General features: G+C 69.6%; 195 protein-coding genes, 3 tRNA genes, 1 other RNA gene and 1 pseudogene (1 of these 200 only partly in view). 105 read left to right on the forward strand and 95 right to left on the reverse strand.

Annotated features, from left to right (window positions below):
* The first annotated feature begins 38 nt into the window (after window positions 1-38).
* Window positions 39-566 (forward strand): hypothetical protein, encoded by a 528-nt coding sequence (locus IPL40_00420; GenBank protein MBK8479634.1) that lies wholly within the window; start codon window positions 39-41, stop codon window positions 564-566.
* Here the strand turns inward: IPL40_00420 and IPL40_00425 are convergent.
* Window positions 560-1036, reverse strand: coding sequence for a DUF192 domain-containing protein (locus IPL40_00425; protein MBK8479635.1), 477 nt, complete (start codon window positions 1034-1036; stop codon window positions 560-562). The two genes, IPL40_00420 and IPL40_00425, sit on opposite strands and share 7 nt — an antisense overlap.
* A gap of 37 nt (window positions 1037-1073) precedes the next feature.
* On the opposite strand from IPL40_00425, the gene IPL40_00430 reads away from it, so the two are divergent.
* Together IPL40_00430 and IPL40_00435 are read left to right on the forward strand one after the other, a co-directional pair.
* Window positions 1074-2270, forward strand: a complete 1197-nt coding sequence (locus IPL40_00430) for a uroporphyrinogen-III synthase (protein ID MBK8479636.1) — start codon at window positions 1074-1076, stop codon at window positions 2268-2270.
* Between the two features lie 11 nt (window positions 2271-2281).
* The gene (locus IPL40_00435) at window positions 2282-3259 is read left to right on the forward strand and encodes a porphobilinogen synthase (protein ID MBK8479637.1); all 978 of its coding nucleotides are present in this window, start codon (window positions 2282-2284) and stop codon (window positions 3257-3259) included.
* A 32-nt stretch (window positions 3260-3291) separates the two neighbouring features.
* On the opposite strand, the gene IPL40_00440 is transcribed toward IPL40_00435, so the two are convergent.
* Together IPL40_00440 and IPL40_00445 are read right to left on the reverse strand one after the other, a co-directional pair.
* Window positions 3292-5268, reverse strand: coding sequence for a serine/threonine protein kinase (locus tag IPL40_00440; protein MBK8479638.1), 1977 nt, complete (start codon window positions 5266-5268; stop codon window positions 3292-3294).
* A 109-nt stretch (window positions 5269-5377) separates the two neighbouring features.
* Window positions 5378-6481 (reverse strand): hypothetical protein, encoded by a 1104-nt coding sequence (locus tag IPL40_00445; GenBank protein ID MBK8479639.1) that lies wholly within the window; start codon window positions 6479-6481, stop codon window positions 5378-5380.
* Between the two features lie 250 nt (window positions 6482-6731).
* On the opposite strand from IPL40_00445, the gene IPL40_00450 reads away from it, so the two are divergent.
* Window positions 6732-7982 (forward strand): hypothetical protein, encoded by a 1251-nt coding sequence (locus IPL40_00450; GenBank protein ID MBK8479640.1) that lies wholly within the window; start codon window positions 6732-6734, stop codon window positions 7980-7982.
* Between the two features lie 144 nt (window positions 7983-8126).
* Here the strand turns inward: IPL40_00450 and IPL40_00455 are convergent, their stop codons facing one another.
* The gene (locus IPL40_00455; protein MBK8479641.1) at window positions 8127-9044 is read right to left on the reverse strand and encodes a hypothetical protein; all 918 of its coding nucleotides are present in this window, start codon (window positions 9042-9044) and stop codon (window positions 8127-8129) included.
* 239 nt (window positions 9045-9283) lie between these two features.
* On the opposite strand from IPL40_00455, the gene lexA reads away from it, so the two are divergent.
* Window positions 9284-9961 (forward strand): transcriptional repressor LexA, encoded by a 678-nt coding sequence (gene lexA, locus IPL40_00460; protein ID MBK8479642.1) that lies wholly within the window; start codon window positions 9284-9286, stop codon window positions 9959-9961.
* A gap of 32 nt (window positions 9962-9993) precedes the next feature.
* Here the strand turns inward: lexA and IPL40_00465 are convergent, their stop codons facing one another.
* From IPL40_00465 to IPL40_00490, 6 genes are all read right to left on the reverse strand, one after another.
* The gene (locus IPL40_00465) at window positions 9994-11637 is read right to left on the reverse strand and encodes a hypothetical protein (protein MBK8479643.1); all 1644 of its coding nucleotides are present in this window, start codon (window positions 11635-11637) and stop codon (window positions 9994-9996) included.
* A 92-nt stretch (window positions 11638-11729) separates the two neighbouring features.
* The gene (locus IPL40_00470) at window positions 11730-12614 is read right to left on the reverse strand and encodes a hypothetical protein (GenBank protein ID MBK8479644.1); all 885 of its coding nucleotides are present in this window, start codon (window positions 12612-12614) and stop codon (window positions 11730-11732) included.
* Window positions 12615-12715: 101 nt separating this feature from the next.
* Window positions 12716-14572: a serine/threonine protein kinase gene (locus IPL40_00475; protein ID MBK8479645.1), complete on the reverse strand. Its 1857-nt coding sequence runs from the start codon at window positions 14570-14572 to the stop codon at window positions 12716-12718.
* A gap of 126 nt (window positions 14573-14698) precedes the next feature.
* A complete protein-coding gene (locus tag IPL40_00480) occupies window positions 14699-16339 on the reverse strand; it encodes a SpoIID/LytB domain-containing protein (GenBank protein ID MBK8479646.1) in 1641 nt (546 codons plus the stop codon).
* Between the two features lie 67 nt (window positions 16340-16406).
* A tRNA-Leu gene (locus IPL40_00485) sits at window positions 16407-16488 on the reverse strand.
* Window positions 16489-16616: 128 nt separating this feature from the next.
* Entirely contained in the window at window positions 16617-16937 is a 321-nt protein-coding gene (locus IPL40_00490) for a peptidyl-prolyl cis-trans isomerase (protein ID MBK8479647.1), read from the reverse strand.
* Between the two features lie 232 nt (window positions 16938-17169).
* On the opposite strand from IPL40_00490, the gene IPL40_00495 reads away from it, so the two are divergent.
* Complete coding sequence (locus IPL40_00495; GenBank protein MBK8479648.1) at window positions 17170-19173, forward strand: cation:proton antiporter; 2004 nt, start codon at window positions 17170-17172, stop codon at window positions 19171-19173.
* 24 nt (window positions 19174-19197) lie between these two features.
* On the opposite strand, the gene pyk is transcribed toward IPL40_00495, so the two are convergent.
* Window positions 19198-20616, reverse strand: a complete 1419-nt coding sequence (pyk, locus tag IPL40_00500; protein MBK8479649.1) for a pyruvate kinase — start codon at window positions 20614-20616, stop codon at window positions 19198-19200.
* A gap of 279 nt (window positions 20617-20895) precedes the next feature.
* Here pyk and IPL40_00505 point away from each other — a divergent pair, with 279 nt between their 5' ends.
* Complete coding sequence (locus tag IPL40_00505; GenBank protein MBK8479650.1) at window positions 20896-23613, forward strand: insulinase family protein; 2718 nt, start codon at window positions 20896-20898, stop codon at window positions 23611-23613.
* Window positions 23614-23680: 67 nt separating this feature from the next.
* On the opposite strand, the gene IPL40_00510 is transcribed toward IPL40_00505, so the two are convergent.
* Window positions 23681-24415: a CPBP family intramembrane metalloprotease gene (locus IPL40_00510; GenBank protein MBK8479651.1), complete on the reverse strand. Its 735-nt coding sequence runs from the start codon at window positions 24413-24415 to the stop codon at window positions 23681-23683.
* A gap of 68 nt (window positions 24416-24483) precedes the next feature.
* Window positions 24484-25428, reverse strand: coding sequence for a hypothetical protein (locus IPL40_00515; protein MBK8479652.1), 945 nt, complete (start codon window positions 25426-25428; stop codon window positions 24484-24486).
* Between the two features lie 155 nt (window positions 25429-25583).
* Here IPL40_00515 and IPL40_00520 point away from each other — a divergent pair, with 155 nt between their 5' ends.
* From IPL40_00520 to IPL40_00535, 4 genes are all read left to right on the forward strand, one after another.
* Window positions 25584-27143 (forward strand): HAMP domain-containing histidine kinase, encoded by a 1560-nt coding sequence (locus IPL40_00520; protein ID MBK8479653.1) that lies wholly within the window; start codon window positions 25584-25586, stop codon window positions 27141-27143.
* A 41-nt stretch (window positions 27144-27184) separates the two neighbouring features.
* Window positions 27185-27883 carry a response regulator transcription factor gene (locus tag IPL40_00525; protein ID MBK8479654.1) on the forward strand — a complete coding sequence of 233 codons (699 nt, stop codon included), beginning with the start codon at window positions 27185-27187 and terminating at the stop codon, window positions 27881-27883.
* Between the two features lie 130 nt (window positions 27884-28013).
* Window positions 28014-29210, forward strand: coding sequence for a UPF0182 family protein (locus IPL40_00530; GenBank protein MBK8479655.1), 1197 nt, complete (start codon window positions 28014-28016; stop codon window positions 29208-29210).
* Window positions 29211-29213: 3 nt separating this feature from the next.
* Window positions 29214-30923 carry a UPF0182 family protein gene (locus tag IPL40_00535; GenBank protein MBK8479656.1) on the forward strand — a complete coding sequence of 570 codons (1710 nt, stop codon included), beginning with the start codon at window positions 29214-29216 and terminating at the stop codon, window positions 30921-30923.
* On the opposite strand, the gene IPL40_00540 is transcribed toward IPL40_00535, so the two are convergent.
* Both IPL40_00540 and IPL40_00545 read right to left on the reverse strand, forming a co-directional pair.
* Window positions 30885-31964, reverse strand: coding sequence for a hypothetical protein (locus IPL40_00540; protein ID MBK8479657.1), 1080 nt, complete (start codon window positions 31962-31964; stop codon window positions 30885-30887). The two genes, IPL40_00535 and IPL40_00540, sit on opposite strands and share 39 nt — an antisense overlap.
* Before the next feature lie 68 nt (window positions 31965-32032).
* Window positions 32033-32689, reverse strand: coding sequence for a hypothetical protein (locus IPL40_00545; protein ID MBK8479658.1), 657 nt, complete (start codon window positions 32687-32689; stop codon window positions 32033-32035).
* 61 nt (window positions 32690-32750) lie between these two features.
* Here IPL40_00545 and IPL40_00550 point away from each other — a divergent pair, with 61 nt between their 5' ends.
* From IPL40_00550 to IPL40_00590, 9 genes are all read left to right on the forward strand, one after another.
* Window positions 32751-33443 (forward strand): PilZ domain-containing protein, encoded by a 693-nt coding sequence (locus IPL40_00550; GenBank protein ID MBK8479659.1) that lies wholly within the window; start codon window positions 32751-32753, stop codon window positions 33441-33443.
* A gap of 143 nt (window positions 33444-33586) precedes the next feature.
* Window positions 33587-35146 carry a choice-of-anchor D domain-containing protein gene (locus IPL40_00555; GenBank protein ID MBK8479660.1) on the forward strand — a complete coding sequence of 520 codons (1560 nt, stop codon included), beginning with the start codon at window positions 33587-33589 and terminating at the stop codon, window positions 35144-35146.
* Window positions 35147-35278: 132 nt separating this feature from the next.
* On the forward strand, window positions 35279-36778 hold the full coding sequence (locus IPL40_00560) for a glutamate--tRNA ligase (GenBank protein MBK8479661.1): 1500 nt from the start codon (window positions 35279-35281) through the stop codon (window positions 36776-36778).
* A gap of 8 nt (window positions 36779-36786) precedes the next feature.
* On the forward strand, window positions 36787-37755 hold the full coding sequence (locus IPL40_00565) for a CPBP family intramembrane metalloprotease (protein MBK8479662.1): 969 nt from the start codon (window positions 36787-36789) through the stop codon (window positions 37753-37755).
* Between the two features lie 280 nt (window positions 37756-38035).
* A complete protein-coding gene (locus tag IPL40_00570; GenBank protein ID MBK8479663.1) occupies window positions 38036-39505 on the forward strand; it encodes a glycosyltransferase in 1470 nt (489 codons plus the stop codon).
* A 158-nt stretch (window positions 39506-39663) separates the two neighbouring features.
* Window positions 39664-40018: a transfer-messenger RNA gene (gene ssrA / locus IPL40_00575) on the forward strand.
* A gap of 177 nt (window positions 40019-40195) precedes the next feature.
* Entirely contained in the window at window positions 40196-41734 is a 1539-nt protein-coding gene (locus tag IPL40_00580; GenBank protein ID MBK8479664.1) for a hypothetical protein, read from the forward strand.
* A gap of 192 nt (window positions 41735-41926) precedes the next feature.
* On the forward strand, window positions 41927-42541 hold the full coding sequence (locus tag IPL40_00585) for a transposase (protein ID MBK8479665.1): 615 nt from the start codon (window positions 41927-41929) through the stop codon (window positions 42539-42541).
* On the forward strand, window positions 42454-42804 hold the full coding sequence (locus IPL40_00590; GenBank protein MBK8479666.1) for a transposase: 351 nt from the start codon (window positions 42454-42456) through the stop codon (window positions 42802-42804). Before IPL40_00585 ends, IPL40_00590 begins: the two co-directional genes overlap by 88 nt.
* Before the next feature lie 689 nt (window positions 42805-43493).
* Here IPL40_00590 and IPL40_00595 read toward each other — a convergent pair.
* The 5 genes and pseudogenes from IPL40_00595 to IPL40_00615 all read right to left on the reverse strand — a co-directional run bounded on the left by IPL40_00595 (window position 43494) and on the right by IPL40_00615 (window position 47728).
* On the reverse strand, window positions 43494-44423 hold the full coding sequence (locus tag IPL40_00595) for a hypothetical protein (protein ID MBK8479667.1): 930 nt from the start codon (window positions 44421-44423) through the stop codon (window positions 43494-43496).
* Window positions 44424-44489: 66 nt separating this feature from the next.
* Window positions 44490-44807: a hypothetical protein gene (locus tag IPL40_00600; protein MBK8479668.1), complete on the reverse strand. Its 318-nt coding sequence runs from the start codon at window positions 44805-44807 to the stop codon at window positions 44490-44492.
* A gap of 517 nt (window positions 44808-45324) precedes the next feature.
* A pseudogene (locus IPL40_00605) lies at window positions 45325-46223 on the reverse strand (hypothetical protein).
* Window positions 46224-46360: 137 nt separating this feature from the next.
* Window positions 46361-46732: a hypothetical protein gene (locus tag IPL40_00610; protein ID MBK8479669.1), complete on the reverse strand. Its 372-nt coding sequence runs from the start codon at window positions 46730-46732 to the stop codon at window positions 46361-46363.
* A gap of 90 nt (window positions 46733-46822) precedes the next feature.
* A complete protein-coding gene (locus tag IPL40_00615; GenBank protein MBK8479670.1) occupies window positions 46823-47728 on the reverse strand; it encodes a hypothetical protein in 906 nt (301 codons plus the stop codon).
* A gap of 385 nt (window positions 47729-48113) precedes the next feature.
* On the opposite strand from IPL40_00615, the gene IPL40_00620 reads away from it, so the two are divergent.
* From IPL40_00620 to IPL40_00645, 6 genes are all read left to right on the forward strand, one after another.
* Window positions 48114-48878 (forward strand): hypothetical protein, encoded by a 765-nt coding sequence (locus IPL40_00620; GenBank protein ID MBK8479671.1) that lies wholly within the window; start codon window positions 48114-48116, stop codon window positions 48876-48878.
* A 90-nt stretch (window positions 48879-48968) separates the two neighbouring features.
* Window positions 48969-49187, forward strand: a complete 219-nt coding sequence (locus tag IPL40_00625) for a hypothetical protein (protein MBK8479672.1) — start codon at window positions 48969-48971, stop codon at window positions 49185-49187.
* 280 nt (window positions 49188-49467) lie between these two features.
* On the forward strand, window positions 49468-49995 hold the full coding sequence (locus IPL40_00630) for a hypothetical protein (protein ID MBK8479673.1): 528 nt from the start codon (window positions 49468-49470) through the stop codon (window positions 49993-49995).
* Window positions 49982-50185, forward strand: a complete 204-nt coding sequence (locus tag IPL40_00635; GenBank protein ID MBK8479674.1) for a hypothetical protein — start codon at window positions 49982-49984, stop codon at window positions 50183-50185. Before IPL40_00630 ends, IPL40_00635 begins: the two co-directional genes overlap by 14 nt.
* 434 nt (window positions 50186-50619) lie before the next feature.
* Window positions 50620-50922 carry a hypothetical protein gene (locus IPL40_00640; GenBank protein ID MBK8479675.1) on the forward strand — a complete coding sequence of 101 codons (303 nt, stop codon included), beginning with the start codon at window positions 50620-50622 and terminating at the stop codon, window positions 50920-50922.
* 142 nt (window positions 50923-51064) lie between these two features.
* Window positions 51065-51259 (forward strand): hypothetical protein, encoded by a 195-nt coding sequence (locus IPL40_00645; GenBank protein MBK8479676.1) that lies wholly within the window; start codon window positions 51065-51067, stop codon window positions 51257-51259.
* Window positions 51260-51623: 364 nt separating this feature from the next.
* Here IPL40_00645 and IPL40_00650 read toward each other — a convergent pair whose 3' ends face one another.
* The 4 genes from IPL40_00650 to IPL40_00665 form a co-directional block, all read right to left on the reverse strand.
* Window positions 51624-52304, reverse strand: coding sequence for a hypothetical protein (locus tag IPL40_00650; protein MBK8479677.1), 681 nt, complete (start codon window positions 52302-52304; stop codon window positions 51624-51626).
* 171 nt (window positions 52305-52475) lie between these two features.
* Complete coding sequence (locus tag IPL40_00655) at window positions 52476-52880, reverse strand: hypothetical protein (GenBank protein ID MBK8479678.1); 405 nt, start codon at window positions 52878-52880, stop codon at window positions 52476-52478.
* A 50-nt stretch (window positions 52881-52930) separates the two neighbouring features.
* Complete coding sequence (locus IPL40_00660) at window positions 52931-53623, reverse strand: hypothetical protein (protein ID MBK8479679.1); 693 nt, start codon at window positions 53621-53623, stop codon at window positions 52931-52933.
* A gap of 258 nt (window positions 53624-53881) precedes the next feature.
* Window positions 53882-54706, reverse strand: a complete 825-nt coding sequence (locus IPL40_00665; protein MBK8479680.1) for a hypothetical protein — start codon at window positions 54704-54706, stop codon at window positions 53882-53884.
* A 434-nt stretch (window positions 54707-55140) separates the two neighbouring features.
* Here IPL40_00665 and IPL40_00670 point away from each other — a divergent pair, with 434 nt between their 5' ends.
* On the forward strand, window positions 55141-55803 hold the full coding sequence (locus IPL40_00670) for a hypothetical protein (GenBank protein ID MBK8479681.1): 663 nt from the start codon (window positions 55141-55143) through the stop codon (window positions 55801-55803).
* Between the two features lie 123 nt (window positions 55804-55926).
* Here IPL40_00670 and IPL40_00675 read toward each other — a convergent pair whose 3' ends face one another.
* Window positions 55927-58623: a DEAD/DEAH box helicase gene (locus IPL40_00675; GenBank protein ID MBK8479682.1), complete on the reverse strand. Its 2697-nt coding sequence runs from the start codon at window positions 58621-58623 to the stop codon at window positions 55927-55929.
* Here IPL40_00675 and IPL40_00680 point away from each other — a divergent pair.
* Window positions 58622-59332, forward strand: coding sequence for an FAD-dependent oxidoreductase (locus tag IPL40_00680; protein ID MBK8479683.1), 711 nt, complete (start codon window positions 58622-58624; stop codon window positions 59330-59332). The genes IPL40_00675 and IPL40_00680 overlap by 2 nt on opposite strands.
* 322 nt (window positions 59333-59654) lie before the next feature.
* The gene (locus IPL40_00685) at window positions 59655-61394 is read left to right on the forward strand and encodes an Hsp70 family protein (GenBank protein MBK8479684.1); all 1740 of its coding nucleotides are present in this window, start codon (window positions 59655-59657) and stop codon (window positions 61392-61394) included.
* A 24-nt stretch (window positions 61395-61418) separates the two neighbouring features.
* Here the strand turns inward: IPL40_00685 and IPL40_00690 are convergent, their stop codons facing one another.
* The gene (locus IPL40_00690; protein MBK8479685.1) at window positions 61419-62465 is read right to left on the reverse strand and encodes a deoxyhypusine synthase family protein; all 1047 of its coding nucleotides are present in this window, start codon (window positions 62463-62465) and stop codon (window positions 61419-61421) included.
* Window positions 62466-62621: 156 nt separating this feature from the next.
* Here IPL40_00690 and IPL40_00695 point away from each other — a divergent pair, with 156 nt between their 5' ends.
* The 6 genes from IPL40_00695 (at window position 62622) to IPL40_00720 (ending at window position 69118) form a co-directional block, all read left to right on the forward strand.
* Window positions 62622-64556, forward strand: coding sequence for a hypothetical protein (locus IPL40_00695; protein MBK8479686.1), 1935 nt, complete (start codon window positions 62622-62624; stop codon window positions 64554-64556).
* Between the two features lie 134 nt (window positions 64557-64690).
* The gene (grxD, locus tag IPL40_00700; protein MBK8479687.1) at window positions 64691-65014 is read left to right on the forward strand and encodes a Grx4 family monothiol glutaredoxin; all 324 of its coding nucleotides are present in this window, start codon (window positions 64691-64693) and stop codon (window positions 65012-65014) included.
* Window positions 65011-66171, forward strand: a complete 1161-nt coding sequence (locus IPL40_00705; protein ID MBK8479688.1) for a beta-lactamase family protein — start codon at window positions 65011-65013, stop codon at window positions 66169-66171. The genes grxD and IPL40_00705 overlap by 4 nt, the downstream gene beginning before the upstream one ends.
* 174 nt (window positions 66172-66345) lie before the next feature.
* Window positions 66346-67227, forward strand: a complete 882-nt coding sequence (locus IPL40_00710; protein ID MBK8479689.1) for an ATPase — start codon at window positions 66346-66348, stop codon at window positions 67225-67227.
* Complete coding sequence (locus IPL40_00715) at window positions 67227-67553, forward strand: hypothetical protein (GenBank protein ID MBK8479690.1); 327 nt, start codon at window positions 67227-67229, stop codon at window positions 67551-67553. Before IPL40_00710 ends, IPL40_00715 begins: the two co-directional genes overlap by 1 nt.
* Complete coding sequence (locus IPL40_00720) at window positions 67550-69118, forward strand: acyl-CoA carboxylase subunit beta (GenBank protein ID MBK8479691.1); 1569 nt, start codon at window positions 67550-67552, stop codon at window positions 69116-69118. The genes IPL40_00715 and IPL40_00720 overlap by 4 nt, the downstream gene beginning before the upstream one ends.
* A 3-nt stretch (window positions 69119-69121) precedes the next feature.
* Here IPL40_00720 and IPL40_00725 read toward each other — a convergent pair whose 3' ends face one another.
* Together IPL40_00725 and IPL40_00730 are read right to left on the reverse strand one after the other, a co-directional pair.
* Window positions 69122-69892: an alpha/beta fold hydrolase gene (locus IPL40_00725; protein ID MBK8479692.1), complete on the reverse strand. Its 771-nt coding sequence runs from the start codon at window positions 69890-69892 to the stop codon at window positions 69122-69124.
* Between the two features lie 171 nt (window positions 69893-70063).
* The gene (locus IPL40_00730; protein ID MBK8479693.1) at window positions 70064-70576 is read right to left on the reverse strand and encodes a helix-hairpin-helix domain-containing protein; all 513 of its coding nucleotides are present in this window, start codon (window positions 70574-70576) and stop codon (window positions 70064-70066) included.
* A gap of 215 nt (window positions 70577-70791) precedes the next feature.
* Between IPL40_00730 and IPL40_00735 the strand changes: the two genes are divergently transcribed.
* From IPL40_00735 to IPL40_00755, 5 genes are all read left to right on the forward strand, one after another.
* On the forward strand, window positions 70792-72030 hold the full coding sequence (locus tag IPL40_00735; GenBank protein ID MBK8479694.1) for an argininosuccinate synthase: 1239 nt from the start codon (window positions 70792-70794) through the stop codon (window positions 72028-72030).
* A complete protein-coding gene (gene argH / locus IPL40_00740; protein ID MBK8479695.1) occupies window positions 72027-73418 on the forward strand; it encodes an argininosuccinate lyase in 1392 nt (463 codons plus the stop codon). Before IPL40_00735 ends, argH begins: the two co-directional genes overlap by 4 nt.
* Window positions 73415-73966 carry a hypothetical protein gene (locus IPL40_00745; GenBank protein MBK8479696.1) on the forward strand — a complete coding sequence of 184 codons (552 nt, stop codon included), beginning with the start codon at window positions 73415-73417 and terminating at the stop codon, window positions 73964-73966. Before argH ends, IPL40_00745 begins: the two co-directional genes overlap by 4 nt.
* Window positions 73967-73986: 20 nt before the next feature.
* The gene (locus tag IPL40_00750; GenBank protein MBK8479697.1) at window positions 73987-74436 is read left to right on the forward strand and encodes a D-tyrosyl-tRNA(Tyr) deacylase; all 450 of its coding nucleotides are present in this window, start codon (window positions 73987-73989) and stop codon (window positions 74434-74436) included.
* Window positions 74437-74609: 173 nt separating this feature from the next.
* A complete protein-coding gene (locus tag IPL40_00755) occupies window positions 74610-75878 on the forward strand; it encodes a tetratricopeptide repeat protein (protein ID MBK8479698.1) in 1269 nt (422 codons plus the stop codon).
* Between the two features lie 59 nt (window positions 75879-75937).
* On the opposite strand, the gene IPL40_00760 is transcribed toward IPL40_00755, so the two are convergent.
* Entirely contained in the window at window positions 75938-76915 is a 978-nt protein-coding gene (locus IPL40_00760) for a DUF4388 domain-containing protein (protein MBK8479699.1), read from the reverse strand.
* A gap of 204 nt (window positions 76916-77119) precedes the next feature.
* Window positions 77120-78475, reverse strand: coding sequence for a sigma 54-dependent Fis family transcriptional regulator (locus IPL40_00765; GenBank protein ID MBK8479700.1), 1356 nt, complete (start codon window positions 78473-78475; stop codon window positions 77120-77122).
* Window positions 78476-78565: 90 nt separating this feature from the next.
* Between IPL40_00765 and IPL40_00770 the strand changes: the two genes are divergently transcribed.
* Complete coding sequence (locus tag IPL40_00770; protein MBK8479701.1) at window positions 78566-80125, forward strand: hypothetical protein; 1560 nt, start codon at window positions 78566-78568, stop codon at window positions 80123-80125.
* Window positions 80122-80427 (forward strand): hypothetical protein, encoded by a 306-nt coding sequence (locus IPL40_00775; GenBank protein ID MBK8479702.1) that lies wholly within the window; start codon window positions 80122-80124, stop codon window positions 80425-80427. The genes IPL40_00770 and IPL40_00775 overlap by 4 nt, the downstream gene beginning before the upstream one ends.
* Here IPL40_00775 and IPL40_00780 read toward each other — a convergent pair.
* The gene (locus IPL40_00780) at window positions 80392-81231 is read right to left on the reverse strand and encodes a DUF4292 domain-containing protein (protein MBK8479703.1); all 840 of its coding nucleotides are present in this window, start codon (window positions 81229-81231) and stop codon (window positions 80392-80394) included. The genes IPL40_00775 and IPL40_00780 overlap by 36 nt on opposite strands.
* 447 nt (window positions 81232-81678) lie before the next feature.
* Between IPL40_00780 and IPL40_00785 the strand changes: the two genes are divergently transcribed.
* The gene (locus IPL40_00785; GenBank protein MBK8479704.1) at window positions 81679-83838 is read left to right on the forward strand and encodes a response regulator; all 2160 of its coding nucleotides are present in this window, start codon (window positions 81679-81681) and stop codon (window positions 83836-83838) included.
* Window positions 83839-83853: 15 nt separating this feature from the next.
* Here the strand turns inward: IPL40_00785 and IPL40_00790 are convergent, their stop codons facing one another.
* The 3 genes from IPL40_00790 to IPL40_00800 all read right to left on the reverse strand — a co-directional run bounded on the left by IPL40_00790 (window position 83854) and on the right by IPL40_00800 (window position 86090).
* Window positions 83854-84075, reverse strand: coding sequence for a hypothetical protein (locus IPL40_00790; GenBank protein ID MBK8479705.1), 222 nt, complete (start codon window positions 84073-84075; stop codon window positions 83854-83856).
* A gap of 246 nt (window positions 84076-84321) precedes the next feature.
* Entirely contained in the window at window positions 84322-85293 is a 972-nt protein-coding gene (locus IPL40_00795; protein ID MBK8479706.1) for a hypothetical protein, read from the reverse strand.
* A gap of 23 nt (window positions 85294-85316) precedes the next feature.
* A complete protein-coding gene (locus IPL40_00800; protein MBK8479707.1) occupies window positions 85317-86090 on the reverse strand; it encodes a 1-acyl-sn-glycerol-3-phosphate acyltransferase in 774 nt (257 codons plus the stop codon).
* A 108-nt stretch (window positions 86091-86198) separates the two neighbouring features.
* On the opposite strand from IPL40_00800, the gene IPL40_00805 reads away from it, so the two are divergent.
* Window positions 86199-86723 carry a GtrA family protein gene (locus tag IPL40_00805; GenBank protein MBK8479708.1) on the forward strand — a complete coding sequence of 175 codons (525 nt, stop codon included), beginning with the start codon at window positions 86199-86201 and terminating at the stop codon, window positions 86721-86723.
* On the opposite strand, the gene IPL40_00810 is transcribed toward IPL40_00805, so the two are convergent.
* The 6 genes from IPL40_00810 to IPL40_00835 form a co-directional block, all read right to left on the reverse strand.
* A complete protein-coding gene (locus IPL40_00810) occupies window positions 86701-88161 on the reverse strand; it encodes a hypothetical protein (protein ID MBK8479709.1) in 1461 nt (486 codons plus the stop codon). The two genes, IPL40_00805 and IPL40_00810, sit on opposite strands and share 23 nt — an antisense overlap.
* A 135-nt stretch (window positions 88162-88296) precedes the next feature.
* On the reverse strand, window positions 88297-90240 hold the full coding sequence (locus IPL40_00815) for an RNB domain-containing ribonuclease (GenBank protein MBK8479710.1): 1944 nt from the start codon (window positions 90238-90240) through the stop codon (window positions 88297-88299).
* Window positions 90241-90279: 39 nt separating this feature from the next.
* On the reverse strand, window positions 90280-91203 hold the full coding sequence (locus IPL40_00820) for an RluA family pseudouridine synthase (protein ID MBK8479711.1): 924 nt from the start codon (window positions 91201-91203) through the stop codon (window positions 90280-90282).
* A 46-nt stretch (window positions 91204-91249) separates the two neighbouring features.
* Window positions 91250-93322 (reverse strand): transglycosylase SLT domain-containing protein, encoded by a 2073-nt coding sequence (locus IPL40_00825; GenBank protein ID MBK8479712.1) that lies wholly within the window; start codon window positions 93320-93322, stop codon window positions 91250-91252.
* Window positions 93312-93488 (reverse strand): hypothetical protein, encoded by a 177-nt coding sequence (locus IPL40_00830; GenBank protein ID MBK8479713.1) that lies wholly within the window; start codon window positions 93486-93488, stop codon window positions 93312-93314. The genes IPL40_00825 and IPL40_00830 overlap by 11 nt, the downstream gene beginning before the upstream one ends.
* Window positions 93489-93557: 69 nt before the next feature.
* On the reverse strand, window positions 93558-94682 hold the full coding sequence (locus IPL40_00835) for a hypothetical protein (GenBank protein MBK8479714.1): 1125 nt from the start codon (window positions 94680-94682) through the stop codon (window positions 93558-93560).
* A gap of 172 nt (window positions 94683-94854) precedes the next feature.
* On the opposite strand from IPL40_00835, the gene IPL40_00840 reads away from it, so the two are divergent.
* A complete protein-coding gene (locus IPL40_00840) occupies window positions 94855-95835 on the forward strand; it encodes a hypothetical protein (GenBank protein MBK8479715.1) in 981 nt (326 codons plus the stop codon).
* A gap of 32 nt (window positions 95836-95867) precedes the next feature.
* A complete protein-coding gene (locus IPL40_00845; protein ID MBK8479716.1) occupies window positions 95868-97262 on the forward strand; it encodes an ABC transporter permease in 1395 nt (464 codons plus the stop codon).
* Between the two features lie 80 nt (window positions 97263-97342).
* Here IPL40_00845 and IPL40_00850 read toward each other — a convergent pair whose 3' ends face one another.
* Window positions 97343-98707 (reverse strand): FHA domain-containing protein, encoded by a 1365-nt coding sequence (locus tag IPL40_00850; protein ID MBK8479717.1) that lies wholly within the window; start codon window positions 98705-98707, stop codon window positions 97343-97345.
* A gap of 127 nt (window positions 98708-98834) precedes the next feature.
* On the opposite strand from IPL40_00850, the gene IPL40_00855 reads away from it, so the two are divergent.
* The 4 genes from IPL40_00855 to IPL40_00870 all read left to right on the forward strand — a co-directional run bounded on the left by IPL40_00855 (window position 98835) and on the right by IPL40_00870 (window position 101517).
* Window positions 98835-98906 (forward strand) — tRNA-Gly (locus IPL40_00855).
* Between the two features lie 214 nt (window positions 98907-99120).
* The gene (locus tag IPL40_00860; protein MBK8479718.1) at window positions 99121-99732 is read left to right on the forward strand and encodes a winged helix DNA-binding protein; all 612 of its coding nucleotides are present in this window, start codon (window positions 99121-99123) and stop codon (window positions 99730-99732) included.
* Window positions 99733-99832: 100 nt separating this feature from the next.
* Window positions 99833-100201: a cupin domain-containing protein gene (locus IPL40_00865; GenBank protein ID MBK8479719.1), complete on the forward strand. Its 369-nt coding sequence runs from the start codon at window positions 99833-99835 to the stop codon at window positions 100199-100201.
* Window positions 100202-100272: 71 nt separating this feature from the next.
* Window positions 100273-101517: an MFS transporter gene (locus IPL40_00870; protein ID MBK8479720.1), complete on the forward strand. Its 1245-nt coding sequence runs from the start codon at window positions 100273-100275 to the stop codon at window positions 101515-101517.
* On the opposite strand, the gene IPL40_00875 is transcribed toward IPL40_00870, so the two are convergent.
* The 5 genes from IPL40_00875 to pgsB form a co-directional block, all read right to left on the reverse strand.
* A complete protein-coding gene (locus tag IPL40_00875) occupies window positions 101514-102503 on the reverse strand; it encodes an inositol phosphorylceramide synthase (protein ID MBK8479721.1) in 990 nt (329 codons plus the stop codon). The genes IPL40_00870 and IPL40_00875 overlap by 4 nt on opposite strands.
* A 15-nt stretch (window positions 102504-102518) precedes the next feature.
* A complete protein-coding gene (locus IPL40_00880; GenBank protein ID MBK8479722.1) occupies window positions 102519-103253 on the reverse strand; it encodes a hypothetical protein in 735 nt (244 codons plus the stop codon).
* A 184-nt stretch (window positions 103254-103437) separates the two neighbouring features.
* Window positions 103438-104580, reverse strand: a complete 1143-nt coding sequence (pgsW, locus tag IPL40_00885; GenBank protein MBK8479723.1) for a poly-gamma-glutamate system protein — start codon at window positions 104578-104580, stop codon at window positions 103438-103440.
* Window positions 104577-105020, reverse strand: a complete 444-nt coding sequence (pgsC, locus tag IPL40_00890) for a poly-gamma-glutamate biosynthesis protein PgsC (protein MBK8479724.1) — start codon at window positions 105018-105020, stop codon at window positions 104577-104579. The genes pgsW and pgsC overlap by 4 nt, the downstream gene beginning before the upstream one ends.
* Window positions 105021-105022: 2 nt before the next feature.
* Window positions 105023-106222 carry a poly-gamma-glutamate synthase PgsB gene (pgsB, locus tag IPL40_00895; protein MBK8479725.1) on the reverse strand — a complete coding sequence of 400 codons (1200 nt, stop codon included), beginning with the start codon at window positions 106220-106222 and terminating at the stop codon, window positions 105023-105025.
* A gap of 303 nt (window positions 106223-106525) precedes the next feature.
* On the opposite strand from pgsB, the gene IPL40_00900 reads away from it, so the two are divergent.
* Window positions 106526-107674, forward strand: a complete 1149-nt coding sequence (locus IPL40_00900; GenBank protein ID MBK8479726.1) for a triacylglycerol lipase — start codon at window positions 106526-106528, stop codon at window positions 107672-107674.
* Window positions 107675-107869: 195 nt separating this feature from the next.
* Window positions 107870-109231, forward strand: coding sequence for a TerC/Alx family metal homeostasis membrane protein (locus IPL40_00905; GenBank protein MBK8479727.1), 1362 nt, complete (start codon window positions 107870-107872; stop codon window positions 109229-109231).
* 16 nt (window positions 109232-109247) lie between these two features.
* Here the strand turns inward: IPL40_00905 and IPL40_00910 are convergent, their stop codons facing one another.
* Both IPL40_00910 and IPL40_00915 read right to left on the reverse strand, forming a co-directional pair.
* Complete coding sequence (locus IPL40_00910) at window positions 109248-109736, reverse strand: peroxiredoxin (protein ID MBK8479728.1); 489 nt, start codon at window positions 109734-109736, stop codon at window positions 109248-109250.
* A gap of 39 nt (window positions 109737-109775) precedes the next feature.
* A complete protein-coding gene (locus IPL40_00915; GenBank protein MBK8479729.1) occupies window positions 109776-110540 on the reverse strand; it encodes a fumarylacetoacetate hydrolase family protein in 765 nt (254 codons plus the stop codon).
* 138 nt (window positions 110541-110678) lie between these two features.
* Between IPL40_00915 and IPL40_00920 the strand changes: the two genes are divergently transcribed.
* Window positions 110679-111968, forward strand: a complete 1290-nt coding sequence (locus IPL40_00920) for a GtrA family protein (GenBank protein MBK8479730.1) — start codon at window positions 110679-110681, stop codon at window positions 111966-111968.
* Window positions 111969-113225: 1257 nt separating this feature from the next.
* Here IPL40_00920 and IPL40_00925 read toward each other — a convergent pair.
* A complete protein-coding gene (locus tag IPL40_00925) occupies window positions 113226-114260 on the reverse strand; it encodes an LptF/LptG family permease (GenBank protein MBK8479731.1) in 1035 nt (344 codons plus the stop codon).
* 229 nt (window positions 114261-114489) lie between these two features.
* Between IPL40_00925 and ahcY the strand changes: the two genes are divergently transcribed.
* Window positions 114490-115746, forward strand: coding sequence for an adenosylhomocysteinase (ahcY, locus tag IPL40_00930; protein MBK8479732.1), 1257 nt, complete (start codon window positions 114490-114492; stop codon window positions 115744-115746).
* A 216-nt stretch (window positions 115747-115962) separates the two neighbouring features.
* On the opposite strand, the gene IPL40_00935 is transcribed toward ahcY, so the two are convergent.
* Together IPL40_00935 and IPL40_00940 are read right to left on the reverse strand one after the other, a co-directional pair.
* Window positions 115963-117126: a methionine adenosyltransferase gene (locus IPL40_00935; GenBank protein MBK8479733.1), complete on the reverse strand. Its 1164-nt coding sequence runs from the start codon at window positions 117124-117126 to the stop codon at window positions 115963-115965.
* Window positions 117127-117596: 470 nt separating this feature from the next.
* Window positions 117597-117947 carry an RNA-binding protein gene (locus tag IPL40_00940; protein MBK8479734.1) on the reverse strand — a complete coding sequence of 117 codons (351 nt, stop codon included), beginning with the start codon at window positions 117945-117947 and terminating at the stop codon, window positions 117597-117599.
* A 407-nt stretch (window positions 117948-118354) separates the two neighbouring features.
* Between IPL40_00940 and infA the strand changes: the two genes are divergently transcribed.
* Window positions 118355-118573, forward strand: a complete 219-nt coding sequence (gene infA, locus IPL40_00945) for a translation initiation factor IF-1 (GenBank protein MBK8479735.1) — start codon at window positions 118355-118357, stop codon at window positions 118571-118573.
* A 101-nt stretch (window positions 118574-118674) separates the two neighbouring features.
* Here infA and IPL40_00950 read toward each other — a convergent pair whose 3' ends face one another.
* Entirely contained in the window at window positions 118675-119652 is a 978-nt protein-coding gene (locus IPL40_00950) for a sel1 repeat family protein (protein ID MBK8479736.1), read from the reverse strand.
* Window positions 119653-119747: 95 nt separating this feature from the next.
* A complete protein-coding gene (locus tag IPL40_00955) occupies window positions 119748-121394 on the reverse strand; it encodes a hypothetical protein (GenBank protein MBK8479737.1) in 1647 nt (548 codons plus the stop codon).
* A gap of 264 nt (window positions 121395-121658) precedes the next feature.
* Here IPL40_00955 and IPL40_00960 point away from each other — a divergent pair, with 264 nt between their 5' ends.
* From IPL40_00960 to IPL40_01000, 9 genes are all read left to right on the forward strand, one after another.
* The gene (locus tag IPL40_00960) at window positions 121659-123044 is read left to right on the forward strand and encodes a sigma-54-dependent Fis family transcriptional regulator (protein MBK8479738.1); all 1386 of its coding nucleotides are present in this window, start codon (window positions 121659-121661) and stop codon (window positions 123042-123044) included.
* Between the two features lie 262 nt (window positions 123045-123306).
* Window positions 123307-123684, forward strand: coding sequence for a helix-turn-helix transcriptional regulator (locus tag IPL40_00965; GenBank protein MBK8479739.1), 378 nt, complete (start codon window positions 123307-123309; stop codon window positions 123682-123684).
* 137 nt (window positions 123685-123821) lie between these two features.
* On the forward strand, window positions 123822-124868 hold the full coding sequence (gene pilM / locus IPL40_00970; protein MBK8479740.1) for a type IV pilus assembly protein PilM: 1047 nt from the start codon (window positions 123822-123824) through the stop codon (window positions 124866-124868).
* Window positions 124869-124905: 37 nt separating this feature from the next.
* Entirely contained in the window at window positions 124906-125541 is a 636-nt protein-coding gene (locus IPL40_00975) for a PilN domain-containing protein (GenBank protein ID MBK8479741.1), read from the forward strand.
* Window positions 125542-125557: 16 nt separating this feature from the next.
* Window positions 125558-126148: a type 4a pilus biogenesis protein PilO gene (gene pilO, locus IPL40_00980; protein MBK8479742.1), complete on the forward strand. Its 591-nt coding sequence runs from the start codon at window positions 125558-125560 to the stop codon at window positions 126146-126148.
* 71 nt (window positions 126149-126219) lie between these two features.
* A complete protein-coding gene (locus IPL40_00985) occupies window positions 126220-126789 on the forward strand; it encodes a pilus assembly protein PilP (GenBank protein ID MBK8479743.1) in 570 nt (189 codons plus the stop codon).
* Between the two features lie 323 nt (window positions 126790-127112).
* Window positions 127113-129167: a type IV pilus secretin PilQ gene (pilQ, locus tag IPL40_00990; GenBank protein MBK8479744.1), complete on the forward strand. Its 2055-nt coding sequence runs from the start codon at window positions 127113-127115 to the stop codon at window positions 129165-129167.
* A gap of 14 nt (window positions 129168-129181) precedes the next feature.
* Window positions 129182-129949 (forward strand): hypothetical protein, encoded by a 768-nt coding sequence (locus IPL40_00995; protein ID MBK8479745.1) that lies wholly within the window; start codon window positions 129182-129184, stop codon window positions 129947-129949.
* A 68-nt stretch (window positions 129950-130017) separates the two neighbouring features.
* Complete coding sequence (locus IPL40_01000; GenBank protein MBK8479746.1) at window positions 130018-132333, forward strand: RNA-binding transcriptional accessory protein; 2316 nt, start codon at window positions 130018-130020, stop codon at window positions 132331-132333.
* Between the two features lie 58 nt (window positions 132334-132391).
* On the opposite strand, the gene IPL40_01005 is transcribed toward IPL40_01000, so the two are convergent.
* The 5 genes from IPL40_01005 to xseB all read right to left on the reverse strand — a co-directional run bounded on the left by IPL40_01005 (window position 132392) and on the right by xseB (window position 139210).
* Window positions 132392-133534 (reverse strand): hypothetical protein, encoded by a 1143-nt coding sequence (locus IPL40_01005; GenBank protein MBK8479747.1) that lies wholly within the window; start codon window positions 133532-133534, stop codon window positions 132392-132394.
* A 126-nt stretch (window positions 133535-133660) separates the two neighbouring features.
* The gene (locus tag IPL40_01010) at window positions 133661-135943 is read right to left on the reverse strand and encodes a transglycosylase SLT domain-containing protein (GenBank protein MBK8479748.1); all 2283 of its coding nucleotides are present in this window, start codon (window positions 135941-135943) and stop codon (window positions 133661-133663) included.
* Between the two features lie 105 nt (window positions 135944-136048).
* Window positions 136049-137968: a 1-deoxy-D-xylulose-5-phosphate synthase gene (locus IPL40_01015; GenBank protein ID MBK8479749.1), complete on the reverse strand. Its 1920-nt coding sequence runs from the start codon at window positions 137966-137968 to the stop codon at window positions 136049-136051.
* Window positions 137946-138848 (reverse strand): polyprenyl synthetase family protein, encoded by a 903-nt coding sequence (locus IPL40_01020; GenBank protein MBK8479750.1) that lies wholly within the window; start codon window positions 138846-138848, stop codon window positions 137946-137948. Before IPL40_01020 ends, IPL40_01015 begins: the two co-directional genes overlap by 23 nt.
* Before the next feature lie 107 nt (window positions 138849-138955).
* Window positions 138956-139210 (reverse strand): exodeoxyribonuclease VII small subunit, encoded by a 255-nt coding sequence (gene xseB / locus IPL40_01025; protein ID MBK8479751.1) that lies wholly within the window; start codon window positions 139208-139210, stop codon window positions 138956-138958.
* 212 nt (window positions 139211-139422) lie between these two features.
* Between xseB and IPL40_01030 the strand changes: the two genes are divergently transcribed.
* Window positions 139423-140901, forward strand: a complete 1479-nt coding sequence (locus tag IPL40_01030) for a HAMP domain-containing histidine kinase (GenBank protein MBK8479752.1) — start codon at window positions 139423-139425, stop codon at window positions 140899-140901.
* A 42-nt stretch (window positions 140902-140943) separates the two neighbouring features.
* On the opposite strand, the gene IPL40_01035 is transcribed toward IPL40_01030, so the two are convergent.
* Window positions 140944-141495, reverse strand: coding sequence for an FHA domain-containing protein (locus tag IPL40_01035; GenBank protein MBK8479753.1), 552 nt, complete (start codon window positions 141493-141495; stop codon window positions 140944-140946).
* 60 nt (window positions 141496-141555) lie between these two features.
* On the reverse strand, window positions 141556-142353 hold the full coding sequence (locus IPL40_01040; GenBank protein MBK8479754.1) for a Stp1/IreP family PP2C-type Ser/Thr phosphatase: 798 nt from the start codon (window positions 142351-142353) through the stop codon (window positions 141556-141558).
* Between the two features lie 216 nt (window positions 142354-142569).
* Here IPL40_01040 and IPL40_01045 point away from each other — a divergent pair, with 216 nt between their 5' ends.
* Window positions 142570-143793, forward strand: a complete 1224-nt coding sequence (locus tag IPL40_01045; GenBank protein ID MBK8479755.1) for a glycoside hydrolase family 57 — start codon at window positions 142570-142572, stop codon at window positions 143791-143793.
* A gap of 37 nt (window positions 143794-143830) precedes the next feature.
* Complete coding sequence (locus IPL40_01050; protein ID MBK8479756.1) at window positions 143831-145468, forward strand: citramalate synthase; 1638 nt, start codon at window positions 143831-143833, stop codon at window positions 145466-145468.
* A 35-nt stretch (window positions 145469-145503) separates the two neighbouring features.
* Here IPL40_01050 and IPL40_01055 read toward each other — a convergent pair whose 3' ends face one another.
* The 4 genes from IPL40_01055 to IPL40_01070 all read right to left on the reverse strand — a co-directional run bounded on the left by IPL40_01055 (window position 145504) and on the right by IPL40_01070 (window position 150397).
* The gene (locus IPL40_01055; protein MBK8479757.1) at window positions 145504-146640 is read right to left on the reverse strand and encodes an N-acetyltransferase; all 1137 of its coding nucleotides are present in this window, start codon (window positions 146638-146640) and stop codon (window positions 145504-145506) included.
* Window positions 146641-146712: 72 nt separating this feature from the next.
* Window positions 146713-147855 carry a CxxxxCH/CxxCH domain-containing protein gene (locus IPL40_01060; protein MBK8479758.1) on the reverse strand — a complete coding sequence of 381 codons (1143 nt, stop codon included), beginning with the start codon at window positions 147853-147855 and terminating at the stop codon, window positions 146713-146715.
* 65 nt (window positions 147856-147920) lie between these two features.
* On the reverse strand, window positions 147921-149048 hold the full coding sequence (locus IPL40_01065) for a cytochrome c3 family protein (protein ID MBK8479759.1): 1128 nt from the start codon (window positions 149046-149048) through the stop codon (window positions 147921-147923).
* Window positions 149045-150397: a hypothetical protein gene (locus IPL40_01070; protein MBK8479760.1), complete on the reverse strand. Its 1353-nt coding sequence runs from the start codon at window positions 150395-150397 to the stop codon at window positions 149045-149047. Before IPL40_01070 ends, IPL40_01065 begins: the two co-directional genes overlap by 4 nt.
* Window positions 150398-150753: 356 nt before the next feature.
* Here IPL40_01070 and IPL40_01075 point away from each other — a divergent pair, with 356 nt between their 5' ends.
* Entirely contained in the window at window positions 150754-151386 is a 633-nt protein-coding gene (locus IPL40_01075) for an HAD-IB family phosphatase (protein MBK8479761.1), read from the forward strand.
* 102 nt (window positions 151387-151488) lie between these two features.
* Here the strand turns inward: IPL40_01075 and IPL40_01080 are convergent.
* Window positions 151489-151562 (reverse strand) — tRNA-Met (locus tag IPL40_01080).
* Between the two features lie 262 nt (window positions 151563-151824).
* On the opposite strand from IPL40_01080, the gene IPL40_01085 reads away from it, so the two are divergent.
* The gene (locus IPL40_01085) at window positions 151825-153522 is read left to right on the forward strand and encodes a radical SAM protein (protein ID MBK8479762.1); all 1698 of its coding nucleotides are present in this window, start codon (window positions 151825-151827) and stop codon (window positions 153520-153522) included.
* A gap of 11 nt (window positions 153523-153533) precedes the next feature.
* Here the strand turns inward: IPL40_01085 and IPL40_01090 are convergent, their stop codons facing one another.
* Together IPL40_01090 and IPL40_01095 are read right to left on the reverse strand one after the other, a co-directional pair.
* Window positions 153534-154967, reverse strand: coding sequence for a dihydrolipoyl dehydrogenase (locus tag IPL40_01090; GenBank protein MBK8479763.1), 1434 nt, complete (start codon window positions 154965-154967; stop codon window positions 153534-153536).
* Between the two features lie 28 nt (window positions 154968-154995).
* On the reverse strand, window positions 154996-155316 hold the full coding sequence (locus IPL40_01095) for a sulfurtransferase (GenBank protein ID MBK8479764.1): 321 nt from the start codon (window positions 155314-155316) through the stop codon (window positions 154996-154998).
* 203 nt (window positions 155317-155519) lie between these two features.
* On the opposite strand from IPL40_01095, the gene IPL40_01100 reads away from it, so the two are divergent.
* Window positions 155520-157559, forward strand: a complete 2040-nt coding sequence (locus tag IPL40_01100; protein ID MBK8479765.1) for an NAD(+) synthase — start codon at window positions 155520-155522, stop codon at window positions 157557-157559.
* A complete protein-coding gene (locus IPL40_01105) occupies window positions 157556-158476 on the forward strand; it encodes an alpha/beta hydrolase (protein ID MBK8479766.1) in 921 nt (306 codons plus the stop codon). Before IPL40_01100 ends, IPL40_01105 begins: the two co-directional genes overlap by 4 nt.
* A 30-nt stretch (window positions 158477-158506) precedes the next feature.
* Here the strand turns inward: IPL40_01105 and IPL40_01110 are convergent, their stop codons facing one another.
* Window positions 158507-159559, reverse strand: coding sequence for a hypothetical protein (locus IPL40_01110; GenBank protein ID MBK8479767.1), 1053 nt, complete (start codon window positions 159557-159559; stop codon window positions 158507-158509).
* 20 nt (window positions 159560-159579) lie between these two features.
* A complete protein-coding gene (locus IPL40_01115) occupies window positions 159580-160560 on the reverse strand; it encodes an ArsA family ATPase (GenBank protein MBK8479768.1) in 981 nt (326 codons plus the stop codon).
* A gap of 99 nt (window positions 160561-160659) precedes the next feature.
* Here IPL40_01115 and rocD point away from each other — a divergent pair, with 99 nt between their 5' ends.
* Both rocD and IPL40_01125 read left to right on the forward strand, forming a co-directional pair.
* Window positions 160660-161859, forward strand: coding sequence for an ornithine--oxo-acid transaminase (gene rocD, locus IPL40_01120; GenBank protein ID MBK8479769.1), 1200 nt, complete (start codon window positions 160660-160662; stop codon window positions 161857-161859).
* A gap of 211 nt (window positions 161860-162070) precedes the next feature.
* Window positions 162071-163930 (forward strand): acyl-CoA dehydrogenase, encoded by a 1860-nt coding sequence (locus IPL40_01125; protein MBK8479770.1) that lies wholly within the window; start codon window positions 162071-162073, stop codon window positions 163928-163930.
* Window positions 163931-164010: 80 nt separating this feature from the next.
* On the opposite strand, the gene IPL40_01130 is transcribed toward IPL40_01125, so the two are convergent.
* From IPL40_01130 to IPL40_01180, 11 genes are all read right to left on the reverse strand, one after another.
* The gene (locus tag IPL40_01130; GenBank protein MBK8479771.1) at window positions 164011-164439 is read right to left on the reverse strand and encodes a hypothetical protein; all 429 of its coding nucleotides are present in this window, start codon (window positions 164437-164439) and stop codon (window positions 164011-164013) included.
* Window positions 164436-165380, reverse strand: coding sequence for a ribose-phosphate pyrophosphokinase (locus IPL40_01135; GenBank protein MBK8479772.1), 945 nt, complete (start codon window positions 165378-165380; stop codon window positions 164436-164438). The genes IPL40_01130 and IPL40_01135 overlap by 4 nt, the downstream gene beginning before the upstream one ends.
* Window positions 165381-166337: a transketolase family protein gene (locus IPL40_01140; protein MBK8479773.1), complete on the reverse strand. Its 957-nt coding sequence runs from the start codon at window positions 166335-166337 to the stop codon at window positions 165381-165383. It abuts the gene before it with no gap.
* Entirely contained in the window at window positions 166334-167170 is an 837-nt protein-coding gene (locus tag IPL40_01145; GenBank protein MBK8479774.1) for a transketolase, read from the reverse strand. Before IPL40_01145 ends, IPL40_01140 begins: the two co-directional genes overlap by 4 nt.
* 87 nt (window positions 167171-167257) lie before the next feature.
* A complete protein-coding gene (locus tag IPL40_01150; GenBank protein MBK8479775.1) occupies window positions 167258-169378 on the reverse strand; it encodes a protein kinase in 2121 nt (706 codons plus the stop codon).
* Window positions 169379-169383: 5 nt separating this feature from the next.
* On the reverse strand, window positions 169384-171012 hold the full coding sequence (locus tag IPL40_01155) for a protein kinase (GenBank protein MBK8479776.1): 1629 nt from the start codon (window positions 171010-171012) through the stop codon (window positions 169384-169386).
* 127 nt (window positions 171013-171139) lie between these two features.
* On the reverse strand, window positions 171140-175282 hold the full coding sequence (locus IPL40_01160; GenBank protein MBK8479777.1) for a translocation/assembly module TamB: 4143 nt from the start codon (window positions 175280-175282) through the stop codon (window positions 171140-171142).
* Window positions 175282-177318, reverse strand: coding sequence for a BamA/TamA family outer membrane protein (locus IPL40_01165; GenBank protein ID MBK8479778.1), 2037 nt, complete (start codon window positions 177316-177318; stop codon window positions 175282-175284). Before IPL40_01165 ends, IPL40_01160 begins: the two co-directional genes overlap by 1 nt.
* A gap of 58 nt (window positions 177319-177376) precedes the next feature.
* Window positions 177377-178324, reverse strand: coding sequence for a radical SAM protein (locus IPL40_01170; protein MBK8479779.1), 948 nt, complete (start codon window positions 178322-178324; stop codon window positions 177377-177379).
* A gap of 60 nt (window positions 178325-178384) precedes the next feature.
* Entirely contained in the window at window positions 178385-179386 is a 1002-nt protein-coding gene (locus tag IPL40_01175) for a transketolase family protein (protein MBK8479780.1), read from the reverse strand.
* Complete coding sequence (locus tag IPL40_01180) at window positions 179383-180240, reverse strand: transketolase (protein MBK8479781.1); 858 nt, start codon at window positions 180238-180240, stop codon at window positions 179383-179385. Before IPL40_01180 ends, IPL40_01175 begins: the two co-directional genes overlap by 4 nt.
* 216 nt (window positions 180241-180456) lie before the next feature.
* On the opposite strand from IPL40_01180, the gene IPL40_01185 reads away from it, so the two are divergent.
* The 6 genes from IPL40_01185 (at window position 180457) to IPL40_01210 (ending at window position 188979) form a co-directional block, all read left to right on the forward strand.
* Window positions 180457-182187, forward strand: a complete 1731-nt coding sequence (locus tag IPL40_01185; GenBank protein MBK8479782.1) for an EAL domain-containing protein — start codon at window positions 180457-180459, stop codon at window positions 182185-182187.
* A gap of 154 nt (window positions 182188-182341) precedes the next feature.
* The gene (locus IPL40_01190) at window positions 182342-182560 is read left to right on the forward strand and encodes a helix-turn-helix domain-containing protein (protein MBK8479783.1); all 219 of its coding nucleotides are present in this window, start codon (window positions 182342-182344) and stop codon (window positions 182558-182560) included.
* A gap of 135 nt (window positions 182561-182695) precedes the next feature.
* The gene (gene uvrA / locus IPL40_01195) at window positions 182696-185551 is read left to right on the forward strand and encodes an excinuclease ABC subunit UvrA (GenBank protein MBK8479784.1); all 2856 of its coding nucleotides are present in this window, start codon (window positions 182696-182698) and stop codon (window positions 185549-185551) included.
* Window positions 185548-186309, forward strand: a complete 762-nt coding sequence (locus IPL40_01200) for an ABC transporter ATP-binding protein (GenBank protein ID MBK8479785.1) — start codon at window positions 185548-185550, stop codon at window positions 186307-186309. The genes uvrA and IPL40_01200 overlap by 4 nt, the downstream gene beginning before the upstream one ends.
* Window positions 186306-188312, forward strand: a complete 2007-nt coding sequence (locus IPL40_01205) for a CPBP family intramembrane metalloprotease (GenBank protein MBK8479786.1) — start codon at window positions 186306-186308, stop codon at window positions 188310-188312. Before IPL40_01200 ends, IPL40_01205 begins: the two co-directional genes overlap by 4 nt.
* Before the next feature lie 187 nt (window positions 188313-188499).
* A complete protein-coding gene (locus IPL40_01210; protein ID MBK8479787.1) occupies window positions 188500-188979 on the forward strand; it encodes a hypothetical protein in 480 nt (159 codons plus the stop codon).
* 130 nt (window positions 188980-189109) lie between these two features.
* On the opposite strand, the gene frr is transcribed toward IPL40_01210, so the two are convergent.
* The 4 genes from frr to rpsB form a co-directional block, all read right to left on the reverse strand.
* Window positions 189110-189667, reverse strand: a complete 558-nt coding sequence (gene frr / locus IPL40_01215) for a ribosome recycling factor (GenBank protein MBK8479788.1) — start codon at window positions 189665-189667, stop codon at window positions 189110-189112.
* A gap of 54 nt (window positions 189668-189721) precedes the next feature.
* On the reverse strand, window positions 189722-190435 hold the full coding sequence (locus IPL40_01220; GenBank protein MBK8479789.1) for a UMP kinase: 714 nt from the start codon (window positions 190433-190435) through the stop codon (window positions 189722-189724).
* Window positions 190436-190455: 20 nt separating this feature from the next.
* Window positions 190456-191073 carry a translation elongation factor Ts gene (gene tsf, locus IPL40_01225; protein MBK8479790.1) on the reverse strand — a complete coding sequence of 206 codons (618 nt, stop codon included), beginning with the start codon at window positions 191071-191073 and terminating at the stop codon, window positions 190456-190458.
* 172 nt (window positions 191074-191245) lie between these two features.
* Window positions 191246-192088 carry a 30S ribosomal protein S2 gene (gene rpsB / locus IPL40_01230; protein MBK8479791.1) on the reverse strand — a complete coding sequence of 281 codons (843 nt, stop codon included), beginning with the start codon at window positions 192086-192088 and terminating at the stop codon, window positions 191246-191248.
* A 671-nt stretch (window positions 192089-192759) separates the two neighbouring features.
* On the opposite strand from rpsB, the gene IPL40_01235 reads away from it, so the two are divergent.
* Window positions 192760-193824 (forward strand): class I fructose-bisphosphate aldolase, encoded by a 1065-nt coding sequence (locus tag IPL40_01235; GenBank protein MBK8479792.1) that lies wholly within the window; start codon window positions 192760-192762, stop codon window positions 193822-193824.
* Here the strand turns inward: IPL40_01235 and IPL40_01240 are convergent.
* Genes IPL40_01240 through IPL40_01250 form a run of 3 tightly spaced genes read right to left on the reverse strand, consistent with a single transcriptional unit; the run spans window position 193811 to window position 197430 of the window.
* A complete protein-coding gene (locus tag IPL40_01240; GenBank protein ID MBK8479793.1) occupies window positions 193811-195121 on the reverse strand; it encodes a MiaB/RimO family radical SAM methylthiotransferase in 1311 nt (436 codons plus the stop codon). The genes IPL40_01235 and IPL40_01240 overlap by 14 nt on opposite strands.
* A 16-nt stretch (window positions 195122-195137) precedes the next feature.
* Complete coding sequence (locus IPL40_01245; GenBank protein MBK8479794.1) at window positions 195138-195560, reverse strand: thioesterase family protein; 423 nt, start codon at window positions 195558-195560, stop codon at window positions 195138-195140.
* A gap of 13 nt (window positions 195561-195573) precedes the next feature.
* Window positions 195574-197430, reverse strand: a complete 1857-nt coding sequence (locus IPL40_01250; protein ID MBK8479795.1) for a DnaJ domain-containing protein — start codon at window positions 197428-197430, stop codon at window positions 195574-195576.
* A 63-nt stretch (window positions 197431-197493) separates the two neighbouring features.
* Between IPL40_01250 and IPL40_01255 the strand changes: the two genes are divergently transcribed.
* The gene (locus IPL40_01255; GenBank protein ID MBK8479796.1) at window positions 197494-197928 is read left to right on the forward strand and encodes a DUF192 domain-containing protein; all 435 of its coding nucleotides are present in this window, start codon (window positions 197494-197496) and stop codon (window positions 197926-197928) included.
* 16 nt (window positions 197929-197944) lie between these two features.
* The gene (locus IPL40_01260) at window positions 197945-198736 is read left to right on the forward strand and encodes a Stp1/IreP family PP2C-type Ser/Thr phosphatase (protein ID MBK8479797.1); all 792 of its coding nucleotides are present in this window, start codon (window positions 197945-197947) and stop codon (window positions 198734-198736) included.
* Here the strand turns inward: IPL40_01260 and IPL40_01265 are convergent.
* Both IPL40_01265 and IPL40_01270 read right to left on the reverse strand, forming a co-directional pair.
* Window positions 198702-199496, reverse strand: a complete 795-nt coding sequence (locus IPL40_01265) for a TlyA family RNA methyltransferase (GenBank protein ID MBK8479798.1) — start codon at window positions 199494-199496, stop codon at window positions 198702-198704. The two genes, IPL40_01260 and IPL40_01265, sit on opposite strands and share 35 nt — an antisense overlap.
* Window positions 199497-199504: 8 nt before the next feature.
* On the reverse strand, window positions 199505-200527 hold the full coding sequence (locus IPL40_01270; GenBank protein MBK8479799.1) for an NDP-sugar synthase: 1023 nt from the start codon (window positions 200525-200527) through the stop codon (window positions 199505-199507).
* Between the two features lie 173 nt (window positions 200528-200700).
* Here IPL40_01270 and IPL40_01275 point away from each other — a divergent pair, with 173 nt between their 5' ends.
* Window positions 200701-201681 carry a GGDEF domain-containing protein gene (locus IPL40_01275; protein ID MBK8479800.1) on the forward strand — a complete coding sequence of 327 codons (981 nt, stop codon included), beginning with the start codon at window positions 200701-200703 and terminating at the stop codon, window positions 201679-201681.
* Here the strand turns inward: IPL40_01275 and IPL40_01280 are convergent.
* Window positions 201639-202220, reverse strand: a complete 582-nt coding sequence (locus IPL40_01280; GenBank protein MBK8479801.1) for a DUF1318 domain-containing protein — start codon at window positions 202218-202220, stop codon at window positions 201639-201641. The two genes, IPL40_01275 and IPL40_01280, sit on opposite strands and share 43 nt — an antisense overlap.
* Window positions 202221-202290: 70 nt before the next feature.
* Between IPL40_01280 and IPL40_01285 the strand changes: the two genes are divergently transcribed.
* The 7 genes from IPL40_01285 (at window position 202291) to IPL40_01315 (ending at window position 208451) form a co-directional block, all read left to right on the forward strand.
* The gene (locus IPL40_01285) at window positions 202291-203568 is read left to right on the forward strand and encodes a hypothetical protein (GenBank protein ID MBK8479802.1); all 1278 of its coding nucleotides are present in this window, start codon (window positions 202291-202293) and stop codon (window positions 203566-203568) included.
* A gap of 70 nt (window positions 203569-203638) precedes the next feature.
* Window positions 203639-204046 carry a tetratricopeptide repeat protein gene (locus tag IPL40_01290; GenBank protein MBK8479803.1) on the forward strand — a complete coding sequence of 136 codons (408 nt, stop codon included), beginning with the start codon at window positions 203639-203641 and terminating at the stop codon, window positions 204044-204046.
* Window positions 204047-204163: 117 nt separating this feature from the next.
* Entirely contained in the window at window positions 204164-204592 is a 429-nt protein-coding gene (locus IPL40_01295) for a hypothetical protein (GenBank protein ID MBK8479804.1), read from the forward strand.
* A 129-nt stretch (window positions 204593-204721) separates the two neighbouring features.
* Window positions 204722-205918 (forward strand): hypothetical protein, encoded by a 1197-nt coding sequence (locus IPL40_01300; protein ID MBK8479805.1) that lies wholly within the window; start codon window positions 204722-204724, stop codon window positions 205916-205918.
* A 73-nt stretch (window positions 205919-205991) separates the two neighbouring features.
* A complete protein-coding gene (locus tag IPL40_01305) occupies window positions 205992-206597 on the forward strand; it encodes a hypothetical protein (protein ID MBK8479806.1) in 606 nt (201 codons plus the stop codon).
* A complete protein-coding gene (locus tag IPL40_01310) occupies window positions 206594-207121 on the forward strand; it encodes a hypothetical protein (protein ID MBK8479807.1) in 528 nt (175 codons plus the stop codon). Before IPL40_01305 ends, IPL40_01310 begins: the two co-directional genes overlap by 4 nt.
* A gap of 493 nt (window positions 207122-207614) precedes the next feature.
* On the forward strand, window positions 207615-208451 hold the full coding sequence (locus IPL40_01315) for a hypothetical protein (GenBank protein ID MBK8479808.1): 837 nt from the start codon (window positions 207615-207617) through the stop codon (window positions 208449-208451).
* 124 nt (window positions 208452-208575) lie between these two features.
* Here IPL40_01315 and IPL40_01320 read toward each other — a convergent pair whose 3' ends face one another.
* Window positions 208576-209094 (reverse strand): hypothetical protein, encoded by a 519-nt coding sequence (locus IPL40_01320; GenBank protein MBK8479809.1) that lies wholly within the window; start codon window positions 209092-209094, stop codon window positions 208576-208578.
* Between the two features lie 177 nt (window positions 209095-209271).
* Here IPL40_01320 and IPL40_01325 point away from each other — a divergent pair, with 177 nt between their 5' ends.
* From IPL40_01325 to IPL40_01385, 13 genes are all read left to right on the forward strand, one after another.
* Window positions 209272-210441: a pilus assembly protein gene (locus IPL40_01325; GenBank protein ID MBK8479810.1), complete on the forward strand. Its 1170-nt coding sequence runs from the start codon at window positions 209272-209274 to the stop codon at window positions 210439-210441.
* On the forward strand, window positions 210441-212795 hold the full coding sequence (locus IPL40_01330) for a hypothetical protein (GenBank protein MBK8479811.1): 2355 nt from the start codon (window positions 210441-210443) through the stop codon (window positions 212793-212795). Before IPL40_01325 ends, IPL40_01330 begins: the two co-directional genes overlap by 1 nt.
* Before the next feature lie 19 nt (window positions 212796-212814).
* A complete protein-coding gene (locus tag IPL40_01335; protein MBK8479812.1) occupies window positions 212815-214371 on the forward strand; it encodes a pilus assembly protein in 1557 nt (518 codons plus the stop codon).
* Window positions 214372-214425: 54 nt separating this feature from the next.
* The gene (locus IPL40_01340) at window positions 214426-215274 is read left to right on the forward strand and encodes a hypothetical protein (GenBank protein MBK8479813.1); all 849 of its coding nucleotides are present in this window, start codon (window positions 214426-214428) and stop codon (window positions 215272-215274) included.
* The gene (locus IPL40_01345) at window positions 215274-215465 is read left to right on the forward strand and encodes a hypothetical protein (protein MBK8479814.1); all 192 of its coding nucleotides are present in this window, start codon (window positions 215274-215276) and stop codon (window positions 215463-215465) included. The genes IPL40_01340 and IPL40_01345 overlap by 1 nt, the downstream gene beginning before the upstream one ends.
* A gap of 62 nt (window positions 215466-215527) precedes the next feature.
* Entirely contained in the window at window positions 215528-216079 is a 552-nt protein-coding gene (locus tag IPL40_01350; protein MBK8479815.1) for an NAD(P)H-dependent oxidoreductase subunit E, read from the forward strand.
* Between the two features lie 7 nt (window positions 216080-216086).
* Window positions 216087-217403, forward strand: a complete 1317-nt coding sequence (nuoF, locus tag IPL40_01355; GenBank protein ID MBK8479816.1) for an NADH-quinone oxidoreductase subunit NuoF — start codon at window positions 216087-216089, stop codon at window positions 217401-217403.
* Window positions 217400-217927 carry an NADH-quinone oxidoreductase subunit J gene (locus IPL40_01360; GenBank protein MBK8479817.1) on the forward strand — a complete coding sequence of 176 codons (528 nt, stop codon included), beginning with the start codon at window positions 217400-217402 and terminating at the stop codon, window positions 217925-217927. Before nuoF ends, IPL40_01360 begins: the two co-directional genes overlap by 4 nt.
* Window positions 217928-217933: 6 nt before the next feature.
* Window positions 217934-218236, forward strand: coding sequence for an NADH-quinone oxidoreductase subunit NuoK (gene nuoK, locus IPL40_01365; protein MBK8479818.1), 303 nt, complete (start codon window positions 217934-217936; stop codon window positions 218234-218236).
* 31 nt (window positions 218237-218267) lie between these two features.
* Window positions 218268-220391: an NADH-quinone oxidoreductase subunit L gene (gene nuoL / locus IPL40_01370; GenBank protein MBK8479819.1), complete on the forward strand. Its 2124-nt coding sequence runs from the start codon at window positions 218268-218270 to the stop codon at window positions 220389-220391.
* Window positions 220388-222157: an NADH-quinone oxidoreductase subunit M gene (locus tag IPL40_01375; protein ID MBK8479820.1), complete on the forward strand. Its 1770-nt coding sequence runs from the start codon at window positions 220388-220390 to the stop codon at window positions 222155-222157. Before nuoL ends, IPL40_01375 begins: the two co-directional genes overlap by 4 nt.
* The gene (locus IPL40_01380) at window positions 222154-223629 is read left to right on the forward strand and encodes an NADH-quinone oxidoreductase subunit N (GenBank protein ID MBK8479821.1); all 1476 of its coding nucleotides are present in this window, start codon (window positions 222154-222156) and stop codon (window positions 223627-223629) included. Before IPL40_01375 ends, IPL40_01380 begins: the two co-directional genes overlap by 4 nt.
* Before the next feature lie 132 nt (window positions 223630-223761).
* Window positions 223762-224106, forward strand: coding sequence for a PilZ domain-containing protein (locus tag IPL40_01385; GenBank protein MBK8479822.1), 345 nt, complete (start codon window positions 223762-223764; stop codon window positions 224104-224106).
* Window positions 224107-224139: 33 nt separating this feature from the next.
* On the opposite strand, the gene IPL40_01390 is transcribed toward IPL40_01385, so the two are convergent.
* Window positions 224140-225561 carry a YihY family inner membrane protein gene (locus IPL40_01390; protein MBK8479823.1) on the reverse strand — a complete coding sequence of 474 codons (1422 nt, stop codon included), beginning with the start codon at window positions 225559-225561 and terminating at the stop codon, window positions 224140-224142.
* A 96-nt stretch (window positions 225562-225657) separates the two neighbouring features.
* On the opposite strand from IPL40_01390, the gene IPL40_01395 reads away from it, so the two are divergent.
* Complete coding sequence (locus IPL40_01395) at window positions 225658-226653, forward strand: CoA ester lyase (GenBank protein MBK8479824.1); 996 nt, start codon at window positions 225658-225660, stop codon at window positions 226651-226653.
* A gap of 154 nt (window positions 226654-226807) precedes the next feature.
* The gene (locus IPL40_01400; GenBank protein ID MBK8479825.1) at window positions 226808-228322 is read left to right on the forward strand and encodes a response regulator; all 1515 of its coding nucleotides are present in this window, start codon (window positions 226808-226810) and stop codon (window positions 228320-228322) included.
* A gap of 34 nt (window positions 228323-228356) precedes the next feature.
* On the opposite strand, the gene IPL40_01405 is transcribed toward IPL40_01400, so the two are convergent.
* The 3 genes from IPL40_01405 to IPL40_01415 form a co-directional block, all read right to left on the reverse strand.
* On the reverse strand, window positions 228357-229274 hold the full coding sequence (locus tag IPL40_01405; protein MBK8479826.1) for a hypothetical protein: 918 nt from the start codon (window positions 229272-229274) through the stop codon (window positions 228357-228359).
* Window positions 229275-229401: 127 nt separating this feature from the next.
* On the reverse strand, window positions 229402-229875 hold the full coding sequence (locus IPL40_01410) for a PqqD family protein (GenBank protein ID MBK8479827.1): 474 nt from the start codon (window positions 229873-229875) through the stop codon (window positions 229402-229404).
* 175 nt (window positions 229876-230050) lie between these two features.
* Window positions 230051-230686 carry the 3' portion of a hypothetical protein gene (locus IPL40_01415; GenBank protein ID MBK8479828.1) on the reverse strand. It continues 15 nt past the right edge of the window, so the window shows 636 of its 651 coding nt (coding positions 16-651); its start codon lies off the right edge, out of view; it ends in the stop codon at window positions 230051-230053.

Here is a 230686-nt window from a genome sequence, read left to right on the forward strand (position 1 = left end):
TGCTGCTGCAGGGGGCTTCTGCGGAAGGGAGCGATGTGATGAGTGAGGCTGAGCAATCAGAGGCGGCCGCCGGCGCTGGCGCCCCCGAGGAGGGCGGACGCCTGCGCGATGAACCGCTGCGGCAGCGGCTCGAGGCGCTCGTGCCCGATGTCTTGCGGCGCACGCTCTATGCTGGGCTGGGGGCGATCTTGACGCCCGAGGAGAGCATTCGGCGCCTGGCCAATGACTTTTCCTTGCCGAAGGACGTCGCCGGCTACCTGGTCGGGCAGGCGCAGACCACGAAGAGCGAGCTGGTGCGCCTCGTGGCGGCCGAGGTCAGGCGCGTGCTCGAGGGGATGCGCATCAACGAGGAGCTGCAGCGCTTGCTAACCAGCATGACGATCGAGTTGCGAACCGAGGTGCGCTTCGTTCCCAACGAGGAGCGACTGCAGCCCCAGGTCAAGCACGAGGTCCACGTGCACGAGGGGCGCGCGGCGAGACCGACCGAGGTCATCGTTCCGCCGCCGGGTCAGCCGGGCGGCGGCGCGGCTGGCGCTGTGCCCGCAGCCGACGACGACCCTCACTGAGGGAGCTGCAGCTCGAAGGTCGTGCCGACGCCGATGCCGTGGGCCCGAGCGAAGCCGGCCCGCACCTCGACGACCGTGCGCGATGGGCGGTCGACATCGCGCGGCGTCAGCGTCATCGGCTCCGTGTCGTGCACCACGCCAACCACCGCGCCCCGGCCGTCGACGAAGATCATGTCGAGCGGGAGCAGCGTGTTCTTCATCCAGAAGGGATGCTGCTCCTCGCGCTCGAAGAGGAAGACCATCCCCGCATCGGCGGCGAGCTGCTGGCGAAACATCAGGCCGCGCGCGCGCGCCGCTGGATCCCGGGCGACCTCGACGCGTAGCCGTACGGTGCGTCCGGGGGGGCGGAAAATCGCGACGGAGAGCGGCAAGGCCGCGTCCGCGCGCGGCTGCGGTGCAAGCTGGCGCGCTGAGCAGGCGAGGCTCGCGAGTGCCAGGGCCCCGGCGAGGGCGCTCTTTACCCGTGCTATCTTCACGGCGCCAAGCTAGCACGGGCACGGACCTCGCGTGGATCAGCAAGAAGGCCAACAAGCCGATAGTGCCAGGATCGGAGGCATCGCCGTCGTCGGCGTCGTTCCCGGGACGCACGACTTGATCACCGTGCGTGGTCGGCGCCTGCTGCGCGTCGCGGAGCTGCTCGTCCACCCAGCGGAGTGCGGCATCCCCCTGCTCGGCGAGGCGCCGCCGCAGGCCGAGCGTTGGCAGGACGAGGGCGCGCCGGAGCAGCCGCAGCGCGCGCTCGCTGCGGCGCGAGCCGGTCGCCGCGTCGTCTGGCTCACGGCCGGCGACGCGACCTCGGCAAACTGGCTACCCGCGCTGTCGGCGGAATGCGCGGCTGGCGGCGTGCCGCTGACCGTCGTGCCTGGCGTCGCTTCCGCCGGCTGGAGCAATGGTCGTCCCCTCGAGGGCTGCCGCATCCTCGTCACCCGCGCGCGGCAGCAAGCGGCGCAGACCTGCGCGCTGCTCGAGCAGCGTGGTGCCTTGGCGCTGACGATGCCGACGATCGCGATCGTGCCACCGCCGGATCTGGCGCCGCTGCGGGCCGCCGTGGCGGCGCTCCGCAGCTATCAACGCCTGATCCTGACCAGCGCCAACGCCGTCGCCGCGCTCGCAGAGACGCTCGAGCTGCGAGGGCTCGACGCCCGGATGCTCGCCGGGATCGAGGTCTGCGCGGTCGGACCGGCGACGGCCGAGCGCTTGCGCCAACTGGGCATTCGCGCCGACCTCGTCGCCAAGGATCATCGCGCCGAGGGATTGCTCGAGCTGCTGCCGGCGCGATGCGTTCCCGGAGAGCGCGTCTTGCTGCTGCGCGCCGCCCGCGCGCGCGACCTCTTGCCCGAAACCCTCCGTCGGCGTGGAGCGCAGGTCGACGTGGTCACGGCCTATCTCACGACCCTGCCGCCCGCCGAGCAGTGGCAGGCCGGATTGGCCGCGCTGCGGGCGAGGCAGGTCGAGATCGTGCTCTTCACGAGCGCCTCGACGGCCGAGCACTTTGCGCGCATCGTCGGCGACGGGTTGTCGGCGCTGCTCGCCGGCGTGACGGTGGCGGCGATTGGGCCGATCACTGGCGCTGCCTGCCGCGCCTTGGGGATGACGGTCGCGGTGAGCCCTCCGACCTTTACGCTGCCGGCGATGGTCGCGGCGCTCGAGCAGCACTTTTCCGCGCGTGAGTCGACGACACCGTCGCTCGCTCGCACGCACTGAACGGAGTCAAGATGCACTTCCCCGAATATCGCGCGCGTCGCACGCGGCGCAAGGCGAACGCCCGCCGGCTGATGCGCGAGACCGCGGTCGACGTCGGCCAGTTGATCGCGCCGCTCTTCGTCGTCGAGGGCCAGAATAGAGAGCAGCCGCTCGCCGCGTTGCCAGGCGTCTCGGCCTATTCGGTCGACCGGCTGGTCGAGGTCGTCGCCGAGCTGCAGCGCCGGGGCGTGGGTACCGTGTGGCTCGCGGCCTCCGTCGGCAAGCGCGACGAGCTGGCTCGCGCGGCCGTCGACAAGCGCGGCCTCCTGCCGGCGGCGCTGACGCAGCTGCGCGCGACGGCGCCGGAGCTGGTCCTGTTCTCCGACCTCGATTTGACGCCCTTCACCAGCCATGGGCATCCCGGGGTGCTGCGTAATCAGGAGCTCGACAACGACGCGACGCTCGAGCTGTTGACGGAGGCGGCGCTGCTGCACGGGCGCGCCGGGGCCGATTTCGTGGTGACCTCCGGTGCCGTCGACGGCGAGGTCGCGCTGGTGCGGGACGCACTCGACGAGGAGGGCCTCGACGACGTCGGTATCATCGCCCGAGCGGTGACCTTCGCCTCGGCCTTCAGCGCGGGTGGCTGGCATCGGGTCGGCGAGGGCGCGCCGGTCGACGTCGGCGGCTACCGCCTCGATCCAGCAAACGGCCGCGAGGCGCTGCGTGAGGCGACGCTGGACGCCGACGAGGGCGCCGACGCCTTGGTCGTCTGTCCGGCGCTCCCCTCGCTCGATATCATCGCAATGCTCGTCGAAGAACTCGATCTGCCGGTGATCGCGGCCGAGGGCAGCGGTGAGCACCGCCTGCACGCCCTGGCGACAGAGCGCGCCCTGCTCGACGGCGATCGCGCGCTGGTCGAACGGCTGATCTGCCTGCGACGGGCGGGGGCCGCCGCGGTCGCCAGCTTCGCCGCAGCTGAGGCGGCGCGGATCTTGACCCAGGCGTCCTGAGCCGCGAGCCAGCGCTGCGCGCGCGGCGCTCGTCAGGGTCGCGCATCGCGCCGCGTTCGGCGCGGCGGCGCCGCGTCCTTGGGCCAGACGCGCAGGCGGTAGGGTTGGTCGAGGCCCATGGGGGCCTCCTCCAGGCGCTTGCGCTGATCCTTGCGTCGCACCCGCACGAAGATCGGTCGCTCGCGATGCGCGCGAATGCCGCTGATGAGTTCGCTGGCGCCCTTGCCGTGCGCGTCGATGATCTTGTGCCGCGCGCTGCCCTGCCGCCAGATCTCGACCACGAGGTCGACCCCGGCGATGGCGCTGACCTCGCCGACTAGGCGGGGATGTGGCACCTCGACGCGGTAGGTGTCCTCGTCGCTCGTGCTGCCGAGAAGGCCCTCGACGGTCGTGCCCACCGCCAAGGAGTTGGCGCTGCCCTCGGCGTCGTTCGGCTCGAGCTCCCACGGTGCTGGAGGGGTCGCGAGCGCAGCCTCCAGGCGATAGGTATCGGTGACGTTCTCCGTCGGAATGCGGCCGACGTGCCAAACCTCACGCACCAGCAGGTAGTAGCTGCCGGTCGTGACGGGCCAGGCTGGCAGCAGCTCGCCGAGCCCGTGGCCAGCCGAGTCCGCGGCGGCCAGCCGCTGGCCACGGCCGTCGTAGAGCTCCAGGGTGAGGTCCATGTTCGGGAGCGCGCTGACCTGCGCCGTCAGCTGCTGGGCTGCCGATCCCACGACCACGAGGCGATACCAGTCGCGATCGGATTCGGCAGCGCTGAGGCGCTGGCCAAGCAAGCCGGTGACCGGCTGGCCGGGGCGCAGCAGCGTCGCGTCTGCCGGCGTGTCGTTGGGTTCATGCTCGCGTAAGGGCGCCAGCGCGGCGGGTTGGCGGATCGCGTAGCGGTAGAACGCGCCGCCCAGCAGCGCGAGAGTGCCGAGGAGGAGGGCGCCGCGCAAGAGCCGAGCGCGGCGCAGCCCGCGCGCGAAGAGGGCGGTCTCGGGGTCCGTGCCGAGCGTTTGGCCGCCGATCAAGGGCAGGGCATCGAGCTGGTCGGCGCGACGGCGCTCCGGTAGCTCGACGCGTCGGTCGAGATCGCTGGCGTCGCTCGGCTGCGGCAGTGCAGGCGCCGCGCTGTCGTCGCCAACGGCGCGGTTGGCGGCGCCGAGCAGTGCGTCCTTGAACTGCTGCGTGCTGGCGTAACGTTGCTCGCGCTCCTTCGCCAGGGCGCAGATCACCACATGGTCCACGGCCCTCGGCACGGCGCCGGCCGGCACCAGCTGGCTCGGCGGCACGACCGCCTCGCTCATGTGCTTGGTCAGGACGGCGAGGGGGGTCGGGGCCGCGAAGACGTGTTGTCCCGTCAGCATGCGGTAGGTCACGGCGCCGAGGCTGTAGATGTCACAACGCAGGTCGATGGGCAGCCCGCGGATCTGTTCGGGCGACATGTAGTGCGGCGTGCCGACCAGCGCACCGCGCCGCGTCTCCATCGCATCCTGCTCGCGATCGATCATCTTCGAGAGGCCGAAGTCGACCACCTTAACCAGGTCCTGTCCGGACTGCGTCCTCGCGATCTGGATGTTCTCCGGCTTGAGGTCGCGGTGGATGATCCCGGTCGCGTGCGCCTCGCTCAGGGCGTCGCAGACCTGGGCCAGCACCCGGACGCAGCGCGCTAGGGGCCATGCCCCCTGCCGCCGCAGCAACACGCCGAGGTTTTCGCCGGAGAGGTACTCCATCACCAGATAGAGCGTGTCGCCGATCTGACCAAAATCGAAGACCTGGACGATGTTCGGGTGGTTGAGTCGGCTGATCGCCTCCGCCTCTTGACGGAAGCGGGCGGCAACCGCGGGCTCCTGGCCGAGCTCGCGATGCAGCAGCTTGAGCGCTGCGATCTTGCCCATCCGCACGTGCTCGACCTTGTAGACGCTGCCCATCCCGCCGCGACCGATGCGCTCGATCACGCGGTAGCGGCTGTCGATCACACGGTCGATCCAGGGGTCGGCAGCAGGTGGGGCAGTGGGCTCGATCACGTCCGTCGTTTCCGCGGTCGCGGGGCGCCTGCGGGCAAGGCCGCCGAGGCGCGTGTAGGCGCGGCCTCTCCAGCCAGCGCGGCGAGCGTAGCGCAGCGCCTGGAGGGGGTCAAAAGGCCCCTGGCTGCGAGGACGTGCCCGCGTGGGCGCCGCCCTTGGTGCCGCCCACCGTGATCATCGCGTAGCGCGCGCGCTCCCCGTCGATCTCGATCACCGCCGCCGTGGCGCCCGACCACTCCCCCGTCGAAGGGTCGTTCGCGCGCTGATGATGAGGCAGCCCGTCGCTGCTGCCGACCTGGAGCAGCAGCGAGTCGCTCCAGACGCCGGGCGCGAGCGGGGAACCGTCGAGGCGGGTCGCCCGTCCCGCCGCTTCGTGGACGTGGCCGAAGACGCCGAAGCGCACCTCCGCGCTCGCGATCCAAGGGCGCAGCGCCGGGTCGCCGATGTTGATCGCGCCCCACGCTCGGTCGACTGCGTCGGGGCCGCGGCCGCGCGGTGGTCCGTGGGCCAGCAGCAAGCGTGGGCGCGCCGTGCCCCGCAGGCGCGCGCCGAGCAGCGCCAGGTCTGCGGCGTCGTAGCCGCAGCCTTGCGCTCCGGCCAGGGCGTGATGCGGCAGATGATAGCCGGCGACGCCAATCACGGTCAGCGCCGGCAGCGCGACAATCTGGGTGCGCGTCAGGTCGATCGCCGCCGGATCGGCGTGACGCAGCGCCGCCTGGAAGCCCTCGGCAGAGCTGCGATCGCCAGCCAGGGCGAGCAGCGTCCAGGGGCCACGCAGGGCCCGCAAGATCCGCACGGCGCCGACGAAGGCGCTGTCGATACCGCCCAGCACCGCCACGGCGTCGACGCGCGCCGCGGCGAAGCGGTCGACCAAGCGGGCCAACTGCGCCAGCGTCTGCGGCAGCGCCTCGTGCGTGTCGGCCAGGACGCCGAGACGCAGCGAGCCAGCGGAGCGCCTGGGTTGGCCGCTCCAGCCAGCGCTTGGCCGGGGCTCAAGTTGCCCGGCCCTCAGCGTCAGGAGCTCGAACGTGCCCAGGCGCCGGGGCGCCGTATCGGCGTCGCCGATCGGCGCGGCTCGCGTGCAGCGGACGAAGCTCGCGGCGCTCTCCCCGCCGCCGCCCGCCGCGGGCGCTCGCGCGCTGGCTTGCTCGCCGCCGGCGTCGGCCGCTGGCGACCGGGTGCAGGCGAGCGTCGCTGCTAGCAGCAGGCCCAACGCCGCCGAGCGCGCCAACCGAAAGCCGCGGGCGCGATTTGGATCGGGCCCGGGTCCCTGGTCGCGGTCTGCGAGCGCTCGATGCAAGGGGATCAGCCGACCTTCCCTCAGTTCGCCGCACCCATTCTAGATCGAATCGCAGGCCGGCGGCGCCAGCACGGCCCCCCGGCCGCGCTACCCCCGGCCGCGCTAGCCCCGGCTGCGTGGTCGGCTTTACAGCCCAAGAGCGCCGCGGTACAAGCCAGCGACGATGCGCATCCGCAGTCGATCTTTCGCTCGGCGGGGCCGCGCGAGCGTGGCGCTGCTGCTGCTGGCCGGTCTGGCCTGCAGCGATTCCGCCTTGCCGCGGCGCGACGGAGGCCTGCGGGATCGTGGCGTGGCCGCTCGAGACGGCGGCACGGATGCTGCGCTGGCGGCAAACATCGGCGCGATCTGCCGCGGCGTGGACGACTGCTTGCCCGGCTCACCGCTGTGTCTGACCTTCGATGAGGCGCGCGGGCTCGGCGTCTGCACCCGACCCTGCACCCCCGACAACCCAGCGACAGTCGATCCCCTGAACGAGGATGACTGCCGTCCGGCAGCCGAGGTGGCGTGTGCAGCGCTGACCGCGAGCGACGCCTTCTGCCTGCGCAAATGCACGCCGAGCCTGACGCGCGAGACCTGTCCGGCCGAACAGGTCTGCCATCCAGTCACCGACATCTGGCTCGAGACCCGCCATCGCGCGCTCTGCTGGCAGCCGCGCTGTCGGACGGACCGCGACTGCCCAGTCCGAGCAACGACGATCTGCGCCCGTGATGCCCAGTGCGCGGGTTTGGGCGCTGGCGCCTTCTGCGCCGCGGAGGGTCGCTGTGCGCTGCCCGGGCGCTGCGCGGCTACAGGACTCTGCGCGCCGCATCAGCACGGGCGCGCGGCCGCGCGCGTGGGTGATCCCTGCGTCGACGACCTCGATTGCCCCGCCAACGGCAGGTGTCTCGCCGACGCCCTGAGCGATGCGGACGAGCCCGTGACCCAGGCGACCAGCGTCGAGCGTTTCCCCAACGGCTACTGCACCGTGATGTACTGCGCCTTCGCCGATTCGCTGCCGGAGTACGACTGTCCGAGCGACGCGACCTGCCACAACGGCTTCGCCGGCGGGCGTTGTCTCCGACGCTGCGAGCCCGGCGATCCGGCGAGCTGTCGCGGACACGGGGCCGATCGAGGTGGTGACTACGAGTGCTACAGCTGGAATAACGCCGTCACCGGCGACGGACGGGACCTGGCGGACGCCCCCGTTTGCGGCGCGGCGGCGCTGGTCGGCTGCGCCACGCTGCCCTCGGGCGGTCGCTGCGAGCAACTCGCGGGTGCGGGCAATCCGACGCACATGGCCTGCCGCAGCAGCAGCACTGGGGCCGTGCTCAGTGAGGTCCGCAGCGCGGTGGGGCGCTGCCTCGACGACACGGCGAGCGGTGTGTACCGCGACGCTGTGGGCGCCGACGGCGGCCTCCCGCTCGACGGGAGCTAAGCGGCGCCTTCGGCCTCCGGCGCTCGCCGCCTCTGCTGCTGCCACTGAGAAAGGTCTACCGCGCGATTGGATATTGGATAGTGCGTGCGATTGGACGTGCGCGCGATTGGAAGTGCGCGCGATTGGAAGAGGGGGACGGCCGACCTACTCGAGCGCGGCGTTGAGGCTGGCCATCGCGCCGTCGAGCACCCGCTCGTTCGGGGCGCGATTGCCGTAGGTCGCGAGCGCGAGGGTTTCCCCTGCTGCGTGGAAGGTGCGCCCGGCGATGGCGACCGCCTCGGCGTCGCGAATCGCGAACGCGCGCACGATGCCGAAGGGCACCATCCCTTCGAAGCGGCCGCCGATGGTCGACATCATCTGGGCGGTCGCGGCGATGCCTTCACGCAGGACCGTCTCGCCTGCGGCGGCGATGACGATGCCGTTGGCGTCTGCCAGCACCGCGGCGCGCAGGCCCTCGTGGTCGAGCAGGGTTTGGAGCACGCGCTGCAGCGATCCATCGGTGTCAGCGAAGACCTCGACTGACGACTCCAGCCCGGCGCCACCCGCAGCGTCGTGCGCGGCGCTCAGCTCCGCCCGCAGGCGGCGGATCTCGTCGTTGCGCTTGGCCTCGGCGGTGGCGATGGCGTCGCGCTCTTCGAGCAGGTGCTTCAGGCGTTCGTCGGTGGCCTCCAGCCGCTGGACCGATTCGCTGGCGAGCTTCTCGGCTTGCTTGAGCCGTCCCTCCGCCTGCACGCGCGCCGCCTGCCGAGCGTTGGCCTGCTCGAGCGCCTGATCGCGTGCCCGCTCGGCAGCGGTGGCGCTGTCGCGCATACGATCGAGCTCGGTGGTGTTCTGCCCGAGGCTCTTCTCCAGGGCCTGGAGCCGCTGGCGCTGCACGGCGAGGTCCTTGGTGGCCTCGAGATGCGCCGCCTGCGCCTGCTTGAGCTGCTCGCCGGACTGCTTCCGGAGGCGCTCCAGCTCTCCCTCGAGCGCCCTCGTCACCTTTTTGCCGTGGGCGATCACGATCGCCGCCCCGATGGCGCCGCCGGCGACCAGACCCACCAGCACCGACTGAATATCCATGCTTGGATGCCTCCACAGTTTTCAAGCGAGGCTGCGACGTTACGATGGCGCGCGCGCCGCCGTCAAATCGCTGGGCTGCTTCGCGCAGCCAGCCGGCGCTGGCTTGGCAATGGACAGACGTTCAGTATAAAGTGGCTCCAATCGCCCTCGCCGAGCGCTGACGGGAGGGCAGCAGCAAGGGGTTGGTGGCCTGCGCGCGGGCCGCGGCCCGGGCTGCGGAAGGAGCAAGGAGCAAGCTGATGCAGCGGCTGGAGCGAGACGGGGATGTGGTCGAGCTCGAGGGCGGGCGAGGCGAGCCCGGGCGCGGCGCGCTGACGGCGCGCCAGGCGCAGGTCCTCGCCTACATCGGCGAGTGCATCGAGGCCAGGGGGTTTCCGCCGACGCTGCGGGAGATCGGCGAGCGTCTCAGCATTCGCAGCACCAACGGGGTCAACGATCATCTCCGCGCGCTCGAGCGCAAGGGCTACCTCGAGCGCGAGCTGTGGAAATCGCGCGCGCTGCGGCCGGTCGGAACCACCTCGGTGGTCAGCGTCCCCTTGCTTGGGCAGGTCGCCGCGGGGCAGCCTCAGCTCGCCGTCGAGCAGAGCGACACGTCGATCAAGGTCGATCGCTCGCTGCTCGGGAGCGCCCCTCCCGGCGAGGTCTTCGCGCTGCGCGTGCGCGGCGACTCGATGATCGAAGACGGCATCCTCGATAGCGATTACGTCTTCGTCCGTCGCCAACCGACGGCGCGCGCCGGCCAGACGGTGGTGGCGCTGATCGACGACGAGGCCACGGTCAAGCGCTACTACCCCGACGGTGACGAGCTGCGCTTTCAGCCCGCCAACGCGGCGATGGCGCCCATCGTCGTGCATTCGGGCGAGGGGCGAGCGGTGCAGCTCCTCGGGGTGGTCGTCGGCGTCTACCGCCGCCTTTGACCGGCCCTCGCTGGGAGGCGTCGCCGCCGATGCTACGCGCCGTCGCCCTGGACGATGCGCGCGAGCAGCTCGAACTCGCGACCGCTCGGGTTATTCGGCAATGGCCGCAGGAAGGTGACGATCACGCGCTTGTCATCGAGCGCGCAGGCGGCGGCGCGTTGCGCACCGGGCGGCTGCAGGTCCACGGCGCCGGTCGCCGACTGAGCGTCGAGCAGCGGTAGATCGACGCCCGCGCCGACCGGGGCATCGCCGCTGGCGCTGACGCGCCGCTGGCGCAGCCCGCGAATCGCCGCCTGCGTGCGCTGCTGAGTCGTCCAGAGCGCCAACAAGCTGCGACCCCCACTGCTGGTCAGCACCGGGTCGAACTGGTCCATTTCGGTGGCCTCCTTGTCGGCTTCCTCGTGGTTGACGATCCACTCGAAGTCGTCGAGGGGCGCGGGCGCCGCAGAGAAGCGGCGCGCGTGGATGCCGCGGCCGCTGGCGTCGGGGCCCTGCTCATCGATGTCGTGCCAGATTGCGAGGTAACCGCCAGCCTGCAGCGGGGCGAGGTCGAGGCCGCTGGCGAGGCCCTGCTTGCTGCGGGCGAGCAGCAGGGGTTCAGTGCCGCGCGGCGCGCCCGTGCTGTCGTAGGCGCGGACCTCGATGTCGGCCGTGCCCTGGTTCAGCTTGATCCAGCTCACCGCGAAGTGGTCCGGCCCCGCGGCGAGGGCGGGTCGGATCAAGCTCTGATCGCCGGCGGTTTGACTGGCGGCCGCGAGCTTCTCGAGGCGTAGCGTCAGGCCCTCGGGCACGAGGCGGGCGACGGCGATTTGATGGCGTGCCGACGCGCCGCTCCCCACCGCTTGGGACCATGCAGCCGCATAGGTTGGACCGCTGGCCACGTCCCGCGCCGGGAGCACGGCGAGATCGGGGTTGGCTACCTCAGTGGCTGCTGGATCGCTGAGCGTCACCGCACCGCCGCCGAGCTCTTGACCGGTGGCATCGAAGGCCATCGCGACGATCGCCGGCGCCAGTCCCGAGGCCCGTCGGCGCCAGATCACCGCGAACTCACCGGCTGGCAGCATCGCCACCGCGGGCATCTCGTCGCTGCCGGAGCTCGAGGGGATGTCGACGAAGCGACCCTCGTTGAACTTCCCGCTCGCATAGAGCCGAGCGCTGACGCTGCAGGCTACGGGCTCGCTGAGCTGGCAGGTCTCCCAGACCACGACGAAGCGCCCGTCACCGGCCGAGGCCACCTGGCGGCCCGTGGCCTCGAGCGCAAAGTCGGTGGCCAGCACCACGTCTCGGCGAATCGAATGGACCGCGTCGAGCAGCAGGGTTCGCTCGCTGATCCCGCCGACGGCAAGGCTGCCGGCCTGGGCGTCCGCGCCCACGCCGAGCGGACGGTCCTGGCCGTCGACGGCCTGCACCGTGACGCCCGCCGGCCCGCGCCTTCCGTTGGCCACGATGTTGATGAGCGCCTCGGCGTTGCCCGCCTCGCGCTGCACGAACACCGGACTTCCCGCGAGCGGAAGGAGCTTGGTCTGCGTGCGCTCGGTGGAGCCTGGCGGGATCTCCAGCGCCACGAGCAGGGCGGCCGTCTCGGCCGTGTCCACGCCCGGGCGCGGCCTGACCGTGATCACCAGCGCAGTGTCGAGCGGCCCGCAGCCGACGCTCGCCAGCACAAGGCCTAGCACAGCGGCATCGCGCGCGCGCCGCTTCGTCGTCGCGGCGAGTTGGTCTTGGGCTGGCCTGAGGATGGTCGACCTCGTTCGTCGTGAGACGCAGCTTAGCGCAGCGGCGGCAGCGCCCACAGCGGCAGCGTGGAGGGATTCAGCGCGTGATGACGCGGCTGGCTAGCATAGTGGGCACCGACGGCCGTTGCGCTCGCCACCACCGCCGTGCTGATCGCCGTCCAGAACCACCACCGGCGGTAGAAGGGCGCCTGGTCCACCGGCTCCGCGGTGAAGCGCGTGGTCAGCCCGGGGCCGAGCAGCGCCTTGGCGGCTGGTCTCGAGGTCGGGTTCGCGGCTGGATTGACGCCCGCGCGCGCCGCCTCGCCCGCCGGTCCGCTGGCGACGGCTGCTTCGGCGCCCTCGCCCCAGACGACGACGTCCTGGCTGCCCTGGGCCTGTTCAAAGGGCGCGCCCTTTCGCGGGGGCGACGCTGCCGCTGGCGTCGTCGCCGAGCCCTTCGCCCCCGTCCCGGTCGCCGGCCGCGCCACCAAGGGCTGGAGCTCGGCGATCAGCGCGAGCACGGCCTCGCGGTTGGGGGCCTCCGGCAGGCGGGCGAGGTAGAGCTTGTAGGTGTAGATCGCGCGCTCGTGGGCGCCGAGGTTCCGATGGCATTGAGCGATGTTGAAGAGCAAGCCGGCCAAGGGCGCGAGGCGGAAGGCGCGATCGTAATCGGCGAGCGCCGCCCGGAAGTCGCCGGCGGCAAAGGCGGCCTCGCCGCGGCGGAAGTGGCGCCGCGCCCGGGCCTCGCGCAGCGCCTCCGCGCGGGCGGCGCGCGGCTTCGCTGCGGCCTCCGCCCTCCCCGCACCCCCCAACGCGAGCAGCATCGACAGCGCCAGGACGAGCCCCGAACCCGCGCGGGACGGTAGGCGCTGAGCGTAGGCGCAGCGCGGCGGGCGCGACGAAACGAGCGAATTGAAGGTGCGCGGCAGCGGCAGCATGAACGTCTCTTGTTGACTGTATCGACTTCGAGGCCCCTGTCCAGGCCGCTCGCAAGACGATGATCGGCGGGCCGAGGGCCCGCGGCGGCGCTGCCGGAAGCTCAGCGCGCGAAGGGGTCCACGGTTTCGCCGGGCGAGATCGGCCGCGGCCTGCGCTGCCTCGGTCGGCGGGCCGCGCGCGGTGCTGGCGTGGTGGCGGGGCGCCGCGCGTCGGGATGCCCGTCCGCGGTCGTCGCTGCTTCCGCTGCAGCCAGGTCGGCGGCCTTCAGCCCAACCATCGGCTCCAGATTGACCCAGACCACGGTCCCATCGCGGACGCGCACGCGCTCGCGGGCGTCAAGATGCCCCGGCAAGCGGAAGATGAACTCCAGCGGCTCATGCTGCAGCGGCACATCGAGCGTCAGCGGTGTCGTGCCCAGGCTTCGGCGCTCGCCCTGCCGCTGCACGGACGCGCCGGCCGGCTCCGTGTTGAGCTGCAGCCGAGCCACCCCGCTCGGGCTGCCGGCGCCGCGGGGGCCGCCGGTGGGGAGCGCGATCCCGAGAGGCATGCCCGAGGGGTTCACGCGGGCGCCGTTTGCGCTGGTCATGGGGACCGGGACGAGGGTGCTGCGGAGGTTGCCGCTGCCCCCAAGGCCCGCCGCGAACCAAAACGCGGCGACCGCGCTGAGGATGACGCCTGCCCCGAGCGCGGGCCACTTCCACCGCCAGCGTTCGCGCGCATGGCTTCGATCGTGGGGTTGATCGGTCGGGCGGGTCCGCCGGGCCGTCTTGGCCGCGCCCGTGGCGCGCAGCAACTCATCGCGCAGGGCCGTCGCGCTCGGATAACGCTGCTCCGGATCCTTGGCCAGGCAGCGCATGACGACGCGCTCGAGCTCGGGCGGCACCTCGGGCGGGTCCGGGAGCTGCGCGAAGGGCAAAGGCGCTTCGTTGAGGTGCTTGAGCACGAACTCGCCGAAGGACTTGGCGCGAAAGAGCGGGCGGCCGGCGAATATCTCGTAGAGGATGGCGCCGAGCGAGTAGATGTCCGTGCGCTGGTCAACGGAGAGGCCGCTGGCCTGCTCGGGCGACATATACGCCGGCGTTCCGAGCACCGAACCGATCGCCGTCTGCAGGCTGCTATCGGTGGCGCTCAGGCCTGTCAGCTTGGCGACGCCGAAGTCGAGCAGGGTGACGTGGAGTCCCTTCGCCTCGCTCTCACTGACGTAGATATTGTCCGGCTTGAGGTCGCGATGAATGATCGCCTTGTCATGGGCCGCCTCGAGCGCGTCACAGACCTGCAGGGCGATCTCGAGCGCGTGCGGTAGCTCGAGGCGCCGGCCGCTGTGGCGGATCAGCTTGCCGAGATCCTGACCTTCGAGCAGCTCCATGATGAAGAAGGTCTCGCCGCTCTCCAGTACTTGGTAGTCCGCGATGTCGACGATGTTGCCGTGGCCGATATCGTTGACGGCCCGGGCCTCGTTGAAGAAGCGGCGCACGGCCTCGCGGCGGGCGGCGTATTCCGGCCGCAGGAGCTTGAGCGCGACCTTGCGCCCGAGCATTACGTGCTCGGCGCGATAGACGGTGCCCATGCCGCCGCGGCCGAGGACGCTCACCAGACGGTAGGAACCCAGCACGCGGCCCAGGTTGGTGTCCGCGGCGCCATCGGCCCCCGTCGCGCGGGCGACCTTGCGGAGGCCGCCTGCGGAGCGGTCGGCGGTCGACGCTGCGGCGCTGCCGGTGCGCGGCCCTGAGCGACCCCGTGGGGTCGAAGCCTCGACCCCTGGCGCGGACGCGCCGCTCGGAACGCGTCGGTAGGCTTGGCGCGTCGGCTCCGCGACGGCGCGCGCGTGTCGAGCGCTGTCGACGATGCGCCGGGCGGTGCGCTCCTCGGCGGAGACCCCGCCCTCGGCGCCGTCGCCCGTTTCATCGACGACGCCCTGGCTCTCGGCGCTCTGGTCCAGCCGCTGCGTTGACGCCACGTCCGCGCTCCTCGGAATCCGGTCGGTGCCGGAGCTTCCAAGTATAGGGTCGACGCCGTGGGCGCTCAACGCGGCGCGTGCCCGGCGCCCGGCCCGCCCTTCGCCCCGGCGCGCAGGGCGTGACCGTCAGTAGCCGCGCTTCAGCTCGGTGTCCGGGTAGTAGTGCTGGAGAATCTGCTCGAAGGTCCGGCCGGCCTTCGCCATGCCGATGGCGCCCGTTTGGCACATCCCCACGCCGTGACCCCAACCGCCGCCGCTGATCTCCAACGCGAGCGGCACCGCCTTGCCCTGCGCGTCGCGCGACGGGTGCACGACAAACATCGAGCTCGGCAGGCCACCGAAGAGGCGCCTAATCGTCAGCTCGCCCTTGACCTCGCGGGTTCCGCTCGAGCCCTCGAGGCGCAGCAGATTCACCCGTCCCGAGCGGCCGCGGCGCAGCACGACGACCGCGCGCAGCGCACCGAGGGCGAGCGGGCGCAGCAGCTCGCTCAGGCGTGCGGCGCTCAGCACGACGCGCCAGCGCAACTTGTCGCGGTTCATCCCGCTGCGGGCGCACCAGCTCTGCGGGCGGTGTGCGATCCAGGCCTCGATCGTCTGCTCGGTGATGCCCTGTCCGAAGCGGCTGCGATCGGTGGCGTCGCCGCCGTCGAGGCGACCGCGCAGGGCGCTGTCGGGCGCGGCTGGCCAGACCGCGTCGTTGTCTTCGCCGTGGCCGCCGCAGTGGGCGGAGTAGAGGGCGCTGACCAACCCGCCCTTTCGCCGATTCAGCACCAGCCCGCGGGTGGCGGCGACGGCAGCGGTCGTGGCGGGATGCTCGGAGCCGACGCCGCGGTAAACCTGGCAGTGCTGCCAGGAGCAGATGCGATAGGGATCGGTAAGGTGCCGCGTGCCGATCTTGGCCAGGAGATCGCCCCGCGCGGCCACGGCTTGGGCGGCGAGCGCCGCGGGCGGCGCCGAGGGAAAGATCTCCGCCGGCACGAGCCCTGCCAGCAGCTTGTCCGCAGGCACCGCATTGACGACCACGAGGCGCGAGCTGCGGTCGACCGTGACGTAGACCTGGCCCCAGTACGCATGCGTTGGACCACCCGCGCGCAGGCGCAGCGCGAGCTGCCCTTCGGGTGTCGCCGGCGCGAACCACAACGCATTGAGCGCCCGGACGCGGAGGCCACTGCGCGGATCGACCGCTTCGAGCAGCGCGGAGGGCTGCTTCCGCAGCTGGGAGACGACGCTCGTCGCCTCGTCGACGGAGCCCGTGACGAGGCTCTGCGCCCGCTTCCGCGCGGCCTCCGCGCTGGGCCACGGTCCATCGGCGAGGAGGAAGGCGCGGTTGTCGAAGACGTGACCCTTGACGCCGAAGACCGTGCCGATCTCGATCAGTCGCGGCTTGAGCCCACGCTGCCGCCAGCTCGCGAAGAGCGCGGGGAGCTCGCCGGTAAGGCCGACCCCGCGGCTGCCGAGCACGGAGAAATACTCGAGCTCCGCCGGCGCGATGGGCTCGAGGTGAATCTGCCAGCTCGTGCCAGCGATCACCTCGGGACCGTCCTCGCCGTCGGGCAGGAGCCGCGGCGGCACACTGGCCTCGATCGTCGCCAGGTCGAGTCCCTCGGCGATCGCAATCGAGATGATCGGAACGCCCCGGCGATCGAAGGCGAACTGGTTGCTATAGAGCGCGCGCAGCTTGTCGCCGCGGCTGAGCTCGTCGCCCCGCGACGCGGCGGGGACAGCCAGCCCGCAGAGCACGAAGGCGAGGGGGAAGAAGGGACGCATCGGCGCCCATGCTAGGGCGGCGTGCCGTCGCTGAGCAAGCGCTCAGTCCTGCGCCAAAGAACCGAAGTGCGAGGAGGGGGATTCGAACCCCCACAGGTCGCCCCGCCAGCCCCTCAAGCTGGTGCGTCTACCAATTCCGCCATCCTCGCGGCGTCGAGCGCGGCCGATGATAGACGGAACGCTCCCTCTGTCAACAGTCCGTTGATTGATTGCGGGCCGAGCGCAGTGGGGCGCCGCGGAGCGCGACCGAGGCGCGGGGACGTGGCCCCCTGCGCCCCTAGCCCGTGCGCCGAATCAGGTGGAAGCCGAACGCGGTCTCGACCACGCCACTCGTGCCGCCGACCGGCAGCGCGAAGGTGGCTTGTTCGAAGGCAGGCACCATCTGGCCCCGGCCAAACTGGCCGAGGTCACCGCCCTGTTGCCCCGAGGGACAGTCAGAGTGCTGACGTGCCAGCGTCGCGAAGTCGCCACCGCCGGTGAGCTCGGCGCTCAGCGCCGCGATGTGCTCCTCGGCCTCCTGCTTCGAGCGCGTCGCGCTCGAGCGCGACGACCCTCTGTACATCAGCAGGATGTGCGAGGCTTTTGCAGTATCGGACATGATCACCCCCTTGGGCGCTCGCTGGCGCCGCTGCGAAACACCGAGGTCTCGATAAATCGACCCGCGACTTTAGCAGGGGTTTCCCGGACTGTCAGTTCCCAGGGGATGCGCGACCGGCCCGCGCCTTCGGGTGCGAGCTCCGCTCCTCGACGCCGTGCTAGGGTGCGGCCAACGCTTCCTCAAGGTCGCTACAGATGACGCTGCGCGCCGTGTGCAGCGACCGGGTGGTCTGATGCACGAAATCCCGCTGCTCGCCGAGCTCGCGATCATGGCGGCTGTTGGCGTGGTGGTCTCGGCGCTGCTGTCACGGCTGCGCCTGCCCACGGTGGCGGGCCTGCTCGCCGCTGGAGCGCTGCTGGGCCCCTTCGGGCTCGGGCGCGTGGGCGAGGCGAGCGGCATCGAGACGCTGGCCGAGGTCGGCGTGGTGCTGCTGCTCTTCACCATCGGACTCGAGTTCTCGGTCGCACGCTTCACGAAGATCTTTCGCTCCTTCGCGCTCGGCGGGGCGCTGCAGGTCAGCGCCACGATCGGCGCGACCGCGGGGGTCGCCCTCGCCGTCGGCATGACGCTCGCGCAGTCCGTCTTCATCGGCTTCGTCGTCGCCATGTCGAGCACCGCGATCGTGCTGCGCTTGCTGGGCGACCGCGGTGAGCTCGACGCACCGCACGGGCGCTTCATCGTCGGTACGCTGATCTTTCAGGACCTCTGCGTGGTGCCGATGGTGCTGCTGGTCCCGGTGCTGAGCAGCCGCATGCCCTGGAGCGCCGCAGCGCTGGCGACCGGCGTCGCCCTGGGCAAGGCCGCCCTGCTGGTGACGGGCGCGTTGTTGGTGGCGCGCATCGTGGTGCCACGCCTGCTGCGCTGGGTCGATGCCAGCCGCAGTCGCGAGTCCTTCCTGCTGGCGATCCTCGCGATCTGCGTCGGCACGACCTGGCTCGCGTCGCTCGCTGGCGTGTCGTTGGCCCTGGGCGCCTTCGTCGGTGGCATGGTCGTCGCGGACTCCGACTTTCAGCACCGCGCGATGGGCGACATGCTGCCGCTGCGCGACGCCTTCGTCAGCGTCTTCTTCATCTCGCTCGGGATGCTCTTCGACGGCCGCCTCTTGCTTGCTCGACCGCTCGCGGTCGGTTTGTTGTTGCTCGGGTTCCTCGCGGCCAAGGGAGCGCTGGCGACTCTTTCGGCCTTAGTCATGCACCTGCCGGCGCGGGCGGCCTGGCTCGCCGGCGTTGGGCTGGGCCAGTTTGGCGAGTTTGGCTTCGTCCTGATCCGGCTCGGGCAGGGCTCCGGGCTGGTCGACCGCGAGACCGGAAGCGTGCTCCTCGCTGCGGGGATCCTCAGCATGTTTCTCGTCCCCTTGCTGCTGCGACTGGCGCCGCGCGTGACCTTCGCCGAGCGCGTGTTGGCGCCGCTGGCCCGACGCACGACGGGCTCCGCGTTGCGCGTCGACGCGGAGGTGCGGGCGCTCGCCGACCACGTCGTCGTGGTGGGATACGGCGTCGCCGGTCGGCTCGTCGCGCAGGCCTTGGGCGCCTGCGGGCTCGACCACGTGGTCCTCGACCTCAACGCCGAGACGGTGCGACGCGCCCGCGCGGCCGGCGAGCCGCTGCACTACGCCGACGCGACCAGCAGCGAGGCCCTGAGCCTGGTGCGCGTCGGGGCCGCGCGCGCGGTGGTCGTGCTGATCAATGATCCAGCGGCCGCGCTGCGCGTCGTCGACACCGCGCGGCGTGTCGCGCCGGCCGTGCCCGTCATCGTCCGCAACCGCTATTGGGCTGATCATGCGCAGCTGGTCGATCTCGGCGCGACCGAGGTCGTGACCGAAGAGGTCGAAGCGAGCGCTGAGGTCGTGATTCGCCTGTTGCGCCAGCTCGAGGTGCCACGCAACGTGATCGAAGAGCAGGTGCGCGCGATGCGGCAACAGCTGCAAACGTCGCGGCGCAACATCACGCTGCCGCGCAGCGCGCTCGCCGATCAGCGCTCGCTCTCGGATCTGAAGATCGACAGCGTCCTGGTCGAGGAGCGCGGCGCGGCGGTTGGGCGCACGGCCCGGGAGATCGCCGTTCGCGAGCGCACGCGCGCCCTGATCGTCGCGGTGCGGCGCGGCGACGAGCTGCTCGATCATCCCGATCCCGACGAGCCCTTTTGCCACGGCGATGTCGTCTACCTCGTCGGATCAGGGGCGGCGATTCGCCAGGCCACCGCGTTGTTCGCCGGATCGCCCAGGCCGGGGGCCTGAGCGCGGTCGCGCGCGGTCCAGCGCTCAGACACGAAGCAGCTTGATCAGGTCGCTCGGACCGTCCGGTCGACTGCCGGCGGCGAAGACCACCAGCTCGCCCGCGTTGACGAGGCCTGCGGTCACCGCGGCGCGGCAGACCTCGGCAAAGGCCTGATCGGCCGAGCGTGGGGTCGACGCCAGCAGTAGGGGGACGACGCCCCAGCGTAGCGCGAGCCGCCGGCAGATCGTGGCGTGCTCCGAAGCGGCGACCAACTGAGCGCCTGGTCGGTACTCGGAGGTCAGGAGGGCGACCGCCCCGCTCTCCGTGTAGCAGAGGATCGTCGCGCAGCCGAGCGTCGCTGCCGCCGCGACACAGGCCCGAGCCACGGCGCTGGTGCTGTCGCGTTGACCGAGCGCCTCGGGCGGAGCGACGACGCGCTGGCGATAGAGCGGGGAGGCCTCGGTCTCGCGGATGATCGCGTTCATCGCGCGCACGGCGGCCACGGGATAGGCGCCGGCCGCCGTCTCGCCGGAGAGCATCACGGCGTCGGTGCCGTCGAGCAGGGCGTTGGCCACGTCCGAGGCCTCCGCCCGGGTCGGGCGCGCGTTGTGTCGCATCGACTCGAGCATCTCGGTGGCGGTGATGACCAGCCTGCCGGCCGCGTTCGCGCGCTCGATCAACGCCTTCTGGGCCATCGGCACGCGCTCCGGACCGATCTCGACGCCGAGGTCGCCACGCGCGACCATGATCCCATCGGCCGCCTCGACGATGGCGTCGATATCGACCAAAGCCTCGGCGGTTTCGATCTTGGCGACGAGCGGGACGTCGCCGATCAGCTGGCGCGCCTCTCGCAGATCGTCGGCCTTGCGGACGAAGGAGAGCGCCACATAGTCGACGCCGAGCTGTCGCCCGAGGACAATGTCGCGCCGATCCTTGACCGTGAGCGAGGGCACCGAGAGCGCGACGCCGGGCAGGTTGAGGCCCTTGTGATCGCTCAGCTCGCCGCCGATCTCGACCACGCAGCGGACGCGGTCCTGCGCGCTCGCCGTGACCCGCAGCACCACCCGACCGTCGTCGAGCAGGATGCGGTCCCCTGGATGGACCTCCCGCGCGAGGGGCTGGTAGCTGCATGGGAGCTCGTCGGCGCGCGTGCTCTGCGCCGCCGCGATCATCGTCAGCGCGTCGCCGGTTTGGACGACGACGCGGCCGCCTGGGAGGTGACCAAGACGCAGCTTCGGCCCCTGGAGGTCCTGGAGCACGGCGACCTGTCGTCCGCGCTCTGCGGCCAGGCGTCGGACGGTGGCGACGCGCTCACCGTGCTGCACCGCGTCGCCGTGCGAGAAATTAAGGCGGAAGGCATCTGCCCCTGCATCGAGCAACGCGCCGATCGTTCCCTCGTCGGAGGACGCGGGCCCGAGCGTGCAGAGGATCTTCGTCCGTTGGTCAGCCGGCCGGGTGCTCATCGGTCTCCATCCGCTCGCGCCACCGCTGCTGCGGCCCTGCTTGGCGCTGAGTCTCCATCTCGTCCTGCGGGTCCACTGTGCTGGAGCGAGCACCGACCCCGCAGGGGCGGTACTGGCGGCGAGGGCGACAATAGGCCGCGAAACACCGCCCCCACAAGTCAGCCGCAGGTGGCCTGCGCTGGAGGCACCGCAGGCGGCCCGTGGCCCGTCGAATCGGAGAGACGACGCGCCGGCCAAGATGCTAGACAACCAGACGCGGCTGGTGAGGCCGGTCGCTCGATGATCGTGAACATCATGCTCTTAATCGCGAGCAACCGTCGGGTCGCGGTCTTGCTGGGCGTGCTGCTCGCCGCAGGTGCGTTGCTCGGCGGCTGCGCGACCTCGCGACTGCACAGCAGCGGGCCGCCGCCGCTCATTGCCACCAGGAGTGCCAATACGGTGTCGAAGCTCGACAACGGGATGCGGGTCATCGTCCGACCCAACCACCGCGCAGCGGTCGTTGCGCTTCAGCTCTGGATCGACACCGGCAGCGCTGACGAGTCGGATGCGCTGGCCGGGGCCGCGCACGCCCTCGAGCACATGGTGTTCAAGGGGACCGCGCGGCGCGGCGTCGGCGATATCGCGCGCGCGATCGAGTCCGTTGGCGGTGACGTCAATGCCTGGACCTCGGTCGATCATACGGTCTTCCACGTCACCATGCCGGCGCGCGAGTGGCGGCGAGGGCTGGCCGTGCTGGCCGACGCCGTGCTCAACGTCAGGCTCGACGAGGCCGAGCTGCGCAAGGAGATCGAGGTCATCCTCGAGGAGATCAAGGAGAGCGACGACAATCCGGCCAGCGTCGCCACCCAGGAGCTCTTTGGGTTGGCCTTCGAGCGCCACCCCTATCGGCGTCCGGTGATCGGTTGGGCCGCGACCGTTCAGCGCTTTCGCCGCGCGGCGCTCGAGCGCTTCCTGCGCCAGTCCTATACGCCGGGTCGGATGGCCTTGGTCGTCGTCGGCGACGTTGACGCTGCGCGCGTGTCCGCGCGCGCGGCGCGCATCTTCGGCACCACTCCGGCGGCAAACCTGCGCCGCGTGCCGCGCGCCCCGCGCGTGCCCGAGCCTCCGCAGCGGCGGCTGCGCGTGCGGACGGTTCAGCGCCCCTGTCGCGAGGCTCAGCTCGCGCTCGGCTTCAGTATTCCGGAGCTGACGGCCGCCGACAGCCCGGCCCTCGATCTCGCCGCCGTGATCCTCGGTCAGGGCGAGGGCGCGTGGCTGGTGCGCCGCGTCAAGGACGAGCAGCAGGTCGTCACCGACATCGCGGCCTATGCCTATGCCCCACGCGAGCCGGGGTTGTTGATCGTCAATGCGGCCAGCCGCCCCGAGCGCGTGGTCGAGGCGGCGGCGGCGATCGCTGAGCAGCTCAGTCTCCTGGCGCAGGTCGGTCCGACACGCGCCGAGCTCGAGCGCGCTCGGGCGTTGGTCGAGGGCGACGCGGTGCACCAGCAGGAGACGGTGCAAGGGCAGGCTCGCCAACTCGGCTACTTCGAGTCCGTCGCTGGCGATCCCGACTTCGACCGGGGCTATCTCGAGCGTGTGCGGCAGGTCGACGCCGCGCAGGTGATGGTGGTCGCCCGTCGCTACCTCAGGGCGGAGCGGCTCAGTCTCGTGGCGCTCACCTCGCATGTCGACGCGCGCCTGGAGGCCGACCTCCGCCAGGCGGTGGTGGCCGCGCTGCGGGCGCCGGTCCGAAGCAAAGAGGCGCTCGTTGCGCGGGCTCCCGTCCCGACCCGCTGGCGCCTGCCCGGCGGCGCGCGCCTGGTGTTGCTGCCTGATCCCTCGGTGCCGATCGTGGTGATGCGCGCCGCCTGGCTCGGCGGTCTGCGCTACGAGACGGCGGCGAACAACGGCATCAACAATTTGCTTGCCGCGCTGGCCACGCGCGGAACGCTGACGCGTAGCGCCGACGAGGTCAATGGGGCGGTCGAGCGCATGGCGGGGTCGATTGGTGGTTTCTCCGGGCGCAACAGCTTTGGCCTGCGGCTCGACGTGCTGGCCCGCTTCCAATACGAGGCGCTCGAGGTGCTGGCCGACTGCGTGTCCAACCCCGCGTTCCACCCCGCCGAGGTCGCGGGGCGGCGCCGCGAGGCGCTGGACGAGTGGGAGGCGCGCGCGGACGACCCAATGACCATCGCCCTCGACTTGTTCGCCGCCAAGACCTATCGCCGCCACCCCTACCGGCTCAATCCGCTGGGAACGCCGCGCTCGATTTCTGGCCTCCGTCGCGACGCGCTGGCCGCCTACTATCAACGATACTTCACGGTGGATCGGCTCGTCCTCGTGGCCACGGGCGACCTCGATGTCGAGGGGCTGCGGGCGCGCTGCCTGCGGCTCTTTGGCCGCAAGCCGCGTCGCGTGGCCTTCCGCGCGCCGACGCCCGCGGCCGAGCCGACGGCGCGGGCGCCGCGCTTGGCGGAGCTGACGTTGCCCAAGGCGCAGGCGCAGGTTGTCGTCGGCTATCCGGGCACCACCTTGCGCAGTCGTGACCGCCACGCGCTCGAGTTGTTGGCGGCGCTGCTGGCGGGCCAGGGGGGGCGTCTCTTCCTCGACCTCCGCGACGGCCAGGGCTTGGCCTACCGCTTGGACGCCTTCTCGCAGGAGGGCCTCGAGCCCGGGCGCTTCGTCCTCCATGTGGCCACCTCTGCAGATAAGGTCCAAGCTGTGCTCGAGGGTATTGCGCGGCACGTGGCGCGACTACGCGAGGATGAGGTCAGCGCCAGCGAGCTGCGCCGGGTCCAGCGCTATGCGATTGGCACCCATCAGATCGCGCTGCAGCGTAAGTCCACGCTGGCGTCCTGCCTGGCCTTCGACGAGCTCTACGGCTTGGGCTTCGCCGCCTATCGGCGCTATGCCGATGAGGTCGCGGCCGTCACTCCGGCCCAGCTCCGCGCCGTCGCGCGGCGCTACCTGGTCGAGCAGCGGCGGGTGGTCGCCATCGTGCGTCCCGAGGGGGCTTAGCAGCCCAAGCATCGACCTCAGGCTGTCGCTCCGGACCTCGCTCGGTCCGCAATCGATCAACGGGCGCTTAGGCCAAGAGCAGCACGTAGGCGTCGTAGATCGCGTGGGTGTAGACCGCTGTGGCGAAGCCACGCAGCAGGTAGATCGCAGCGAAGAACGCGCCGGCGAGCGTGCGGTAGATCAGCGGGTAGAGGGCGACCTCACCACGCAGCAGCTCGGGGTGGTGCGCCGCCGCGAAGACCAGCGAGCTGATCAGCAGCGCCGCGCCGGCCGCGAGCCAGCTGCGCATCCCACCCCAACGGCGCAACGCAGCGCTCAGGCCACTTAGCATCCCCGCGCGAAAGACGAGCTCCTCGTGGACGCCGGCCCCGGCGGAGACGACCAAGGCGCCGATCACGCTGAAGTGGACGGTCGCGTGCCCGGCGCCCGTGGCTTGCAGCGGGTTGACGCCGAGCAGGTCGACGACGACGAAGACAATGAAGGTGCCCATCGTCAGCGCGTAGAGCGTGCTCTCCACCAGCACGGCCAACAGGGGCCGCGCGGTCAAGCGCTGCCCGCGCCGCAAAAAGAACACCATCACCAAGAGCGAGAGCAGGAGGCTGAGCTGAAGGACGACGAAGCCCGCCGGTCCGAGCCACCGCAGCAGGCTGCGCGTGATCAGGTCGACGCCGTTCAGCGACCTCGTGAGGAGCGTGCCGAGCTCATAGAAGATGAGCAGGGGCAGCACCAGGATAATGGTCGTCAGGAGGTTGGGGCGACGCAGGCGCGGCTGTCGGCGTCGCTGGCCGTTGGTGCTAGGCATCGTTGGCGCGGTTCAACAGGGTGCGATGGCTGTCCGGGGGGCGGGTTGCCCCTCTTGGGGCGGCGCCTTCAGCGCCGGCGTCCGCCGCCGCGCCCAGCCGTTGCGGCGCTGCGCTGACCGGAGGCGCGTGCGGTCGCGCGCGCCTCGCTCGTGCCGGTCCCGGACGCGCGGGCAGGCCGCGCTGCCGCCGACGCTCGCAGCGCGCGCTTCTTGGTGGCCGGCGCGCGGGCGGGCTTCGGCGCCTTCTTGAGGCCCGGTGCGGGCGGGCTGCTGGTGGTCTTTGGCGCGCTCGCGCGCGATTTTCCGCCGCCGGCGCCGGCCTTCGGCGCGGAGCGTGAACGGGGCGCGTCGACCGCGCTGGGGCGCTTGGGCGCCACGCCGACGGCCGCGCGCTTCCCGGCAGCGGCGCGCTTGCGGCGGGCAGCGAGGGTTTGGCCCACCGTCGGTTGGCCCTCGGTCTTGACGTTGCTCTTGCGCGCGGCGCGACCGCCCGCCGCGCGTCCAGACGCCGCACGCTTCGCCGCCGGTCGACTCGCGGCCGGACCCTCGGTCCTGGGGGGAGTCGCCGCCAGGTGACGGGTGGCCAGGTCGGGCCGGTTGTGGACGAGAATCTTCGGGCCGTCCTCGAAGGTCCCCTCGAACTTCGTTTCGCTCACGACCTCGCTGGCGTAGCCGAGTCCGAAGGCCCCATGCCGAAAGATATCGCCCTCGGTGTAGGTGGACGCGGGCGAGTAGGGAGCGGCGCGTGCCGCGGAGTGGTCGGCCATGACCTCTGGCCAGGGGCGTTTGCGCAGGCTCTGCCGGCGCCGCACCGCGATCGGCTCGGGGACCTCGTCGTCGAGGTCGCCGCGCGGCGGGCGATACGCATGGCTCGCCCCGCAGACCGAACATTGCACGCTGCGGATCTCGCCCTCGAAGACGGTGACGACGGTATGTTGAGTATCCGTCTTGCAGCTCGCGCAGAAGGCGTCCGTCTCGCCACCGACCTCGATGGGCGATTCCTTGAATATCATGTATTCCATATTGCGCATGCCATACGGGAAAATCTTTTCGGCTCCTACCACATCTCCCGCGGTGTGGCAAGGTGGGCGACACCGCGGCGCCCTGCCACACCGCCTTGCGAGGGCTCCGCGGCTCATGCTATCACGCACCCGAATGGTGGGCTAATTTGCCGCAACGACGTGGGATTTCACCCCTGTGGGGTATCCTCTCCGCAGTCATGGTGGCGGCCCTGGTGCTCGGCTACTACAGCTACCGCTTCGCGGCCGAGCTGGCTCAACGCAGCGAAGCGTCCGTCGAAAGCAGCACCCGGGCCCTCGGGATCAAGCTGATCGACCGCATCGAGAAGATCATCATCGATGGTGGTCGCACCTTCTTTCGGCTCGTCAGCGTCGATGATCCCCGGGAGTTTCGGGATCTTTGGCGGCGTATCGTCCGCGTCAGCCCGGCCGTCGAGAGCGTTACGGTGCTGGGCGCCGACCGCCGTGTCGTGCATCTGGTCGCCAAGCTCGACGCGGCGGCCCTCGACGCGTTTCGGCGGCTCTTTGTGCGGCGGATGCTCGCGGATCTCGAGCTCGGTCGCCTGGCTGCCGAGCGCCACAGGCACCTCTACAAGCGCTACGACGGGCGGCCCTACCTGATCTCCTACATCCGCCAGCGCGCCGGTGGCCGCGACTACTACCTCGTGCTCAACATGAACCTCCAGTACATCGTCGACGACGTCTTTCCTCAGGAGTTTAGAGAGCTCGAGTCGACGAACGCGATCTCGGTCCTCGACGAGGAGAGCGCGCGACCCGTCTATGGCCGGCCGGTCGCCTTCTCGAGCCCGCTCGTCTTCGAGGATGTCTTCCCGACGACGCTCTACAAGTGGCGTCTGCAGGTGGCACCGCACCAGCTCGGGCCGCTCTACCGCGGCGCCCGTGCACGCCGAGTCTCCGCGCTGCTGCTGGTCGGTGGCGCCAATGCCGTGATCTGGATCGGCATGGTGGTGATCCTGATCGCGGTGCGCAAGGAGCGGCGGGCCAACGCGCTGAAGAGCGACTTCATCGCCAACGTCAGTCACGAGCTCAAGACGCCGCTCTCGCTGATTCGGATGTTCGGCGAGCTCTTGGCCCTGGGGCGAGGCAAGGACCCGCAAACGGCGCGAGAGTACGCCGAGATCATCATGCGCGAGAGCGACCGGCTGAGCAGCCAGATCGACAACGTGCTCGACTTCGCGCGGATCGAGCGGGGCAAGGATGCCTACGCGATGCGCGAGGGTGACCTGGGCGGCGTGGTCGAGCGCGCGCTCGAGCTTTGCCGCTATCGCGCCGAACAGGGCCAGGTGCGCCTCGAGCTAACGCTGCCCGACGACCCCGTCACCGCCGTCTTCGACGAGAGCGCCATCACCCTGCTGGTGCTGAACCTGGTCGAGAACGCCCTCAAGTATGGGGCGGCGGCCGGAACAGCGATTCGCGTGCGGCTCGAGCGGAGCCCCGACGCCCTGCGGCTCCAGGTCAGCGACGATGGCCCCGGGCTGACCGCGGAGGAGCAGCGTCGCGTCTTCGAGCGATTCTATCGCGGGGAGCGCGCACGGCAGGGCCCGCAGCGTGGCTCGGGGATCGGGCTCAGCCTCGTCAAGCATATCGCCCAGGCGCACGGTGGGCGGGCCCAGGTGCGGAGCGAGCTGGGCAAGGGCGCCACCTTCGAGATATCTTTTCCGCCGACGGTCGCTGGCGGTGCAGCCTGAGCCTGCCCGTCGCCGCCAAACCGCCCGCCGATGCGAGAGTGATGGTCGAGCCTGCCACCAAGCGCGTGTTGTTGATCGAGGACGAGCCCGACCTGCTGCGCGGGCTGAGCGACGCGCTTCGCTTCGAGGGTCTCGAGGTGGTCGCCGCCCAGACGGGAGGCGAGGGCATCGCGCGCGCCGCGCAGGGCGCTGTCGACCTCGTCGTGCTCGACCTGATGCTGCCCGACCTCAACGGCTTCCGCGTCTGTGAGCAGCTTCGCGCGCAGAGTGCCGCGCTGCCGATCATCATCCTCAGCGCGCGTGGCCAGGAGACCGACAAGGTGCGCGGGCTCGAGGCCGGCGCGGACGACTACGTCACCAAGCCCTTCAGCGTCGCCGAGCTGATCGCCCGGATCCGCGCGATCTTCCGGCGCTCGGCCCGCGCTGGCGGCGCACGCCCGGAGCTGTTGCAGATCGGCAACGCGACGGTCGACCTGAAGAAGCAGCTCGTCTCGCGCAATCGGCGCAGCGAGCCGCTGACCTTTGGTGAGGTCGAGCTGCTGCGCATGCTCAGCGAGCGGGCAGGGGAGCCGGTGTCGCGCGACGAGCTGCTCGAGCGCATCTGGGGCCTCGATGGCAGCTCGACCAATCGAACCGTCGACAACGTGATCGTCAAGTTGCGCAAGAAGATCGAGGACGACAGTCGCGCGCCGCGCCACATCCTCACGATCTACGGCTGCGGGTACAAGCTCGTCCCCTAGGCCCCGCTCCGGCTGAGCGGGCCACACGCCGACGGGCGCGGCTTGTCACCCCTCTCCCCGGCTGGTATGACGCCGACGCCTCGCGCAGCGCCGCCTGCTTGCGCGAATCATGAGAAGTGAGACCAAAGCGATGAAGTACAAGAAGCTGCTGATCAGTGCGGGTGTCGCGCTGGCCCTCCTCGCCGCGTTGCTCTACGGCGCCGCCACCTTCTGGACCGAGTATGCTTGGTTCGTCGAGCTCGGCTTTTCCAAGGTCTTCGTCACCACGCTGGTGGCGCAGCTCGGCACCGGCGTCGTCTTTGGGCTCGTCGCCCTGAGTTTGCTCGCGCTGCACGTCTACCTGATCCGACGGCTGAGCCGGCCGCGCACGGATTGGGTGATCATGACGCCGGAGGGGAACCTCGACCTACGCGATCTGGTGGCGCGCGTCTCGACACCGGTGGTCGTCGCAGCGGCCTTGCTCGTCGCCGCGGCCATGGGCTACTGGGCCGCCCGGGCCTGGGAGGACGTGCTCAAGGCGCTCTACGCGACGCCTTTCGGGCGCAGCGAGCCGATCCTCGGCCAGGATGTCGGCTTTTACCTCTTTCGCGTGCCGCTGCTGCAGTTCGCGCAGCAATGGTTGGTCTACCTGACCGCGCTCTGCGCAGCGCTCGCCGCGATCGTCTATACGGCGCGCGGCGCGATCGTCGTCAAGAACGGCTGGCCGATCATGTCGCCCGCCGTGCGCGCGCACCTGCTCTTCGCGCTGGCCTGCGTCGTCGCGACCATCGCCTGGGGTTTCCGCATCGAGATGTACGAGACGCTCTTCTCGAAGCGCGGCATCGCCTACGGCGCGACCTACACCGATGTCTACGCCAACCTCGTCGCCTACCGGGTGCTGATCGTCGCCTGTCTGGTCTGCGCTGCCTTTCTCCTGGTGTCGATGCGCAGCGGCGCGCGCAGCGGTCCAGAGGCGATCAAGTGGCCGCTGATCAGCGTGGCCGGCGTGGTCGCGCTCTGGCTGCTCGGGGTCTTCGCCTGGCCGACCGTCGTGCAGCGCCTGATCGTCAATCCGAATGAGCTGGAGAAGGAGCGCCCTTACCTCGAGCACGCGATCGAGGGGACGCGACACGCCTATGGAATCGACAAGGTCGAGGTGCGCGAGTTTCCCGCCAACGAGACGCTGACGGCGAAGGATCTCGCGGCCAACCCGACGACGATCGACAACATCAAGATCTGGGACCATCGGCCGCTGCGCGAGACCTATCGCCAGATGCAGGTGATTCGCCTCTATTACGACTTCCCCAACATCAGCGTCGACCGCTATCGCATCGACGGACGCTACTAACAGGTGATGCTGTCGGCCCGCGAGCTGATTCACGAGCAGCTACCGGCGCAGAGCCAGACCTGGGTCAACCGTCACCTCCAATACACCCACGGCTACGGCGTCTGCCTCAGCCCGGTGAATCACGCGATCGGCGAGGGCCTCCCCGACTTCTGGATCAAGGACATCCCGCCGCAGTCGCGCCACGACGAGCTGCGCATCACCCGGCCGGAGATCTATTACGGGCTGGAGAGCGACGACTACGTCCTGGTCAAGACGACGACCCAGGAGTTCGACTACCCGCGCGGACGCGACAACGCCTACTGCACTTATGAGGGACCAGGCGGTGTCGGCGTCGGCTCCTTCATGCGCCGGCTGCTCTTCGCGATGCGCTTCGGCGACGTCAATCTGCTCTTCACCGAGCACCTCAAGCCCGAGAGCAGGATCCTCTTCAACCGCAGCATCCAACAGCGCGTGGCCAGCGTCGCGCCCTTCCTGATGCTCGACCAGGAACCCTATATCATCGTCGCCAATGGGCGGCTGCTCTGGGTCCAGGACGCCTACACGATCAGCTATCGCTACCCCTATTCGCAGCCGACGCCGCTCGGTCGCCGCAAGCGGATCAACTACCTGCGGAACTCGGTCAAGGTGACGATCGACGCCTACGACGGCTCGCTCGCCTTCTACGTTTGGGACTCCGGCGATCCGATGATTCAGACCTATCGGAAGATGTTCCCGTCGCTCTTCAAGGGCCGCGACGAGATGCCGGCGGCGGTGCGCGCCCATGTGCGCTACCCGAAGGACCTCTTCACGGTGCAGGCGGCGATGTACGAGTCGTTCCACATGACCGACCCGCGGGTGTTCTACAATCAAGAGGATAAGTGGAACATCGCCCGCGAGCTCGAGGAGAAGGCAGGTATTCGCCGCGAGGTCCCGCGGCGCGTGCGCGGCGTCAGCGCCGAGGTCGTGACCTCCCAGGCGCGGATGACGCCCTACTATATGATCATGCGGCTGCCGGGTGAGCGGGCCGAGAAGTTCCTGCTCATGCTGCCCTACACGCCGACGAACAAGGACAACATGGTCGCCTGGATGACCGGCCACTGCGAGGAAGAGGACTACGGCAAGCTGCGCGTCTATGTCTTCCCCAAGCAGAAGCTGGTCTTCGGCCCAATGCAGATCGAGGCCAGGATCGACCAGGACGACTACATCTCGCAGTGGATCACGCTGCGCAACCAGCAGGGCTCTTCGGTGATTCGCGGGGATCTGCTGGTGATACCGATCGAGCAGTCGCTGCTCTACGTCGAGCCGATCTACCTGCAGTCGACGCAGACCCAGCTGCCGGAGCTGAAGCAGGTGATCGTCTCCTTCGGCAACAAGGTGGCGATGCAGCCGACCTTGCGTCGCGCGCTCGAGGAGGTCTTCGGGCCGTCGCTGACGCCCGCGCGGACCAATACACCCGAGGGTGTGCGTGCCGCGGCCGAAGCGGCGCGGGCGCCGGAAACGCAGGTGCGCGGCCTCGGACCCCAGGGCGTCGACGTCGGGAGCATCGAACCCGCGGCGCGCCTGGCCGGAGAGGCGCTCGGGCACTATCGGAAGGCCCAAGAGGTGCTCGGCGCGGGCGATTGGGCGGCCTACGGTCGCGAGCAGCAACAACTCGCCGAGCGGCTCGAGGCGCTCAGTCGAGCGCTCGCGCCGGCGTTAAAGCCCTCGTCTTTGCCGGCGCGACCGACGCCCTAGGCGCAGGAGCAGCAGGCTCCCGCCGAGGAGCAGCAACGTCGCGGCGGCGCGCGCCTCGGCGCCAGCGTTTCCCCGCCGCGCGGCCGCGGCCCCGTCCAGGACGGGCACGAGGGCGCAGCCGCCGTGGTGCCCGAAGTCTACGGGCTCACAGCGCTGGGGATCCTCGTCCAAGGGGTAGGTCTGGCAGACGCCCTGGACGTCGCCGGCCTCGGGGCTGCGCTTCTTCGTCTCGCCCGTGCTGGCGTTCGGGTACATCGTGGCCTCGGTCACCGACTCGCTGAGGCTGCGGCTCGAGCAGGAGGGGATCGGCGCTCCGCTGTTGTCCAGCGGCAGCGGCTTGCGCTGGCCATCGTCGCAGGTATGGTCCAGGCCCATCACGTGGCCCAGCTCGTGGGTCAGCACGTTCTCGACGTCGGTCAGGCCGCGCTCTCCCCCGGTCGAGAAGGTGAAGTGCTGCCCGTTGAGGTAGACGTCCGCATCATAGATGCGGCCGTAGTCCGGGCTGGTCGGTTGGTCGTTGTAGAAGACGATCGTGATCGCCGACGCGCCCGTTGCGGCCGGGCCGTCGCCCGCCCGTAGGGACTGCCAGTCGTCCTCGATCCAGCTCACCACGTTCTCGTTGGGACCGCTGCGGTCGAAGCCGGGCTTGGCGTCGTCGCGGGCTGGAAGCGCCTTCAGGCGGAGAAAGGAGCAGGACTCCGTCGCCTCGGTCCAGTTGCTGATGGCGCGGTTCAAGGCCTCCAGCTCGCTGTCGTCATCGACGTCGGCGCTGCCGGCGCTATTGGCGCGCATCCCGACGCAGTTGCTCCGCATCCAGCGCAGCGCCTTGGCAGGAGTGCTCGCGCTGTAGGTCGGGACGTAGTACGCGGTCGGCGCGTCCGATGCGGCCGCCGTCCCCGCGTCGGACGCGTCGGCGACCAGGGGCAGCAGGAGGCTGGCGAGCAGGCTGAGCGCAGCGCAAGCAGCGCGCGCTGCGCGCCGGAGTTCTTCCTGTCGTGCTCTGATCACACCGACCTCGTCGCTGAGGGGGGTTGCGCGCATGCTGGCCTTGTCTCCGGCTAGGCGTCCGGCGCGGCCGGGATCGCCAGGCGTGGGACCGACGAGCGCCCTCACTCGGCGGCGGGCCGCCGCGCCCAGGCGGGACGACAGCGGTCCGTAGTCTTGGCGCAGGCGGTGACAGTTTCGCGCACCTGCGCGACGAACGTGTCGAGCAGCAGCTCACTGCTTCCCGCCGCGGCGGCGGCGCGCGTCGACGGGCTCGTCGTCGTGGCGGCCGGGCCTGCTGGCGTCGTCGGGCGGAGCGTCAGGCCCTCGAGGCTCCGTTGCGCGACGGTGCGGCCGCGCGCGTTTTGCGCCAGGAGATAGGCGCCCTGGCGCATGCCCACCACCCGCAGACGCCCAGCGCTCGCGCGCCGCGTGAAGAGCAGCAGCTGTCGTCCCGCTGGAAGCTCGGTGCTGCCCGCGACGCGCATGCCGATGCCGTCGACGCTGCCACCGAGCTCACGCACGACCACGGTGCCGCCGCCGGCGCTGCCATCCAGTGCCTGATCGACGCGCACGATCGTGTCGGTGACGATGAAGCGTCCATCTTCGGACCACTGGGCCGTGGCGCTGAGCGCGGTGCCGACGAAGATCCGCTCGGCGCTGCCCACCAGGTCCCGCAGGCTCATGCGCGGCATGACGGTCGCCGAGCTCAGGGCCGGTGCGAGCCCAGCGCCGGCGACGCCGACGAGGAAGAGTGCAGCGATGCGAGGGAGACGGCTCACGACCGAAAAAGCATAGCGACCGCCTGTGGGTCGGTCAAATGCTCGTGCTAGAGTTCGCCGCATGACGCAGCCAACGCCAGGGTCGACGCCCCGGCCCGAGGACCGCCGCGTTCACCAGCGCCATGAGGTCTGCGTACCCGTGCTGGTGCGGCTGCTCGACGAGCGGGGCGAGCAGCCGATCAGTGATCCGGGCTTCGGCGTCATCCGCGATGTCTCCGCGGGGGGCCTGCGCCTCGACGTGTTGGGCGAGTTGGCGCAGTGGCTGAGCGGTGCCACGCCGGGCGCCGGTCAGGTCGAGCTCCGCTTCGTGCCGCCCGAGCTGGCCGCGCTTCCACCTGCGCGCGGGCGGGTGCGTTGGGCACGCCCCGCTCAAGATGGACCCGGCTGGGTCGCTGGGCTGCAGTACGGCCTCGGGGCGTCGCAGACGCGCGACGAGCTGCTCGTGGCGCTGGTCGAGTACGGCGCCGCGCCGCTGAGACAGGGTCTGCTGGGCCCACGCCTGCGCAAAGTTCTGGTCGCCGGGCTGGTGGCGTGCGCTTTCGCGGCCGGCGCGCAGCTTGGCAATCAGCGGCGAGAAGTCCGCCAGCGGCGAGAGCGTCGCCTGGAGCGGCAGGTCGATGCGCTCGCCGAGGACCATGCGAGCTGCATGCAGCGGGTCGGCGCGGTCTGGCGGCGCCATGACGAGCTGCGGACGCAGCTCGATCGCTGTCGAGGTGCCGCCGCGGCGGCGACGGCGGCCCCCGCTGCGCCTTGAGCGTCGGTCGCCATTGACGCCTTCCATTGCGCCCGTCGCCCGCGCTAAGATGCCACGGCAGCTCGATGCTACGGCGACGCGATGCCGCGATGACGCCTGCGATAACGCCTTCCCCTGAAGGCTCACCCACGAGGTTTCTTGCCATGAGGCTCTCCGCCCTTCGTTCGTTCACGCTGACCGCGCTCGTCGCGACCTCCGCCTGTACAGCCCTGCTCGATACCGAAGCCCTCAACGTCGAGGGCGTTGGCGACGGTGGCGCGCGGGATCGCGGGCTGCGCGACGGCCGTGCGCGCGACGCCGGCGTCGGTGGCGACCGCGGCGTGGTCGCGGACGCCGGTCGCGATGGGGCCGTGCCCAGGGCGCAGCTCACGCTGACGGCACCCTCCGGCGCTGTGCTGACCGAGATGAACGTGACGGGGCCCGCGCTGACCGGCACGGCGATTATCTTTACGCTGCGTAATTCGGGCACAGCGGCCACCGCAGGGGTGCCGGCGCCCACGCTCTCCAATGGCGCGAACTTCGAGGTGGTGGCGAACAATTGCGCAGCGGCGCTCGCGGCCGGCGCGAGCTGCACGCTATCGGTGCGGCCGAAGGCCACCGCCAACGGTCCATATAACAGCACGCTGCGCGTGGTCTCGAGCACCGTCAGCTCGAACGCGCTGACCCTCGGCGGGACGGCCAGCGGTATTGTCGCCGCTCCGGTGCTCAACCTCAGCGCGGCGACCGGCGCAACTCTCGACCAGATGGACGTCGCTTCGCCTGGTCCCACAGGCGACGCCATCATCTTCACCGTGCGCAACACCGGCAGCACGGCGATGGCGTCGGCCGTGGCGATCGAGCTCGGCAGCCCGACGCACTTCCTCGTCGAGGACAATACCTGCACCACCGCGCTGGCTGACGGCGCGACCTGCACCTTCTCCGTGCGTCCCACGGCAGCGGCCAACGCCAGCTACGAATCGGGGTTGGAGGTCAGGGTGGGCACCCAGGTTTCGAATGCCCTGAATCTCAGCGGGACGGCCAGCGGCTTCGCCCCGGCCTTGACCCTGACCCCGGGGACCGCGCAGACGGGGATGAACGTGACGCCCGCGGCGAACCCCGGCGCGGCCGTGTCCTTCACCGTCGAGAATACGGGCACCGCTCCGACCGCGGTGATTCCGACGGTGGTGCGCGCCCCTGTGGCGAACTTCGACGTCGTCAACAATACCTGCACCGCGGTGCTGGTGGTGGGTGCCACTTGCACCTTCGACCTGAAGCCGAAGGCGACCGTGAATCAGCTCCTCGACGGCACTGTGGAGGTCACCGCCGGGTCGGGCATCCGCACGGCGAGCGTCAAGCTCGGCGGGACGGCCAGCGGCTTTGCGGCGCTCTCGCTGGCCATGACGCCGGCCACGCGCACGGGGATGGATGTTTCAGGCCCCGCGACGACGGGCACCGCCGTGACCTTCACGGTCGTCAACAACGATCCGACCACGACCGCGGTGGCGGTCGCCGTGGCCATTGTCGGCAACACCGCGAGCGCGTTTCGGGTGGTAGACAGCGCGACCGATTGCATCGGCGCTGATCTGGCCCCGGCGGCGACCTGCACCTTCCAGGTCGAGCCGACGGCGAGTGCCAATGAAGCGCTGAGCGCGACGATGACCGTCGGTGACGCGACGCTCGGCTCCAACACCGTGACGCTCGAGGGCAGCGCGAGCGGCTTCTAGCGCGAGCGCGCCGCAACCGCTCAGAAGGCCCCGGCTGCGACGGGCCGATCGACGGCCGCGACCCCGCTCTCCCTCGTCGCCCTCTTTTGCCCTCTACTCCCTCTTTCTCCCCCTCTCGGCACGGAGCAAGCCATGGCAGCCGATCGCGTTCGGGTGCGGATCGCACCCAGCCCCACGGGAGATCCCCACGTGGGCACGGCCTACGTCGCGCTCTTCAACTACGCCTTCGCCAAGCATTACGGCGGAGATTTCATCCTGCGCATCGAGGACACGGACCGCGCGCGATCGAGCCGAGCGTCGGAGGAGGCGATCCTGCGCAGCCTGCGCTGGCTCGGGCTGCGCTGGGATGAGGGCCCCGATGTCGGCGGTCCCTGTGGCCCCTATCGCCAGTCCGAGCGCGCGGCGATCTACCGCGAGCATGCCGAGCTGCTGCTCGAGCGCGGCCACGCCTATCGCTGCTTCTGCTCAGCCGAGCGACTCGAGCGCCTGCGAGAACGGCAGCGCGCTGCCAAGACGCCGCCCGGCTATGATGGCCATTGCCGCGACCTGAGCGCCGACGAGGTGACCGCCCAGCTCGCCGGCGAGGCCCCTCACGTCGTGCGTCTCAAGATGCCGCGCGTCGGCGAGGCGCTCTTCGAAGACCAGCTCCGCGGCCTGATCCGCATGCCGCTCGCGAATAGCGACGATCAGGTACTCCTCAAGAGCGACGGGCTGCCGACCTACCATCTGGCCAACGTCGTCGACGATCACCTGATGGGTATTTCGCACGTCGTTCGCGCGGAGGAGTGGATTCCCTCCGTGCCGAAGCACCTGCGGCTCTACGAGGCCTTCGGCTGGGAGCCGCCGCGGATGGTGCACCTGCCGCTGCTGCGCAACAACGACAAGAACAAGAGCAAGATCTCCAAGCGCCGCAATCCGGTCAGCCTAGATTACTACCGCGAGGCCGGCATCTTGCCGCAGGCAATGGTGAACTTCCTTGGACTGATGGGGTGGTCGTTCGGCGGCGATCAGGAGAAGTTCACGCTCGAGGAGATGATCGGCCGCTTCGACCTCGCGCCGGGCAGCGTCGGGCTGACCGGGCCCGTCTTCGACCTCGAGAAGCTCTCCTGGCTCAACGGGCTCTATCTGCGCGAGCTGAGCGATGAGCAGCTCGTCGACCAGCTGATGGCGTGGCGTCTCAATCGCGAGTACTTCCTGCGGCTCGCGCCGCTGGTGCGCGAGCGGATGCGCCGCCTCGACGAATTCGTGCCGCTAACCGAGTTCTTCTTCAGCGGTGACCTCGACCTCAGCCTCGTCGGCAAGCAGCTCGTGCCGAAGAAGCGCGACGCTCGCGAAACGGCGGTGGTGATCGACGCGCTTGCGGACGAGCTCGACGGCGTGCGCGACTGGGCGCCCGAGGCGCTAGAGACGCTCTTGCGCGGCTGCTGCGAAGGGCTGCAATGGACCTCCCGTGAGGTCTTCATGATCGTGCGCATCGCCGTCAGCGGCCGCGCGGCCTCCCCGCCGCTCTTCGATACGATGGTCGCGGTGGGTAGAGACCTCTGTCGGCGCCGATTGCGGCAGGCCGCGGTCTGGCTGCGCGCCCAGCCGATCGCCCCAGCGGTACCCGTGGGGCCGCGCGAAGCGGGCTGAGCAGGCCAATGCTCGAGGCGCTACGACAGGCGGGAGTGTCGCGGGTTCAGCTCGCCGCGCTGCTGGCCTACCACCTGGGCGTCAATGTCGTGCTGCATCTGCACCAGCCCGTCGGCGCCGGGCTGCTGGTGCTCGGCTTCGTGCTCTTTGCGCGCCCGCTCGGGCGCCTGCTCGAGCATGCGCTGGTCGCGAGTTGGCGCGTGCTCGACGCCGAGGCCGCGGCGGAGCGTGCCGTGGACCCTGCCGGCAGCTTCGACCGCCAGCCGATCGTCGTGCTGACCACCGCGGCGATCGTTCTGACCCTCATCGAGTACTACGGCACGCGTGGGGCGTTCGTCGACTTCGTCGGGCGCTTCCTGCCCACGCTGCGCCTGCACCGCCACTGGGAGCTCTACGGCTATGCCTATTGGTCGGGCTTCCGCCTCTGCGCCTACACGATCTTCCCATGGCTCGCGATTCACACGCTGTTGGGTGGCCAGGGCGTCCGTTTGCGGGATTGCGGGTTGGAGTGGCGTGGAGTGACCCGGCACCTCTGGCTCTACGCTGCGCTCTTCGTCTTTATTCTTCCCCCGGTGGTGGTCGCTTCCTTTACCCGGCCCTTTCAGCACACCTACCCCTTCTACGACCTGGCCGCCCGGAGCTGGGGCGACTTCCTCGCTTGGGAGCTGCTCTACGCGACGCAGTTCTTCGCGCTCGAGCTCTTCTTCCGTGGGTTCATGGTCCACCGGCTCAAGCGGGCGCTCGGTTCCCACGCGATCTTCGCGATGGCGCTGCCCTACTGCATGATCCACTACAACAAGCCGATCGCCGAGGTGCTCGGCGCCGTGGTCGCTGGCACCGTGCTTGGGACCCTCAGTCTGCGCACCCGATCGATCTGGTGCGGCTGGTTGATCCACGTCAGCGTCGCCGTGACGATGGACCTACTGGCCCTGCTCCACAAGACAGGCTGGCCAGGAAACCCGCAGTTCGTCGGATAGACTTGCGATGCCTTGGCGAAGGGAAAGGTGAGTAAAGGCGAATTGGTAGAGCAGTATAGCGATTTTCGTTTGAATGGTAAGTTGCATATGTGAATTGGCGTAAGAGCCCCAGGCACCTCGGTAGCGTCGCCAGCCGAAACCTCCGGTCGTCGGCCCGCCAGCGCCTCGGCGAATCCCAGGGGCGCGAGACGAACTTTTACAATGTGGTGACAACTCCCACCGCGCGATCCGCTAGAAGTCGCATGTTCTAGAGCGGCGGGTGCCGCGGAGTGGGGGAGATATGAGTGGGCTTCAGCTCGGTTTGATCATTGCGTACCTGTCGGTGCTGCTGGCGCTGGCCTTCTTCGGCTTTCACCGCACCTTGCTCGTCTGGCTCTTCTATCGTCATAAGAAGCGCGTCGCCGTGCCGCTGCGCGAGTTCGCGGACCACGAGCTGCCGCGGGTGACCGTGCAGTGCCCCCTCTTCAATGAGATGTACGTGGCCGAGCGGTTGCTCGAGGCCGTTGCCGCGATGGACTACCCCCGCGATCGGATCGAGATCCAGGTGCTGGACGATTCCACCGACGAGACGCAGGGGATCTGCCGGCGCAAGGTCGATGAGCTTCGCGCCCGCGGCTTCGACGCCAAATACCTCCATCGCGACGACCGCACGGGCTTCAAGGCGGGTGCGCTGGAGAATGGCCTGCTGACGGCGTCCGGTGAGCTGGCGCTCGTCTTCGACGCGGATTTCATTCCTGCGCCCGACACCCTGAGGGCCATGGTCCACCACTTCTCGGACGAGAAGGTGGGCATGGTCCAGGCCCGCTGGGGACACGTCAATCGTGACTACTCCACGCTGACCGAGGTCGAGGCGCTCATGCTCGACGGTCACTTCGTCATCGAGCATACGGCGCGCCACCGCTCGGGCCGCTTCTTCAACTTCAACGGCACCGCCGGCATGTGGCGCATTTCCACCATCCACGACGCCGGTGGCTGGCAGCATGACACGCTGACCGAGGACATGGACCTCTCCTACCGCGCGCAGCTCAAGGGCTGGCAGTTCGTCTACTTGCCCAACGTGGTCTCGCCGGCCGAGCTGCCGGTGGAGATGAACTCCTTCAAGTCGCAGCAGTTCCGCTGGGCCAAGGGCTCGATCCAGGTCGCCAAGAAGCTGCTGCCGCAGATCATGCGCGCGGACCTCTCGCCGCAGATCAAGCTCGAGGCTTTCTTCCATCTGGCCAACAACCTGGCCTATCCGCTGCTGCTGCTGCTCTCGCTGCTGCTGCTGCCGAATCTGGCGGTGCGGACCTCGCACGGCTGGCGCGAGGTGCTGCTGATCGACCTCCCGCTCTTCTTCGGGACGACCGTCAGCATGGTCGGCTTCTACGTCGTGTCGCAACGTGAGCTCGGTGGACCACCCTCGGGCGGCTGGTGGCGCTTCGTCCTGCGTCTGCCCTTGATGCTCTCGGTCGGCATCGGGCTCTGCATCAATCAGACGCGCGCCGTGCTCGAGGCGCTCTTCGGTCGCGAGACGGAGTTTGTGCGCACGCCGAAGCATGGCCTCTGCATGCGCAGCGAGAGCTGGGCGGGAAAGCGCTACCGCGCGGCGAAGACGCTGATCCCCTACTTCGAGCTGCTGATGGCGGCCTACCTCGGCTGCGCGATGATCGTGGCGTTGGCCTACGGCCACTATCTCTCGCTGCCCTTCCTGCTGCTCTTCTTCGTCGGCTTCGGCTATGTTGGTTCGCTGAGCGTTTACCAGCGGCGCTGAGGGGCAAGGCAGCGGCGGGGGCCGCGCGCGGCACTTGGTCCGCGGCAGGCTGACGTCACGCAGCGCAGCGGGTCTTTCACGATTAGTTGTTGCGGCTGGTTGTTACGGCCGGTTGTTACGGTTTGTTCTTACGGTTGGTTCTTACGGTTGGTTCTTACGGGGGCGACACGGTTTCGACGGGGGTGAACGAAGCGAGGGCTGCAGGCGGAGGGTCTCTGTCACCTCCTTAATCCGATAGGGAACTATCAAACGCGAACTCGACTGAGTACGCACTGGCTGCCTAGGTAGCCAGCGTCCTACCAGCTCTCCCGTCTGTGACGGTTGGCTAGGGCGTCATCGAACAGGCTAGCCAAGGGCTCTGACGGTCGGGCCCACGGCGAAATAACAGGCCGTATGGCCTCGGGGCAGCCAGCCGGCGGGCGGTCTCGGGGTGACGAAAACCGTCGGCTAAGCTTGTAGACGCCTTCGTATTCGCACCTTCGGACGCGGGTTCGACTCCCGCCGCCTCCATATCTTCCGCTGCAGCGCGCGCTCGGCGTGCTGGTTTTCCGCTGCAGCGCGCGCTCGGCGTGCTGGTTTTCCGCTGCAGCGCGCGCTCGGCGTGCTGGTTTTCCGCTGCAGCGCGCGCTCGGCGTGCTGGGCCCCTACGCTGCGCCGAGGCCTTGCTCCGCTCACCCGAGGAGCGCCCTGATGCCAGCCGTTCTTCGACCCCTTGCGTCGTGGTTGGTGCTCGTCGCGCTGGCTGGCTGCAGCGCGCGGCGAGGGGCGGCGCCCGACGAGGCGTGCAAGCGGGGCGACACCCAGCCCGTTCCAGGCGCAGACTGCGGCTTGAACGGGCGGGGTACCCTCGAGCGCACCTGCGAGGTGGGCGGCTGGAGCGAGGCCACGGCCTGCGTCGATCCGGACCTTTGCGTGGATGGCGCCACGCAGGCGGGCGAGGCTGGCGAGGCGGGCTGCGGCTTTGGCGACCTCGGGCGGCTCGTTCAGCTCTGCCAGGCCGGCCGCTGGAGCGACTCCGACCAGTGCGTGAGCGCGAGCTGTACCGAGCACGTGGATTGCGGGGTGGGGCGATGTCTTGGAGGGAGCTGCGGTTGTCCGGCGCTCGAGGGCATCACGCCAGACGCTGCCTGGTCGCGGGCTCCCACGGGGCTTCTCTTGACCCCTGGGCAGAGCCATCCCGATGGCTCGACGAGCTATCTGATTGCCGACCCCAGCCTGCGCTTCGACGCCGAGGCGCGAAGCTGGAGGCTGTGGTTTTCAGGCCTCCGTGGAAGCTCCTTCTCGGGCGCTGACCAGACCGTCATCGAATACGCGGAGAGCGCCGACGGGTTGAGTTGGGTAGTCGCCGACGCGCCCGCGCTGGTCGAGGCGGCGGAGGGCTGGGATTCCCTGGCCGTCGAGACCCCTGATGTGCTCGTGGACCCCGCGGCTGCGCCGGCCCGTCGCTACCTCATGGTGTATTCTGGAGCGAAGGAGCACCTGGCGGCCGGATATCGTGACTACCAGCTTGGCCTCGCCCTTTCCGCCGACGGCACGCGCTTCAGTCGCCTCTCGGCAGCCGCGTCACCCTACGGCCTAGCCGGTCTCGTCTTGACGGCGGGCGATGCGTTTCCCTCCCTGCCAAGCGTCAACGGAGGGGTCGTCGCCGATCCCGTACTGGCGCTGAAGGATGGCGTGTTTCACCTTTGGTTTTCGAGCCTCGGCTGTTCGGACGGTAACGTCTGTGAGCCCTCGAAGATCGTCGCCTTCGGCATTGGCCACGCCACGTCGGCCGACGCGACCCACTGGACGATGGACGCCGGCAACCCCGTGCTGAAGGGCGGCCAACAGCCCAGCGTGAGCTGGGACCCCCACGATTGCGTTTTCGAGCTCTGGTACAGCTACAAGGACGGAAGCGAGGGCGACACCATTCCCTCCGACTTCAACGCGGTGAAGGGCTTTCGCCATGCGATCTCCGCGGATGGCTCGAGCTGGTCTGAGGCCTCCGCGAACGACTTCGCCTGGGATATCGACGAGCCCGGTGAAGAACTCGGCCTGCTCACCGGCGTCGCGGTGGTGCGGGTCGGGCGGGCGCTCCAGCTCTACTACGTCGGCCTGGGAACCACAGGGATCCCGAGCGCCGAGTTCCACCTGCCGGTCAATCGCTGGTACGACGGGGCCGGGTTCGTGCCAGGCACCTTCGGCCTGAAACGAGCGACCAGGCTACCGTCGGAACCTGCCAGGCGGTGAAGTGTCGCCTGGCGCGGGCCGCCCTCGGCGGGCCGGCGCCAAGGCCGCCATTGGACGCGAGATATCGTGGACTCAGATTTCTTCCGTCGGAACGAGTACTTGCCACAATAGGCAAAGTAGCTCCAGTACCCAGAGGTGCAAAGTCTCACCGCGTAATATTAACCCGGGTCGGGACCGCCGAGCCTGCCCAAGGTGGCCTACCGGCAGTGGACAGTGTCGCTGCCGTGGCGCATCCACTGGCAGGTGGGCACCAACACCAAGCTGCTCAGCGCGGCGTTGTCGGTGGTGTTACGCAGTCTGTTTGCCTGGCAACGGCGTGTGGCGCGGCGGGTCGGTATCGCCCAGCCTCTGTGTGGATCGGTGACCTTCATCCATCGGTTCAATTCACAGCTGCTTCTGTCCCCACACTTTCACGCGCTGGTGCCCGATGGCGTGTTCTCCGTCGACGAGGGTGGGGCGCTGGGTTTCGCGCAGCTCCCACCGCCGCGCGACGACGAAGTCGAAGCGCTCCTACGCCGCATCGGAGACCGCATCGAGGCGCTGGTGCAGCAGCAATGCGCTGATGCCATCGACGACGATGACCCCGATGCGCTGCAGCACTCGCGGAGGCCACCCAGCCGCCTCGTCGCCATCCATGGCAGACCCACCCGGCACCCCAGCCGCCGGCCCGGCCTCGCTGCTTTGCGCTCGACGGCTACTCGCTGCACGCCGACGTTGCAGTGGCCGCCGAGGATCGGCGTGGCTTGCGTCGGCTGCTCCGCTACGGTGCGCGACCGGCGCTGGCTGCCCGCCGTGTCTCGCTGTTAGAGGGCATGGTCGTCTACAGGCTTCGCAAGCCCACCGCCACCGGACGGACGCAGCTTCAAATGACCCCGCAGCAGTTCATCCGGCGGCTTGCCGCCCTGACACCGCCACCTTGGCTCAATCTCATCCGCTTCTATGGCGTTTTCGCCTCCGCCCACCGCCAGCGCCAGGCTATCGCCCAGCGCGTCGCCCAACAGCCTCGATCCGGCCGACGACCCGTTTGCTTGTCCGCCGCTGCGCCCCCAGCAGTCAACCGACCGCCATGACGCCCCTTCCTCCGCGCCGCCGCCGCACCTGCGCATCGCCTGGTCTGAACTCCTGCGGCGCACGTTCGACGATCCCCTCGTCTGCCCGCGCTGCCAACGTCGAATGCGTCTGATCGCTGTCGTCAAGGACCCCGACGCCATCGCCGCCAGCTTGGCTCACCCGCTCATCGCGACGACGACCCCGGCACCGGTCCCGACCCTCCGCAGTTGCCCCCGAACCTCGAGCCCCAGCCCGAGCTGTTCCAATCGAGACCTGAACCGCTCCAACCTCGCTGACCGCCATCGGCTCGGCCAGCGTTGGCCAGCTACGCCCGCTGCAGCCCTACGAGCCGACTGCTGCCCCTACACTGCTCGCCCGAGCGGCTGACTCACCGCCGCGAACCGCTGGCCCCGACCGGCGATACTCGCATCCGCAGGCGAAAACGTGGATTAAAGGCCATTACCCTTTCAGCGGCGATGGCGTCCCACGGCTCACCATCCTGAAGCTCGTCTGTGAAGAAGGACGGTGTGTGCTGGGATAGTGGCAGAAGTGCGCAGGCCAGCCGGTACAGCATGCCCGCGGTGGAAGGCGGGTATTGTGACGCCCCCGGCTCCTCAAGCGATTCCGTCTCGAAAAGCAGTGATGTTTCAAGCCAGTCAGCGTGAAGGCTTGGGTGTTGCGAGCGCTTCTCTAGCTCTGCTAGGCGGTTTTACTTGATCAGCGGTTCCCAGGGGTAGTCCCACATTCGCAGCAGTCCGTCAAAACCGCTCGTTAGAAGAGTTCCTACCTTGGGGTGTATCGCGATAGCCAGAACAGCATCTTCATGAGCAATTCCCGTGTCCTGTAATTCCATCTTTGTAACGTTCCACGCGTATACACATCCGTTAGGTGCGCCGCAGAACAGTTGCCCACCCTGAAGTGAAAATACAGCGTTAGACCAATACATCTCAAGTGTCTCGTTGTTTACTAATCCATCGGCAGCCCTTCCGCTATATTCGAACGCTCCGAGAAGCTTGACTGGCGCCAAGGAATACAGATTGACATCACGATCAGCGAAAGCAAACAGGTGTCCGTCTGGACTGAAACTTCCGCTACTCAGCGCATCGACATCTCGGTCGATGTTGTACAGCAGGTCCAAGTGACCTTCTCTAGTGAATTCGCAAAATTCTATCCAGGAGCCCCCTTGAGAGCAGCAAGAAAGGGCGACAACCTGTCCGTCAAATCGGAAGTTGATTGATACATTGCGTTCGCCCGCTTCCCTTTCGAAAACGGTCAACCCGTTCTTAATATCTACGACCCGAATGCGTTCTTCGTCCGAGCCAGCAATCAGAAACTTTCCGTCAGGCGAAAATTCAACAGCGTGTGTCTCCTCGCCAACCCGTCCAGGGATTTCGGATAGCAGGGACCCCGTAGCAAGGTGCCATAGTTTAACTTCGCAATTGCCTGCTGTTGCGATGATGTTCGCATCCGTTGGGTGTGTCGCAATTGCATTCAGGCGCCCATAATTCGTATGGATAGTTCGGATGCGTGCTGGATTCCCATCCAGCGACCATATTATGATTTGCCCATTGTCCTGTGCTCCGATTAGACGACAACCATCGGATGAGAAGCGCAGTGAGATAACGCTATTTATATTCACGTCTACTATAGTTGATTGCATAGTGTTCTCCGCCCAATATAAGTGCTAATTATAAGCAGTGCTTTTTTATTGTCCGTGCGTCACGACAACATCAATGCTTGGGTGGTCTTTCTTGAACGCCTGTATAGCATTCTTACAGCTTGAACAAGGCTTCCTTGCGGTATGAACTCGGAGTGTGCCCTTAGCAGTTGGATTGTACTCCAAGTCCTTGGCAGCATTCTCTAATAGTTTTACTTCGCTGTCGGTGGAGCGATCTCCAGAATGATGGCCTCGCTTTTTAATTTCAAAAGTGCTGTCTCTGTACCTTCCTGTTCCTTTAACGGTGCCTGATGCTGTGGGCTTCCCACTATTTGCGAGATAGTCGCCCGTGTGCTTGCCATCCACTTCAAGTTCGCCTTTCGCCCAGTCTTTCCGCAGGGATAGGCCGAATAGAGCGGGTTTGGGCCGACAGGGCCGGGTAGCCCGGGTGGCCGGCTGAGGCTGATTCCGATTCTATCGGGGTTCGGATCGTAAACCAGGATGCAAGTTATTCCGGGGAAATGGGAGTGGAGACGCACGGATGCCAGGGCCGCCTCGAGAATCGAGCGCGGCGGTTGGGTAGGCCGGTCAGTCGACGTAAGACAGAGCCCCTACTCGGGTTGAGGTTTTCCGGGGTTGAGGTTTTCCGGAGAAGAGGTTTTCCGGATGCTTGCCGTTCCGGTGCGGATGGTATGCGAAGCGCGCAGGTGTGCGGGACAGGGGCGAGAGGCGGGACGGGATTGACCAGGAGGCGGCGGCTGCCGCTGTTTCTCTTGGGGCGAGGGGGCGTCTTTACCCGCCTGAACGCAGCCAGCCCATCTCAGCGTGGCGAGGCGCGAGGCACGAGGGCAGCGGGGAGCGCGCGGGCCGGGTGGACTTTGCCTCAGGGCGCCTGGGCGCAACACGCGCCCGCGTAAAGCCGCAGCGCGTAGGTGCCAAAGGGAAAGGTTGCGCCCCGGTCGCCCGCGCGCCAGCGTAACCAAGCGTCCCGGTAGCCCGCGACGAAATCGCGCAGGCGTTGCAGCGCCTCGATGCGCGCCCATTTGTTCCCACCGGCCACCCGAGGACTCGTTTTACGGCGTGGTTCGGGCCGGCTCGGCGTATCGAACGCCGACTGCCGCAGCACGGCGCGGCGGCCAAGCACGCCCCTGCCCTCCAGGCGGCGTTGGTCTGCAAGCGCCAGCTCGCGCGCAGTGACCGCGTCGGTCAGCAGCGCAACGTACTCATCCGCGTCCAGGTCCACGTACGCGGGCAGCGGAGCTACCGTCAAACTGGCCTCTGCTGGCAGCGGCCCCGCTCACGAAAGAAGCGCTTGGGCCGCTTATAGGACTCGGCGCGCCCGAGCCGTGCCGGCCGGCTGATGAGCCCGGGCCAGTGATGGTGCTCTGTCACCAGGCCCGCTGCCGCCGGGTTGGTCAGCGTGTAGACGGCCTTGTCGAGCTGGGCTTCAGCATCCACCAGGCGCACGACCGACGGCGGCTCGCTCGCCCAGAGGTTTTCCCAGCGTCCCCAGTGCGCGTTGAGGCACTTCGCCGTGAACTCGAAGAGCCAGCGGCAGAACTCCGGCCGCGTCCCGCGAACGTCGGTGATCACGAGATGCAGGTGATTGGAGAGCACGCAGAAGGCGTGCACCCGCACGCCATAACGTTCGGCCGCGACGGCGAGACAGTAGCCGACAATGCCATTGACCGCGCCCGACGGCCGCAGCAGAAACTGCCGCTGCGCACAGCGGCGCGTCACCATCAGCGTCTCACCAGCGATTACAGGCCGCGGCAGGCTCATGCAGCGCCGGGGCGATTGCAGACGACGTGCCGATCATGCCGCTGCATGATCCTGAACGGTTAGCCCATAGCGCTGCGCCTTCCGTCCGACCTTCGGTCCCGGTTCCGCCGGAAGACCGGTGGGGCGCCGCAGCAGGGCTACGTCCTGGTTCGCGAGGCGCCGTCGAGCTCGGTTCCAACCCGGAGTCGATCGAGGTAGCCCCGGTACACGAAGGAGCGGTCGCGCTTCTTGCCGGTCGTCTCGACGAGAATGCCCGCGGCCACGAGCAGCTCGATCCCCCGTCCCGCGGTGGGCTTGGTGGTCTCCACCAGCTTCATCACGGATGCGACGGTGACGACTGGGTGGCGCGGCAGCAGCTCGAAGAGCCGCAGCGCGACGACGGACATCCCCTCCTGCGCGAGCACGCGTGCGCGATCCGCGGCCACGAGTGCGAAGAGCTCCCGGGCGGACGCGACCGCTTCGTCGGCGATCGTCGCGACCCAGCCTCGGTTCCTGGCTCGGGTTAACATGACGCGGAGGGTTAATCCCATCTTGACCACCCCCACGCGCAAGTAGCGGAAATCAAGCGACTCCGGATCAAGCCGTAGATACAAAGCAGGCTACGCGGCAGGCCTCGGGTCGATGCGGGCGGCCATCTGATCCTGGTCGACGAGGTGCTCGATGCGCAGGCGAGCAAGCAGCTCGCGCTGCTCGACGCTCGGCGCGGTGGCGACGTAGGCGACGGACTCGTCGGGGCCGGTGGCGACCATGTTTAAATGGCCTGCGGCCAGCTCCTCGAAGGCCGCGGGGGCGGTCATGGCTTTGCCCGCTTTGCGAAGGCGGCGCTCAAGGGTGCGTTCGAGCAGGAGCGCGAGCATGCACAGCGACACGTGCGCGCGAACTTTCGGGTCGGTGTGATGAAAGACGGGGCGTAGCTCGAGGTCGCTCTTGATGGTCTGGAAGTCCTTCTCGACGGCGTCCTTGGCACGATAGAGCGCCACCATCTCGGTGGCGCTCTGCGGCAGGTCGGCGTGGGCGACGAGCAGTACGAAGCCGTCGGCGCTACGACGCTTGTTCCAGGCGGCTTCGTCGAAGGCGAGCGAGACGACGAAGTGCTTGTGGCCAGCGTGGTCCTTCTCGTCGATTTGCACCGAGTAGATCGACAGCATCGAGCGGGAGGCGAGCTTGCCGGTGATGTCGGAGTAGACCGACTCGCGCGTCGCCTTGTTGCCCTTGCGGCGCAGACGCGTGTTGAGGTCGCGCACGTAGGCATCGATTTCGGCGCGATGGCGCTCGCCTATCGCCCGCATGTCCACGAACATCTGCGGGTTGAAGTACAGGACCAGCCGGAGCGACGCGTCGAGCGTGCTCTTTTGCTGGAAGCGCTTGGGCTTCTGCGACGGGTCCATCGGCCTGGCGCCTTGTCCGTGCTCCACCAACGCGCGTCGTTGCGCCGCCTTGCTGCGCAGGCTCGCGATGGCGCGCAGGGTGCGATCGGCGACGTAACCGTAGTTGCCGGCGAGCACCTCCTTCTGCAGCGCCTCGTCGAGCCGAACCAAGGTCATGATCTGGGTCATGCGGGCTCGCGTCACCCCAAGGTGTTTGGCGATCTCCGACTGCGTCTTGAAGGTCTTGTCTTCGAGCTGCGCGCGGTAGGCACGGGCGCGGTAGAGCCACAGCGCGCCCCTTCGAGCTTCTCGGCATCCACATCGGGTTCCTCGATTTCCGACACCAGGCGAAGACCACATGAGGTGATGCCGAGGTCGGCACGTAGAGCTGCTCGTCGACCTTCTGCATACCGGCCGCGCCGACACGCGCCCCTGCCTCGGTGATGAGACGCTTGCGCTCCACCTCGTCCTGGGCGCCCCCGAGGTCGCGAAGCGTCTCGCTCGGAAGCTGCTCGGTGTAGCTGTGGATCTCCGAGCGGCGCACGGCGGTCAGGAAGCGCAGCTCGCTCTTGCACAATCGCGCGACCGCGCCCGCCGAACCCATCGCGCGATCGAAAACGATGGGCACGCCCTGCGCCCAACCCTTGCCCTCGATGGTCTCGACGAGATCGTGGAGCGCTTTGCCGTCCTGGGTGCGACCCGGCAAGGTGCTCCAGCGCAGGGGGTAGCCGTGCTCGTTGCACAGAAGCAGGATGCCGATCTTGTGGCGGTTGTGGAGGCCCTCCTTGGTGCGACTGCGCTGGGCGAGGTCCGGGCCACGCCCCTCGAACCAGAGGGGGATCGCCTGGTGGCGTTTGCGCAGGCGCTGCCGGAGGGCGAGCGCGGCTTGAGCGATGTTGAGGTCGCGCAACAGGTAGCGGATATCGTCGATGTCGTGGAACTCCTCGCCAATGCGCGCCGCGAGGCACTTCATCGCCAGCAGGTACGCGGGCTGGGCGGTCAAGCCCTTGAGGTGATCGAGCTCGCGATAGCTGCGAAGTCGTCGCGGGCGCTGAGGAAGCCCTTCACCGCGTCGTTGAGCCACTTCTCCGGAACCGCGGCCTGGGCGGCAACCCGCGCCGCCGCTCGGCGGATAGCCTGCACGGGCGCATTGTCTCGGCCGAAATGCTACCCAGCCGGGTCTGTTGCCTCACGTAGAATGCTACGGCCGCGCATGACGGCAGGAGCGTGTCATGAGGAAACAGATCAGGTCCGGAGGCCGAGACGAGTTGCTCCGCGCAGTCGCTAAGCGGTACGAGCAAGTAACGTTGGCAGAGAAGAGAACCATCCTCGACGAGTTCGTGGCCATCACCGGCAACAACCGAAGCACGCCATTCGAGTGCTCAAGAGGGCAGACCGCAAGGGCCTCAGCGCGCGCCGTACACGGCTGCGCGTGTACGACGAGGCGGTGCGGGAAGCCCTGGTCGTGCTCGTGCTCGTGCTCCACCCGCTGACGGGCCAGGCCAAGGTCTACTCCTGCCGCTACCGGATACCGAAACGCTTCGGCGAGCCGGACACCACGCCCAGGGCGGGAGGCTCGCCAGGCGAGCGCGGCTGATGGGGGGCAGCGCCTGGCGGCAGCTCAGAGTGGCTTCAGCGCCCTGGCAATATGCCCGAGCCGCCCATGCCCCGCCGGCCTCGACCGCGCTTCCGCAACGCCCTCGTTGACTCGGACTACATCCCCCCATTTAGCCTGAGCGGTAACAGACGGTCGGAGACACCGGGCCGGTATGCGGACATCAGCGGGACAGGGAGGCCAGGTCCTGGGCCGGCGAGGGTTGTCCGGCTTCGGCTGCGGTCCTGCAAACAGGCCTGGGCTGATCACGAAGGCGGGGTCCTTGGGCTATACTGCGGCGATGGCAGGGCTCTTCTATGAATCCGTGCTGCAGGCCCTCGAGGCGGCAAGGGTGCGCTTCGTGATCGTCGGAGGCGTGGCGGTGATCCTGCACGGTGTGCCACGGACCACGGCGGATCTCGATATCGCCGTGGATCTCGAGCGTGACAACCTCTTGCGGCTGGTGGAGGTCTTGCTTGGTCTCGGATTTCGGCCACGTGCCCCGGTGGATGCCCGACAGCTCGCCGACCCCGAGGAGCGTCGTCGATGGTGTGAGGAGAAAGGGCTGAAGGCCTTCAGCTTTCATCGCCCGGACCGTCCTCTCGATGCGGTGGACGTGCTGCTCGCTTCGCCGGTTGCCTACGACGAGCTCGCCTCGCGGTCGGTGACTATCCAAGCGGAGTCACTCCAGTTGCGCATCGCTGCGGTCGAGGACTTGATGGTGATGAAGGCAGTCGCAGGGCGGGCACAGGATTATGCGGATGTCGACGCACTGCGCCGGCTGATGGGTGCCGACGATGAACTCCGATGACCCAGATCAGCGCCTATCGCCCGGCAAGGGCTTCGTCCACAGCTACACCCTCGATCAGCTGCGGACCTTCAAAGGCGTTCCGGCGGCGGACAAGCTGCGCTGGCTCGAGGAGATGCGCGACCTCCTCGAGCGCTATCAGACCCCGCAGGCCCGAGCGTTGATGCAGCGCTTTCGCCAGGGGGTCCTCTAGTCGGGGGACCGGATAGAACCCGCCAGGCGGTGAAGTGTCGCCTGCTGCTGGCGGTCACAACCAGCAGCGGTTCCGCAATCACCGGCCGGACTACGCATGCCCGTGGCCCGCCGCCAAGGCCGAATTTTGGCGAGACGCAAGTTCGTGTGGACTCAGAGCCCTTGTGTCCGGCCGCATACTTGCGATAAGATGACAAGGAAAATAGGTACTCCGAGACGCGAAGTCTATCCGCGTCATATTAACCCGGGTCGGGAACCGCGGAGGACAGGGAGGCCAGGTCCTGGGCCGGAGAGGGTTGTCGGGCTTCGGCTGCGGTCCTGCAAACAGGCCTGGGCTGATCACGAAGGCGGGGTCCTTGGGCTATACTGCGGCGATGGCAGGGGTCTTCTATGAATCCGTGCTGCAGGCCCTCGAGGGCGGCAAGGGTGCGCTTCGTGATCGTCGGAGGCGTGGCGGTGATCCTGCACGGTGTGCCACGGACCACGGCGGATCTCGATATCGCCGTGGATCTCGAGCGTGACAACCTCTTGCGGCTGGTGGAGGTCTTGCTTGGTCTCGGATTTCGGCCACGTGCCCCGGTGGATGCCCGACAGCTCGCCGACCCCGAGGAGCGTCGTCGATGGTGTGAGGAGAAAGGGCTGAAGGCCTTCAGCTTTCATCGCCCGGACCGTCCTCTCGATGCGGTGGACGTGCTGCTCGCTTCGCCGGTTGCCTACGACGAGCTCGCCTCGCGGTAGGTGACTATCAAGCGGAGTCACTCCAGTTGCGCATCGCTGCGGTCGAGGACTTGATGGTGATGAAGGCAGTCGCAGGGCGGGCACAGGATTATGCGGATGTCGACGCACTGCGCCGGCTGATGGGTGCCGACGATGAACTCCGATGACCCAGATCAGCGCCTATCGCCCGGCAGAGGGCTTCGTCCACAGCTACACCCTCGATCAGCTGCGGACCTTCAAAGGCGTTCCGGCGGCGGACAAGCTGCGCTGGCTCGAGGAGATGCGCGACCTCCTCGAGCGCTATCAGACCCCGCAGGCCCGAGCGTTGATGCAGCGCTTTCGCCAGGGGGTCCTCTAGTCGGGGGACCGGATAGAACCCGCCAGGCGGTGAAGTGTCGCCTGCTGCTGGCGGTCACAACCAGCAGCGGTTCCGCAATCACCGGCCGGACTACGCATGCCCGTGGCCCGCCGCCAAGGCCGAATTTTGGCGAGACGCAAGTTCGTGTGGACTCAGAGCCCTTGTGTCCGGCCGCATACTTGCGATAAGATGACAAGGCGAATAGGTGCTCCGAGACGCGAAGTCTATCCGCGTCATATTAACCCGGGTCGGGAACCGCTCACCTCCGAGACGCGAAGTCTATCCGCGTCATATTAACCCGGGTCGGGAACCGCGGTGCGGTGGGAACCGCGGTCGGGAACCGCCGGAGTCGCTTGTTTTTGGTCTAGGGCAGTATTCTATGAAGTGCAGTCAACTCCCCGGGTGGCACCTTGCGAACAGCCGTGCCCTTCGCTTCCATGACGTTCCCCTCTGGACCGATGTCTTGCCCCGTCAGGGCTAGGCCCGTCGCCTGAGCTTCGTCGGCCCCCCGCACCCGCGTTCCGTGCAAGACTGTGGAGACGCGCGCGAGGAGGGCTTGGTCCTTACCGGCGCTGCAGCCCTCGAGGTGGACGATAGACGACTGTGGGTCGAGGAACTCGAGCAAGGTGGTGAGGAGCAGCTCAGAGCCTATGCCGTCCACGTCGCCTTTCAGGGTGAGCCTATCCTCGCCTGCGCCCTGGCTTCCGGGCTTGGCGTGGTCGACCAGATAGAGCTCTGAGACGAACTCCGCAGGTGTGACCGCTGTCTTCAACCTCGCATACAGGTCCGAAATCCCATTGATTTGGAGCATGCGGATATTCGGAGCGAGCTTGGGGTAGGGAGCCCAGCAGCTCGGGACAGGCGCCTCGAGGCAGCGCACCAAGCGTTCGGTATCACCGCTGGCGTTCATCGTCGCGATTGCCTCGATGTTCTTAGGGAGTGCGCCGATGGCTACCAGGGCGTTGAGGAAATAGACCCTTCCCATGCCGTCCTTGCCCAGGACGACCGCGACGACTCTGACACCGGCCTTGCCTTTAGCATTCACTGTGGGCTCCTACTTCGCCATGCTGCTGCGGCATCCCGTGCGACCTGGTAGGCGCGCGGTACCTGCCCGTCGCCGAGCGAGGGGCCGTCGCGCAAAGCCAGCGATCCCGCTCGAAAGCTGCGGGTTAAGGTCGACTGGCCCCGACCCGCGGCTCTGGCCGGTCAGCCGCTGTCATTTCACGACTTTCGCTGCAACGCCGACTCCTCGGTGAATAACCTGGCCGGCGCCCATCATGGTGGGCGCGGCTGCGCCCGCGGTCGCCGTCTCGGGATACAGGCTTGCGAAGCCTTTGCCGTATCTCAGCAGTGTGCTCGCTGCGGAAACAGCCCTTTCTGTCGCTACAGCGCCGTCTAGGCACGCCAGGGTTACCTGCCCAGCTCGTGTCACCTTCAGGGAGTGGTTAACTTCATGAATCGTCAGCTGAAGTGTTCGTGCTCCTGCGAAACCCTCGGCGCCTGCGACCACCCGGAGGGCATAGTTGATTTTGGCGGCGTGGGCGACGCCTTTTAAGAGGCTGAGCGCCCGAACCGCATTCCACGTCCCGATCGCCACAGCAGCAACCATCGGAATTGGCATTCCGTCCTGCGGGAACCGCCGTCCGGAACCGCCGTCCCCGGGGAACTCGCTCAGATCCGCCGTTTGAAGTAGTCGATGGGGTAACTATTCGTCTTTCTCTCAGCGCGGTACCTGTTTTGCCATCGCATCGCCTCCTCTTCCGCTGGATTCCAAAAGGCCTCTCTTCGCTGCGTCGACCACTGATCCGCAAGCACATCTGTGCGACCCTCAAGGCACTGCAGGCAATGGATGAACTCGTGAAGGAGCGCCTCATCGCTCGAAACCGGATCGCTCCGCCACTCGAAGGGGTTGAAGAGCACCGTCGGCGCGACTCCATCGCGAGCGGAAGCGCTGCGCTCCTCACTGAGCCCCATCGTGTATGCCGTGTAGATCGAGAGCCTGTTGGCGTGTGCGTCGCGGATGAGCCTGCAGTCATCGCGGCTGATCGTCTTGGTGCCCCCACAGGAAGGCCCAACAAGGAGAGCCTCATTCCTCCTGGCCGCCCCGTAGGACGCGATAGCCGACGGAACCACATATGCGACCGCGCCGTCGGAGGGCCCGACGTTCCAGAGAGCGCGCAGCGCGGGCGTGAACTGCTCGACCGTGCAATAACGATTCTGGGAGACGATCCGTAGATTCCCCAGCAGGGCTTGACCAGTGGCGCTGCGCGCAATTTCCGCAAGATCAGACTCAATGCGTGAAACGAACTCGCCGGCACCACTGATCAAGACAAGGCCCGGTGCTTGAGACGCCCACTTCGGCATCACCCCTCCTTTTTGGCGAACCGGCGCGACGGTGAAACGCCCGGCGCGCCCGAGTCCGACGGCTCCCTCCAGCACGGGGCTCGAATGCGCGACAGCGCTGCCGCCCTAGCCGTCGCTGTTCACTGGATTCTAGATCCACTAGCCGCCGATCCAGGCAGTGTCCAGGGGGCCGAGAGAAGAAAGGAGCGCCGGGCGCTTCGCGTACCCACCGCGCCCCGTTCGGTTGCGGCCGGCGGGTCATCAGGGACCGCCGGCCAGCTAGTTGAGTGCCATCGCGACGGCGTTTTGAATCAGCTCGACTACCCGTCTGAAGTCGCTCTCCACGAGGGCCGCCCGCGAGGTGTTGAAGCTACTTCCGAGTGCATGGCCAGGGCCACCGACCTCGAGGATCATCCCGTCGGGGTGATGGGAACTCACGGCTACACGGGCGCTCCACTCGGAGCGGGTTCCGGGCGCCCAGGTGGTGGGTCTCAGTTCGATCGCGCCGGTCGAGCGCTGGGCCACGGTGAACGAGCCTTCGTGGGCAAATTCGTTGATATTTTCAAGCACGTCCTGCACCACGCGGTTGCCGCTTGGGAGGTTCTTGAGCTGGACGAAGCCCAGCGTCTCTTTCATCCCATTGCCGAGGTAAGGAACCATGTAGACCCTGTCCGATCCCGCGACCGCCGCATCGGCATTGGCTCTGGACGTCTTCCGAACCGCGGAACTGCCGGGGCGGGCGTGAATCTCCTGCTGGAGTGTGCGGCTCAAGTCCCGCTCCACCAGGGCACCGGCTCCACCGGACCGAGGGAATGCGGTCGCTCGCAGTCGACTCGCGCCGACAGCAGCTCCGGCGGCTCCGCAGGGTCCAGCGAAGCCCATGAACATGCCTTTCATCTTCAGGTGCTTCCAGGCGTCTTCCGCGCGGCGCTGCCATTCAGCGAGGTTCTGGGGCGGTCCCTGGAGCCTGGAAATCAGCTTCAGCTGATCAGGGAGCTCCAAAAGAACTTGCCGCGCCTGTTGCTCCGCAACCGATTGGGCGAAGGCCTCGCGTTGGCGGAGCAGCCAATTAAACCCGTCAATAAGGCTCTGTGTAACGTCCATTGGGCAGACTCTCCAGGTGCGCTCTTCTGCTACTCCGCGGCGACCCAAGGCCGACCCCCAAAAGCGACTCGGGGCGGGATCTGGCTTTTCGATTCACGGCCGTCGTTCTCAACCACTAGCGAAAGGAGTACGCTCAGTCCAGGCCCACTGACAAAAAACTTCGGTCTCGCCGCGCTCGCGGCGCCTCGACCGCCAGCCGGGCGCGGCATGATGTGGGCGCCATCGATGACAAGCCGTTGTAACGGGTCGTAGACGCCGGTCGCCCAGCTGTGCAGCCCTCGCCGCGTGTTGCTGACGGCGCTGCCTCCCCTCCCCGCCCTCTGGCCTTCGGGCGTGCGGGCGCCGAGACCGGAGGGCGACCGGAGGACGACGCTTGACCGCGATTGTGCGCGGAGTACCATCGCCGCTCGCTTCCGCAACTCAAGGAGGAACTGATGAGACGCTTTAGACGAGGTGTTGTGCTCTCGCTGGTGCTGGTCGCCGGCAGCGTGGCGTTCGCTGCGCGCGAGGTGCGCGCCGATCCAGGGCACGGCCTGCTCAGTGGTCTGAGCGGTCAGTGGTGGCAGTGGGCGCTGTCGATTCCGGCGGTCAGCAATCCGCTGGCGGATCCGAACGACAGTAAGCTCTGCGGCGTGGGCCAGAGCGGACCGGTGTGGTTTCTCGGCGGCACGCTGGACGGCAGCCCCGCGCGTCGGAGCTGCACCGTGCCTCCTGGCGTCGCGTTGCTGGTTCCGGCGATCAATGCCGAGTGTTCGACGGCGGAGTCGCCCGAGCTGACGACGCGGCGCGGGCTGCGCGCCTGTGCCGTCGACCTGATCGACCACGTCACGGAGGCCAGCGCCAAGGTCGACGGGCGGCGTCTGCCGCTCAGCCGCGTGGTGTCACCGCTCGTCCACGTGACCCTGCCGCCGGGGAACGTGCTCGGGCTGGTCGACCCGCTGCCCAACCCCAGCCCCTCGGTGGGCGATGGCTACTACGCGCTCGTCCCGCCGCTCTCGCCGGGTCGTCACACGATCAAGGTGGCCGCGACGGCCGTCTTCCCGGACTTCACCTTCGCGCAGGATGTCGAGTACACGATCGAGGTGCTCGCGCGCTGAGCGCGGTCCCTTCCTGCTCGGTTGGCGTCGTCGCAAGCTGCGCGGCGCCAGCGCGCCCTCCCTCGCCGCCCCTCTCTCGCCGCCTCTCTCTCGCCGCCAGCCCCGCTCGTCGGCCGCCGCAGGTCAGGTCCTCTGCTGCCCGCCCTTTCGCCGGCCTCGCGCCACTGGCAGCGCGCTCAGCGGGTCTTCGGGCCAGCTGTGTTTGGGGTAGCGGCGGGCTAGGGCCGGGCGTAGCTCGGGGTAGGCCTTGTGCCAGAAGCTGGAGAGATCCTGGGTGAGTTGGACGGGGCGGCCATTGGGGGCGAGCAGCTCCAGCAGGACGGGCTGGCGCTTGCGGGCCAGACGCGGGGTCTGGGTGCAGCCGAAGAGGTCTTGCAGGGCGACGGCGAGCGCGGGCGGGCTCTTGTCGTCGCGGTAGGCCAGGGTGATCTGCCTCCCGCTGGGGACCTCCAGGCGCTCGGGCGCCTCGCGGTCGAGGGCGCGGCGCTGCTCGGCGCTCAGCGCCTGGCGCAGGACACCGGGCAGGTCGGCGCGGCGCAGCTCGGCGAAGCTGACCTTGTCGTGGCAGAGCGCCGGCAGGCAGTGCGTGAGCAGGCTGTCGTCGCCTGCCGGGAGCTCGAGCTCGGGCAGGGCGCGGCGCAGCCAGCGCAGGCGCGCGAGCCAGGCGTCCACCGCGGGCGTCGGCTGCAACGCGCGGCGCGGGTCGCGGGCGGCCTGCTCGGCGAGCAGCGCGGCGGCGAGTGGGGCCGCCGGGGCGACCGGTGTGCGGCGGAGGCAGAGGTCTTCGTAGAGCTGGCAGCGGCTGGCGACGACGCGCTCGCTGGCCTCGTCGAAGACGGTCTGCACCTCGTCGCGGGTCGGCAGCCAGGCTGCGTCGATCGCGCTGGCGACGAGCACGCGGGCCTCGCGGCCGGCGCCATCGACCTCGACGGCGACGTAGAGCGCCTCGTCGCGCACAACGCTGCGCGGGTCGAGCACGACGCCGCGGCCGCCCACCATCCGCCCGCGGTCGCGCTCGCCCTCGCGTCGCAGCACGACGCGGTCGGGGAAGGCCTTGAGCACGAGCCGCAGCAGCGCGGCGCTCGGGTCGTCGCCGGTGGTGGGTGGGTCGGGGCGCGCGACGGTCGGGCCCGCGATCGAGGGCAGCCGGGCGAGCAGCTCGTCGCGCACGCGCACCACCTGGCGCAGGGCGCCGAGGTTCAAGGTCGGGTCGCGGGGCAGGCCGGGGTCGCGGGGCAGCCCGGGGTCGCCGGACACGTAGGCCGCGCCCTGGCGCTCGAGCTGCTCGAAGCGCTCGAGGCGCTCGAGCACGTCGGAGCGGGCGCTGGTCGGTTCGGCAGAGCCGCGGCGGCGCATCGAGCTGCCGGTTAGCGCGGCTGGCGCGCGGAGGTCGCGCTCGGAGAGCAGCGCCGCCAGCGTGGCGCCCTCGCGCGCATAGCCATCGCCCACGGCGGCCAGGACCAGTCGGCCGAGGCGCGGGTGAAGAGGCAGCGCGAGCAGCGCGCGGCCGAGGGCGGTGGGCTGGTGGTCGCGCGTCTCGAGGGCCTCGAGGCGCAGGAGGAGCTGCTCGGCGCTCTCGAGCGCGCCGCGGTCGGGGGCCTCGAGCCAATCGAAGGCGAGCGGATCGCGGCCCCAGCAGCGCAGCGTCAGCGCCACGGCCGCCAGGTCGATGCGACGCACCTCGGGTGTGGTGGCCGCCGCCAAGGAGGCCTGCTCGGTGGCCGTCCACAGCCGGTAGACGCGCCCGGGACCCAGACGCGCGGCGCGACCGGCGCGCTGGTCGGCCGAGGCCGCGCTGACGCGGGTCAGCTCGAGGCGGTCGAGGCCGCTGCGCGGATCGTGGCGTGGCAGCCGCACCTGGCCGCTGTCGACCACGGTACGCACCCCCGCCACCGTCACGGAGCTCTCCGCGACGTTGGTGCTGAGCACGACGCGGCGTCGCTCGCCGGGGCGCAGCGCGCGGTCCTGCGCCGCGCTGGGGAGGCTGCCGTGTAAGGGGACGACCTCGGCATCACCGAGCTCGGTGAGCAGCGCGGTGGTGCGGGCGATTTCGCCGGCGCCCGCCAAGAAGACCAGCACGTCGCCGGCGTGCGGGTCGTCGCGCAGCGCCCGCTTCACCGTGCGCGCGGCGACCGCCGGAAGCGGGTCGCGGGCCGGCGCCAGCAGGTAGGTGGTCTCGAGCGCATGCGGTTGGCTGGCCAGGCGCAGAATCGGGCAGCCACCGAGGTAGGCCGCCACGGGCTCGGCCTGCAGGGTCGCTGACAGCACGATCAGGCGCAGCTCCGGGCGCAGCTCGCGCTGCACCTCCTTGAGCAGCGCGAGGCCCAGGTCGCTGTGGACGCTGCGCTCATGGAACTCGTCGAGCACGACGGCCCCGACGCCCTCGAGCGTGGGATCGTCGAGCAGCCGCCGGGTGAGGATGCCCTCGGTGACGACCAGCAGGCGGGTGGCGGCGTGGAAGCGGCGCTCGAAGCGCACGTGAAAGCCGACCTGCTGGCCCAGCGCCCAACCGCGCTCCTCGGCGATGCGTGTGGCGGCGGCCCGCGCGGCCAGGCGCCGTGGCTCGAGCAGCAAGACGCCGCCCTCGAGCCACGGCGCCTCGAGCAGCGCCGGCGGCACACGTGTGGTCTTGCCGCTGCCCGGCGGCGCGACCACGATGACGTTGCGTCGCGCACCGGCGCTGGCCAGTAGCTCCGGCAGCAGCTCGTCGACCGGCAACCTGGCGGCGGTTCGATGGTCGCGTTCGCGATTGGCGCCGTTGTATGCGATGAGAGGCCTCGCTGGTGGGGACGCTTGCGTTGTCGCCGAGGAGCAGCGCATGCGGAGCTTCGACAGCCGACTGGTTCGTGCGGAAGAGCTTACACCGACGGTGCGTCGGCTGTGGTTCGAGCGCGCGGACGGCCAGGCGCTCGCCTTCTCGCCCGGCCAGTATGCGCGCTTCGCGTTGCACGCCACTGAGGGCTTGGCGGTGTCGACTGGCGCGTACTCGCTCTGCGAGCCGCCGCGGGCCGATGGCCGCTACGCGATCTGCGTCAAGCAGCAGCGGGCCCATGGCGTGGCGGAGGCGTTGCTGCACGCCGAGCCCGGCCTTTGCCTGCCGACGCAGGCACCCGTGGGTCGCTTCGTCCTCGAACCACGCGCCGCGGCCCCGCTGCTCCTCGTGGCCACCGGCGTCGGGGTGGCGCCCTTCCACGCGATGATCGAGCAATTGCGCGAGCTGGTCGGGCACTGCGAGGTCCACTTGCTCTTGGGTGCGCGTCGTCCCGCGGAGCTGCTCTTCGATGATGAGTGGCGCGCCCTGGCGTCCAGCGCCGCGCGCTTTCACTATCGGCCCGTGGTCAGCCGTCCGGAGCCCGAGGACGACTGGAAAGGACGGATTGGCCGCGTGGATGCGCTGCTCGACGGGTTGCCGCAGCTTCTCAGCGGGTTTCGGGCGTATGTATGCGGCCATAGCCCGATGGTGCTGCAGCTTCGCGCGGAGCTCTTTGGCCGCGGCCTGGCGGTCGCGCAGCTCCACACCGACCACTGAGCGCGGGCGTCGCGGTGGACGGGCGAAGCGGGCTCGCCGGGCCGGGCTCGCCGGGCCGTCAACAGGTGCTCAACAGGTGCTCAACAGGTGCTCAACAGGTGCTCAACAGGTGCTCAACAGGTGCTCAACAGGTGCTCAACAGGTGCTCAACAGGTGCTCAACAGGTGCTCAACAGGTGCTCAACAGGTGCTCAACAGGTGCTCAACAGGTGCTCAACAGGTGCTCAACAGGTGCTCAACAGGTGCTCAACAGGTGCTCAACAGGTGCTCAACAGGTGCTCAACTTGGCGTTCGCGCGGTTTGCTGCGAGAATCGGGCCTCCGATGACTGATCAGCGAGAACGCCGCGATCCCCGCTATCCGGTGACGTGGGCGGTGACGATCCGCGCCGCCGATTGGCTCGAGGTGCAGCGCCTCAGCACCGAGAACGTCAGCCGCGGGGGCCTGTTCATTCGCACCGCGAGCCACGCGCTCCCGGGCACGCGCCTGCAGATCGAGCTCACGCTGCCAGACGGTACGGTATTTCCGGCCGACGGCGAGGTGATTCACTCCATTACGCGGGAGCGGGCGCAGGCCGAGGGGGTCGCCGCGGGGATCGGCGTGCGCTTCGATGCACGTCACGCCGTCGACCTCTACCTGCTCGAGACGGCCGCGGCCGGGCAGGCGGGGGGCCAGGCGCATGCGTATGCCTTCGGCCCGCAGGGCTTCGCCACCCTCGATGCGACGCTGGTGCCCTTGGGCGCCCTGGGGGTTGGCGCCGAACCAGAATGGACGACCGCGCACCATCTGATCGAGCCAGCGGCGCCGACGGCCTCGTTCGATCAGGCGCCGCTGGCCGCGAGCGCCGAGGCCGCACCCGTGGGCCCGGCTTCGACCACGGAGCCCTGCGTCTTCGGCATCGACTTCGGCACGACCTACAGCAGCATCGCCCTCGTGCGTGGTGAGCGGGTCGTGGTGCTCGAGGATCAGGAGGGCAACACGCTCACCCCCTCGGTCGTTTGCTATCCAGAGGAGGGGCCGCCGCTGGTCGGCTGGCCTGCGCGCGAGCGGATCGCGACGCATCCGGCGACCACCCTCAGCTCGATCAAGCGGCTGGTCGGTCGCCGCTACGATGATCCGACCTTGGAGGCCTTCTGGGCGTCTTCACCGCTGCGCTGCGGCGCAGGCGCCGAGGGCGAGACGCTGGTCGATGTCTATGGCCAGCGCGTCAGCATGACCCAGGTGGCGAGCGAGGTCTTTCGTTGCCTGCGCGCGCTCGGCGAACGTGCAACGGGTCTGCCCGTCGAGCGCGTGCTGCTCTCGGCGCCGCTCGCGGCGCCGGCGCAGCGTGCGGCGATTCAGCGGGCTGCCGAGCTGGCGGGTCTGGAGGTGCTCGGCATCGTCGACGAGCCGGTGGCGGCGGCGATGAGCTACGCCGTGGGGCGCGAGGAGGAGGAGCTCCTGGCGGTCTACGACTTCGGCGGAGGGACCTTCGACTTCTCCTTGCTCCGGCTGGCCAACGCGCGGCTCTCGGTGCTCAGCCAGGCGGGCGATGCGTGGCTGGGGGGCGACGATTTCGACACGGCGCTGGCTCAGCACGCGGCCACCGAGTTCTGGCAGCGCTGGCACGTCGATCTGCGTCAGCGCCAGGTGGAATGGCAGCGGCTGCTCTTTCTCGCCGAGGTGGCGAAGCGGCGCCTGAGTCTTCAGCCCTCCGCCGAGCTCAAGGCGCGCGCGATCGCGCTCTCGGTCCGCGGGCCGATCGATCTGGTCACGACCATCGACCGCCCGCTCTTCGAGCAGCTCTGTGGCGAGCTCGTCACCTGCTCACTTGAGATCGTCGAGGGCGCGCTGCGCGAGGCGGGGGTGTCGCCAGCGCAGGTCGACCGAGTCGTGCTCACCGGGGGTGTCTCGCGCATGCCGCTGGTGCGCGAGCGGCTCCAGCGCTACTTCGGTCGCGAGCTTCCGCTACTCGTCGATCCGGAGCAGGCGATTGTGATTGGCGCCGCCATCTACGGTCGCTTGCTGCAGCTCAGTCGGCAGGGCGCCGCTGCCGATCGACCCCTGACCGCCCCGAGCGCTTGATCGTCGGCTCGGCGGGCGCGCCCCTCAGACGGTGCGCTCGAGCAGGGCGCGCACGATCAGCGGCCAGCCGACCGTCGCGTCGAGCAGCACCTCGGCGTAGCGGCCACCGGCCGAGGGCGGGACGAACTTGCCCCAGCTCACGCCCTCGGAGTAGGTGCAGCCCGAGAGGTGCCCGTAGTGCACGGGGTCGGGGCAAATGCGCACGCCATAGCGAAAGCGTGGCACCGGCAGCTCGAGGTCGAGCCGGCCGTTGAGCACGTCGACGTAGGGCGCCACCTGCTGCGCCCAGTTGCGCGGGACACCGCCGCCGATGGTGAAGATCCCCAGCGGGCGGCCCGCTCGCGCCTGCGCCTGGCATAGCTCGGCATAGTGGACCAGATCGCGAAAGGCGTCGTAGCGCAGGTAGGGTCGTCCCTCACGTTCGCGCGCATAGCGGTGGACCATGAAGTCGAGCCCGAGCTCGGAGTCCGTGAAGGCGGGAATGATCACCGGGACCTGATGCTTGGCGGCGGCCTGCAGCACGCCGCGTCCCGGGAGTTGCTCGCCGAAGAAGCGCAGCAGCTCATGCGTGCCGATGGGCTCGCTGTGGGCCTCCGCCAGGCGGCCCAGCAGCTCGCGTGCATGCTCCGCGAGCTGGTCGAGGTTGTACTCCGGTTCGATCACGTCGTAGACGCGATTGAGCCGCGCGGCGAAGTAGGTCTCGTCGGGGATCTTCGGATCGGCCTTGTAGTGGTGCATTCCGATGTCCTCGGTCAGGCCGTGGCCGACGAGCGCGCCGGTAGCGACGATGCAATGCACCCAGCCGCGCTCGATCATCTCGACCGCCAGCAGGCTCAGCCCGGCCATCGTCATCGCGCCGCTCAGCGTCAGCACGACCCAGGCGCCATCGCTGATCATCGCCTCGCTGACCGCGACGGCTTCGCCGAGCGAGCGGCCGGTGAAGGCCGTTTTGCTCATCGCCGCCAGCAGCTCGGCGGTGTTCTTGGGCGCGCTGACATCGAGTCGCTGCATCGGCTCGAGCCCGAGGCGGGCAGCATCCTCGGCGGATCGATTCGCTGGGCAACTGGACATGGTGCTAGCTCCTGAGCGGTTGACGCAGCGCTGGGTGTAGCACAGAGGCCGGCTGGGGCGGGCTCCGGCGCTGCAGCTCTCGCAGGGCCGCCGTCGCAGTGGGCAGGCCGCTGGCGACCCGCTATGCTCGCGGCGGTCGCCGTCGATGGAGTCGTCGTGAACCCAGGGCAACGTCGAAGCGCCATCGTGGCCCTGCGGCTGACACTGCTGCTGGCGCCCTGGCCCGCAGCGATCGGCGGTTGCCGCTGCGGCGGCGCGCGCGGCCCCGAGATAGAAGGCGCCGTGCCGCGGCCAGGCGGTGAGCGCCTGCAGCCCTTGGTGGAGGCCCGGCCGCCGGACGCGCTGCGGTGGGGGCTGCATCTCAGCGGCGCGTTGCTTGCCGGGCGCGACTGGTCTACCGGCGCGATCGACCGTGGCCCCTCGGCGCCCGTCGTCCGGCGCAACCTCGACCAGCTGCAGGCCTGGCGGATGAATCTCCTCTTGGTCGAGGCGGTCGATGGTCCGCGCGCCTCCCTGCTCTTGCCGAGCCGTACCCTGCTGGCTCGAGGTTGGTCGGCGCCCGCGCGGGCGATACCGGCCTGGGTGCGGCAGGCGCACCGTCGCCGGGTGCCGGTCTATCTCGATGCGACCACCCTGGGCCGCGCCGGCAGCGCGGCGGCGCCGGGTCTGACGCTCGACGCGTTCGCGCAGGCAGCGGGCGAGCTGCTCGACGCGGGCGGCTTTGACGGACTGATCTTCAGCAGCCCCTTCGCCGCAGCCTGGGCTGCCGCGAGCCGCGAGGTGGCGCGCCGGCGGGGACGACGTTTCGTGGCCGCGTTGGGGCATCAGGTGCAGCGTGCCGACCTGCTGCTGGCGACGATCGATGCCGGAGCGTGGTCCGCGCGGGCGCGCCCTGGCGTGCCGCCGCCTGCCGGGCAGGGCCCAGATCCTGCGCTGGCGACGGACGCAGCGGCCCTGGCCTTCGCCGGTGCGCCGGCGGGACAGCGCATCGTCGCCGAGCTCGGTATGTTGGCCCTCGCCGCGGGGCAGGCGCGCGCGCGCGGGCAGCGCCTGTGGGTCGAGATCGGGGAGACGCGCCAGCCCGCGGGACTGCGTCATAACCTCCTGCTCCTCGCCGCGGCGCAGCATGGTGCCACGGGCTACCTCTGGCGCTCGGGCGCGCTCGACGAGCTGCCTTGGCGCGATGAGGACCTGCGCGGCGAGGCTCAGGCCATGGAGGAGGACTTCGAGTGGCTCCGGCGCCCCCTGGGCGATCGCCGGCAGCGCGCGGAGATCGTGCTGGCCGTGCCCGACGAGGATCCCTTGCCGTCGGACGCGCTCACGTTCCTGGCGCGGGCGCTCGGTCCGGTGGCCAACGGCCTGGCGCTTTCGGGCTATGAGCTGCACGCGGGCGGCGCGGCGCCGCGGATCGTCGCCGAGGCCTATGTCGTCCTGGCCGCCGGGCGCGGCGCGGAGGGGGCGCCAGACCTGCCGCCGGACGTGCTCGAGCTGCTCCATGGCAGCAAGCCGGTGCTGGTCGTCGTCGACGGGCTGACCGATGTTGGCAATTGGCGGCAGGCGCTCCCGCTCCTCGGGCTGCGCCCGGGCTGGCCGCGCGTCGAGCTGGAGGGCTCGATCGAGCGTATCGAGCTGGCCGATCCGGGGTGGCCGGGCGGCGGCGCAGCAACGGGGGAGGTCACCCTGCGTGCCGCACTGATTCCTGAGCGGGCCGTCAGCGGCGAGCTCCTGGCCAGCGTGACGCTGCAGGGGGCTCGCACGCCGCTGCTGGTCGGTAGGGGCAACAAGCTGCTGCTCAACGCCAGCGCAGTGCCGGCGGCGACGGCGTTCTGGATCAATCGGCTGCTGCGTCCTGATCTACGCCTCGACTTCGACGGCGTCGGCTTCCTCGGCCGCCGTTCCGCCTTTCTCGCGCTGGGCGACACGCGGCTCGAGGTGGATCTTCCGCTCGCGGGGGGCACGGAGCTGCGCGTGATGCGCTATGGCGCGGATGGGCAACGCCAACCGATCGAGCTCTGGCCCTATGAGCCCCCGTTCAAGACGGTGCTCGCGCAGCATGAGCTGCTGGTGGTCGAGGGTGTGGCCGCGCCCTGACCCGGCGCGCGCGGCATGGGAGCCAAGGCGGGGGGCTGTTCAAAGCGGACAATTCTGGTACCGTTTGCGCCGTATTGGCCTAAGTACTAAGTAATTGGCCTAAGTATCCTAAGTTTAAGTAAAGGGGACTGATGATGACGGAAGAGACCAAGCAGCGCGTCGCGGCGGCGATCGCCTCGCATAAGGTGGTGTTGTTCATGAAGGGCGTGCCCGATTTCCCGCAGTGCGGCTTTTCGGCGCGCGCGGCGGGATGTCTCGAGCAGCTCGGGGTGCCCTTTGCGGCCTTCGACGTCTTGCCGGATCGCGAGCTGCGCGAGGGCCTCAAGGAGCACTCGCGCTGGCCGACCTTGCCGCAGCTCTACATCGCCGGTGAGCTGATCGGCGGCAGCGATATCGTCACCGAGCTCTTTCAGAGTGGCGAGCTCAAGCTCAAGCTGGAGCAAGCCGGAGCGCTGTGAGCACGCCGCGGCCGGCCCCGGCGCCCGCAGGGCGGGCCCCGCTGGTTGGGGCCGAGGGCGCGGCCCTGCTGCGCGCCCGCGCGCCCGACGCGATCGATCGGCTGATGGAGCAGGCCATGGCGCAGCGGGTCTTTCCCGCGGCCTGCCTGCTCGTCGCGGTGGACGGCCAGCCGGTGATCCATCGCGCCTATGGGCGAGCGCGGCTCGACAGCGTCTTCGACCTCGCCTCCTTGACGAAGCCGCTGGCGACCACGTCCGCCCTGCTGCAGTGCGTGGCGATGGGGCACCTGAGCCTCGATGCGCGCCTTGGTCGCGTGCTCGACGGACTGCAGGGCACGGCGCTCGAGGGCGTCACGCTGGCGCAGCTCCTCGGGCATGCGGCCGGTCTCGTCGACTGGCTTCCGCTCTACCAGCCACTAGAGAGGCTGCCAGCGCGGCGCGCGCGGCTGCGGGCGCGTGAGCTGATCGCGGCCACGCCCTTGCGGTGCGCGCCAGGCGAGGCCACCTGCTACAGCGACCTGGGGTACATGTTGCTCGGCTGGGCGCTCGAGGCGGCGATGGGCGAGCCCCTCGATCGGCTGGCCGAGCGGCTGGTCTTCGCCCCCTTGGCGCTCAGTCGCACGGGCTTCGTCGCGCTGGCCGGTCGGCGGCGGGCGCAGCGCGACGCGCAACCCTGGCGCTTCGTGCCGACCGAGCGCTGTCCGCGACGCGGCCGGCTCTGCGGCGAGGTCCACGACGATAACTGTCACGCGATGGGGGGCGTGGCCGGCCACGCCGGCCTCTTTTCCACCGCGCACGATGTGCATCAGATCGTGCGGCAACTGAGCGCCGCGGCGCGCGGCGGCGCGTCGATCTTCGATGGCGCCCTCGTGCGCCACTGCTTCTCGACGCAGCTCGTCCCGGGCAGCAGCTGGCGCCTCGGCTGGGACACCCCCAGCGGCGTCCGCTCGAGCACGGGTCGCGCCTTTGGCGCGGGCAGCGTCGGGCACCTCGGCTTCACCGGTACGTCGCTTTGGCTCGAGCCCGCGCGCCCCTGGTGGGCGATCCTGCTGACCAATCGCGTCTACTATGGGCGCGAGCCCAACCGCCTCAAGCCACTGCGCCCACGCCTGCACGACGCCCTGCACCGCGCGCTGAAGGGCTGGGGGTATCTCTAGCAGGCGCGGGGCCCTGGGCTGCCAAGGCGCGACTTGCACCCGTCGCCAGGGCACGTCGCAGAGGCGTTGGAGGGTGGGGCGGTCCCGCGTACAATCGGCCGCCGAGAGCTGGTGGCAGGCACGGACGCAGGCGGGCTGCGCGCGTGGGCTGGTGCCGGCCGCGCGGGAGCCGCCGTGAGACTGAGCGTCGATCAATTCCGAGCCTGGGAGAATAAATGCGTCACGCTGCTAGGGATGTCCGGGGTCGGCAAGACGCGCCTGGCCGCGCTCTTGCGCCGGCAGAACTGGTTTCACTACTCCGGTGACTATCGCATCGGCACGCGCTACCTCGACGAGGCGATCCTCGACAACATCAAGCAGCAGGCGATGCAGGTGCCCTTCCTGCGCGACCTGCTGCGCTCCGACTCGATCTACATCGCCAACAACATCACCGTCGATCACCTCAAGCCGCTCTCGACCTTCCTCGGCAAGCTCGGCGACGTCGCCCTCGGCGGCCTGCCGCTGGCGGAGTTCCAGCGCCGGCAGGCCTTGCACCGCCGGGCGGAGATCGCCGCGATGAGCGACGTGCCGGAGTTCATCTCCAAGGCCCAGGCGATCTACGGCTACCAACACTTCGTCAACGACGCCGGCGGCAGCCTCTGCGAGCTCGAGGATCCGCAGGTCCTCGAGCTCCTGGACCGCCATACGCTGGTGCTCTACATCGAGGCCACGCCAGACGATGCCCGTGCGCTGATCGGCCGTGCCGAGCAGGACCCCAAGCCGCTCTACTACCGCGAGGCGTTCCTCGCGACCGAGCTGGCGGCCTATTTGGAGCGGCGCGAGCTAGGGGCCACGGAGGCGATCGACCCCGATCACTTCGTGCGCTGGATTTTTCCGCGCCTCTTCTGCTCGCGTCTGCCGCGCTACCAGGCGATCGCCGCGCGCCATGGCTACACGGTGTCGAGCGCAGAGGTGGCTGCCTTGACCAGCGAGCAGGACTTCCTCGAGCTGGTGATGCGGGCACTCGCGCGACCGCCTGCCGCGCCGAGGGCGCTAGCCGACGCGGGCGCTCGCTGATGCCGAAGGACGTGCCGCTGCGCGTGACCGTGCGCCTGTGGCTCGCGACGGGGCCGGCTGCCGGCGAGCGGCGTGAGCGGCTGAGCGACGCGCTGCGCTGGCCGCAGGCGCGGCTGCATTTCCCGCATGAGCTGCCGCTGGAGGGTGCAGGCGAGGGCAGCGTGGCGTTCTTCCTGCCGGGCGAGGCGACGCCGATCGCCTGTGCGGCGCGCTTGTACTTCGATCCCGAGCGCCCTCAGCAGGGCAGCACGGCCGAGCTGCTGGCCCTCGAGGTCGCGCAGCAGGCAGCGCTCGAGGCCTTTGTCGCCGATGGAGACCCCGCATGAGCGAGCCGGGCAAACCGCCGCCGCCGCTGGAGCGGCTGGAGCAGCTCGCCGCCGAGGCGCTGCAGGGCGGTGGCGCCGAGCGCCTGGCGCGACAGCATCGCGCCGGAAGGCTGAGCGCGCGCGAGCGCCTCGAGCTGCTGCTCGATCCCGGTAGCTTCGTCGAGCTCGACCGCTTCGTCACCCACCGCTGCACGGACTTCGGCACGGCCGAGCAGCGTCCCTTGGGCGACGGCGTCGTCGTGGGCCACGGCCAGGTCCGCGGGCGGCTGACCTTCGTCTTCGCCCAGGACGCCACCGTCTTCGGCGGCAGCCTCGGGCACGCTCACGCGGCCAAGGTCTGTAAGCTGATGGACTTGGCGGAGCGCGCCGGCGCGCCGATCGTCGGCCTCAACGACTCCGGCGGCGCCCGGATCCAGGAGGGCGTCGCCTCGCTCGGCGGGTACGCCGAGATCTTCCTGCGCAACACGCTGCTCTCCGGGGTCGTGCCCCAGATCTCGGTGGTGCTGGGACCCTGCGCCGGCGGCGCGGTGTACTCGCCCGCGCTCACCGATTTCATCCTGATGGCCGAGGGGACCGCGCAGATGTTCATCACCGGTCCCGACGTAATCAAGGCGGTAACGCATGAAGAGGTGACCAAGGAGCAGCTCGGTGGCGCGACGACGCATCATCGCGACTCGGGCGTGGCGCACTTCAGCTATGCCGATGAGGCGAGCTGCCTGGAGGCCACGCGCGAGCTGCTGTCGTTCCTGCCGCAGAACAACAGCGAGGAGCCGCCGAGCGCGCCCAACGACGATCCGGTCGAGCGCTGCGCCGTCGAGCTCGATACGATGGTCCCGGACGACCCCTCGCGAGCCTACGACATCAAGTCGCTGATCGCGGAGGTCGTCGATGAGGGCTATCTCTTCGAGGTCCAGCGCGCGCACGCGGGCAACATCGTCGTCGGCTTCGCGCGACTGGGGGGCCGGGTCGTCGGCGTCGTCGCCAATCAGCCGGCCGTGCTCGCGGGTTGTCTCGACATCAAGGCCTCCCTCAAGGCGGCGCGCTTTGTGCGTACCTGCGATTGCTTCAATATCCCGCTGGTCACCTTCGTCGATGTGCCTGGCTTCCTGCCGGGGAGCGATCAGGAGTACGGAGGGATCATCAAGCACGGCGCCAAGCTGCTCTACGCCTACGCCGAGGCCACGGTGCCCAAGGTCACGGTGATTACGCGCAAGGCCTATGGCGGCGCCTATGATGTGATGGCCTCCAAGCATTTGCGGGCGGACCTCAACCTCGCCTACCCGACGGCCGAGATCGCGGTGATGGGCCCGGCGGGCGCGGTCAACGTGCTCTACCGGCAGGAGCTAGCGGCGGCAGCCGAGGGCGAGCGTGAGCCACGGCGCGCCGAGTACGTGGCCCGTTACCGCGCGGCCTTCGCCAACCCCTACAAGGCAGCAGAGCTCGGCTACCTCGACGACGTGATCGTGCCCCACACGACGCGCCCGCGGCTGATCGCGGCGCTGCGCATGCTGCGCAACAAGCGCCAGAGCAACCCGCCGCGCAAGCACGGCAACATCCCGCTCTAGCGCTCAGCCGAGCAGCAGCGCGGCCAAGGCCGCGGGCGCTTCGATCAGCGGATTGTGGCCGGCGTGCGGCAGCAGCGTCAGCGTCAGGGCCGGGCTTGCGGCGCAGAGTCGGCGGCCCAGCGCCACGAAGCGCTTGTCGCGCGCGCCGCAGACCAGATGCAGGGGAAGGGGTGGCCGGCGCAGCAGTGGCCCGTGGTCGGGCATCTGCGCCAGACCGAGTCGCTCGAGGGCCAGCGCGAGCTGCTCGGGGTCGTGGGCCAGCCGAATCGCCCGCTGTGCCGCCAGCCGCGGTGCGGCGACGGTGGCTTGGCTGGCGAAGAGCGGACGTCGCTCCCAGGCCGCGACAAAGGCGGCGATGCCCTCTCGCCGCAAGAGAGCGACCCAGGGCGCGTCCTGCTCGGCGCGTTCGCGCCGCGCCCGCGCGTCGTCGAGGCCAGGATGACAGCCGATCAGGAGCGCCTCGCTGACCAGCGCAGGATGCCGGCCGACGAGCCCCAGGGCCAGGCGCGCGCCCATCGAGTAGCCGAGCAGTCGCACGGGCGGCGTCAGCCGGCGTCGCAGCCTGAGGGCGAGTTGATCGACCGCGGCGCCAAAGTCGGCCGGTACAGGCACGCCCGGGGCATGACCGGGCAGCGCCAGGGTGTGCAAGAGGGGAGGGTGCTCGGATCCCGCGGCCGCGACCGCCCCGCTGACCTCGCACCAGCTCGTGCGCGCCCCCGTGAAGCCGTGCAGCGCCACGATGGGCAGCCTCTGCGACTCGGTCGATCGGCCCAAGCTCGTCACCTGCGTCGCGTCGCGCCTTCCGCGCTCGGGGCCAGCCAAGGTTGCGCTGGCCCGGTCGCTTGCCCGCGGCCGCGGCGATTGTGGTCCGTCTCCGTCGCGTGCGGCAACCGAATAGCGGCGGCCGCGGCGAGGGCGCTCGGCTGCGCCGCCTGCGGCGCCCGCTCAATGGCCCCCGAGCGGCGCGGCCGCCGCTTGCCTGCGGCCCCTGCGTCGCCCCGCCCGCGGGCTGCTGGTCATCGTCGTCGGCCCATCGAGCACCAGGTGCGGCGCGAGCAAGCGGAGCGTGACCCGGCCGATGCCGCGCACCCGTCGCAGCGCCGCCACGCTGCGGAAGGGGCGCCGGGCGCGGGCGCGAAGGATGCGGCTGGCCAGCGCCGGTCCGATACGCGGTAGCCAGTCGAGTTGCTCCGCCGTCGCGGTGTTGAGGTTGACCACGGCAGTGGGCGTGGGCGTGGGCGCGGGCGTGGGCGCGGGCGTGGGCGTGGGCGTGGGCGACGGGGAGCTCGTCTTCGGCGCGCTCGTAGCTCGGCCGGCTCGGGAAGGGCGGGCCTGCGCGGCCGGGGCGAAGGCGAGGGCGAAGGCGAGGCTGAAGGCGAGGGCGAAGGCCAGGGCGAAGGCGAGGCCGAAGAGGACGACGACCAGACGACGAAGCGAGGGCTTGGCGGTGGGGCGCATCCCGATCCCACCTCGCAAGACCTGGGCCGCGCGCTAAGGCCTTGAGCGCGCGACCTGCGCCTCGCTGCGGGACCGCGAAATCCGGTCGACCGGTCCGGCCCACCGGCGCGCCGCCGGGGCGCCGGCCGAGCGCTGGACGCCAGCCGTCAGTCGCGTTTCGCGACCCGTTCTGTGGTAAGAGACCGGCGGCCCAAGGGGGGCCGAGGGAGATCGCCATGGCGCGGGAGAAGAGGGTCGTGCTCGCCTACAGCGGCGGGCTGGACACGTCAGTCATCCTCAAGGTTCTGGTGCAGCAGGGCTATGACGTGGTGGCCTTTGCCGCCAACGTTGGACAGGCGGACGATTTCACGCAGCTCGTCGCTCGCGCCAAGGCGATCGGCGCGAGCGCCGTGCGCGTCGACGACCTGCGCAGCGAGTTCGTCACCGACTTCATCTTCCCGACGATCGCCAGCAACGCCCTCTATGAGAACCGCTACCTGCTCGGCACCTCGCTGGCCCGACCGCTGATCGCGCGCCGTCAGGTCGAGGTCGCGCTCGAAGAGGGCGCGCAGAGCGTGGCCCACGGGGCGACGGGGAAGGGCAACGATCAGGTCCGTTTCGAGCTGGCCTTCGCCGCCCTGGCGCCGCAGCTCGAGGTGATCGCGCCGTGGAAGGACCGCAGCTTCCTCGAGCGCTTCAAGGGACGCAGCGATCTCTTGCACTTCGCGCGTGAGCACGCCATCCCGGTCGAGGCGACGTTGGCGAAGCCCTACAGCAATGACGAGAACCTGCTGCACATCAGCCACGAGGCTGGGGTGCTCGAGGATCCGAGCTGGACGCCCGACGAGGGCATGTTCCGCCGCACGGTCGCGCCCGAGCAGGCGCCCGACAGCGCGGAGCACGTCGAGCTGGAGTTCAAGGACGCGCGTCCCGTGCGGCTGACACTGCGCGAGGGTGGGGCGAGCTATGAGGAGCCCTTGGCGCTCTTCGCCGCGCTCAACGAGCTCGGGCGCAAGCACGGCATTGGTCGCGTCGACATGGTCGAGAATCGCTTCGTCGGCATCAAGTCGCGCGGCGTCTACGAGACGCCCGGCGGCTCGATCCTGCATCACGCGCTGCGCGACGTCGAAGGTATCGCGATGGACCGTGAGGTCCTGCACCTGCGCGACATGTTGGCGCCGAAGCTGGCCGAGCTGATCTACAACGGCTTCTGGTACAGCCCCGAGGCGGACTTCCTGCGGGCCGCGTTCGCTCAGTCGCAGCGGCTGATCGACGGCAGCGTGCGGCTCAAGCTCTACAAGGGCAACGTGATCGTGGAGGGTCGCGAGTCGCGCAGCTCGCTCTACAACCGCGAGCTGGCCTCGATGGACGTCGCCGGCGGCTACGATCAGGTCGACGCCAGCGGCTTTATTCGTCTCAACGCGCTGCGCCTGCGCGCGCACAAGCTGATATTGCGCGATCCGAGCCCGCGATGAGCCAGGTGAGCCGCCTGTGGGATAAGGGCGAGCCGCTCGACGCGCGCATCGCGCGCTTCACCGTCGGCCGCGACCCCGAGTTGGACCGCCAGCTCATCGCCTACGACGCGCTCGCCAGCGCGGCGCACGCGACGATGCTGCGCAAGATCGGGGTGCTCGGCGCCGATGAGCTGAGCGGGTTGCTGCGCGAGCTGGCCGGCTGCGCCGCCGAGGCGCGCCGCGGCACGTTCGGTGTCGCCCCGGACGAGGAGGACGGCCACACGGCACTCGAGAACCGCCTGACCGCGCGGCTCGGCGACGCCGGGCGCCGCGTCCATACCGGTCGCAGCCGCAACGACCAGGTGATCGCCGCGCTGCGTTTGTGGGCGCGCGAGCGGCTGATCGAGTTGACCGACCGGCTGCTCGAGCTCGTCGACCAGCTCCTGCTGCTCGCCGAGGCGCAGCGCGAGACGACGATGCCGGGCTACACCCACACGCGGCAGGCGATGCCCTCGACGCTCGGCCACTTCTTCGCCGCGCATGCCGAGGGTCTGCTCGACGCGCTGCCATGGATCCGCACGGCCTTCGCCCACGTCGACCGCAGTCCGCTCGGCAGCGCTTCGGGCTACGGCGTAGCGCTCCCCCTCGACCGCGCGCTGGTGGCGGCGCTGCTGGGCTTCCAGCGGCCCCAGGCCAACACGCTGGCGGTGCAGAACGATCGCGGTCGCACGGAGTACCTACTGCTGGCGGTGGCCGCGTTGATCGGCACCGACCTCGGGCGTTTGGCCACGGACTTGATCGGTTTCTCCAGTGATGAGCTTGGCTACGTTCGGCTGGCGCCAGCCGTGACGACCGGTTCGAGCATCATGCCGCAGAAGCGCAATCCGGACGTGCTCGAGCTGATCCGCGCGCAGGCCGCAAGGCTGCGCCAGCGCCAGGCCGAGGTGGCGTCGATCTACGGCGGGCTCGCCTCCGGCTATCACCGAGATCTGCAGCTCACGAAGGAGCCGCTGCTCGACGGCCTGACCAGCGTCATCGATCTCGTGGCCGTGATGCGCCCGGTGCTGGACACGCTGCAGGTCGATGTGGCGCGCTGCCGCGCGGCCCTCCTGCCGGCCACCGCCGCGACCGATGAGGTCTACCGTCGCGTCGCCGCGGGCCAGCCCTTCCGCGTGGCCTACCGCGAGGTGGCCGCCGACCCCGCGGGAGCCGTGGGCAGCGACGGCGCCGAGCTATGGCGCGCGCGCTCGCACCTCGGCGCGCCCGGTGCGCTTGACCTGGGCGACTATCGGGCGGCCTTGCACGACGGACGGCAGTGGGCAAGGGCCAAGGGGCAGCACCTGGCGGCCGTCTGGGAGCTGCTGCCGAGCGCGCCGGCGCCGGCAGCGGAGGCCGGAGGAACGCCATGAGGCGAGAGGCTTGGGCCGCCGTGGGTCTCGGGGTGGTGCTGGCCTTGGCGCTCGGGGGCTGCGGCACGGCGATCGGCGATGGCTGCAGCGACAACGTCGACTGCGCCACCGACGGCACGCGCGTCTGCGACCTGACCCAGCCCCGAGGCTATTGCACCGTGCTCGGCTGCTCGGCTCGGAGCTGCCCGGATAGCGCGGTCTGCGTCGCCTTCTACTCGGCGAATCCGTGGACCGCGGCCTGCAATCCGCTGACCGAGGATGCCGTCGGTGTGGGTGTCGTGCCGAGCGACGACTGCAACGCCGAGGAGGTCTGTCTCTCCAGCGGGCGCTGCGCCTTGCGGGCGGCGGCCCAGCGCTTCTGCATGAAGTCCTGTCGCCGGGATGGCGACTGTCGCGGCGACTACGCCTGCCGTGCCACCGGTTTGCTCGGGGCCGAGGCCGTGCGGGATCCCGAGCGGCCGTCGAGCGCAGCGCTGCGCTTTTGTGGCCAGCGCCCGCCAGCCGCGGTCAGCGCCGACGGTGGCGCCAACGCCAGCGACGGGTCCTAGGGACGTCGCGGGGCTAGCGCTTGCGAGCGGTCGTCCAGCGCGTCAGCAGCGCGCGCGTCACTGTCGGCGCGGAGACCCTGGGTGCCATCGAACGCGGGTTGCTCGTGCTGCTCGGCGTTGGCATCGGGGATCTGCCGGCCGACGCTGCCTATCTCGCGCAGAAGATCGTTGGTCTGCGGGTCTTCGAGGACGACCAGGCGCTGATGAACCGCGGCCTGCTGGAGGTCGGCGGCGCGCTGCTCGTGGTGAGCCAGTTCACGCTCTACGGCGACTGTCGCAAGGGGCGCCGGCCGTCCTTCGTCGGAGCGCTCGAGCCGAAGCGCGCTGCTGAGCTCTGCGAGCACTTCGTCGGCTGCTGTCGCGGGCTCGGCGCGCTGGTGCAACGCGGACGCTTCGGGGCACAGATGAGCGTCGAGCTCTGCAACGACGGGCCCGTAACGCTGCTGCTCGACTCGCAGCGGCTCTTCTGACGCTGGTGGGTGCTTGCTTGTCGCGAATCGATCAGATGCCGATGGGGCGCGCGGGGCTTCGTGGCGCGGATCGCGCCCGGGGGCGGTTTTGGGTCCTGCGAGCCCAAGGGTGCCTCTGCGCACTTCTGCTCGGCTGGGCAGGCTGCAGGCGGCCAGCGCCGACGCTGGCGAGCGTGCGTGCAGCGCTCGACGCGAATCGCGTTGCCGACGCCTGTCGGATGGCGGCGCGGCTCGTCGACCAGGGGCGGGCCACGCCGCCGGCGACGCAGCTCGACGCCTTACGCCTGTGGATCGACTGCCTCGCTCGCCGCGGGGCGCTCGACCAGGCCGAGCGCTGGCTCGACCGGCGTGAACCTGAGGCCCGCACGGCGCCGGCGCTGGTCGCCTACGGGCGCGCGCTGGTGGCCGTCACCCGCGCGCCGAGCGGGCTGGAGGCCGCGCTGCGGGGCCTCCAGCGGGCTGCGCGCGCCTGGCCGCGCGAGGCCGAGATTCCCTTCCGCTGCGGGCTGCTGGCGCTGGCCAATGAACAGCCTGCTGTCGCGCGCGCGCAGCTCCTACGGGCCTGCGCGCTGCGGGCGAGCGCTGCCTGTTGGGCCGCGCTGGCGCATGCCGAGCTGGACCTCGGGCACGATGATGCGGCCCTGATCACGGTGCGCCGGGTGCTCGAGGCCGATCCGCGCCCCGCCGACGTGCGCCGCGGCAGGGCGGTGCTGCAGCGCCTGGCGCGCCGGCGCGGGCGCTTGGCGCCGGCGATCGGGCGGGCCGTGGCTCGCGCGCAACATGAGGCGGTGGCCGCGCTCCAGGACGCGCAGCCTCAACGCGCGGTCGAGGTCCTGCGGCGGGCAGCCGCGCAGCTCCCGGGGGTCGCAGCGCTGCAGCGCATGTTGGGGCTGGCGGAGCTGCGCGCCGCTAACACCGCCGAGGCGCTTCAAGCGCTCCTGCGTGCGCGCGAGATCGATCCGCTCGACGCGATGAGCGCGCGTTACGCCGCGGAGATCTATCGCGAACGCGCCCTGCCAGCGCAGGCCCTCGGGTTGCTGCGGGCGGCCCTCGTCGCCGACCCCTTCTCCGTTGCCGTTGCGCGGGCGCTCGGCGGCTTGCTCGAGCAGCAGCGGCAGCCCAAGTCGGCGGCAATAGTCTACGAGCGCTGGGTCGTGCTCGAGCGCAGCGTCGGCGCTCACCATGCAGCGGCGCGCGCGCGGCTCGCCGCCGGTCAAGGCGCGCAGGCACAGGCGCATTTCGAGCGCGTGCTGGCGCTGGCGCCTGACGATTACCTGGCACATCGGCAGCTCGCCCAGCTCTTGGCGCGGCGCGCGCGCGCCAGCCGCGACGCGGACGAGGCGCAAGGGTGGCGCGTAGCGGCGCGGGAGCACGCACGGCGCGCCGCGGCGCTGGTGTCGAGGCGGCGCGAGACGCGGCGGCCGCGACCCGCGGAAGATTGATCGGCGCCGCGTGGCGCTGATCAGCGCCACGCGGCGCAGGGCCAGCGCCGCCGGCGGCTCTAGGCCTCGTCAGTCGGATCGTCCGACGCAGCATCCGCGGCGACGATCCAGCGGGCCTTGAAGAGCTCGACCAGCGCCGCGTAAGTGTCGAGGTCAGTGGTCGTCGTATGATCGAGCACGCCGGGAAAGGTGCCGTGGTCGTGGACGAGCTGCAGCATGTCGAGCTGGCTCGGGCCGAGCTCTCGCAGCGGCTTCGGCAGCGGATTCGCGAGCTGCAGCTCAGCATCGAGTGGCGGAAGATCCTCGCGCATGCGGTTGATCTCGTCGAGCTGACGCATCGCCTCCATCAGCAGACCCTCGGTGGGCTCTGAGAGCTCCCCCTCGAAGGTGCGGCTGTCGGGCGGCCGCAGCTCGAACGCGCCGCTTTGCCAGACGAGCATGCGATAGACTGCCTTCTGCGCGGGCATCGCGGGGTTCTCATCGATCGTGGCGTAGTAGATCTGCCCCTCGCGCAGGAAGATGCGCCCGAGATGCACGGCGCTGTTGATCTCGAGCACACCGCTCTTGCGACTGGTGGAGAGCAACTGCAGCAAATCGGGCAGCGGGATCTCATCGATCGTTCCCGCCATCGAGCGCGTGCTACCTGCCGGGCGCTTGATCTCGGGCTCGCGCGCCTGGGCACCAGCGGGGAAGTCCGTCGTGGGGGTGAAGGAACTCTCGGGGCGGCTCTCGTCCACGGTGACCAGCTTGACGATGCTGGTACCGATGAGAATCCGGTCGCCCTCGCGGAGGCGCGAGCGCTTGACCTTCTCGCCGTTGACGAAGGTGCCGTTGGTCGAGCCGAGGTCCTGAATCATGATCTGATCATTCAAGGTAGAGATCTTGGCGTGCTTGCGCGACACCATGTCCTCGACCAAGACCATGTCGAGATCGCTGGCGCGGCCGATCACGATCTCGCGCCCCATCTTGATCAGGAACTCGCCACCCTGGTACTTGCCTGAGATGAAGCGCAAGGCGAACTGCGACTGATCGCTCATCCCGATTCCTTCGCGCCGCGCCAGGCATTGACGCGGCAGCAGACGCCCAGCGCGCCGCCCTCAGCGCGCCGCAATCGAATAGCCTCTCGTGGCGTCCTCGTTCGGGCCAGCATACCGCACGTCTCCCGCCAGGGGCAAAATGACCGTCGCTCGGGGCACCCGGGGCAAGCGGCGCGCGCTCGCCGGCGGCGCGCCGTCAGGGCGTTACTCCGAGTCGCCCCCGCTATGCTTTCGCACCAGCTCGCGCAGGTGCTTGCGGTCGAGCTGGGCCTCGCGGGCGGCGGCCGAGAGGTTGTTCTGATTGCGCCGCATCAGGTCGAGCACGTACTCGCGCTCGAAGACCTCGACGAGCTGCCCCTTCGCCTCCTTATACGGGAGGTCGGTGCGTAGGCCGAGCGCCGGGCTGCTGGCGGCCTCCGGCAGCGCTGCCGGATCGAGGCGAAGGAGCTCGCCGCGTGGCGCCAGCACGCAAGCGCGCTCGATCACGTTGCGCAGCTCGCGGACGTTGCCCGGCCACGCATGCTGGCGCAGGCGCGCGAGCGCGGCCGGATCGAGGCGGAGCTGGCGGCCTGCGGGGGTGAACTGCTCGACGAAGAGCTGCGCCAGGCGTTCGACGTCGGCCCCGCGCTCACGCAGGGGCGGTAGCTTGATCCGCACGACCGCGAGGCGATAGTAGAGATCTTCGCGAAAGCGCCGCTCCGCGACTTCCTGGCGCAGGTCGCGATGCGTCGCGGCGACGATGCGCACGTCGACCTTGCGGTAGTTGCTATCGCCCACTCGGCGCACCATCCGCTGGTCGATCGCCCGCAGCAAAGCCGGTTGGAGGTCCAGCGCGAGCTCGCCGATTTCGTCGAGAAAGATCGTCCCGCCGTTGGCCTCGCCGAAGGCCCCGGCGCGGTCGCCGACGGCGCCGGTGAAGGCGCCCTTGACGTGGCCGAAAAGCGCGCTCTCAATCAGCTCGCGCGGCACTGCGCCGCAGTCGAAGACGACGAAGGGCCCATTCGCCCGGGCACTGTGGTGGTGGATCTCCCCCGCGACGAGCTCCTTGCCCGTGCCGGTCTCGCCCTCGATAATGATGGTCGCCTCGGTCGGGGAGACGTCCCCGAGCAGGGCGAAGAGACGCCGCATCGTCTCGTCCTGACCGAGGAGCGTGCCGAACTCGGGGCTGGGGCTGGCGGGCGGCTCGACGGGCTCCTCGTCAGGGACGAGCTTGATCAGGGTACGTCCGATGGTGAACGCCGCGCCGACGGGGATGGTAATCTCAGTGATTCGAGATCCGGCGAAGAACGTGCCATTGGTCGATCCGAGGTCGCGCAGCACGACGCCGCGACCCTCTTCCCAGCGGGCCTCGAGATGCTGGCGCGAGACGGTGGTGTCGGTGAGCGCGAGGGAGCAGCTTGGACTCGAACCGAAGGTGACAGCGTCGTGCGCGCCCAGCTCGACCGAGTCCCCCGCGTCGGGGCCCTCGACCGCAATGAAACGCCCGCCGCAGCGCTGGCGCGTGAACGCCGGCGGATGGGTCAGCAAACCTGTCGACTGGTCTCGAAGGGGGGGGAGCATCGATTCAGCCGAAATGATAGCGAGCGCGCCGACCCCCGGTCAATCCCGGCTGCTGCAGACGCCAGTCGGCTGGTCGTCGGCGAGGGGTAGGTGGACTTGAGCCTGCCGGAGCCCAATGCAGCGCTGCCGGTCGGCGGCGTCTGTCCGGATTGCAGCGCGCCCATGCGGTGGTCGCCCGGCACCACGCAGGTCCGCTGCGAGTACTGCGGCAGCGGCTTGGCGATCGACGCCGAGGCCAATCTCGTCGCCCTCCAGTGCCCTAGCTGCTCGGGGAACTTCTGCTACGTCGATGGGGCGCTGGTTGGGCAGTGCCCCTACTGTTCGGCACGACTGCTCGCCCTCACGCGCGAGCGGCTGCTGCGCTACGCGATCAGGCCGCGGGTCGAGCGTCCGGCCGGGGCGGCGGATGGCGAGCTCTGGTGGCTGCCCTTCTGGCGGCTTTCCGGCCTCGTCTTCGCCTGGGACATCGGCAAGCAGTTGGAGCGCGTGCCGGCGGGGCAGGCGGTCGAGGGCGCCGCAAGCGGGCCTGAGGAGATCTCGCCGCGCGCGACAGCGGTCGATCGTGGACCCCAAAAGCAGTTCCGCTCGCGCGTCGTACAGCTCGCGTTGCCGGATCCGGCCGCGCGCCAGCTCGGGGTGCAGAGCCTGCGCCTGCGCGCCGCCGTGTTTCCGCTTGAGCCCTTTAGCCTGGACCATGAGCGCCTCGGACGCGTGGTGCCGCCGTGGCACAACATCGCCGCCGCTCGTGCCGACCTTTGGGAGCGTGCGCTCGATTCGCGCCACGCGACCGCGGAGCTCAGCGTCGACTGTCAGCGCGCCGATCTGGTCGCGGAGACCTTGTCGCTGCTCTATTACCCGTTCTGGATCGCCCCCGGCGCCCGCGAGCGGCGGATTTGGGATGCGGTGACCGGCGCGCCCGAGCCCCTGGCGGCCTTGCCGGTCCCGCTGGTGCAGGCGGCAGCCAATCCGACCGTCTTCGACGAGATGAAGGTCATCGAGCTGCGCTGCGCGCATTGCGGTGGCGAGCTGGTGACGGGTCAGCGCGCGGTCGTCTTGCCCTGCCGTGACTGCCACACCTCCTGGGTCGCGGGACGGCAGGGCCTTCAGCCCTTCGGCGCCCACTTCGCGCGGCCCCAGCTCGCGGCGCCGTCGGCGGGGGCCAAGTTGCGCTGGCTGCCCTTCTGGGAGGTCGCCGTGCGCGTGCAGTACTGCGGCCGGTTGGCGCGCCGCGCCGGGGACCTACGCGCTGTGCTCGAGGTGCGCCTGCCTCCTGGCCCGCGCGGGCGGCTCCCCGCGCCGGATGCTCCGCTGACCTACTTCGCGCCGGCCTACGGCAGCCTGCGGGCGGGTCGGCTCGACGTCGTGGCCCGCGACATGACGCGACTGCAGCCAGTGCTCGAGGTAGGGCCCTTTCGGGAGGGCCAGCTCATGGGTTCGTTCTTCGGGCCCGAGGACGCGCATGCCCTCGGCTACGTCTCGTGGATCGGGTTGCTACCGGGCGCCGTGACGCATCGCCTGCGCTCGCTCCGCTTGGTCTTCGAGCAGACGCAGCTCTGGTACGTCCCCTTCGCCGAGCAGGGCAGAGAGCTGATCAACCTGCTGACAGGCGGCCGCTACGACAGTGCGTGCTTTCTCCGCGGTGCGTCATGAACTGCTCGGTTTGCAGCCAGTGGAATCGGGAGAGCCAGGGTTGCTGTGTCTTCTGCAACAACGATCTCGGCCCCGGACCGGCCGCGCTCGATCGCACGGCGTCGGGCAAGCAGCCCCGCCGCCTGACGGCGATCCTGCGCCTGCCTCACCCGCCACCGCTGCGCGGCTCAGCCGTGCGCATCGAGCTGTGGCGCGGGCTGCGCGAGTGGCGCAATGCACCGCTCGATCGGCAGGCGTGGGGTCCCCTGCTCGTGGTCGTCGGCGTCCTAATGATCCTGGCCGGCCTGCTGGTGCGCTGCTGATCGCCGCGCGGGCGCGGGCGCGCCGGGGCTGGCCGCGGACGTACAGCGCACTTCCTCGCTGGGGAGACCGCGCGCCGCCGGTAGCTCGAAGGCGCGCGCTGGCAGCACCAGGTTCGCTTCCCGCGCCCGAAACGAGAGGGCGACGGTGGTTCCCCGTGGGGGTTGTTCGACCTTGATCAGCGCCGGCAAACGCAGGCCATCCTGCTCTTGTGGCTCCGCGAAGCTCAGGCGCAGGAGCAGGCGCCCTCGGCTGTCGAAGATCGAGCTCTGCTCGACGTCCCAGTCGTTGCGATTGCGCCGCAGCGCGATCGTCTGGGTCAGCGTCGCGCCGTAGAGCGTCAGCTCCTCGCGTGCCGCGCGCGAGCTCCAGCGCAGCGTGCGGCGCTGGTGGGCGATCACCGGGGTGCTCCCGGCCAGCACGCGCTGGAGCGCCGCAGGCTCGAGCGCGACCCCGATGATGCGCGCCAGGTTGCAAGGCGAGGCCGGTCCAAAATAGTGGCGGTTGGTACGGGCGTCGCGCAGCGCGAAGCGGCCGTCGCGGCAGATCCAGGTGGCCAGCGTGTTGTCGAAGGGCGAAATGAGGTCGAAACGCAGGCGCCCCACGGGAGCCGCGAGCAGGCGCAGCGTCGTCTTCAGCGCCTCGCCGGCGCTCTCCCAAAGCACGCGGGCCTCGGCACGCACGGTACGGAGCCCGAGCGCGCGCTGCTCGAGCGCCCGCAGGATCTCCGTCGCCGGCGGCGCTGGGTAGGGCCGGCCGAGCGGCAGGCAGCCGCCGAGGTGCAGCAGCACGAGCAGCCATGCCATCGCGAGTGAAGGGGTCGGCGCCGCGCCGCGGCGCTGCGCCGCGCTCTCGCCCGCGCGCGGGCGGCACCTCGCGAGGACCAACAGTTCCCGCTGGGCGAGAGGCGGAGCGCTCGCGCCGCGCGGAGCCCCGCGGTCGGCTCTCGATGGTTCGGGCGCTCGCAGAGGCATTTGACCTGGTTCCGTCACCGTCGTGCACCTGAAATCGCGACCCGCGCGCACCGCACCCTCCGAGGGTCGTCTGCGGCGAGCGAAGGCATCGTGACACAGCGGTAAGCCCCGGGCGAGCGGCTGCTCGAGCCGCGTGCTTGCGCAGCGCGCTGGGCCCGACAGGTCCATCACCCAATGGGCCCGTCAATTTGACGATGGCGCGATTCCGCGCGAGACCACTGGCGGGCGGCGCGGGCGGCGGCGAACCGCAACGCGGGGAAGCGGAGGCTGCGTGGTGGGATGTCACTGAGGGTCCTGATCGTCGACGACGAGCCGGTGCAGCGCGAGGCGCTGCGTAGCTACCTGCTGCGCGCGCGTGCGCTCGCCGCGTTCGCGCTGCAGATCGATGAGGCTGCCGACGGCGCTGCAGGCCTCGCGTGCTTTCGGGCGTCGCCCTTCGACGTCGTGATCGTCGACCTGCTGCTGCCCAAGCTGGACGGCGCGGCGCTCTGCCGGGCCCTGCGGCGGGAGCCCAAGGGAGCCGACGCTGTCGTGCTCGCCATCAGCGGCGTTTACCGCGACGCGCCCACCTCGCGTCGCCTTTGGGACGACGCGCAGGTCGAGCTGCTGAGCAAGCCGCTCGATTTCGACCGCTTCGCGGGGCGCTTGCTGGCCCTGTTGGGCCGGCGGAAAGAGAGCGATCCAGAAGGCGCGCGGCGGTGGTTGCGCCCCAGCGCGCAGGCGGAGGCACTTCCCGCACCCGGCCCCGCCGCTGGCGAGCCGCTCGCAATGGTCGCTGCGCCGACCCCGCTGCCGACGGCTGCCGACCCAACGCTGCCCGCGGCGCGCGCGGAGCCGGCCCCTGCGCCGGTTGCGCAGTCTGTGCTGGTATCCAGGAGCCCCGCTGCGGGGCGCGCGACCGCGATCGTGTTGGGGCGCGCCTGGTCCGGGGAGCTCGGCGCTGTCGAGCTCTCGGCAGTGCTCGTGACGGCGGCCGAACAACGGGCCACGGGGGTGCTGACGCTGGCGCGAGGGAAGCTGCGAAAGGTCATCTACCTCGAGGCGGGGCGCGCGATCTATGTCGATTCCAACCTGCGCCATGAGGCCCTGGGCGCTTACCTCGTCGAGAGCGGGCTGTTGACAGAGGCCCAGCTCGAACAGGGGCTGCGCGTGGCGCGACACGAGAAATCTCGTTTGGGAGAGGCGCTCGTCAAGCTGGGCGCGATCGACACCGCGGCGCTCGACCGGGCGCTCGCCGCCCAGGTGCAGGTCAAGCTGGCGGGCGCGCTGCGCTGGGACGCTGGACAGATCAGCTTTGCGCCAGGCGCCAGCGCCCTCGCGGGCATCCCGCGCTATCCGGTCGAGCCCGTGCCCTGGGTCCTCGCCGCGCTCGAGCGGCTGCTCTCGGTCGAAGAGGCCGGAGGCCAAGTCGAGGCGCTGGCGGACGACACGATCCAGCTCACGGAGTCGGGTCACGCTCAGGTCGGGGCGCTCGTCGCGGCCTATGGCAAGCCAGTGGTGGACGTCGCGAGCGGTCAGCGTCCACTGCGCCACTTCCTCGAGGCCGTCGGCGACCGCGAGCGATGGGTTGTCCGCGTGGCGGCACTGCTGCGCAGTGGCCTGGTGGAGCCGCGGGAGGCGCCGACTGCCGCGCCCGAAACGACCATGCTGACGCAGGCCGCTGCGGCGGAGGCCGCGCCGGAAACTGCCCTGGGCGAGGCCGTCGTGCCAGCCGCCGTTATGCCAGCCGCCGTTATGCCAGCCGCCGTTATGCCAGCCGCCGTTGTGCCAGCCGCCGCTGTGCCAGCCGCTGGGGCTCCGCGCGCGCTGGCGATCGTCGAAGCACCCCCGGTGATCCCCGACGCCCTTGGCGCGGAGCTGCTCTATCGCGAGGCGCTGACGGCGCTGAGCGCTGGCGACGCCGGTAGGGCAGTGGCCACCCTGCGGCGCGCCGTTTTGGCTGACCCCAGCCAGCCCGACTACCATGCGCTGCTCGGCTGGGCGCTCTTCGTGGATGCGGGCGCGGATGGCGCGGCCGCGGCCCAAGCGGCCGAGGCGCTGGCCCAGGCCTTTGCCCTGCACCCGGCGGCGGTGTTGGCCCATGAGCTGGCGGCACGGGTCGCCGACTGCCTGGGCGACCGGCGCCGGGCCGCAGAACACCTTGCGATCGCGCTGAAGCACGCACCCTTGCGGCTGGACCTGCTTAGCCGTGCGCGCGAGGTTCTGACCGCGCTGGGCGATTTTGCTGCGCTGGAGCGACTTTATCGCAAGGTGCTGGGCGCCGTGCGCGAGGGCAGCGGCATCGATGTGGTGGGCTTGTGGGTCGAGCTCGCGTTCATTTATCGCGATGGACTCGGTCGCGTGGATAACGCGCGCGTCGCCCTGGGCGTCGCCGAACGCCTCGCCGCGGACGACCCGCGCGTGCATCAGGCCCGCCGCGTCTTCGGCCCCGGGTCCTGACGAAGGACCGGAGGGCTAGCCGTCGAGCGCTTCCCAGTAGAAGAGCGTCACCGCCAGGCAGTGGAAGGCCTCGTCGGACGATTGGGTGACGATCGTGTCGACTATCTCGAACGACGGGTGTTGGCGGATCCACTCGGTAATGCGCTCACCGAGGCGGTCGCGCTCCTGGGCCATCGTTGCCGAGAAGATCTTGACGCCATTGAAGCGGTCGCGGTTCGGGTTTCCTTGGCTCGTCATCTGCGAATGTCCTCGTCGTCACGTCCTCCCAACGCGGCACGTTGCGGGGCAACGCGCGCCGAGGAAGGGTCGCTTGCGCTGCGCGCCTTCCGCGGCGCGGCCTGGCTCTTCCGGCGGCCACCGTGGTCGGCCGGCCGGCGCCGATGTCCCTTGCTGCTCAGGTGCAGGGCCGTCGTTTAGCGCGGGACGGTGGGCGAGGCAAGCGCGCTTTGCCGCCGGTCCCGCGCCGCCGCGGACCTATCGCACCTATTGCACGAAGACCTTGATCGCCGCGCTGATCACAGTTCCGGTGCCGCCATCGACCTGCTGGCGCAGGCCTAGCTCGAGTCCGACCCGGCTGCTGAGCAGACCGACGCCAGCCGTGAAATACGAGGCCTTGAGGAAGGTATCGTGCTGGGCACCGGCGCGCAGCGCGTAGGATTCGCCTGCGAGTAGCTCGAGGCCCCCGTGCAGGGTGGCCGACACCGATTCGGGATCGGAGGTGAAGTCGAGCACGCTGTCGAAGGCGAGCGTCAGCGCAGTACCGGTGCTCAGGGCCACGCCGAGTCCGAGCGCCCGTGGATAGAGCAGGTCATGGACAGGGATCAAATTGTAACCGATGACGCCGACCCGCAGCAGCTCACCCAGGCGCAGCGTGGCGCCAGCATCCATCGTGAAGTGGCTCAGGCGGGTCCGGGTGGCGGTCGCAGGCGCATCTGCGGCGGGATTGACGCGGTAGTGGAGATAGCGACCCGTGACGCCGATCGCGAGCCACTGGCCGAGCGGGACGGCGAGCGCACCGCCGACCTCGTGGTCCTGATGTTTCTCCGTCAGCGCCAAGGCGGCACCCTCGAGCTGCGGTACCGTGCGTCGCGGGCTGGCAGTACCGTAGCTGTAGTAGAGCGCGGCGGCGACGCTGCTGGTGATCGAGTCGGCGATCGCGGCGAAGAAGTGGCTCGCGTCGTCGGTGGAGCGGAACTGGTAGAGCGTGTCGACGACATAAACGCGCGCGTTCGCGAGCGCCGCCGGGTTGAGCAGCGGGGCTGAGGTGCCGGTCGCGGCCGCCCGCAGCGCGCCGCCCATGCTCAGGGCTCGGGTGGTCAGCAGATCACGGGTCGCGTGCGCTCGTGGGAGTCCTGCGAGCAGGGTCGCGCTGATGGCCGCGGCCAGCCAGGGCAGCCGGCCCAGCGGACGCGTTCCCTGCCGAGGGCCTCGAGCAGCGTGGGATGAAATCGACACGGGGATCTCCCTTCCGTCTCTTCCTAGCGTTGAATCAGTCGGTCACGGCTTTGGGTGAAGAGCTCGCCGACCCGCGCCCAGACAGCTTGTGTCCAAGTCTCCGGGTCGGGGAAGTCAGCGGGGTTCATCGGCGCTCCGACGGTCACGGCGACCGGTTGCTGCCGATTGACGCGGTCGTTGCTCTTGGGCGTCACGCGATGCGTCCCGTCGAGGCCGACCGGGATGACGCGCAGTCCGTGCTCGAAGGCGCCGATGATCGCCCCCGGGTGGATGCGGCTTCGCAACTCGCCGTTCGACGAGCGGGTCCCCTCCGGAAAGACGATCACGCCGGTCGATTCGGCGCACATGCGCATCGTCTCGGCCAAGGCCTGACGGCGGCTGGCAGCATCGTTGCGTCGCACGAAGACCGACCCGGCCGCGTAGGCGGCCGCTCCGATAAAGGGGAACCAGGCGACCGTGCTCTTGGCGAGGAAGGCGCCCGTCCGCAGGACCACTACCAGGGCGACGATGTCGACGTAGCTCTGGTGATTGCAGATGAAGAGGTGGCCCCGACTGGACGAGGGGACCTGCGCCTGGCCGACGACGTCGAGGCGAAGCGCCAGCACGCGGCGGGCGCAGAAGCGGGCCCACGGTCCCATCAGATGCACGCGGCGCAGCACGTCCTCGCGCCGAAAGCGGCGGCCGATCAGCAGCGTCAGCGGCAGCGGGATCAGCACCGTCGTCAGCACGCCGACGGCGGCGCAGGCCGCGAGCAGGCCATAGGCCTTGGTGCGGCGGGCAAGCGCGGCGAGTTCCATGGATGTCGAGATAGCCTAGACCCGGCGTCTTGAGCAAGCTCGCCCTGGCGTTCGAGGGAGGAGGGGTGCTATGAGGCCCGGCGGAAGCCGTTGGCGGGGGAGGCGGGCATGCAATGGGTGACGCGCCTGATGCGGCGCTACTTGAGTCGCGAGCAGCGGCGCTTCGTGAAGTTCTGCGTCGTCGGCGCCAGCGGTGTGCCGGTCAATCTGCTCTGCACCTGGCTGGCCTTCCGCTTCTTGGGGGAGCTGCTGCCGGGTCGGAGCGCGGTGGCGATAGCGTCGCTCTTGGGCATCGCGCTGTCGATCGGCACCAACTTTTTTCTCAATGACCTCTGGACCTGGGGCGATCGCCGCGTCTCGGGGGCGGGGCGCGGCGATCGCTTGCTGCGCTTCTACGCCGTCGCCTCGGCCGCCGCGAGCGTTCAATACGGCTTGGCCATGGCGCTGGTGATGTTGCTCGGCTGGCACTACTTGCTGGCGCAGCTCGGTGGCATCGCGCTGGCGATGCTGCTCAACTATGTCGCCAACCACAAGTGGACGTTTCGGGTGCGGCGCGAGGAGCGAAGCGTGTCCCATGGGGCGGAGACCGCTGCTTTACCCGCAGCGTCGGCTAGAGCGAATAGCCGACGCTGAGCATGAAGGCGTGGTACTGGTCGAGCGCGCCGCCGGCAGCCTTCTTGCCGGCCGCCTTGCGCTGCAGCGGGTTGTCGAAGGCGAAGAAATAGCGGCTGTAGCCGTACTCCAGCAGCGCGACGATGTGACGGAAGCGCCCGTGCAGCCCGAGGGCGCCGACCAGTCCGCCCACCGAACCCCCGCCGAACCAGGCGTCGGTGCTGATCTGTCCGGCGTCGAGCACCATGCGGTATTCGGCCCGCGCATGGCCGCCGATCCAGTCGCCAAAGGGGTAGGCGCCAGCGCAGTTGAGCAGGACAAAGCGGTAGCCGCTGTTCGGCAGGGCTTGCTGCGCGGCGTTCGGCCAGCTGACGGTGAAGTCGAGCAGGCCGTAGCCGAGGCCGAAATCGACGTGCGGGCTGCGCGCGCGCTCGGGCTTGATGCGCCAGCGATAGCCGAGATCGAGCAGGACTTCGTTGAAGCCGGAGTCGATCAGCGTGGCGCCAGTGCCCGTAGACTTGGACTTCAGCCCGATCGTCGTTTGGTAGCGGACGCGCGCGTAGATCTGGGCCAGGGGTCCATCGAGGAAGAAGGCGGCGGGCCGCCCCTCGAGCGCCAGCCGTAGCGCCATCGCGGCGCCCGACTGATAGGTGTTGGTCGGCTGTTGGGGGTCGCTGAAGCTGAGGTTGCGCATCCAGGTGCCGATGCCAACCTCGGCGCTGGCGCGCGCATCGCTGCTGAGCCGCAGGCGATGGGGGTCGCTCTCGCTCGTCGGCGGCGCTGGCGCTTGCGGCGCGGGGCCGAGCCCGGTCGGCGTGTCCTCCTCGCCACCGACGGTGCCCTCGTCGGGGCCGTCGAGCTGTGCGTCAGGGCCGTCGTCACCGTCGAAGCTCAGCTCCTCGTCGCCCGCGTCGCCGCTCAGGGCTTCATCCGGCGAGGCGTCGGCATCGCCCTCGTCCGTGCGGGCCGGTCGGCGGGCACTCTGGTTGCGGGCCGAGGCCGCGGCGGGCAACTGCGTGATGGCGCTCTCGATCAGCTCGACTGCCTGTTCGACCTCTCCAGCTCGCGGACGACGACTCCACGGCACGATCGCGCTGACAATCGCCTCACCTTTGCTTCCGCCATAGACCGCGAGCCCAAGGCCCTCGGCGCCGAGCTTGCCGCCGATCACCGCTCGCGCCCCGAGCTGGTTGGCGCAACGTGCGAGGTTCGGTCCGCGCTGCAGGGCGATCCCGAGCTCGTCGCAGGCGGCCACCAGCGCCGCGGCGTTCTCCACCGCGTAGCGTGCGCGCAGCGCCGCCACCAGCCTCCTGCGGGCTGGGGCGCCGCCGCTCCCGCCGAAGTCCAGCAGCACGATCATCGTCTGGGCGCGTCGGCTCCGCGCCGGTGCGGTCGCGGCGAGGGTACCCAACAGGGTGATGACCGTGATCAAGGTGACGGTGCGGTGAGTGCAGCGCATGCCGCTCACATCTTAGCAAGGACTGCCCTGTCCCGCGCGTCCTGATGCTGGGTCGGTGCGGCGGCGGCGGTGGTCGGGTCGCGAGCGCGCGCTTCTCCGGCGACGCGCAGGGGCCGCCAGGCGGGAGCGCGGCCATCAGGCGGCGGGCACCAGTCTCAGCGTGCCGCGCCGGGGCGCGATGCGCTCGACCCGCAGCAGCAGCTCCTCTCCAAGCCGGTAGCTGCCAGCCCGAGCCCCCAACAGGCCGTCCGCACCGCTGTCCGCCAGCCGCACTTTGTAACCGCCGCCGACCTCGGCGAGGACCCAGGCCCGCTGGGGTAGAGCGCGATCTTGGCGCGCGACGAACTCGAGCGCCCAGCGCTGCGTCACGCTGCTCTCGAGGCGTCGCATCGCGTGCTCGACGCGTTCGATCGTCGTCAGCAGGGGCTGGAGCGAGGCCTCGTCGTAGGGTGGGGGCTCCCCGGCCAGGTGCGCGACGATTTGCTGCTGCAGCACGAGGTCGCCGTAGCGGCGCAGCGGCGAGGTGACCTGGGTATAGGCGCCGAGGCCAAGGGCCCAATGGGCCTCGGGGCGCAGCGAGAGATAGGCGGGCGTGAGGAGACCGCGTAGAGCCACCAGCGCCAGCGGGTCGGTTGGGTCGAGCGTCGGCAGCGGGGCGGTCGGGGCTGCCTGCGCGCGGTAGATCGTCGGCAGCTCGCGCTCACGGCTGAGCTGGGCCGCCAGCTCATTGGTGAGGATCATCAGCTCGGCGACGATGCGGCGGGACGAGGAGGCGGCATCGATTGTCCGCACCTCGACGGCCGCGGTTTCGCGATCGACGCTGAGCTTCCATTCGTGGCGCTGGAGCAGCAGCGCCCCCTGTGTCCGCCGCCGTTCGCGGCGGGCGCGCGTCAGCGCGTCGAGACGCTGCAGTTTACTCGTCAGCGCGTCCGTCGCCGCCTCCGTGGCCGCCAGCAGCGCGTCCGCCTGCTCGTAGCTCAGGCGCCGCTGGAGGACGACCCACGCCCGCTGCCACGAGCTCCGCACGACCGTGGCCTCGTCATCGAGCCAGATCGAGGTCCGCAGGACGGGTCGAGCCGCGCCCGCGCGCAAGCTGGCCTGATCGCAGCTAATGCGCTCGGGGAGCATGTAGAAGCGACCCGTCGGCAAATACACCGTCGTTGCGCGTCGTGCTGCCTCGTCGTCGATCGGATCGCCGGGGCGCACATATGCGGTGGCGTCGGCGATGTCGATATCGATGCGCCAGAGCGTGCCATCGGCGCCGATCGATAGCGCGTCGTCGACCTCGCGCGTGTCGGGATCGTCGATCGCGAAGTCCGCGCTGAGCGGCGCGCTCGGCGGCCTGAGCTCCAGCGCCTCGGCCTGCGCCAGCGCGGCCGGCGGGTGTGCCTCGCAGAGATCGGCGCGAAGGACCTCGAGCACCGCCGTCGGCGGCAAGTAGCCGTCGCGCAGCAGCAGCTCGAACACCTGCTCAGCCGGGTCGCCGCCGAGGGAGGCAAGGCCCGGCTCCAAGGCGCGGTCAGGGTAGCCGCGCAACCAGCGCTCGAGGCGCTGTGCCAGCGCTGCGTCGAGGGGGCAAGCGGTCAAGGCGGCCTGCGTGGTCGCGAGCTCTGTGGCGCTGCGTTGCTCTGCGGCGCGCATCTGGTGCAGTTGCTCGATCTCGGTCGAGGAGCGCCGCGTCAGCAGGCGCCCGCGACGGCGGAAGAAGACTCGATCGGCGAGGAGGGCGCGATAGACGGCCGAGCTGTGCAGGGCATCATCGCGATCGAAGAAGAGCCGCGCGAGCGCCGGCGCCTCGCGCGGCGCGTCGTCGTCGTCCTCGAGGGCGGCCCACAGCAGGCCGACGTCGACCGCGGACTGCAGCGGCTCTATTTGCGCAAGCAGCGCAGCGATCGACGGCGCGCTGTGGCGGAAGAGCACCTTCTCCGGGGCCACGCGCTGCACGCGACCATGGAGGTCGCGCACCTGGAGGCGCTTGGCGTTCTCCTCGGCGACCTGCCCGGTGGTGAGCTCTTCTTCGCTGAGGTACTCGACGATGACGGCCATCAGCCGCGGATAGTAGCACCTGTGCTGCCTCAAGCTCTGGAGGCCTTCGGCCTTGCGGTCCAGGCGCCGAGCTCAGGGCGGCAGCGCGGCGTCGCGCGCACCTGGGAGCTCGAGCAGCAGCTCGCGCCAGGCAGGCGGAAGCAGCGCCCTGTAGAGGTAGTCGTCCCAGGCGACGGACTCGGCATGGAGCAGCGGCCCCCCCAGGCCGAGCAGCCTCCCGCCGCCGTAGAGCTCGTCCCCCGCCAGCGGGTGTCCGATCGCGGCGAGGTGGGCGCGGATCTGATGGCGCGCGCCGCTGCAGGTCGTCGCCCGCACCAACGTCCACTGGCCGAGGCGCGCGAGCGGTTGCACGGCGGTGCGCGCAGGCCGACCCGGCCCCGCGGCGATCGCCGTCGCGCGCACACGACGCCGATCGCCCGGGAGCGCCTCGATCGCCAGCGTCACGTTCGTCGCCTGGCCAAGCGCACCGCCGACGAGCGCCAGGTAGCGCTTGGTCACGGCGCGCCGCGTGAAGCGCGCACGCAAGGCCTCGTAGGTCGCCGCGTCGCGGGCCGCCACCAGGACACCGCTCGTTCCGCCATCGAGTCGGTGGACCAGCCCTGCCTCGCGCCCCTGCGCGCCGACCAGCGCGCATTCGGGGAAGCGCGCCACCAGCGCGTTGGCCACGGTCCCGGTCTCGCCCGGTCGCAGCGGATGGCTCGGCATTCCTGGCGGCTTGTCGATCACGATCCAGCGGGCGGTCGTCGCGACGACGCTCAGCGTAAGCTCGGGCTGCGGCACGGGCGCGGCGAGGGCAGCAAGCTCCCGCAGCTCGACCGCCTGACCCGCGCGCAGCCGCAACCCCGGCGCCGGCCGCCGCCCATCGACGCGCAGCGCCCTGGGATCTTCACGCAGCAAGCGCCGCAGCGCGTGGCGACCGAGCGTGGGCAGCTGCTGGCGTAGAAAGCAGTCCAGTCGCTGACCGTCGCACTCCGGGCCGACGACCCAGCGTCGCATCGTGTCCACCTCTGCCACGCTCTCACCGACCGCGCGCGGTCATGAATCAGGGGCGCGCGTTGCTGGCCACGGGGGCTGCCGCGGCTGGCTTCGAGGAGCCGCTCCGCCGCTCGGTCTGTGCGGCCGACAGGTAGACCAGAATGCGCTGGCCGACGAGCAGCGGGGCCGTGGGGCCGAGGTTGTTGATCCGCATCAGGTCACCCACGCTGATGCCGAAACGTCGTGCCACGCGCAGCAGCGTGTCGCCCGGGCGGGCCGTGTAGCTTTGGCGTCGGCGCCCCTTGCGTTGCTCGTGCGCATCAAGGAATGCTTCGCTTCCGGCGACCGCGACCTCGACGCGATCGGCCGGCAGCAGCTGCACGCGCGCTGCGGAGAAGTCCGGTGCCACGAAGGCCTGCAGGATCATCTTCGAGACCAGGCGAGCCTGCGGGTCGAGCCCATTCCAGCGCGCGAGCTCGTTGGTCGTCACCCCGAGGTGGCGCGCCACCCGCTCGAGACCATCACCGAGCACGGTGCGGTAGAAGACGCGCCGCCGACCGGGCAACGCCGCTGGTACGTCCTGCGGCAGCGCGACGACCACCGGCGCTTGCTCGGGGGTGGTCGCCGCTGCAGAGGCCGCTGGGCTGGCGGCTTCTGCAGCGCCTTTCCCGGGAGCAGGGGCGGCTGTGAGCGGCGCGGGCTCTGCGCGCGGCACCAGCAGCGCCAGGCCGGCGCGCAGCGGCGCATCGGCCCGCAGGTCGTTGAGCCGCCGCAGGGCGCGGGTCGTGGTGCCGTGACGAAGGGCGATCTCCTCGAGCGTTTCGCCGAGCCGCACCTCGTACCAGACCTGCTGTGGCGTGCCCGGGCGTCTGCGCTTCAGCGCGGCGTAGAAGCGCGTGCTGGTCCCCGCTGGCACCCGTACCCAGACGCCGGCGCGCGGGGGCGTGCGACCGCGGCGCAGCTCCGGATTGAGCAGGCGCAGCTGCTCGATTGAGCCGCCGCTGGCCCGGGCAAGCTCGCTGAGGGTCATCGAACGCCCGACGCTGACCAGCTCGTGCGTCAGGGCCGACTCGGTGGCGATGCTCTCGTAGCCGAAGGCCGCGCGGTTGGCGTCGACGATCGCTGCAGCGAGGATCTTTGGCACGTAGAGCGTCGTGTCCCAGGGCAGCCCCGCCTCGTAGCGGCACAGCCGCCAATAGTCGTTCGTGTTGTATTTCTGCATCGCCTCGACGACCGCGCCGAAGCCCGCGTTATAGGCGGCGAGCGCCAGCTCCCAACTGCCCAGCCGGCGATGGAGGTTCTTGAGGTAGCGCAGGGCGGCGTCCGTCGCGCGCTCTGGATTGCGGCGTTCGTCGATCCAGGCGTCGCGCCGCAGCCCATAGCCTCGGCCGGTGCTGAGCATGAACTGCCAAAGGCCGGCAGCACCCGCGGGCGAGGTCCGCAGCGGGTCGAAGGCGCTTTCGATCATGGCCACGTAGATCAGCGCACGCGGGAGGCCATGGGCCTTCAGGCGCGCCTCGATCAGCGGCGCGTAGCGGCCAAGGCGGGCCAGCCAGGCGCCGAGGATCGCGCGACCACGGGGATCGCGGCGGTAGAACTCGAGGTAACGGACCAGCTTCGCGTCCCAACGGATCGGCAGGTCGGGCAGGTGAAGTGGGGCCAGCGCGCGTGAAGGTGGGCGCGTACCGGGCAGGGCCTCGTCGGCGTCGAGCGCAGCTGCAGCGTGGGTCTTCAGGCCGGCGCCGGGATTCCAGCTGCTGAGGTGCGCCGTCCCCTGTGGGCTTGGCGAACGCGCAGCGGCAGCGCCCTCGGGCGGGGCCACGACCACGCCTGCGGCGGGCTGGCGTGGTGGGGGAAAGGTCTCGAGCTCGAAGGCGCGCAGCGCGGCCTGGGGGTCGGCGAGCGTGATCGCCGCGGCCGCAGCCACAGCGCTCGGCGCGCCTGCAGCGGGGAGCGGGGCGATCCCCGCGCCGACGGGGCTGGGTGGCGCTTCAGCGCGCAGCGACGAGAGGGGAAGTACGGTGGTGGCCCAGGCGCCGAGGAGCGTGGCGACGAGCTGCAGCGTGCGCGCGCGCAAGGCGCTCGGAAGGGGCTCGGGCCCCGAGCGGGCTCCGGACCGCGGCGCACGCTCAGTCCGCATCGCTTGCCGTCTTCCTCCCGTCGGGAGCGACTGGAGCAGCGCGTCGGCCGCGGCGTTTGCACTGCAGGGCGCGGCCGATCGCCGCCCCGAGCCTGCCCGACCGTCGCGCGCCGAAGACGATCGCGAGGATCGCCATGATCAGGATCAGCTCAATGAACTCGGCCATGGTGTTATGGTCGGTCGCCTTCTTGAGCTGCCGCAGGATGCTCGCTCACCATCCCCACGGGCGGCGCTCTCAGAACTCCACCGCCAACGAGAGAGTGACGCCGATCTGGTCGCCGGAGCGATCGTCGACCGCCACCGTCTGCAGCTGCGGGTCGATGCGGACGATGGCCTCATCGCCGCCCTCGAAGGCATAGCTCAGCTCGAGCAGCAGCGAGGCGAGGTAGAAATTGAGGCGCGCGCCGCCGAAGGCGCGGTGGCGAAAGATGTTCGACTGGTTGAGAAAGGTGAAGTAGCGCGGATCGTCGAGCTGGGCGCTCGTCTGGTCGGGCCGCGCGTCGATCACGCCCGAGTCGGCGATGATCCAGAGCAGCTGGTAGCCAGCGTAGGGCGCGATGTTGAGCGTCGCCGCGACGCCAAAGCGCTTCGAGATCGAGAGGTCGAGCGAGGTGACCGTCAGGTCGAAGCCCGGGGTGTTGAAGACCCGGCTGACGGCCCCGCGGGCGGCGAGCTCGGGAATCGGCCAGCCGTGGAAGCCCTCGTGCAGGGCCAGCTTGAGACCCATGATGCCGGCCCACATGTTGCTGCCGAGCAGGTGCCGCGCGCCGAGGTTCAGCTCCATGCTGGGCGCCGGAAACCACCACAGGCCCTTGCGGGCCATCAGCGTGACGGTCGGCGCGATCCCGGGCGGGAGTCCGGCGCTGACCGCGGAGCCCGCCGAAGGCGTGGGATCGGTCGCATACGCTGCCAGCGCCGCCGAGCTCACGGACTCGGCCGCACGCCAATAGAAATTGCGCTTGACCGGATCCGCCATGTTGGAGCGCCGGTGGCGGTTGATGCTCGTGAAGCCGAAGTCGACACCCAGATGAAAGCCGCCGAAGCCGATCGTCTGGGCCGGCGCCGTCGTGTCGGGCGCGAAGAGCACGCCGAGCTCGCTCATCAGCGAGCGGAAGCTCTCGTTGTCGGGCTCGACCCCCTTCGCCGCCAACCCGCCATAGCGCGAGAAGTCGTAGCTGCCGCCACAGGGCAACGTGGTGCCGTCGCGCGTTTGGAAGAAACAGAGCCGCGAGAGATTGAGGTCCCAGGTGTCGGCGCTAGCGCGAGGGACGGTCAGCGCCGCGGCGCTGACCAGCGTCACGACGACCAGGAATCGCCGAGCGCTGCTGCTGGATCGGGACGGAGCTGGAGATCGGAACATCGGTTCTTCCCACGACGTTGGCGCCACAAAATACGCGCGCGCGGCGCAAGCGGTCAACTCCTCAGGCCGGGCGAACCCCCCGGGCGCCCTCGCCGGCCGGATCGGACCGCCTTCGAGTGTTGTTGCAAATGCGGCCGTGCTAGAGTCGCGCCCTCTGCGGAGGGAGCTACTGATGCAAGGCAGAATGAGCTCACGGTGGATCGTGGGTGCAGCGTTGGTGATCGCGATCGCGGCCGTCGGCTCGGAGGCGCACGCCGCGCGCGGCAAGGCCGGCATCAGGCAGGCCAAGCGCGCCTTCCGGGCGGGCCAGTCCTTCATGCGCCAGCAGCGCTACGCGGATGCGGTCGTCGAGTTCAAGAAGGCGCATGTGCTGACGAAGGACGACCTAGTGATGGGGCAGGTGGCGCTGGCCTACGAGAAGGGCGGCGACTACGAGCAAGCCCTGCAGTCGATCCAGCTCTATCGCGAGGCGCTGCCCGAGGCCGATCGCGCCGCGGTCGATCCGATGGTGGCCCGCTACGAGAAGCTGATCGCTGAGGGCAAGAGCCAGCACCTGCTCGTGCCTGGCGAGGACCCGCCCGCGGCCACCGAGGCGCCGCCGGCCGCTGCTCCCGCCGCCGCGGCGGAGGCCGCGGGAGCCGAGCCCTTGGAGGGCCCGCAGGCGGGAGCAGCGGCGACGGAGGCGACGGGCCTGCTGGACGATGCGGCGCCGCGTCGGCGCCTCTGGACCTGGGTCGCGGCGGGGACGGCCGCCGCCCTGGGGGTCTCGGCGCTCGTCGTCGGGCTCAGCGCGCAGAGCCGCTACAGTGAGCTCGAGGACCGCTGCGGTGCCAATACGGGCGGGCTTTGTGCGCGAGACGATGTCGATTCGGTTCACACGCGCGCGGTGTTGACCGATGTTCTCTGGGGGTCGGCGCTCGCGGCCGGCATCACGGCTGGCGTGCTCTTCTTCGTCGAAGGCCGCGGCAAGTCGTCCGAGGGTGGGGCAACGACGCCTTCCGAGCGTCGGCATGACCGGTCGGGCGGCGGGGCGGGCGAGCGGCGCGACGACGGTGCCGATGACGACGTCGACGACGATTTCGTTCAGTCCATCGACCTGACACCGGTCATCGGCGCGGGTCGCTACGGCCTGGGGGCGGTCGTGCGCTTCTGAGGCGCAGCGATTGACCGCGTCCTGCGAGCCCCATGATCTACGAGTTCTTTGTCGGCTGGCGTTATCTCTACACGCCCCGCCCCACGCGGCCGCTGGTCGCGCTGGCGGTAGCCTTCGCCCTCTTGGTGGCTGCGGGGGCCTTGCTCTTCTTCGCCACGCCCTGGCAGGCTGCCGGGGCGATTCTGCTGCTCTGCGGCGTGATCGGCACGGCCTTCGCCGTGATGTCGATGTTCTTCAGCGCGTTCACCGCGATATCGGCGCTCGGTGTGGCGCTTGGCGTGGCGATTCTGATCTGGGTGCTCTCGGTCACCAGCGGGTTTCAGCAGGAGTTCCGTCGCAAGGTGCTGGGCGTCAATGCTCATGTGCTCGTGCTCAAGTACGGCACCGACTTCGCCGAATACCGCCAGGTGATGCAGAAGGCCGCTGCCGTTCCCGGCGTCGTGGCCGCCGCGCCCTTCGTCTTCAATGAGATGATGCTCGCCCGCGGGAACGGCCTCTCCGGCGTCCTGGTCAAGGGCATCGATCCTGCGCGCGCCGCTGGCGTCCTGGACCTGCCACAATACCTCGTGCAGCCCGCCGGTGTCGCGCGCGACCCGCACGCGCTGCAGACGCTACTGACCGGGCGCGGCATCGTGATCGGCCGCGAGTTGGCGCGCAAGCTCGACGCCAGCGTCGGTGACCGCGTGCGCCTCGTGTCGCCGCTCACCGGCAGCGATGGTGGCAACTTGTCGCCAGGTCACGAGCTCCCGCGCGCGCGCGACTTCCGCGTCGCGGGGATCTTCTACTCCGGCTTCGACGAATACGATCGCCGCCTGGTCTACGTCCACTTGGCTCAGGCGCAGGCCTTCTTCGACCAGGGCGATGTCGTGACCGGCGTCGAGCTCAAGGTCGAGGATGTCTTCGCGGCCGCTGGCGTGGCTCGCCGCATCGGTCGCGCCCTGGGACCGGACGGACCCTACCGCACCGTGCCCTGGAGCGAGCTCAACAGCACGCTCTTCACGGCGCTGCAGAACCAGAAGCTGATGCTCGAGATCGTGATCGGCTTCATCGTCATTGTCGCTGCCTTCAACATGCTGGCCGCGCTCGCAGTGCTCGTGATTCGGAAGACGCGCGAGATCGCGATCCTCAAGTCGCTGGGCATGACCTCGACCGGGGTGGCGAGGGTCTTTCAGGGTGCGGGGCTGATCGTCTGGGCGGCGGGCACGACGCTCGGCCTGAGCTGGGGTTATCTCGGCGGATTGTTGCTCCGGCGCTACGGCTTCCAGCTCGACCCGCGCGTCTACCTCCTGAGCGAGCTGCCGGTGCGGATGGTGCCCCTGGAGTTCGCGCTGACGGCGGTCTTCGCGCTCTTGGTCTGTTTGCTGGCTACGGTCTATCCGGCCGTGCGCGCGGCGCGCCTCGATCCGGTGCAAGGGCTGCGCCTGTAGCAGGCTCCTCGCGGCCTAGCGTTCGGCCCGCTGGGTGCTCGTCTGGGCGCTCGTCTGGGCGCTCGTCTGGGCGTGTCCGCCTACGCCTCATCCTCGCCCGCCTGCTTGGCGCGCAGCGCGCGCGCCGCAGCCGCGGCGGCCGGGGGCCCGAGCTCGCCCGTCGGTTTCTCGCTGACCCGCCAGCCACCGCTGCCGGGCAAGTCGACCCGGGTCGCGCCCGCGTCCAGCGCGTCGCTGCCGTGGGGCGACTGCGGTCGGCTCGGCGCCGCCTCGGTCTGGCGCGTCACGGCGGCGTCGCTCCAGCACACGACGCCGTCGACGTCGGCGCGCAAGCGCTCGGCCTCGGCGCGGAGCAAGCGCGCCAGCTCCGGGCGCTGCTCTTCCACCGCGGCCTCGTCCGCGATCAGCTCGAGTCGGTTGAGGTGGCTCTTCAGCGTCACGTCGAGGTTGCTGAGTAACTCCTCGCTGCGAAACGCGGTGTCGTGGCGCCGGTGCTGGAGCAGGAGCAGCTCCTGTTCGAGCTCGAGCTGCCTCAGCCGCGCGCCGAGGCAGCGGCCGATCAGCTCGAGGAAGCGACCATCGGCCGGGCTGAAGAGGCCGGCCATCGCTGCGGTGTCGGCATAGAGCAGGCCGTGGACGCGTTCCCTGCTGCGCAGCGCGGCGCAGACCGCGGAGCGGACATTGCGTAGCGCCACGCTCGCACGATGGCGAAAACGCTGATCGAGCTGCGCATCGAAGGAGACGACGGCGTGGTCCGCGAGCAGCGCGCGGCGCAGGATGCCCTGGCTCGGTGGCTGCCAGGGTTCCTCGTCGTCGCGCAGCGACGGGCTGCGCGCGACCACGACGAGCCCCTCGGCCGTGTCGCCACGCAGGGCCAGCAGGCACTCGGCCTCGAGCGCCGTGCGGATCGCGGCGACGGCGTGCTCGAGCAGGAGCTCGGCGCTCTCGGTCTGCTGCGCGAAGGTGATTGTGCTCGCGAGTGCTTCCATCTGGGCGTTGAGGCGTGCCAGCGAGGTGCCCTCTTGCAACGCCAGCTCGACGAGCTGTGAACCGCCGGTGTTCTCGTCCAGCGGGCGCGCGCGCGGGTGGCGCTGCGCCGGATGCTCGCTCGCCGTAACCAGCAGCACGACGTCGGGGCCGAGCGCCACCAAATCGCCTGAGCGCAGCGCGGCAGGGGCGGCGAGGCGCGCCGAGTTGACGAGGGTGCCGTGAGCCGAGCCCAAGTCCTCGACCATCGGCACGCCGTCCGCGATCCAGATCGCCGCGTGCTGGCGCGAGACCGAGGGCACGGTGACCTGGAAATCACTGCGATCGGAGCGGCCAAGCACGAGCCGGTCGGGCCCGAAGCTGATGGTCGGAGGCTGCTCGAGGGTGCTGACGTCCTCGCCAACGACCTGAGTCAGGGTGAAGTGCGTCAGAGTCACGGGGGTGGTAATCGAGGTCATCAGGATCGGCCTTTGACGCCGGCGCCGCCCAGCAAGCTAGGCGCAGTCTAGGCAGCCTCCGTTGCGCTGTAAACCGCGCAAGTGGCTTGACACCCGCGCACGCCTTGGGTTACTTGCGCTTTGCCATGCGGGAGTAACTCAGTGGTAGAGTGCAACCTTGCCAAGGTTGACGTCGCGGGTTCAAGTCCCGTCTCCCGCTCCGAAGCAGTCTGAAGCAGTCTGAAACAGGCTGCGTCCGCTCGAATACGCCCAGCCGAGCCGTCGGGTGGGCGTATTTTTTTGCGCTTGCGTCCCCTCGCGCCCCTCGGTGGCGCTGCCCGTCGCCACGCTGGCCAGCCGGTCATTTCGCGAGGCGCTTGGGCCGCCTCGGCCGCTGGTGAGCCATCCAGCAGCGTGGTAAACGCAGAGGGGCCATGCCGAGCGTTGATCCCAGCCCAGGCGCGGAGCCCGCCGCTGACGCTGAGCTCGTACCCCGACTGCTGACCGGCCTGATGCGGGTTGGGATGCTGCTCCGCAGCGACGGGCTGCGCCGTGGGCGCGCCGTGGGCCTAACGCCGACGCAACGACAGATCCTGTTACTGCTGCGCACACGACGACGGCCGCTGCGGCTGGCCGAGGTGGCTGGCTCGCTCGACCTCGGTTCGCCGACCATCAGCGCAGCGGTCGGCGCCCTCGTGCGCAAGGGCGCGGTGGTCCGTGAGCGCGAGCCGGGCGACCGGCGGGCGCTGGCGCTGCGCCTGACGTCGTCGGGGCGGGCCCTCGCTGCGGCGCCGGCCTGGCCGCCCGAATTGCGTCGGGCGGTGGCGGCGCTGCCGGAGGCGGAGCAGGGGGCCCTCTTCAGGGCGCTGGTCGCCGTGGTGCGAGCGCTCGAGGCGCGCGGCCAGTACCGCACCGGCGCGGCCTGCCTCGCCTGCCAGCAGTTTCGTGCCGTCGTCGGCTGCGAGCGCGAGGCGAGCGGCGTCTGCGCCTGGATGGGTGGGGTCGGTACTCCAGCCCTTCGTCGCCCGCAGAAGCTGCGGCGCTGAGGCTTCGCCGAGCAGCCCGCTCGAGCCACGGCCTGCCGATTGCGGCGCGAGACCTGGGCGGTGTGGTAGGGTGGCGCCGAACTTCAGCGTGGAGTGAAGCATGGCCTCGAGTGTAACGCAGCCGCTGAGGGCCCCCGGTGGGCTGCTTCCGGCCCAGCCGACGGCGCTTGCCGCTGTCGTCGAGTATGGCACCGGCGCGGTGGTTAGCCGCACGCTGGCGAAGGGCCGAGCCGGTACGCTGACGGTCTTCGCCTTCGACCGCGGCCAGGAGCTGTCGGAGCATTCGGCGCCCTTCGACGCCTATGTTCTGGTGCTCGAAGGCAGCATGGAGCTGAAGATCGGCGGGACGCCGCTGACCGCGCGCATGGGTGAGGCCGTGCTGATGCCGGCCAACGTGCCGCACGCCTTGCAGGCGCGCGAGCGCTGCAAGATGCTGCTGACGATGCTGCGCGACCCGCCGGCCGCGTAGGCGCGCGGGGGGCGCTGGCGCTCGTTGGCGCTAGTTGGCCCAGCGGCCATGCCTGTGCGACATAGAGGGCGATGCCGCGCCTCCTCGAGCCCTACCGCAGCTGGCGTGTCGCTGCGATGCTGCCGCTGGGCTTCGCCTCCGGGCTCCCCAATCCGCTGACTGGCGCCACCCTGACGGCCTGGCTGCGTAGCGCGGGCGTCGACCTGACGACGATCGGCGCGCTCGCGCTGGTCAGCCTGCCCTACAACCTGAAGTTCCTCTGGGCGCCGCTGCTCGACCGCTTTGACCTGCCCTGGCTCGGTCGGCGCCGCGGTTGGATGGCGGCGCTGCAGTTGGGGTTGCTCTTGGCGATCGCCGCGCTCGGCATGGGCGATCCTCGGCGCGCGCCCCTGGCCCTCGCGCTCTTGGCCCTGCTGACCGCGTCGCTCTCGGCCAGCTTCGACGTGGTCGTCGACGCCTACCGCACCGACGCGCTCGTCGCCGCTGAACACGCGGCAGGCACGGCTCTCTTCGTCACCGGGTACCGCCTGGCGCTGATCGTGGCGGGCGCCGGCGCGTTGATTCTTTCCGACCATCTGAGCTGGTCAGTCGTCTACGCGGCCCTTGCCGCGCTGACGGCTGTCGGCATGCTCTGCGCTGTGCTGGCGCCGCCAACGCTGGCCGAGACGCGGCGCCCCGCCAGTCTGCGCGAGGCGATCGTGGGACCCCTGCTGGAGCTGCTTGGTCGCCCCCACGCCGGCGCCACACTGGCGGTCGTGCTGCTCTACAAGGTCGGCGACGTAATCGCCGGCTACCTCCTGACCCCCTTTCTGCTGGACGTCGGCCTGAGCCGAAGCGAAATCGGTGCGATCCAGAAGGGGCTTGGCTTGTTCGCGAGCATCGGCGGTGCGCTGCTCGCGGGCGACCTCGTGCCGCGGCTCGGCCTGCGGCTCGCGCTGCTGGCGTTCGGTTTGCTCCAGGCGGGCGCCAACGTGCTCTACATCGCCGTCGCCGCGCTCAGCGGCAGCAGGTTGCTGGTCGGCGCGGCGGTCGGCATCGACAGCCTCTGCGGCGGCCTCGGTACGGCAGCCTTCATCGCCTTCATGATGTCGCTCTGCGACCGTCGCTTCACCGCTTTCCAGTATGCGCTGCTCTCGAGCCTCTCGACGGTCGTGGGGCGGCTGCTGGGCGCGGGGGGCGGCTGGTTGGCCGAGCGCTGGGGTTGGTCGCTCTTCTTCGCGATCACGATCGCTGCGGCACTGCCGGCGCTGGCCGTGCTCTGGCGCCTACCCGTCGTCGTCGAGCGGCGCGAGGATCCAGCGCGGCGACCCGGCTAGCGGCCCGTCGCGCGCTGCTCGCGTCTGCGCAGCAGCGCCGCGACCAGCGTGTCGGCGAGCCAGGCGTAGGCGGCGCCGACGATGGCGTCGAAGACGTAGTGATGCTGCAAGTAGATCGCGGAGAAAGCGACGAGGAGCGCGAAACCCAGCGTGCTGATCGCCCAGGCGCGCCCCTTCTCCCGCGCGGCGAAGAAGCAGAGCATCGGATAGCCCACGTGCAGTGAGGGCATGGCGCCGAAGACGTTCGGGTTGCGGGCGTAGAAGCTGCGGAAATAGCTGATACCGAGCAGCGCGTCGAAGCGCGCTGTGCCGGCGGCGCTCGGGGCTGCATTCAGTCGGGCCGGCCCGAGGCCGTAGCGCATGACGTACCAGGGGGGCGCGGCGGGATAAAGCAGATAGGTCGCGATGCCGAGCACGCTGATGACGAAGAAGCCCCAGCCCAGGCGGGCCATCCGCTTCGGCTCCTTGACGCCGAAGTAGAGCGCCATCAGCACGAGCTCGAAGATATAGACCATGTAGGCCAGGCCGCAGAGCAGGTCGAGGAGCACTACAGTGTGGCGCGCGAAGTACTCGGGCAGGGTCAGACGGCCGCCCAGGGTCTCGATGCCGAACCAACGCAGCTCTGCATGGTACAGGTCAGCGACATGGATCCGCCCGCGCAGCGCGCTGAGGAAGCGGCTGTTGTCGTAGGCCAGCGCAGTCAGGCCGAGCGGCAGCGCCCGCCACGAGAGGATGCCGACACGCGGCGGCATCCAGGCCAGGCCGATGAAGATCCCCGCCATCAACAGGTGCTCGCTGCGAAGACCCATCGTCAGCGCGGTCAGCAGCAGCTGCAGCGGGAAGGCGACCAGACAGATCCAGCGCCAGCGCCTGAGCTCGGCGGGAAGCCCTGGCGCACCCTCGCCGTCCGGGGGAGCCGCTGTCGCCGGGTAGGGCGGCGCGTCCGCTTGGTTGGCGCGGTCGCGTGGTGTGGTCTCGGCGGTCATCGCGGCGTGGCTCGCCTAGCCCGACGGCGCGGGCGTCGCGAAGGGCTGCGGGGGCGGGCCGGCGCTGGCTTGCTCGTCGTCGGTCACCGGCGTCTGTGCGGGGGTCTGGTGCGCGCGGCCGCGCCGCTGCGCCACCTTGATGGCGATGGCGACCAGGCTCAAGGCGACGACCGCCATCAGCAAGAGCCGCGTCGGCACGTTGAACGCCGCGCCGAGCCACGCGTAGGCGGCGATCCGCGGCGCGCGTCCGAGCGCCGTGGCCGCCAGGAAGCGGCGCAGGCTATAGCCGTTGAGGACGGCCAGCGACCGCACCGCCCAGAAGGGCAGGAGCGTGAAGGGGAAGAGGGTTACGGTGAGAAAGGGCGCTCGCTCGAAGTAGCGTAGCGTGCTCCGCACCCGCCGATCCTGACGCAGCCGCTCCAGCCGGGCGTGCGTCAGCGCCCAGGCGTAGATGTGCCAGTTGAGGTACTCCATCAGCACGAAGACCGCTGTGCCGACGAGCGTGATGCCGGCGATCGAGGCGTACTTCGAAGTCTCGAGGATCAGCAGCTCGAACGAGGCCGGGACCAGCGGTGCCACGACGCTGTTGGCCGGGACGGTGAGGAGGCCGAACCAGACCAGCGGCACAGCGTCGTTCCAGAGCAGGGTGATCGGAATGCCGAGCAGGGCGACGACGCCTGTAGCCCGCAGGAAGAGGTCCCAATGCCGAGGACCTCGCTCGCGGGTCGACCAGCGCCACGTTGCTCTCAAAGCTGACAAGGAATCGCTCCGGACTCGCCGCCGCGCTTGGACGACGGCGCTGTAGATAGAACAGCCGCGGGCGACTGTAAAGGCACGTAGCCATCGTCGGGTCGCGCTGCCCCGCGCGTCGGTGATGCGGGTCACGTCCGCTTGCACGCCGCGGACGCCCCGCGCGCTGGCGTGGCGGTCGCGCTCAGATCATCGGCTCGGGCCGCGCGGTTTCCGCCGCGTGGCTCTGGCCCGCGAGCAGGCGGTGGCCCCAGTCGAGGCGCAGAAAGCCGACGAGCAGGGCGACGATGGCGAGCAGGGCTCCGCCAGCCAACCAGGGATTATAGGCCTCGCGAAAGAAGGTCTTGCCCTGACCGACCGCTGGCAAGGACCGCGGCTGCAGCTCGAGTCCGTAGTCCTGCGCCAGCTTGCTGATCTTGCTCAGATGAATGACGGGGACGCCCTGCTGGACGAAGCGCGTCATCACCGAGTCGATTTGGGGGCCACGTGGCAGCCGGCGGTTGAGGCCCGGGCTGAAGAGGTCGCGACCGACGCGCGTGCCGACCGAGGTCGTGCCACCGCCGACGTTGACGTAGGCCTTGATCTCGGCGTCACCGGCGCGCTCCCGATAAAGTGCCATGCGCTGCGTCAGGCTGTCGTCGTAGTTGCGCACCTCGAGCAGCGGAAGGCCGTTGCGGGCGACCGCTCCCCGCACCAGATTGCGCCCGCGCTTCGAGAGGCCGAGCGCGCGATCGTCGATGCCCCCGGGCGAGGCGGCCGCGCTGCGATGGCTGAAGATGTGCCAGCGCAGCAGCGCCATCTCCATGTCGGGCCACATGAAGGTCGGCTGGTTCGCGCCCCATTGGGACGCGCCGGCGCTGGTGATCACCACCGGGGTGACGCGCAGCGTCTCGACGGCGGCGAGCACGGCGACGTTGAGCGCGGGGAACGATCCCGAGAACCCGAGGGCGACCGTATCACCGGCCTTGACGTTGGCGCGCAGCAGCAGCTCGACGACGACGGCGGCGAAGTTCGGGTTGATCGAGGTCTGCTTCGCCGTGAGGTGGCCGGTGTTGGTCGTCACGGGGGAAATGAGCTCGCCGATCAGGCCGGAGCGCGCCGGGTCGGTCTCGGCGTCGATCGGCAGCCCGCGCCGCAGGCGCTCCTCCTTCAGCGCCTTGAAGGCGCGCAGCGCCAGGCGCGCAGCTTGGAGCTTCTCGCCGTACCAGCGCTGCTTTTCGTGGACGCGCACGGTCTCCACGGCGCCGAGGGCCAGCCCGGCGACGGCCGCGATCAGCAGCAGCAGGCGCAGGGAGAGTCGTTGCGGCCGCCAGTAGAGCTTCTTCATCGTGCCAGCTCCGTGCCCACGGTCAGCACCAGAATCAGCCGCACCAGCACGACGACGATGGCGAGCGAGGCCAGGGTCTGCGGCACGGTCTGGCGGTCCATCCACACCGCCACCAAGCCCGGGATGACATAGCCGATCGCGCTCAGCTCATGTCCCCAGGCGCTCGACCAATAGTTGACCAGCATGCCGATGATGTAGCCGACGAGGATCATCAGCGCGGTTCGGCGGCGACCGTAGACCACGAGGAAGGTCGAGAGCAGGCGCACGATGCCGTAGGTGGCCAGCGCCACCGCCAGCGTGGTCAAGATGTGGAGCGGTCTCATGATGTAGAGCGCCATGTACCCGGGGACGATCAATCCACCGGAGGCGACGCCGAAGAGCTCGCTGCAGAGCAGCGAGACCGCCAAGCCGATGCCGACCGAAAGGGCGAGCAGCTCCATCGTCATCCCACCGCGCCGCGCAGCTGAGCACGATTGCCGAAGTAGCGGACCAGGGCCAACCCGTCGCCGCCGATGTTGGCCATGCCGACGATCAGGGTCGTCTCGCGGCAAAGGCCGATGATGGTCTCGAAGATCTCATCGACGCGTGGGTGCTCCGCGTAGACGAAGCGGCTCGCGTCGATCCCGCGCCCCGCGGCCATGCGCGCAAAGAGATACGCGCCGCTGCCCATCAGCGCCACGCGGTCGGCCTCGCGCCAGAAGTCCGTGTCGCAGGCGAGCTGCACGGTGCGGGAGGGGCGATCGGCGCGCAGGTTGAACAGCGCGACGGTTCGCTGGACGTCGGCGTGGCGCTGACGCACCAGGCGCCAGATGCGCTCGGTGGAGAGCGGGTCGTTGGCGGCGAAGGCGTTGACGAAGACGATGCGGCGGCCGAAGAAGTTGAGCTCGGCCTCGGTGAGCGCGCCGGGATCGGGGTCGGCGGCCCACATTCCCGCCAGCGCCGTTGCGCGTGGCACGCTGAGCTCGGCGAGCACCTTGAGGGCGAGGGCGACGTTCTCGCGGTGCTCCGTGTAGCTGAAGCGCGCGAGGTCGTCGGCGCCGACGGCCTCCAAGTCCTCGTCCTCGACCGTGACCAGGCGCGTGCCGCGATCGGCCGCGGCCTCGCGCAGGATCTGCAGGTGCTCGCGCTCGGCGGTGATCAGCACGCCGCCCACCGGGATCATCCCGGCCAGGGCCCGGCCGACGTCGGCGACGGTCGGCCCCATCACGTCGAGGTGGTCGGCCCTCACGTTGGTGATCACCCCGTGCGTCGCGCGCACCAGCTTATGCTCCGTCAGCCAGTGAAGCTCCGGTTGCAAGGCCATGCACTCCAGCACCAGGGCCTGGGCGCCAAGCGCATGCGCCGCGCTGACGATGCGGATCTGTTCGATGATGTTGGGGCCTGCCGGCCGGAAGACGGGCAGCTCCCGACCGTCGGGCAGGATCATCCGTGGCAAGGTGCCGGTGGTCTTGGCTGCCGTCGTGACGCCATGGTGACGCAGCCCGGCGGCGATGAGGCGCGTCAGGCTCGACTTGCCGCGCGTACCGCTGACGTGGATGCGGCAGGGAATGCGCGCCAACCGACGGCGGTGGGCCGCGCTCTCCCAAGCACCGAGGGAGATCAGGGCCGTCGCCGCCACACCGAGTAGCTCGACGCCAATCATGCGCGCGCTCCGGCGCCGTCCGGCGCGACGGGCGCGCTGCGCGGCGCTTGCTGCCTTGCTTCCATGGCGTCCGCCACCTCTATCCTCGGCGCGGTTGGCGTACCGCAGTGCCCCGAAGAAGTCGAGATCGACGCCGGCTCCGGAGCCGGGCGCGGCCCAGGGCTCCGGCCGGCTGGTCACGGCCCTGGCCACGCGCTGGCCAGGATCCTCGTCAAGCGGCCGCCTTGCGGCTACTCTACGCGCTCGCTGGCCGGGCCGACGCCGCGGTCGGGCGAAGGCGGGCCCAACGCCCAGAGAGCCTCAATGGCGGAAAAGCGTCATATCTTCCTCATCCCTGGGTTTTTCGGGTTCGCCAGCATTGGCGAAGTGCTCTATTTCGCCCACATCGTCGAGTTCCTCTCGGCCGCCTGCTACCGGCTCGGGCTGCGCGTCGAGATCCATCGGGTGCCGACGCATCCGACCGCTTCGATTCGCAAGCGCGCGGCCGCGCTGACCGAGGCGATCGCCAGCACCGGGGCGGCTCGCGGCGGCGGGATCGATCTCATCGGTCATTCGACAGGGGGACTCGATGCTCGACTGCTGGTGACGCCCAATGTCTCGTTGCCCACCGAGGTCGCGGTCGAGCCGATCGCCAGCCGCATTCGCAGCGTGATCACCGTCGCCGCCCCGCATCACGGCACGCCGCTCTCGAGCGTCTTCGGCACCCTCTTCGGCAAACCGCTGCTCCGGCTGCTCTCCCTCGCGACGCTCTATGTGCTGCGCTTTGGCCACCTGCCGACCTCCGTCGTGCTGCGGATGAGCGCGTTGGTCGTGCGTTTCGACGCTCGGATTGGTCTGACGCATAACGTCGCCGATCAGCTCTTCAACGAGTTGCTCGGTGATTTTTCGCCTGGTCGCCGCCTCGAGGTGCAGCGCTTCCTCGAGCAGGCCAGCCTGGATCAGGCGTTGATGGCCCAGGTGACGCCCGAGGGCGCCGACGTCTTCAATGCCGGCGCGGCCGACCGCGAGGGCGTGCGCTACGGATCGGTCGTGACGATGGCCCCGCGTCCGGGGCTACGCTCGGTCGTGCGCCAGCGCTTCGATCCCTATGCCCACCTCAGTCATGCGATCTTCTTCACGCTCTACCGCGCCAGTGCCGGTGCCAGCGGCCAGGCGCTGCCCGTGTTGACGGAGGCGCAGCGCGACCTGCTGCCGCGCGCCTTCGGCCGCCTGCCGCAGAGCAGCGATAACGATGGCGTCGTGCCGACGAGCTCGCAACTCTGGGGCGAGGTCATTCACGCCGCCGTCGCGGATCATCTCGATGTGATAGGTCATTTCGGCGACGCCCGCCGCGTCCCGCCGCATTACGACTGGCTGGCCAGCGGGTCGGGCTTTCGCCGCGAGCACTTCGAGCGCTTATGGACCGACGTGGCGTACTTCTTGGCGGATCGCGCCCGCCCGGCGCTGGCCTAGCAGCGCGGGACCGAAGCGGCCGCCTGGCTGTCAGCCGCTGACGTCAAGAAATCGAGTTGACGACCGCGCGCTCCCGTGACAAGCGGTCACGGCCGGAAGCGGGCCTCTGATCCGGCAACTTCGCGCATTGAACGCATTGAAGAGGGTGGCGTCGCGACGGGGCCGTCGCCTCGCGTCGGCGCCGAGGATCACGCGTTGACCATTTGGATCTGGGCCGGCTTTCTCCTCCTCGTGGCGCTCTTCGTGGCGCTCGACCTTGGTGTCTTTCATCGCGAGCCGCGCGTCGTTTCCACCACCGAGGCGCTGCTCTGGACCGCCGCCTGGGTCGGCGTCGCGCTCTGCTTCAACCTGTTGGTCTACGTCATCTACCAGCACCATTGGCTGGGGATGGGGCTGAGCGCCGGACAGGCGTGCAACGGGCGCCAAGCTGCCCTGATGTTTCTCACAGGCTACCTGATCGAGAAGAGCCTCAGCCTCGATAACATCTTCATCATCGCGCTGCTCTTCTCCTACTTTCGCGTGCCGCTGCGGCTCCAGCACCGCGTGCTCTTCTGGGGGGTGCTCGGCGCCGTGGTCATGCGCGCGGCGATGATCGGCACGGGGGCGGCGCTGATCGCGCGCTTCAGCTGGACGATCTATCTCTTTGGCGGTCTCCTGCTCTTCACCGCGGCCAAGATGTTGGTGGTGCGGCAAGATAACATCGATCCCGAGCGCAACTTGCTGGTTCGCGCGGCGCGGCGACTGTTTCCAGTCTGTGGTTCTGTCGACGACGGGCGCTTCTTCGTGCGCGGCCCCGGCGGCGGTCGCGCGGTGACGCCGCTCTTCTTGGTGCTGGTCCTGGTCGAGAGCTCCGACGTCGTCTTTGCGGTCGATTCGGTGCCGGCCATCTTCGCGGTCACCCGCGATCCCTTCCTGGTTTTCACCTCGAACGTCTTCGCGATCCTCGGTTTACGCTCGCTTTACTTTGCGCTGGCCGCGATTCTCGACCGCTTTCGCTATCTCAAGACCAGCCTCGTCTTCTTGCTCGCTTTCGTCGGGGTGAAGATGCTGCTATCGCATCATTATCCGCTGCCGACCGCGGTCTCGCTGGCGGTCATCGTCGGCATTCTGGCCGTCGGGATCGGGGCCTCACTGCTCGAGCATCGGCGGATCGCGGCGGTGGGGCTCCTCCACTCGATGGCCGAGATGGGTCGCGCGAATGCGGCGCTGCGGCAGCTTCGTCGGGTGGTGGTGGCGGTGATGGGCGGGACGGTGATTCTCACCGGCGTGGCGATGCTGGTGCTGCCCGGGCCGGGGATGGTCGTGATTTTGGTGGGGCTCAGCCTGCTGGCCACGGAGTTCGTCTGGGCGCGCCGACTCTTGCGCAAGGCCGAGGAGCAGGGACGCTCGTGGGTCGGCAAGATCGAAGCCCGCCGACGGCGGCGGACCAGCCAACGGGCTGGCGATTCAGCGGCCGCCGAGCCCACGAATCCAGATGCACTAGTCGATGCACCATGCGATGCACCAGTCGAGGATGCGCACCCTGACCCGAACCCAAGCCGTCCGCCGGGCGGGTAGGCCCGTTGAGCGCGGATCAGGCGCGGGTCCGCCGTAGCGCGGCAAGCTGCTCGCGGACCTGCTCGGCGTGGCCAGCGGCCTTGACCTTCTTCCAGTGGTAGGCCACCCGGCCCTGCGGATCGATCAGCACCGTCGAGCGCAGCACGCCGACCGACGTGCGCCCATAGCGGTTCTTTTCGCCCCAGGCCCCGTAGCGCGCGAGCACGGCATGCTCGGGGTCGCTGAGCAGATCGATGGCCAGCGCGTGCTTGGCGATGAAGCGCTGGTGGCTGGGCGCGTCGTCCGGACTGCAGCCGAGGACAAGGGCATCGAGCGCGGTGAAGGCGGCCAGCCCGCCGGTGAAGTCGCAGGCCTCGACGGTGCAGCCCGGTGTGTCGTCTTTGGGATAGAAGTAGAGGACGACCCACCGACCTCGCAGCGCCGCGAGGCTAACCGGCTCGTCGCGTTGATTTGGCAGCGTGAAGTCCGGTGCGGGCTCGCCAATCGTGACGCTTGTCTGGCTCATTGCTGGTCCTCCGCGGCGACTGAGCGCGGCCGAGAAAGGCTAGGTCGGCTCGGCCACCACGGGGTTGCGTAGCACGCCGAGACCCTCGATTTCCACCTCGACCACCGATCCCACCTGGGCCTGGCCCACGCCCGGCGGCGTGCCCGTCGTCAACACGTCCCCCGGCAGCATCGTCATTACCCGCGTCACGGTGGCGATCAGCCGCGGGAGCGCGAAGATCATGTCGGCCACGGCGCCACGCTGGCGCAGCTCGCCGTCGACCCGCGTCGTGATCGTCAGCCCCGCGGGGTCGAGGCCGCTGACCAGCCAGGGGCCGAGCGGAGCGAAGGTGTCGAAGCCCTTGGCGCGCGTGTACTGCCCGTCGCGCCGCTGCAGGTCGCGTACGGTGACGTCATTGCAGCAGCAGTAACCCGCGACCACCGTCCAGGCCTCGGCCTCGCTGATGTGGCGCGCGCGGCGCGAGAAGACCAGCGCCAGCTCGCCCTCGTAGTCCACGCGCTCGAAGTCGGCGGGCCGGACGATCGGCTGCCCGCTGGCGATCACGGCGGTCGAGGGCTTGAGAAAGAGCAGCGGCTCCTCGGGCGGGGCCTTGCCCATCTCGCGCGCGTGGGCGTGGTAGTTCAGGCCGACGCCGACGATCTTGCTCGCTTCGGTCGGTGGCAGCAGCTCGACCTCCTCCAGCCGCCGCGCCGGCGGGCCATCGAGCGGCTCGAGCCTGCCCTCCGCGTGGAGGCGCGCGCGGCCAGTCTGCCCGCGGTAGCGGTAGCGTACGAGCCGCTCGATGCCTCGCTCTCCCGCGCTCATCGTCGTCGTCGCCACCTCGTGGCGGCGACCATAACACGCCCGCGAAGCACCCTCGGCGCTCGCGCCCTGCTCTGGCGCGGCGAATCGCAGTATCATCCGCGGCGTTTCGGCGCCCCGACGGCGCCCTGAGTGAGGCACATGCAAGAGCTGATCGATCTGCTACGCGGGCCGCTTTCACCCACGGTGCGCATCTGGAGCGCCGCGGCGCCAGCGCTGGTGGTGGTCGGGTATTTTGTGCTCGGCCTGCTGGTCTATGTCGTGCGCGGGCGCAAGCACGGCGCCTTTCGCGACGCCGAGCTCGCTGGCCGCGGCTCGAGCGTGCTGATCGGCATGGCGGTGCGGCACTACTTCGCCTGGGTCACGCAGCCGATCTGGCTGCTGCTGCGCGCCTACAAGGTGCCGGCGATGGCGCTGACGACGCTCTCGGCGCTGCTGGCGACGGCAGCCGCCCTCTCCGTGGCGGTCGGTCGTTTCGCCCTCGGCGGGTGGATTTATGTCGCTGCAGGGCTCTGCGATTTCTTTGACGGTCGGGTCGCGCGCGCCAGCGGCACGGCGGGGCCATGGGGTGCGGCGCTCGACTCCGTGCTCGACCGCTACAGCGATACCGCGCTGCTCCTCGGCCTGGCCTGGTACTACCGTCAGAGCTGGGTCCTGCTGCCGGTAGAGCTGCTGATCCTTGGCACCTTTCTCGTGCCCTATGTCCGGGCACGCGGCGAGGGGCTGGGTGTCAGCGTCACCGTCGGCTTGATGCAGCGCCCCGAGCGCATGCTCTACCTCGGCGTGGCGATCGCGCTCAGCCCGATCCTCGAGGCGCTGCACGACCCGCGGGTCGCGCACCCGCCGCACATCCTCGCCGCGTTGGCGATCACGGTGATCGGCCTGACCACCTTGGTGACGGCCGGACAGCGTTTCGTGTTCTTGCTGCGCGCGCTCTCCGCGGGGCGGGCTCGCCTGCTGCGCTTCCAGGGTGATGACGCCGCGCGCGTCTTGCCGCTGCTGCGCTTCACGCTCTACTCGACCCTGGCCACGATCGCCGACATCGTCGTCGTGCTTGCCTTGGTCGGCCGCGCGGGCTGGTCCCCTTGGGGGGCGACGATGGCCGGGTGCGTGTTCGGTGGCCTGGTCAACGTCACGGTCAACCGCTACCTGGCCTTCGGTGGCCGCGCGCTCGCGCCGCAGCGCTCGGTGCGTTACGGCTTCGTCAGCGCCAGCAGCGCGCTGCTCAATGGCGGCGGCGTGGCGCTGCTGCTCAGCCTGCCGGGTCTCGACTACCGCCTGGCCTGGGCGTTGAGCCGCTTCGCCGTGCTGCTGGCTTGGAACTACCCGCTGAGCCGCGACTACCTCTTTGCGCTGGGGAGGGGCGCGGAGGCCGAGGCAGCGGCCGCCGGCGGCTCCGCCGCAGGCGGCAGCGAAGGCGAGCCGCTCTAGCGCGGCGGGGACGCGGCCAGAGCCCCCTGCCCGGCCAGCCCCGGCCGCGCGCACGCCAGGCTGGGCCCCTCGCTGCAGGTCAGAGCACCTCGACACCGCTGCCGGGAACGGAAGCGCTGGCGAAGCCGCTGGTGGCGCGCGCGCGCGGTTGCGGGGCACCGGCCAGCGGCGCGGACGGGCGGCTGGAGAAGGCCTGATTGGCGGCCGACGCCAGGGGTCCGTGACCGGTGATCTCGGGCGTCGATCGATGAGGCGATCGCGCCACGGGCGATTGACTTGAGCCCTGCGACAGCCGCGGCTCGCCGGCCGTCGGCGTCCGGCCCGAAGCTCGGCCAGCGCTGCTGCGACTCGCCAGGACGACCCTCGCGTGGCGTGTGTTCGCCCCATCGGAAAGCCCCTGGGAAAGCTCGCCGGAAAGACTGGCGACCAGAGCCCCGGCGGCCTCGCGCTCGCGCTCGGCTTGGCCGTGGGCTCGCGAGTTCTCACGGGTGCTCCTCGCCACGCGATCCTGGGCCGCACTGAACTCCTTGCGGGCCACCCGCAAGGCGCTCTGGACCAAGCGCGGGGGGAGGCTGCGTCGCAGCATGGCGCCCACCAGCGCTCGGGCGAGCGGCTGGACGCTCCTGGTCGGAGCCGTCCTTCCGCCGCTGGGCCACTTCCGTTCGTGTTGTAGCGACGAGGCGGAGTTCCCTGTCGCCGGGCGTCGGGCCGTGCGCCCTGTCCTCGGCTCGCGCTGCTCCGCGCTCGACGCGCGCCTCTCCGGCGCCCGGAGTGCCTTGCCGGTCAGCGCCTGGAGGGCCAGCGTACCCAGGCCTCGTTGGCTGGCTCCGACCCTTCGAGATGCCGACGCGCTCGAGGTGGAATGCGAAGGCGAGCTTCGGCCAAGCGTTGGCCTTCGGAGCATCCAGCGTGCGCGCGCGCGCTCGAGGACCTGGTTGCGGTAGGTCTCTGAGGGGCTCTGCCGCCTGCTGGTCGTTCGTGGCGTGGGTGTCGGCGCTTCAGCGTTGCGCCCAAGAGCTGTTGCGACGGCGCTGAGGATGGGCCCCCCGGCGGCCGGTGCCGATGCCGTCAGCAGGAGCGCGGCCAGGACCACGCCGCTGAGGCGCGCGGCGCGGGGCCCGGCGGCGCGCGATCGAAGCTGGAACCGGAAGCTCACGGGGGAGCCGAATTGCACGACTCGTGCCGGACTGTAAGTGTAATGCTATTAGTAGCTTGATCGGCTGGCTGGGTGGCGGGCGCCGACGCCTGGTGGCGGCCCTAGGCAGGCTGCCGCGAACGGGACGGGCGTCGTTTGCGACCCCAGCTGGCACTGGCCACCGCCACCAGTCCCAGGCCCAGAACCGGTCCCCAGGCGGCCGCCACGGGGCCGATGACGAGGGTGCGACCGAGCAACCAGCCCCCCGCCACGGCGATCCAGCTCAGCCCCAGCCACGCCAGCGCGCCGCCGAGCGAGGAGGCGAGGCTCGGCCGGCCGACGCCGGTGACCAGCGCCGCTGCCGCGCCCGCCAGCACGACGCAGAGCCACGGATAGGCCAGGCGCGTGTGCAGCACCAGGGTCGTCAGGGTCGGGTCGTGGCCGGCCCGCGATGCAGCGCGGCGCTGACGCAGCAGCGCGGGTGTCGAGAGCGCCTCGGGACGCTGGCGCAGCCAGCGCTCGAGGTCCCGGGCCTCGGCCCAGGGGGCTGGCTCGGCGCCTGCCCTCTGCGCCCCGGGCTCCAGCGGACCGCTGAGGTGCCCCGCCGCGCTCACGCGCCAGGCCCTCAGCACCGGTGGCGCCTCGGCGCGAGGCGAGTGCGTCACCCGTCGCGCGGCGAACACCCAGCCCCCAGGCAGCGTCAGCCAGCGCGTGGGCGGCGAGCTCACGCCGGTGAGCGAGGAGACCAGGGCTTCCCCTGCGACCAGATCGGCCCGCCGCTCGCAAAGGGGCACGACCCACTCGGTCACCACGACGCAGAGCAGCGTGGCCAGCAGGCCGGTGATCAGCAGCGGTACGGCGAGCTGCCGTCGGCTGGCACCAAGCGCGGCGACTGCCTCGAGCTCGCCTCGCTGCTGCGCCGAGCTGAGGGCGATCACCAGGCCGAGCAGCACCGCGGCGGGCGCGAGCTGGACGGCCGCCAGCGGCAGATGCCAGACCATCAGGCGCAGCGCCTCGTTCCATCCAAGCATGGCCGCGGCCCGCCGGCCCTGATCGCCGACCGAGCAGGCCAGATAGACCCAGACCAGCGCTGCCAGCGTCAGCGCGGCTCCCAGCAGGGAGCGCCGCAGCAAGTAGGTGGTAAGCACACGCGACATCGACAGGCCCCCTGCGACGCTGCGGCCGGCCGGCAAGCTGACGTCAGTCCTGGGAGCCAGCCCGAGGGCGCCCAGCTAACCCGCTACACAGCCGAGGCGCCCAGCTTGACGGCGGCGCCCTGCCGGAATACTCCTTGGCCGCGCGCAGCGCAATCAGCGCGAAGGGGCCGCAGTGGCTGGCCGGCGCACGACATCGCGGCATCCTTGCCGCCGCCTCAGGGAGGACGCCATGCAGCAGAAGGTCGCAAATCTCAGTCTTGCCGATGCGGGTCGCTCGAAGATTGAATGGGCCGAGGCCCGGATGCCCGTGATGATGGCGCTGCGCCGTCAGTATGGCGAGTCCAAGCCGCTCAGCGGCATGCGCATCGCTGGCTGCCTACACGTGACCAAGGAGACGGCGGTGCTCGTGCGCACGCTGGGCGCGGCCGGGGCCGAGGTCAGCTGGAGCGGCTGCAATCCGCTCTCGACGCAGGACGAGGTCGCCGCCGCGCTCGCCGCCGAGGGCACCTCGATCTACGCCTGGCATGGCATGAGCACCGAGGAGTTCTATTGGTGCATCGACAAGACGCTCGAGTTCAAGCCGACCCTGACGCTCGACGACGGTGCGGATCTGATCTTCCGCGTGCACCACAAGTATCCCGAGCTGGCCAAGGGCATCGTTGGCGGCACCGAGGAGACGACCACCGGCGTCCATCGCCTACGCGCGATGGCGGCTGATGGGGCCCTGCGCTATCCGGTTTACGCGGTCAATGATGCCGAGACGAAGTGGGACTTCGACAACGTCTATGGCACTGGCCAGAGCTCGCTCGACGGCATCCTGCGCGCGACGAGCGTGCTGATCGCCGGCAAGAACTTCGTCGTCGCTGGTTTTGGCCACTGCGGGCGCGGCTGCGCGATGCGCGCGCGCGGCATGGGCGCCAACGTCATCGTCACGGAGATCAAGCCGACGGCGGCGCTCAAGGCCGTGCTCGAAGGCTACCGCGTGCTGCCGATGGACGAGGCGGCCAAGCTCGGCGATATCTTCATCACGGCCACCGGGATGAAGGATGTCATCGTCAGCCGGCACTTCGCTTCAATGCGCGACGGGGCGATCGTCTGCAACACCGGTCACTACGACTGTGAGATCAACCTCAAGGATCTCTCGCAGCTCGCGGGCAGCCGCGTGCGTGAGCTGCGCCCCAACTGCGACGAGCATCTGCTCGCTGACGGTCGTCGCATCTATGTGCTGGCGAAGGGCCGGTTGGTCAATCTCGCCGCCGCCGAGGGGCACCCCTCCGAGGTGATGGATATGTCCTTCGCCAACCAATTCCTCGCGCTCAAGGCGCTGGCCGAGAGCAAGGGCAGTTTGGAGGCGAAGGTCTACGATCTGCCGGCGGCGCAGGACCAGCAGCTCGCCTCGATCAAGCTCGACACGATGGGTCTGGCGATCGACGCGCTAACGCCGGCCCAGGTCAAGTACCTCGACGCCTACGCCGAGGGCACCTAGAGACCCGAGCGGCGGGCCCCTCCGCCCCCCGAGCGCCCAGCGAGCGCGCTGGCGCTCGGCCTCTCATCGGGCGCGTCATCGGGCGCGTCCGTCATCGGGCGCGTCATCGGGCGCGTCCGTCATCGGGCGCGTCATCGGGCGCGTCATCCGACGTCATCCGGCGCTATTCGAGGTTATTCGAGGTCTGCGGTGATCCGCAGAGCCGAGCGGCCACTGCTAGCGCAGCGCGTCCTTGAGGGCTTCGACCTTATCCGTGCGCTCCCAGCTGAAGTCCGCCTCGTTGCGGCCGAAGTGGCCATAGGCGGCGGTCTGGCGGTAGATCGGACGCAGCAGGTTGAGGTGTTCGACGATCGCTCGGGGACGGCAGTCGAAGACCCGGCGCACGGCGATCGCCAAGCGATCCTCGTCGACCCGACCGGTGCCGAAGGTGTCGACGAGGATCGACACCGGCTCCGCCACGCCGATCGCGTAGGCCAACTGCACCTCGACGTCACGCGCCATCCCGGTGGCCACGATGTTCTTGGCGATGTAGCGCGCGTAGTAGGCCGCGGAGCGGTCAACCTTGCTGGGATCCTTGCCGGAGAAGGCGCCCCCACCGTGGCGACCCCAGCCGCCGTAGGTGTCGACGATGATCTTGCGGCCGGTCAATCCCGAGTCGCCCTGCGGGCCGCCGACGACGAAGCGTCCGGTCGGATTGATGAAGAACTTGGTGTCCTTGGTGACCAGCGCGCGCGGCACGACCTGATCGACCACCTCGTCCATCACGGCCTCGCGGAGCTGCTCGTAACCGACGTCCTCGCTGTGCTGCGTGGAGACGACGATGGCGTCGACGCTGCGCGGTAGCCCATCTTCGTAGCGCACACTGACCTGGCTCTTGCCGTCCGGTCGCAGCCAGTCGAGCGTGCCTCGCTTGCGCACCTCGCTCAGGCGGCGCGTCAGGCGGTGCGCCAGCACGATCGGCAGCGGCATCAGCTCCTCGGTCTGGTCACAGGCGAAGCCGAACATCATGCCCTGATCGCCGGCCCCCTGATCCTGCTTGGTGTAGACGCCATGGCCGTCGACGCCGCGGGCGATGTCGGGGCTCTGGGCCTCGATCGCGGTCAGCACGCTGCAGGTGTCGGCATCGAAACCCATGGCGCTGCTGGTGTACCCGATCTCGCGGATCGCCTGGCGCGCGATGCGTGGGAAGTCGACCTGAGCGCTGGTGGTCAGCTCGCCAGCGAGCAGGACGAGCCCCGTCTTGACGAGGGTCTCACAGGCCACGCGACCGGTTGGATCCTGCGCCAGCACGGAATCCAGGACGGCGTCGGAGATCTGATCGCAGATCTTGTCGGGGTGTCCTTCGGTCACGGACTCTGAGGTGAATAGCATCGTTCCCATGGTCAGGGCTCCCTTCGTCCCAGCGCGACCGAACGCTCTCGGCGCCGCCGCGGCGGCATAATAAAGACGCCCTCGCGGCTGGTGTCAATGCTGCGCAGCGTCGAACCTGCGCAAGCCGCTGAGCAGCGGTGCTGCGCCTCGTGCAGCGGCTTGCGCGCTCGCTGGCGCGAGGGCGCCGCGCGCGCTTGCGGGCGGAAGAGAAGCCGACCGCCGCCGCGCGCCGCGCGCCCAGCCGAGCTGAGGCAGATCGCGATTTGGCGCGCCGTGGGGTGGGGCCCCGAGGAAACCCGCGCGTAGGGGTGTAGGACGGGGTGCTAGGACGGGGTGCTGAGGTCGCGACCTCGGTCATCAAAAGACGCAGACGGCAGGGCCGTTGGTGGTCTTCGCGACCCAGACCTCCGCCCGCGGCGCCATGGCTCGCGCCCGGAGGGATCAGAGCAGTGCTCTAGGCAGTGCGCTCGGTCGGGCTCTTAGTAGTCGCGGGGGGGCCGGCCGCCGCCGCCGCCGCCACCACCACCACGACGGGCGCCGCCGCCGCCACCACCGCCGCCGCCGGGCCCGCCACGATCGCGACGTGTGTCCTCTGCGCGGTCGACCCGGATCGTGCGGCCAGCGAGCGTGGCACCATTCATCTCGGCGATGGCCTTTGTGGCCCCATCGGGGTCAGCGAAGGTCACGAAGCCGAATCCACGGCTCCGACCCGTATCGCGGTCCTTGATCACGACCGCCTCGGTGATCTCGCCGAAGCTTTGAAATGACTCCTGGAGTTCCTCATCGCTGGTCGCCCAGGCCAGACCGCCCACATACACTTTCGTCGACATGGCTTCTTCTTCTTCTCCTTCGTCAGGCAAGGCTGTTCCTCGCCGTGACGGCACGGGCCCCAATCACCTAGCGCTCACCACGGGTACTCACCTAACCCGTGCGCTGGCGTTGGTGAAAGAGGCTGTAAACCGATTTGGCCGCGGCAACTGGAAAGAACGATTGACGGCGTTCCGCCACACGCACCACCCGCCGCGGGTCACGACTGTCGCTCCGCGATCGATGGTCCACGCTCAGCAGGCTCACTATCCAACGGCTCCCCAATCCAGGCCACCAATATGCCGATGATTACCAAATCTGAGGAGCCTTGGCTAGCGGCTTTGCGCTGGGCGCGAAAGCTAGAAAAGCTGCATCGAGCTGCGACGCATGGCTAGACAACGCCAGCGAGCTGGCCTATGGTCCGCCGCGCATGACTCGCGAAGACGCAATCGAATTCGAAGGTATGGTCAACGAAGTGTTGAAGGGCGGCCTGTTTCGCGTCGAGACCGACGCAGGACATACCGTCCTGGCGCATATGGCGGGGAAGATGCGGCGTCACCGCATCCGTGTCGTCCTCGGTGATCAGGTCACCGTGGCCGTGTCGCCCTACGACCCCACGCGCGGCCGCATCGTCTTCCGCGCGCGCTGACCGAACTGCCGCGCGCACCGTACTCGCGCGCACCGTACTCGCGCGCACCGTACTGGGGTTCGCGCCGACCTCGGGTCCTCTACTCGGGTCCTTTGCTCGCCTCAGCGGGCGCTCTTCTTTCCCGTACCCTTCTGCTTGTTCTTCAGCTCCTCTGCCAGCTTCTGCAGCGCCGCGAGCTGTTCGCAGGCCCGCTGGTCGCCGAGCTGGCAGCCGAGATAGGTCAGCTCGAGGCCCTTCTTGACGTCGCGCTCGACCCCCGTCCCGAGCAGGAACATGCCGCCGAGCTGGGCGCAGCCCCGCGCACTGTAGGCCTTGCAGGCGGCGGTGTTGAGCTGGACGGCGCGCGGCAGATCCTTGCGCATGCCCCCCTCGCCCGTCGTGTGCAGCGCCGCGAGGTAGGCACAGGAGAGCGGGTCTTCGCGATCGCAGCCCTTGGTGTAGAGCAGGGCGGCCTCGCCCACGTTCTGGCGGAAGGGCGCTACGCCCGCATGGTGCAGCACGCCGAGCGCGGAGCAGCCACGTCCGAGCCCCTTGTCGCAGCACTGGCGGTAGAGCTGCCCGGCGCGGCGCACGTCGCGGCTCACACCTTCACCGGCCTGGTGCAGGACGCCGAGATTGAGGCAGGCCGATCCCTCGCCAGCCTGACAGCTACGCTGCAAGAGCTTAACCGCCTTGGGCACGTCCTTCTGCACGCCCTGCCCGGAGAAGCAGAGCCCGGCGAAGTCGACGCAGGAGCGCAGTCGTCCGCTGTCGCAGGCCTTCTCGGCATAGTGCGCCGCCAAGGACAGATCCTTCGCGGCCCCCTTGCCGCTGAAGTGCATGCTGCTGACCGCGGCGCAGCTCTCACCATCGCCGCCCGCGCAGAGGCGGCGGCAGGCGCCGTACTCACCGGCCTTGCAGGCGGCGCGCCCGTCCTTCTGGCCCTGGTGCGCCTCGCGCAGCGGAGGCAGCGTGGCCTCGGCCGCCTGCCTTTCTCTGCTGCTGGTCGACGCACAGCCCAGCAGCGCTAGGGTCGCGGTGAGGGATAGATAGGCGATGGCGATCAGGGCGCGATGCCCTGTGGTTGCGATCGAACTCAAGGGGATCTCCTGGGTGCGCGGGGGACGCAATCAACGTTTGGAAGGTCGGCGATGGCGTTTACGCGCGGCGCCGCGCGCGCGATCGACTCACTGGCTCACTGGCAAATGCGGTCGGGCCGGCCGTCGCCGTCGCCGTCGAGGCCGCGCAGCAGCGCCTCGGAGCCCCAGGGCGCTGAAGCCACGCGACAACGCACCTCCGCCTGGGTACCGGGATCCGGCTCACCCTTGCGCACGATCTGCAACGCGTAGGGCGTTCCGTCCGTCGCCGGGTCGCAGCGCGGGTTGCTGACGAAGCGCCAGCAGGGGCAGGTGCTGCCGCATTCGCGGTTGCTCTCGTCGGCGAACAAGGCCGCTGAGCACTTGGGTACGGTGATCGTCGTCTTCCCGCCGCCCGTGGTCGGCGTCACCTCCTGCACGTCGCAGTCGGTCTGCGCCAGGCAACCGGGTGCGGGGCAGCTGACGCCGCCGCCGAGGTCGTCGCCGGCCGCGCAGGCCAGCGCTCCCGTGCGCGTGAGCAGCGGTGACTTTGCGCACTGGCGACCGAGCGCGCCGATGATCTTTTGTCCCACCTCGCGCAGCGCGGGTCGGAAGTCGTCGGTGCAGATCGACGTCAGGGAGCCCGGGACGTCGCCGGCGCGCGCATTGAAGCTGTTGAGCAGCGCGCTGATGCGGATCGCCGGGAAGGCTCCGTTGTTGGCGCTCGCTGCGGTGCCGAGCGAGCAGGTTTGCTGGACCTCGGGGTAGGGTGTTGGCTCGCCGGGTTGAGCGATGAGTTTGACCTCGACCGGCGTCGGCGGTCCCGTGATCGCGGAGACGAGGATGCGGCCGGTCGGTTTGAGGCCCTTGAAGAAGGTCTCATAGCTATTGAACCCCGTGACGGTGTGCAGGTAGGGGCTCGCCGGATCGGGTGTGCAGTTCTGGCGCAGCCCCGGTTTGCGCTCGTCCTCGGGGCTGACGCCCTGGCAGCGCGTGCCGTACTCGAAGCAGCGAAAGTTCGCTGCGAGGCCACTGAAATTACCGAAGGCGGGGTTGCCAAGATCGAAGAGCGCCGGATTGCTCGCGCTGCAGTCGTCCTCGTCGGTGATCAACACCACGGCCAGCAGGGCCTGGGGCCGGACGAAGCCGGGGTTGAGATTGAGCGCCGGGTCGAGCGCCCGTCGCGTCGCCTCGAGCTGTTGCTCGAAGCCGCAGCCGGTCGCGCCGACGGCGGCGATGCAGGCAAAGGCCTCGGCGATCCGCGTGACCGGATCTGCAGTGGAGGAGTCCTTGACGTTGGTCAGCGTGATCCACGGATCGTTGGGTGTCGGGCAGCCAGCCGTGCGGGCCTGGTTGAGCAACTTCGCCTGATCGCCGCCGGCACGGCAGCCACCGACGGCCGGGCCGTAGCCGAGGTCGGGCGTGATCACGCCGATGTGGACGTCCGGTATGTTGCAGTCGCCGGCCGCGAGCGAGCAGCCCGCGGGCCCGAGCTTTGGCGTCCGCAGCGCCTCGATCAGCGCCGGGAACTGTGCCTTCAAGGTCGCCTGCTCGCCGGCCATCGAAAGCGAGCTATCGACGAGAAAGAGCAGATCGACCTGGGTGTCCAGGGTCTGCGGGAAGATCTCTGTCGTCTGGTTTCCCGAAGCGGCAGGCGGACTATCGACCGGTCGGCTGACGCAACCGGGCGTCGCGATCAGCGCTGCAGTGGCAAGGAACCAGGCGGGGCGGGATGCGATCGAGTGCGAGGGGAGTCGCTTGCGCACGTAGGAGTCCTCCATCGGTTGGTCGCCACCCTGCGGCGCCAGCGGGGCCGGCCAGGCGCGCTCACCGCAGTGTGCGGCGCGCGTACGGACCGGCCGATTATACAGGGCCGCCGTCCGCGCAGCCAGCCCGCCGCCGGGCCGCGCGGCATTTATTAGCGGGGGTGGAGGTGGCCCCCTCGCGGACCGCCACGGCCCGCGCCTTGCTCGCGCCGGTGGGAATCGCTACGATCGCCCGCTCCAAAGAAAGCGAGTCTGGTGCCGCCAATGCCCACCGATGGGTTCAAGCGGGTGCTCGTCGTCGATGACGAAGAGAGCATTCGCCAGTTGTTGAAGAACGTCCTTGGGCGCGAGGGCCTCGAGGTCAGTCTTGCCGCGAGCGGCGCCGAGGCGCTCGTCGCCCTCGAGCACGAGCCGATCGACGTCGTGCTGGCCGACGTCCGCATGCCGGGCATGTCGGGCCTCGAGCTGCTGGCCGAGGTGCAGCAGCGCTGGCCCGAGCTCGTGATCTTGATCATGTCGGCCTACGGCAGCGTCGATGCGGCGATCGAGGCGCTCAAGCAAGGGGCCTACGACTACATTGCCAAGCCCTTCCGCCCCGTCGAGGCCGTGCTGATGATTCGCAAGGCCGAGGAACGCGAGCGGCTGCGGCGGGAGAATCGCCGCCTGCGCTCGGACCTGGCGCAGATCCAGGGCCAGCAGGTCGCCGGCATCGTCACCCGCAGCCCAGCGATGGAGCAGGTGCTGCGCACGGTGCTCAAGCTCGCCGATTATAAGACAACGGTCCTGGTCCAGGGCGAGTCGGGCACCGGCAAGGAGCTGGTGGCGCGGGCCATTCATCAGCAGGGTTCACGCGCGCGCGCGCCCTTCGTCGCCGTCAACTGCGGCGCCATTCCGGAGAGTCTATTGGAGTCGGAGCTCTTCGGCCATCGCAAGGGAGCCTTCACCGACGCCACCCAGGATAAGAAGGGGCTCTTCGCCGAGGCCGACGGCGGCACGCTCTTGCTCGATGAGATCGGCGAGCTGCCGCTCAGCCTGCAGGTCAAGCTGCTGCGGGTGTTGCAAGAGGAGGAGGTGCGCCGGCTTGGCGACGCTAAGTCGGTGAAGATCGATGTGCGCGTCGTCGCGGCGACGGTGCGCGATCTGCACCAGGAGGTGCAGGCAGGGCGTTTCCGCGAGGATCTCTTCTACCGGCTCAACGTCATGCCCCTGACGCTGCCGCCCCTGCGCGAGCGCCCTGAGGATATTCCGCTGCTCGTCGAGTACGCGATCGCGCGCCACAACAAGCGCCTGGGGCTCGAGGTCGCGAGTGTCTCGCGCGAGGTGATGAAGGCGCTGATCGCGCACCCGTGGCCGGGCAACGTGCGCGAGCTCGAGAACACGATCGAGCACGCGATGGTCCTGGCCGAGGGGCCGCGCATCGAGGTCGCGAATCTGCCGTCGCGCTTGCGGGCCGACGGCGATCCGGTGGAGCGCGCGCTGCGGCACGGTACGCTCAGCATCAAGCAAAACAACCGCATCATCGAAGAGGCGCTGATTCGCCGGGCGCTGGCGCAGACCGGCGGCAATCGCACGACCGCCGCGCGCATGCTCGAGATCAGCCATCGCGCGCTGCTCTACAAGATTAAGGACTACCTGATCACCGATCTGTAACCGCGCGCATGGGTGGATTTGTTGCGCGGCCCCGTGGATAGGGCGATGATTCCCTCACGTAGGCAGCAACGACGACTGAAGACGCTGAGGCGCGGCTGGGTGCGCGTCCCTAATTGAGCGGTGTTTAATAGCAAAGTTTAACATAATTATGTGTCAATGATACGGCTCGGCCCTTGACACGAGGCGGCAGGGGGTCCCATAATGGTCGACGTCGGTTCAGGCGCCTTTCGCCCGGCCGGCGACGGTACCCAGCGAGACCATCATGAGCACCCGCGAAACCGAGCGTGCGCAGCGCGGTGGCGGTCCAACCGCAGGCCCAGGGCCTGCGCGTTCCGACGCCGTGAACGCCAGTGAAGACGCCGGTTCCACTCCCGCCCCGTCCCCCGCCGCCGCGCTACCCGCTCGGGTGCGTAAAGGCGAGGGCAAGCAGCCCGGCCGCGAACAGAACCGAGTGCGTCAACTCCGCAGCGAACGGATGATGAGCAAAGCGGAGTTGGCCCGGCGAGCAGGTCTTTCCACGCTGACGATCGATCGCGTGGAAAAGGGCATGCCCTGCCGGATGGATACGAAGCGCAAGATTCTGGAGGCCTTGGGGTTGACACCGACGGCTCGCGTGACGGTCTTCGGCGACGACGACTGAGACGACGCGGGCCCCAGCGGGCCGAGCCCCAAAGGTAATGCGGTTAGGCGCCGTCTAGCGGCGCAGAGCGGCGGACGTTCGGTCGGTTGTCTTGGCCGCGCCTGAGCGCGTGGTCGACGCAGGCCGTGGGGGGCTCGATGGCCAAGAACTGCATCGGTCTGGACATTGGCAGTAGCGCCATCAAGGTGGTGCAGCTCAAGAGCACCAAGCGCGGCTACCAACTCGTCAACTTCGGGATGGAGCCGGTGCCACCGCAGACGATCGTCGACGGCTCGGTGATGAACGCGTCGGCGGCTGCCGAGGCCATCGCCTCGCTCTTCGCGCAGCTCAAGATTCGCCACACCGATGTCGCGATCGCCGTGGCCGGTCACGCCGTGATCATCAAGAAGATCACGGTGCCGCAGATGACCCGAGAGGAGCTCGAGGAACAGATCCACTGGGAGGCCGAGCACCATATCCCCTTCGCCAAGGACGATGTGGAAATCGACCACCAGATCCTCGAGAGCAGCGCCATCGACAACCAGATGGAGGTGCTGCTCGTGGCCGCGAAGAAGGACGTGGTCGCTGACTACGTCGAAGCGGTGCGCGAGGCGCGCCTCAATCCGATGGTCGTCGAGGTGGCAGCCTTCAGCCTGCAGAACTGCTACGAGCTCAACTACGGCCGGCCGAACGAAACGGTGGCCCTGCTCAACATCGGCGCGTCGATCAGCACGGTAAACATCCTGCAGAACGGTCAAAGCGCCTTTACCCGCGACGTTACCCTCGGCGGCAATGCCTACACCGAGGAGATCCAGAAGCAGCTCGGCGTGGGCTACGAGGAGGCCGAAGCCTACAAGTGCGGCGGCACCGCGGGCGATGAGGTGATCCCGGAAGAGGTCGACGAGATCCTCCGGCAGCAGGCCGAGGCGATGGCCGGGGAGTTCCAGCGTTCCTTCGACTTCTTCCTCGCCACGACCTCGTCGGGGCAGATCGACCGTGTCGTGCTGGCCGGGGGGACCGCGCAGGTCCCAGCGTTGCGTAAGGCGATCGAGCGGCGAGCGCGGCTGCCGATCGAGGTGCTCGATCCCTTCAAGACCGTGACGGTCGACGAGTCGACCTTCGACATGGACTACGTCCGCGCCAATGCGCCGACGGCGGCGGTGGCGGTCGGACTGGCCCTGCGCCAGGAGGGGGACAACCTATGACCACGCGCGCCCACGCTCTCGACACGAGGCCTTCGTCATGATTCGCATCAACCTGATGCCCGTGCGGCAGGTGCGCAAGGTGCAGGCGCGTCGTCGGCAGTTCGCTGTCCTCGGCGCCGTGCTCGCGGTCGAGCTGATCGCTCTCTTCATCGTCCATGAGAACCAGGCCAGCGCGCTCGAGGAGCGCCGGCGCGCCGTGTCCGAACTCCAAGGCGAGATCGAGCAGCTCAAGCAAGAGGTCGGCGACTTCGACAAGCTGAAGCAGCAGCGCGACCAGCTGGTGGCGCAGCGCGAGGTGATTAATTCGCTGCAGAAGGGTCGAACCGGTCCCGTCGCGATGCTGCGCGAGCTGAGCGGAATCCTCAGCGTCGGCAAGGGACCGATGGTCGATCAGACGGCCTACGAGGCGCTCCTGCATCGCGATCCAGGCGCCGGCTACAATCCGCGCTGGAATCCGCGGCGGCTCTGGGTCGAGCGGATCGATGAGGCGCGCAAGCAGCTGACGATCCTCGGCAAGGCCAAGGACCACGACGATGTCGCGGAGCTGCTCAAGCGCCTCGCACTCTCGAAGTTCTTCACCAATGTACAGCTCAAGCGCGACGACCAGATATTCGACGATCGGTTGAAGCTGCGGGTAGTGCGGTTCTCGTTGACCTGCGCGGCGAAGTACTAGCGCGAGGGGGAAGCCAATGGCGCTCGGCGTCAATGAAGTGCTGCAGCAGTTCGACCGGTTGCAGCTCAAGCTGAAGCTGGCGATGCTCGGCATCATCGTGGCTGGTGTCGCCGCGGCGTTCTACTTCCTGCTCTACGCAGACCTGGTCGACCAGACGAACGCCATGCAGGCGCAGGTGGCGGAGCTACAGAGCGAGAAGGCCAGCTATGAGGATAAGAAGCAGCGCTACATCGCCTTCCGCGCCGAGGTGAAGGGGCTGCTGCAGGAGAAGAAGGAGCTGGTCAAGGTGCTGCCCACCGAGGCCGAGATCCCGAACTTCCTGCAGTCTCTGCACTCACAGGCCGAGCTCGCGGGCCTCAATATCATCACCTTCGACAAGCAGTCCGAGGTGGCGCGAGATTTCTATGCAGAGATCCCGGTCCGCATGCTGATCACCGGTACCTATCACCAGATCAACAAGTTCTTCTATTCGGTCGGACAGCTCAAGCGCATCGTCAATATCCGAGATCTCGGGCTCGGCGATGTGCAGGATACCGCGCAGGGCATGGTGCTCAAGGCGCGCTTCGTGTCGAGCACGTATCGCTTCCTGGAGAAGAACCCAGGCTAGCCAGCGTGTCGCGGTGGGCCTGCTCACGCCGAGCGCGGCCGCCGCGGCGCAGAGATTGTGGGAGCCGAGCGATGACAGCGCGCGCCGCTTATCTGGCCACCATCGCCGTGGCGAGCCTGTTGCTGGCTGCCTCGTGCGATGACGCGCCACCAGCCGCACCCGCCGCGGCGGGCGCGGCAGCCGCACCCGCCGCGGCGGCAGCCGCACCCGCTGTCGTCGCCCCGGCGCCGTCAGCGAGCGCGGAGAGCAGCAGGCTCGAGTTCGTGGACCGCGACTTCGTGGAGAGCCTCGAGAATCGCGATCCCTTTCGCCCCTATGTCGCCGAATTCTTGACCACGCCGCAACGCACGGCGAAGATCCAACGAAAGGTCATCCTTGGGCGCTATGGCCTCGACGAGCTCGATTTGATCGCCGTCGTGGCAGGCAATGCGCGAGCGCGCGCGATGTTCCGCGATCCAACGGGGCTCGGTGTGACGGTGAGGCGGGGCGATTACATCAGCAAGAGCGCTGGCAAGGTGAAGGACATTCTTCCGGACCGAGTCGTCGTCGAAATCCAGGAGAACCTCGAAGGGGGCCAGACGGCGGCAGACCGTGTGATCGAGATGCACCCGAAGGATGAGCAAGGGGAGGAACGCCCCTGACTTGAGGGCCCTTGAGATCGCGGTTCCGGCGAGCGACCCGCGCCTGGTCGCGAGGCCGGCCGGTGTCTGCGGGAGGCAGGGCGCCTCCGCGGCTGAATCGGGCCGAGGCATCGGCGGAGGTGCGGCCCGCCGCAGCGAGGGTGGTCGTGGCGCTGGCTGGGGGACTTGGCCCCGGCGCGACCGAGAAGCCGACATCGGTGTGCGGGAGCTGGGACTTCCGAGGGCGGGTGTCCGCGGTGAGGCGAAGCGGATGCGAGGCGCCGGTGCGCGCCAAAACGGCAAGCACCGGCCCGCGCGCGCCGTGCGAGCAAGGAGACGCGGTGATGAGCTGCACAGTACGGGCCAGCAGAGCGAGGTGGCAGATACACGCTCGACGTGGGCGCAAGGTCACCCCGCGTTTGTTCCAACCTTCCGCCCGGCATTCCGTCCGGCATTTCCTCGCGCAGGCGGCGCTGAGCACGCGGGGCGCTGACCGCCTGGCGGTGGCCGGCGTGCTCGCCATGCTGCTCGGAGCACCGGGCGCCGGGCTGGCCGGGGCGGCCCCTGCCGCGTCCGTGCCCGCCAAAACGGCAAAGCAGGCCAAGCAGCAGACGCAGTCGGCGTCGCGGGCCAACGCGGTCGAGCGCGCGAGCGCTGCGCGGAGACCTGCCCGGCTCAGCGAGGTGAGCTTTACTGACAGCCCGACCCAGGCCGTCGTCCGCATCGCTTGGGATGGCGGGCAGAGCCCGACATGGCGCGTCGAACGTGCCCGTGGGGCGCTGCTCTTGGAGCTCAGCGGCGCCCAGCTTCCGGCGTCGTTGCAGCGCAGCCTGGATACCTCCGCCTTCGATGGTCCCGTCCGCTCGGTTAGCTCCTTTGTCCTCCCCACTCGTCCGAACACCGTGCAGGTGCGCCTGGCGCTGCGCGGTGAGCCGACCCAGCGCCTCCGCCGCGAGGGTCGCGTCCTCCTTTGGTCGGTAGCCAAGCCGGCGCTCGCCGGCCGCGCGGCGCCGGCGGTTGCGACCGACCAGCAGGTCGCCGAGAGCTATCCGGCGCCCAAGGTCGCCGCCTCTGCCTCGCGGGCGCCCGCTCCGCGTCGGCAGTACTCGGGGCGGCGGATCGACCTGGACTTCAAGGACGCCGATATCCACAACATCCTACGGCTGCTCTCCGAGGTCGGCGACGTGAACATCGTCACCGGCGATTCTGTCGGCGGGCGCGTGACGATCCGCATGCTCAACGTGCCCTGGGACCAGGCCCTCGACGTGATCCTGCGGGCAAAGGGCCTCGGGCAGGTGCGCGAGGGCAACCTCCTGCGCGTCGCGCCGCTGGCCGACCTGGAGAAGGAGCGCGAGGCCGAGATTGCGCGGCAGAAGCAGGTGATGATGCTTCAGCCGCTGGAGACGCGATTGATCCCGCTGAGCTATGCGCAGGCGTCGAGCATGCTAGCCAAGCTGCAGTACACGCTCAGCCCGCGCGGCAAGGTCACCTTCGACGCCCGCACCAACACGGTGATCGCCCGCGACGTCAGCAGCAACCTCAACCTCGTCGAAACGATGATCCGCAACCTGGACACGCAGACGCCGCAGGTCGTGATTGAGGCGCGGATCATCGAGGCGCGCACCAACTACACCAAGCAGATCGGCATCCAATGGGGTGGATCCTTCGCTGCCACCGCCGCCAACGGAAACTCGACGGGTCTGGTCTTTCCGAACCAACTCGGCATCGGCGGCGGCGTCGACGACGGGCAGTCGCCGACCAAGGGGATCCTGCTCGGACAGGCGGCGAATCCGGGCTTCGCGGTCAACATGCCCGCGGCCACCGGTCTCAACTCCGGTAGTGCGCTGGGTCTGACGATGGGCTCGGTCTCGGGCGTGTTCAACGTCAACCTGCGGCTGAGCGCCGCCGAGAGCAAGGGCGACATCCGGATCATCAGCGCGCCGAAGATCACGACGATGGACAACATCGAGGCCAAGATCGAACAGGGCGTCTCGATCCCCTTCTCTCAGGTCAGCGCCAACGGCGTGCAGACGCAGTTCCGCGACGCCAAGCTCAGCCTCACCGTCAAACCGCATGTGACGGCAGATGGCAGCGTGATCATGAAGGTCAACGTCGAGCGCAACGAGCCCGATTTCGTCAATACGGGGCCACGCGGCGATCCCACGATCCTCAAGAAAGAGGCCCAGACGGAGATGCTGGTCAAGGACGGCGACACAGCGGTGATCGGCGGCATCTACACCACTCGTGACGGGCGCGCCTGGCAGCGGGTGCCGTGGTTTGCCGACATCCCGATCCTCGGCTGGTTGTTCAAGACGCGGCGCGACACCAGTGACCGGGAAGAGGTGCTGGTCTTCATCACGCCGCGGATCGTCAACCGCAGCCAGAGCGTCGGCCAGTGACGGGGGACCGGAGCATGAAACGAAGCAGAGCCAGAGGGGCCGCGGCCTCGATCATCGCCCTGGCGGCGGCGCTTGCCTCCGTTAGCGCCTGCGTGGGCGAGCGATCGTTCTATATCGCGCAGAACCAGCTCCCCGAGCGATCGGGCGGGAGCTGTGTGATCCCGGCCACCCGGAGCAGCGTCTACCGCGGCAGCGGCGTGCTCGACGTGCGCGCGGCGCAGCTTGGACTGCCGGCGATACGGGCCGGCTACAGGCTCTATCCGCTCCTGGTCAACGACCTGCTGCCGACGAAGAACAACGACGACCAACCGGAGCGCAACGCGATTCTGGTCAAGGGCTTCGACGTCGAGCTCGATCTCGGCCCCTGGAGTGGCGTCGGCGTGCCCGAAGAGCTGACGACCTTCTCAGTGCCCTTCGGCAAGCGGATGGAGCCAGGCGCAGAGGCTGGCACGGCCGTGGACATCATCTCGGGCACGTTGGCGCGGCTGATGGCGCCGATCGTCGCGGCGACGCCGGATACGGCCACGCTGCGATCGGGGCCGATCGTCACGGCGACGGTTCGAGCGTATGGCGATCATAACGGGTCGCGGGTCACGAGCTACGATTTCGTCTACCCGGTGACGCTCTGCAGCGGCTGTCTGGTCCAGGAGCTGACGGACTGCCCGGCTGCTGGGGTGGAAGCGGCGCTGCAACCGAGTCTTTGCGGCGATCCGCAGGACGGCCCGGTGAGCTGCTGTCGGCACCCGACGCTCGGCTTCACCTGCCTGGCGGGCACCGAGTAGTGTTGCCCGCGCCTGCTCCCTAGCGCGCCGCCCAGCCTCTTCCGCGCGTTCAGCGCAAGGTCTCTCCAATGGACGTGATTTCGACGCTGGCCGCCGAGCTGGCCGTGGGTCGCCCGCAGGTCGAGGCGGCGGTCAAGCTGCTCGACGAAGGCGCGACGGTGCCCTTCATCGCGCGTTATCGCAAGGAGGTCACGCAGGGACTGGACGACGCGCAGCTGCGCGCGCTGGAGACGCGCCTGAGCTATCTGCGCGAGCTGGAGGCGCGGCGGGAGACGATCCTGACGAGCGTCCGCGAGCAGGGCAAGCTGACGACGGAGTTGGAGCAGGCGATGCTCGCGGCGGCGAGCAAGACCTTGCTCGAGGACCTCTACCTGCCCTTCAAGCCCAAGCGTCGCACCAAGGCTCAGCGCGCGCGGGAGGCGGGACTGGAGCCGCTGGCCCTCGGGCTGCTTGGCGACCCGACGCGTGATCCGACGACGGAGGCGCGCGGCTACGTCGATCCGGAGCGCGGGGTGGCGGACGAAGAGGCGGCGCTGGAGGGTGCGCGGCAGATCCTGATGGAGCGCTTCGCCGAGGACGCGGCGCTCTTGGCGACGCTGCGCGAACGTACCTGGAGCGAGGGGCTCCTGTGCTCGCGGGTTGCCGAGGGCAAGGAAGGCGTCGGAGCGAAGTTCCGCGACTACTTCGATCATGAGGAGCCACTGGCGCGGATCCCCTCGCATCGGGCCCTCGCGCTCTTTCGCGGGCGCAACGAAGACGTGCTGAGGGTGACACTAAGGGTCGCTGCGGACGAGGACGCGGGCCACAAGGTCTGCGAGGCCATGGTCGCGCGCAGCTTTGGCATTGCCGACGAGGGACGGCGCGCAGATCGCTGGCTGCTGGGCTCGGTGCGCCTGGCCTGGAAGGTCAAGCTGCTGACGCGCATCGACCTCGACCTGAAGCAGCGTTTGCTGGAGGTGGCTGAGGTGGAGGCGATCGAGGTCTTCGCGCGCAACCTCAAGGACCTGCTGCTGGCGGCGCCGGCGGGGCCGCGGGTGACGATGGGCCTCGATCCCGGGCTGCGCACGGGGGTCAAGGTCGCCGTCGTCGATGCCACCGGCAAGCTGCTCAAGACGGCGACGATCTACCCGCACCCGCCGCGCAACGATCGGGAGGGGGCGCTTGCCACGCTGGCGCAGCTCGCGCAGGCCTGCGCGGTCGAGCTGGTGGCGATCGGTAACGGCACCGCCTCGCGCGAGAGCGACGCCCTGGTGCTCGAGCTGATCAAGCGCCAGCCGCAGCTCGGGTTGAGCAAGGTCGTGGTCTCCGAGGCCGGAGCCTCGGTCTATTCGGCCTCCGAGCTGGCCTCCGAGGAGCTGCCAGAGCTGGATGTAACACTGCGTGGGGCCGTGTCGATCGCGCGGCGGCTGCAGGACCCCTTGGCCGAGCTGGTCAAGATCGACCCCAAGGCGATCGGTGTCGGCCAGTATCAGCACGACGTCAATCAGCCGCGCCTGGCGCGCAGCCTCGATGCGGTGGTGGAGGACTGCGTCAACGCCGTCGGCGTGGACGTCAATACCGCATCGGCGGCGTTGCTGCGCTATGTCTCGGGGCTCTCGCCGAGCCTCAGCCGCCACGTCGTCGCGCATCGCAATCAGCACGGCCCCTTCGCGAACCGCGAGCAGCTCAGGCAGGTCGCGCGCTTTGGCGACAAGACCTTCGAGCAGGCCGCGGGTTTTCTGCGCGTGATGCAGGGCGACAACCCGCTCGACGCCTCGGCCGTCCATCCAGAGGCCTACCCGCTGGTGCAGCAGATCGTCTCGACGACCGGGACTGAGCTCAAGGCGCTGCTCGGCAACAGCGGGCTGCTGCGCCGGGTCAACGCGATGGCCTACGTCGACGAGCGCTTCGGTCTACCCACGGTCAGCGACGTCCTGAAGGAGCTGGAGAAGCCGGGCCGCGATCCGCGTCCGGAGTTCAAGAGCGTGACCTTCAGGGCCGGCATCGAGCAGGTCAGCGACCTTCAGCCCGGGATGTGGCTCGAGGGTGTCGTGACCAACGTCGCGAACTTCGGCGCCTTCGTCGACGTCGGGGTCCACCAGGACGGGCTGGTGCACATCTCGCAGCTCGCCGACAGCTTCGTCCGCGACCCGCGCGAGGTGGTGAAGGCGGGCGCCGTCGTGCAGGTCCGCGTGCTGGCGGTGGACCTACCGCGCCAGCGGATCTCGCTCAGCATGAAGCGCACGGCGGATCAGGGGGCCGCGAGCGACGCGCTGGGGGAAGCGCGGCCGAGCCCCAAGGCGCCTGCGCCCCGTCACCCCGGCAAGGCTCGCCCTCCCGCCCCCACGCCCCCACGCCCCCTTGGCGCGATGGCCCACGCCTTCGCCAAGGCGCTGAAGAAGTAGGCCCGCGCGCCCCGGGTCTGCGGGGAATTGCGCGGAGTCCTGATTGGGGGTCGGTCCGCTACAGCCTCATCAAGAGCGACTCCGAGGAAAAACCGGGACCGAGCGCCGAGAGCACGGCGAGACCCCCGCGCCCGGGTGGTTGCGCCCGCAGATAGCGCTCGAGCACGTAGAGCACCGTCGCCGACGACATGTTGCCGAACTCGTGCAGCGTCTGCCGCGACCACGAGAAGCGATCGAGCCCGACCCCGTAGGCGGCGGCGTAGGCGGCGAGCACCTTGGGTCCCCCCGGGTGGAAGAGATACTCGGTGACGTCGGCGCGCATCAGGTTGTGGGCGCCGAGAAAGGCATCGAGCTCGGCGCAGGCGTGGCGATCGACGATCTGCGGGATGCGCCGATCGAAGACCACCTGGAGCCCGCGCGACACCACGTTCCAGCCCATCACGTGCAGCGAGTCCGGGTAGAGCGTCGAGCGACTATCGATCAGCTCGTAGCCGCCATCGCCCGTCTCGGCGCCCGCGATCAGCGCGGCGGCGGCGCCGTCGGCGAAGAGCGCGGTGGCGACCAGGTTGCTCGTCGTCGCGTCATCGCGGAGCAAGGTCAGGCTGCAGAGCTCGGCGCAGCAGAGCAGCACGCGTTCGCGTGGATGACCGGCGACGTGCTGATACGCATGCGCCAGCCCGGCCACGCCGCCGGCGCAGCCGAGGCCCCAGATCGGCGTGCGCCGCACGTTGGGGCGTAGCCCGAGCACGTTGATCAACCGCGCATCGATCGAGGGGGTGGCGAGGCCGGTCGTGTTGACGTAGATGACGCGATCGATCGCGTCGGGCGCTAGGCCTTGCCGCTCGAGCAGCGCGCGAGCGGCCCGTGCGCAGAGCGTCGTCGCCGCCTCGATGTAGGCGGTGCTGGTCTCGGCGAGCGTGTGATCGTGCTGGTACCAGTCGAGGGGTTGGCAAATGCGGCGCGTCTCGACCTCCACGTGGTCGAAGATCGGCATCAGTCGCTCGAGCTGAGGCAGCCGTCCCGCGAAGGTCTGGCGGGCGAAGGCCGCCGCCACCGACTGCGGGAGGACGTGCTCGGGTGGGGCACTGACGACGTCGACGAGGCGGGGATGGGCCATGGCCGCGACCGCTCGCGCTCTCAGCCCGGCGCGCGCTGGATCGCCCAGCCGACTGTCGCGCTGCGGTGCGCTCTCGCTGGTCACAGCGAGAGCCTTACTACGAGCCGTAAGGCGACTCAACCCGCATGCCTCCAGGCGCCCCAGCCACTGCCCCGGCGGCGATCGGCCGCGACCGGCGACGATCGGCACCAACCGGCGGCAGCGAGGCCTCTAGCGGCGACCCGCCCCGGGGGCGACCCTGAGGGGGAGCTGCGGGACGCGCTCGGCCTGTTGGCCGTAGAGGGCGGCATAGGCGAAGAGGCTGCCGAGTACCCGTTTGGTGTAGTTGCGGGTCTGCTCGTAGGGAATGCGCTCGACCGCTTCGTCGAGGTCGAGCGCGGTTCCCCACTGGCGCAGCCAGCGGCCGACAGCGCCTTCGCCCGCGTTGTAGCTCGCGACGGCGAGGGCCACGTGGCCACGGAAAATGCCGCTCAGCGCGGCGAGGTAGGCGGCGCCGAGGCGGATGTTGGTGGGAGGCTCGCGTAGCCGCTCAGCGTCGACCCGCAGGTGCTCCCGCGCCGCGACCGCGCGCGCGGTGGGGAGCAAGAGCTGCAGCAGGCCGATGGCGTTGGCCCACGACTCGGTGGTGGCGACGAAGCCGCTCTCTTCGCGCATCACGGCCCAGATCAGCGCCGCGGGCACGCCGGAGCGCTGCGCCTCGGCCTCGACGAGCGGGCGGAAGGCGCGCGGGAAGACGAGCTGCCACCGCTGGTACTCCGGCCCACGCGGGTAGCTCTGCGCGAGCTCGGCGGCGCGGCGCCGGGCCAGACCGAGCGAGAGATGCCAGAGGCCCACGCGATCGAAGACCAAGGCCTCGACCCACTGCGGCTGGCGGGGCCCCTTTTCGCCGCGGACACCGGCAAGCACGAGCTCGCGGCCCGCCGAGGCGGCGAAGCCGAGGCGAGCGAGCGCGAGCGCGCGATGAAAGGCTGGGTGATCGCGCCAACGCTCCTGCGGTAGGCGCCACGTGCCGGCGTCCCGGCCGATCGGGCGCAGGAGGGCAGCTTGGAGCTGGCGAAAGCGCGCCGGTGCGGACTCGCGCAGGCGGTTGAACGCCAGCAGGGCGTAGTAGGAAAGTGGGTAGTCCCGCGCGCAGCGCTCGAAGAGCTTAGCGGCGGCGAGCGCGTTACCCCCGCGTTGGAGCAGGCGCGCCTTCCAGTAGCTCGCGCGCCCGCGGGCGTAGTAGGTCTGCGCCTCGCCGAGCTTGAGCTCGCGGTCGAGCGATCGCAGCCCGGCGGCGCGATCGCCGCGGTCGAGGGCGGCGATCGTCAGCAGCCAAAGCGCCTCGTGGGCCATGTCGCCCCGCGGGTAGCTGCTTGGCAGGTCGCTCAACAGCGCCTCGGCGCGGTCCCGCTGGTTCGCCTCCGTCAGCGCTCGCGCCGCGTGAAGGCGCGCATCGTCGGCGTAGCTATGAGCGGGAAACTGCGCCTCGAGCTCGAGCATCTGCTTGGCTGCCCCCGCGGGGTCGCCGGACCCCGCCAGCGCGCGGCCGAGGTTGTAGAGGCTGCGCACCAGCAGTTCCTGCTCGCCGGCCGCGCGGCAGCGCGCCGCGGCGTCGGCGAAGAGCGTACTCGCGCGCTCCCGTTGGCGTTGCCGTAGCGCGGCCTTGGCGCGGTGGTAGCTCGCCCGGCAGCCGAGCGAAGCCCCGACGCCCGCGCTGCTCAGCACCTCGCCGAAGCGCTGCTCGGCCTCCGCGTTGCGCATCGTCTCGTAGAGCGCGAGGCCCTGTTGATAGCGCGCCTCGGCGTCGAGCGCGGCAAGAGATGCACCCTCAGGCACCGCGGCTGCCAGCGCCGTCAAGCGTCCGCGCGCGCCTGGCGCGAGGCGCGAGCTCGGCGCGCGAATCACGATCTCGCGGTAGTGCTGTATGGCTTGGCGCAAGGAGCCGGCGCGATCGGCGGGGCTTTCTTGCTTCGCCTGCGCCTCCAGCGCGCTCGCGATCACGAAATGCGCCTCCTCGCTGCGCGAGCCGTGAGGTGCGCCTGCGAGATAGCTACGCCAGATCGTGGCTGCCTCGGCCAAGCGGCCGAGCGCGCGCAGCGCGTCGGCGCGCAGCAATTGGGCGTCGCGATCGATGCCCGTGTCGCGCGCGACGCGTTGGGCCAGGCCCTCGGCGTCGGCGAAGCGGCCGGCACGATAGAGGGCCAGCGCCCCATAATAGCGGTGATAGGGCCGCAGCAGCGGATAGCTATGCTCGAGCTCGGCGAAGGCCCGCGCCGCAGCGGCATGCGATCCCTGCTGAAGCTGGGCGTAAGCGAGCAAGAAACGGGCGGGTTCGCGGTCCTCGCTACCTGCGCCCTTGGCGCGCAGGTAGCGCTGGAGCAGCCGGATCGCGCGCGCGTAGTCGTCGTGCTGCAGCGCGCTGCGGGCCGCCTTGCCGAGCGGGCCGCGTGGGAAGGGATCGAGCCGCTCCAGATCTGTCGTGGTGGCGGCGCGCGCAGGGCCGAGGGCCATCCACAGTCCGAGCAGGACCAGGAGCGCCCGTTTGGGAGCCGTGGGCCGCTTTCGGGGCCCGCGGGCATGAGTGGCGCGGATCATGGAGGACGGGTTATCGCCTGCTCAAGCGCTCGGGGCGGCGACGGCCAGGCGACGGCCAGGAGCTGCCACGAGCTGGCGATAGGCCGTGACGATGCCGTCCACCGAGAGCCCGCACTGTGCCTGCAGCTTGGTGACGTTGCCGTGTCCGATGAAGCGGTCGGGAACCCCGATGCGCCGCAGCACGGGACTGAGGCCGCGCTGCTCACAGAGCTCGAGCACGGCCGAGCCGAAGCCGCCAGCGAGCACGTTCTCCTCGACGGTGATGACGGCCCGCGCGCGGCCGAGGTGCTCGACGAGCAGCTCCTCGTCGAGTGGCTTGATGAAGCGCGCGTTGATGACGGTGGCAGCAACGCCATCACGCGCCAGCGCCTCGGCGGCCTGCAGTGCGGTGTAGACGTGAGGACCGACCGCCACCAGCAGCAGGTCGTGGCCCGTCTCGTGGACGACCTCACCCTTGCCCCAGGGGAGCTCGCGGGGCGGACCGTCGAGCGGCACGCCAACCCCGTTGCCGCGCGGGTAGCGCATCGCCACCGGCTTGCCGCTGTTGATCGCGGTCAAGAGCAGATGACGGAGCTCGTCCTCGTTCTTCGGGGCCATCAGCGCGAGATCTGGAATCATCCGCAGGTAGCTGATGTCGAAGACGCCGTGGTGGGTCGCGCCGTCCGGCCCGACCAGTCCGGCGCGGTCGAGGCAGAAGACGACCGGCAGGTGCTGCAGACAGACGTCGTGCTCCACCTGGTCGATCGCCCGCTGAAGGAAGGTCGAGTAGATCGCCGCCACGGGGCGAAAGCCCTCGACGGCGAGGCCGGCGGCGAAGGTCACCCCATGCTGCTCGGCGATGCCGACGTCGTAGAAACGACTCGGGAACTCCTCGGCGAAGGGCACCAGGCCGGTCCCCTGTGCCATCGCGGCGGTGATGGCCACGATGCGTGGATCGGAGCGCGCCAGCTCGCAGAGCGTGTCGCCAAAGACGTCGGTGTAGGGTGGCGCGCCACCGCCCTTCGAGGGGTTGAGGCTCTTGCCGCTCTCGAGGTCGAAGGGGCTGACGGCGTGCTTGCGCTCGATGTCGTCCTCGACGCCCGGGCACCCCTTGCCCTTCGAGGTCATCGCGTGAATCAGCACCGGGCGCTCGAGCTCGCGGGCGTTGCGGAAGGTCTCGACCAGCACGACGACGTCGTGCCCATCGATGGGGCCGACGTACTCGAAGCCGAGGCCCTCGAAGAGCGCGCCGGGGCCCACGACCGCGGCCTTGGTCGCGTCGAGCAGGTGCTCGATCACCCGAATCGCATCCTGTCCGTGGTCGTCGAAGGCCTCGAGCACGTGGCGGACGCGTCGGCGCCAGCGGGTCATCGGCTGGCCGACCAGCTTGCGGCTCAGCCACTCCGACATCGCGCCGACGTTGGGGCTGATCGACATCCCGTTGTCGTTGAGCACGACGATCATGTCGCGCTTGAGCGCGCCGACGTGGTTGAGCGCCTCGAAGGCCATCCCGCCGGTGAGCCCGCCGTCGCCGATCAGCGCCACGACCTTGCCTGGACCATCCTTGAGCCGAAGCCCCTCACGGATGCCGAGCGCCGCGGAGATCGACGTCGACGCATGTCCGGCGCCGAAGATGTCGTGTTCGCTCTCGCTGCGCTTGAGGAAACCGCTCAGACCGCCCTCCTGCTTGAGGGTATGGAAGCGGTCGCGCCGGCCCGTCAGCACCTTATGGCCGTGGGCCTGATGGCCGACGTCCCAGACGATGCGGTCCGTCGGCGACTCGAAGGCATAGTGCAGCGCGACGGAGAGCTCGATCGTGCCGAGCGCGGCACCGAGATGCCCGCCGATCCTGCTGATCTTCTCGAGGATGAACTGCCGCAGCTCCTCCGCCACCTCCGGCAGCGCTTCGAGCGGGAGCTGGCGCAGATCGGCGGGGCTCTCAATCTTGTCGAGATACTTCATGGACAACTGCCTCCCGGGCGCGATCGAGCACCAACCGCGCCAGCGCCACCAGCGGTGCTGCGCTCGGTCCAAAGCTCCGCGCCGTGCCACCGGCGCTGGCAATCAGCTCTTCGGTTCGTCCGAGAGCGAGCGAGCGAAAACTGGGGTGATCGGCGTCGCGCAGATCGTCGGCGTGTTGAAAAGCCAAGCCGAGGTCGGCGCCGTACTGCCGTAGGGCGTCGACCTGATCGCGGCTGCCACCACCCGCCAAACCGCCGATCGTCGCGGCAGCGGTGAAAAGCGCCGCCGTCTTGTCGCGGTGGCACTGCTCGAGTATGGCGAAGCTGGATCCCTCGGTCGCACCCGTTGCTCCGCTCTGGTCTTGGATCGCCATGTCGAGTGCCTGCCCGCCGACCATGCCCTCGACGCCGGAGGCCTGGGCGAGCTCGAAGCTGGCGCGCAGCAGCGCCTGGCTGCGCTCGTTGCCGTGGCGGCCGAGGGCTGCCTCGCCAGCGATCACGGCGAAGGCCAGCGTCAGCAGCGCGTCGCCGGCCAGAATCGCCGCCGTCTCGCCGAAGCGCTTGTGGCAGGTCGGCTGGCCGCGCCGCAGCTCGTCGTTATCCATGGCTGGCAGGTCGTCATGGACCAAGGAGTAGCAGTGTACGAGCTCGACCGCGCAGGCTGGAGAGAGCGCATCGGCGAGGTTGCCGCCGACGGCCTGGCAGGCCGCAATGGCGAGGCAAGGGCGCAGGCGCTTGCCTCCGTTGAGCACGGCCGCTCGCATGGCCTGGCGCAGTCGCAGCGGATCCTCGCTCGCGGGACGCTCGGGAAGCAGCTCCGCCAGGCGCTCGTTGATGCGCGACCGCAGCTCGGCCAGATACGCGTCGAGATCGAATTCCATCCGCTGCTCTCCGGTCACGCCCGGGGATTGGGTCCGGTCATGTCATCGCACCCATTCACGGTTTGTTTCATGGCTTGTGCGTTCAGTCCGCTCGCCACCGAGGCTGGCTACCCACGTTCGCTCTGCTCGAGGGGCGCCGTCGATCCATCCCGCATCAGGAGCTCGACCTTTCGCTCCGCCGCATCGAGAATCTGCTGCCCGCGGCGGGCCAGCGCGACCCCTCGCTCGAAGGCCTCGAGCGACCGCTCGAGCGGCATATCTGCGCTCTCGAGCGCCTCGACCAGCGCTTGCAAGTCGGTCAAGATGGCGTCGAAGCCGGGCTCGGGAACGCCCACCTTCGACGCGACTGCCGGCTCGATCATCGGCGCGACTGCCGACTCCGGCTGGCTCTCTTCGGCCTGCTTTGCACCCACGGGGTCGCAACCTAGATCACGGCGCGCGCCTGGTCAATCGGCGCGCGCGTCGCGGCCCTTCCCGCGCCGCGCGGGCGCCGAGGGTCGGTGAACAGACGGAGCCCTGCGGGCGAATACTGTATGCTCGGACGGGGCCGAGCTCGGGTCGAGGAGCGCGCGCGATGGGAGATCTTGGAGCGAGCGAAGCGCGTGCGCTGGGGCGGGGCCCTTGGTGGCGGACGCTTCGCGGTCAACTGCTGCTCGGTCTGGCGGTAATCCTGCCGGTCGCCGCCCTCTCCGTTGGACTGATCACCCACTGGGCGACGCGGCAGCAGCTCGCCGAGGGGCAGGTCGAGCATGCACGGATGCTCGGCAAGGCGCTCGCCGCCCTGGCGTCGACCGGCCTGAGCGGCACGGCGGAGGACCGTGCCAGCCTCCAGATGGTGGTGTCGCAGCTCGGTGGCGGGGCCTACCCGGCGCGCTTCACTGTCGTCGATCGGGCGCTGCGCCCCCTCGGCGTCGCGGTCGGGGCCTGGCCGCCGGGGCAGGCCGGTGCCGAGCTCCTGCGGCGCGCGATCGCCACCGAGCAACAGCTCGTGATGGTTGGAGCGCCGGAGCGCGGCAGCGTGCGCGTCGCGACCCCCGTCTATGCGCCGCGCTTGGCCGCCGTGGCCGGCGCCGTTCACCTCGAGCTGCCGCTCAGCGTCGATGTTCAGCGACCGCCGCTGCTCTTCTGGCTGTTGATGGCCGCCAACAGCGTCGTGCTGCTGCTCTTTGTCGGTGTGGTCATCACGCGCTACGTCGCACGGCCGATCGAGGCGCTGCAACGTGCGGCCTCGCGCGTGGCGGCCGGCGACCTCAGCGGCACCTTGGGCGAGGAGGGTGCCTACGAGATCGCCTCGCTGGCGGCCTCCTTCAATGGGATGGTGGGCGCGCTGCGCGAGCAGCTGGAGCGGCTCGATCAACAGCGCCGATCGCTGATCCGCTCCGAGAAGCTCGCCTCGGTCGGCCACCTTGCGGCCGGCGTCGCGCATGAGGTGGGCAACCCGCTGCAGGCGATCATCGGCTTCACTGATCTGCTGCTCGCTGATGACCTCGACGCGCAGCAGCGCGAGGAGTTCTTGCAGCGCACCCAGCGCGAAGCGCAACGCATCCACGCGATCATCGGCGGGCTGCTCGACTACGCTCGTCCGGTCGAGGACCACGCCGCGGCGGTGCCCCTGGCGGCTGCGGTCGAGGAGGCGGTGGCCTTGGTGGTGCACCAGCGGCGCTTTCGCCACGTCGTCGTCGAGCAGCAGGGGCTGGCGGCTTTGCCGGCGGTGGCGGCCAGCCAGCAGCGCGTCGTGCAGGTACTGGTCAACCTGCTGCTCAACGCTGGTGATGCGATCGAGCGCGACGGGCGCGTCGTGATCACCGGCGATGCGCCCCCCGGCGCGCCGGTGGCGCTGCGCGTGAGCAACAATGGCCGGCCGATCGTTGCCGCGCACCGATCGCGCATCTTCGAGCCCTTCTTTACGACGAAGGATCCGGGTCAGGGGACGGGGCTCGGCCTCTCGGTGGCGCAATCGATCGCGGCGTTGCTCGGCGGCAGCCTGGAGCTCGATCCGGAGGTGGCGGCGACGACCTTCGTGCTTCGCCTGCCGCGCTGGCGCGAGCCCTGATTTGCCCCGCGCTCCGGCGGATCGCTCGGTCGACGGCGTGCGCTAGGGCCCTGCGGCGCGGAAGCGCTCGCCGCAGGCCGGGCAAAAGCTCCAGCCCGAAACCTGGGCCACCGCGTGCAGCGGATCGCCGCAGCGGGGCGGCGTGGCGATGGGCACCACGGGATGGTCGGTTGCCGTGATTTCGGCGCGCGCAAAGCTCTCCAGCTCGGGCGGCGCAGGGCTGGCGAGGACGATGGCGGTAGCCTCGAGCGCAGGCCCCGAGAGCACCCGGATATCCTCGCTGCCCGAAGGCGTCCCCGTCTCGACCTGGTCGAGCACGAAGGTCGACTGGCCGAGCGTGAAGGCGACGTCCGGCTCGAGGGCGATCTGCGTCACGAGTTGGTCACCGACGCGCGTCCCGTTGGTGCTGGAGAGGTCGAAGAGCATCAAGCGCCCATCGTCTTGCTCGACCAGCAACACATGCTGGCGCGAGACATTCTTCTCGAGCAGCTGGATGTCGGCATCGATGCCGCGTCCGAGGATCGTTCGTCGGCCGAGACGGAACTGCTGACCGGCGCGGGAACCCGCCGTAGCTCGCAGCCAACGCTCACCCATGGGTCTGCGGCTCCTCTCTGCCGGGCCCCTTGGCCGCCGCGACGGTCGTTCGACGGCGCACTATGGGCTGACCTCGGGTGCGACGGCGTTGCCGTCGAGCTCGGTACATTCCATCAGCAGCGTCGTGATGTTGTCCGTGCCCCCGGCGCGGTTGGCCTCGTCGACCAGCTCGGCGACGGTGCGTTCGAGATCGGTGCTGCCCTTGACCAGCTCCAGCAGTCGCGGGTCGCTGATCATCCCGGAGAGCCCGTCGGAGCAGAGGATGAAGATGTCGCCGTCCTGCACCGCGTGGGTATGGATGTCGACCTCGACGGCCTCGCGCATGCCGAGCGCCCGCGTGATCACGTTCTTATGGGGGAAGTTCCGCTCCTCCTCCTCGGTCATGTCGGGCTTGGCGTCCTTGTAGTCCTCGAGCAGCGAGTGATCGCGTGTGAGCTGCTCGATCTGCCCCCCGCGAACGCGGTAGCAGCGGCTGTCACCGACGTGCGCGACGTAGATCTTGCTGCCGTTGACCAGCGTCGTCACCACCGTCGTGCCCATTCCCTTGAAGCGGATGTCCTTCGACGCGGCCTCGTAGATCTTGTAGTTGGCGAGCTTGATGCCGCAGGCGAGCCTGTTCTCGATGTAGCTCAGGCTGCGGTCCATCTTGTAGGGCCAGGTCGCCTCCTCATCCTTGGTCCGCTGGTAGAACTCGCTCACGGTCTCGGCGGCGAGACGGCTCGCCACCTCGCCGGAGCTGTGGCCCCCCATCCCGTCAGCGACGACGAAGAGCTGCTCGTCCTCCATCAGGCTGAAGTAGTCCTCGTTGTGCGTGCGCTTCATGCCCACGTCAGTCTTGGCGGCGTAGCGAATTCTCATCGGCCATCCATGCTCGTCGTGGAGCGCTCGTCGTGCAGCGACCCGGGGGAAGGTGATATCGGCCAGGTTGAGCTAAGCTAGTGTTAAGCATCGAAAAACGTACGCGACGCCAGCGCGGGTGTCAACGTTTGCCGCCGCCACGCGCGCCCTGTTCCGCCGCGCTCGCCTCGGGTAGGATAGCGTGCCGCGGCTTTGCGGCGAGGCGAGGGTGGGGCAATGCCGCCAGTCTGTCATGCACTCGGTCTTTCGCTGCACCAGCCGCCGGGAAACCTGCTGCGCCTGCACCACTCGAGCAATCCCCAGGAGCGCTGGGACGTGCAGCAAATCCTCTGGTGCTACGACCGCGTGACGCGGATGCTCGAGGGCTTTGCGGATGTCGCGCGCCTGCACCTGATGTTCAGCGGCACCTTGCTCAAGCAGCTCGAGGACCCGGCGCTCGTCGAGGTCTTTCGCGACGTCGTCGATCTTCCGGACTTGATCGAGCGCTACCGCCGCGCCCAGTACCTCGAGTACCTGGGCAGCGGGCTCTACCATCCCGTCTTCCCCTTGATTCCGAGCGAGGACTGGGACGCGCAGGCTGGCTGGTGGCAGGGGCTGGGAAGGCAGCTGCTCGGGCGCGATTGGTTCCCCGGCTTCTGTCCGCCCGAGATGGCCTTCTGCCAGGCGATGATTCCGATGCTGCGGCGCCTCGGCTACCGCTACGTGCTGGTGGACAGCATCTACATCAAGCCCAAGCGGCAGATGCGCTGGGATGAGATGCGCTACCGTCCCCATCGTGCGCGTTGGGGCGACGACGAGATCGTCGTCGTGCCGATCGACCGCGAGCTATCGAACGCGCAGGCCTCGGGCACCAGCCCCTGGTGGTGGGAGAAGGAGCTGCAGGAGCGCACGAAGCACTGCGATTTCCCGGCGCTGGTGACGACCTGGAGCGACGGCGAGAATGGCGGGTGGTTTCGCAATCCCGACGTCGAATACGCGTTCTGGGGGCACTTCTACTGTCCGATGCTGGAGAAGCACCGCGCGGGGAGGCTTGGCTTTCGCCCGATCTCGATCAACGAGTACCTCGACCTCTACGGCGCGGGGGAGGAGGTCGATGTCTACCAGGGCGCGTGGAACACCGATCAGCATTGGGGGGGAGACTTCACGCAGTGGACAGGCTCCCTGCTGCAGCGCAAGGGCTTCGACGAGCTGCGCAACGCCAGTCGCTACTACCATGAGACCAAGACGCACTTCGAGGCGATCGTCGGCACCTTGGGCCCTGACGCCGAGCGCGCGGGCGCGCTCTTGCACGCCGCCTATGATCATCTCCTGGTCGCGGAGACGAGCTGCAATTTCTACTGGGGCAGCCGTTGGGTGCACCTCAGTTTCGACGAGCTCGAACAGACCTACCGCCTGCTCGACCAGGTCGCGGCCCTACTCCCCCAGCCTCCGCTGCGCTGAGGGTCAAGGCCGCCGGGTACGGCCACGGAGACAAGTCATGTCGGAGCAGGTGAGGATCTACGACTGCACGCTGCGCGACGGCGCCCAGGCCGAAGGGATCTCCTTCTCGGTCGATGACAAGCTGCAGATCGCGCGGCGCCTCGACGAGCTCGGCATCCACTACATCGAAGGCGGTTGGCCCAACCCGACCAACCCCAAGGACCTGGAGTTCTTCGTGCGGGCCCGCGATCTGCCCTGGCGACACGCGCGGATCGCCGCCTTTGGGAGCACCCGCCGCGCGAACAACGCAGCCGAGGACGACAGCATGTTGCGCGCGCTGGTGGCGACCGGGACGCCGGTGGTCACCATCTTCGGCAAGAGCTGGCTGCTCCACGTCAGGGAGGCGCTGCGCATCACGCCGGAGCAGAATCTGGCGCTGATCGGCGATTCGGTCGCCTACCTCAAGTCCCAGGGCCGGGAGGTCGTCTACGACGCCGAGCACTTCTTCGACGGCTACGCCGCCGATCCGGCCTACGCCCTGGAGACGGTGCTCGCGGCGCAGGAGGGTGGCGCCGACGTCGTGGTCTTCTGCGACACGAACGGCGGCACCCTGCCCGGGGCGGTGCGCGCGGCGATCGAGGCGGCGAAGGCGCGGCTGCGCGTGCCCTTCGGCATCCACACGCATAACGACGGAGGCCTGGCCGCAGCCAACAGCCTGGTCGCCGTCGAGCTCGGCGCCGGGCAGGTCCAGGGCACGATCAACGGCCTCGGTGAGCGCTGCGGCAACGCCAACCTCTGCACCGTCGTGCCGATGCTCGAGCTCAAGCTCGGTCGCCGCACGATCGGCGCCGAGGGCCTGGCGCGGATGACCGACCTCGCGCGCTTCGCCAGCGAGGTTGCCAATGTCTACCATGACCATCGCCAGCCCTACGTCGGCCAGAGTGCCTTCGCGCATAAGGGCGGGGTTCACATCGACGCGATGCTCAAGCAGCCGCTCTGCTACGAGCACTGCCTGCCGGAGCTCGTGGGCAATCAACGGCGCTATCTGCTCTCCGAACAGTCTGGAGGCGCGACCGTCGCCGCCAAGATCGAGCACCTCCTGCCGGGAATGGATAAGCGCCATCCGACGGTGCAGGACCTGCTGCACAGGATCAAACACCTCGAGCACGAGGGCTATGTGCTCGAGGGCGCCGAGGCCTCGGTCGAGATCTTGGTGCGCAAGGCCCTCGGGACCTACCGCGAGCCCTTCCGCCTGATCGGTTGCCGCACGATCAATCGCCAGACGCCCGCCGGCAGTGAGGTCGAGGCGATCGTCAAGCTCGAGGTCAACGGTCGCGTCTACCACACGGTCGCCGATGGCGATGGCCCGGTCAACGCGCTCGACCAGGCGCTGCGCCGTGCGCTCGAGGAGGTCTATCCGCAGCTGGCAGAGGTCACCCTCCGCGACTACAAGGTGCGCGTCCTGTCGAGCGGCGACGGGACGGCGGCGCGCGTGCGGGTGCTGATCGAGTCGTCCGACGGCGAACACGTCTGGAGCACCATCGGTGTCTCGGAGAACATCATCGAGGCCAGCTGGATCGCCTTGCTCGACAGCCTGAGCTACAAGCTGCTGCGCGACGGCCTGCTCGACGCCGTACCGCAGGGGCCCGCCGAGGGCGAGACGGGCGAGCAGCCGGCAGTCGACGCCGACCGCTAGGCCTGGCCGGCCTGCCCCCAGCAAGTCGGCCGCGGCTAGCGCTGGATCAGGTCCTTGCGGTAAATGCGGTAGGTCTTGTAGCGCTCGGCCGGCAGGTGGCCCGCGGAGCGCATCATCGGCTCGTTCGTCTCCACGACATTCGAGAGCTCGCATTCGGTGAAGCCCGCACGCAGTCCGCGCTCCGCCACCTCGGTCGAGAAGACGATCTCGTAGCCGCGCCCCTGATAGGCCTCGAGCACCCCCATCAAGAGCAGCCGGAAGTGTCGCTGACGCTTGATGCCCCGCAGCAGCTTGTACCAGCCGAGGGGCCAGAGCCGGCCGTCGATCTGGCGCACCAGCGGGTTAGCGTCATAGACGGAGAGCGCGAAGCCGACCGGCTCGCCGGCGACCTCGGCGATGAAGGTCAGCTCGGGGATGATCAGCTGGCGCAGGCCCGACGCCAGGCGGTCGAACTCGCGGTCCGTCAAGGGCAGATGGCCGTAGTTCGGGCTCCAGGCGCTATTGAAGAGGTTCTTCACCAACGCCGCTTCTTCGCGGAAGCGGCGCATGTCGGGGTTGCGCAGGGTCAACCCCTGTCGGCGAATGATCCGATCGCGGAGCTGCTTGAGCCGCGTCGGCCAGCGCTCGCGCGCCGCCTCCTCGGTGATGCGGTAGGCGTACCAGTCGACCGCCTTGGCGTAGCCCGCGCCCTCGACCAGCGCCTGGTAGTAGCGCGGGTTGTGGATATTCATCACGTAGGGAGGCGTCGCGAAGCCGTCGACCAAGAGCCCGATTTCATCGTAGATGCCGAAGCCGTAGGGTCCCTCGACCTGCGAGCAACCGTGCTGGCGCAACCAGTCCTCGGCCGCCGCGAAAAGCGCCTCGGCGGTGGCGGGGTCGTCCTCGCACTCGAAGAAGCCGAAGAAGCCCTTGCCGTCGGCGTAGTGCTCGCGGTGCCGTCGGCTGAACTGCGCCGAGATGCGGCCAACGGGGCGCTCGCCCCGCCAGGCGACCAGCAGCTCGGCCTCGCCGCCGTCGAAGAAGACGCCGCGCCGCGGATCGAGGAAGGGCTTGAGGTCGGCCAGCAGCGGCGGAATCCAGCACGGATCGTCGGCGTAGAGCGGCCACGCGAGATCGATGAAGGTCCGGCGCTCGCGAGCCGTGCGTGCGGGGCGAATGGTCAGGTCAGACATCGGCTGCCGGCGGCATAGCAGAAAGCGGGCTTGGCGAGTAGCCCCTTGACCCGCCGCCGCGCGCTCCTGCGGTCAATCGCCGAGGTCGACCGTGCCGTTGGCGTGCTTGGTCGGGTCGAGAATGCGCGAGGGGTCGCCAGCCGCGACCACGCCGCTGTGGCAGCTCCCGCAGTCGCTCCCCGCCGGATGGGGCGCTGCGGGCGGGAAGCCGTGGCAGCTCGAGCAGGTCAGGCTCTGCGGCGCGGTCCAAGTCCAGCCGCCACCGGAGGCCCCCGGGCGACTATGGCAGTAGGTGGTGCAGGAGAGGGCGACGACGTTGTAGGTCGAGCTCGTGCCCCTCGCGTTCGCTGTGCCACCGAAGGTGACCTCCGCGTTAGGCGAGTCGTCGAGGTGCCCCGCTGCCTCGACCTTGCTCGGCGTCAGGTGACAGACGCTGCAGGCGTAGGCCGCATGTCGCTCGGTGGCGCGGACGTGGCTTTGATGGACCCCGACACCGCGCGCGCTGATCTCGGTGTGGCCCGCGCTGTCCCGCGGCGGGGCGTCGTTGATCGCGCTGCCGTGGCAGCGATTGCAGGTCGCGTCACGAACCACCTCGACGCTGCCGTTGACGTGCAGTGCGCGGTCAGCGATCCGATTCTCGCTGTCGACGACCTGGGGATGGCAGGCGCTGCAGGCCCGCGTCTGAGGGTGGGGCGCCGGCGGGGGAAAGCCGTGGCAGCCGTTGCAGCCGGTCTGGCTGCCATCGACCAGCGTCCACTGCGGCTCGCGGTGTGCGCCGCCGGCGAGCGTGGCGCCATGGCAATAGGTGTTGCAGGTGCCGCCGCGCGCGTCATAGGTCGACTGCGTTTCGTCGGCGTTTGCGCGTCCGCTGAAGGTGACCTCGGCGGGCAAGTCATCGTCCATGTGACCCGGGGCGCCGACCGTCGTCGGCACGATGTGGCAGGTGTCACAGCTTAGGGGCGCGCTGAGGGCTCCGCCCTTGAGATGGATCTCATGCGCGCCGACCCCGCGCACGGCGGTCGAGCTGCGGCCGCCCAGCAGCCAAACGCCCGGCGGCGGGGCCGGGTCGTCAGGGCCGTTGCCGTGGCAGCCGGCACAGGCCTCGCCGCGCGCGCTCAGCGGTGCTCGCTCGCCATAGCAGCCCGCGGCGGCCGTCAGGAGCAGAAGCGCCGCGATTGGCAGGTGGGAGGGACGATCGAGAGAGTGAGTTGCCATGTGCAGTGCCTGGCCGGCGCGCCGCCGGCGGATCGGTGATGCCTCTTCGCTCAGGCCGCCGCGGCTCAATGGCAGAAGCGGCACATCTGCTTGTCCCGCTGACCACCGGCGCTCCAACCAGGCGGATGCGGATTGATGCCCAGGCCGCCCCGGGAGGTGGCTCGGTGGCAACGAATGCAGTTCGATTTCGGACCCTGATCGTGGCACGAGGCGCACTCGACGATGTGGCGTCGTGCCTCGATCCCGTGGCCGTTTGGCGACCCCGGCGTCAACCAATCCGGCGGGTGCGGCGACCGGCCGCTGCGGGCTGCCGCACCGGCGGTGGCGCTGACGCCGCGCTCGCTGTGGCAGCGATCGCAGGACTTGATGCTGTGGCAGCGTGTGCAGGTCGGGATGTCGCCGCGGGCGACGATCGCGTGGCGGCTGATCCAATCGCCCCGATGGATGAACTCGCGCTCCGCACGCTCGGCGTATTTCAGGTCGGGCAGGACGGCGGCGCGACGGCTGTGACAGTCGGCGCAGAAGGGCTGTCGATGGCAGCTCGCGCAGAGCTCCGGCTGCGCGCTGGCAGGTCGCGCATGCTCCTCGATGAAGTTGCCCTCGTGATTGAACTGGCTGACCGCCCGCAGCGGGAAGTCGCGCAGGCTCGTGTGGCAATTCGTGCAGGTGAGCTGGCGATAGTCCTGCAGGTGATTGTGGCAGGCGAAGCAATCGGCCCGCATCGCCGGCCGGGGGAGCTGGTCGAGCGATGCCGAGACCATCACGCCGCCGTGGCAGGCGACGCAGCCCTTCGCGCGCTCGACGTGCTGCTGATGCGAGAAGCGGAGGCGTGGCGTTGGCGCGCGCCGCGCCAGCTTGCCCGGATGGGCGGGATCGCGGTGGCAGGTCTTACACGCCGCCTTGTCACTGACGTCATGGCATTCGGCGCAGGCGGCCTTGGTCGGTCGGTGTGCTGCGCGCGCCGCCAGCGCGCCGGCGCCCTCAACGCCCTGGTGGCAGTTCTCGCAGCCGACGTCCTGCTCTGCGTGCAGCGCATGAGAGAAGATGATGTCGCTCGGTGCGACGCTGACCCGATTGGACTGCGCGGCTTGCTCGAGCTGCCCGCGCGATGGGGAGCAGGCAGCGAGCGCGGCGATCAGGCTCGCCAGGCCGAGCCAGGCGGTGGGAGGCGCGAAGCGGTCGTGGCGGCTCATCGTGCCCAGCTCCAAAGCCCGCTGTAGGTCAGCCGGCCGAGCACGCGGACGTCGCTCTCGGCTAGCGGGGTGACGAAGGCGCTGGCCGCGAGCTGCGCCGACAGCGCTGGCGTAACGGCATAGCCGGCCAGGGCCAGCGTGCCGAGCGAGATCCGATGTTCCTCGAGGCGCTGCTCGTAGTCAGACGCCGCGGCAGCGGCGGCGTCACTGCCGAGCAGCAGCAGGTAGGCCTCGAGGTTGGCGTAGAGACCGCAGGCGAAGCGGTAGCTGCCAAAGAGGCGATTCTGCAGCGACCATTGGTCGACGGCGGAGATCCACTCGCTGCGGAGGCCCAGGCGGCCGTTTCGCTCGGCGCCGAGCGCTTGCTCCAGCGCGAGCGAGGCGCCGTAACCGACGCGCACCTCGTCGTCGCCGACGAAGAAGCGGGGCCCGCCGTCGAGGCTACCCCAGAGGGAGGGGGTCAGGGCGTAGCGGGCCCCGAGCAGCGCGCTGTGAAAGCGCTCGTCGGTGAAGACGCTGAAGATGGAGGTCTTGGGAATCGTCAGCGAAGGGATGTGAAAGCTGTAGTCGGCGCTGAGCTTGAGGTCGGCGACGGCGCGCGAGGTCAGCGTGAGCCAGAGCTCCTGCGGCAGGCCGTAGAGCGTGTCGACGACGCCGCCGGCCATCGCCTCGAGCTTGGCCGAGCTCCAGTAGCCGGCCTGCAGCGTGAGGTTCTGGCGCACGGCCTCGTCGCCATGCGCCTCGTGGATGAAACCGACCGCGGCTACGGCCCGGTCCAGCAGGCGCCAGCGCAGGCGCCCGCCGGTGGCCCAGTTGGAGTAGAATGTCGACTCGCGGCTGACATGCGGATCGCTGCCCCGCTCCGGCGTGTAGTCGAGTTGCCAGGGCTCGGTACGCCCGCCGAAGGCCGAGACATCGACGTTCCAGGGCAGCTGGTAGCCGACCGTCAGCCCGTCGAGGTGCTCGGCCTGCCCGGCGCCGAGGAAGAGATACTGGCGCCCGAGGACCAGCGAAACGCGCCGCCGACGGTCTTGCCAGCGCAACGAGCCGGTGATCACGTTACCACGCGCGCGCCCGTCGTCGCCCATCCCGGCAAAGCGTCGCTCGGCGAGGTCGATGCCGGCGACGCCGGAGAGGTCGACCTCGAGCCCAGGCAGGCCCACGTCATCGGCGGCCAGCTCGATGAATTGATAGAAGGTCACGCGGGAGCGCGTATCGGAGGCGTCGAGCACCGGCGCGGATTCGCTGCTCGTGCCGTAGGTATGGGTCGTGATCGCGACGCTCGACTGCGACTGCGCTGACGCAGTGGCAGGCAGAGCCAAGACGAGCCCGAGGCCCGCGAGGGCCAAGCCCGCAGCGGCCGACCCTGCAACGGCTGGCGAATGGGTGCGGCGCAACCTGCCCGGCGGTGAGCGGTGTAGCACGGCCGTCGTCTCCCCGGTGAGCGCTGATGCGCGTGAGGCGGTTCTCCGTCCTTAGTAACCGAGAGCAGGCGCGCGGGACAAGCAGCAAACGTGATCTGAGTTACAACCAGGGTTCAATTGGTCCTGTTTTGAGGGCGAAGGGGAGGGTCACGGCTGCCCTCATGTGCCCGTAGGGCAGGCCGATGTTGGCGGCGCGATGTGTTGCTAGCGATGTTGGCGGCGCGCCACGGTTGTGGCAGCGTACGCGCCGATCGCTCCACGATCGGCGAAGGGCCCTCGTCATGCATCAGCGCATCGTCTTCTCCGACTTCGACGGGACCATCAGCGCGAGTGAAACCTTCACGCGCATGCTCGACCGCTTCACGCCAGAGCTCGCCGCTGAGCTGGTCCCTGCGCTGGTGGCGCAGCGCCTGACGCTGCGCGAGGGCGTGCGCCGCCTGGTCGAATCGATTCCCTCGGCCTGCTATGGGGCGATCCTCGAGCACGTGCGCGAGGTCGGCCTGCGGCCGGGCCTGCCCGAGCTGCTGGACTTCCTCGACGCCCGTGGCGTGCCCTTCATCGTCGTCTCCGCCGGCCTGCGCGGAATGGTCGAGGCGGCGCTCGGGGACCTGCGCGCGCGCGTCCACGCGGTCTACGCGATGGACGCCGAGACGGCAGGGCCCTTCCTGCGCGTGCAATCCGCTTTCGAAGAGGGTGACGAGTTGGTGGCGAAGGTCGCCGTGATGCGGTGCCACCCGGCGCGAGAGACCGTGGCGCTCGGCGACTCGGTCACGGACCTACAAATGGCGCTCGCCGCCTCGACGGTCTTCGCCCGCGACCGCCTCTGCGGCTACCTCGACCGGAAAAGCCACACCTACCTGCGCTGGGAAGACTTCCATGACGTCAGGCAGGCGCTGGCGGAGCGCTGGGGTTAACGCGCGAGGCCTGCTGACGCAGGCGCTGAAGGTGCGCAGAGCGGCGCCACGACTCCGGCCGGGTGGCGGCCCGGAGTCGCGTTCCGGAAGTGCCCAAACGAGTAGCTGGGGGCGGACTCGAACCGCCGACCTAGGGATTATGAGACCCTCGCTCTAACCACCTGAGCTACCCAGCCGCGAACCACAATCGAAAACGCGCCGCGTTGATATCCGATCTGTGGCGCAAGTCAACCTCCACTCGCCCGCACCTCCCGCTGCTGGTCGCGCTTCCGTGCCCACCTCGCCACCATAGGCTCTGCGTCCTCGTCCATTTGGGGCTCTGCGTCTTCGTCCATTTCGCTCGGCTCGCGCGTTGGCCAGCCGAGGTCGTAGCCCGCTGCGCGTTGGGCCTGGTTCCCGCGGGGTGGAGCCTGACAGGCGACCCGGACGAGGATGCCGATGAGCTGCGGTGGCCGCGTGGTGGAGCTGCTGGCCCCGTCGAAGGGGCCAGCAGGGGCGCTCTGCCTTGCCGCGGTGCTCTGTTGGACGGGTGGGCGCACGGCTGCCGAGGAGCGTGACGCGCCGGCAGCCGTCGTGGCCCGGGCTGAGAGCCTCGCCCGTGTGCTCGACGGCGTCGACGCCGCTGCGGCCGATCGCGTGCTCGCCGCCGAGCTGGCGCCCGAGGATCGCTCGCCCTACGGACGTGCCTTTGGCGCGCTGGTGGCCAAGCTCTACCGCGAGCCCCACGCCCACCGGAGCGCCCGCTTCGCGGCTGCGCAGCGGCTCGATCGCGAGACGATCTATCGGCTCTACGAGATGGTGCGCGGCTCCCCGCTGGTGACCACCTTGCTGCGGCAGTTCTCGCCGCATCCGCACTTCATCCAGATCCTGGGCCGGGAGCTCGAGGATACGGACTGGCTCGAGCAGCTGGTGACCGAGGGCTACGCGCCCCCCAAGAAGCTAGAGCTCCATATCGGGCATCGCTGCCCTGCCGACTGTGCGTTCTGCTTCTCTGCCGAGCTGCGTGGCGCGCTGGCGCGCAGCCGCCAGACGATTCCCGTGCGCGTGCCCTTCTATCCCGACGAGCTTCAGGGCGACCGCCCGATGAGCCTCGCCGAGTACACCGCCCTGATCGATGAATTCCGCGCGCTCAGCCCCGTCGCGCACCCGATCCTGGTGCTCTCCGGCGGGGCGGAGCCGCTGACCTTCAAGCCCTTGCCCGAGCTGATCGCCTATGCCGCCGAGCGCGGCATTCGGGCGCAGCTCTACACCTCGGGGATCGCGATGTCCCGCAGCGATGGCGCCGCGTTCTACGATCGACTGCTGCAGGCAGACTTCATTCGCCTGAGCTTGAACGCGGCCACCGCTGAGACCTATCGGCGGGAGATGCGGGTCGACGCCTTCGATCGCGTGGTCGAGAACACGCGCCGCCTGGTGGCGCGCAAGCGGGAGCGAGGGGCGGCGACCGAGCTGCGCGCCAACTTCGTCGCCGGCCCTGAGAACGTCGATGAGTTGGGTCGCTTCGCCGACCTGGCACAAGAGCTCGGCCTCGACCGCATCTCCGTGCGCCTGCCCTACGTGCAGACCACCGGCAGCCTGAGCGAGCGCGATCGCGAGCGGGTCGAGGGGGCCGTTCAGGGGCTACGAGACCGCATCAAGGAGCAACGCTATCCGCAGCTGATCGTCGACCTGCCCGAGCGCTGGATCCTCGACGAGATGACCCCCGCAGCGCTCGGGATCGAGGGCTTCGACCGCAGCGTCGCGCTCTTTTCGCCGACGGTCACGCCCTACCGCCATGTCGTGCACCGCTGCACCAGCGCCAATCCGGGCTACTTCAAGCCCGAGCTGGCGTTGGGGACGCTCGAGCTCGCGCCCGCGACGCCGGCCGCAGCGCGCCGGGGACTGGGAACGATCCTCGAGCGCTTTGTCCGGGGTGAGACGTCTTGGCACGATGACCCGACGCGCTACGACACCAACGCCTTGGCTACCGAGCTGATTCTGCGCCTGGCGCGGGATGAGCTGCGCGCGGGGTTCCGCCTCGAGCGCTGGCCCCTTGGCCCTGCGGCCACGGCGCCGCGAGCGGCGCTGGATCGGCGTGGTGCCGCCGACCGAAGCGGGACGCGGACCCGGGCCGGAGTCACCGCCAGGCCGCGTTGAGGGCGCCGGCGCTACTCACCTGGCCCGAGGGCGTGGCAGTCGTCGCCTGGCGCACGCGGGGTCGCGAGCGCCGCCTTGAGCTGGCGCAGCGCCGTGCGGAGTCCTTCCTCGATCACCGGGTGATAGAAGGGCTGCCGCAGCAGCTGCGGCACGGTGAGCTCCTGCTGCACTGCCCAGGCCAGTAGATGGGCCGTATGCTCGACGCGCGGCCCCACCATCTCGGCGCCGATCAAGCGCTCGGAGCCGACCTCGCCATAGAGCCGAACCAGCCCGTGATTCTGGTTCATCACGCGCGCCCGGCCCTGGTCGCCGTAGTCGACCTCGCCGACGCGATGTTGCTCGCAATCCAGCGCGCGGAAGGAGGCGCCGACGATCGCCAGCTGGGGCTCACTGAAGACGATGGCCAGCGGGGTGCGGCGCGGCTCGGCCTGCACCGCCGGAAAGCGCGCGGCGTTGAGCCCAGCGATCTGCCCTTCGTCGGCGGCCTCGTGGAGCAGTGGGCGGTAGGCGCTGACATCGCCAGCCAAGAAGATGTTCGTCGCGCCAATTCGCGTCGTGGTCGGATCCCAGTCGCGCACCTGACCGCGCTCGATCTGGACGCCCGCATGCTCGAGGCCCAGGTCGCCCAGGCGCGGCTGTCGCCCGGCAGCGACGAGCACACGCTCGACGGTGCGAACGTGCGGCGCGCCAGCGCTGTCGTGAAAGCGCACCTCGACGCCCTCGCCCTGGCGCTCGATGGCGTCGAGGCGGTAGTTGAGGAAGAGTTCGTATTCCGCGCTGAAGGCCTGCTGAGCCGCCGCGCGGCAGCGCGGGTCCGCCAGCGGACCGACGGCGTCGTCGATGCTCACCAGGGTGACGCGGGTGCCGAGGCGCTGCAGCGCCTGGCCGAGCTCGAGGCCGATTACCCCGGCGCCGGCCACCAGGACGCTGCGCGGCAGCTCGGGCAGCTCGAAGATGGTGTCGTTGCTCAGCAGGCGATCGCCGAGGGCGCGGAAGGGCGGGGGCACCATGGGCGCGGAGCCGGTGGCGACGACAATGCTGCGGGCCTCGACCTCGGTGTGATCGTCGACCTGCAGCGTATTGGGGCCGACCAGCCGGGCCTTGCCCTCGAGGAGATCGCCCTCGCGGCGGATCGCCTCCAGTGAGCGCAGGACGAAGCCGACGAAGCGATCACGCTCGCGTTGGACGCGCTGGAGCACGGCGCTGCCGTCGACGCTGAGGGTGGTTTGGAGGCCGAAGACGGCGCTGGTCCGCGCCGCATGGGCCGCGTCGGCAGCCGCGATCAGCAGCTTCGACGGCATGCAGCCGACGCGTGCGCAGGTCGTCCCCAGCGGACCCGCGTCGATCAGCACGCAGCTCGCACCGGCGGCACGGGCGGCCCGTCGTGCCGGTAGCCCGGCCGATCCCGCGCCGATCACTGCCACATCGACCGTCCTCTTTTGCATCGCTCGCCTGCTCTCGCCCTTCAGTAGGTCAGTAGGTGGCCATGGCCGTGTCGATTTCTTCAGCCCAGGCGGTCATGCCCCCCTCGAGGTTGATCACCCGCGCGAAGCCCGCGCGCTCGAGCAGCAGCGCGCCCCGCAGGCTCCGGGCGCCGCGATGGCAGATGACGACGATCTCGCGCTGCGCGTCGAGCTCGCTCAGGCGCGCGGCGAGCTCACCGAGGGGGATCGCGCAGGCGCCGGGAAGCTGACAGACCTCGAGCTCCCAGGGCTCGCGCACGTCGAGCAGCAGCGGGGGCGCGTCGGTGCCCTGGAGACGACGCTGAAGGTCGAGGGGTTGCCAATGCAGCATGGGCGGCGAGCCTACCAGGATCAGCGCGACGGACCAAGGGCGAAGCCGTGAGCAGGGCCTCGCTGTGCAGCGCTCGTTTGACGCGTTTGACAGCGCCGCGTCGCCGAGCCGATGATCCCGCAGCGTTCCGCCGGGTGATTGCGTGAAGGCGTGATCGCGACGGGATCGCGAGCTCGACGGGTTGCTGAGCAGACGGGGTTGCGATGCAGGGGTTTGCCCGACTGAGCGCTGCCGTGCCGCGTTGTGTGGTGGCAGACGTCAGCGCCAACTGTGCGGCGACGCTGGCGCTCTGGCGGCGTGCGGATGCCGAGGGCAGTCAGCTCGTCGTCTTTCCAGAGCTCGGCCTGTCGAGCTACTCCGCGCGCGACCTGTTGCACGATGCTTCGCTGCTCGCCGCCTGCCGCGAGGGTCTGAGCTGGCTCGCGGAGCAAGGCAAAGGGCTGCGACCGCTGGCCCTGGTCGGCCTGCCACTGCGCGTCGGCGGCGGGCTCTACAACGTTGCGGCCGCGCTGCAGGGCGGTCGCTTGCTGGCCGTGGTGCCCAAGTCTTACCTGCCGGCGCAGCGCGAGTTCGAGGAGCGTCGCTGGTTTCGTTCGGGGCTGGCCGTGCCGCCGGCGAGCACACTGCAGTGGGATGGCCGTGAGGTGCCCTTTGGCACCGACCTGCTGCTGCGGGCCGGGGGCCAGGCGGACCTCGTCGTTGGCGTCGAGCTCTGTGAGGACCTCTGGGTCGCGCTGCCGCCGAGCGCCTTTCAGGTCGGCGCCGGCGCGACCGTCATCTGTAATCTCTCGGCGTCGAACGCCACCGTTGGCAAGGCCGAGCTGCGGCGCCTGCTCGCGCGCTCCGCGTCGGATCGGGGCAAGTGCGCCTATGTCTATGTCGGCGCCGGGCCGGGCGAATCGTCGACGGACGTTGTCTTCGACGCCGACGCCTTCATCTGTGAGGACGGCCGCGTGCTCGTCAACTCGCAGCGCTTCGTCCGCGAGGGCCAATGTCTGACGACAGATATCGACCTCGAGCTGCTGCAACAGGAGCGCCTGCGCAGCAGCAGCTTCGGTGATTGCGCCGAGCAGCACGCGCGCAGCTTCCGCTCGGTCGCGTTTCGCGCGCAAGCGCCGACCGCGCCGCTGCGCCGGATGGTCACGCCGCATCCCTTTCTGCCCGCCGACGCGACTGCGCTGGCGGAACGATGCAGCGACATCTTTTCGATTCAGACGCAGGGGCTGGTGACGCGCGTCTTGGCCGCCGGCAGTGAACGGCTCATCCTGGGGCTCTCGGGCGGCGTCGACTCGACCCAGGCGGCGCTTGTCGCTGCGGCCGCGTTGGATGAGCTCGGCGTGCCGCGCGCGCAGCTCGAGGCCGTGCTGCTGCCGGGGTTGGGCACGAGCAGTCGGACCAGCGCCAACAGCAAGGCGCTGGCGCTGGCGCTCGGCGCCACCACGCGTGAGCTCGATATCAGCGAGTCGACACGGCTCGTGCTGAGCGCGACCGAGCATCCGGCGCTGGCGGGTATCGCGAGCGCCGAGGCGCTGATCGAGCGCCTGCGCGAGCAACCCGCGCTCGGTGACGCAGCCCTCGAAAACGCACAGGCCCGGCTACGCACCCTCCTGCTGATGACGCTGGCCAACCAGCACCACGGGCTGGTCGTCGGCACGGGCGACCTCTCGGAGAAGGCGTTGGGTTGGGCGACCTACGCCGGCGATCACATCGCGATGTATGACGTCAACGTCGGCGTGCCGAAGACGCTGATCCGGCTGCTGATCCGCTGGGTCGCCAATGAACGCGCGACGCAGTGGAGCAGCGGCGACGGCCCGCTGCTGCGGCGCACGCTCTTCGACATCCTCGACACACCGATCTCGCCCGAGCTCCTGCCCGCCCACCTCAGCGGCGAGATCGCGCAGCTCACCGAGGCGGCGATCGGCCCCTACGAGCTGCACGATTTCTTCCTCTATCATCTGGTCCGTCACGGCGCGCGGCCGACCCGTATCCTGCTGCTGGCCGAGGTCGCCTTCGCCGGGCGCTATGCGCTGCCCGAGCTGCAGCGCTGGCTGAGGGTCTTCCTGCAACGCTTCTTTGCCAGCCAGTTCAAGCGCTCGTGCACCGCCGACGGGCCCAAGGTCGGGATGGTGGCGCTGTCACCGCGTGGCGATTGGCGGATGCCCTCGGACGCGAGCCCGCGCGGCTGGTTGGCCGAGGTCGAGGCCTACGGGGCTGGCGATACCAGGACGACGAGGGCCACTTGAGCGAGCGCGAGAGCCCCTTGACGGTCACTGCGGCCCCGTCGCCCCGTGCAGTGGGGCGCTTCGTCGTCGATGACGGTACGGAGCTGGCGTATCAGGTCTACGGAGCGACGCAGGCGCCGGCCTTCGCGATCGCCGGGGCGCTCGGTGTCGCACCGGCGGTGCTCTCGCCGCAGATCGCCGCGCTGTCGCGCCGCTACCGCGTGGTCTGCATGGACTATCGGGGCACCGGCGCGGCGCGCGGAGGACCGCTCCCCGGGGACCTCAGTCCCCCGCGCCTCGCCCGCGATCTCGGGGCCGTCCTCGACCGCGTCGACGTTCGCAACGCCGTCCTCGTCGGCTGGGGTCTGGGGGTGGCGGTCGCGTTCGAGCTGGCGCGCCAGCGGCCTGCGCTGCCCGCTGCAGTCGTGGCGCTGTGTGGGACCGCCGGGCGTCCGCTGCGCGCGGCGCTGCCCCTGCCGCTGGCCTGGGCCGGCGAGCAGCTCGTGGCTCAGCTGGCGGGCTATCCCGATCTCGTCGAGCACTTCGTCGAGCTGACGGCACCCCTGCCCCGCGCGCTGCTGGCGGTGCTCCGGACGTTGCTCCCTGCGGCTGAGCCGGTCGATCGCAAGTCCGCGATCCGCGGCCTCGGCGGGCGCAAGAACGCCGAGAGGGCCGTGCTCCTGCGTCTGCTGGTGGAGCAGCTCCGGCACGACGCGAGCGATGTCGTGCCCCGGCTCGGCTGTCCCCTGCTGGTGATTACCGGGACGCGCGATCGCTTGACCTCGACGGCCGCGGGGCGGGCGCTGGCCGCGGCGGCGCCGGACGGCGAGCAGCGCGAGGTCGAGGGCGCGACGCGCTTCGCCGCCCTCGAGCAGCCCGTGATGATCAACCGTTGGCTCCTGGAGCTCGCGCGCAAGGTCTATCGGCCAGCGCCGTGACGCGCTCCCGCGAGCGTGCGGCGCGCGCGATCAGCGCGCTGAGCAGCCGACGAAGGCGGGGCCCGCGTCGCTGATCAGCGCCTCGATCTCGGCGATGGCAAAGCTCTCGTCGTCATCATCGTCACCGTCTTCGAAGAGCAGTAAGGCGACCTGTCCGACGCGCTGGGCTGGGAAGCTGAAGAGGAAGTCGTCGGCGCTGCCGTCCTTCATGCCACCGATCGCGCGCCAGCCGGCGCTGCCGACCGCCGGCCGGGGGATGGCCGCGCTGGTCGAGGCGTTGACCAACAAGCTCCAGCAGCGCAGGTAGCGCGTGCCGACGCTCTCTCGTGGCGGGTAGCGCACGATGAACTGGGAGATCTCTGCCGCCGCGCGGAGCGGGAACCAAACGTAGCTGGCGGTGTCGCAGGCGCTGTTGGGCAGGCCGGGGCCCCCACGCTCGCGGAAGGCGAACTCGCTGAAGGTCGTGACGTCGCCGTCGCTGACGCGGGAGAGTGCACCGCGCACCTCGCCGTTGGCGAAGGGGACGATTCCCGCGAGCACGTTGCTGCCCGCCGTCGGGCTGTGGGTCACCTCGACGGTGGTCGGCGCGCTGGCGCAGCCCTGGCCATCGAGGGCGACGATCTCGAAGCGGGTCGTTTGCCGGGCGGGCAGGTTCAGCTCCTCGCAGAAGTGGCCGCTACGCGGCAGTGGCGCGAGGCGTTGCGCGCCCGCGCCGGCGATCAAGACGGCGACCGCCGGTGCGCCGAGCTTGCCACTGATGGCGACGCGCGCCTGGGTGGTGGGGGTCGCCAGCGCGTCGACTTGCGGGCGGGCCAAGCCGGGGCAGGTCGGAGGCAGGGAGCCGCCGCCGTCAGCGCTCGGACGGCCGCTGTAGCCGATGGCCTCGCAGCGGCCGGCGAGACAGGCGCCGCCGCGTTCACAGGTGCCCTCGGGGTAGCAGCCCTGCCCCAACGCGCCCTGGGAACCCCACGGAGCCTCCGTCGTGCAGGCGGCGAGCTGCCCGATCGCGAGCAGCAGAGCGAGCGCACCGACGCTCGCGTCGCGTCGCGCGTGTGTCGAAGGCCGGCGGGCAGCGGCGAGCATCGGCCGATTCTGGCACGGGCTTAGCCGACTGAGCAACGCGCGCCTTCGCGCTGCAAGCTCGCGAAGGACTGCTCATCCCAGAGCCGAGCGGCGAACGCGGCCAGCGCCTCGAGGCCGCGGACCTCGCTGGCGAGGCTCGGCACGAGGTGCAGCGGGAGCTCGCCGACCGCGGCGCGCAGGTGCTGGAGCTGCTGCTGCTGCCGCGCATGGCGGCCCTGGCAGTGCTGACAGGTGGCGCTGGAGGGCTGCAGCTGGTTGACGATCAGGCCGCCGACACCGACGCGCAGCTGCTGCAAGGTCTGCAGGGTGCGCAGGGTCTCGAGCACGCTTAGCGCCTCGGGAATCGTCACCAGGAAGACAGCGGCCCGTTGCGCATCCGCCAGATGCTCGCGCAACTGCGTCAGGCGCCGGCGTCCGCCGTGAAGCCCGCGCTCCAGCTCGTCGCGGCTGCCGTGCTCGGTCGCGCCGCGCGGAAGCCAGCGCCGCAGGAGGCGCCCGGCGCGGCCGAGGTGATGCTGAAGATCGAGCAACGCCCCCATCCAGCCCTCGAGCAGCTCGGGCAACATCAGCAGGCGCAGCGTGTGGCCGGTCGGCGCCGTATCGACGACCACCACATCATGCGCGCTGGTCTCCAGCGCCTGCAGCAAGATCTGAATCGCCGCCAGCTCGTCGACGCCGGGGCCCTGGCTGGCCAGCGCCAGCACGCGCGCCAGGCCTCGCGCGGTCGAGGGCTGCTCGGCCTCGCCGACAGCCGCCGTCGCCGCGCCGAAGAACCCGGTCGCGTCGATCTCGAGGGCCTCGAGATTGGGAGCCACCAGGCGTGGCTCGGCGCCGAGCGCCTGCTCGAAGACGTCGGCGAGCGAGTGCGCGGGATCCGTCGACACGGCGAGCACGCGGCGCCCCTGGCGCGCCAGATGAATGGCCGTGGCGCCAGCGATCGTGGTCTTGCCGACGCCCCCCTTCCCGGAGAGCAGCACGACGGGGCAGAGCTCGGCGCTCATCTGGGGCTCCCCGGGCCAGTCAGGAGCGAATGGCGTAAACTGGAGGTTAGTCGCATCAAGAGACAGCCCTCGCGGCAGCAGCGATAGGGAGGCAGCCAGATGACGCGTGCCCAAGGGATCATCGCGCGCACCGAGGCTCACGGCGCGCATAACTACCAGCCACTGCCGGTGGTTCTAACACGCGGCGAGGGCGTCTGGGTGTGGGACGTCACGGGGCGGCGCTACCTGGACCTGCTCAGCGGCTATTCCGCCCTCAGCTTCGGACACGCACATCCTCGGCTCGTCGCGGCGCTGCGCGAGCAGGCAGGGCGCTTGAGCCTGACCTCGAGGGCCTTCTACAACGACCGCCTGCCCGAGCTCTTCGAGCGCTTGACGGCGCTGAGCGGGCTGTCGCGGGTCCTGCCGATGAATACGGGGGCCGAGGCGGTGGAGACCGCGTTGAAGGCGGCGCGCAAGTGGGGCTACACGGTCAAGGGCGTGCCGCCCGATAGCGCCGAGATCATCGTCTGCAGCAATAACTTCCATGGCCGCACGATCAGCGTGATCTCGTTCTCGTCCGTCGACCAATACCGCGCCGGCTATGGACCCTTCACGCCAGGCTTTCGCGCGATTCCCTTCGGCGACGCGAGCGCGCTGCGCCAGGCCATCGGGCCGCGCACGGTGGCCTTTCTCGTCGAGCCGATTCAGGGGGAGGGCGGCATCGTCGTGCCCCCCGAGGGCTATCTTGCGCAGGTCGCGGAGCTCTGCCGCGCGCAGCGCGTCCTGCTGCTGCTGGACGAGGTTCAGACCGGTCTGGGGCGGACCGGGCGCACCTTCTGTTTCGAGCACGAAGGCGCGCGCCCCGATGTGCTGATCCTCGGCAAGGCCCTCGGCGGCGGCCTCTACCCCGTCTCGGCGGTGGTGGGCACCGAGGAGGTCATGGGCGTCTTTAGGCCGGGTGATCACGGCTCGACCTTTGGCGGCAATCCGCTCGCTGCCGCAGTCGGGGTCGCGGCGCTCGAGCTGCTCGAGCGTGAGGGGCTCGCCGAGCGGGCGCGGGTGCTCGGCGAGCGCTTGCTGGCGGGTCTGGCGGCGCTGCGCTCGCCCCTCGTCGCGGAGGTGCGCGGGCGCGGCCTGTTGGTCGGGGTCGTGCTCAGGCCCGAGCTGGGTGGCGCGCGCCCCTATTGCGAGCGCCTGCTAGCGGAGGGCTTGCTCTGCAAGGAGACCCATCGGGACGTGATCCGGCTGGCTCCGCCGCTGATCATCGGCGAGGACGCGTTGGACTGGGCCATCGAGAGGGTTGGACGGGTGCTGGTTTAGCAGGCTGGCATACTTGTTTTCATCGACGGGCAGTTGCGAAAAGCGCCGGTACTGCGTAGACTAACCCCCAATGACGCAGTGCGTAATACGGCCACGCACCCAAGTCGCCCCACGCGGTCGCGTTCCCCCAGATGATGGCTTCGTTTCGCGCTTCGGGCAGCGCCCCGGCGGCCGCCCGCGGTATGGCCCCAGCGAGCAAGGAGGCTGACCCATGGCTCCGTTCACCATCGACCTTCGCGATCTGAAGTTCGCCCTCTTCGAGCAGATCGAGATCCAGAACCTGCTCAAGCAGGAGCTCTTCAGTGAGCTGACGCAGGACGATCTGGAGATGATCCTCGACGAGGCGTGCAAGTTGGCGCGGGAGGTCTTCGCGCCCGCGGGCATCGCCGGTGATCGCGAGGGTTGCACCTTCGAGGACGGCAAGGTGCGCGTGCCGCCCTCCTATCATGAGCCCTTCCGGCGCTACTGCGAGGCGCAGTGGTTGGCGCTCAACCACAGCCCCGAGTGGGGCGGGCAGGGCGCCCCCCGCTGTCTGCGCACCGCGGTCGACGACATGTTCTTCGGCGCCAATATTGGCCTCAACCTCGGCATGTTGCTCACCCCCGGCGCCGCGCACCTGATCGAGGCCTTCGGCGACGAGGCGCTCAAGCAGACCTACCTGCGGCGCATGTACAGCGGCGAGTGGGGCGGCACGATGTGCCTGACCGAGCCGCAGGCCGGCTCCGACGTCGGCATGGTCGCCACCAAGGCGACGCGCGAGGGTGACGCCTATCGCATCGAAGGCGAGAAGATCTTCATCACCTACGGTGAGCACGATCTGACGGAGAACATCGTGCACTGCGTTCTGGCGCGGATCGAGGGCGCGCCGAAGGGGACGAAGGGACTGAGCCTCTTCGCGGTGCCGAAGTATCGCGTGCAGGGCGACGGATCGTTGGGCGACCTCAACCACGTGGTCTGCACCAACATCGAGCACAAGCTCGGCATTCACGGCTCGCCGACCTGCACGATGAACTTCGGCGGCGCCGGGCCGTGTCTCGGGGCGCTGATCGGCGGCGAGCACCAAGGCATGTCGGCGATGTTCCAGTTGATGAACGACGCGCGGCTCGCCGTTGGCCTGCAGGGCGTGGCCCTCGCCAACGCCGCCTACCAGGCGGCGCTGGGCTATTCGCGTGAGCGGCTGCAGGGGCCGGACGTTGAGCGCTTCAAGGACCCCGAGGCGCCGCGGGTGCCGATCGTCCGCCACCCGGACATTCGCCTCTCGCTGATGCGGCAGAAGGCCTACTCAGAGGGTTGCCGCGCGCTGGTGCTCTACACGGCCTACTGCATGGACGTCGCGCGCTGCGCGCCGACGCCAGAGGAACGTGACGAGCATGCCGCGCTAGTCGAGCTGTTGACGCCCATCTGCAAGGCCTACGGCTCGGATATGGGCTTCAGCGTGACCGAGTGGGCGTTGCACACCTTCGGGGGCTACGGCTATCTGCGCGACTATCCGGCCGAGCAGCTGCTGCGCGACTGCAAGATCGCCGCGATCTACGAGGGTACCAACGGCATCCAGGCCATGGATCTGGTGGCGCGCAAGCTGCCGGCGCGCGGTGGCGCCAACATGTTGGCGGTCTACAAGCGCGTCAAGGCCTTCATCGAGGCGCAGCGCGAGCATGTCGCGCTGGGGCAGGCCGTCGCCGTGCTCGAGCAGGCGACGGTCACCTGGAGCGAGGTCAACCGCGCGCTGGCGACCGCCGCGATGCGCAAGGATTGGCTGATGCCGCTGCTGCACGCCACGCCCTACCTCGCGCTCTGCGGCGATCTGCTGGTGGCCTTCATGCTGCTGCAGCAGGCGGAGGTGGCGTGGCGGCGGCTCGTCACGCTCTGCGCGGGTGCTGGCGTGGACCCGCTCGATGGCGCGGCGCTGCGCCGCCTGGCGACCAGCGACGACGAGGTGCGCTTCTACGACGGCAAGGTCAAGACGGCGCGCTTCTTCTGCGCCAGCGAGCTGCCGCGGCTGCATGCGCGCGCTGCTGCGATCACCGGCTCCGACCGCAGCGCGCTCGAGATCGTTTTTGCCGGCGAGTGAGGGCGGCCCCTCGCGCGAGCAGCGCCGCCTTTGGGCACGCTAGCGCCGGCGGTTTGGCGCCTGCCGCGCGTCCCGCGCGTTCACCGCGCCCGCGACGCGGACCTGGGCTCGACGGCCCGCTCGATGCCCCAGAGCGCGAAGCTCGCCCCCACCACGCCGACCGTGGTCCAGGCCAGGTCAAGCAGTGAGAAGCGGTTGTTGGGCTGTCCGGCGTCGTAGAGCTCCTTGCCGAGGCCGGGCAGCAGCCCGAGCGTGGCGCAGAGCGCGAGGCGCGTCGGCGCCCGATCCGCGGCGGCGGCCCAGAGCAAGCCGTAGCAGCCGCTGCCGATCGCCAGGCCGACCGTCAGGTGGAGGGCCTTGTCGCGGCCCCACGCGCGGTCATTCGCCCCCGCCGTGCCCGTGCGCAGCGCCAGGAGCCCGAGCGCGAGCAGCGCGACGAGCATCGCCTGGCCAGCGGGACGGCGTCGTTCGAGGACCCGGCACGACTGCGCGCCGCCCACGCGGGTCATAGCGCCAGCGCGAGCACCGAGGCGCCGACGTGGACGTTGCGGATCACGGCGGCGAGCAGCGGGGCGACCGTGACGACGCTGATCTTGGCGCTCTGCTTCTCGGCGCTCAGCGGGATCGTATCGGTGGTGATCAGCTCGCTGATCTGCGAGCGCTCGAGGCGCGCCACGGCGGCGCCCGAGAGCACCGGATGCGTCACCGCGGCGCGCACGCTGCGCGCGCCGCGGGCGACGAGCAGCGCCGCCGCCTCGGTGAGGGTGCCCCCCGTGTCGATGATGTCGTCGACGAGGACGCAGTCGCGCCCCTGAACATCGCCGACCAGCTGCATCGAGCGCGCCGAGCCGCTCGCGCTCCGTCCCCGGTCGATCAGCGCGATCGATCCGCCGAGCCCCATCGCGACCTGGGTCGCGCGGTCGACGCCGCCCGCATCGGGCGAGACCACTACGGGCTCGTCGAGCGGGAGCTGCTTGAGGTGCTCGACGAGCAGGCGCGTGCAGTGCAGGTGATCGACCGGCACCTCGAAGAAGCCCTGGATCTGCGCCGCGTGGATATCGATGGTGATGATCCGGTCGACACCGACGGCCGTCAGCATGTTGGCCACGACCTTGGCCGAGATCGGCGAGGGGTGGCCCGTCAACCCGTCCTGACGGCTGTAACCGAAGTAGGGCAGCACGGCGTTAATCCGCGCCGCGGAGGCGCGTCGGCAGGCGTCGATCAGCAGCGCCAGCTCCATCAGGTGATCATTGCTCGGCGCGCAGGTCGACTGCACCAGGAAGACGTCGTCGGCGCGGATCGACTCGTTGATCTGCACGCCGATCTCTCCGTCGGCGAAGCGCTGCACCGCGGCGCTGGTGATCGGTTGGCCGAGGACCGCGGCGAGCTTGTCGCCGAGCGCGGGGTTCGAGCTGCCGCAGATCAGCCGAGCAGGCCGGAGCATCGACATTCACCTCTTGGCGCGGGCGATCGCCTGTTTGGCCGCGGCGGCGACAGCCTGGGGTGTGAGATCGAAGTACTGGAGCAGCTCCTTCGGGTCTCCGGAGCGCCCGAAGGCGTCGCGCACCGCGACCCGCTCGAGGGGAATCGGGTGCCGCCGCAGCAGCACCTCGCCGACGGCGTCGCCGAGCCCGCCGCAGACGTTATGCTCCTCGGCGGTGACGGCCGCGCCGGTCTCGACCGCGCAGCGTACGATGATGTGCTCGTCGATCGGCTTGACGGTGGAGAGGTTGACCACGCGGGCCGAGATGTTCTCGGCGGCCAAGAGTTCGGCGGCCTCGATCGCTGCGTGCAGCATCAGGCCGATGCCGAAGATCGTCACGTCATGACCGGGTCGCACCTCCCAGCCGACGCCGATGCGGAAGGGCCGCTCGTCGCAGTCGATCACCGGCAGGTTCTCGCGCGTCAGTCGAATGTAGACCGGGCCATCGTACCAGGCGGCGGCCTCGACCGCCTTGCGGGTCTCGACGGCGTCGGCCGGGACGATCACGGTCATCGTCGGAATCGCCCGCATCACGGCGATGTCCTCGAGCGCCTGGTGCGAGGCGCCGTCCTTGCCCACCGTCAGCCCGCCGTGCGTGGCGACGAGGTTGACGTTGCAGCCGGGCAGGGCGACGGAGTTGCGGATCTGCTCCCAGCAGCGCCCCGTGATGAAGATCGCGAAGCTCGAGGCGAAGACTATCTTGCCGGTCAGCGAGAGCCCCGCCGCGGTGCAGATCATGTCCTGCTCGCTGACCCCCATGTTGAAGAAGCGATCGGGGAAGCGCTCGGCGAAGAGCGCGGTCTGCGTCGAGCTCGAGAGATCCGCGTCGAGGACGACGACGTCGCGACTGAGCTCGCCCAGCCGGACGAGCGTGCGGCCGTAGGCTTCGCGGGTCGAGAGCACGCGGCGGGTCGTGCGTGTCATGGCTCGGTCACCGCCGGCGGCTCGCCCAGCTCCCCGAGCGCGAGCGCGAGCTCGGCGGCGTTGGGTGCCCTGCCGTGCCACTCGACCTTGTCCTCGAAGAGCGAGACGCCCTTGCCCTTGATCGTGCGCGCGACGATTACCGTCGGCGTCTCGGTGTTGGCGCGCGACTGATCGAGCGCGCCGAGGATCTGCTCGATGTCGTGCCCGTCGATCTCCAGCGCCTTCCAGCCGAAGGCGATGAACTTGGCGGCGATCGGCTCGACGTTCATGATCTTGGCCACGGCCCCGTCGATCTGCAGGCGGTTGGCGTCGACGATCGCGCAGAGCCCGGCCGAGCGGAAATGCGCGGCGCTCATCGCCGCCTCCCAAATCTGCCCCTCCTGCAGCTCACCGTCGCCGAGCAGGACGTAGACGCGCTGAGCCTGTCCACGGAGGGCCAGGGCCATGCCGTGCCCCACGCTGAGGCCCTGGCCGAGCGAGCCCGTCGAGGCCTCGACGCCGGGGCAGCGTCGCGAGTCAGGATGCCCCTGCGTGATGCTCTCGAGCTGGCGCAGGCGCGCCAAGTCGTGGCTCGTGATGTAGCCCCAGCGGTGCAGCACGGCATAGAGCGCCGGCGCGGCGTGGCCCTTGCTCAAGACGAAGCGATCCCGCCCCGGCCAGTCGGACTGAAACGGGTAGTGACGCATCTCCGCGAAGTAGAGGCAGGTCAGCAGATCGATACAGGAGAGCGAGCTGCCCGTATGGCCGGACTTCGCCTGGTGGATCGTGCGCAGGATCGAGACCCGCAGCTCGCGGGCGATCGCCCGGAGCTGCTCGGGATCGCGGGTGCGCACCGGCTGAAGCTTCACCACCGACCTCGAGGGCGCGACGTGGGCCCGCCGGCCGCGTTACTAGCCCAGAATGCCGCCAAGCGCCATCGCTTATGGCGATCGCCGCGGTGGCGCGGGGGCGCTGGAGCCCTGCGGGTGGCGCGGTCCCTTGGGACGCAGCTCGGCGTGAATGGCCCCGCTCTCCGCGCGCAGCGTCACCACGAGGATCTCGTAGCCGGGATGGTGGAGCTCGACCTGCAGCCCTCGCGCCGTGGCGCGCTCCAAGAGGAGCGGCGTGCTGCCCAGCTCGACGCCGTCCCGCGCGCTGTAGACCGTGGCGCCGCTTGGCGCGCTGGTCAGCCGCACGCGCGCCAGCGAAGCGCGCCCCTTGGCGCTCCGGGCCTTCACGCCGGCGCCACCGCCTGCGCCGCCTTCGCCGCGCGTCAGCAGCAGCAAGGACCAGGCGCCGAGCGCGATGCCCGCCACGACAATCGTCGTCGCGACGATCCGAGCGCGTGGCGGCAGCTGCGCGCCGGGGCCAGCGGCCCCGCTCGGCAGAAGCACGGAGCTCTGAGGCGTCTTGCGCTCGCGGAAGTAGGGATGGGTACCCGGGCGGCGGTCGCCGAGCGTGGGCCGATTGGACCAGTCACCGGTGGCCACCCGTCGCATCCGCTCCGGCGTGAGCGTCGTTAGCGGATCGCCCGCCGGCGTCGCCGGGCTGGCGATGGCTGGTGGCTGCCATGCGGTCGCGCCGAGGCCCAGTGGCTGAGGATCGATCAGCGTCGCGTGCTCGTCAACGGCGGCGCCCCCGAAGTCGCTGGAGCGCGCCCCGATCAGCGTCGCGGCGCCGGCGCTCTCGCCTGGCTGTGGTGCGGGCGCTGCGCCGCTGAGGACCGCTGCCGCGCCCTCGGCTGTGACGACGACGCTGGCGTCGTCGGAGACCCGCAGCGGCTGCCGCGTCGCCCCCGCGCTGGCTGGACCGGGCGTCGTCCTCGACGCCAGCGCGACGCTCGCTGGGCGGCCGCTGGTCGGCGGGGCATCGGCGAAGGGCAGGCGACTGCCCTTCGCGCCAAAGAGCAGCGTCCGCCGCCGGAGATCGGCGCCCTCCGCCTGGCCCGCCGGGGCCTGGGCCCGCGGACGCGTTGCGGGGCCGGCCGTCGACGGGGGCGGCGCCGTCGTGAGCTGATCGACGTGCGTCAAGGGCGGGTCGACCGGGCCATCGCTCTGCGTCTCCTCGAGCGGGAGGGTCTCGAGCAGGTGGTCGAGTAGGCTGACGCCGCGGCGCTGAGCCTCCTCCCAACCCTCGACCTCAGTCGCAAAAACGACGCGCATCAGCTCGGCCGCCCGCAGCTCGCTGAGCGTGAAGCGCTGCCGCTCCGCGACGCGCACGAGCTCTGCGTGCAGCTCGCGCGCGCTGGCGAAGCGCTGCTCTGGATCGAAGGCGAGGGCGCGCAAAACAACCGCCTCCAATGGCGCCGGATAACCGCGGACGATGGTCGTCGGGCGGCGCACCTCGCCGTTGCAGATCTGCCGATAGACGTCGTTCTCCCGTTCGCCGGCGAAGAGGTGCTCGCCGACGGTGGCCTCCCAGAGCGAGATGCCGAGCATGAAGATGTCGGCGCGGTGGTCGACCGGGCGCCCCAGGAGCTGTTCCGGAGTGAGGTAACGTACCTTCCCTTTGACGTAGCCCGGGTGCGTCATTGCGCTGCGATTCGCGAGCCGAGCGATGCCGAAGTCGACCAGCTTCACGTCGCCATCGAAGGTCACCATGATGTTGCTTGGGCTGACGTCGCGATGGACGATCCCCAGCGCCCGTCCATCGATTCCGCGCGCCTCGTGGGCGTGCTGGAGCGCGGCGCAGACCTTCGTCCCGATGAAGACGGCGATCGGGGCAGGCAGGCCGCTGCGGCCCTCCAGGCGGCAGGCGTTGACCACGGCGCGCAGGTCCCGGCCGTGGATGTACTCGAGCGCGAGGAAGTACTGCCCGCCGATCGTGCCCACCTCGTAGACCTGGCCGATCTGCGGGTGGTGCAGCGTCGCGGCGATGTGAACCTCGTCGCGGAACATGTCGCGCATCGCCGGGTCATCCGCCAGATGCTGCGACAACAGCTTGACCACGGCCAGGCGTCCGGCGCCGGTGGGGCCGCGGACCCGCGCGAGGTAGAGCTCGGCCATGCCGCCGCTCGTCAGCCCGCGGAGCAGCGTGTAGTTGCCGAAGGCGACGGGTTTCAAGGTCCCTATCCGACGACGGCCAGGGTGACGCCGTTGACCTCGATCTGATCACCGACCGCGACGAGGGCTGGTAGCGTGGCCGCCACCCCGTTAATCTTCACCGGCCCCCGCGCAGTGCCCGCGTCGACCCACCAGCCGTCGTTTCGCTGCAGCACTCGCAGGTGCGTCCCATTCCAGTGCAGAGGTCCGATTTGCAGCCGGTATCCGAGCTCGAGGCCGTCCTCGAGTGGCTGCTCGAGCACCTCGCCGCGCCCGTCGCGGAGGCTGATCCGCTGCGGCAGCGCCGGCAGCAGCGGCGTCGCTGCTGCGCTGACGATCTCGTTCGGTGTGGCTGTCTGCGCGCGAAAGATCAACTCGGTGTTGCCGATCCGCACGCGGTCGCCAGGCTTGAGCGGCGTCGCGGATTTGATGCGCTCGCCGTTGAGGAAGGTCCCGTTGGCGCTGCCCAGATCCTCGAGCAGGTAGCAGCTCCCATTGAAACGCACCCGGGCATGCCGGCGGGAAACGCGCGCATCGGCGAGCGCGAGATCGCCGGCGCGTCCGAGCGTCAGCTCGTCGTGGAGCGGATGAACTTCCTCCTCGGCGCCGGCTAGGAGCACCAGCTGTGCATGACCGTCCGGCTGATAGATCAGGCTATGCCGGTCGTGCAGCCGGTCCTCCTGCGAAAGCAGGTGCGAGAGCTCGCCGGTCGCCTCCACCGCGCTCTCGTGCGGCGCGACCTGCTCGACCAGCTTTGCCAGGTGTGACCCGCCGTAGTCCGGCGCGGTGGAGGAGAGGTACTTGGTCAGCTCGATCTGCAGCTCGTGCGCGCTCGGATAGCGATCGCTGGCCTTGCGCTGCAGCGCGCGCATGACGATCTGGTCGAGGACCGGCGGGATGTCCTTGCGCACCGAGGATGGCGGCTCGATCTCCGCCTTGCGCACCTTGGCCGCCAGATCGTTGATGTCATCGGCAGCGTAGACCATCTGGCTCGTCAGCATCTCCCAGAGCACGATGCCGACGGCGAAGATGTCGCTGCGCGCGTCGGCCGGGCGGCTGAGGACCTGCTCCGGAGCCATGTAGTTGACCTTGCCCTTGATCACGCCAGCCTGGGTCTTGCTGGTCAGGCCGACGGCCTTCGCGATGCCGAAGTCGACGACCTTCACCTCGCCGGCGCGGGAAACCAGGACGTTCTGCGGGCTGACGTCGCGATGGACGATGTTGAGTGGCTTCCCCTGGCGGTTCTTGCGCGTGTGGGCGTAGTAGAGGCCGCTGCAGATCTGGCGCCCGATGTGGGCGACGGCCTCCAGCGGGACGCGCTGACCGCGCGAGTGCAGGCCGTTGACCAGCTCGAGCACGTCGACACCATCGACGTATTCCATGGCGATGTAGTAAACGCCGTCGAAGACGCCGAGGTCGAAGATCTGGGCGATGTTCACGTGCGAGAGGCCAACGGCGATCTTGGCCTCGTTGATCAGCATCCGGATGAAGCGGTCCTCATTGGCGTATTCGGCGTTCATCACCTTCAACGCGAGGTACTTTTCGAAGCCGGCGAGGCCGCGGGTCTTGGCCAGATAGATCTGCGCCATGCCGCCGCCGCCGATGTGCCGAACGATGCTGTAGCCGGCAAAATCAGAGCCGACGCCGATCTGCATGGCAGCCCCTCCCCCGTTCGATTGACCGGCGCATCGTCGCACCCTCTCCGGGCCTGCTCAAGTTGCGGGAGCGACCGTGGAACGATCGCGCTTGGCGCGCAGGCGACCGAGCAGCGCTAGGTCCAGGCTAGTAGCGATAGGTCCAGGCTAGGTCGAGGTTGCCCACGCCGCGATCGCCGAAGAGCGCCATCAGGAGCCAGCGCGCGGAGATGCGGTACTCGCCCAGGGCCTCGTTGGCGTTCTCGGTCTCCGCCGCGCCGAAGACGCGGCGATAGGCGACGTAGAGCCGACGCGTGAGGTACTTGCCGATCTCCGCCTCCGCGCGCAGGCGAGCCTCGCTCTTCTTCTCGTCCTGCGTCTGCGAGACGCCGACCCGGGTGACATCGATCCCGACCTTGCCCGCGACCTGCTTGGCGAGCAGTCCGAAGACCGCCTGCGCCACCGCCGAGGCGAGCGCCAGGGCCTTGTCGCCCCCGGATTCGCCGGCGCGGGGATCGAGCCTGCCGGTCAAGATCAGGCTGAGCAGCTGCGACTGATCGTAGCTCGGCGGTTCGCTGCTCAAGATCAGTTCATGCTGCGCGAGCGTGCCGCGGAGGACGATCGAGACCGTCCCCTCAGCGAACTCGCGCCGCAGCCGCACGTCGAGCGAGGGATCGATCGGCTCGCGTCCCGAGAAGCGCGCGACGGCGTGTTCGACCTGATAAGCATTGCCCAGCACCGTGACCTGCCCGCGGCGAATGCCGGCGCTGCCAACGATCCGTGGCGCCGCCCCGGGACCGGCCTTGACGCGGAGTGCGACCGTCAGCTCGACGTCGAGGTCCTCGCCGCGCACCATCAGCGAATCAGCCCGCGTGGTCAGGTCCAGCGCTCGTTGCGTCACCTCGCCAAGGGCCTTGCGGCGCTGCCTGCGGACGCGCGCGGCGCGCGCGTCCGCATCGACGAAGACCACGTCAGCCAGCGTGCTCGTCGGATGCAGGCGGCGAGGCGACGAGAGCTTCGGCAGCGTCAAGACCCCCTTGTCGACCGTCACCTGGCTGACGAGCGTCATGTCCTGCAGGCGACCGGAGACCTGGAGGTCGCCGTCGAAGACGGCGTCGGCAATGGGCGCGACGCCCAAGCGAAAGCGCTGGGCTTTGGCGCTGAGCTCGAAGTCTCGCGGCAGAAACGCCGCCGAACGCGCGGATCCGGTGGCCACCAGGCGCCCCGCGCCGCTGTGGATGACGAGACGTTCGAGCCGAGCGCGCTGAGGATCGAGGGAGGCGCGCAGCGCTATCCCCTTCAGCTCGGGGAGCCCTCGCGCCCGCAGGCGACCGTCGCTGAGCTGCACGCGCGCCCTGACTCTGGGGCGGGTTAGCGGCCCGCGCGCGCTGCCCTCGATCGTCAGGCGGCCTTCGGTGCGCTGCACCTCCGTGAGGAAGGCGGCGAGAAAGCCGAGGTCGAGGTTGGTTCCACGCAGCGTCGTGTCGATCGTCGGCTCGGGTGGCGTCAGCGCGACCTGCCCTCGGGAAGCCAGCGAGCCACCGTGCGGCTGCCGCAGGGTGAGCTGCCCACTGACGCCCCGCCTGGCCCCCTCAGCCCGCAGCTCGAGGGTTCCGACCGGGCCGCCCGCGACGCGGAGATCATGGAGCCGAAGGGCGGCCGTGAAGCTGGGTTGGGCCACCGTTCCAGCGACCGAGGCGCGGCCGGTGAGGACGCCTCCCTCGAGCTGGGAGAGCCACCCGTCCTGCTGCGCAAGACCCCGCAAGGGGGTCTGCGGCAGCTCGAGCGTGCCTGTGAGGGCTGCCTCGCCGATGCGCTTTGGGAAACGCAGCAGCTCCTCGACACCGCGCTTGAGCGCAGCGCGCCCGCGAAGGAGTACCTGCCCGTCGCGCGCGAAGCGCAGCGTTGCCCGGGTGGAGGCGGCGGGCTCTGCGCTGCCGAGCTGGGCTCTCAGGCGAAGGTCGCCCAAGCGCTGCCGGTCGAGGCGCGCGGCGTCGAGCAGCAGCTCGAGCTCCACGTGGGGATCGAAGAGCTGTCCGCCGGCGCGCAGCCCGAGGTGAGCACGCCCCCGCAGACGCCCCGAGGCCAAAGGGGCGAAGGAGGGCAGGAGCATGGTGAGCTGCTCGAGCCTCACGCTGCCGCTCTCGATTCGAAGCTGCAGCGGGGCGCGGCCCAGGCGGCCGAGGGGGTCGGCGCCGACCCCCAGCGCCTCGGCCGCGGTCAGCGCCAAGCGCCCCTCGAGCTGCAGCAGGCGCGAGGCGCCCTGCGTCGCGTCGGCCCTCAGACGGAGGCGATCGTCGAGCGCAAGCACGGCGTGAACGTTCACGCCCTTGAGGCCCGCGAGCCGAGCGTCCTTCAGCTCGAGGTCGGCGCTCAGGCGCGGGCTGCTCAGCTCGCCCGCCAGTCGCGCGCTCAGCGCGAGCGTGCCGCCGAGCCCGGCCGCGCCCAGCCCGAGGCGTGGCAGGCTCTCAAGCGCGAACCCTGCCACCGTCAACTCGACGCTGGCAGGTCGCTGCGCGGCGAACACCGGCAGCAACGCCCCCGGAGCATAGGTCAGGGGCAGGTTGGCCTCCAGCGCCAGCCGGGTTTGGGTGTCCGTCAGCTGCAGCCTGGCGTGTGCGCGCAACGAGCGGCCCTCGGCCACGGCGACGATACGACCGCTGAGGCGGGGCAGCCCCGCTGGTCGAAGGGCTTGCAGGGTGGCTTCGAGGCGAGCCCGTTGCGGTCCATGATCTCGCCACGAGGCCCGGCCCTGGGCCGCGCCGCCCAGCAGACCGCGGGCGACAAAGGCAGCCTCTCCTTCGCGCCTCCCGCCTTTCAACGTGACGCGCAAGTAATCGACCCGCGCAGGCGGGCTTGCCGAGCGGGCCGCCAGGGCCGTAACGGTGAGCCTTCCGCGCGGGTTGCCGGGCAGCCCGCGGAGCGCTCCCGCGAACTCGAGTCGTCCGAGCCGCGCGCCCGCAACGCGCAGCCCCTGCGACGACCCGTTGAGCCGTAGGCTGAGAGCATCGCCGAAGCGCCCTGAAAGGGTAGCGGCGAGCTGCAGCGGCCCCGCGAGCTTCAGGCTCTGCAGCTGGATCAGCCTGACGCGCGCCAGCTCCGGTACGGCGACGCTGAGCGTGGCCTCGAGCTGATCGAGCGTCCCCTTCGCCGACGCTTGAAGCCGTACGCCTCGAGCTCGCAGGTCGAGGCGGTCGATCGCCCAGCGCGAGGCGGCGAGGCGGCCGATCAGCGTGGAACGCTGAAGCGTGAGCCCCGCGACCTCACCCGCTGCCAGCTCGAGGTGCACCGCCAGCTCGCTAGCCGGCTGCAGGGGAAGGCCCTGGCCCCGTCCCTCCAGGCGCAGCTCAAGTCGCGTCTCGGGTAGTGCGGCTACGAGGGCAGCGGGCCGGAAGTGATCGAGAGAGAGCCCGAACTGATAGCGCAGCTGCGCGGATAGCGGCTCAAGCCAGCCCTGGAGGCGCAGCGCGCCGGCGCGCCCCAGCTCGGCGTGGGCGTGGAGTTGGAGATGCTGCAGGGGACCGGCAAGGACGACCTGCATTTGTGTCGGACCTGCCGGCAGGCCGGCGATCCGCAGGCGCAGGCGGGCATCGACGCGCCGCCACGAGCTGAGGCGCGCGGCGCCTTGCAGCGCGATAGTGAGCTGCTCTTGCCCCGCGAGCCGCAGGACTGCGCGCAGCTGATGGAGGGTCAGCTCGACTGCCCCGCGGTCGAGCCGGGCGGCGGCTCGACCGCTCAGCCCGCGGAGGCTCGCGCCCTTCGCCGCGCGCTGGTCCACGAAGCTGCCATCGGTCACCTGCAGCTCGCTCAGCTCGACGGTCCATCGTGACAGCTCCGTGGACTTCGGCACCTTCGCCCCTGTGGCGGCCGACGGGGGCAGGGCCAGCTGGGCCAGATTCGAGCCACCCTGCTGGAAGGCTCGCAGGAGCACGCACGGTCGTTCGACGACGAGCTGCTCGATACGCAGGCGGCGTCGCAGCAGACCGCCGAGATCGTAGCGCAGCCGCACGGCGCCGATCTGAATCGCCGCACCGCCGAGGCGGTCGTTCACCGTGACGTCTTGCAGCACAAGGGAGCCGAGGTAGTCGCCGCCGAGCGCGCCGAGCTGAAACCCGGGGAGGCGCTGGCGCACGAGCTCGACGAGCAGCGAGCGCAGCCGCGCCCTGCCGCTCGACGAGCGGGCATAGCCAAGAGCGGCCAGCAGCAGCAGCACGCTCACGAGCAGGACGCAGCCCAGCCCAAGAGCACCAAGCCGCGCGGTGCGCCGCAGCGCGCCCTGACGCCGCGTCATCAAAACGCCTCACCGAGGGTCAGATGGAAAGCGTAGTTGTCGCGCGGATCGGGGTCGACGGGGCGGCCGCTAGCGCTGAGCTCGGAGCGCCGACGGTTGAGCCGCAGGCCGATCGCCACGCCCAGCGAGCCGATCGGTGTCTGGTATTGCACGCCTGCACCCAATCCGAGCTGCAGCGCCTTCAGGTCGAGAGCGTCGAGTTCCTCCACCACGTCGCCGGCGTCGAAGAAGGTGATCAGCTGGAGCCACTGATCGTAGAGCTTGAAGGTGCGCAGGCGCAGCTCGGCCGAGAGCAGCACGGCGCTGTCGCCGCCGATCGGGATCAGGCGGCCGGTCTCGACGGTTTCGGCGGGCCCCCCGTTCGGCGGGGTGATCGTCTTGGTCTGAAAGACCTGCGGCGAAAGTCGTCGGTAGCCGAAGGCGCGATGGCTCGTCGCGCCGCCAAACCAAATGCGGCGCGTCACGGGGGTCAACTCCTCGCCGGCGCCGAGCGCGCTGCCGTCATCGAGCGCGACGAGTTGGCTGAAGATCGCGCGCAGGGCGAGCACGAGTCGCCTGCTGCCCAGGGGTAGGTAGCCGCGCAGGTCCGGGGTGAACTTCAAGTAGCTGAAGCGCCCGCCGAGCTGGGGGAAGCCGCACTCTACCCGCAGCTCGGCGAAGAGCCCACGCCGCGGGTCGATGATGCTGTCGCGCCAATCGAGCTGCAGGAAGGGTTCGATCCAGGCCAAGCGATAGGCGCTGCTCCCGTCGACGCCTACGCCGAGAGGGTTCTCGAAGGCGTCGAAGGTCGTGACGTCGAAGAAGCGGAGGTACTGAAAGCTCCAGGAGACTCCGCCGCGGACCCGCTCGGCCCAGAAGGTGCGGTCGGCGCCGAGCTGGAGCCGGGGCCCGTGGTAGCGGTAGCCTTCCTGCAGGCCGAGCTCGTAGCTCAACAGGCCGAAGGCGGTGACGGCGGAGCCGAGCAGATCGGGTTGGGTCAGTCGGAGCTCGCCGGCACCGGCGAAGCCGCCACGCTCGGCGGCCCAGGCCGTCGGGATGGTGACGAACTTCGGCTGCAGGCGCAGCTCGAGATTGCGCAGCCCACCGAGGAAGTTGCGCCAGGCGAAGCGACTGAAGAAATGAATTTCCTGCCAGCGCTGGTCGACGCCCATCCCCCCGCCCAGGCGGATCTCTCGTAGCTTGGTGGGAGTGAGATCAATCGTCACGGGCGCACGCGCGACGGGGGACTTCGGCAGCCGCAGCTCGACCGCGGCGAAGACCTGGTGGCGCAAAAGGCGCGCCCGCGTGCGGGCGAAGGCCTCGGGGCGGTAGACATCCCCCTCGCGAAAGGCGATCGCGCGCGCGAGCTTGCTCAGCGGTAGATCGCCTGCGCCTTCGATCACGATCGGGCCGATCCGCAGCAGTGGTCCTGGCACGGCCCGATAGGTCACCCGAGCCGTCAGCCGATCCCGATCGACGGCCACCGTGCCCGCGCAGGTGGCGTAGGCGTAGCCCAGCGCCCTCAGGCGCGCGCGCAGCAGCGAGGCCGCTGCGCCGTAGGCGGCGTAATCGAAGCGGCCTCCAACGCGCAGGGGCAGGCGGCGCAGGACGGCCTGCCTGCTCGCTCGGGGGAGCGCGGCGAGACCCTCGACCGCGATCGTCAGTACGCGGCTGGGCCGCCCCTCGTCGACCTCGAGCCGAATGTCGACGGCCTGGCCGTCACGCTTGTCGACCAGCGTCTCGTCCAGCGTACGCACTGAGAAGAAGCCGCGCGCGCGATAGTAGCGCTCGATGCGCCGCAGGTCGCTGTCGAGCGCCGCCGGATCGTAATAGCGGCGTCCGCCCAGCAGCGGGAGCCACCACCACCACGGCGTGGGCTGGGTCTCCAATCCGGCGACGATCTTCGACGCCTCGAGCTGGGCCGTGCCCCGCAGCTCGACGCGATCGATCCAGCGCCGACCCGCAGGCGCCGAAGCGCAGGCGCCAAGCTCCAGCAGCATCGCCCCGAGGAGCAAGCCCGCGGCGAGGCGATGCAGGTTCCGCGACGCGAAAGCCACGGCGACGCCGGCGCTCCGGATGGCCGCATGGCTCAGGGGCGGCATTGAGCCCGGGGCGTCATGCGGGCGAGAAGAGGTCCGCCTGGGCGGTAGCACCGGGTGTCGCCGGTGCAGGCGCAAGCTCGCAGCGTCCACCCGCCAGGCCGGGATTGTGGCAGTGACAGACGGTCAGGACGATACCGTGGTCAGCCGCGGCGCTGCTGATGCGTCGCAGGATGCTCAGCGCGTGTGAGTGGACCAGGTGATCGTACTCGCTGCGGCGACCGCCGTGTCGCCCGCTGGGGAAGCACCCGAGAATCAGTCGCTGAACGCCATGGGGTGCCTCTCGCGCGAGTTGCGCGGCGACCCCGGGCCGGAGCTGCAGCAGGCTGACCATCGCGCGACGCACGCCGAGGCCGTCCAGCGCAGAGAGCAGCCGCTGCAGCGACTCCTGGCCGTCATTGACGAAGGGGATCAGCGGCTCGATATGGACCTGGGGGGCCAGCTCGAGCTCGAGCAGTCGCTGCAGGAGGCGCAGCCGGGCCTGGGGCAGCGCCGTGCCCGGCTCCCAACGCTGCGTGTAGTCATCGGCGGTCGAGGCCAGCGCGACGCTGATGCGCACCCGTGGTCGGTGGCGTGCCAGCAGGGCGAGGATCGCCTCGGGGATAACGCCGCGGGTCGTCAACGAGACGCCGATCTCGCGGCGCAAGAGCAGCTCGAGACAGGCCCGCGAGAGCTCGAGTACCTCGGGTCCGCCCAGGAAAGGGTCGCCGGCGCTGCAGAAAAGCACGAAGTCGGGAAGGGCGCGTCGGCGCCGCGCGCTATCGAGTTCATGCCGCAACAAGGCCGGGAGGTTGCGATAGATCAGCAGCTTGCCCGGGGCAGGGGTCCCCGTGTAGCAGCGTGCGTAGCAATAAGCGCATTGTCCCGCGCAACCGCGCGTGACATTGACCGTGGCCACGTCGCCGAGGCAGGGCAGGCGCCCGCGGGTGCAGGCGTGTTGCTTGTCGCCGACGAGGATTTCCACTTGCCCTGCGCTCCCGGCTCGACGGTGGCAAGTATACACGCGAGCGCTGCATGCCCTCTGCTAACCCGCCCGCGTGGCCAGCAGCGCCTTCGCTTCCGCGTAGATGCCCGGGCCGTCCAGGTGGTGCTTGCTGAAGAGCGCCTCGGTCGCCCCAGATTCGCCGAACTCACGCAGCCCAACGCGGCGGACGTGGGTCGGGCGGCGCTCGGCGAGGGCCTCGCAGATCGCGGAGCCGAGGCCGCCGATCACGGAGTGGTCCTCGACGCTGAGCACGCGATCGCAGCCCTCGAGCGCCGCGGCGAGCGAGGCGCCGTCGAGCGGCGCCAGCGTCGGGACGTTGAGCACCGTCGCTGAGCAGCCCTCGCGCTCGAGCCGCACCGCCGCCTCTAGCGCGCCGGCCACGCACGCGCCGGTGGCGCAGATCGCCAGCTCGCGGCCGACGCGCAGTCGATCCACGGCACCCGGAACGAAGCGGTAGCGCTGATCGTGGAGTCGCGGAACCTTCTGCCGCGTCAGCCTCAAGAAGGCGGGGCCGCTGTGGCGCGTCACGAGGTGCTCGACCATCTGGACCGTCTCGAGGTCGTCTGCTGGTTGGAGCACGAGCATATTCGGCAGCGTGCGCAGGAGGGCGATGTCCTCGAGCGCCATTTGCGTGTAGCCGTCGGGCCCGACGGCGCAGCCCGAGTGGGTGCCCACGATCGTCACCGGCACGTCGTTGTAGGCCACCGAGACCTTGATCTGATCGAAGCGGCCCGTGACGAAGCAGGAAAACGAGCAGCAGAAGACGCGCTTGCCGGTCGCGGCCAGACCAGCCGCGGTGCCGAGCATATTCGCCTCCTGGATCCCGAGCTGAAAGAAGCGTTCGGGAAAGGCGGCGGCGAACATCGCAGAGCGTGTCGACTCGCTCAGGTCAGCGTCCAGCACGACGATCTGCGGATGCTCGCTGCCGAGCTGCTGCAGCGTCTCGCCGAAGGCGTCGCGGGTCGCCCGTGCCGGCGGCGCTGCGGCGCAGGCGGCGGCGGTCTCGGGGCCACTGGTGACGCTATCGCTGCTGTTGATCATCGCACTGCCTCCGTTAGCGGGAGGCCAGCGCGAGCGCGGAGCTCGCCGATCGCGCGGTCGGCCTCGTCGCGCGTCGGCGCCACACCGTGCCAACTCGCCCGCTCCTCCATGAACGATACGCCCTTGCCCTTGATCGTGTGGGCGATGATGTAGGTCGGTCGACCCTGCACCTGCCGCGCCTGATCGAGCGCGGCGATGATCTGGCGGTAGTTGTGACCGTCGATCGTGATCACGTGCCAGCCGAAGGCGCGCCATTTGTCGGCCAGCGGTTCGAGGTTCATCACGTCGCGGGTGAACCCGTCGATCTGCAGCTTGTTGAAGTCGAGGATCACCGTGAGGTTGTCGAGCTTGAACTTCGCGGCGGAGAGCGCGGCCTCCCAGACCTGACCCTCCTGGGTCTCGCCATCGCCCATCACGCAGTAGACGCGCCAAGCGCTCTTATCGAGCTTGCCGGCGAGCGCGATGCCCTGGGCGACGCTGAGGCCCTGGCCGAGCGATCCGGTGGAGGCCTCGATCCCGGGCAGCCAGGTGCGGCAGGGGTGTCCCTGCAGGGGCGAACCGAGCTGGCGCAGGGTCCAGAGCATTTCCCGTGGGAAGTAGCCCAGGTCAGCCATCACCGCGTACTGCGCGGGCACGCCGTGGCCCTTGCTGAGGACCAGGCGGTCGCGATCGAGCCAGAGGGGCTCGTCGGGTCGCTGCCGCAGCGCATGATGGTAGAGCGTGCTGATCAGGTCGATCAGCGAGAGCGAGCCGCCGGGATGACCTGAACCCGCCGCCGCGATCATCTCGACGATGTCGACCCGGTAGCGCGGCGCCTTCGCCTCCAGCGTACGAACCAGTTCCTCAAGCTCCATCGCAGTCCTCCACCTCACGGGTCCAGCGACCCGCCGGTGCGCGCATTGTACGAGTCAGGCTCCGCGAAGCAACCGGCCGCGGCAGACCGACCTCGAGCGCGCACTCCGGCAGCGGCGACCAGGGGCCTTTTACGGTCCGCTCGCGCTTCCGTGCTAACGTTTTTTTCGCTGCGGCGATGACGCCGGGGTGCGCTGCGTGGCTGGCGGGAGGGGGAGATGGAAGAGCGCGAGCAGGCAAGGTCCGCCGGCGACAATGCCGACGCCCGACCGCCGCCGGCGCTGGTCCGGGCGAACCTGCGCCGGGCTGAGGCCGTCTACGGCCTCAGCCGTGAGGGAATCCTCGTCACGGGGCTCGACAACCGCATCAAGGCGGTGAATCCCGCCTTCACGCAGATTACCGGCTACAGCGCCGAGGAGGTCCTGGGTTGCGACCCGTCGCTGCTCAAGTCGGACCGCCACGACGCCGAGTTCTTTGCTGCGATGTGGCGCGCGCTCGAGCGCGACGGACGCTGGCAGGGCGAGATCTGGAATCGTCGCAAGAATGGCGAGGTCTATCCGCAGTGGCTGGCGATCACGCGGGTCGCCGACGAGCAGGGGGCGACGACCGAGTACGTGAGCGTCTTCAGCGACCTCAGCCACGATCGCGCGGCCGAGGCGACGATCCGCCACCAGGCCAGCTACGACAGTCTCACCGGGCTGCCCAATCGCGCGCTCTTCGTCGACCGCCTCGCGCAGGAGCTGGCCCACGCGCGGCGCGCGAAGCATCTGGTCGCGCTGCTCTCGATCGACCTCGATCGCTTTCGCTCGGTCAACGATGCGGGGGGCCATCGGGTCGGCGATCAGCTCTTGCAGCAAGCGGCCGCTCGTTTGGTCGAGGCCGTGCGCGAGACGGATAGCGTCTCGCGGCTGGGGGGCGACGAGTTCAGCATCATCGTCACGGGGCTGCGCCACCCGCGCGGCGCGGAGGTGGTCGCCGACACCGTGCTGGCGGCGCTCGCCCGACCCTTCGTCATCGAGGACCACGAGAGCCACCTCGGAGCGAGCGTGGGGATCTCCGTCTATCCGCCCGACTGCACGACCGGCGAGGAGCTGCTGCGCAACGCGGACACGGCAATGTACCGGGCCAAGGCTGCTGGCCGCAGTCGCTGCGTCTTCTTCACCGAGCAGATGAACGACGAGGCGACCGAGCGCCTCGGCCTCGAGCGTGACCTTCGACGCGCCCTGACGCGCGGTGAGTTGCTGCTGCACTACCAGCCGCAGTGGGACCTGCGCAACGGTCGGATCACGGGAGCGGAGGCCCTGCTGCGCTGGCAACATCCCCAGCGCGGGCTGATCCCTCCGGCGACCTTCATCCCCGTCGCTGAGGAGAGCGGACTGATCGTCCCCGTCGGCGAGTGGGTGCTGCATACGGCTTGCGAGCAGGCGCGACGCTGGGTTGGACAGCTCGGCGCACCCTCGCACTTGGCGGTCAACGTCTCGAGTCGCCAGTTTCGCCAGAACGCCTTCGTCGACACGGTGCGCCGCATCCTCACCGATGTCGGGCTGCCTCCGAAGCATCTGCAGCTCGAGATCACCGAGAGCATGCTGATGGACGACGTCGAAGAGACCGTGGCGGCCCTGGGCGAGCTGCGGGCGCACGGCGTCAACCTCTCGATCGACGACTTCGGCACCGGCTACTCGTCGCTCAGCTATCTCAAGCGCTTTCCGATCGACGTGTTGAAGATCGACCAATCGTTCGTGCGCCACCTCGCCGAGGATGACGATGACGCCGCGATCGCCAGCACGATCATCGCGATGGCGCATACGCTGAAGAAGAAGGTCGTTGCCGAGGGGGTCGAACACCTGGCCCAGGTCCGCTTCCTGCGCGGGCGCAAGTGCGACCAGGCGCAGGGTTTCTACTTCAGTCGCCCGCTGACCGCCGAGGCCTGGCCGATCCGGCCGCGCTGACCCGGCCCGTTCGGCGCGCGGCTGCGCTCCGCGCTCCCGCGGTGGCTCGGGCCGATGTCGGTCTGAAGCCGACACGCTTCCGCTCTAAATGCCGCCGGCAAACCGGCGATGAAGAGCAACAGGAGCGCGTCAGCCACGGATCGAGGCGAGGTCGATGAACCCACCACAGCCTTTACTGCCCGGCGATCGCTGGCTCTCCGTGCAGGAAGTGGCGACGCACCTCGGGGTCAGCCGCGAGACGATCTACACCTGGATCCGGGGCAAGCAGATGCCAGCGCATCGCGTGGGCCGCCACTGGAAGTTCAAGCGTCATGAGGTCGACGCCTGGGTCCACCGCAACGGGGCTGCAGAGCACGCCGAGTTGAACGGCTGATCGCCCACCGACGGCTAATCGCCCACTGAAGGCTCTAGTCCTTCCCGAGAGCGCCCTCGGTCGTGATAGCCTCCCGCCTGCCCCGAAACCCCGTCGCTGACTTGCTGGCGAGCGCGGGCGTGGCAGCCAAGACCCATGGATCAACTCGTCATCCGCGGCGCGCGCGCGAACAACCTCAAGGGCATCGACCTCGATCTGCCCCGCGGCAAGCTGGTGGTGATCACCGGGCTCTCTGGCTCCGGGAAGTCCTCGCTGGCCTTCGACACGATCTACGCCGAAGGTCAGCGACGCTACGTCGAGTCGCTCTCGGTGCATGCGCGCCAATTCCTCGAGCGCCTGGCCCGCCCCGACGTCGATACGATCGAAGGCCTCAGCCCCGTGATCAGCATCGAGCAGCGTGGCCTCGGGCGCAATCCGCGCTCCACCGTCGGGACGATCACGGAGGTCCACGACTACCTGCGCTTGCTCTACGCGCGCGTCGGCGAGGCCCGCTGCTGGTCGTGCGGCCGGGCGCTGGCGCGGCAGAGCGTGGCGCAGATCGCGACGCAGCTGCTGGGCTTGCCCGAGGGGACGCGCCTCTCGGTGCTGGCGCCGCTGGCGGTCGAGCGCAAAGGCAACTGCCGCAGCTTGCTCGACCAGCTTCGGCGCGACGGGTTCACGCGGGCGCGGATCGACGGTGAGGTCTGCGACCTCGGCGAAGCGCTCGAGCTCAGCAGCCAACAACGCCACGCGATCGAGGTCTTCGTCGATCGGCTCGTGCTCAAACCCGGAGTGCGCTCACGGCTGGCCGAGAGCCTCGAGCTGGCCTTCAAGCTCGCCGACGGCGTGGTCAAGGTGGCGACGCCAGACCATGGTGGGCCGGAGGGCCAGGAGCTGTCCTTCTCCGAACGCTTCGCCTGCTCCGATTGTGGCGTCAACTACCCAGAGCTCACGCCGCGCCTCTTCTCCTTCAACAGCCCGCACGGCGCCTGCGCGCGCTGCGCCGGGCTCGGCGCCCTGCTCGAGTTCGATGAGGCGCTGCTCGTGCCGGATCCGACGCTCTCGCTGCGCGAGGGCGCGATCGAGCCCTGGGAGCAACGCAATGCCGCGTACTACCAAGGGCTGCTCGAACGGCTCTCCGAGCAGCGAGGCTTCTCGCTGGTGGAGCCCTATCAGCAGCTCGGCGAGGATGTGCGGCGCCTGCTGATGCACGGGGCGGGCGAGCCCGCCGGCGGGCGGGGCTTCGAGGGCGTGATCCCCAACTTGCAGCGCCGCATGAGCGAGCAGCAGCGCCGCTGGTCGGAGGGCGCGCAGGCGGCTGATGTCGAGGCCCTGGACGACGCGCTCGAAGAGCTGCAGCGCTACATGTGCAGCAACGTCTGCCCCGACTGCGCGGGCGCCCGCCTGCGCCGCGAGGCACGGCATGTCTTCGTCGCCAACCGGTCCATCACCGAGCTGACGGCGCTCAACGTCGAGACGGCCCTGCAGCTCTTCCGCACGCTGCGGCTGGAGGGTGCGGCGGCGCAGGTGGCGCAGAAGCTGGTCGCTGAGCTCGTCGCGCGGCTCTCCTTTCTCTCCGGCGTCGGTGTTGGCTACCTCACGCTCGACCGTGCCGCGGGGACGCTCTCGGGCGGCGAGGGCCAGCGCGTGCGCCTGGCGACGCAGATCGGCGCCGCGCTGGTCGGCGTGCTCTACGTGCTCGACGAGCCCTCGATCGGGCTGCACCAACGCGACAACGCTCGGCTGCTCGAGACCCTGCTGCGCCTGCGCGATCTGGGGAATACGGTGCTCGTCGTCGAGCACGATGAGCAGATCATGCGGGCCGCCGATTGGATCGTCGACCTCGGCCCGGCGGCCGGCGTGCACGGTGGCGAGGTCGTCGGCTGTGGCACGGTCGAGCAACTGATGGCGGCGCCGCGCAGCGTGACGGGGCAGTTTCTCGCCGGTCGGCGCGGGATCGCGGTGCCGAGCCGACGGCGTCGCGGGGGCCGCCAGCACCTCTCGCTCTGGGGTGTGACCCAGAACAACCTGCGGGACCTCGACGTTGCGATTCCGCTCGAGGTGCTCGTCTGCGTCACTGGTGTCTCAGGCTCGGGGAAGTCCTCCCTGGTGGTCGACACGCTCTTGCCCGCGCTGCGCAGCGCGCTGCACCACAGCAAGGAGCGCCCCGGCGCTCATCGCGCGCTCGAGGGCGTGCGCTGGCTGGACAAGGTCATCGCCATCGACCAGGCGCCGATCGGGCGCACGCCGCGCTCGAATGCCGCCTCCTACACTGGGCTGCTGGCGGTGATCCGCGAGCTCTTTGCGGCGCTGCCCGAGGCTCGCCTGCGGGGCTATCGTGCGGGCCGCTTCTCGTTCAACGTCAAGGGCGGGCGCTGCGAGGCCTGTCGCGGGGACGGCGTGACGCGGATCGCGATGCATTTCCTTCCCGACGTGAGCGTGGTCTGCGAGGTTTGCGGGGGCGCGCGCTACAACGAGGAGACGCTGCGCGTGCGCTACAAGGGCAAGCAGATCGCAGAGGTGCTGCGGATGACGGTCGACGAGGCGCTGGCGTTCTTCGCCAACGTGCCGCGCCTGCGTGACAAGCTCACGACCCTGGCGCAGGTCGGCCTGGGCTACCTCCAGCTCGGGCAGGCTGCGAGCACGATGTCGGGGGGTGAGGCGCAGCGGGTCAAGCTGGCGCGCGAGTTGAGCCGGCGCGCGACCGGCCGAACGTTCTATATTCTCGACGAGCCGACGACAGGGCTGCATTTCGCCGACATCGAGGTCCTGCTCGGCGCGCTGGCGCAGCTCGTCGAGGGTGGCAACAGCGTGCTGGTGATCGAACACAACCTCGATGTGATCAAGTTCGCCGACTGGGTCATCGACCTGGGGCCCGAGGGGGGCGACGCCGGGGGCCAGCTCGTGGGAGCAGGGACCCCGGAGCAGCTCGCCGAGAACGATCGCTCACATACGGGGCGCTACCTGCGGGCTGTGCTCGAGCGGGCCAGCACGCCAGCGAACGCCCAATGACCATCGTCGCCGAGCAGCTCGCCAAGCATTTCGGTGGCCGGGAGGTCGTGCGCAGCCTGGATCTGGTCGTGCGACCCGGCGAGATCTACGGGCTGATCGGCCCCAACGGGGCTGGCAAGACCACGACGATGCGCATGCTGATCGGGCTGATGCGTCCGAGCGGCGGGCGCGCGCTCATCTGCGGCGCCGATACCGTCACGCAGGCCGCGCGGGCCAAGGCGCAGCTCGGTTTCGTCAGCGCAGCGACCGGGTTGTATGAGCGGCTGACGCCGGAACAGCTGCTGAGCTACTACGCTCAGCTCTACGGCCTGAGCGCCGCCGAGGGTCGGGCGCGCTCAGCGGCGCTGATCGCGCTGCTGGCGCTCGAGCCCCTGCTGGCGCGACGCTGCGGGCGGCTGAGCACGGGCGAACGGCAGCGGGTGTCGCTGGCGCGGGCCCTGGTGCACGATCCGCCCGTCCTCGTGCTCGATGAGCCCACGGCCGGGCTCGACGTGCTCGCCGGACGCGCCGTCGCCGACACGATTCGACGCCTGCGCGATCAACAGCGCACGATCCTGCTCTCGACGCACTACATGACCGAGGCGGAGCTGCTCTGCGATCGGATCGGTCTGCTCTACGGCGGATCCCTAGCGGCCGAGGGCAGCCCGAGCGCGATCAAGGAGCGCTATGGCGTCGGCTCGCTGGAGCAGGTCTTCCTGCGGCTCCAGGACGAAGGCCTCGCGGCGGCGACGAGCGGGGGCGAGGGGGCGCCACGATGAGAGCCCTCCAGGTGATCGGCCTCGTCTACCGCAAGGAGGCGTTGGAGACCTTTCGCGACCTGCGGACGCTGGTGGTGATGGTCGTGTTGCCGCTGGCGCTCTATCCGCTGATGGCCCTGGCGGTAGCGCAGTGGTTTGGCGTGCAGCGCGAGCGCGTGGTGCCGGATTCGGCGATCAGCGTCGGCTGGCAGGGGCCCGAGTGGGCGGAGCTGCGGGGCGCCCTCGGTGCCAGGCGCTTGCTCCGAGTCGGCGATCACTTGAGCGGGGTGCGGGCCCTGCGAGCGGGTCGGATCGACGCCTTCCTGCGCTTGCCCGACGACCTCGGGCCACGGCTCGCGCGCGGCGCCGCAGTGCCGATCGAGCTCTATCGCGATGAGACGAGCGCTAGCTCGGCGCGGGCCGGCGCTCGTCTTCGGCAGCGGCTGCAGCGCTTCGGGCGGCAGCAGCTCGCCCAACGACTGGCGGCACGGGGGCTGGCGGCCGACTTCGGCGAGCCGCTTCGGCTGCAGGACCATGACGTGGCGACGGCGGGCGCGGCGGGGGCTCAGGCCGTGAGCGGCCTGCTGCCGCTGCTGATCGTCCTGATGGTGCTGCTTGGCGCCTTCTACCCGGCCATCGACCTGACGGCCGGCGAGAAGGAGCGCGGCACGCTGGAGACGCTGCTCTCGACGCCGGCGCCACGCTGGGGGCTGATCGGCGGCAAGTTCTTGGTGGTCGCGACCGTGGCGATCGTCACCGGGGTCGTCAATCTGCTCTCGATGGGGCTGACGCTCTTGCTCGGCTTCGGTCCGGCGCTGCGGGCGGCGGGTCTGAGCACGGCCGTGCCGTGGACTGCCGTGCTCGGCGCCCTGGCGGGCCTCGTGCCCGCGTCGCTCTTCTTCGCCGCGGTGCTGCTCGCTGCGGCAACCCTGGCGCGCAGCTTCAAAGAGGCCCAGACCTTGCTAGCGCCGGTCTACGTGCTCTGCGTGCTGCCGACGATGGCGGCTCAGCTCCCCGGGCTGCAGCTCGGCTATGGGGCGGCGCTGCTGCCGGGCGTCAACGTCTCCATGCTGATGCAGGGGCTGGCGGGTGGCAGGATCGCGGCCGGGCCGCTCTGGCTCGCCCTGCTCTCGAGCATTGCCCATGCCGCGTTGGCCCTCGGCCTGGCCGCGCGCAACTTCAACACCGAGCGCTTGCTCTTTCCAGACGAGCCGCGCGCGTTCGCGTCCGGAACGGGTGCGCGCCAGTGGCGACGGACCCAGCCGACGCCGAGCGAGGCCGCGGTGCTGCTCCTGGTCGTGCTGGCGCTGATGCTCTTGGTCGGTCAGCCCTTGCAGCAGGCGCGCTTCATCCCCGGGGTGCTCTTGACCGAGTGGTTGATGGTGGCGTTACCCGTGATGGCCTTCCTGCGCTGGGCCGGGTTGGCGCCGCGGGCGGTGCTCGGCTGGCGGCGACCGTCGGCAGCCGGCTTGATCGGCGCGGTGCTGGCGGGCAGCAGCGGCTGGTACCTGGTCGCCGCGGTGGTCGAGCAGCTCCAGCAGCGCGTGCTCCCGATCCCCCCCGAAGTCGTCGAGCAGCTCCGGCGCACGGTCTTCGCCGCCGAGCGACCGCTCGCGCTCGATCTTCTGGTCCTCGCCATCTCGCCGGCGATCTGCGAGGAGCTGTTGTTTCGTGGCGTGCTGCTGCGGGCGAGCCTCGCAGAGCAGCGTCCGTGGCTGGCCGTCGTGGTCAACGGGCTGCTCTTTGGTGCCTTTCATCTTTCGGTCTATCGCTTCTTGCCGACGCTGCTCCTCGGCCTGGTGCTGGCCCTGCTGGTGGTGCGCAGCGGATCGATCGTCCTGGCGATGGTCTTCCACCTGGCGAACAACACGGCCACGGTGCTCGTGGCGCGGCTCGTTCCCCCAACGGACGCCGCGTCTTCCGTAGCGTTCGGGCTCAACGCAGCCTATCTGGCGCTCGCTACCGTGGTCTTCGCCGCCGGCTGCTGGCTGGCCCTCCGGCGGCCCCGCCCTGCTCCCGGCTAGGGACTACGATCGGGGAAGCACTTGTGGCTGCTTCAAGGGAGTTACTTGACCTCTTCTGCGCTGCCGTCGACGATACCGGAGCAGGAAGGGCGTGGCGGGACAGCGCTTGGATGGCGCTCGGTCGATTGTTCCGGCGCTGCGAGGACGACCACGGCTATGCACGGGAAGAATACGAGGAGGGGGCGTCATGTCGAGCTCGCGGGAGGCGCTTACGGCGCATGTCAGCAAGGATGCCGGGACGCCGCTGACTGGTGCGCTGGTCTACGAGGATGTTCCGGTCGGCATCTGGGCGATTATCTACGCCATTCTGGGTCCCCTGCTGCGCGTCCGGGTGCTCTTCTTCTCCTTCGACGGCCTGAGGCGGCTCGTCTTCGGTCAGACCGAAGGCTACCTCGGCCTGACGACCTCGGGGACGCTCGTGCGAATCGTTACGCCCGAGAAGGGCGCGGCTGAGGTCGTTGCGCTGACGATGAAGGGTGCTTCGCTGAAGGAGCGGGGCGGCGCCTACTTGCTGAAGGCGCCCAATTTTCGCTGCGCGATGCGCTTTACGGCGGGGCCCTTCCTCGATGCCAAGGGCGAGTATATCCGAAGCCCCGAGCTGCTGGCCGAGGGGCAGAGGATGGTCACGGAGCTGGTGGCTGCCGTGCGCGCCCAGATCACTACGTAGCGGATCACTACGTAGCGGATCACTACGTAGCGGATCACTACGTAGCGGATCACTACGTAGCGCCCCGCCGGAGCGCCGCCGAGGGTGGGGCGTTCACCTCCTCGTCACGACGCCGTCGGTCGCGGCGCGCTCAATCCTCGAGGATCTGCTTTTCCTTGGCGGCAACCAGCTCGTCGGCCTGCTTGACGTGCTCGTCCGTCAGCTCCTGGATCTTGGCCAGGCCGCGGTGCAGGGCGTCTTCCGAGACCGTGCCATCCTTCTCCAGCTCGCGCGCCATCTCATTGGCGTCGCGGCGATGCCCACGCAGGACCACCCGCATCTCCTCGGCGACCTTGCGCACGTCCTTGACGAGGTCCTTGCGCCGCTCGCCCGTGAGCGGCGGGATCGGGACGCGAACCAGCTCACCATCGGAGCTGGGGTTGAGGCCGAGCGACGACTGCTGCAACGCCTTCTCGATTAGCGGGACCAACGCCTTATCCCAAGGCTTGACCGTAATCAGGCGCGGGTCGGGCACCTGGACCGAGGCCACCTGATTGAGGGGCGAGAGCGTGCCGTAGTACTCGACCTTGATTCCCTCGAGCAACGCCACGTTCGCGCGGCCGGTACGCCGCCGGGCGAGGTCGCGCTTGAGATTCTCGATCGTGGCGCTCATCTTGACGCCGAGTTCGGCAATTACCTCGTCGATCATCTGCGAGTCTCCTTCCGTCCCCAGCGTCGTCGCCGGGTGCTCGGCACGCTGGACCTAGCGCTCCAGCACGCGCGTCCCGACGCTGTGGTCGCCGCCGAGCACGCGCGCGATGTTTCCCGCCTGGGCCATGCTGAAGACCACCAGTGGCAGCGCGTGGTCGCGACAAAGCGTGACCGCCGTCGAGTCCATCACCTTGAGCCGCCGTTCGAGCATCTCGAGGTAGGTGATCTCGTTGAAGCGGCGCGCCTCAGGGTGCACACGCGGGTCGCAGTCGTAGATCCCATCGACGCCGGTGGCCTTGAGCAGGACCTCGGCGCCGACCTCGAGCGCGCGCAGCGCCGCCGCCGTGTCGGTGGTGAAATAGGGATTGCCGGTGCCGCCGGCGAGCAGCACGACCTCGCCTGCGTCGAGTCGGGCGATCGCCTCGCGGCGCGTGAAGGGATCGCAGACCTGCATCACTGGAATGGCCGATAGCACCGAGGTCGGGCGACCGCGCCGCACCAAGGCATCTTGCATCGCGAGGCAGTTCATCACGGTGGCGAGCATGCCCATCGTGTCCGCGGCCGTACGGTCCATCCCCGAGGCCGCGCCGGTCAGTCCGCGGAAGAGGTTGCCGCCGCCGATGACGACGGCCGGCTGAATGCCGAGCGCGACCGCACCGTCGATCTCGGCGGCGATCGCCGCCAGCTTCGCGGTGTCGATCGACCGGTCGGGCCCGCCTTGCAGAGCCTCGCCGCTAAGTTTCAACAGGACTCGTCTGAAGGGCACGCAGGCCTCCTCGGCGCGGACTAGGTCGCGGTCGTCTCGATGCCCTCGCCGACCTCCCAGCGCGCGAAGCGCCGGATCTTGCAGTTCTCGCCGAGCTGGGCGATCAGCTCGGTCAGCAGGTCCTTGATCTTGCGCTTGCTGTCCTTGACGTAGACTTGCTCTAGCAGGCAGACCTCGCCGTACCACTTCTCGATCTGACCCTCGACGATCTTGGCGAGCACTGCCTCCGGCTTGCCGCCTTCGCGTGCCTGGGCCGTGCGAATCTCGCGCTCCTTCTCGATCACCTCGGCGGGGATGTCGGCCGGCACGAGAAAGCGCGGCGCCATCGACGCGATCTGCAGCGCCACGTCGCGGACGAAGCCCTGGAACTGATCGGTCTTGGCGACGAAGTCCGTCTCGCAGTTGACCTCGACCATCACGCCGATCTTGCTGCCCGAGTGAATGTAGGCGTGGACGAGGCCGTTGCTGGCGCTCCGGCCGGCCTTCTTCGCGGCCGTCGCGAGGCCCTTCTTGCGCAGGAACTCGGCCGCCTTCTCGAGGTCGCCGTCGCACTCGACGAGCGCCTTCTTGCAGTCGGTGAAGCCGGCGAAGGTTCGATCGCGCAGCTCCTTGACCATTTGTGCGGTGACTTCAGCCATGACTTACTCTCCCTGATACTTCGTTAGGGCCGCGAATCCGCTGCTGGCGCTATGGCGCCGGCGCGTGGCGGCCGAGGGTGTGCGAGCACGGGACGGGTTGAAACCTGGGCCCGGTGGCGCGGGGTCGGCCGCCGGCGGCTCGTCCCCGCGCGGCCTGAGGCCCGTTGGATCCCTACTTCGCGTTCTCGTCTGGCGTGGCCGCAGCCTCGGGCTCGGGGCGTGGGCCGCTGCGGCGCGAAACGACCTCGACCTTCGGTCCGTCACCGCCGGAGGCGACGCGAATCGGCTCAGACGCGGCGTGCTCACGCTGTTGGTCGCGCTCGCGATTGACCGCCACCGCGCGTACGCGCCCGAAGCGCTGTCCGAGGAGACAGGCATCCGCGAGGCGGGCGGCGAAGAGTCGAATCGAGCGAATGGCATCATCGTTCGCCGGGACAACGTAGTCCACCGTGTCGGGGTCGCAGTTGGTGTCCGTGAGCGCGACGATCGGGATCTCGAGCCGGCGCGCCTCAGCGACGGCGATGCGCTCCTTGCGCGGGTCGACGACGACGAGCAGGCCAGGCAACGTGGCCATGTCCTTGATGCCGCCGAGGTTGCGGTCGAGCTTCAGGGCGCTGCGATCGAGGCGCAGGCGCTCCTTCTTTATCAGCTTTTCGCCCTCGGTCTGGATCATCGTCTCGATGGTTCGCAGCTTCTCGATGCTGCCGCGCACGGTGCGGAAATTCGTCAAGGTGCCGCCGAGCCAGCGGTTGGTGACGAAGTACATCCCGCAGCGCGTGGCCTCCTCGCGCATCACCTCTTGGGCTTGGCGCTTGGTGCCGACGAAGAGCACGCTCTGGCCGTTCGACACGACCTCGATCACCTTCTTGAACGCGGCCTGAAAGAGCGGCTGCGTCTGCTGCAGATCGATGATGTGGATGCCGTTGCGCGTGCCGTAGATGTACTGCCGCATCTTCGGGTTCCAGCGCTTGGTCTGGTGCCCGAAGTGCATGCCCGCCTCGAGCAGGGCTCGCATCGTCAGCGACTCGCCGTCAGCGGTGGTCGGCGGCGCCGTTGTCACCGGCACGGTGTTCGGCACGGTGTTCGGCACGGTGTTCGGCACGGTGTTCGGCACGGTGTTCGGCACGGTGTTCGGCACGGTGTTCGGCGCCGGTGCTGTGGGGAGGGTCCCCGAGCTCAGGTCACTCATCTTCTTGTCTCCTGGCGTTATGCGGCCGGCTGGCTCCATGGTCATGGGGCCAGCGTGACCGTTCCTCCGCCCGCGGGTCGCCTTCTACTTTCACCCCCGTATGGGAGCACGCCGGATAGAAGCCCACAGAGCGTGTGTTTTCGACGCGCCCGGATACCATGGGCCGTCGGGCAAGGCAAGCGCAGCAACAGCGCAGCAAAGCGCGTCGCCGTCGGCAGGGCAGGGCAGGGCCTGTCCCGAGCGTCGGGTGGCGATCGACCCGGTGGCGGTCGAGGGGCCGGCAGCGATCCAGGCGCCCTTAGCGATTCAGGAGGGCCGTTAGCGAGTCGGGAGAGGATCGTTCGGCGGCTCGGCGCCGGTCTGTTTGCGGATTGGCGAGGCTGGTGGTAAAAGCCCGCGCGGTTGGGCCACGATGGCGCTAACAGCAAATCCGCCTCAGAGCGATGCATGAGTCGGCGCGCTACGTCAGGCGGCGGGCGCGTCAGGAGGGTGAGCCGATGAGTACGATGGGTCGTGTTGTTGAACAGCTTGGCAAGGACGGCGAGAGCCTGCTGAGCCACACCTGTAGGGGGATCCCCAAGGAGCAGCTCGCGCTGCCGGGGCCGGACTTCCTCGATCGCGTGTTCGTCCAGTCCGATCGTCATCCCCAGGTGCTCGTCAACCTGCAGCGGCTATTTGGCACCGGTCGCTTGGCGAACACGGGCTATTTGTCGATCCTGCCGATCGATCAGGGCATCGAGCACTCCGGTGCTGCCTCCTTCGCGCCGAACCCGATCTACTTTGATCCGGAGAACATCGCTAAGCTGGCGCTCGATGGCGGGTGCAACGGCGTGGCCAGCACGCTCGGCGCCCTCGGCGCCGTGGCGCGGCGCTACGCGCATAAGCTGCCGCTGATCCTCAAGATCAATCACAACCAGCTGATGACCTATCCGAACACCTTCGACCAGGTGCTCTTCGCGGATGTCGAGCAGGCCTGGAACATGGGCGCGGCGGCCGTCGGCGCGACGATCTACTTCGGTTCCGAGGAGTCGAACCGGCAGATCGTGGAGATCTCGCAGGCCTTCCAGCATGCGCACGAGCTCGGCTTGGCGACGATCCTGTGGTGCTACCTGCGCAACCCGGGCTTCGTCAAGGACGGCGTCGACTACCACACGGCGGCCGACCTGACGTCGCAGGCCAACCACCTGGGTGTGACGATCCAGGCCGATATTATCAAGCAGAAGCTGCCGACCACCAACGCGCCGGGCTTCACGGCGCTGAAGTTCGGCAAGACGCATCCGCGCGTCTACAGTGAGCTGAGCAGCGATCATCCGATCGATATGGTCCGCTGGCAGGTCGCGAACTGCTACATGGGCCGGATGGGCCTGATCAACTCCGGCGGTGCTTCCAGCGGGGCTGGCGATCTGGCCGAGGCGGTGCGGACCGCCGTGATCAACAAGCGCGGTGGTGGTACGGGCCTGATCTCGGGGCGCAAGGCCTTTCAGCGGCCGGTGGCCGAGGGCATCGCGCTGCTCAATGCGATCCAGGATATCTACCTGGCCAAGGAAATCACCGTGGCGTGAGCGCGCCGACGAGGTGCGCCGAGTGCGCCGCGACCAAGCGCGTCGACTCGATTCGATTCGCCAGCACGACCGTCGCGGCGGTCGTGCTGGTGACCCGCAGATAGTTATCGGTCAGCCCCCACCAACGCCGAGCGCCTCCGCCTTCGATCGGCGCCCCCGCTCCCTCCCAGAGCACCGGACGACGGCTGCCGACCCAGCGCGCGAGCTCGATCCGCCTGAGGTCGTCGCTCAGCGCGCGCAGCTGCGCGGCGCGTGACTGCACCACCGCGGGCGCCAGGTGTTGGGGGAAACGGGCCGCGGCGGTGCCTGGGCGCGGCGAGAACGGGAAGACATGGACGTGCGCAGGCCCGGCCTCCTGGCAGAGGCTCAGGGTCTGCGCGAAGTCCTCGTCGGTCTCCCCGGGAAAGCCGACCAGCAGGTCGACGCTGAGCACGAGGTGGGGGATGGCGCGGCGCGCCGCCGCGAGCAAACGTAGGTAGCTGGCGCGGTCGCCGCGGCGCCCCATGCGTCGCAGGAGGCGGTCCGAACCACTCTGCAGCGGCAGGTGCAGGTGCGGGCAGAGGCGTGGGTCTTCCCAGAGCGCCCAGAGCGCCGCCGGCACGTCCCAGGGCTCGAGGGAGGAGAGGCGCAGGCGCGCGATGCGTGTCCGCTGCAGCACGGCCCGGACGAGCGTGTCGAGCCGTTGGGCAGGTCGCTCGGTCCATCCTCCGAGGTGGACACCGGTCAAGACCGCCTCCTGCCACCCCGCGTCCGCCAACGCCGCCACCTCGGCAACGACCGCCTCGCAGGCGACGCTGCGCTCGCTGCCGCGCGCCAGCGTCACCACGCAGAAGGCACAGCGGTAGCGGCAGCCATCTTGCACCTTGACGAAGGCTCGGGTGCGGCGGCGTAGCGGGCGCGTGGAAAAGCTCGGCGTCGGCCGAGGCAGGGGCGCGCGTCCTGCGCCGTGCCCCAGGAGGCGCTCACGGAGCAGCTCGGGCAGGCGATCCTTCTCGGCGTTGGGCAGCAGCAGCGTGGCACTGGGGAGCGGGCCGATCGCGGCAGGGTCGAGCGTCGCGAGGCAGCCCGTGAGCACGAGCGCGGCCTCGGGGCACGCCTGGCGCAGGCGCTGCAGCGCCTGGCGTGACTTGCGCGCGGCCTCTCGCGTCACCGCGCAGGTATTGAGCACGAGGACGTCGGCGCCGCGGGCGTCCTCGATGACCGTGAACCCGTCTGCCGTCAGCGCTCTGCCCCAGCGCTGGAGCTCAGCCTCGTTGAGGCGACAGCCGAGCGTGCTGAGATGGACTTGCACGGGCATTCGCCGCTTGGAGCCGCTAGCGGCGCGTCGCCGCCGGCTGGAGCGCGAGCAGCTCCGCGGGGAAGGCGCGGACGCCGTAGCTCGCGTCGAGGCAGACGAGCTGAACCTGCGCCGCGCAGACCAGCTCATCGCCACGCAGCAGCCGCTGATCGACGCATAGTCTGTACTCGCTCCGGGGTGGGTCGAAGCGCGTCAGAACACGGCAGCTTTCACCCAGGCGCGCGGCGCGGCGAAAGGTGATCTCGAGCTTGTAGACGGCGAAGAGATATCCCGCCGCATTCCACTCCGCGATCGGCCGCTCGAGGGCTGCGCCGATTAGCTCGGTGCGACCGCGCTCGAAGAAGCGCAGGTAGTTGGCGTGGTAGACTAGCCCGAGGCAGTCCGTGTCCTCGTAGTAGATCTTGATTCCGAGTTCGCCCTGCGGGGTCGTGCGCGGCATCGCCTTTGCTTCTCTATTTCTTGCGCCAGCGGTCGAGCAGCCCGCCGAGCGCCCCCTGGCCCTTGCCGCCACCCTCCTTCTCGCCGCGCATGCGAATCAGCCGCATCCGGCGTTGGGCATCGACGTGGTCCGGTTTGATCTCGAGCGCGCGGTTGAGGGCCCCCACCGCGCGTCTCTCTTCCCCGAGCGCCAAGTAGGTCTCGCCGAGGAAGTAGTTGATCTGAGCGTTCTTGGGCGCGAGCTCGAGCGACTCGAGCAGCAGTTGCTTAATCTTTGGTAGCGCGGCGGCCTTGTCCACCTGCGGGTCGCAGAAGGTCGTCCACGCGATCCACGCCAGATGCTCGCCCTCGCTGCCGCTGAGCCGACGCGCCTCCGTGAACTCCTCCAAGGCCTTGGCGAACTGCTTCTTGCGAAAGGCCACTGTGCCGCGCTGGAAGCAGAACTCGGCCTCGAGCGCAGTGCGGGCCTCGTCCTTCGCTCCGGCAGGTTGGCTGAGGCTCGCCTCATAGGCCGCGCGCGCCTTGGCGTCCGCGAGCACGGTGTAGGCTTCGTTGGTGCGGCGAAAGAGCTCCTCGGCCTTCTGTGCGAGATCGCGCAGGCCCAGGCCAAGGACCCGATCGGGGTGGAACTGCTTGGCCAGCGAGAAGTAGGCGTCGCGGACCTGGGCCGCGGTCGCCGTCGGCTCGAGCGCCAGGACCTCGAAGTGGGTCTTGCCGCCGAGCGCCGCGCTGGCCGTCTCGATCAGCTCGCGCAGGTCACGGGCGGCCGCCCGCTGCTTGGCTCCGCTGCTGGCGTCGCGCGGGCTGCTGCCGGCCGCTGCGCTTGTGCCCGGCGAGGTCGAGGGGGCATTGGCGCGCCTGGCGGCCGCGCTGCCCGGGCCGGGTCGCGGGACCGCATAGACGCCAGAACCCGAGCGCGCTGCCGCCGCGGGCGGCTCGCCCTGCCCGGCGGCACCGCGAGCCACCGCGCCGGCCGGCGGAGTGCCCGCGAACTGGCCGGCCAGCGCTGTGAGATCGGGTACCGAGGTAGGTCGCTGCGGGTCGGTGCCCGCGGGCGAGCCGCCGCGCAGAGGTGGCTCGGCGCTGTTGGCGATCCCAGCGCTCGCGCTCGGCGCTATCTCCTCCTGGCCGAGCACGAGGGCTTCGGTAACCCAAAGCACGTAGAGCAGCATATCCGTCGCCAGGGGTCCTAGATTGCTGATGCGCGCCAGGCGAGGCACGGGCAGCGCGCCCCGCTCGAGGATCGTCAGCAGCGCGCCCTCTTCCTTGTCGAAGCCGTAGCGTGGCAACCACTTGGCGAAGTCCGGCCGCAGTTGGACGGTGGTGTCGGCGAGCTTGCTCAGCTCGCCCGCGAGCTGTTCGGCGCCGAACGCGTTGCGCACGCCATTGTGAATCAACCACAGGGGATCGACGCGGACGCGAGCGGCGTCGGCGCGCAGACCCTGATCATGGTCGCCGCTGAAGAGCCGGAAGGGTGCGCCCTGGTAGGAGAAGACCCGATTGAGCTTGCGCCGCAGCTGGAGCTGCAAGGCGTTCACCAGGCGCTCTTCCGTGATCGCGCCCATGCCGAGGAGGATTTGGCCGTAGAGCTGGCGCCCCTCGGCATACTCTGCGAGCGAGCGCTCGAATTGCTCGCCGGTGATCCAGCCGTTCTCCAGCAGGACGCGACCGAGGAGGTCCTCGGTCGTGGGAAGATCCGCGTGGATCGGCACGCCCTCGCGGAAGAAGACCTTTGCGGTGCCACCCTCGGCGCGGTCGATCTCGAGCCGGCCGAGCAGCGAGCGCTTGTAGAGGTAATAGAGCAGCCGCGGCAGCGGATAGCGCTGCAGGTCACCCTGCACATCTGGGGACGCATCGGTCTGCGGCTCCACCACGAGTTCACCTTGGCGTGATTCATTTCGGAGGCGCACCATTGTCGGGTGACAATCGCAGCCATGTCAAACGACCCGCCGCTCATGCAGCCGCTGGCCGCCTCCTCCGCCGTCGCGCTGCCGACGATCTGCGCCGGCGCACGGCTCCGGGTGTTCAACGCGACCCGCGCCCGGCCCCTGGCGGAGCGGCTGGCCTTGGCGCTGACGTCGTGGCAGCGGCTGCGCGGCCTGATCGGGCGGCCTCCGCTCGCGGCGGGCGAGGCGCTGCTGCTGCGGCCCTGCGCCGCCGTCCACGGCGCTTGGATGCGGGTGGCGATCGACGTGATTTTCCTCGATGCCGAGGGCCGGGTGGTGGGCCTCGTGGCACCGCTGCGGCCGTGGCGCCAGTCCGGATTTCTTCGCGGGGCGTGCGCCGCGCTCGAGCTGCCGGTCGGGACGGTGACGCTGAGTCAAAGCGCGATCGGCGACGAGGTGGTGTTCGTGCCAGCGGAATGCTAACGTCGTGGCCCCTGCCATGAGTTCGTCTTTTCCCCTCGAAGGGCTACGGGTCCGGATCGCCGGCGAGACCGACCGTGGTCGGAAGCGCGCCCACAACGAGGATACCCTGCACCTGCCGGTCGACGAGCGCGTCGTCCTGGTGGCCGACGGCATGGGGGGCCATGCCTGCGGGGACGTGGCGAGTCAGCTCGCGGTGGCGACCGTCGCAGCCCATCTCAGCGCTACCGTCGACGAACAGGACGCGACCTGGCCCTTCCACTTCGACCGTGATCGGCGGCGGCACGAGAGCCGCCTGGTGACGGCGATTCGGCTCGCCAACGCGGAAATCTACCAGGCCGCGCGCCGCGATAGCGCCCTGCGTGGGATGGGGACGACGCTGGTGGCCGGGCTCTTCTGCGACGAGGAGGTCGTGCTGGCGCATGTCGGTGACAGCCGGATCTATCGGCTGCGCGACGGCTGCCTGACCCAGCTCACGGAGGACCACTCGCTGCTCAATGATTACATTCGGATGAAGCGGATCGACCGCCGCGACGCCGATCGCTTCCCGCAGAAGAACGTGATCGTGCGCGCGCTGGGGATGAAGGACGCGGTCGGCGTCGATACGCGGCGCGAGGTTGCGCGCCTCGGCGACCTCTACCTCTTCTGTTCCGATGGGCTGTCGGGCATGCTCAGCGATGCGCTGATCGAGCGCACCGTCGCGGCTGAGGAGGACCTCGACCGCGGTTGCGAGCGGCTGATCGCGTTGGCCAACGAGGCCGGTGGCACGGACAACATCACGGTCGTGCTGGCGCGGCTCGAGCCGGCGTAGTCAGCAGCAAGAGGTGCTCGAGGTTGCCCTTCGGGCCGGCGATCGGCGCGTCGACGCCGCCGACCACGGTCAGCCCGCGCGCGCGCGCCCACGCTGCGATGTCGCTGATTGCCTTGGCGCGGGTCTCCGGATCCCTCACCACGCCGCCACGCGCCAGGCCTGCGCGTCCGACCTCGAACTGCGGCTTGACCAAGGCGACGATCGACGCCGCGGGCGCCAGGCAGGTCACGATCGAGGGCAGCACGAGGCGCAGCGAAATGAACGACACGTCGACGGTGGCCAGCGTTGGCGGCCATCCCTCCGCCGGACCGAGCCGCTGCCGAAGCGCTTCGGCGCTGAGCTGGCGCGCGTTGGTCCGTTCGATCACGCTGACCCGCGTGTCTTGACGCAGCTTCCAGGCCAACTGGCCATAGCCGACGTCGATGGCCACGACGTGGCGCGCGCCGCGCTGCAGCAGGCAATCGGTGAAGCCACCGGTCGAGGCGCCAATGTCCAACGCCAAGACACCGTCGCAGGCGACCTGGAAGTGGTCGAGCGCGGCGGCCAGCTTGAGGCCCCCGCGCGAGACGAAGGGCAGGGGCTCCCCGCGCAGGCGGAGCTCGGCCTTCAGCGGGATCGCCGTGCCGGCCTGGGCGACGACGCGCTCATCGACGAGGATTTGCCCCGCGGCGATCAGCGCCTGCGCGCGCGCGCGGCTGGGCGCCAGCCCACGGGCGACGCAGAGCAGGTCCAGGCGTTCGCGTGTCTTTTCGCGTGGCATGGGGGGCGCTACCGTGGCGCCGCCGTGGGATCGTGGTCGAGATCGACGGCAACGATCTGCTCGGGCGTCACGATCGCCCGTCGGATCGACGCTCGTACATCGCTGCCCGACCAGACCACGGCTTCGGTGACGCTGACGCCTCGCCGCACCTGGCTCTTCGTGCCCAGCACTGCCGCCGGGCCAACCGTCGCGCCAGCGCCTACGACAGCGTGCGGCCCGATCAACACCGGCGCGATCAAGCGGCTCCCAGCTTCGATTCGCGCGGTGGGGTCGACGCCCACGACAGGCCCTGGCCGTGGCGCCTGCGCGGCCGCGCCCGCCAGCAGGTTGAGGTTGCCTTGGAGGTAGCGAGGGATCGTGCTGTGTTCGTAGAAGTAGCCCTCGTGGATCCAGGCGGCCAAGGGGGCTCCGCTGCGCAGCAGGGCGCTCAGCGCGGTGCGAACGACGCAGCACGGGCCGGAGGGGATCGCGGCGACGACCTCGGGCTCCAGCAGCTGAATTCCCGTGAAGAGGTAGTCCGTGAGCTTGCCGGCGGCGGGCGCCTCTTGCCCGACAATGCTGCCGATGCGCTGCGCGTGATCGACGCCGATCGCGCCCCAGGCCCTGGCCTGCGGATGGGGATAGACGACGAGCGTCGCCAGCGCGCGCCGCTCGCGATGAAAGGCGAGGACCGCCGCGAGGTCGACGTCGCTGACGAGCTTGCCGTTGACGACGAGGCAGGTGCGGTCCGGGGCCCGGCGCGCCAACGCCTTGATCCCGCCGCCCGTACCGAGCAGCTCGGCCTCGGCGACGAGCTCGATGGCCAGGTCGTCGCGCCGCTCCGCGGCGAGCAGCGCTGCTAGCTGATCGCCGAGGTGATGGGCATTGACCGAGACGTCCACGACGCCGACGCGCCGCAGCAGGGCCAGGGCCCAGCGCAGCAAGGGCTCGTTGCAGACCGGCAGCAGCGGCTTCGGGCGCTCGCGACCCAGCGCGCCCAGCCGCGTGCTGTGGCCGGCTGCCAAGACGATGCCGTGCAGCAGCTCGCTCAAACGTTACTCGCCAGTTACTCGCCAGTTACTCGCCGGTCAAGCGCCGGTCACCCACCTGGCCGAATCCATAGCACAATGGGCGCTCAGGCGGCGCCGCCGAGCGCGCGCCCTCGGGTCGACCTTGTTTGACCCACTTCCAAGCGGGATGCTATCAAGTCCGCCCCGGGGAGTTGATGACCGACCACCGTCCGAGCTTCGAGGACCCCTCGGTCGAGCGCGAAGAGCAGAACACGACCCCCGCGAGCGGCGTGCCCGTGATGGCGGAGACGCTGCGTCCCGACGAGACGATTCCGATCGATCTGGACGCCCTTCAGCGCTTCCATCACACGCGACGCAAGGGCTCCTTGATCGTCATCGACGGCGTTCCCGCCGACCTCGGCTCGCACCTGCTGATCGACGAGGCGGCGGTGATCGGGCGCGAACCGCACGGCCTGCAGCTGCGCGACGGTCGCATCTCGCGGCGCCACGCGCTCGTCGAGCGCTCCGCGGCTGGGAAGCATTTGCTGCACGACCTCGGCTCGACCAACGGCACGCTGATCAACGGGGCGCGCGTCGCTCAGCCGCATGAGCTGCAGGACGGCGACAAGGTCTTCCTCGGCCGGACCGTGATCAAGTTCACCCTCGTCGACGAGACCGAGGCGACCTACCTGCGGCGGATGGAGCAGCTCGCCGGCACCGACGACCTGACCGGCCTGCTGGCCAAACACCGCTTCGACTCGCTGCTCGAAGAGGCCGTGCGCGCGGCTGCCTTGTTGCGTCGGCCGCTCGCCGTGCTGATGCTGGATCTCGATGGGGTCAAGCGGATCAACGATACCCACGGCCATCACATGGGCGCGCATACGATCCGCGAGGTCGGACGCCTGATCGGCGAGCTGGTCGAGGGACACGGTGAGGCCTGCCGTTTCGGCGGCGACGAGTTCTGCATCTTCCTGCCGGGTGCGTCGCTGGCTCGCGCCCGAGCGCTGGCCGAGCTGATCTGTGCGCGGGTGCGCGAGGGGCGCTACGCGCTCAACGACTGCGTCGTCCAGACGACGATCAGCGGCGGTGTAGCGGTGTCCGGCGACGACAACGAAGCGGTGGCGGGTCTCCTGCACCGAGCCGACCAGGCGCTCTATCGGGCGAAGTCAGCGGGTCGAGATGGCGTCAGTGAGTGAGCGCCGGCCGCCGTCCAGCGACCGTCCGCGTCCTGGACGAGGTCGCCGGGCGCGGCGGTCGCGCGCTGGAGTCGATGAAAGACCCGCTGCACCTCTGGCAGGTCGCTGGCGCTCAGCGTGGCGTCCGAGGCGATGACGGCCTGCATCAACGACTGGCGCCAGGCGTTCACCTCGGTCACCAGCCGAGCGAGGCGTTCACGCTCATCGTCGCTCGCTGGCATTGTCACGACGACCAGCAGCCCCTCGCGGCCTTCGCCGACGAGTTGCGCGCGCTTGCTCTGGTGGGTGGCCTCGCGCAGCAGCTCGCTGTCGAGCACCGCCTGGACGAGCAGCCGGTCGGCGCGCCCCAGCGCCGTCGCGCCTCGTGCCAGGGGCAGCGCGGCCGCGGCGCTGGGCCGTTCGTGCAGCCGCTCGAAGCGGCCGAGAAGCTGCGCCTCGAAGTCCGTCTTGCGATCGACGATGATCGGACGATAGGTCAGGCAGCCGCCGGTCAGCGTCGCGAGCGCGAGTAGCGCCACGGGGGCCGAAGGCCGGATCACGGGCTCGCGTGGAGGCGGTTCGCGGCGCACGTCGCGACTATAGCGCGGAGTGTTGACCACGAGGTGGACGATGACGCGTAGACGGAGGGGCGTTCGCTCGCCCGAGGCCTCGGGCGCAGCGGCGGGACTCAGCGAGCCCCGTGGGTCGGCGGCGCCGAGGCGAGCGGCGGGCGTGCCGGCGGCCAGCAGGGGCCGCTGGGCGGCGGTGATCTGGGCGGTGGCGATTGCGCTGCTGGCCGGTGGCCTCTACGCGCGCAGCTACGGCTTCGATTACACCTACCTCGACGACAACCTGCTGATCGCCGATGACCTGCCCTACCTGACGGATCTCGGCAACCTGCCGCGCGTCTTCGGTCGCACGTTCTTTCGCCCGCAGGTCGCCGGCGAGAAGTACTACCGGCCGCTCGTGACGGGCAGCTTCGTGCTCAACGCGGCGATCTCCGGCGGTCGGCTCACCGCCTACCACGCGACGAATATCGTGCTGCACGCGCTGGTGAGCGCGCTCTGTCTCGTCTTGCTCCTGCGGCTCGGCTTCGCGCTGCGCCTGGCCGTCCCCGGGGCGGCGATCTTCGCGGTGCATCCGATTCTGGTCGGCGCGGTGGTCTGGATCCCCGGGCGGGTCTACCTCTTGCTCGGGCTCTTTACCGTGGTCGCGCTCCTGGGCTGGATCGAGTGGCTGGCGCGGCGACGCCCCCTCTGGTTGGCCGTCCACCTGCTTGGCCTGGGCGGCGCGCTGCTCTGCCAGGAGGCGGCCGTCGTGCTCCCCGTGGCCCTGCTCCTCCACCACTGGCTGGTGGCCGACGGGCCACGTTCCAGGCGGTTGACGCCGTTGTGGATCGGTTGGGCGAGTGTCTTGGTCGCCTGGTTTGCGACCTGGCAGGCGGTCGCGCTGGCCGGCACGCAGAAGCAGGCGGGCGCCTACGTCGCAGCGCTCTTCGCCCATGCCGCCGCGCCCCTGGTTTACCTCGGCAAGATCGTCTGGCCGCGCGACCTCTCCGTGCTGCCGATTCTGCGCGACAGTCGCTGGCTGCCGGGAATCGTCGCGCTGCTGCTCTTGCTCGCCCTGCTTCGCTGGGTGCGGCCCGTGGAGCGCGGGCGGGTGCTCTGGGGTCTGGCCTGGTTCGCGATCTGGATCGCGCCCTCCTTGCCGGTCGCCGACTTCATCATCATCGAGAGCCGGATCTGGTGTGCCCTTCCTCGGCCTGCTGGTGGCCGCCTTGGCGCTCGTGCGCGGGCTGGCCCACAGACCCTTGGCGCGGCGCCTGGCGCCTGCCTACGTCCCCTCCGCGCTGCTGCTGGTCGCGCTGCTGGCGTGGTTGTCCTGGGATCTCAGCGCGGCCTATCGTGACCGCGATGCACTGACGGCGCAGGCTGTGCGCACCTCACCGCATTCGGCGTTGGCCCAGGGAAATCGCGGCATGGTGCTGACCCTCGCCGACGACTTGGCCGGCGCCGAGCGGCACTTCCGCGCGGCCATCGCGCTGGCGCCGCGTCTGCCGCTGCTGCAGGGCAACCTCGGCGCAGTGCTGCTGCGGCTGGGGCGGCTCGACGAGGCGCAACGCGCCCTGCATGCCGAGCTCTCGCTCAACCCGGGCAACGGCCAGGCGCACTACAATCTGGCGTTGCTCCTGCAGCAGCGTGGGCAGGCGGAGCGCGCGCTCGAGCACTTCGAGCTGGCGGCAGCCTTCAATCCGGCCGATGTGGCGGCCCTCGGCGAGCTGCTGAAGTACTATGCGGCGCGTGGCGATAGCGCGCGGGCCGAGCGCTATCAGCGTCAGATGCAGGCGCTCGGCGTGCGCTTCTTTCAGCGGCCCGCGCCGCGCTGAAGATCGCGCCCTACAGGCGGGCCGTGGCGTCGACGCTTGCGCAGCCGGCGCTTGACAGTCGACGACGCCCGAGACCACGCTGCAGGCCCCTGGGCAACGCAATGGAGGACGGCGCAAATGTCGATCAGGCTAACGAGGCGAAGCAGGAGCGCCTGCTGGTGGGTCGGCGCGCTGGCCACGGCGCTGGTGGCGGTCGGCGCTTGCAGCGACGCGACCGACGAGGCCGATGGGGGTAGCACGCGCGACCGTGGTGCGGCGCGGACTGACGGGGGCGTCGTCCCGCCCACGCTCCCGGCCGGGCTGGTGACCTTCCGCGCCGCCGGAGCGACCACGGAGCTGAGCTTCACCCGCAGCGGCGCGCAGTATCTCGTCGTGCCCTATTCGACGGCGAGCGCTCAGGCCGAGGCGCTGGACTTCAGTGTCGAGGTCAGCGCCGCGGGCGCCGACGGCGGGGTGCGCAACACCTCCGCCCGCAGCGTGAGCGCCGGAGACCCGAGGGTGGCCTCGCAGGCCTATGGTCTGCGGGTCCGCGATCGGCCCCGCTAGGAGCGCTGGCAGCGCCGGCTTGCGGTAGAGGCGTGGACGCGGGCCACCGCCGCCAAGGCGACGCGCCAGTTCGCCGCCGCGCCTCCCTCGGGGGAGCGCGTCCGGCTGCTGAGCGGCGCAAGCTGCGTCTTGAGCAGTGAGTGCGCGGCCAGCGAGGTCTGCGCGCACGGGAGCTGCGCCGCGCAGCCGACGGTGAAGGTCGGGGCCTTTGCCAGCTCCGCTCAGACGATCACGGCCCAGGTCAAGCGCAAGGGCAGCCGCGGGGCGATTCTCGTCGAGACCGGCACGACGGTGGCCGAGGGCGCGCTGGACGAGCTGCTGCGCAATTTCGAAGACGTGATCCATCCGCGAGATGTTGCGCTCTTCGGCGATCCCCCGCTGCGCGAGGGCCAGCCGACGCTGGCCTCGGACCGCAACGGTGACGGCCTCGTTTGGATCGTCGTGACGCCGAAGGTGGCCCAGAAGGGCAACGCCGTCGGCTTCTTCGTCGCCAGCGACTTCGTGCCGGTGGCCGAGGAGCCGAAGTCGAACGAGGCGGACATCCTCTACCTGGTAGCCCCGTCGAGCGACACCGACGTGACGGCGCTCTCGACGATCCTCGCCCATGAGCTGCAGCACCTGATCGGTTTCGCCACCAAGTCGTATCGCGCGGCCGTGCGCGGCGGCCAGGCTGCGATCGAGGCGCTCTGGCTCGATGAGGGCCAGTCGCACTTTGCCGAGGATGCCTGCGGCTTCGGCGGGGAGAACGTCACCCTGCTGGCCGAGGAGCTCTTCCCGACCTTCGGTGACACGGCGCTGCTGAGCGGCGAGGACACGCTGCGCCTGCGTGCGATGGCGCTGCTCTTCGTGCGCTTCCTCTTCGAGCAGAAGGGAGCCGTCAGCTACGGCGCCCAGGGCGCGATCAGCGACGGCGGCGGAGCCGCCTGGCTCGCCGCGCTGCACAGCTCGCCGCAGCAGGGACGAGCGGCGGTCGAGGCCACCTACGGCAGCTTCAAGGGCGCCTTCGAGCGCTGGTTGGTGACGGTCGGCGTCTCCGGCCGCGGCGTCACCGATTCCCCGCTCGTGAGCTATCGCGCGCCAATCGATGACGCGACGACGGGCGCCAAGATCGGCGTCACGCTTCGCGGTCGCCGGCGCGATGCGACTGGCGTCGAGGTCGAGCTTGCCGGGCCGCTCGAGGAGCGCTTGGCGGTGGGGACGACCAGCGGGGCGATCGCCAACGCCAGCGCCAAGTACTATCTCTTGGACGGTCTGAGTGGTCAGGCCCGGGTCAAGGTGACGAGCGCAGCCGCCGACTTCGGCTATGCCGTCATCACGCTCAAGTAGCGCGGTGGTTTGCCAGTCGAGGTCCCGGAGCGCGGGGCCTCGCAGACCGCGGCGGGAGAGGTGAGGAATCGCGATGCGATTGTTTCAGCGCATGGCGGTGGCCTGGTGGCTGCTGCTGGCGAGCGGCGCCTGCGCCGCCGCGGTAGCGCCACCCGTGCCCGGCAAGGCGCTCGGCGGCAAGGTCGTGCTCGTCGGGAGCATCACCGTCGTGCGCGAGCTCGATCGCGCGCTGCCGCAGATCACCGATGAGCAGGGGCGCCGCTTCCTGCTGACGGGCGGGGGGGCCGAGGAGCTGCTCCGCTTGCACGGCCACACCGTCAAGATCTGGGGCGAGCTGGGGCCAAAGAAGCTCCTGCAGCCGACGGTGGTCGTGGCGCGCTATGAGCTGCTAGAGGTCGGCGGGCAGCGTCCGCAGGTCGGCGAGCTGCGCCTCGAGGGGGATGGTCGCCTCGTCTTGCGGCAGCCGGATCGTGTGCTCTTGCTCGAGTCCTCGACGGCGCTGCGCCAGCGCCTGCGCGCGCGCGTCGGTTGCAAGGTCTGGATCGTCGGCGAGTTGGCGGGGCGCGCGTTGCGACCCGCCGCCTTCGGCTGGCTGCGTTGCCAGGCGGCCCCGCCGATCGATGTCCAACAGGGTTCCGGGCGTGGCCCGGCGAAGAAGCGGAAGGAGCGACGAAAATGAAGCGAACTCGAAGTGCCGGGCGCCGGAAAACCGTGGGACCCTGGGTTCGGCGCGGCGTGGCCGTGCTGGCCTTGGGCGGACTGCTCGTGCTGGTCGGTGACGCTCGCGCCGAGGAGGACCCCTTCGCCGCCGGTGTCGACGCCCTGGCCGTCAACGAAGGCGATGGCAGCGCGTCGCTGCGGGCGAAGCTGAAGCTGACGAAGATGGAGCCCGATATGGTGCTGCTCCAGGTCCAGGAGGTGGAGGACGCCGCCTTTCCGAAGTGCGTCATGACGGCCAGAGTGCTCAAGGCTGCGGAGGCCAAGGACAAGGCCTTCAGGTTGATCGGGGCGGGCAAGGTCTACCGCTTCGCGCCCGTGCTCAAGCTGGGCAAGCGCGGCGTCCTCGACCTCAAGGATGAGGCCACCCAGAGCAATCTCGGCGCTTGCTACTACCCGAAAGGGACGCGGCTCGTCGCCAAGATCTGCGGCACCGATTTCAAGCAGAAGACCTTCCAGGTCGGGGCGCTCTACGTCAAACCCTGAGCGAGCGTGAGGCGGGACGTGCCCCCTCGCGCGCCGGCGGGCGCTGGTAGATGGGTCGAACAGATGAAGAGATGGGTCGAACGCGGAGTCGTCCGTTGGTCGACCAGCCCGCGCTGCCCCGCCGGAGGCGAGCCTCCCCTTCCCGCGGCCGGTCCGTCGAGGTGCTCGAACTCCGGCGATGGATGTCCGAGCTTCGGTCGATGGCCAGTTCTGGCGCTTGCGCTGCTGCGCGTCTCGCGCGCTTGAAACGCGATCCGCTCGTCTGTTCTTGATTCTTCGACCGCGCCGCGAGTTGAGCGTCATTCCCGGTATTCCGCATCGCGGGGCAGGACCTCGTTTCCTTCTCGCCGATCGACTCTTTGGCCGTTCGAGGGACTGGCGCGCCATTTGCTGCCGCGACTCAGCGACGCTGGGCCATCGTCTGCCCAAGAGCGGGCGACGCTGGCGTGGCCAAGCGTTCTTGCGGGCATGCCGGCTTGGGGAGGAGGAGAGGATGAGACGGAGCAGCGCGGGCGCGCTGAAGCCGGCAGTCGTCGGCCTGCTTCTCGTCGCAACGGTGGCGGGAAGCGCCGTGGCGGCGGGGGGCGGAGTCGCGCGACCCTCGCTCCAAGCAAACGCTGCCCACGGGGCGTGCGGATACGTCGAGCGAGCCGTCCGAGGCGAGCGCCGCAGCGAGAGCTGGCTGACCTTGGCCAACGCAAGAGGCCTGAAGCTCGAGCCCAGGACCGAGCTGGAGTCCAGCGACGCGCGGTGGGGTCGCGGCAAGGGCCGTGACCTCGGGGCGGGCCCCGAGGGCGCGGTGTGGCTCGCGCTCACGCGTCAGCCCCAGCCGCATGCCGGAATCTGGCTGCCGGGGCGCGACGGCGCGTCCGGTGTGGGGCTGGATCTCCTGCGTCGGAGTGGGCGCTGGTCGCTGAGGGTTGACATACCGTGCGCCTTCCCAGGTCCCGCCCGCGCCAGTGAGTTCGCGCCCTTGATGCTCGAGGCACGCGAGCTCGAACGCCTCACGGCTCTGCTCCGCCAGGCGCAGGTCGCGTCGCGGCCGAGACGCATCGATGTGGACGTGCTCTGCGACGGTTCTTCTGGCTTTGAGGTTGAACCGAATGAACCGGTGATCGCGGCGCTGTGGGGCCACGCACCCTTGGAGGGCTTCAACTGCGCCACGGGGCTGGCTCGGCTGCCCGTAGGAAACGCCGGCGAGAGCGTCGAGGAGCTGCTCGGCGTGCGCTCGGGTTTCGTCAGCGACCCCCCGACCCTTTGGCGTGCCCTGGCGGAGTCGGCGAGCCCGGTACGGGTGCCCTTCGTGCTCGTTCCGAGCGACTGGCATTAGCGAGGCTCTCACGCCCAGACGCACCTAGACGCACCTTGACGCACTTTAGCCCGTTCTTGACGCTCCCCCACCGCGGGGGCCGCAGCTCCGTACCTCGCTCGGTCCGCAATAGATCAACGGGCTGTTAATGCAAGGTGGGGGCGCCGGGCGGGCGCGCGTCGGTGGCGGAGCCGTCGTTTTCGGCGGCGGTCGTTGCCACCCGCAGCGGGGTCAGCCTCCCGAGCTGGTCGTCGCCGACCCGAGTGCCCTCGGAGGGCAGCGCCAGCGTGCCCTCGACGAGCTGGGGCACGAAGAGGATCGCGTCGGCCCGGGCGTTGTAACCGAGCTGCACGAGGAGCTCTTGCTCGAAGTAGTGGCAGCGGTCCTCGCAGCAGAAGAAGGGCTCACGCACGCGGTAGAGGCCCTCGTGTCGCAGCGGCTGCAGGGTCGCCCGGTAGGCCGGATGGGGCAGGACGGTCCCGCGCTCGTGAAAGACCGCCCGGTTGTTCTTCCAGGCCTGGGGCAGATAGACGCCGGGGCCGGGGTCGCCGTGGTTGTGGAAGTAGACCAGCGCGCCGGCCGGGACGTCCTCGTCGATCGGCTCGGTGGTGCGGTAGAGGCCGCAACCGAGATGCTCCTCGCCGCCTTTTGATGTGGCTGCCATGCTGCTCGACCGCGGCTGTTGTGCCAGCGCCCCGTTTTCTAACCACGTTCTATAACCACGACCGGCTCGGGGGGCAAGGCCCGCGGCGGCGGGCGCGACCCTCGGGCCCCAGCCATCGCGCGGCGCCGCCCCATTTGACCGATGGAGCTCCCGCTGGGCACGGGTACAATGATCGCCATGCCCCTTTGCGTCGTCACGCCCACGCTCCCGCCCCGGCGCCGCTCCTCGGAACAGCGCGGCCGGCACGAGGAGGGCCAGGCGGTCGTCGAGTCGCTGCTGGTGCTTCCGCTGCTGGTCTTTCTGGTCCTCGGCGTGATCCAGCTCGTGATGATGCAGCACGCGCGGCTGATGACCGAGTATGCGGCGTTCAACGCCGCGCGTTCGGGAATCGTCTGGAACGCCGATCGCCTGATCATGGAGAACGCGGCGATCATCTCGCTGCTGCCGACCAACGAGCGACTGCGCGAGAAGACGGGCCTCGGCGATCCCTTCCAGCTCATGCGCCGAATCATTCAGCGCGCGCTGATCTACCAGGTGCACCGCAAGATCTCTGCGGCGGTCGGGGTCATTCGCGATGGCGTCGCCGGCATCATCGAGCCGCTGGGGAAGGGTGGAGGGCTGACAGGGAAGGTGATGAACTCTGCCAAGGCTCAGCTCGCCCTCGGCGCCAACGCGGTGCTCAATCAGGCGCAGGTCTCCGCCGAGCTGGCGGCCTCGGGCGCGATCGCCCAGGCGCTCGGCTCGAGCGACGATCGCCTGGTGCGGGTGGATATCTTCAGTCCGCAGCTCGGTGCGGCGCAGCAGGGCACGCACGCCTTACCCAGCCTCAGCATGGATACGTTGCTCGCGGGCGTGCAGCAGATTCGCGACCCCCGAGAGCTGACCAATGCGGTCGGCAGCCTGGTGACGGGCGGTCTGCAGCAGATGGTCGGCACCCTCACCGGCGACTTCGGCGCGGCGCATGAAATCGACTTCGATACGGAAGAGCCGGGGCAGGCCCCCAGGACGCGCCTGAGCGTGCGGGTGCGCTACATGTACATGCTGCGCGTGCCCTTCGCCAACTGGGTCATTCACAGCGCCTGGCTGGCGGCGCGCGGCGGCCAGCAGCTCTTTGGTGCGGTCTGGAATCCGCAGGAGCGCGAAGGCGAGACGGGCTTTCGCAGCGTGGCCCGGCTCAATTCCCAGCGGCGAGACTACGCCGCGCTGCTGCGCGGCGTGGTTCAGGGGCGCGATCTGGCGGCGGCGATCCGGCTCTCGCGCTTCGGCGTCTACATGTGGCCGATCTACGCCAGCTACACGATGCGGATGCAGTCCAACCCCTACCGCCAAAGCCTGGAGTTGAACTGATGGCCGGCCCCGCGCTGCGCCGCTCGCTGCTCGGTCGGCGCTGCCGCGAGGAGCAGGGCCAGGCCTTGCCGCTGGCGGCGCTCGGCGCGCTGGTGCTGGCGCTCGGGCTGATGTCGACGGTCAATCTCACACAGGCGGTGCATGAGAAGATCAAGCTGCAGAACGCCGCCGACTCGGCGGCCTATACGCTGGCGGCCCAGGAAGCGCGAACCTTCAACTACATCGCCTTCCTCAACCGCGCTCAGATCGCCCACTACAACACGGCGATGATGGTCCAGAGCTACATCACCTGGGTCGGCTTCCAGATCGGCGTCTTCGCCATGGGCACGGACACCCTCAGCACCTTGCATCTGATCGGCTCGGCGGTGCTCAAGGGCCTGCGCGCGTGTTGCAGCGCAAACCATCATAAGTGCTGTGTTCAGGCGGCCGCCCTATCGCCTCCGCTGGCCGGGCTGGGCCAGGTCGTGGCGGCGTTGCGTTGGATGCTCGGCCAGCTACGCAACCAGATCTACCCCAAGGCCGAGACGATGGCGCATGCGATGGTGGCGGCGATCCATCTCTTCAATCGCGACGTCGTCTGGAGGACGCAGCTCAGCCGCGCCCTGTTGATGAACCTCAACCTGCTCGGCGGCGCGCAGGGCTACGTCGAGAAGAACGATCCCGACCTGGCAGCGGGCGGCAGCCGGCGCGCCTTCCTCAATACGGTCGTCAACGGGGCGCTCAACTCGCTCGAGTACTATCAGGCCTTCGATCGCGGCAGCGGCGTCAATCCCTCCTTCGTCACCTTCCTGGGCGATCTCGGGCGGGTGGCCTCCGGCGGCGCGTACTCGGTGGCCGGGGTGACGCGGCATCGCGGCGAGACCCATGCGAGCGCGCCGGAGGTCCAGGCCTATCGGGTGATGGCCGAGCTTTGCAACGCCACGCGCTGGCCGATGTTCGTCTCCAACCGGGGCGTGGCGCATTGGTCCGTCGGCTTCGGCTCCTTCATGCCCTCCTATCGCGGTGGCAAGCGCGGTCAAACGGCCTTCATCCAGGATGCGGCGATCACTCACGGCGGCCTGCGCGAGCTGCACCAGCCGACGACGAGCTACGCGCTCGACGGCAGCAACGTCGCCGATTTCGGTCCGCCCGAGCCCGGCAAGAGTCGCAATTATTCGCTGGGCACCGTGCTCGGCTCCGATGATTACGTCGACAGTGGTCGCCTGAGCGCGCTGATCCCCGGGGTGCCGGTGCTGGGCCTCGCCCTCAGCAAGGTCTTGGGGGCGGGCGGCGACAGCCTTGGCGACGCCATCGCCGCCTACGACGATCCTGAGGGTCTCCATAAGCGCTACGAGAGCAGCTCCGTGCTGGCCATCGCCACGCTCCTGGTGGGCGTCGCCGACGCCTTCGGCCCTGGCTTCTCCTTCGACTCCCTCGTCAAGGGCGGGATGGCGAAGCTCGACGGCATGCTCGATCAGGTCAAGGCGTTCGTCGCCACCGGCAAGCTCGACAAGCACATCACCGAGCAGTTGGTGGGTGCCGCCAAGGGGGCGCTGGGCGCCGTCTCGCCGGCCGCAAAGGAAGTCCTTGGAGCGGTCGAAAGCGGGGATGTCGTCGCCTACGCCAAGAACAAGGTGGTGGGTCAGGCCGGTGCGCTCGTCAAGCAGGCGGGGGACTGGGCCACGCGACTCGGCGGTGGGCTGATTGGCGGCCGCATGGGTGATACCGGCGCCGAGCTTCCCGACGGCTTCGGTGAGCTGGGGCGCATTCTCGGCGAGATCGGCTTCCCGGTCGACGATCTCCCTCACGATCCGGTGAGCGGTGACCTCGGGGTCCATGGTGCGGGGGGACCGAGCTGCAGCGGCCCCGAATGCCACGCCTGGTGGCCAGGCTTCGCGCCCTACTTCGCCTTCAACGCCAGCAGCGACCGCACGCGCGACTTCAACCAGCCCTCGACCTGGATCTTTCTCACCAAGTACCACCAGGACTTCGGCCGCGCCGGCCGCGCGCGGACCAGCGACGCGTTACCCGTCGAGTTCAGTTGGCGTCAGGCGGGGCGCCAGGCGACGGTCGACCTCTCGCCCGGTGGGTATGCCAGCAGCTACCCCTTCGAGGGCTTCAACGTCGTGGCGCGGGGCATGGCCTATTACCACCGGCCGGGGAGCTGGACCGAGCAGCCCAACTTCTTCAACCCCTTCTGGCGCGCACGCCTGGCGCCCGTTGCGCAGAAGCTACAAGCGCTCTGGGAAGGTTACGTCGGCAGCAACCTCAGCAGCACGGCCGACAACATGGTGGTGCGGGGTCTGCTCAATGTGGTGCGCAACGCCCAGATGGACCTCTTCACCGCGGCGATCACCACCTTGGCCACGCACTGAGGCGGGGAGGGTTCGGCTGGTGCAGAGCTTTGTAGCAGCGCGGCTCCGCGGATGGCGGCTCTGGCGCGAGACCTCCGGCCAGGCGCTGGTTGAGCTGGCCATCGTCCTGCCGCTCTTCGTCATGCTGCTGCTCTTCGCGCAGTGGCTCTGGGAGCTGGGGCAGATCCGGCTCAAGGCGCAGGAGGCCGCCCGCTACGCCGCCTGGGAGGCGACCGCCTATCCCCTTCATGACTACCGCACGGCGCCGCTGCTGGCGGGAGCCGACGGCCTCTTGGGGATGATCCCAGGAATACCCGCCAGCCTGCCCTTCCTGCGCTTTGGCGTGATGGCCGCCTCCGTGTCGCTGGAGGCCAGCGCCCGCTACGCCGACCTCGACTCGGTGCCGAACGCGACCGAGGGCAAGCGTTCGTTGCTGATGGCGCGCTGGAAGACGCCCCGCATCATCGTGCCGCCCTCGTGTGGGCAAGCGATCGGCGGGGCGCTGTCCTATTTCGGCGCCTTCGGCGACGTCGGCGGAGAAATCGCCGACAGCGCGCTCGACGCGACGGCGACGGCAAGCGGGGCGCTCTGCGGTGACGAGCGCGAGGAGATGGTCTACGGCGGGCCGATGGCCAATCTGCTGCTCAACATCCTCGGACCGGCGGTGATGCTGCTCTCGGCGATGACCTACAGCGCCGATCTGCGCCACGCCGCCGATAGCACCGTGGCGCCGATGGCCTTGGGCATGGCGGCGACGATGATCGGCCTGACCAGCGCGAGCAGCGCCCTCGGCGTCAACGCCGCTGGCGGCGCTGGTGCCACGACCTTCGCCGGGCCGCCCGGCTGGGGCTTCAATACCCGCGGCTACGTGCGGGCCTACGCCCTCTTCGAGGTGCTCAATCCGTGGTTTGACGTGAAGCTGGGCGGGGAGTCGATCTTTCCCCGGCGGACCCTGCGGATCCTCGAGTCGCACGGTGTGCTGGCGGATTCGTGGCGGCTCAACGAGGGTGGCGCGGTGGCCCACACCAAGCTGCGCGTGGAAAGTGCGACGGACTCGGATAACCTGCAGCGGGGCCTGCTGGAGGAGGCTGGCGACCAGCTGGGCGGGCTGGCCAAGCAGGCCTACGAGTGGCTGCAGGCCGGCCAATCGCTGCTGGCGCGGGGGACGCTGCAACCGAACGACCCCGGTTTTCGGGCGCAGGTCGAGCGGATGTACTTCCAGAACGACAGCACCCGCAGCGTGGCCCGGACCTTTCTGACGCTGATGCATGGGGCCTTCGCCATCGGCGGCGGCTTCCTTGGCTACCTGCAGGGGCTGCCCTCCGTGCCCGCGGTGGACGACTGGATGAAGGCGGCGGTCGTCTCCGTACCCTACGTGATCGATGCGAAGACGGACAAGCCGGGCGGCGGCGTGATCGCCGTACCCGAGGACTTTGGCGCCCAGCTCTACAACACCGCGCCGACGATCGGCGAGTATGGCGCCACGCTGCGTAAGCGGGGCAAGTTCTTCATGGGCTGCCCGGACGCGCAGCAGCAGGGCTGCACGGATACGCTGGTGCAGCACAATCCCTTCGGCAACTATCTCTCTCGGGATTGAGGACGGCTCTCTCGGGATTGAGGACGGCTCTCTCGGGATTGAGGACGGGCGTCGATGAAGGTTCGTGAACGTCAGCCACCGAGCAGCAGCCGGGCCCCGGCGGCCGCGCGCCGCGCGCGCCCCCTTCGCGTGCTCTTGGCGCTCTTCTTCTGCGCCGGCATCGCCGGGCTCGGGCTGCTCAGCGGCGGCGAGCCGCCCCTGGCCGACGCAGTGCTGGGGCGTGATCCCTTGGCGGGGTACTACCCGCCAGAGATGCCCCGCTATCCCCAGGTGCAGGAGGTGCCGACGGGCGCCCGGGGCGAGGTCGAGGGCGCTCGTCTGCGCATGTCGTACTTCCAGACCACCGACGAGCCCGATCGTGTGGCCGATTTCTATGCGCGCTTCTGGCGCGCCCGGGGCCTCTGGGTGCGCAGCGACGTGACGCATCGCGGCGGCACCGTCGCCGCCGTCGATGGCGCGCACGGGCGGGTACTGCAGGTGATGATCAGCACCGGTGCCGGCGGTGCTGGGGCGACCCTGGTCATGCCCTCTGTCGGCGACGCGCCGGGCCGCGAGCGCTCGGGGAGCCCTCGGGCGCTGCCGATTGCGCTCTTTCCGCGCTCCGAGCAGGTGCTGGACTCGACCACCGACGGACGCGACGCCCTGGCGCGCACCGTGCTGTCGCTGAACGCGGGCACGCTGGAGGAGAATGTCGCTCACTATCGGCGCGCGCTGCGCCAGGCGGGCTATACGGAGGACGTGGCGCGACCAGGTGCGGAGCAGCGGGCGGCGCTGCAGGCGCTCGACGCGCAAACGGCGATGCTCGTCTTTCGCCACGCCGAGGGTCGGGAGGCTACCGTTACGATCACGGTCCTGGAGCCCCAGCGCACGCGCGTGCACCTGGCGCTGATCGGAGCGCCCTGATGCTGGGGTGGCTGCTCGGTCGCCAGGCAGGCGACGACTCAGGCCAGGCGATGACCGAGTACGCGATCGTCGTCGCCCTGATCGTCGTCGCGATGGTCGGCGCCAGCTCGGTCTTCGCGGTCGACTTCTTCGACGCGCTCGGTGATTACATGGAAAACTTCTACACGATGCTGGCCATGCCCTTCCCTTGACACCTCTGGGCAAGTTCCCTACGGTTCCACCGCCTCGTTTCAAGGCGTGCATAGAGAGTCCCATGGCGTTGTCGTTCAGCCCGCAGGCGCGCGAGCGTATCGCTCGTCTACTGCCCCAGTACCCCACGCGGATGGCGGCCTGCTTGCCCGTGCTGTGGGTGGCGCAGGAGGAGTTCGGGTGGCTCTCGGCCGAGGCGATGCGCCTGGTGGCCGCGGCGCTGGAGCTGCCCGAGTCGCACGTCTACAGCGTGGTGACCTTCTACACGATGTACAACCGCGCGCCGGTCGGCACCTACCAGATCCAGGTCTGCACCAACGTGGCGTGTATGTTGCGCGACGCCTATCAGGTGCTCTCGCGCTTCGAGCGCGCGCTCGAGATCAAGGCGGGTGAGACCACGCCCGACGGCACCTTCACGCTGACCGAGGTCGAGTGCTTGGCGGCCTGTGGTACGGCCCCCTGTGTGCGGGTCAACGAGCGTTACCACGAGCCCCTGCGCCCCGAGGACGTCGAGGCGCTCGTCGCGCGTCTGCGGATCGAGGCTCCGGCGACACGCGCCGCGGGGCCGGGATCGCCCATGGCGGGGCCGGGATCGCCCACCCCCGGGCGGGGCTGAGCGCGCGATGGTCAGGATCGTCACCCAGAACTTCGGCAACGAGCAGGCCAAGCAGCTCGCTGGCTACGAGGCCCTTGGTGGCTACGCGGGGCTGCGCCAGGCGCTCACGCTGACGCCGGAGCGGATCATCGAGGAGATGCTCGCGTCCAACCTCACCGGACGCGGGGGCGCCGGCTTTCCGGCCGGCAAGAAGTGGTCCTTCATTCCCAAGGACGCGGCGACGGTCTACCTGGTCATCAACGCCGACGAGGGGGAGCCCGGGACCTTCAAAGACCGCTGGCTGATGTACTGGGATCCGCACCGCCTGATCGAGGGCGCCTGCATCGCGGCTTACGCCATTCGCGCCCACCGCTTCTACATTTATATCCGCGGCGAGCTCTCGCGTGAGCTTCGCGTGCTCGAGCGGGCGGTAGCCGAGGCCTACGAACGCGGTTACCTCGGAGCCTCGATGGCCGGCTCCGGTTGGGCGATGGACGCCGTCGTCCACCGCGGCGCCGGCGCGTACATCTGCGGCGAGGAGACCGCGCTGCTCAACTCGCTCGAGGGCAAGCGCGGCTACCCGCGCCTCAAGCCGCCCTATCCGGCGCTGCGGGGGCTCTTCGATCAACCGACCGTCGTCAATAACGTCGAGACGCTGATGAACGTGCCGACGATCATCGAGCGCGGCGGTCACTGGTTCGCCGACCTGGGGCTCCCGGGCGATGGCGGCACGCGCGCCGTCGCGCTGAGCGGCCACGTCAAGAACCCGGGCATCTACGAGGTGCCCGTCGGCACGAGCCTGCGCGCGATTATCTTCGAGCAGGGCGGCGGCATGCGGGAGCCCAGCAAGCCGCTAAAGGCCGTGATCCCCGGTGGGAGCTCGATGCCGGTGCTGACGGCCGATGAGATCGACGTGCCCTATGCGTTCCAGTCGATGCTCAAGGCGGAGCAGATCCGCGAGGTCGAGCAGTCGCCTGGCGTGAAGTTCCGCTGGGGCACCGGTGGCACGCTGCGCTCGATGCCCGGCTCGGGGGCGGTCACCGTCATCGAGGAGGGCACCTGTATGGTCGCCCTCTGCGCCCGCATCATGCGCTTCTACGCCCACGAGTCCTGCGGGCAATGCACCCCCTGCCGGGAGGGCAGCGGCTGGTTGGCGCAGGTCTGCTCGCGCCTCGCGCGCGATCAGGGCGCGCCCGGCGACGTGGCCCTGCTCGGTCGGGTCGCCGGACAGATCGGCGGCAATACGATCTGCGCGCTCGGCGACGCCGTCACCTGGCCGATGCTGGCGTTCCTGACCAAGTTCCGCGGCGAGTTCGAGGCCAAGGAAGCGAGAGGCGCAGGATGATTCAGTGGGCCTTCTGGCTGTTTGGCGGTCTGGCGCTGCTCGGCGCGCTGGGGACGGTGACGCGGCGCAGTCCGGTGCAGGCGGCGCTCTTTCTCGTGCTGACGCTGGTGGCGACCGGCGGCCTCTTCCTGGTGCTGCACGCCAGCTTCCTCGCGGCGATCCAGGTCCTCGTCTATGCGGGCGCCGTGATGGTGCTCTTCCTCTTCGTCGTGATGTCCGTCAGTCATACCGAAGGAGAGGCCTTGGGTCTGGCCCAGGGCACGCTGGGGAAGCTGATCGGGGTCGGGGCCGTGGGCCTGCTGCTGCATCGGATGCTGCAGGTCTGTCTCCAGGCAGGCGCTGCGGCGGTCGGTGCTGTGCCGCTGCCCGCCGGCTTCGGCGACGTGCGTTCGCTGGGGCGCTGGCTCTTCTCGCGCTACCTGCTGCCCTTCGAAACCATCTCAGTGCTGCTGCTCGTCGCCATCGTCGCCGCGGTGGCGATCACGCGGCGGCCAGACCGCGGCCGCGCCGCGGGGGAGGGCTGAGCTGCCATGGTGCCGACGACTCAGGTGCTCGCTCTCGCCGCGCTGCTCTTCTGCATCGGCCTCGCTGGCGTCATCGTACGGCGCAATCTCTTGATCGTGATGATGTCGGTCGAGCTGATGCTGAACGGGGCGAACCTGGCGCTGGTCGCCTTCGCGCGCGCGCGCGGCGACCTGGAGGGTCAGGCCCTGGCCTTCTTGATCGTGGCGCTGGCGGCCGCCGAGGCGGCCGTCGGCCTGGCGATCGTCGTCTCGGTCTTTCGCAGTCGGCGCACCGTCTACGCCGACGAGGTCAACCTTCTGCGCCGCTAAGGACCCCGCCCTCGGATAGAGGCTCTGGCCCATGACGACGACCTTTCCACTGCTCTGGATCCCGCTCCTGCCCCTGCTCGGGGCGGCGATCAATCTGCTCTTCGGCCGCGCGCTGTCGCGGCGGGCGGTCAACGTCGTCGCCTGTGGCAGCGTCGCCGGCGCGCTCGGGGTGGTCGTCTTCGCGATCTTCGGTCGGCTCTGGCCGCTCGTCTGGGCTGCCGAAGGCACGGGGGTCGCACCGCGCCTCGTGCAGAACGCCTATGCCTGGATCACGGCCGGCAGCGTCGACCTGCCGGTCGGCTTGCTCTGCGACCCGCTCTCCGCGGTGATGCTCTTCGTCGTCACCTTCGTCGGCTTTCTGATCCATCTCTACTCGACGGGCTATATGGCGCATGAGCGCGACTACGCCCGCTTCTTCGGCTACCTCAACCTCTTCACCGGCGCGATGCTGATCCTCGTGCTGGCGGATAACCTGCCGCTGCTCTTCGTTGGTTGGGAGGGCGTCGGCGTCTGCTCCTACCTCTTGATCGGCTTCTGGTACGACAAGGACGGGACTCAGCGCCTCGGCCTGGCCAACGCCATGGCCGGCCGCAAGGCCTTCCTCGTCAATCGCGTCGGCGACTTCGCCTTCCTGCTCGGTATGCTGGTGCTCTTCGCCGCGACGCAGACGCTCAGCATCGACAGCCTCGCGCTGCGGGCGCAGGATCTGCTGCAGCCGCTGCACCCCCTCGGCCTCGGGCCCTTCAGCGTGGCCGGCGTCGCGGGACTGCTGCTCTTCATCGGTGCCATGGGCAAGTCGGCCCAGATCCCGCTCTATGTCTGGCTGCCGGACGCGATGGCCGGGCCGACGCCCGTCAGCGCCCTGATCCACGCCGCGACGATGGTCACGGCCGGCGTCTACATGGTGGCGCGGATGAACTTCCTCTACATGCTCTCGCCAGCGGTGATGGGCCTGATCGCGTTGGTCGGCGCCACGACCGCGCTCTTCGCCGCCTCGATCGGCTTCGCGCAGAACGACATCAAGAAGGTGCTGGCCTACTCGACGGTCAGCCAGCTGGGCTACATGTTCGTCGCCGTCGGCGTCGGCGCCTTCTCGGCCGGGATCTTCCACCTCTTCACGCACGCCTTCTTCAAGGCCTGCCTCTTCCTCGGCGCCGGCGCGATCATCCACGCGCTGCACGACGAGCAGGACCTCCGCAACATGGGCGGCTTGCGGCGCCCGATGGCGACGACCCACTGGACCTTCCTGATCTCGACGCTGGCGATCGCAGGCATCCCGCCGCTGTCGGGCTTTTTCTCCAAGGATGAGATCCTTTGGCGGGCCATCGCCACCGCCAATCCGGCGCTCGGCCCCAGTTGGCTGCCGGCCGTGCTCTACGTGCTCTCGCTGGCCGGCGCCCTTTGCACGGCCTTCTACATGTTTCGCCTCTACGGACTCGTCTTCCTCGGTCCGCGCCGCGGCGCGGCGCACGCGACAGCGGGAGGCGAGGGCGAGGGCGGGGCTCCGGCCCCCGCGCTGCACCTCCCCGGCCCCGCGATGGAGGCCCCGCTGATCGTTCTGGCCGGCGGTGCGGCGGTGCTCGGTCTCTTGGGGTTGCCCGAGCTGGTCGGCTCCTGGCTCGGCATCGAGCACATCAACGTCTTTGAGCGCTGGCTGGCCCCGGTGGTGGACCAGGGGGCGCGTCTCGCCGATCGCTGGGCGGCGGGCGAGCGCGTGGCCGCCAACCCGCTCGCCGCGAGCCACAGCGTCGAGGCCCTGTTGTTGCTGCTTTCGGTCGTGGTCGCCGTCGCCAGCAGCGCGATCGCTTGGCGGCTCTACCGCGCCGGACCGAACGCCGCCGTGGCGCGCTTCACCGCGCGGATTCGCCTGATCCACCGCCTGGTGCTCAACAAGTACTGGGTCGACGAGGTCTACGACTGGATCATCGTGCGGCCCTACAAGGCGCTCGCCGTGGTCTTGTTCCAGCTCGTCGACCGGTTGGTCATCGATCGACTCGGCGTCCATGGCGTCGCGCGGAGCGTCGACGGGGTGGGTCGCCTGCTGCGCCGCTTGCAGACCGGCAACGTGCAGCACTACGTCGTCGGGCTGGTGATCGGCCTCACTGTGCTCGTGGCGGGTGTGGTCGGTGCCGCGCTGCTCGGCGGGGGTGGATGATGCTGTTGACGGCGATCGTGCTGCTGCCGCTGCTCGGCGCTCTCGTCGTGGCGTTGTTGCCACGCGCCGAGGAACGCGCCGCGCGCCACCTCGGCTTCTGTTTTGCGCTCTTGACCTTCGCGGTCTCGCTCGGTCTGGTCGCCTTTCGCCCGGCGGAGGCTGGGTGGCAGTTCGTCGTGCGGCGGCCCTGGGTCGCGAGCCTGGGGATCGACTTTCACCTGGCAGTCGACGGGATCAGCCTCTGGCTCGTGCTCCTCACGACCTTGTTGATGCCGATCGTGCTGCTCAGCACCTATCGGGCGATCAACACTCGAGTGAAGGAATTCCTCGTCGCCATGCTCGTGCTGGAAGCCGGCATGCTCGGCGTTTTCCTCGCCCTCGACCTCTTCCTCTTCTACGTCTTCTGGGAGCTGGTCCTGGTGCCGATGTACCTGATCATCGGGATCTGGGGCCACGGCGATCGCATCTTCGCCGCGCTCAAGTTCGTGCTCTACACGGTCGTCGGGTCGCTCTTGATGCTGGCGGCGATCATCTACCTCTACGTGACGCACGGCCAGGCGACCGGAAACTACACCTTCGACTACACGACGCTGATGCTCTCGGTTTGGGGCCACGGCGACCAGCTCTGGCTCTTCCTCGCCTTCGCGCTCGCCTTCGCGATCAAGGTGCCGCTCTTCCCGCTGCATACCTGGTTGCCCGACGCGCATACGCAGGCGCCCACCGCAGGGTCGGTCGTGCTCGCTGGCGTCTTGCTCAAGCTCGGGACCTACGGCTTCCTCCGCTTCGCCCTGCCGCTCTTTCCCTGGGCCGCTGCTCAATGCAGCCCCTACCTCGTGGCGCTGGCCGTGATCGGCATCCTCTACGGCGCGCTCGTCGCCTACGCCCAGCAGGATGCCAAGCGCCTCGTCGCCTACTCGTCCGTCAGTCACCTCGGCTTCGTGATGCTGGGGCTCTTGGCGATGAACAGCACGGGGCTGCAGGGCAGCATTTTCCAGATGCTCAGCCATGGGATCTCGACCGGGGGCCTCTTCCTCGCGATCGGCGTGCTCTACGAGCGCCGCCACACGAACGAGCTGGCGCAGTTTGGCGGAATCTGGCGGCCGATGCCGATCTTCGCCGGATTGTTCATGGTGATGATGCTCTCGTCGGCGGGCCTTCCCGGGCTGAGCGGCTTCGTCGGCGAGTTCCTGATCCTCGTCGGCGCGTTCACCCACCGCTTCTTCGTCGATGGTGGCGAGCAACTCCGACTGCTGACCTTGCCTGGCGTCTGGCATTGGGGACCGCGGGTGGTCGCTGGCCTCGCCGCGCTCGGGGTCGTGCTCGGTGCGGTCTACCTGCTGGCGATGTTTCAGAAGCTAATGTTCGGGCCGATCACCCAGCCGAAGAACGCCGAGCTCCGGGACCTCGACGCGCGCGAGATCGCGGTCTTCGCGCCGCTGGTGGTGCTGACCTTCGTGATGGGGCTCTACCCGCGGCCCTTCCTGGCGCCGATGGAGCCCTCGGTGAACCGCCTCTTGCACGACTACCGGGTGCGTTATGCGGCCAGTCGTGAGCATTCGGGGTCGGGGGTGCGCCAGCTCGCCGGGTTGGGCGCAGCGGCCGCGACGCAGCCCGAGGTGGCGCTGGCGCCGAGCGCGCCGCCTCCGACGCCGGCCGTGGTCGGCGTGCCGACGCCGGGGCGCGGGGCCGAACGCCGGGTAGTGGCGCCGCGGCGCTCGCCGCTGCCCTCCTTGCGGAGCGCTCGCCGCCCGCGAGGTGCAAGATGACCGGGGGCGTCGAGATGGTTGAGCTGCAGGCCTTGGCGCCCTTGCTGGTGGTGATCGGCTGGGCCGCGCTCCTGCTCCTGGTGAGCGCCTTGGCAGCAGGGCGCAGCCTGCGCCTCGGCCCGTTGGCGCTCTGTGGGCTGCTGCTGGCGTTGGTGGCGGTCGTCTGGGATTGGCGCTTCGTCGGCGAAGGCGGACGCGTGCTCTTCGGCGGCCTCGCGGTCAGTGATCGCTTTGCGCTCTTTCTCGACGCCCTGCTGCTGCTCGGCGGCGCGCTGACCGTGATGGTTTCGGGCGCCTATCTCGAGGAGCACGACTTCGCTGACGATGCCTTCTTCTCGCTCGTCTTGCTCGCCGTCGCTGGGATGATGTTGCTCGTCCACGCGAGCAGCTTCGTGATGCTGCTGCTGGGAATCGAGACGATGTCGCTGGCGGTCTACGCGCTGGTCGCCTTCTGGGTCGGCAAGGCCACCAGCGCAGAGGCGGCGCTCAAGTACTTCGTGATGGGCGCGGTAGCCTCTGCCTTCCTCGTCTTCGGGGTGGCGCTCCTCTATGGCGTTACGGGCGCGACCAGCTACCGCGGGCTCGCCGAGGCGGCGGCGCAGGCGGCAGGCCAGCCCCTGCTCCTGCTCGGTCTGGTCTTCGTGTTGGGCGCGCTGGCCTTCAAGGTGGCGATCGTGCCGCTGCATATGTGGGTGCCTGATGCGTATGAGGGAGCGCCGACGCCCGTCACGGGGCTGATGGCCTCTGCCGTCAAGGTCGCCGGCTTTGGTGCCTTGCTGCGCTTGCTGGCGACGGCCTTCGCTGGCGACGGGCTCGCCTATGGCCCGACCGGCTGGCTCCCGCCCTGCTGGACCTTGGCGGCGCTGACGATGTCGCTGGGGAACCTCGCTGCGCTGCGCCAGCCGAGCCTCAAGCGCATGTTGGCGTATTCGTCGGTGGCGCACGCTGGCTACCTGTTGCTGGGGGTCATCACCGTCGGATTGCATCCCGGAGAGCTGGCACCCGTGCTCTTTTATTTGCTCGCCTACACCGCGACCACGCTCGGCGCGCTTGGCGTCGTGGCGTGGATCGGGCGGCGACACGCCGAGCGGCTGACCTTCGAGGATTGGGCGGGCCTGGCACGGCATCATCCGGGCGTGGCCTTGGTGATGACGATCTTCCTCTTGTCGTTGGCCGGTGTACCGCCGACGGGCGGGTTCTTTGCGAAGTTCTACCTCTTCCGGGCGGCGCTGCGTGACCCGCAGCTCGTCACGCTCGTCGTCATCGCCGTGCTGAACAGCGTCGTCAGCGTCTACTACTACCTGCGCCCGGTGGTGGCGATGTACTTCCAGGAGGGCGCGGCCCAGCCCCAGCCCTTGGCCCGACCCAGCGTCCACGCGATGCTGGGGATCGCGGCGCTGCTCGTGCTGCTGCTCGGCCTGCTACCCGGGTTCCCGCTCGAGTGGGCGTTGCAGGCCCAGCTCGCGCGCTGACGCCCTGAGCGTGATCACGCCCGAGCCTGGCGCGTACCAGCCGCGCTTCAGCGCGCCCCCCGGTGCTCGCGGTGGCGGGCCGGTTGGGTTATGCTGGGCGGGATCCTGAGTCAGGGCCAGGGGGAGGAAGCGGTGGGCGACCAAGACTTGCGACAGCATCCACGCCTGCCCGTCAACCTCCCGGCGACCTACTGCTCGGCCAACCTGATCATCGATGCTCGTGTCTCCAACCTGAGCCAGGCTGGGCTCTTTCTGCGCTGCTCCGCCGTCGATCCGATCGGCACGCCAGCCGAGGTGACGATCAGCCTTCCCACGCAGGCGGTTCCGTTGGTGGTCAGCGGTATTGTGATCTGGTCCTGCGCGATGTCCGACCGGCCGAGCGGGATGGGGTTGCACTTCGGCGAGCTGTCGAAAGAGACGCGCGCCGCGCTGGCGAACTGCCTGCTGCAAAGCAGCCACGGTCACGTCGGGGTGTAGGGTCCGGATCGCGCCGCCGCGCCCCGCCCGCGCCTAGGACGGTCCGGCGCCAGGCATCGGTGCCGCTCTCGGTGCCGGTATCGGCGTCGGCGTCGGCGTGGCTGGCGGGTTGGCTAACGCCGCCAGGGAGGTCGCGGTCTGGGCCCGACTCGCGGCCGCGGCGCTCGAGAGCAGCGCGCTCAGGCGAGCCTGCAGGGCGTCGTTGACCAGCGCGACGTCGTCACCCTCGCGGTGGCGCAGGACGTCGAGGACCTCAGCGACCGCGACCGTGTCTGGCGCTCTCGCAGGCAGGTAGCGCAGCTCGTCGCCTTCCCGGGTGGCCGCCACCAACCTTTGGTCGAGCAAGAGATCGAGCAGCGGCTGGCTCACCGCCAGCGGGGCTGCCGCGGCGCTGGCCAGCATCGCCGCCGTCGGCGCCGGCGCGCCTCGCTGGAAGGCGTCCACCGTCTCGACCAGCAGGCGCAGGGCGAGCGTCTCGCGCGTGGCCTGGCTGAGGACGAGGGGCGCGGACTCGAGCCGATCGGTGGCGACGGTCTGACTGGCGTAGGTGAAGCTGACGCCGAAGAGCACGATGACCCAGCTGTAATAGAGCCAGAGCATGAGGAGCGGCATCGCGCCGAGCGCGCCATAGACGGCGCTGTAGCGCAGGAAGCTGGCCGAGAGCCAGATGAAGAGTGCCTTGAGGGCCGTCCAGAGCAGGCCGCCGACGAGGCCGCCAGCGAGCGCGCTGCGCAGGCGCACCTTGGTGTTCGGCACCAGCGCGTAGGCCGTGATGAAGAGCGCGCAGACGGCGAGCGTCGAGCCGAGCGAGAGTAGCCAGCGCCCTATGCCCCAGGGGAGCCACTGACTGGCGACCGTGGCGAAGGCGGAGCGCTGGAGCTGCGCCGAGATGGAGAGTGAGACGCCGACGAGAATCGGGCCAACGGTGATCATCAACCAGTAGACGGCCAAGCGCAGATGCAGCGGCCGCCCGCGCGCGATGCCCCAGACCCGGTTGAAGGCCTGCTCGCTTTCGACCAGCAGGCTGACCGCCGAGTAGAAGAGCAGCAGCATCCCGACCCCGGCGATCGCGCCCGCGCTGATGTTGGCGGTGAACTGGTTGAGCCAGCGCCCCACCTCGTCCGCTCGCCCGACGGCGAGGTTCTCGAGGATCAGCTGCCGCAGCGGCTCCTCCAGGCGCTGCAGGCCACCAAAGGCCTTGAAGAGCGCGAAGGCGACGGCGAGCAACGGGACGATCGCCAGCAGCGTGTGATAGGTGAGCGCCGCGGCCCGGCGGGTGATTTCGCCGTTATTGATCGTGTGCACGGTGAAGAAGAAGACCTGCACCTGGCGCGCGAGGAAGGCGAGCACGCCGCCCCGGCGGCGACAGGCCTCGGCCCAGTCGTGCAGCAGGTGCCCTTGGTGCAGCGGCGCCGGGCGCGTGCGCGCCGGCGTTTCGGTCGTTGGTGGGGTCATGCCTTGCCCAAGCCTCTGTTGCGGGTCTGCCCTGCCTCTTGTCATCGGGCGCCCCGCTGCGTAGCGTAGCGCCCGGACAACTGCACGGTACCGCCAATGGCCCCGCTTCAGCCACAAGAGGTCCTATTCGCCGACGGAGCGCGCGAGCTGCCCTTGATGGCGAGCTGTGAGCACTACGCCGGCTCCGAGCGCTTCCTGCGCAAGGCGCTCGAGCTGCAGGCGCAGCTCGGTGGCGTCTTCGACGTGACGGTGGACTGCGAGGATGGCGCGCGCGCCGGGGCTGAGCGTGAGCAGATCGAGCTGGCTCTGGCGCTGCTGCACGACCCGCTCAACCGTCACGGACGGCTGGGGGTCCGAGTCCACGGCTATCATGACGCGCCTTGGCGCCAAGATGTCGACCTGCTGCTGGCCGGCGCGGCGGCCGAGCTCGCCTATCTGACGCTGCCCAAGGCCACCTCCGTGGCGCAGGTGGCGACGATGGCAGCTTACATTCGCAGCGCCTGCGACCGGCAGGGGGAGCGTCGCACACCACCCCTGCACGTGCTGATCGAGACCCAGGGCGCCCTGCGCGACGTCTGGAAGATCGCCGCGATCCCAGGGGTCGAGGTGCTCGACTTCGGCCTGATGGACTTCGTCAGCGACCACCAGGGCGCGATCCCCGAGACGGCGATGCGCTCCCCCGAGCAGTTCGAGCATCGCCTGGTCACCCGCGCCAAGACTGAGGTCGTGGCCGCCGCGCTGGCCCATGGGATCGTGCCGGCCCATAACGTCACGCTCGCCCTCAAGGACGCCGAGCAAACGCGCGCGGATGCCGAGCGCGCGCGGCGCGAGTTTGGGTTCCTGCGGATGTGGAGCATCTACCCGACGCAGGTCGAGGCGATCCTGGCGGGAATGGCGCCCGACCTCTCGCGGCTGCCGCGGGCGCTGGCCCTGCTGTCGCAGGCCCAGGATGCCGGCTGGGGGCCGGTGGCCTTCGAGGGCCAGCTCCAGGATCGCGGGACCTATCGCGATGCCTGGAGGCTCGTGCGGCAGGCGCGTGCGGGCGGCCTCGCGCTCGGGGCCGAGGCCGAGCGCCGGTTCTTTGGCGGCTGAGAGGGAGTTGCCGCCTCAGCACGGTCGGCTGGCGATTGGCTCTCAACATCCGCGCCGGGGCGTCGATGGCACTAGACGTGGTGAAAACCCCTGGCAGGAAGTCACGCTCGACCGAGCGACCAGCGAGATCCACCTCCCACCGACGGGAGCGCGGTTGATTGCGTTGGCCGGACCGCATACGGGCCGGGTCTACTCGCTGCAGGAGAGCGCGCTGATCGGGCGCGGGAGCGAGGCGCTGGTGCGCTTGGAGGTGCCGGAGATCTCGCGCCGCCACGCGCTGATCTCGCGCAAGATCACCGGTCGCTGGGTGATCGAGGACCTCGGCAGCCGCAACGGCACGATGGTCAATGGCACGCCCGTTGGCGACGAGCCCCATCCCCTGCAGTTCGGCGACCGTGTGCAGATCGGCAGCCACGTGATGTTCGTCTTCACGCGCTACGATCAGCTCGAGGAGCAGGTGCTGCAGTCCCAGCGGATGGAGGCCGTGGGACGGATGGCCGGCGGCATCGCGCATGACTTCAACAACCTGCTGGCCGCGATCACCAGCACGGTCGAGTTCTTGATCCAGGCAGCGGCCGAGGGGACGGTCAAGCCGCCGGTGCTGGATGAGTGCCTGGGCGACATTCGCCAGGCAGCGCGGCGCGCCGTTGAGCTGACGAGCTGCATGCTCGACCTTTCGCGGCGCGAGCTAGGACGCCCGGCCGCGGTCGATGTCTCCGCGGTGATCCATGAGGTGATGCAGCTCTCACGGCGCACCTTCCCTGGCGAGATCCAGGTCGAGGAGGCGATCGCGCCCGGAATGTTCGTCATGGGGCAGCGCGCGCAGCTCCACCAGGCCCTGATGAACGTCTGCGTCAACGCCCGCGACGCCATGAGCGGGTGCGGTGGTGGGACGGTGGCTGTCTCCCTCGCGCGGGTGGACGCGAGCGTGCCGGGCGGAGTGCCGCTCCTCCTGGCGGGTCGCGGATCGTTCATCGTCGCCAAGATCACGGACACGGGCGTGGGGATGGACGAGGACACGGCGCAACGGGCCTTCGAGCCCTTCTTCACGACCAAGGGTCCGGATAAGGGCACCGGCCTCGGCCTCTCGACGGTCTACGCCGTGGTCAAGAACCATGGCGGCCACGTCGAGGTCGAGTCGCATCCGGGGCAGGGGACGACCTTCCGCATCTATCTGCCAGCCATGGCCGCGAGCGATCAGGAGGAGGCGCTGGTCTGCGACACGCCGATGCGCACGCAGCGCATCGCCACCGACAAGCCCGCCGAGAAGACGATCCTGGTGGTCGACGACGACCAGAACGTTCGCCGCAGCCTGGTGCGGTTGCTCGACCAGCTCGGCTACGGGGTGCTCGCCGCCGGCGGCGCCCATGAGGCCCTCGAGGTCTTTGGCGAGCATCAGGAGCGCATCGACCTGGTGTTGCTCGACATCGTGATGCCCGAGGTCAGCGGCGAGCAGGTCTTTCACCAGCTTAGGGCGTTGCGGCCCGCGCTGCCGATCGCCCTGATGTCGGGCTTCGCGCCGCAGGGCAGCACGCAGAGCATGCTGCGGGCCGGTGCCGACGGCTTCCTGCACAAGCCCTTCGAGCGGGAGGCGCTGCAGCGCTTGCTCAACGGGATCTTTGGCACCCATAAGGTGCCGACCGGTCCCCGGCCCTCGCAGGAGCCGTGAGCGATCCGCAGACGACGATCCGCAGACGAGGCCCCTAGGCCAGCGCGGCCAGCTCACGCCGCAGGAGGTCGATCGTCGCGGGTTCCGGGCGGAAGCGCAGGCGGTACATCGGGACTTCGTGTGCCAGCCGTGCACAACGCTCCCAGGTCGCCACGAGGCCCGGCTTTCCGGTCCAGACGGGTTGCCACGCCGTGGTCAGCATGCGCCGCCGTGCCTCGTCGGGAGTGAGACGTTCGAGCTGCGTCCGGTCGGCGTGCTCGAGGAAGAAGACCGCGTGTAGCGGCCCGTCTTCCGCCCTGACCTGGCGCAGGTCTCCGTGCCAGGGGGTGCCGTACAAACGGTGTCCCTCGGGGTGGCGTCGCACCGCAATGCGATCGTCGCAGAGCACCGTCGCGCCTGCCGCGTCCCAGAGCGCACCGATCGTGCTCTTGCCCCGTCCCGAGCGACCCGTGAAGATCATGCCGCGACCTTGGTCGCGGACGCCGCAGGAATGAAAGACCAAGCCGCCCTGCTCGGTCAGACCATCGAGGAAGATCAGCTCCCCGAGCGGGAAGGCGAGTGGATGCGGGTCTTGCTCGACGCCCGTCACCGCCCGGACCTCGGCGGCGGTGCGCACGCGCCAACGCTGCGTGGCCTGCTCCCGCACCGCAGAGCGCCAAATCGGCAGCGCGGCGTGGACGGACTTGAACAGGAAGACAGGCCGGTCCTCGGATCGGTAGCTCATCCACTGCGTCGTTTCGCAGCGCGGGCCCTCCGGGTCCGGCGTGGGCTGCTCCGGTAGCCCCGAAGCCGACAGCACGGTGATTTCGGGGTCGCGCGCAGGCGAGGCCGTGGCGAAGGGAGCGTAGGCCGGCGGCAGGCCAGCGATAGCTGCGGCCTCAGGCCCTCCCTGCTCCGTCTGCGCGACGGAGAGGTGCAGGTTCGCGATGCGGTAGGACCCGAGCATGGTCATCGTGGTGAACCTCGCGCGGCGATGGGCCAGAAGGGGACGAGGGAACGGAGGCGCCCCAGTGAGGAGAGCTACCTGCCGAAGCGCCAGAAGCTCTGCTTGCAGACGCTAGGAGCTGCCCGCCGAAGGGCTAGGAGCTGCCCGCCGAAGGGCTAGCCGTGCAGCCGGGAGAAATCTCGCCGAAGGGGTCCTTCGCGCAGGCGGCGTAGACCCCGGAGTCCTCGAGCTGCTCCTCCCAGGCGATACCGGGCAGTGCTGCGGGAAAGCCGGAGTCGCCAGGGACTCGCTGGGCGGCTGGGATGGACTGCGCTCCGACGACCTGGAGCAGCTCGCGTTGCAGCAGGGCCTTGGCTATGCGCGCGATCTCGTCGTTCAAGGACGCCACCGGCTGCTGCAGCCGCTCCGCCACGGTGGCGATGCTAGCGGCGACCTCACCTTCGGAGGCGATCGACTCCCAAAGCGCCGAGGCGGTGGGGTTGAGACCGACGAGGGTCCGCCGCGGCACGTCGAGGACCACGACCTCATCGCCGACGCGTTGCCAGGCGACGGAAGGTGCGTGGCACAGCCGAGTTCCCTCGGCGGCCGTGTTCGCTTCCTTGCTCATGCTGATCCACCCCCGCGCGTTACATGTACATGGCACACCGCTCGGTAGCAGCGCGCCTGGGACCGTACCCGCGCCCCATTCCTCTTGCAAATCACCGCCACAGAGTGCGTCAGTTTACAGGACACTAGCCTGGCGGCAAGCCGTTTGTTGGGGGGACGCTCGCGGGTGGGCCGGCCTAGAGCGTCGCTGTCGACTCGAGCTGGAAGGTCTTGACGACATCGGGTGTGCCAGCGGTCCTGTCGAGGTAGACCTCGACACGCCAGGTGCCGGTCATCCCGTGTTGCGTGATCCAGGTGCCGCCGACGGGCAGGTAGTCCCAGACCACGCGCTGGCCGGTCGGATTGGTTGGCGCGAGCTGCACGGTTCCCGTGTGCGGGAGATCGGCGGTCGGCGCGAAGGGTTTGTCCGCATGCGCGGGGTCAGTCGAAAAGGCCACGAGCTTCTGGTAGTAGAGCGAACCATCCGGCGAGTAGTACTTGCGCAGCTCGATGTGATCGCCGCTGACGCCCTTCCATAGCCCATAGACGTGCAGCTCGCGCACGCTGTCGATGCCGTAGCGCGTCGTACTGCACTCTGCCGCGCTGCACAGCTTCTGTGTCCCCGAAAAAACGACCGCGTTGGGAATGGCTGGCGTCGCCGGCTGGCCAACCGTCGTGGGGTCGCTTGCGGCGGCGGGATTGGTGCCGGCCGGTGCCGAGATCTGCGTCGTGTCTTGGGGATCCGCTGTCGAGCCGCCCGGTGGCGACGTGGCCTCATTCGAGCAGCCGAAGCCAAGCGCGGCTGTCAGCGCTAGGATTCGTCCGAAACCGAC

Source organism: Pseudomonadota bacterium (assembly GCA_016711215.1).
In the GTDB taxonomy this organism is placed as follows: Bacteria; Myxococcota_A; Polyangia.

Bases quoted from the DNA above. Each gene is read 5' to 3' on its own strand.
- IPL40_01320 (MBK8479809.1), bottom strand. From the start codon at position 209,094: ATGGCAGCCACATCAAAAGGCGGCGAGGAGCATCTCGGTTGCGGCCTC.
- IPL40_01380 (MBK8479821.1), top strand. From the start codon at position 222,154: ATGACCGGGGGCGTCGAGATGGTTGAGCTGCAGGCCTTGGCGCCCTTG.
- IPL40_00830 (MBK8479713.1), bottom strand. From the start codon at position 93,488: ATGGCCGAGTTCATTGAGCTGATCCTGATCATGGCGATCCTCGCGATC.
- IPL40_01035 (MBK8479753.1), bottom strand. From the start codon at position 141,495: ATGGGTGAGCGTTGGCTGCGAGCTACGGCGGGTTCCCGCGCCGGTCAG.
- IPL40_01125 (MBK8479770.1), top strand. From the start codon at position 162,071: ATGGCTCCGTTCACCATCGACCTTCGCGATCTGAAGTTCGCCCTCTTC.
- IPL40_01190 (MBK8479783.1), top strand. From the start codon at position 182,342: ATGAACCCACCACAGCCTTTACTGCCCGGCGATCGCTGGCTCTCCGTG.
- rpsB (MBK8479791.1), bottom strand. From the start codon at position 192,088: ATGCGAGCCCTGCTCGAGGCGGGCATGCACTTCGGGCACCAGACCAAG.
- IPL40_00860 (MBK8479718.1), top strand. From the start codon at position 99,121: ATGCCGAGCGTTGATCCCAGCCCAGGCGCGGAGCCCGCCGCTGACGCT.
- IPL40_01135 (MBK8479772.1), bottom strand. From the start codon at position 165,380: ATGTCGATGCTCCGGCCTGCTCGGCTGATCTGCGGCAGCTCGAACCCC.
- IPL40_00715 (MBK8479690.1), top strand. From the start codon at position 67,227: ATGCCGAAGGACGTGCCGCTGCGCGTGACCGTGCGCCTGTGGCTCGCG.
- IPL40_00850 (MBK8479717.1), bottom strand. From the start codon at position 98,707: ATGACCTCGATTACCACCCCCGTGACTCTGACGCACTTCACCCTGACT.
- lexA (MBK8479642.1), top strand. From the start codon at position 9,284: ATGCAGCGGCTGGAGCGAGACGGGGATGTGGTCGAGCTCGAGGGCGGG.
- IPL40_00745 (MBK8479696.1), top strand. From the start codon at position 73,415: ATGAGGCGAGAGGCTTGGGCCGCCGTGGGTCTCGGGGTGGTGCTGGCC.
- IPL40_00690 (MBK8479685.1), bottom strand. From the start codon at position 62,465: ATGTCCAGTTGCCCAGCGAATCGATCCGCCGAGGATGCTGCCCGCCTC.
- IPL40_01090 (MBK8479763.1), bottom strand. From the start codon at position 154,967: ATGCAAAAGAGGACGGTCGATGTGGCAGTGATCGGCGCGGGATCGGCC.
- IPL40_01410 (MBK8479827.1), bottom strand. From the start codon at position 229,875: ATGAGCAAGGAAGCGAACACGGCCGCCGAGGGAACTCGGCTGTGCCAC.
- IPL40_00655 (MBK8479678.1), bottom strand. From the start codon at position 52,880: ATGCCAATTCCGATGGTTGCTGCTGTGGCGATCGGGACGTGGAATGCG.
- IPL40_00870 (MBK8479720.1), top strand. From the start codon at position 100,273: ATGCCGCGCCTCCTCGAGCCCTACCGCAGCTGGCGTGTCGCTGCGATG.
- IPL40_01095 (MBK8479764.1), bottom strand. From the start codon at position 155,316: ATGCTGCATTGGCAACCCCTCGACCTTCAGCGTCGTCTCCAGGGCACC.
- IPL40_00965 (MBK8479739.1), top strand. From the start codon at position 123,307: ATGAGCACCCGCGAAACCGAGCGTGCGCAGCGCGGTGGCGGTCCAACC.
- IPL40_01075 (MBK8479761.1), top strand. From the start codon at position 150,754: ATGCATCAGCGCATCGTCTTCTCCGACTTCGACGGGACCATCAGCGCG.
- IPL40_01085 (MBK8479762.1), top strand. From the start codon at position 151,825: ATGAGCTGCGGTGGCCGCGTGGTGGAGCTGCTGGCCCCGTCGAAGGGG.
- IPL40_01110 (MBK8479767.1), bottom strand. From the start codon at position 159,559: ATGCTCGCCGCTGCCCGCCGGCCTTCGACACACGCGCGACGCGACGCG.
- IPL40_00555 (MBK8479660.1), top strand. From the start codon at position 33,587: ATGAGGCTCTCCGCCCTTCGTTCGTTCACGCTGACCGCGCTCGTCGCG.
- IPL40_00960 (MBK8479738.1), top strand. From the start codon at position 121,659: ATGCCCACCGATGGGTTCAAGCGGGTGCTCGTCGTCGATGACGAAGAG.
- IPL40_00550 (MBK8479659.1), top strand. From the start codon at position 32,751: ATGACGCAGCCAACGCCAGGGTCGACGCCCCGGCCCGAGGACCGCCGC.
- IPL40_01235 (MBK8479792.1), top strand. From the start codon at position 192,760: ATGAGTACGATGGGTCGTGTTGTTGAACAGCTTGGCAAGGACGGCGAG.
- IPL40_00785 (MBK8479704.1), top strand. From the start codon at position 81,679: ATGTCACTGAGGGTCCTGATCGTCGACGACGAGCCGGTGCAGCGCGAG.
- IPL40_01185 (MBK8479782.1), top strand. From the start codon at position 180,457: ATGGAAGAGCGCGAGCAGGCAAGGTCCGCCGGCGACAATGCCGACGCC.
- IPL40_00935 (MBK8479733.1), bottom strand. From the start codon at position 117,126: ATGGGAACGATGCTATTCACCTCAGAGTCCGTGACCGAAGGACACCCC.
- IPL40_00660 (MBK8479679.1), bottom strand. From the start codon at position 53,623: ATGCCGAAGTGGGCGTCTCAAGCACCGGGCCTTGTCTTGATCAGTGGT.
- IPL40_00540 (MBK8479657.1), bottom strand. From the start codon at position 31,964: ATGCGCGCAACCCCCCTCAGCGACGAGGTCGGTGTGATCAGAGCACGA.
- IPL40_00810 (MBK8479709.1), bottom strand. From the start codon at position 88,161: ATGCGCTGCACTCACCGCACCGTCACCTTGATCACGGTCATCACCCTG.
- uvrA (MBK8479784.1), top strand. From the start codon at position 182,696: ATGGATCAACTCGTCATCCGCGGCGCGCGCGCGAACAACCTCAAGGGC.
- IPL40_01040 (MBK8479754.1), bottom strand. From the start codon at position 142,353: ATGAGAATTCGCTACGCCGCCAAGACTGACGTGGGCATGAAGCGCACG.
- IPL40_00925 (MBK8479731.1), bottom strand. From the start codon at position 114,260: ATGTCGCGTGTGCTTACCACCTACTTGCTGCGGCGCTCCCTGCTGGGA.
- IPL40_01065 (MBK8479759.1), bottom strand. From the start codon at position 149,048: ATGAGCCGCCACGACCGCTTCGCGCCTCCCACCGCCTGGCTCGGCCTG.
- IPL40_00765 (MBK8479700.1), bottom strand. From the start codon at position 78,475: ATGCTCCCCCCCCTTCGAGACCAGTCGACAGGTTTGCTGACCCATCCG.
- IPL40_01200 (MBK8479785.1), top strand. From the start codon at position 185,548: ATGACCATCGTCGCCGAGCAGCTCGCCAAGCATTTCGGTGGCCGGGAG.
- IPL40_00730 (MBK8479693.1), bottom strand. From the start codon at position 70,576: ATGCGCCCCACCGCCAAGCCCTCGCTTCGTCGTCTGGTCGTCGTCCTC.
- IPL40_00790 (MBK8479705.1), bottom strand. From the start codon at position 84,075: ATGACGAGCCAAGGAAACCCGAACCGCGACCGCTTCAATGGCGTCAAG.
- IPL40_00645 (MBK8479676.1), top strand. From the start codon at position 51,065: ATGACCCAGATCAGCGCCTATCGCCCGGCAGAGGGCTTCGTCCACAGC.
- IPL40_01100 (MBK8479765.1), top strand. From the start codon at position 155,520: ATGCAGGGGTTTGCCCGACTGAGCGCTGCCGTGCCGCGTTGTGTGGTG.
- IPL40_00610 (MBK8479669.1), bottom strand. From the start codon at position 46,732: ATGTTAACCCGAGCCAGGAACCGAGGCTGGGTCGCGACGATCGCCGAC.
- IPL40_00665 (MBK8479680.1), bottom strand. From the start codon at position 54,706: ATGGACGTTACACAGAGCCTTATTGACGGGTTTAATTGGCTGCTCCGC.
- IPL40_00450 (MBK8479640.1), top strand. From the start codon at position 6,732: ATGCGCATCCGCAGTCGATCTTTCGCTCGGCGGGGCCGCGCGAGCGTG.
- IPL40_00825 (MBK8479712.1), bottom strand. From the start codon at position 93,322: ATGCGGACTGAGCGTGCGCCGCGGTCCGGAGCCCGCTCGGGGCCCGAG.
- IPL40_01315 (MBK8479808.1), top strand. From the start codon at position 207,615: ATGAGACGGAGCAGCGCGGGCGCGCTGAAGCCGGCAGTCGTCGGCCTG.
- IPL40_00570 (MBK8479663.1), top strand. From the start codon at position 38,036: ATGAGTGGGCTTCAGCTCGGTTTGATCATTGCGTACCTGTCGGTGCTG.
- IPL40_01305 (MBK8479806.1), top strand. From the start codon at position 205,992: ATGCGATTGTTTCAGCGCATGGCGGTGGCCTGGTGGCTGCTGCTGGCG.
- IPL40_00510 (MBK8479651.1), bottom strand. From the start codon at position 24,415: ATGCCTAGCACCAACGGCCAGCGACGCCGACAGCCGCGCCTGCGTCGC.
- IPL40_00525 (MBK8479654.1), top strand. From the start codon at position 27,185: ATGGTCGAGCCTGCCACCAAGCGCGTGTTGTTGATCGAGGACGAGCCC.
- pilQ (MBK8479744.1), top strand. From the start codon at position 127,113: ATGAGCTGCACAGTACGGGCCAGCAGAGCGAGGTGGCAGATACACGCT.
- IPL40_01360 (MBK8479817.1), top strand. From the start codon at position 217,400: ATGATTCAGTGGGCCTTCTGGCTGTTTGGCGGTCTGGCGCTGCTCGGC.
- IPL40_01330 (MBK8479811.1), top strand. From the start codon at position 210,441: ATGGCCGGCCCCGCGCTGCGCCGCTCGCTGCTCGGTCGGCGCTGCCGC.
- IPL40_00435 (MBK8479637.1), top strand. From the start codon at position 2,282: ATGCACTTCCCCGAATATCGCGCGCGTCGCACGCGGCGCAAGGCGAAC.
- pilO (MBK8479742.1), top strand. From the start codon at position 125,558: ATGGCGCTCGGCGTCAATGAAGTGCTGCAGCAGTTCGACCGGTTGCAG.
- tsf (MBK8479790.1), bottom strand. From the start codon at position 191,073: ATGGCTGAAGTCACCGCACAAATGGTCAAGGAGCTGCGCGATCGAACC.
- IPL40_01205 (MBK8479786.1), top strand. From the start codon at position 186,306: ATGAGAGCCCTCCAGGTGATCGGCCTCGTCTACCGCAAGGAGGCGTTG.
- pilM (MBK8479740.1), top strand. From the start codon at position 123,822: ATGGCCAAGAACTGCATCGGTCTGGACATTGGCAGTAGCGCCATCAAG.
- nuoK (MBK8479818.1), top strand. From the start codon at position 217,934: ATGGTGCCGACGACTCAGGTGCTCGCTCTCGCCGCGCTGCTCTTCTGC.
- IPL40_00470 (MBK8479644.1), bottom strand. From the start codon at position 12,614: ATGCTGCCGCTGCCGCGCACCTTCAATTCGCTCGTTTCGTCGCGCCCG.
- argH (MBK8479695.1), top strand. From the start codon at position 72,027: ATGAGCCAGGTGAGCCGCCTGTGGGATAAGGGCGAGCCGCTCGACGCG.
- IPL40_01055 (MBK8479757.1), bottom strand. From the start codon at position 146,640: ATGTCTGACCTGACCATTCGCCCCGCACGCACGGCTCGCGAGCGCCGG.
- IPL40_00910 (MBK8479728.1), bottom strand. From the start codon at position 109,736: ATGAGCCAGACAAGCGTCACGATTGGCGAGCCCGCACCGGACTTCACG.
- frr (MBK8479788.1), bottom strand. From the start codon at position 189,667: ATGATCGACGAGGTAATTGCCGAACTCGGCGTCAAGATGAGCGCCACG.
- IPL40_00940 (MBK8479734.1), bottom strand. From the start codon at position 117,947: ATGTCGACGAAAGTGTATGTGGGCGGTCTGGCCTGGGCGACCAGCGAT.
- pgsB (MBK8479725.1), bottom strand. From the start codon at position 106,222: ATGATTGGCGTCGAGCTACTCGGTGTGGCGGCGACGGCCCTGATCTCC.
- IPL40_00495 (MBK8479648.1), top strand. From the start codon at position 17,170: ATGCACGAAATCCCGCTGCTCGCCGAGCTCGCGATCATGGCGGCTGTT.
- IPL40_01275 (MBK8479800.1), top strand. From the start codon at position 200,701: ATGACCGACCACCGTCCGAGCTTCGAGGACCCCTCGGTCGAGCGCGAA.
- grxD (MBK8479687.1), top strand. From the start codon at position 64,691: ATGACGGAAGAGACCAAGCAGCGCGTCGCGGCGGCGATCGCCTCGCAT.
- IPL40_01260 (MBK8479797.1), top strand. From the start codon at position 197,945: ATGAGTTCGTCTTTTCCCCTCGAAGGGCTACGGGTCCGGATCGCCGGC.
- pgsW (MBK8479723.1), bottom strand. From the start codon at position 104,580: ATGAAGAAGCTCTACTGGCGGCCGCAACGACTCTCCCTGCGCCTGCTG.
- IPL40_00560 (MBK8479661.1), top strand. From the start codon at position 35,279: ATGGCAGCCGATCGCGTTCGGGTGCGGATCGCACCCAGCCCCACGGGA.
- IPL40_00515 (MBK8479652.1), bottom strand. From the start codon at position 25,428: ATGATATTCAAGGAATCGCCCATCGAGGTCGGTGGCGAGACGGACGCC.
- IPL40_01245 (MBK8479794.1), bottom strand. From the start codon at position 195,560: ATGCCGCGCACGACCCCGCAGGGCGAACTCGGAATCAAGATCTACTAC.
- IPL40_00775 (MBK8479702.1), top strand. From the start codon at position 80,122: ATGAACTGCTCGGTTTGCAGCCAGTGGAATCGGGAGAGCCAGGGTTGC.
- IPL40_01240 (MBK8479793.1), bottom strand. From the start codon at position 195,121: ATGCCCGTGCAAGTCCATCTCAGCACGCTCGGCTGTCGCCTCAACGAG.
- IPL40_01115 (MBK8479768.1), bottom strand. From the start codon at position 160,560: ATGAGCGCCGAGCTCTGCCCCGTCGTGCTGCTCTCCGGGAAGGGGGGC.
- IPL40_01255 (MBK8479796.1), top strand. From the start codon at position 197,494: ATGTCAAACGACCCGCCGCTCATGCAGCCGCTGGCCGCCTCCTCCGCC.
- xseB (MBK8479751.1), bottom strand. From the start codon at position 139,210: ATGATCGAGCCGGCAGTCGCGTCGAAGGTGGGCGTTCCCGAGCCCGGC.
- nuoF (MBK8479816.1), top strand. From the start codon at position 216,087: ATGGTCAGGATCGTCACCCAGAACTTCGGCAACGAGCAGGCCAAGCAG.
- IPL40_00735 (MBK8479694.1), top strand. From the start codon at position 70,792: ATGGCGCGGGAGAAGAGGGTCGTGCTCGCCTACAGCGGCGGGCTGGAC.
- IPL40_00805 (MBK8479708.1), top strand. From the start codon at position 86,199: ATGCAATGGGTGACGCGCCTGATGCGGCGCTACTTGAGTCGCGAGCAG.
- IPL40_00670 (MBK8479681.1), top strand. From the start codon at position 55,141: ATGAGACGCTTTAGACGAGGTGTTGTGCTCTCGCTGGTGCTGGTCGCC.
- IPL40_00530 (MBK8479655.1), top strand. From the start codon at position 28,014: ATGAAGTACAAGAAGCTGCTGATCAGTGCGGGTGTCGCGCTGGCCCTC.
- pyk (MBK8479649.1), bottom strand. From the start codon at position 20,616: ATGAGCACCCGGCCGGCTGACCAACGGACGAAGATCCTCTGCACGCTC.
- rocD (MBK8479769.1), top strand. From the start codon at position 160,660: ATGACGCGTGCCCAAGGGATCATCGCGCGCACCGAGGCTCACGGCGCG.
- infA (MBK8479735.1), top strand. From the start codon at position 118,355: ATGACTCGCGAAGACGCAATCGAATTCGAAGGTATGGTCAACGAAGTG.
- IPL40_00865 (MBK8479719.1), top strand. From the start codon at position 99,833: ATGGCCTCGAGTGTAACGCAGCCGCTGAGGGCCCCCGGTGGGCTGCTT.
- IPL40_01020 (MBK8479750.1), bottom strand. From the start codon at position 138,848: ATGGAATTCGATCTCGACGCGTATCTGGCCGAGCTGCGGTCGCGCATC.
- IPL40_01180 (MBK8479781.1), bottom strand. From the start codon at position 180,240: ATGGAGCTTGAGGAACTGGTTCGTACGCTGGAGGCGAAGGCGCCGCGC.
- IPL40_00840 (MBK8479715.1), top strand. From the start codon at position 94,855: ATGCAAGGCAGAATGAGCTCACGGTGGATCGTGGGTGCAGCGTTGGTG.
- IPL40_00780 (MBK8479703.1), bottom strand. From the start codon at position 81,231: ATGGCATGGCTGCTCGTGCTGCTGCACCTCGGCGGCTGCCTGCCGCTC.
- IPL40_01340 (MBK8479813.1), top strand. From the start codon at position 214,426: ATGAAGGTTCGTGAACGTCAGCCACCGAGCAGCAGCCGGGCCCCGGCG.
- IPL40_01015 (MBK8479749.1), bottom strand. From the start codon at position 137,968: ATGAAGTATCTCGACAAGATTGAGAGCCCCGCCGATCTGCGCCAGCTC.
- IPL40_00455 (MBK8479641.1), bottom strand. From the start codon at position 9,044: ATGGATATTCAGTCGGTGCTGGTGGGTCTGGTCGCCGGCGGCGCCATC.
- IPL40_00490 (MBK8479647.1), bottom strand. From the start codon at position 16,937: ATGTCCGATACTGCAAAAGCCTCGCACATCCTGCTGATGTACAGAGGG.
- IPL40_01175 (MBK8479780.1), bottom strand. From the start codon at position 179,386: ATGATCAACAGCAGCGATAGCGTCACCAGTGGCCCCGAGACCGCCGCC.
- IPL40_01350 (MBK8479815.1), top strand. From the start codon at position 215,528: ATGGCGTTGTCGTTCAGCCCGCAGGCGCGCGAGCGTATCGCTCGTCTA.
- IPL40_00920 (MBK8479730.1), top strand. From the start codon at position 110,679: ATGCAAGAGCTGATCGATCTGCTACGCGGGCCGCTTTCACCCACGGTG.
- IPL40_01395 (MBK8479824.1), top strand. From the start codon at position 225,658: ATGGCCCCGCTTCAGCCACAAGAGGTCCTATTCGCCGACGGAGCGCGC.
- pgsC (MBK8479724.1), bottom strand. From the start codon at position 105,020: ATGGAGCTGCTCGCCCTTTCGGTCGGCATCGGCTTGGCGGTCTCGCTG.
- IPL40_00635 (MBK8479674.1), top strand. From the start codon at position 49,982: ATGAACTCCGATGACCCAGATCAGCGCCTATCGCCCGGCAAGGGCTTC.
- IPL40_01405 (MBK8479826.1), bottom strand. From the start codon at position 229,274: ATGACCATGCTCGGGTCCTACCGCATCGCGAACCTGCACCTCTCCGTC.
- IPL40_01060 (MBK8479758.1), bottom strand. From the start codon at position 147,855: ATGGCAACTCACTCTCTCGATCGTCCCTCCCACCTGCCAATCGCGGCG.
- ahcY (MBK8479732.1), top strand. From the start codon at position 114,490: ATGCAGCAGAAGGTCGCAAATCTCAGTCTTGCCGATGCGGGTCGCTCG.
- IPL40_00820 (MBK8479711.1), bottom strand. From the start codon at position 91,203: ATGCGACGCTGGGTCGTCGGCCCGGAGTGCGACGGTCAGCGACTGGAC.
- IPL40_00800 (MBK8479707.1), bottom strand. From the start codon at position 86,090: ATGGAACTCGCCGCGCTTGCCCGCCGCACCAAGGCCTATGGCCTGCTC.
- IPL40_00580 (MBK8479664.1), top strand. From the start codon at position 40,196: ATGCCAGCCGTTCTTCGACCCCTTGCGTCGTGGTTGGTGCTCGTCGCG.
- IPL40_00685 (MBK8479684.1), top strand. From the start codon at position 59,655: ATGACTGATCAGCGAGAACGCCGCGATCCCCGCTATCCGGTGACGTGG.
- IPL40_01345 (MBK8479814.1), top strand. From the start codon at position 215,274: ATGCTGGGGTGGCTGCTCGGTCGCCAGGCAGGCGACGACTCAGGCCAG.
- IPL40_01130 (MBK8479771.1), bottom strand. From the start codon at position 164,439: ATGACCCGCGTGGGCGGCGCGCAGTCGTGCCGGGTCCTCGAACGACGC.
- IPL40_01010 (MBK8479748.1), bottom strand. From the start codon at position 135,943: ATGGCCCTCGGCCCTGCGCGCGCCGCCACCACGACAGATCTGGAGCGG.
- IPL40_00505 (MBK8479650.1), top strand. From the start codon at position 20,896: ATGATCGTGAACATCATGCTCTTAATCGCGAGCAACCGTCGGGTCGCG.
- IPL40_00720 (MBK8479691.1), top strand. From the start codon at position 67,550: ATGAGCGAGCCGGGCAAACCGCCGCCGCCGCTGGAGCGGCTGGAGCAG.
- IPL40_01295 (MBK8479804.1), top strand. From the start codon at position 204,164: ATGTCGATCAGGCTAACGAGGCGAAGCAGGAGCGCCTGCTGGTGGGTC.
- IPL40_01265 (MBK8479798.1), bottom strand. From the start codon at position 199,496: ATGCCACGCGAAAAGACACGCGAACGCCTGGACCTGCTCTGCGTCGCC.
- IPL40_01140 (MBK8479773.1), bottom strand. From the start codon at position 166,337: ATGACACGCACGACCCGCCGCGTGCTCTCGACCCGCGAAGCCTACGGC.
- IPL40_00760 (MBK8479699.1), bottom strand. From the start codon at position 76,915: ATGAGCGATCAGTCGCAGTTCGCCTTGCGCTTCATCTCAGGCAAGTAC.
- IPL40_00845 (MBK8479716.1), top strand. From the start codon at position 95,868: ATGATCTACGAGTTCTTTGTCGGCTGGCGTTATCTCTACACGCCCCGC.
- IPL40_00680 (MBK8479683.1), top strand. From the start codon at position 58,622: ATGCGGAGCTTCGACAGCCGACTGGTTCGTGCGGAAGAGCTTACACCG.
- IPL40_00985 (MBK8479743.1), top strand. From the start codon at position 126,220: ATGACAGCGCGCGCCGCTTATCTGGCCACCATCGCCGTGGCGAGCCTG.
- IPL40_00915 (MBK8479729.1), bottom strand. From the start codon at position 110,540: ATGAGCGCGGGAGAGCGAGGCATCGAGCGGCTCGTACGCTACCGCTAC.
- nuoL (MBK8479819.1), top strand. From the start codon at position 218,268: ATGACGACGACCTTTCCACTGCTCTGGATCCCGCTCCTGCCCCTGCTC.
- IPL40_00675 (MBK8479682.1), bottom strand. From the start codon at position 58,623: ATGCGCTGCTCCTCGGCGACAACGCAAGCGTCCCCACCAGCGAGGCCT.
- IPL40_01285 (MBK8479802.1), top strand. From the start codon at position 202,291: ATGACGCGTAGACGGAGGGGCGTTCGCTCGCCCGAGGCCTCGGGCGCA.
- IPL40_00975 (MBK8479741.1), top strand. From the start codon at position 124,906: ATGATTCGCATCAACCTGATGCCCGTGCGGCAGGTGCGCAAGGTGCAG.
- IPL40_01390 (MBK8479823.1), bottom strand. From the start codon at position 225,561: ATGACCCCACCAACGACCGAAACGCCGGCGCGCACGCGCCCGGCGCCG.
- IPL40_00995 (MBK8479745.1), top strand. From the start codon at position 129,182: ATGAAACGAAGCAGAGCCAGAGGGGCCGCGGCCTCGATCATCGCCCTG.
- IPL40_01000 (MBK8479746.1), top strand. From the start codon at position 130,018: ATGGACGTGATTTCGACGCTGGCCGCCGAGCTGGCCGTGGGTCGCCCG.
- IPL40_01310 (MBK8479807.1), top strand. From the start codon at position 206,594: ATGAAGCGAACTCGAAGTGCCGGGCGCCGGAAAACCGTGGGACCCTGG.
- IPL40_00480 (MBK8479646.1), bottom strand. From the start codon at position 16,339: ATGCGTCCCTTCTTCCCCCTCGCCTTCGTGCTCTGCGGGCTGGCTGTC.
- IPL40_01375 (MBK8479820.1), top strand. From the start codon at position 220,388: ATGATGCTGTTGACGGCGATCGTGCTGCTGCCGCTGCTCGGCGCTCTC.
- IPL40_01050 (MBK8479756.1), top strand. From the start codon at position 143,831: ATGTCGGAGCAGGTGAGGATCTACGACTGCACGCTGCGCGACGGCGCC.
- IPL40_00900 (MBK8479726.1), top strand. From the start codon at position 106,526: ATGGCGGAAAAGCGTCATATCTTCCTCATCCCTGGGTTTTTCGGGTTC.
- IPL40_01045 (MBK8479755.1), top strand. From the start codon at position 142,570: ATGCCGCCAGTCTGTCATGCACTCGGTCTTTCGCTGCACCAGCCGCCG.
- IPL40_01290 (MBK8479803.1), top strand. From the start codon at position 203,639: ATGGTGCTGACCCTCGCCGACGACTTGGCCGGCGCCGAGCGGCACTTC.
- IPL40_01325 (MBK8479810.1), top strand. From the start codon at position 209,272: ATGCCCCTTTGCGTCGTCACGCCCACGCTCCCGCCCCGGCGCCGCTCC.
- IPL40_01160 (MBK8479777.1), bottom strand. From the start codon at position 175,282: ATGACGCGGCGTCAGGGCGCGCTGCGGCGCACCGCGCGGCTTGGTGCT.
- IPL40_01030 (MBK8479752.1), top strand. From the start codon at position 139,423: ATGGGAGATCTTGGAGCGAGCGAAGCGCGTGCGCTGGGGCGGGGCCCT.
- IPL40_01210 (MBK8479787.1), top strand. From the start codon at position 188,500: ATGTCGAGCTCGCGGGAGGCGCTTACGGCGCATGTCAGCAAGGATGCC.
- IPL40_00835 (MBK8479714.1), bottom strand. From the start codon at position 94,682: ATGTTCCGATCTCCAGCTCCGTCCCGATCCAGCAGCAGCGCTCGGCGA.
- IPL40_00565 (MBK8479662.1), top strand. From the start codon at position 36,787: ATGCTCGAGGCGCTACGACAGGCGGGAGTGTCGCGGGTTCAGCTCGCC.
- IPL40_00875 (MBK8479721.1), bottom strand. From the start codon at position 102,503: ATGACCGCCGAGACCACACCACGCGACCGCGCCAACCAAGCGGACGCG.
- IPL40_00420 (MBK8479634.1), top strand. From the start codon at position 39: ATGAGTGAGGCTGAGCAATCAGAGGCGGCCGCCGGCGCTGGCGCCCCC.
- IPL40_01155 (MBK8479776.1), bottom strand. From the start codon at position 171,012: ATGCAGATCGGCGTCGGCTCTGATTTTGCCGGCTACAGCATCGTTCGG.